This is a genomic window from uncultured Parabacteroides sp., from assembly GCF_905196875.1.
Taxonomy (GTDB): Bacteria; Bacteroidota; Bacteroidia; order Bacteroidales; family Tannerellaceae; genus Parabacteroides.
Window position 1 is genome coordinate 1 of record NZ_CAJJWO010000004.1, and the last position, 188,332, is coordinate 188,332.

130 protein-coding genes and 1 pseudogene are annotated in these 188,332 nt (G+C 44.2%); 63 read left to right on the forward strand and 68 right to left on the reverse strand.

The window, feature by feature from the left end; genetic code table 11:
- From QZ076_RS02235 to QZ076_RS02265, 7 genes and pseudogenes are all read right to left on the reverse strand, one after another.
- Nucleotides 1–509 (reverse strand): annotated as a pseudogene (locus tag QZ076_RS02235) (gliding motility protein GldM); the annotation flags it as partial.
- Nucleotides 510–532: 23 nt separating this feature from the next.
- Complete coding sequence (gene gldL / locus QZ076_RS02240) at nucleotides 533–1,645, reverse strand: gliding motility protein GldL (protein WP_293709931.1); 1,113 nt, start codon at nucleotides 1,643–1,645, stop codon at nucleotides 533–535.
- A gap of 20 nt (nucleotides 1,646–1,665) precedes the next feature.
- Complete coding sequence (locus QZ076_RS02245; protein WP_293709933.1) at nucleotides 1,666–3,093, reverse strand: SUMF1/EgtB/PvdO family nonheme iron enzyme; 1,428 nt, start codon at nucleotides 3,091–3,093, stop codon at nucleotides 1,666–1,668.
- A gap of 3 nt (nucleotides 3,094–3,096) precedes the next feature.
- Nucleotides 3,097–4,041, reverse strand: a complete 945-nt coding sequence (locus QZ076_RS02250; protein ID WP_293709935.1) for a type IX secretion system membrane protein PorP/SprF — start codon at nucleotides 4,039–4,041, stop codon at nucleotides 3,097–3,099.
- Between the two features lie 154 nt (nucleotides 4,042–4,195).
- Nucleotides 4,196–4,417: a DUF2795 domain-containing protein gene (locus tag QZ076_RS02255; RefSeq protein ID WP_005633363.1), complete on the reverse strand. Its 222-nt coding sequence runs from the start codon at nucleotides 4,415–4,417 to the stop codon at nucleotides 4,196–4,198.
- A 76-nt stretch (nucleotides 4,418–4,493) separates the two neighbouring features.
- Complete coding sequence (locus QZ076_RS02260) at nucleotides 4,494–5,057, reverse strand: cob(I)yrinic acid a,c-diamide adenosyltransferase (protein ID WP_293709937.1); 564 nt, start codon at nucleotides 5,055–5,057, stop codon at nucleotides 4,494–4,496.
- 83 nt (nucleotides 5,058–5,140) lie between these two features.
- Nucleotides 5,141–5,932, reverse strand: a complete 792-nt coding sequence (locus tag QZ076_RS02265; RefSeq protein ID WP_293709939.1) for an SAM-dependent methyltransferase — start codon at nucleotides 5,930–5,932, stop codon at nucleotides 5,141–5,143.
- 247 nt (nucleotides 5,933–6,179) lie between these two features.
- Here QZ076_RS02265 and QZ076_RS02270 point away from each other — a divergent pair, with 247 nt between their 5' ends.
- From QZ076_RS02270 to QZ076_RS02280, 3 genes are read left to right on the forward strand one after another with little or no spacing between them, the layout of a single operon-like run.
- On the forward strand, nucleotides 6,180–8,852 hold the full coding sequence (locus QZ076_RS02270) for an ATP-binding protein (RefSeq protein ID WP_293709941.1): 2,673 nt from the start codon (nucleotides 6,180–6,182) through the stop codon (nucleotides 8,850–8,852).
- Complete coding sequence (locus QZ076_RS02275; RefSeq protein WP_293709943.1) at nucleotides 8,849–11,449, forward strand: ATP-binding protein; 2,601 nt, start codon at nucleotides 8,849–8,851, stop codon at nucleotides 11,447–11,449. The genes QZ076_RS02270 and QZ076_RS02275 overlap by 4 nt, the downstream gene beginning before the upstream one ends.
- A gap of 11 nt (nucleotides 11,450–11,460) precedes the next feature.
- Nucleotides 11,461–14,748, forward strand: a complete 3,288-nt coding sequence (locus tag QZ076_RS02280; RefSeq protein WP_293709945.1) for a carboxypeptidase regulatory-like domain-containing protein — start codon at nucleotides 11,461–11,463, stop codon at nucleotides 14,746–14,748.
- Between the two features lie 161 nt (nucleotides 14,749–14,909).
- On the opposite strand, the gene QZ076_RS02285 is transcribed toward QZ076_RS02280, so the two are convergent.
- From QZ076_RS02285 to QZ076_RS02345, 13 genes are all read right to left on the reverse strand, one after another.
- Nucleotides 14,910–16,277, reverse strand: a complete 1,368-nt coding sequence (locus tag QZ076_RS02285) for a Gfo/Idh/MocA family oxidoreductase (RefSeq protein ID WP_293709947.1) — start codon at nucleotides 16,275–16,277, stop codon at nucleotides 14,910–14,912.
- Nucleotides 16,278–16,289: 12 nt separating this feature from the next.
- Entirely contained in the window at nucleotides 16,290–17,870 is a 1,581-nt protein-coding gene (locus QZ076_RS02290) for a family 20 glycosylhydrolase (protein ID WP_293709949.1), read from the reverse strand.
- A 26-nt stretch (nucleotides 17,871–17,896) separates the two neighbouring features.
- On the reverse strand, nucleotides 17,897–19,747 hold the full coding sequence (locus tag QZ076_RS02295; RefSeq protein WP_293709951.1) for a RagB/SusD family nutrient uptake outer membrane protein: 1,851 nt from the start codon (nucleotides 19,745–19,747) through the stop codon (nucleotides 17,897–17,899).
- 27 nt (nucleotides 19,748–19,774) lie between these two features.
- Nucleotides 19,775–22,945 carry a SusC/RagA family TonB-linked outer membrane protein gene (locus tag QZ076_RS02300; RefSeq protein ID WP_293709953.1) on the reverse strand — a complete coding sequence of 1,057 codons (3,171 nt, stop codon included), beginning with the start codon at nucleotides 22,943–22,945 and terminating at the stop codon, nucleotides 19,775–19,777.
- 30 nt (nucleotides 22,946–22,975) lie between these two features.
- The gene (locus QZ076_RS02305; protein ID WP_293709955.1) at nucleotides 22,976–23,971 is read right to left on the reverse strand and encodes a Gfo/Idh/MocA family oxidoreductase; all 996 of its coding nucleotides are present in this window, start codon (nucleotides 23,969–23,971) and stop codon (nucleotides 22,976–22,978) included.
- 12 nt (nucleotides 23,972–23,983) lie between these two features.
- Nucleotides 23,984–24,766, reverse strand: coding sequence for a 6-phosphogluconolactonase (locus QZ076_RS02310; protein ID WP_293709956.1), 783 nt, complete (start codon nucleotides 24,764–24,766; stop codon nucleotides 23,984–23,986).
- A gap of 152 nt (nucleotides 24,767–24,918) precedes the next feature.
- Complete coding sequence (locus tag QZ076_RS02315; protein WP_293709958.1) at nucleotides 24,919–26,235, reverse strand: sugar MFS transporter; 1,317 nt, start codon at nucleotides 26,233–26,235, stop codon at nucleotides 24,919–24,921.
- Nucleotides 26,232–27,572, reverse strand: coding sequence for a Gfo/Idh/MocA family oxidoreductase (locus QZ076_RS02320; protein ID WP_293709959.1), 1,341 nt, complete (start codon nucleotides 27,570–27,572; stop codon nucleotides 26,232–26,234). The genes QZ076_RS02315 and QZ076_RS02320 overlap by 4 nt, the downstream gene beginning before the upstream one ends.
- A 132-nt stretch (nucleotides 27,573–27,704) precedes the next feature.
- Entirely contained in the window at nucleotides 27,705–28,922 is a 1,218-nt protein-coding gene (gene nagA / locus QZ076_RS02325; RefSeq protein ID WP_293709961.1) for an N-acetylglucosamine-6-phosphate deacetylase, read from the reverse strand.
- Between the two features lie 122 nt (nucleotides 28,923–29,044).
- Complete coding sequence (locus QZ076_RS02330; RefSeq protein WP_293709963.1) at nucleotides 29,045–30,208, reverse strand: DNA-binding transcriptional regulator; 1,164 nt, start codon at nucleotides 30,206–30,208, stop codon at nucleotides 29,045–29,047.
- Nucleotides 30,209–30,400: 192 nt separating this feature from the next.
- Complete coding sequence (locus tag QZ076_RS02335; RefSeq protein ID WP_293709965.1) at nucleotides 30,401–31,741, reverse strand: TolC family protein; 1,341 nt, start codon at nucleotides 31,739–31,741, stop codon at nucleotides 30,401–30,403.
- Nucleotides 31,738–34,767, reverse strand: coding sequence for an efflux RND transporter permease subunit (locus tag QZ076_RS02340; RefSeq protein WP_293709967.1), 3,030 nt, complete (start codon nucleotides 34,765–34,767; stop codon nucleotides 31,738–31,740). The genes QZ076_RS02335 and QZ076_RS02340 overlap by 4 nt, the downstream gene beginning before the upstream one ends.
- A gap of 8 nt (nucleotides 34,768–34,775) precedes the next feature.
- A complete protein-coding gene (locus tag QZ076_RS02345) occupies nucleotides 34,776–35,873 on the reverse strand; it encodes an efflux RND transporter periplasmic adaptor subunit (RefSeq protein ID WP_293709969.1) in 1,098 nt (365 codons plus the stop codon).
- Between the two features lie 1,018 nt (nucleotides 35,874–36,891).
- Between QZ076_RS02345 and QZ076_RS02350 the strand changes: the two genes are divergently transcribed.
- Nucleotides 36,892–40,347, forward strand: coding sequence for a DUF6383 domain-containing protein (locus QZ076_RS02350; protein WP_293709971.1), 3,456 nt, complete (start codon nucleotides 36,892–36,894; stop codon nucleotides 40,345–40,347).
- 252 nt (nucleotides 40,348–40,599) lie between these two features.
- Here the strand turns inward: QZ076_RS02350 and QZ076_RS02355 are convergent, their stop codons facing one another.
- The 11 genes from QZ076_RS02355 to rpoN form a co-directional block, all read right to left on the reverse strand.
- Nucleotides 40,600–41,151 (reverse strand): chromate transporter, encoded by a 552-nt coding sequence (locus tag QZ076_RS02355; RefSeq protein ID WP_293709973.1) that lies wholly within the window; start codon nucleotides 41,149–41,151, stop codon nucleotides 40,600–40,602.
- A 1-nt stretch (nucleotide 41,152) separates the two neighbouring features.
- Nucleotides 41,153–41,683: a chromate transporter gene (locus QZ076_RS02360; RefSeq protein ID WP_293709975.1), complete on the reverse strand. Its 531-nt coding sequence runs from the start codon at nucleotides 41,681–41,683 to the stop codon at nucleotides 41,153–41,155.
- A 47-nt stretch (nucleotides 41,684–41,730) separates the two neighbouring features.
- A complete protein-coding gene (locus QZ076_RS02365) occupies nucleotides 41,731–43,044 on the reverse strand; it encodes a peptidoglycan DD-metalloendopeptidase family protein (protein ID WP_293709977.1) in 1,314 nt (437 codons plus the stop codon).
- Nucleotides 43,045–43,046: 2 nt separating this feature from the next.
- Nucleotides 43,047–43,892, reverse strand: coding sequence for a DUF4292 domain-containing protein (locus QZ076_RS02370; RefSeq protein WP_293709982.1), 846 nt, complete (start codon nucleotides 43,890–43,892; stop codon nucleotides 43,047–43,049).
- A complete protein-coding gene (locus QZ076_RS02375) occupies nucleotides 43,885–45,648 on the reverse strand; it encodes a tetratricopeptide repeat protein (RefSeq protein ID WP_293709985.1) in 1,764 nt (587 codons plus the stop codon). Before QZ076_RS02375 ends, QZ076_RS02370 begins: the two co-directional genes overlap by 8 nt.
- Nucleotides 45,649–45,805: 157 nt before the next feature.
- Nucleotides 45,806–46,240 carry a dUTP diphosphatase gene (gene dut / locus QZ076_RS02380; protein WP_293709986.1) on the reverse strand — a complete coding sequence of 145 codons (435 nt, stop codon included), beginning with the start codon at nucleotides 46,238–46,240 and terminating at the stop codon, nucleotides 45,806–45,808.
- Between the two features lie 40 nt (nucleotides 46,241–46,280).
- Nucleotides 46,281–48,116 (reverse strand): 4-hydroxy-3-methylbut-2-en-1-yl diphosphate synthase, encoded by a 1,836-nt coding sequence (locus tag QZ076_RS02385; RefSeq protein WP_293709989.1) that lies wholly within the window; start codon nucleotides 48,114–48,116, stop codon nucleotides 46,281–46,283.
- A 96-nt stretch (nucleotides 48,117–48,212) separates the two neighbouring features.
- Nucleotides 48,213–48,719 (reverse strand): 5-(carboxyamino)imidazole ribonucleotide mutase, encoded by a 507-nt coding sequence (gene purE, locus QZ076_RS02390; protein ID WP_293709992.1) that lies wholly within the window; start codon nucleotides 48,717–48,719, stop codon nucleotides 48,213–48,215.
- Nucleotides 48,720–49,100, reverse strand: a complete 381-nt coding sequence (gene gcvH / locus QZ076_RS02395) for a glycine cleavage system protein GcvH (protein WP_293709995.1) — start codon at nucleotides 49,098–49,100, stop codon at nucleotides 48,720–48,722. It lies immediately after the preceding gene.
- Nucleotides 49,101–49,116: 16 nt separating this feature from the next.
- Nucleotides 49,117–49,737 carry a hypothetical protein gene (locus QZ076_RS02400; protein ID WP_293709997.1) on the reverse strand — a complete coding sequence of 207 codons (621 nt, stop codon included), beginning with the start codon at nucleotides 49,735–49,737 and terminating at the stop codon, nucleotides 49,117–49,119.
- An 11-nt stretch (nucleotides 49,738–49,748) separates the two neighbouring features.
- Nucleotides 49,749–51,203: an RNA polymerase factor sigma-54 gene (rpoN, locus tag QZ076_RS02405; RefSeq protein ID WP_293709999.1), complete on the reverse strand. Its 1,455-nt coding sequence runs from the start codon at nucleotides 51,201–51,203 to the stop codon at nucleotides 49,749–49,751.
- A 202-nt stretch (nucleotides 51,204–51,405) separates the two neighbouring features.
- On the opposite strand from rpoN, the gene QZ076_RS02410 reads away from it, so the two are divergent.
- A complete protein-coding gene (locus tag QZ076_RS02410) occupies nucleotides 51,406–53,583 on the forward strand; it encodes an ATP-binding protein (protein ID WP_293710001.1) in 2,178 nt (725 codons plus the stop codon).
- On the opposite strand, the gene QZ076_RS02415 is transcribed toward QZ076_RS02410, so the two are convergent.
- On the reverse strand, nucleotides 53,564–54,436 hold the full coding sequence (locus QZ076_RS02415) for a DMT family transporter (RefSeq protein WP_293710002.1): 873 nt from the start codon (nucleotides 54,434–54,436) through the stop codon (nucleotides 53,564–53,566). The two genes, QZ076_RS02410 and QZ076_RS02415, sit on opposite strands and share 20 nt — an antisense overlap.
- Nucleotides 54,437–54,620: 184 nt before the next feature.
- Between QZ076_RS02415 and QZ076_RS02420 the strand changes: the two genes are divergently transcribed.
- A complete protein-coding gene (locus tag QZ076_RS02420; protein WP_293710004.1) occupies nucleotides 54,621–55,580 on the forward strand; it encodes a helix-turn-helix domain-containing protein in 960 nt (319 codons plus the stop codon).
- A 376-nt stretch (nucleotides 55,581–55,956) separates the two neighbouring features.
- On the opposite strand, the gene QZ076_RS02425 is transcribed toward QZ076_RS02420, so the two are convergent.
- The 3 genes from QZ076_RS02425 to QZ076_RS02435 all read right to left on the reverse strand — a co-directional run bounded on the left by QZ076_RS02425 (nucleotide 55,957) and on the right by QZ076_RS02435 (nucleotide 60,983).
- Nucleotides 55,957–57,357 carry a S41 family peptidase gene (locus tag QZ076_RS02425; RefSeq protein WP_293710005.1) on the reverse strand — a complete coding sequence of 467 codons (1,401 nt, stop codon included), beginning with the start codon at nucleotides 57,355–57,357 and terminating at the stop codon, nucleotides 55,957–55,959.
- Between the two features lie 77 nt (nucleotides 57,358–57,434).
- Entirely contained in the window at nucleotides 57,435–59,240 is a 1,806-nt protein-coding gene (locus QZ076_RS02430) for a Na/Pi cotransporter family protein (RefSeq protein WP_293710007.1), read from the reverse strand.
- A gap of 51 nt (nucleotides 59,241–59,291) precedes the next feature.
- On the reverse strand, nucleotides 59,292–60,983 hold the full coding sequence (locus tag QZ076_RS02435) for a Na/Pi cotransporter family protein (protein ID WP_293710009.1): 1,692 nt from the start codon (nucleotides 60,981–60,983) through the stop codon (nucleotides 59,292–59,294).
- Between the two features lie 83 nt (nucleotides 60,984–61,066).
- Here QZ076_RS02435 and QZ076_RS02440 point away from each other — a divergent pair, with 83 nt between their 5' ends.
- Entirely contained in the window at nucleotides 61,067–62,734 is a 1,668-nt protein-coding gene (locus QZ076_RS02440; RefSeq protein ID WP_293710011.1) for a nucleoside kinase, read from the forward strand.
- On the opposite strand, the gene QZ076_RS02445 is transcribed toward QZ076_RS02440, so the two are convergent.
- From QZ076_RS02445 to ribF, 3 genes are read right to left on the reverse strand one after another with little or no spacing between them, the layout of a single operon-like run.
- Entirely contained in the window at nucleotides 62,724–64,004 is a 1,281-nt protein-coding gene (locus QZ076_RS02445; RefSeq protein ID WP_293710019.1) for a polysaccharide biosynthesis C-terminal domain-containing protein, read from the reverse strand. The two genes, QZ076_RS02440 and QZ076_RS02445, sit on opposite strands and share 11 nt — an antisense overlap.
- Before the next feature lie 4 nt (nucleotides 64,005–64,008).
- Nucleotides 64,009–65,064 (reverse strand): M20 family metallo-hydrolase, encoded by a 1,056-nt coding sequence (locus QZ076_RS02450; protein ID WP_293710021.1) that lies wholly within the window; start codon nucleotides 65,062–65,064, stop codon nucleotides 64,009–64,011.
- Between the two features lies 1 nt (nucleotide 65,065).
- Nucleotides 65,066–65,992, reverse strand: a complete 927-nt coding sequence (ribF, locus tag QZ076_RS02455) for a riboflavin biosynthesis protein RibF (protein WP_293710023.1) — start codon at nucleotides 65,990–65,992, stop codon at nucleotides 65,066–65,068.
- Between the two features lie 104 nt (nucleotides 65,993–66,096).
- Between ribF and QZ076_RS02460 the strand changes: the two genes are divergently transcribed.
- The 12 genes from QZ076_RS02460 (at nucleotide 66,097) to QZ076_RS02515 (ending at nucleotide 86,539) form a co-directional block, all read left to right on the forward strand.
- Complete coding sequence (locus QZ076_RS02460; RefSeq protein WP_293710025.1) at nucleotides 66,097–69,243, forward strand: hypothetical protein; 3,147 nt, start codon at nucleotides 66,097–66,099, stop codon at nucleotides 69,241–69,243.
- A gap of 141 nt (nucleotides 69,244–69,384) precedes the next feature.
- Complete coding sequence (locus QZ076_RS02465; protein ID WP_293710026.1) at nucleotides 69,385–69,930, forward strand: RNA polymerase sigma-70 factor; 546 nt, start codon at nucleotides 69,385–69,387, stop codon at nucleotides 69,928–69,930.
- Between the two features lie 30 nt (nucleotides 69,931–69,960).
- Nucleotides 69,961–70,401 carry a GNAT family N-acetyltransferase gene (locus QZ076_RS02470; RefSeq protein ID WP_293710028.1) on the forward strand — a complete coding sequence of 147 codons (441 nt, stop codon included), beginning with the start codon at nucleotides 69,961–69,963 and terminating at the stop codon, nucleotides 70,399–70,401.
- Nucleotides 70,402–70,408: 7 nt separating this feature from the next.
- Complete coding sequence (locus QZ076_RS02475; RefSeq protein WP_293710030.1) at nucleotides 70,409–70,555, forward strand: hypothetical protein; 147 nt, start codon at nucleotides 70,409–70,411, stop codon at nucleotides 70,553–70,555.
- Nucleotides 70,556–70,621: 66 nt separating this feature from the next.
- Complete coding sequence (locus QZ076_RS02480) at nucleotides 70,622–71,374, forward strand: amidohydrolase family protein (protein WP_293710032.1); 753 nt, start codon at nucleotides 70,622–70,624, stop codon at nucleotides 71,372–71,374.
- 150 nt (nucleotides 71,375–71,524) lie between these two features.
- Nucleotides 71,525–72,502 carry a FecR domain-containing protein gene (locus QZ076_RS02485; protein WP_293710034.1) on the forward strand — a complete coding sequence of 326 codons (978 nt, stop codon included), beginning with the start codon at nucleotides 71,525–71,527 and terminating at the stop codon, nucleotides 72,500–72,502.
- Between the two features lie 164 nt (nucleotides 72,503–72,666).
- Nucleotides 72,667–76,008, forward strand: coding sequence for a TonB-dependent receptor (locus tag QZ076_RS02490; protein ID WP_293710036.1), 3,342 nt, complete (start codon nucleotides 72,667–72,669; stop codon nucleotides 76,006–76,008).
- A 14-nt stretch (nucleotides 76,009–76,022) separates the two neighbouring features.
- A complete protein-coding gene (locus QZ076_RS02495) occupies nucleotides 76,023–77,561 on the forward strand; it encodes a RagB/SusD family nutrient uptake outer membrane protein (RefSeq protein WP_293710038.1) in 1,539 nt (512 codons plus the stop codon).
- A gap of 39 nt (nucleotides 77,562–77,600) precedes the next feature.
- Nucleotides 77,601–79,304, forward strand: coding sequence for a right-handed parallel beta-helix repeat-containing protein (locus QZ076_RS02500; protein ID WP_293710040.1), 1,704 nt, complete (start codon nucleotides 77,601–77,603; stop codon nucleotides 79,302–79,304).
- 3 nt (nucleotides 79,305–79,307) lie between these two features.
- Nucleotides 79,308–81,455 carry a hypothetical protein gene (locus QZ076_RS02505; protein ID WP_293710042.1) on the forward strand — a complete coding sequence of 716 codons (2,148 nt, stop codon included), beginning with the start codon at nucleotides 79,308–79,310 and terminating at the stop codon, nucleotides 81,453–81,455.
- 19 nt (nucleotides 81,456–81,474) lie between these two features.
- Nucleotides 81,475–84,810 carry a DUF5107 domain-containing protein gene (locus QZ076_RS02510; protein ID WP_293710044.1) on the forward strand — a complete coding sequence of 1,112 codons (3,336 nt, stop codon included), beginning with the start codon at nucleotides 81,475–81,477 and terminating at the stop codon, nucleotides 84,808–84,810.
- 136 nt (nucleotides 84,811–84,946) lie between these two features.
- A complete protein-coding gene (locus tag QZ076_RS02515) occupies nucleotides 84,947–86,539 on the forward strand; it encodes a glycoside hydrolase family 31 protein (protein ID WP_293710178.1) in 1,593 nt (530 codons plus the stop codon).
- A 42-nt stretch (nucleotides 86,540–86,581) separates the two neighbouring features.
- On the opposite strand, the gene QZ076_RS02520 is transcribed toward QZ076_RS02515, so the two are convergent.
- The 5 genes from QZ076_RS02520 to QZ076_RS02540 all read right to left on the reverse strand — a co-directional run bounded on the left by QZ076_RS02520 (nucleotide 86,582) and on the right by QZ076_RS02540 (nucleotide 96,319).
- Nucleotides 86,582–88,732 (reverse strand): alpha-N-acetylglucosaminidase, encoded by a 2,151-nt coding sequence (locus QZ076_RS02520; RefSeq protein ID WP_293710046.1) that lies wholly within the window; start codon nucleotides 88,730–88,732, stop codon nucleotides 86,582–86,584.
- Nucleotides 88,733–88,931: 199 nt separating this feature from the next.
- Nucleotides 88,932–90,110, reverse strand: coding sequence for a family 16 glycosylhydrolase (locus QZ076_RS02525; RefSeq protein ID WP_293710047.1), 1,179 nt, complete (start codon nucleotides 90,108–90,110; stop codon nucleotides 88,932–88,934).
- 92 nt (nucleotides 90,111–90,202) lie between these two features.
- Nucleotides 90,203–91,675, reverse strand: a complete 1,473-nt coding sequence (locus QZ076_RS02530; protein WP_293710049.1) for a RagB/SusD family nutrient uptake outer membrane protein — start codon at nucleotides 91,673–91,675, stop codon at nucleotides 90,203–90,205.
- A 31-nt stretch (nucleotides 91,676–91,706) separates the two neighbouring features.
- On the reverse strand, nucleotides 91,707–95,183 hold the full coding sequence (locus QZ076_RS02535) for a TonB-dependent receptor (RefSeq protein ID WP_293710051.1): 3,477 nt from the start codon (nucleotides 95,181–95,183) through the stop codon (nucleotides 91,707–91,709).
- A 158-nt stretch (nucleotides 95,184–95,341) separates the two neighbouring features.
- The gene (locus tag QZ076_RS02540; RefSeq protein WP_293710180.1) at nucleotides 95,342–96,319 is read right to left on the reverse strand and encodes a FecR domain-containing protein; all 978 of its coding nucleotides are present in this window, start codon (nucleotides 96,317–96,319) and stop codon (nucleotides 95,342–95,344) included.
- A 209-nt stretch (nucleotides 96,320–96,528) separates the two neighbouring features.
- On the opposite strand from QZ076_RS02540, the gene QZ076_RS02545 reads away from it, so the two are divergent.
- The 20 genes from QZ076_RS02545 (at nucleotide 96,529) to QZ076_RS02640 (ending at nucleotide 125,236) form a co-directional block, all read left to right on the forward strand.
- Nucleotides 96,529–97,125 (forward strand): RNA polymerase sigma-70 factor, encoded by a 597-nt coding sequence (locus QZ076_RS02545; protein WP_293710053.1) that lies wholly within the window; start codon nucleotides 96,529–96,531, stop codon nucleotides 97,123–97,125.
- 63 nt (nucleotides 97,126–97,188) lie between these two features.
- On the forward strand, nucleotides 97,189–98,205 hold the full coding sequence (locus tag QZ076_RS02550; protein ID WP_293710055.1) for a FecR domain-containing protein: 1,017 nt from the start codon (nucleotides 97,189–97,191) through the stop codon (nucleotides 98,203–98,205).
- 243 nt (nucleotides 98,206–98,448) lie between these two features.
- On the forward strand, nucleotides 98,449–101,793 hold the full coding sequence (locus QZ076_RS02555; protein ID WP_293710057.1) for a SusC/RagA family TonB-linked outer membrane protein: 3,345 nt from the start codon (nucleotides 98,449–98,451) through the stop codon (nucleotides 101,791–101,793).
- A gap of 14 nt (nucleotides 101,794–101,807) precedes the next feature.
- The gene (locus QZ076_RS02560; RefSeq protein ID WP_293710059.1) at nucleotides 101,808–103,430 is read left to right on the forward strand and encodes a SusD/RagB family nutrient-binding outer membrane lipoprotein; all 1,623 of its coding nucleotides are present in this window, start codon (nucleotides 101,808–101,810) and stop codon (nucleotides 103,428–103,430) included.
- Between the two features lie 10 nt (nucleotides 103,431–103,440).
- Nucleotides 103,441–105,390: a glycoside hydrolase family 97 protein gene (locus QZ076_RS02565; protein WP_293710060.1), complete on the forward strand. Its 1,950-nt coding sequence runs from the start codon at nucleotides 103,441–103,443 to the stop codon at nucleotides 105,388–105,390.
- 202 nt (nucleotides 105,391–105,592) lie between these two features.
- Nucleotides 105,593–106,207, forward strand: a complete 615-nt coding sequence (locus QZ076_RS02570; RefSeq protein ID WP_293710061.1) for an RNA polymerase sigma-70 factor — start codon at nucleotides 105,593–105,595, stop codon at nucleotides 106,205–106,207.
- Between the two features lie 236 nt (nucleotides 106,208–106,443).
- Nucleotides 106,444–107,442, forward strand: a complete 999-nt coding sequence (locus tag QZ076_RS02575; RefSeq protein ID WP_293710063.1) for a FecR domain-containing protein — start codon at nucleotides 106,444–106,446, stop codon at nucleotides 107,440–107,442.
- Between the two features lie 52 nt (nucleotides 107,443–107,494).
- The gene (locus QZ076_RS02580; RefSeq protein ID WP_365324406.1) at nucleotides 107,495–110,740 is read left to right on the forward strand and encodes a TonB-dependent receptor; all 3,246 of its coding nucleotides are present in this window, start codon (nucleotides 107,495–107,497) and stop codon (nucleotides 110,738–110,740) included.
- 18 nt (nucleotides 110,741–110,758) lie between these two features.
- On the forward strand, nucleotides 110,759–112,306 hold the full coding sequence (locus QZ076_RS02585; RefSeq protein WP_293710065.1) for a RagB/SusD family nutrient uptake outer membrane protein: 1,548 nt from the start codon (nucleotides 110,759–110,761) through the stop codon (nucleotides 112,304–112,306).
- Nucleotides 112,307–112,480: 174 nt separating this feature from the next.
- Nucleotides 112,481–112,804, forward strand: coding sequence for an L-rhamnose mutarotase (locus QZ076_RS02590; RefSeq protein ID WP_293710067.1), 324 nt, complete (start codon nucleotides 112,481–112,483; stop codon nucleotides 112,802–112,804).
- Between the two features lie 48 nt (nucleotides 112,805–112,852).
- Nucleotides 112,853–113,521, forward strand: coding sequence for a corrinoid protein (locus QZ076_RS02595; protein WP_293710069.1), 669 nt, complete (start codon nucleotides 112,853–112,855; stop codon nucleotides 113,519–113,521).
- Nucleotides 113,522–113,527: 6 nt separating this feature from the next.
- Nucleotides 113,528–114,523, forward strand: coding sequence for a uroporphyrinogen decarboxylase family protein (locus tag QZ076_RS02600; protein ID WP_293710071.1), 996 nt, complete (start codon nucleotides 113,528–113,530; stop codon nucleotides 114,521–114,523).
- Between the two features lie 2 nt (nucleotides 114,524–114,525).
- Nucleotides 114,526–115,188: a vitamin B12 dependent-methionine synthase activation domain-containing protein gene (locus QZ076_RS02605; protein WP_293710073.1), complete on the forward strand. Its 663-nt coding sequence runs from the start codon at nucleotides 114,526–114,528 to the stop codon at nucleotides 115,186–115,188.
- A 4-nt stretch (nucleotides 115,189–115,192) separates the two neighbouring features.
- Nucleotides 115,193–116,221, forward strand: coding sequence for an L-rhamnose/proton symporter RhaT (locus QZ076_RS02610; protein WP_293710075.1), 1,029 nt, complete (start codon nucleotides 115,193–115,195; stop codon nucleotides 116,219–116,221).
- Nucleotides 116,222–116,255: 34 nt separating this feature from the next.
- Nucleotides 116,256–117,500 (forward strand): uroporphyrinogen decarboxylase family protein, encoded by a 1,245-nt coding sequence (locus tag QZ076_RS02615; RefSeq protein ID WP_293710076.1) that lies wholly within the window; start codon nucleotides 116,256–116,258, stop codon nucleotides 117,498–117,500.
- Nucleotides 117,497–118,948, forward strand: a complete 1,452-nt coding sequence (locus QZ076_RS02620; RefSeq protein WP_293710078.1) for an alpha-L-fucosidase — start codon at nucleotides 117,497–117,499, stop codon at nucleotides 118,946–118,948. Before QZ076_RS02615 ends, QZ076_RS02620 begins: the two co-directional genes overlap by 4 nt.
- A gap of 98 nt (nucleotides 118,949–119,046) precedes the next feature.
- The gene (locus tag QZ076_RS02625; RefSeq protein ID WP_293710080.1) at nucleotides 119,047–120,276 is read left to right on the forward strand and encodes a 3-phosphoshikimate 1-carboxyvinyltransferase; all 1,230 of its coding nucleotides are present in this window, start codon (nucleotides 119,047–119,049) and stop codon (nucleotides 120,274–120,276) included.
- A gap of 1 nt (nucleotide 120,277) precedes the next feature.
- Nucleotides 120,278–120,697: a phospholipase gene (locus QZ076_RS02630; RefSeq protein ID WP_293710082.1), complete on the forward strand. Its 420-nt coding sequence runs from the start codon at nucleotides 120,278–120,280 to the stop codon at nucleotides 120,695–120,697.
- A 118-nt stretch (nucleotides 120,698–120,815) separates the two neighbouring features.
- The gene (locus QZ076_RS02635) at nucleotides 120,816–121,622 is read left to right on the forward strand and encodes a metal ABC transporter permease (RefSeq protein ID WP_293710084.1); all 807 of its coding nucleotides are present in this window, start codon (nucleotides 120,816–120,818) and stop codon (nucleotides 121,620–121,622) included.
- A 47-nt stretch (nucleotides 121,623–121,669) separates the two neighbouring features.
- A complete protein-coding gene (locus QZ076_RS02640; RefSeq protein ID WP_293710086.1) occupies nucleotides 121,670–125,236 on the forward strand; it encodes a tetratricopeptide repeat protein in 3,567 nt (1,188 codons plus the stop codon).
- A gap of 86 nt (nucleotides 125,237–125,322) precedes the next feature.
- Here the strand turns inward: QZ076_RS02640 and uxaC are convergent, their stop codons facing one another.
- From uxaC to QZ076_RS02660, 4 genes are all read right to left on the reverse strand, one after another.
- A complete protein-coding gene (gene uxaC, locus QZ076_RS02645; RefSeq protein ID WP_293710088.1) occupies nucleotides 125,323–126,726 on the reverse strand; it encodes a glucuronate isomerase in 1,404 nt (467 codons plus the stop codon).
- A 3-nt stretch (nucleotides 126,727–126,729) separates the two neighbouring features.
- Complete coding sequence (locus QZ076_RS02650; RefSeq protein ID WP_293710090.1) at nucleotides 126,730–127,398, reverse strand: bifunctional 4-hydroxy-2-oxoglutarate aldolase/2-dehydro-3-deoxy-phosphogluconate aldolase; 669 nt, start codon at nucleotides 127,396–127,398, stop codon at nucleotides 126,730–126,732.
- 107 nt (nucleotides 127,399–127,505) lie between these two features.
- Nucleotides 127,506–128,549 carry a sugar kinase gene (locus tag QZ076_RS02655; protein WP_293710092.1) on the reverse strand — a complete coding sequence of 348 codons (1,044 nt, stop codon included), beginning with the start codon at nucleotides 128,547–128,549 and terminating at the stop codon, nucleotides 127,506–127,508.
- Between the two features lie 124 nt (nucleotides 128,550–128,673).
- A complete protein-coding gene (locus QZ076_RS02660) occupies nucleotides 128,674–129,105 on the reverse strand; it encodes a hypothetical protein (protein ID WP_293710094.1) in 432 nt (143 codons plus the stop codon).
- A 201-nt stretch (nucleotides 129,106–129,306) separates the two neighbouring features.
- On the opposite strand from QZ076_RS02660, the gene QZ076_RS02665 reads away from it, so the two are divergent.
- On the forward strand, nucleotides 129,307–129,750 hold the full coding sequence (locus QZ076_RS02665; RefSeq protein WP_293710096.1) for a helix-turn-helix transcriptional regulator: 444 nt from the start codon (nucleotides 129,307–129,309) through the stop codon (nucleotides 129,748–129,750).
- A gap of 172 nt (nucleotides 129,751–129,922) precedes the next feature.
- On the opposite strand, the gene QZ076_RS02670 is transcribed toward QZ076_RS02665, so the two are convergent.
- Together QZ076_RS02670 and QZ076_RS02675 are read right to left on the reverse strand one after the other, a co-directional pair.
- Nucleotides 129,923–131,113: a DUF418 domain-containing protein gene (locus QZ076_RS02670; protein WP_293710098.1), complete on the reverse strand. Its 1,191-nt coding sequence runs from the start codon at nucleotides 131,111–131,113 to the stop codon at nucleotides 129,923–129,925.
- Nucleotides 131,114–131,125: 12 nt separating this feature from the next.
- Nucleotides 131,126–132,079, reverse strand: a complete 954-nt coding sequence (locus QZ076_RS02675; protein WP_293710100.1) for a nitrilase family protein — start codon at nucleotides 132,077–132,079, stop codon at nucleotides 131,126–131,128.
- 135 nt (nucleotides 132,080–132,214) lie between these two features.
- On the opposite strand from QZ076_RS02675, the gene QZ076_RS02680 reads away from it, so the two are divergent.
- From QZ076_RS02680 to QZ076_RS02700, 5 genes are read left to right on the forward strand one after another with little or no spacing between them, the layout of a single operon-like run.
- On the forward strand, nucleotides 132,215–132,577 hold the full coding sequence (locus QZ076_RS02680; RefSeq protein WP_293710102.1) for a BlaI/MecI/CopY family transcriptional regulator: 363 nt from the start codon (nucleotides 132,215–132,217) through the stop codon (nucleotides 132,575–132,577).
- A gap of 21 nt (nucleotides 132,578–132,598) precedes the next feature.
- Nucleotides 132,599–134,593 (forward strand): M56 family metallopeptidase, encoded by a 1,995-nt coding sequence (locus QZ076_RS02685; protein ID WP_293710104.1) that lies wholly within the window; start codon nucleotides 132,599–132,601, stop codon nucleotides 134,591–134,593.
- Nucleotides 134,594–134,611: 18 nt separating this feature from the next.
- Nucleotides 134,612–136,138: a tetratricopeptide repeat protein gene (locus tag QZ076_RS02690; protein ID WP_293710106.1), complete on the forward strand. Its 1,527-nt coding sequence runs from the start codon at nucleotides 134,612–134,614 to the stop codon at nucleotides 136,136–136,138.
- A gap of 15 nt (nucleotides 136,139–136,153) precedes the next feature.
- Nucleotides 136,154–137,353 (forward strand): 6-bladed beta-propeller, encoded by a 1,200-nt coding sequence (locus tag QZ076_RS02695; RefSeq protein WP_293710108.1) that lies wholly within the window; start codon nucleotides 136,154–136,156, stop codon nucleotides 137,351–137,353.
- A gap of 35 nt (nucleotides 137,354–137,388) precedes the next feature.
- Entirely contained in the window at nucleotides 137,389–138,321 is a 933-nt protein-coding gene (locus QZ076_RS02700) for a 6-bladed beta-propeller (protein ID WP_293710110.1), read from the forward strand.
- 290 nt (nucleotides 138,322–138,611) lie between these two features.
- On the opposite strand, the gene QZ076_RS02705 is transcribed toward QZ076_RS02700, so the two are convergent.
- The 4 genes from QZ076_RS02705 to QZ076_RS02720 form a co-directional block, all read right to left on the reverse strand.
- Nucleotides 138,612–138,830 carry a hypothetical protein gene (locus QZ076_RS02705; protein WP_293710112.1) on the reverse strand — a complete coding sequence of 73 codons (219 nt, stop codon included), beginning with the start codon at nucleotides 138,828–138,830 and terminating at the stop codon, nucleotides 138,612–138,614.
- Nucleotides 138,827–139,303 carry a DUF3990 domain-containing protein gene (locus QZ076_RS02710; RefSeq protein ID WP_293710114.1) on the reverse strand — a complete coding sequence of 159 codons (477 nt, stop codon included), beginning with the start codon at nucleotides 139,301–139,303 and terminating at the stop codon, nucleotides 138,827–138,829. Before QZ076_RS02710 ends, QZ076_RS02705 begins: the two co-directional genes overlap by 4 nt.
- A complete protein-coding gene (locus tag QZ076_RS02715) occupies nucleotides 139,300–139,521 on the reverse strand; it encodes a DUF3791 domain-containing protein (protein ID WP_293710116.1) in 222 nt (73 codons plus the stop codon). Before QZ076_RS02715 ends, QZ076_RS02710 begins: the two co-directional genes overlap by 4 nt.
- Before the next feature lie 126 nt (nucleotides 139,522–139,647).
- A complete protein-coding gene (locus QZ076_RS02720; RefSeq protein ID WP_293710118.1) occupies nucleotides 139,648–143,673 on the reverse strand; it encodes a glycoside hydrolase family 2 TIM barrel-domain containing protein in 4,026 nt (1,341 codons plus the stop codon).
- A gap of 201 nt (nucleotides 143,674–143,874) precedes the next feature.
- On the opposite strand from QZ076_RS02720, the gene QZ076_RS02725 reads away from it, so the two are divergent.
- Entirely contained in the window at nucleotides 143,875–146,088 is a 2,214-nt protein-coding gene (locus tag QZ076_RS02725; protein WP_293710120.1) for a patatin-like phospholipase family protein, read from the forward strand.
- A 5-nt stretch (nucleotides 146,089–146,093) separates the two neighbouring features.
- Here QZ076_RS02725 and QZ076_RS02730 read toward each other — a convergent pair whose 3' ends face one another.
- The gene (locus QZ076_RS02730) at nucleotides 146,094–146,693 is read right to left on the reverse strand and encodes an RNA polymerase sigma-70 factor (protein WP_293710122.1); all 600 of its coding nucleotides are present in this window, start codon (nucleotides 146,691–146,693) and stop codon (nucleotides 146,094–146,096) included.
- A 99-nt stretch (nucleotides 146,694–146,792) separates the two neighbouring features.
- On the opposite strand from QZ076_RS02730, the gene QZ076_RS02735 reads away from it, so the two are divergent.
- The 6 genes from QZ076_RS02735 (at nucleotide 146,793) to QZ076_RS02760 (ending at nucleotide 157,243) form a co-directional block, all read left to right on the forward strand.
- Nucleotides 146,793–147,833, forward strand: a complete 1,041-nt coding sequence (locus QZ076_RS02735; RefSeq protein ID WP_293710123.1) for a FecR family protein — start codon at nucleotides 146,793–146,795, stop codon at nucleotides 147,831–147,833.
- A gap of 217 nt (nucleotides 147,834–148,050) precedes the next feature.
- A complete protein-coding gene (locus tag QZ076_RS02740; protein ID WP_293710125.1) occupies nucleotides 148,051–151,386 on the forward strand; it encodes a TonB-dependent receptor in 3,336 nt (1,111 codons plus the stop codon).
- Between the two features lie 10 nt (nucleotides 151,387–151,396).
- Nucleotides 151,397–152,878, forward strand: a complete 1,482-nt coding sequence (locus QZ076_RS02745; protein ID WP_293710127.1) for a RagB/SusD family nutrient uptake outer membrane protein — start codon at nucleotides 151,397–151,399, stop codon at nucleotides 152,876–152,878.
- A 116-nt stretch (nucleotides 152,879–152,994) separates the two neighbouring features.
- Nucleotides 152,995–155,109, forward strand: coding sequence for a GDSL-type esterase/lipase family protein (locus QZ076_RS02750; RefSeq protein ID WP_293710129.1), 2,115 nt, complete (start codon nucleotides 152,995–152,997; stop codon nucleotides 155,107–155,109).
- 12 nt (nucleotides 155,110–155,121) lie between these two features.
- Entirely contained in the window at nucleotides 155,122–156,531 is a 1,410-nt protein-coding gene (locus QZ076_RS02755) for a sialate O-acetylesterase (RefSeq protein ID WP_293710131.1), read from the forward strand.
- A gap of 40 nt (nucleotides 156,532–156,571) precedes the next feature.
- Complete coding sequence (locus QZ076_RS02760; protein ID WP_293710133.1) at nucleotides 156,572–157,243, forward strand: DUF2461 domain-containing protein; 672 nt, start codon at nucleotides 156,572–156,574, stop codon at nucleotides 157,241–157,243.
- A 129-nt stretch (nucleotides 157,244–157,372) separates the two neighbouring features.
- On the opposite strand, the gene QZ076_RS02765 is transcribed toward QZ076_RS02760, so the two are convergent.
- The 10 genes from QZ076_RS02765 to QZ076_RS02810 form a co-directional block, all read right to left on the reverse strand.
- On the reverse strand, nucleotides 157,373–158,551 hold the full coding sequence (locus QZ076_RS02765; protein WP_293710135.1) for a glycosidase: 1,179 nt from the start codon (nucleotides 158,549–158,551) through the stop codon (nucleotides 157,373–157,375).
- Nucleotides 158,552–158,610: 59 nt separating this feature from the next.
- On the reverse strand, nucleotides 158,611–159,069 hold the full coding sequence (locus QZ076_RS02770) for an HU family DNA-binding protein (protein ID WP_293710184.1): 459 nt from the start codon (nucleotides 159,067–159,069) through the stop codon (nucleotides 158,611–158,613).
- 121 nt (nucleotides 159,070–159,190) lie between these two features.
- A complete protein-coding gene (locus tag QZ076_RS02775; protein WP_293710137.1) occupies nucleotides 159,191–161,011 on the reverse strand; it encodes an aryl-sulfate sulfotransferase in 1,821 nt (606 codons plus the stop codon).
- A gap of 108 nt (nucleotides 161,012–161,119) precedes the next feature.
- The gene (locus QZ076_RS02780) at nucleotides 161,120–162,763 is read right to left on the reverse strand and encodes a RagB/SusD family nutrient uptake outer membrane protein (RefSeq protein ID WP_293710139.1); all 1,644 of its coding nucleotides are present in this window, start codon (nucleotides 162,761–162,763) and stop codon (nucleotides 161,120–161,122) included.
- Nucleotides 162,764–162,785: 22 nt separating this feature from the next.
- On the reverse strand, nucleotides 162,786–165,881 hold the full coding sequence (locus QZ076_RS02785; RefSeq protein WP_293710141.1) for a TonB-dependent receptor: 3,096 nt from the start codon (nucleotides 165,879–165,881) through the stop codon (nucleotides 162,786–162,788).
- Between the two features lie 35 nt (nucleotides 165,882–165,916).
- Nucleotides 165,917–166,324, reverse strand: a complete 408-nt coding sequence (locus QZ076_RS02790; RefSeq protein ID WP_293710143.1) for a hypothetical protein — start codon at nucleotides 166,322–166,324, stop codon at nucleotides 165,917–165,919.
- Nucleotides 166,325–166,404: 80 nt separating this feature from the next.
- A complete protein-coding gene (locus QZ076_RS02795; protein ID WP_293710145.1) occupies nucleotides 166,405–167,430 on the reverse strand; it encodes a T9SS type A sorting domain-containing protein in 1,026 nt (341 codons plus the stop codon).
- Nucleotides 167,431–167,448: 18 nt separating this feature from the next.
- The gene (locus QZ076_RS02800) at nucleotides 167,449–168,960 is read right to left on the reverse strand and encodes a glycoside hydrolase (protein ID WP_293710147.1); all 1,512 of its coding nucleotides are present in this window, start codon (nucleotides 168,958–168,960) and stop codon (nucleotides 167,449–167,451) included.
- Between the two features lie 364 nt (nucleotides 168,961–169,324).
- The gene (locus QZ076_RS02805; RefSeq protein WP_293710149.1) at nucleotides 169,325–170,200 is read right to left on the reverse strand and encodes an AraC family transcriptional regulator; all 876 of its coding nucleotides are present in this window, start codon (nucleotides 170,198–170,200) and stop codon (nucleotides 169,325–169,327) included.
- Between the two features lie 159 nt (nucleotides 170,201–170,359).
- Nucleotides 170,360–171,568, reverse strand: a complete 1,209-nt coding sequence (locus QZ076_RS02810) for a hexokinase (RefSeq protein WP_293710150.1) — start codon at nucleotides 171,566–171,568, stop codon at nucleotides 170,360–170,362.
- Between the two features lie 368 nt (nucleotides 171,569–171,936).
- Between QZ076_RS02810 and QZ076_RS02815 the strand changes: the two genes are divergently transcribed.
- Nucleotides 171,937–172,347 (forward strand): DUF3836 domain-containing protein, encoded by a 411-nt coding sequence (locus QZ076_RS02815; RefSeq protein WP_293710151.1) that lies wholly within the window; start codon nucleotides 171,937–171,939, stop codon nucleotides 172,345–172,347.
- A gap of 110 nt (nucleotides 172,348–172,457) precedes the next feature.
- Here QZ076_RS02815 and QZ076_RS02820 read toward each other — a convergent pair whose 3' ends face one another.
- Nucleotides 172,458–173,819, reverse strand: a complete 1,362-nt coding sequence (locus QZ076_RS02820; RefSeq protein WP_293710153.1) for a TrpB-like pyridoxal phosphate-dependent enzyme — start codon at nucleotides 173,817–173,819, stop codon at nucleotides 172,458–172,460.
- A gap of 157 nt (nucleotides 173,820–173,976) precedes the next feature.
- Here QZ076_RS02820 and QZ076_RS02825 point away from each other — a divergent pair, with 157 nt between their 5' ends.
- The 5 genes from QZ076_RS02825 to QZ076_RS02845 all read left to right on the forward strand — a co-directional run bounded on the left by QZ076_RS02825 (nucleotide 173,977) and on the right by QZ076_RS02845 (nucleotide 180,194).
- Entirely contained in the window at nucleotides 173,977–175,200 is a 1,224-nt protein-coding gene (locus QZ076_RS02825; protein ID WP_293710155.1) for a hypothetical protein, read from the forward strand.
- A gap of 15 nt (nucleotides 175,201–175,215) precedes the next feature.
- The gene (locus QZ076_RS02830) at nucleotides 175,216–176,439 is read left to right on the forward strand and encodes a DcaP family trimeric outer membrane transporter (RefSeq protein WP_293710156.1); all 1,224 of its coding nucleotides are present in this window, start codon (nucleotides 175,216–175,218) and stop codon (nucleotides 176,437–176,439) included.
- Nucleotides 176,436–177,323: an SDR family oxidoreductase gene (locus tag QZ076_RS02835; protein ID WP_293710186.1), complete on the forward strand. Its 888-nt coding sequence runs from the start codon at nucleotides 176,436–176,438 to the stop codon at nucleotides 177,321–177,323. The genes QZ076_RS02830 and QZ076_RS02835 overlap by 4 nt, the downstream gene beginning before the upstream one ends.
- 21 nt (nucleotides 177,324–177,344) lie before the next feature.
- Entirely contained in the window at nucleotides 177,345–178,532 is a 1,188-nt protein-coding gene (locus QZ076_RS02840; RefSeq protein WP_293710158.1) for a phosphoribosylaminoimidazolecarboxamide formyltransferase, read from the forward strand.
- Between the two features lie 105 nt (nucleotides 178,533–178,637).
- Nucleotides 178,638–180,194 carry a sulfatase-like hydrolase/transferase gene (locus QZ076_RS02845; protein WP_293710160.1) on the forward strand — a complete coding sequence of 519 codons (1,557 nt, stop codon included), beginning with the start codon at nucleotides 178,638–178,640 and terminating at the stop codon, nucleotides 180,192–180,194.
- 87 nt (nucleotides 180,195–180,281) lie between these two features.
- Here the strand turns inward: QZ076_RS02845 and QZ076_RS02850 are convergent, their stop codons facing one another.
- Complete coding sequence (locus tag QZ076_RS02850) at nucleotides 180,282–181,292, reverse strand: aspartate-semialdehyde dehydrogenase (RefSeq protein WP_293710162.1); 1,011 nt, start codon at nucleotides 181,290–181,292, stop codon at nucleotides 180,282–180,284.
- Nucleotides 181,293–181,421: 129 nt separating this feature from the next.
- On the opposite strand from QZ076_RS02850, the gene QZ076_RS02855 reads away from it, so the two are divergent.
- From QZ076_RS02855 to QZ076_RS02865, 3 genes are all read left to right on the forward strand, one after another.
- On the forward strand, nucleotides 181,422–183,788 hold the full coding sequence (locus QZ076_RS02855; protein WP_293710164.1) for a lamin tail domain-containing protein: 2,367 nt from the start codon (nucleotides 181,422–181,424) through the stop codon (nucleotides 183,786–183,788).
- Between the two features lie 120 nt (nucleotides 183,789–183,908).
- The gene (locus tag QZ076_RS02860) at nucleotides 183,909–184,076 is read left to right on the forward strand and encodes a hypothetical protein (protein ID WP_293710166.1); all 168 of its coding nucleotides are present in this window, start codon (nucleotides 183,909–183,911) and stop codon (nucleotides 184,074–184,076) included.
- A 3-nt stretch (nucleotides 184,077–184,079) separates the two neighbouring features.
- Nucleotides 184,080–184,418, forward strand: coding sequence for a hypothetical protein (locus QZ076_RS02865; protein WP_293710168.1), 339 nt, complete (start codon nucleotides 184,080–184,082; stop codon nucleotides 184,416–184,418).
- Nucleotides 184,419–184,474: 56 nt separating this feature from the next.
- Here QZ076_RS02865 and QZ076_RS02870 read toward each other — a convergent pair whose 3' ends face one another.
- The gene (locus QZ076_RS02870) at nucleotides 184,475–185,608 is read right to left on the reverse strand and encodes a clostripain-related cysteine peptidase (protein ID WP_293710170.1); all 1,134 of its coding nucleotides are present in this window, start codon (nucleotides 185,606–185,608) and stop codon (nucleotides 184,475–184,477) included.
- A gap of 147 nt (nucleotides 185,609–185,755) precedes the next feature.
- On the opposite strand from QZ076_RS02870, the gene QZ076_RS02875 reads away from it, so the two are divergent.
- Complete coding sequence (locus QZ076_RS02875; RefSeq protein WP_293710172.1) at nucleotides 185,756–186,316, forward strand: DUF3575 domain-containing protein; 561 nt, start codon at nucleotides 185,756–185,758, stop codon at nucleotides 186,314–186,316.
- A 7-nt stretch (nucleotides 186,317–186,323) separates the two neighbouring features.
- Nucleotides 186,324–186,842, forward strand: coding sequence for a DUF3868 domain-containing protein (locus tag QZ076_RS02880; protein ID WP_293710174.1), 519 nt, complete (start codon nucleotides 186,324–186,326; stop codon nucleotides 186,840–186,842).
- A gap of 663 nt (nucleotides 186,843–187,505) precedes the next feature.
- On the opposite strand, the gene QZ076_RS02885 is transcribed toward QZ076_RS02880, so the two are convergent.
- Nucleotides 187,506–188,332 (reverse strand): fimbrillin family protein (locus QZ076_RS02885; RefSeq protein ID WP_293710176.1); only part of this gene is annotated, 827 nt, incomplete at its 5' end.

Sequence of the window (188,332 nt, forward strand, 5' to 3'; positions counted from 1 at the left end):
CTCAGGCTTGCTTCCAAAACACGGGTTTTGGCGCTGTCTTCCACCATTTCTCCCATCATGGAACGATAAGAGTCGATAGCTTCGCGCAGCTTTTTGCCTTCACCGGTGACTGGTGCCAGCATGATACGTGAAGCGGCTTCGAGGTCGTCTTTATGGTCGATCTTATTTACGTCGGCATCTTTTCCGTCTGCAATGACTGCGATACGCTCTTTCAGCTCCTGTATGTAGTTGTACAGGCTGTCGGAAGCCGTCTTGACCTGCTGGCCTTTGTCGTACCATTCTTTCACCTTCTCCGGGTTACTTTGGTAATAGGCAGCCAGTTCGCCGGATACGATATCGTTTCGGTGAGACGAGTTATCGATAGACGTTCGTAAACTGTCTTCCACTAACTCGAAACCATCGAGAACCTCCGACGACACATTCAGTGCCATCATCGCGATGAACACCAGATACATCAGGTTGATCATCTTCTGACGGGGCGAGTTGGGATTATTTGCTATTCCAGACATTTTTCTTCAGTTTCGTTTGTTTGTTATCTACCGGCTTGTTGCTGGCCCGGATTGTTTGTATACGGAGGCTGCTGTTGATATCCGTACGGCTGCTGGTACGGCTGTTGATAGGCAGTCTGCTGTTGCTGGTAATTAGGCTGCGGCTGCTGGGGTTGCGGAGCCGGTTGCTGATAAGCGGGGGCACCACCCATATTGACAGTCATGGCTTGCAGCAAACGGCTGTATACCTGGTTGAGTTCGGCCAGCTGGCGGGTCATCTTTTCCGTTTCGTTGCGGAAGACCGAGCTGTCGGTCACCGAACCGTCGTACATTTCGCGGATACGGTTCAGGCCGCCGTTGATATGTTCGATCGACTCGATCTGTGAACTGATACTCTTCAATTGTATTTCGTAGATCGTGTTTAAGCCGGAGATATTACGGTTCAGCGTTTCCATCTGCTGTACGTAACCGCGTGAGTTCTGGTTGATACCGTCCGAATTATCGGTGATGCTCTTATATGAGTTAAGCAGCGTATCCGAAACGTTGGTCAATGAGTTGGTTACGTGGCTGAAACGTTCCATGTTTTCGGACATGCCTGACAGCTGGTCCAAATACTTCTGGGTGGCTTCGGTCAGTTCGGCCATCTTGGAGATCTGTTCGGCTGCCCCGCTCAGTTTCTTGATGCTTTCGGAGAGGTTTTTAGTATCTTCTTCGCTGACATCGAGGTTGCTCAGAACGGATGCACCTCCCAGGTCGCCTACGATACCCGCTTTCTTTGCCGCACCGACGTTGATGTTGATGCCTCCTGTCGTGTTGTCGTCTTCCTGATTTTCCGGAGAATTGATCAGGTTGGAAACTCCCGTGCCTGCGAAGTCAGGACGGTCCATCGGGTTTTTCGATTTCAGAACAGGGAATACTTCTTCCCAGTGATATTCGTTTGAAGGATGTTCGAAAGCGGAGATAAAGAATACCAGTGCTTCTACCGTCATGGCGATAAACAGGATCTGGTTACCGTACGGCAGGTGCAGTAACTTGAACATAGCACCGATAATAACGATAGATGCTCCCCAGCTGTAACAGAAGTTCAGTACTCTCTTTCCCATGTCGCTGGAAAGGAACATCTCTATTCTGTTTTTATATCTTCTATATTTTCCCATAATGTTGTATGTTTCTTATATTATTTTTTTCCTTTTGAACGGGAGAACCCGACTTGTGTACGTGCGCAACGGAAACCGATGTACGAACGTGTTTCGTTCTGGAACTCGAATGTACGCATATCCGAACGGATAAACTGTGCCACATCTTTCCATGAACCGCCGCGTACCACTTTCTTTTTCATGGCATACGGGTCTTCCTTGGCTGCGTTGTAGCGCAGGTCCGGATTCATATCGCTCATCTGGCTCGGGCCTGATTCCGAATACATGGTGGATGTCCATTCCGCCACGTTACCGGCCATGTCATACAGACCGAATTCGTTCGGTGCGAATGAACCTACCCGTGAAGGGATGAGGTGCCCGTCTTCCGTATAGTTTCCTTTTCCGGGCTTGAAGTTTGCCATAAAGCAGCCTTTGGCATTTTGCAATTCGTCGGTTGCCCAGGGGTATTTGTTCTCGTTCTTTCCGGCACGTGCCGCATATTCCCATTCGCCTTCTGTCGGTAGACGGAACGGCTCGATGGCCTGTCCGGACGGGAAGTTGAGCGATTGTTTGAACATATCGGTGCGCCATACGCAGAATGCGGTAGCCTGTTCCCAGGAGACACCTACTACGGGATAATCGTCGTATCCCGGGTGCTGGAAGTACATACGCATGTACGGCTCGTTGTAAGCATTGTTGAAGTCGTTGATCCAGCTTGTTTCGTCGGGATAAACGTTTACGATGCGGGTATGAAGAAAATCCCATGGGCCGCTAAGCGGACGGGTAATGGTTTCGTTGATGATATTGCCGTCATCGTCGATGTAGGCTGTATCTTTCGAGATCGTAACGATTTCGTTCGGATCGACCTGGATATCGGTGTTGCGCACGCGTTCGCTCGGATCGAGGCGGTTCTTGCGCAGGGCAGCTGATGTGTAGTCGTACCATTCGTATTTATAGACCATCTGCTTTTCGTCCAGGCGTTTCTCTCCGGTGATCGGGTGTACGTAATATACGCTTTCGATGGCACGCAACTCGTCTTCGTTCGCCCGCTTCCAGGGGATCGGACGGCTCCAGTCCAGATGCGGAGTCACGGGTTCGCCATACCGGTCTTCGGTGATCTTGAACAGATCGTTGCCACCGAATGCAGGGTCGGCCAGGCGTTCGCGGATGATAGAGTCGCGTACCCAGTAGACAAACTGACGGTATTTGGCATTGGTTATTTCTGTTTCGTCCATCCAGAAAGCGTCAAACGAAACTCCTTTTGTTTCGGGATTGATCCCCCACAACGAGTCTTTGTCTGCCGGTCCCATTTCGAACGAACCTCTTTTGATCAGAACCATGCCATAAGGCGAGGGTTCATTAAAAGCCACTGACCGTACCCCGGTAACTTCTCCTCCCGCTCCGGAAAGGGATTTACCACATGAGGTAAGCAAGGCTACTGCCATAAGTACTAATAATACTTTTTTCATATACTATAATATACGTACACTTTTATGTCTGTTCTTTCCTGTTTTTGTCTTCTTCAACTTCAACTGATACCGTACCACCACCTCGTGGCTACCGGTACTTGCCTTTAATATCGCCGTGGTAGGGAAATCGTAAGCATATCCAACTTGCAATCTGCCGAATGTGGCTCCCAATAATACTACTACCGATTCATTCACACGCCAGGAAAGACCTCCGTTAAACATTTTATTATATACCATCCGGGCGGTAATGTCCGCCTGGAACGTCTGCATGTCCGTTTTCAGGAATACAGAAGGCTGTAATTCATACAACGGATTATTAAATTGAATATTGTATCCACCTGTCAAATTTAATCCGGTAGACAGGTATGTATAAGCATTTTCTTCGAATTGCATTTCCGGAGAGGTCAGGTGGGTTGCTCCGAAACCTACATAAAAATGCTTATGGGTATAGTAAACACCGGCATTCACGTCGAGGGCCATGGCCTGCACCGAGGTACGGGGAATGGCTTCGTCTTCCATCTGGTGATAATCGCTTTCGGGGATGTATACTTTTGTTCCGTCGAAGCCTTTGTTAAAAATACCTCCTTGCAGTCCGATGCTTAATGTCCCACCGAAAAGTTTCTGTTTGTAGGCATATTGAACGGCAACCTTCGTGTTCTGGAAAAGCCCGATACTTTCCGTATTGACTACCAATCCGACCCCGTGGTTTGTCTTTCCGAATGTCAGGGGCATATCTGCGATCACGAAAAAGGAAGTTCCGGCCTGGGGCATCCCGATCCATTGCTGGCGGAAGAAGCCGAGCATATTCAAGTCTCCTGTCGTTCCGGCATAGGCAGGGTTGTAATATCCCATGCCCAGAAAGTACTGGCTTAACTGCACATCATCCTGTGCCCGCGCGCCGACCGTACAGGTAATCAATGCAATAATAAACAGGAAGACTCTCTTCATTTAAACTATAACTAACGTGGCGAAATAGGTTTCACCCCTACAATAACGCAGCAAAAAGGCATAAATTGTATTTATCGCAAAAAAACAAACGAGGCAGGGAACCTTAAAGGCCCACTACCTCGCTTTTATTTCAATACGCCCAGTTTACAGCACATCAATATTCTTCTTCGTTGAAGAAAAAGTCTTCTTTACTTGGATAGTCAGGCCAGATGTCTTCCATACATTCGTAAATCTCGCCTTCATCTTCCATTTCCTGCAAATTCTCAATCACTTCCAGTGGCGCACCTGAACGTTGTGCATAGTCAATCAACTCGTCCTTGGTTGCAGGCCAGGGTGCGTCTTCCAGTTTTGAAGCTAATTCTAATGTCCAATACATAGCTGTCTAGTATTAACAACCGCCTCATAAGGCAGTCATGGTTTTCTAATTTTCCGCAAAAATAAAACAATATTTCTTAGTTGCAAGTATAATCCCAAATAATTTCTTTGCCATTATTCTTTATACACTCTTTCCGGGCCAGAACAAACAGATAATCAGAGAGTCTGTTCATGAAGATAAGTACAGGCTCTTCCACCGGATTTGTTTCGGCCAGGCGATAGATCTGACGTTCTGCACGCCGGCAGACGGTGCGGCAGACATGTGCCAGTGAGGCTGAACGGCTTCCCCCGGGAAGAATAAAGTTTTTCATCTGGGGTAATTCGCTATCCAGGCGGTCTATTTCACGTTCGATACGGGTAATGCTTTCGGGGGTGACTTTGCTTTCTATTTTCAGCTCGGTCGTTTCCTGGTCGGTTGCCAGGTAGGAACCGATAGTGAACAGTTTATGCTGGATAAAAGAAAGAAAATCGATATCCGCCTGGTCGTCGAGGGCGGTGATAAGCAATCCGATGAATGAGTTCAGTTCATCCACCGTACCGTAACTTTCTATGCGCTGGTGCGCTTTCGATACCCGTTGGCCTCCTACGAGGGACGTTTTGCCCTTATCGCCGCCACCGGTATAAATAATACTTTTCTTCATATATACTTCTTTTTTTATTCAATATTCTTAAGTGTAGTTTCGTTGGTAGGGGCGGTTCGCGAACTGCCCTTACAGTGCCGCCATCAGAAGTAGACAATATAATTCCGTTTATGCAATTTCTTATTAAAGAACACGATACCCATTGAATAGAGGTCGATCGTTACCGTTACTTCCGGACGCGCACAGATTTCCTTCCAAAACTCCCTCATTTTCCGACTGGCTTTTATTCCCTCAAAAACAAAGAGGGAGCCATCGTGTACATATTTCGTACATTCATTAAACAACCAAACGTTATTATGTTGTTCATATAAGGTATTAAAAAATACAAAATCTAGCTCTTTAAGCTCTTCCAGCGCTTGTGGAAGCAGTTCATTGTTTGTTCCGATACGTAGGTCGATCGGGTTGTGAGCCCCTTTTTCGTAAGCGATCCGGGCGATAGGTGCGAACTCCGGTATGTTTTCGAGGGCGATACATTTCAATCCGGGAGCATAGGAGGTCAGGTAGAGGGTGGATAATCCCATCGACGGACCTAGTTGCAGTATATTTCGCGACTTGAAATAGTTGGTCAACCGGAAGAGCAATGCCCCATGTTTGGGCTTGATCGCTTCGCGTTCCACTATTTCTCCGATCGTACGGCGGCGCAGTATCCCTTTCTGTTGCCTGTCCGGATACGTAATGATATCGTTCCGGAAAAGAAGCTGTTTCCGGATCAGCTCTATATCGTAAAAGCTATAATACGAACAACGTTCCTCGATCACCTTCGTTATCAGATTGAAGACGAAAGGCGAATGCACCCCGTAACCGCGGCGGTACCGTATGCCCCGGTATAAGAGTACGCTTTTGCGTAAGGTATTAGCTTTGGGTATGATCTGCATTTCTCACCGAATATAAATATAGCACAAAGTTACTACTTTATTCATAAGCTGCAAGAGTAGGTTTAAAAGCATTTTTCTTTTTTAAAGATGCCTTGATTTTGTTTGTGTATTCAAAGATTTATAAGGATATTTGCAATTCGATTTTGACTTGAAAGTGACAAAGAAGGTATATATTATTTTGTTCGCACTAGTATTGGAGAGGAAAGTTATCGGTAAGATACTTTTATTCTTAATAATTGTCGGTGGTATGTTGATAATACCGACAGGGTGTTTGATGAAACCTTCTGTTACCCCTGAAGAAAAAACATATCATATACTTCTTCTGTTTTCGTATGCCAGCGAATGTGGATGGACTCAGCAACAATATACGGGAATAACGGATTGCCTGCACAAACATTCCATACATGCAAAGGTGGATTCTTTTCATATCAATGCCGATCTTTTGAGTGAGAGCAAGGAGACTGATACATTGAACCGACTGTTAGAGCGCTATGAGAATAATCCTCCCGATTTGATTATTACCTGTGATGATCAGGCTACTTATTCGCTTCAAGCAACCAGACATCCCCTTACTTATAAGATTCCGATCGTATTTTGCGGAGTCGATTATTTGAATCGGACAATCATGGAAGGACGTACTAATATCACAGGGTTTACAACAGAACCGGATTATGTGAAATGCTACGAACTGGCACAGCAATTGTTTGGTAATATAACATCGCTTCATGTGATAACAGACCCCACCTACCTGGGACGTCTCGGAGTGGCTGATCTTTGTCGGCAAGTGAGGGATATCCCTAATTTGGCCAGTATTGTTGAGATCAAGAATGTAAAGGAATACCTGGATATAGAATATGATACGCTTTTTGTGAACCGTAATGTGGTAGACGATCCTTTAAACATTCGGATATTACGTTTGGATCTGATGACTGCGAGGGTAATGAAATGGGCTTTTTCCAATCAGCCGGGTGTTGTCTCTCTGATGCCTCGTTGGTCCACTCTTTACAGCGGGGTTGCCCGAACGGATAATATTCCTTTTCTGATGGTAAATGATGAGGGTTTCGGTGATGGCAGGTTGGGTGGCTACATGACCGGAAGTTATGATCAGACTTATCAGGCAATGGAAACCGGTATTCGTATATTGAAGGGGGAAGATCCCGCTTCGCTCCCTATACAGCAGAGCAATCAGACTCCGGCTTTTGATTGGAGGCAGCTGAATCATTGGAAAATTAGCCTGGACAGACTTCCGGCGGACAATGTGATTATAAATATGCCTTTTTATGTAAAATACCGCGCTGTGTTGTGGTCGGCTGGTATTAGCTTTGGTGTATTAATCGCTCTTGTCCTACTGATATTAAACCAGTTGTACAGAAAAGAAAAGTTTTATAAAAAAGTAATAGAAAATACACTGGTAAAAGAGCAGAACGAACTGAATATAACTATGAACTCGATCAGTGATGGGGTTATTCTGGTGGATAACGACAGGAAGATCAAGACTATTAATCAGTCTGCACTAAACTGGCTTGAACTGGGAGATAAAGAGGAAGACTATGAGGGGCGCTCTTTAGAATCATTACTGGATATCCGTTTGATGAATAATCCGGCTTACCTCGAAAATTTGTTTGACAGAATATCACAGACCAGCAGCATCTATATCCTGGATACACTCGCCTATCTGGTGACACCCGGAGGTTTGTCGTTTCCTGTTTCGGGAACTATGGCCTCTATCCATTCGGATGATAACCGTCAAGGCATGATCATCACGTTTCGTAACATAATAGATGAAATGGCCCAAAAAGAATTCCTGGATCTTTGTATTACCACTGGCGATGTTTTTGTGTGGAAGTACGATCCCGTGAAACAGATATTTACTTATGATAATGTCTTCTTTGTTTTCCTTGAGTGGCCGGAAAGTGAAACCGGAGAATTGCCTTTCAGTTCTTTCCTGTCTTTTTTACATCCTGATGATCTACCTGTATGGGAGGATGCAATGCGGGTTATGTCTGGCGGACAGCAGCTGTATCATAGTATACAGATCCGTTTGCAGACAGGTGGTGGAGCCTATAGCTGGTGGGAATACCGGATTATTCAGGAACCTAACCAGGTAGCGGGTGAATATACCTCTTTTTTCGGTCTTTGTCTGAATATTGATTATCTGAAAAAGAAAGAAAAGGAGTTGGAGGAGATCCGTGACAACGCCGAGGAAGCCGATCGGCAAAAAACAATATTTCTCTCCAATATGAGCCATGAGATACGTACTCCGTTGAATGCCATTGTAGGTTTTTCCGAACTATTGATCGACATGGAAGATCTGACTGTTGAAGACCGGAAGGGGATTATAGGTATTATAAATAATAATTGCCGTTTACTACTGAATCTGGTGAATGATATTTTGGATATTTCCCGGATAGAAAGTGGTATTACGTTTAAGCGGGAACCTTGTGAACTCAATTCGTTGATACTTGAAATAGCAGAGGCGAACAAAGAAATGTGCCCGAAAGAGGTCACCATCCTGACGGAGTTACCGAAGTTGCCGGTCACTTTATGGTCGGATAACTATCGCATCCGGCAGATTTTGAATAATTTGTTGAATAATGCTCTAAAATTCACTACACAGGGAAGTGTTACTATTGGGTATCAGTGGGATAATGAGCACCGGATGGTTCGTTTCTCTGTCAGAGATACCGGTTGTGGTATTCTGCCGGAAGAACAAGCAAAGATATTTGAACGTTTTTATAAATCGGATGATTTTAGTCAGGGAGGGGGGTTAGGACTTCCTATCTGTAATGAGATAGTTCGGCGAATGCATGGTAGTATCACCCTTGAATCGGAACCGGGAATAGGAACTTGCTTTTATGTAACCTTACCGGAGAAGGTCGTTGAAGCAGAGGGTAATAACAGAAAAGACGGTATGCTATGAAAAATATGTCAGGATATTCTGCTCGTTTGTGGATCGCAGTGGCATGCGGCTTTCTGTTTTTGGCTCTGATTGGTTATGGCTATTTTAAATCTTCGGGAGATAAGATATATCGTATATTAGTGCTTCATTCATATCGGCAGGAAGATACATGGGATGATAAATTCAGTGAAGGTATTGTGGATTGTTTTGCAGGGCAACGGGTGAAAGCGGTATTCGAATATGCCTATTTGAATTGTGAAGAGCTGAATGTGAAAGAAGAGGAAGATTTTATCAGGCATCTGTTGGATGAGAATACTGTCAATCCACCTGATTTGATATTGGTTTCTGACGATCAGGCAACTTATTCCCTATTGGTGGTTGATCATCCTTTAGCTCATCAGGTTCCGATTATATTCGCTGGTGTGGCTTATCCTAATAAAAAGATATTGGACAAATATACCAATGTAACCGGTTTTACAACACAACCCGACTTTATCAAATGTGTCGAATTGATCAAATATATTTATCCCGATACGAAACAATACAGCCTGAATATTACGGAAAACTTGTTGGGTAGAACTGCTTCAGCATTGTTTTTGAAGCAAACAGCTTCGATGACACAATCTCAGTATTTGGTTCATAGTATGGGAGCCGGCACTGTCGAGCTGTTAGGTAAATCATTAAGAGTTCCGTCGCGGCGTTTTATCGTACCGGTTTGGGATTCCTTCTATTGCGAGTTGCTGAAAAACTACAACTGTCCTTATTTTCTGGTTGATAATGAAGGTTTCGGTACTGGTCCTCTGGGAGGATATATGACACTTTCTTACGATCAGGGTTATCTGGCAGCCGGGGTAGGTATTCAGGTGTTGAAAGGTGCAAAAATAGGTGATTTCCCGATTACTCCCAGTCCTCAGGTTGCCGCATTCGACTGGAGGCAGATGGTGCGTTTTAACATTTCTCCTGAACAGTTACCTCCTGACTCCCGGATTATAAATATGCCGTTTTACATACGTTATAAGTATCTGGTAATGAGTGTTGCGTCGGTTTTTTTGCTGGCTATAGCTGGATTAATCGTATTGTTTTGCCATTTGTATCTGGTGGAAAAACGTAAAAAGAAACAGGCTTTTTTCCGTTTGAAGGATCACAAAAACATGTTGAATATAGCCTTGAAGTCGATTCGGGAAGGAGTAATTTCTATTGATAAGGATTTCAATATATTTGCTATCAACCGTGCAGCTTTGGAGTGGCTGGGATTAGAATCTGATTCTTCCTTATATGTAGGAAAGAATATTGAGATGTTGCTGAATATCACAACACCAACAGATAAATACTACCTCCATACAATGTTATCCCGTTTATTTACTGAACATCGGGATACCCAGTTTGAGGTTGATACCCTGATTCAATCGTTGGGTATACGCCGGATATTCTCGGCCGGAGGTGAGTTGTCCGGTATTTATCAGGACGGAGAATTGTATGGAGCTGTTATTGCTTTCCATGATATTACGCAGGAGATAATTCGCAATAAGTTTATTAGTCTTTCCATGAGTACGGGGAATGTTTTTAGCTGGCAGTATAACAAACGTACGGAGATGTTTACATTCGATCAGTCTTTTTTCCGACAGTTTGATCTGCCTGTTCCGGATAATCGTCAGATTGGTTTCGTGGAAATAAAATCTCTTGTATATCCGGAAGATATCGAAATCCTGATGAAAACGATAGAGGAGATACGCAGCGGTAATACCCGGAGGATCACCCGGCAGATTCGGGTCAATTTGTTCGGAAAAGGATATACCTGGTGGGAATTTCGTCTGACAGTCATGCCGGCGTATGTGTATGAGGCGGAGTATCTGATTTCCGGATTGCTGTTTAATATTCAGTCTTTTAAAGAAATAGAAGAGGAACTTGTGCGAAGCTACACAAAAGCGGAGCAGTCGGAGAAGTTGAAAAGTGCTTTTCTTGCAAATATGAGCCATGAGATACGAACTCCACTGAATGGAATTGTCGGTTTTTCCAATCTTCTGACTAGTGGTGAAGAGTTTGAACCGGAAGAAACCATCCTGTTTATCGAAACTATCCGCAAAAACTGCGACTTGCTGCTGGCACTCATTACTGACATTCTTAATCTGGCTTCTATAGAAAGTAATATTGTCACCTTTAAGTTCGTCCCCTGTGATGTCAATGCATTGATAGAGCAGATCGTTACGACGCAGCGTGTGATTGTTCCCGCCCATCTGCGTCTTATTTCGCAAATTCCGGAACATACGGTTACTCTAATGACAGATCCGTTGAGACTGAATCAGGTTTTGACCAATTTAGTCAATAATGCCACCAAGTTCACATCGAAAGGATCTATTACTATCGGATATACGACTGAAGAACCGGGATTTCTTAACTTCTTTGTTGAAGATACCGGAAAAGGCATTGCTCCGGAAGATCTGGATTCAGTCTTTGTCCGTTTTTTCAAGAAAGATGATTTTGCTCAGGGAGCAGGTCTCGGATTATCCATTTGTACGATGATTGTAAAGCGTTTCCACGGAACTATCAGTGTCAGTTCCGAACTGGGAGTAGGCACACGTTTTACAGTCCGTATCCCTACAGAACAAATAACATCATAACAACAGATACCATGTTTAAGCGAATTGTTTTTATAATCGGATGGCTTATTTGCATCCTTCAGGCAGCAACAGCACAAGTAACTACCTCGGGATTGTCTGGCCGCGTTGTTTCTGACGGGGAGGCACTTATCGGTGCTACAATTCTAGTGACTCATCAGCCAACGGGTACCCGCTATGGGACAGTGACCAATCAGGAAGGGCAGTATACCCTTCAGGGATTACATACGGGTGGTCCTTATCAGGTGGAGGTCTCTTATGTAGGATGTCAACCGATTACTTATACGGGAATACGGCTTGCTCTGGGAGAAACATATGTATTGAATGTGACACTCCAAGAGTCAGTCGAACTGGCCGAGATTGTAGTAACTGCCAACCGGCACCCTTTTGCAACGACAAAAACCGGGGCAGCCTCTCATATCAATTCCAGGCAGATAGCATTAACACCCAATATTGGTCAGACGCTCGACGGACTGGTTAAGTATTCGCCTTATTCCAATGGAGGAGGTTACGCCTTTGGAGGACGTGATCAGCGGCAGAACAGCTTTACAGTAGACGGAGCCAGCTTTAATAACAATATGGGAATCGGTAATTTCTTGTTGGGAAGTAAGCCGGTTTCTACTGAGGCGCTTGAAGAGATACAAATCAACATTGCTCCGTTCGATGTGCGGCAGAGTAATTTTGTGGGTGGTAGTATCAATGCGGTAACCAAGAGTGGAACCAACCAATTCAAAGGGAGTGCCTATACTTATATAAGGAACGAGAAATTACGCGGAAACAAGGTCGACGGAGTTGATCTGGGGGAACTGGTCAAGGAGGCATCTTATCTTTATGGAGTCACTTTGGGAGGTCCTATCATTAAGAACAAACTTTTCTTTTTCATCAATGGCGAGTTGGATAATTCTCCCCGTCCGATGACTAAATATTCCTACTCAACAGATGGCGTTCGCGATGATGCCAACCTGATTTCCCGTACGACAGAAGCCGATATGGCGGCTTTTTCTTCTGTCCTGAAAGAACGTTACGGGTATAATACCGGTTCGTGGACTGATTTTTCGGGAGGAGAGAAGGCTTACCGGGCCCTTGTCCGTTTGGATTGGAACATTAGCCAGGCTCATAAACTGATGTTTCGTTATAATTATACGCAGAATAGTGTCTATAACCCTGTCTACAGTAACGGACGTGGCGGAGAGGTTTCCATGAACGGGGCTCGTCTCGGCCCGTATAGCATGTCTTTCCGTAACTCTTGTTACACGGTAGACAACAACCTCTTCTCACTCACGGCCGAACTCAACAGTACATTGGGGCGAAACATGTATAACAAACTGTCTGTGTCTTACACCTCGGCCGAGAATAATCGCTGGAAAGCGATTGACGGAGGTCCTTTCCCAACTGTCGACATAATGAAACCCATTGAGGGAGGAAGCCTTTACTGTTTTATGAATGCAGGTTATGAACAGTATGCCTGGAACAACGGAGTGCTTGACAAGACTCTTTCACTGAACGATAACTTCTCATACAGCCTGGGACGTCACAACCTGACAGCCGGTCTGTCGTTCGACCTTATTAATGTCTCTAACTCTTATATGAGGAGCGGATTGGGTTATTACCGTTATAATAGTTATGAGGAGTTTGTGAATGAATCGGCCCCTTCAGTCTATACCCTTACATACTCTCTCACCGGAGGAGACAGTCCTGCCGCTCAACTTAAGTTCGGGCAATTTGCTGCCTACCTGCAGGATGAGCATAGCGTGAACGACCGTCTGAAGCTGGTGTACGGCCTTCGTATCGATTTACCGATCTATCTAAGCGATAAACTGCTTAATCCGGCTGTGGCCGGACTCGATTTCGGTGGTCGCCGGCTCTATGCCGATGCGTGGCCTTCTGCGCAGGTGCTTTTCTCTCCCCGTGCTGGGTTTAACTGGGATATTCTTGGTGACCAGTCGCTCAAACTGCGTGGAGGAACAGGTGTTTTTACAGGCCGCATGCCGCTGGTTTTCCTCACCAACATACAAAGTAACAGTGGAATGATACAAAATACGGTTACTTATACCCAGAAAGACAATCAAGCCATTCTTGATAAATTGGCGGGGGGTATCCGCCCAGCAGAAGAGGTTGTCAAACTCTTGGGTCTTCCCACCCAGCCGGGAACTGTTAACTCTCTTGCTACACTCGACAAGAACTTTAAATTACCCCAGGTATGGAAAACGAGTGTTGCTACCGACTACCGGTTGCCTCTTCCTTTTGATGCCATCTTCACTTTCGAGGGTATCTTTATAAAAGACATTAATGCCATTGTCCAGAATAATTACAATGTTATTTCATTAGATGATGAGAAGATGAAACGTTTCAGCGGTCCTGATAATCGTTACTATTATCCCGGTGGTACTAATAATAAGCTATTGGAGAAGAATAATGAAGCGTTGTTGATGAGTAATACCTCTAAAGGCTATAGCTATACATTGTCTGCCGGTTTGCAGGTAAGTCCTGTCCGCAATCTGGATCTTCTTATGTCGTATACTTATACCGGTTCGAAAAGTTTGTTCTACAATCAGGGAAACGATCCTATTGCATCGTGGAAAAATCAGATGAGTGTTAATGGTCCTAATAATACGGCTCTCCAAAATCCATCTTTTCTGGCTTCACCCAGCCGTGTAATTGCTTCGGTCAACTACACCATACCCTATGCCCGCAAGCAGATGTCCACATCTGTCGGCCTTATTTATACCGGTGAGCGGAGCGGTAGCTATACTTATTGTTACACAGGCGATATGAATAACGATGGTGTGAGTAGCGACTTGCTCTATATCCCAAAAACGAAGGACGAACTAACTTTTGCGGATAAGAAGGATAAAGAAAACGTAATCTTCACGGCTGTACAGCAGGCGGATGCATTTTGGAACTTTGTTAATCAGGATCCGTACCTGAGAAAGCATAAAGGTGAGTATGCCGAAGCTTTTTCTGCCTATTATCCCTGGGTACATCGTTTCGACCTGCGTGTCCTGCAAAACTTCGGTGTCAAAGCAGGTCGGCAAAACAACACACTGCAGCTCAGTCTGGATATCCTGAATATCGGCAACCTGCTCAACAGTGCATGGGGACTTCAGAAGTCGGCTGCCAAATCCGGGGCTGGTCGTATTTTAGAACGCGTCGGAGTAACAGACGACAACGTACCGGTCTACAACATGACCCATTATGTCGAGAATGGAGAAGTATTGCTTCCTACCCAGACATTCAGTCCGGTGCTGACCAGCAGCAACTGTTGGCAGATGCAGATCGGTATACGCTATATATTTAATTAGAGGTTGCTGTGTCTATACTAACTGATAAAAGAGGTTGTCTGATTTTTGGTTTTCAGGCAGCCTCTTTGTGTTCGCCCGACATCTGCTTATTCTAACGGGTGTAAGTCCCTAACGCACCCTAACAGTGGGCTAATTACTCGATTCACCTATTCGATAACCAGTTATTTGTCTTTTGTAAAAGTAATACCAGGAAGAGGTATTTCAAACTTCTTCAAGTCTACATCGATCAGCGCAATTTCTTCCGGTAACATATTCAGTGGTGAAGAAATTATTTGCTCCCAATTATATTTTTTTCCTGAATAAGCTGATTCACGCGCCATGACAGCGGTTAGGGCGGACGTAGCGGCTGTTTCTGCTATATCCAGTACTTTCCCTTCCCGAATATGGTTTATCAGCATGATATGTTCGAGCGTGTACATATCATGTACTTTGAACTTTGCTTTTGCTTCTTCACGGTCGTATTGCCAGATCACTTCTCCGTTCCTGTTCCGGATGGAAAAGTCACTACTGTGCCAGGAGCCTTTCTCTCCGTGGATGATGATACCGGCTCCGTTGTCACAACCATCGATTCTCCGTACCATGCCATCCAATGTGACCCCATTCTCGTATTCAAAATGCATGCTGAAGTTATCGTATACATTCCCGATATTTTTGCGTATCCTGGAACCATAGGCTATGACATTTATCGGTTTATACATAGAGAACCAGTTGAATACATCGATCCAGTGAACCAGCATATTACTGATCTGGTCGCCATTTACCCAGTTCCAGTTGAAATGGCCGCGAATCATGTATTCCATATCTGTCCATTCGGGGTGGCGTACGATGTACTGGTCGCGTCCTGTGTGGTAATAGACATATCCGGATATGATCCGTCCGATCATTCCTTCCTGCACTTTCCGGAAGGAAGCGACAAATGGGCGGTCGAAATGGTACTGTGTGCCGGGTAAGATACTGAGACCTACGTTTGCAGCCTGTTTAGCTGCAGCCAGAAAGGTACGGTAACCCACCGGATCGATAGCTGCCGGTTTTTCGACAAAGACGTGTTTCCCTTTTTCTATGGCATATTTCATCTGTTCGGGGTGAAAACAGTTGGGAGAAGCTATCAATATAAGATCGACAGGTAGCTCGCAGACCTTCTGATAGGCATCGAAGCCGGTAAAACATAATTCGTCAGGGATATCCACATTTTTCCCTGTTTTCAGTCGTTGCCGTCCTGATTCAAGTTTATCCGGAAAAAGATCCGCCAAAGCCATTATCGACAGATGATCCCCTGCCTCTAAAAAGTTGAAAGCAGCTCCGATGCCTCTCCCTCCGCAACCTATTAATGCCGCTTTTATCGGTCTCCCGTCAATTGCTTTGTCCGGAAGTTCCGGTATATATAGCTCGTCGACGGGATGCAAAGGAATCTGTTTTTCCTTATCCGAGCAGGAGGTGAGCAGTAAACCGGAGCCGATGCTGCTGCTCAGGCCCATAGCCGCTATACCGGTCAGGAAATTACGTCTGGTTAATTCATCTTCTGAAGCCATAGGAAATAAGGTTTAATTTACGTTTCTATTCAGTGTTTCGTACATCGTATATAATTTCTCATTCCGTATACGGTTTATTTCTGCGATCTCTTCATCGTGTAGAAATCCTTTGTTCAAGGTGAGGAAACGTTTGTCCAGCATCTTTGCTTCCCGGATCAGCGGTTCCAGTTCTTTCAAGAATGTTTTAACACTCCCCCTTTCAAACCGATCTGACTGGTATCTGTTTTCTATCTCCTTAAAACTTAGGTATTGTACGCGTATATCGTTCATCAGGCGCAGATGATCGAATTCTGTATTGTTTTTTTTCGGTTGCAGTGCAGATAATTGTCTTTGCACGGCAATGGCATCGGTTTTCATCTCTTGGATAGATTTTCCTTTAGGATCTTTTCCTCTAATGACCGTTTCCTGTGGTGCTTTCAGTGCTTGCCATAGTATTTCGCTTTCTTGTGGCGTAAAACCGAAACGTTCCTGCCCATATTTAACGACAAATGTCTGCGGGTCGATAGATGTGTTGTTTTTTAGAGATTCCCCGAAGGCTGCAACCAGGATTCGGAAGCCTGATAACGGATATACATATCTGACAGGAAACATTTCGATGACTTCCCAACCGGTATCGTAACTGAACCCATAAGTTCCGGAAGTGGACCAGGAAGTCATGACCATTCCCTGATAACCGGCTTGACGGGCATAAGGTATAAATGTTTTCTGGTTGTTGAAATGTTTTTCCCATTGTGTCAGATAGATATTATCCGGATGGCTTCGGATGGATGGGGCTCCCCAGAAAGTTACTCCGGCATTGAACAGGTTGTCCAGATTCCCGAAATGATTACGATCCCAGCCGTAATTCCAGTCGATATAGATAATATCTTTAGGCAATTCCTTCAGTGCTTCCGGGTATTTCAGGATGATATCAGCCCAAAGGACAGGTTGCTTTCCCATTGATTCGACAATTTCGCACATAGCCTTTACGTAATCGACAAAGAGCTTCGACTTGCCTTCTTTCTGTACTTTTTCAGCACATGCTTTGCAACTGCCTAACAAGTAGGTTTCGTCACATCCGATATGGAAATAGCGGGAAGGATGCAGTTCGGCCATTTCCTTGAATATTTCTGTGAATATGGGTCTGCATTCGTTTATTTTTAAAGGGCATACCTGTGATACCTCTTTTCTGTCTTCTCTCAGATAAGCATATCGGTCGTGGCGGAGAATGTATTCGGAATGGCTGAAACAGTTTTGCAACGGGATTACATCGATACCGAGGGAGGTACAGTAGGAGATAAACGACTTTACCTCTTCACGTGTATAGGCATATTTGTTGGAGATGGTTGCATGTTTATCGTAAGGAAAAGAACCTTCCCATTCCATAATGATCGTGTTGATACCGAAGCCAGCCAGTTCTTTGGCAAAGCTTTTCAAGGCAGGCATAGTCATCACCTCGCAACGGAGATCGATGTGGAAACCTTTGACGGTGAAATCCTGTTTATTCATCGCCTTAGACGATGAATAAACAGATGGACATAACGCGAAGGTAAGCAGTATCAGTATACATATGTACTTCAGGCTATGTATAGGACTTGTTGATATGTTTTTCATATTCATAATTGTTTATAATTTGATATTTATAGAGTAGATAAGCCGGTTTCCGGAACTTCCGCCAATGGTGTTATATTCAACTCCGCTCCTGTATATCCGGGGTTCTGATTGATTCGTCCGGATGAATTACCGTCGATATCGTTCTGTGGTATCGGCCACCAGATATGGTAAGGACTCATTTTAAATTCTGCCCCATTCAATGCTTTCACCCCTTTGTTATAGAAGTTCCCTCTATCCATAATCCGGTCGTAAAAGTAGTTATTTTGTGACAATGTGGCCATACTATAGCTCCTTCCTTTGTAATCGGACTTTCCTGTTCTTGCATATAACAATGCAATACGGGTTAACTCGATCTTGCGATTTTCTTCGTATAGCAGTTCGCGGGTACGTTCGTCTAGCAGGGTTTCCATATTTATTTCTCCAACATTTAACGGAGCAGCACCGGCACGGGTACGTATTGCATTGATATCGCGAGCTGCCGAAACAGGGTCGTCTTTCCATAGATAAGCCTCTGCACGTAACAGGTAAGTTTCAGCTAGACGCATGATGTACATATCCGAATAACCTCCGTTATATTGGGCGGCTGTGGCTGCGTCAGGTTCTTCAATGTATAATTTGTAATGAGCCCATTCGCCCCAGTTTCTTAGCGTGTCGATACATAATAGCTGTCCGTCGTCGCTCCATAAACGTATCGGTTGGTGGTAATACGGAGTTCCTTTGAGATCCGGATTGTTATAGACGAGATCGGTCATTTTCATCCAGTTACCCGGGGCATGACGCAGGTCGTTGCTATCGTCCCATACTCCATTCGAACTGTACCAGGTCAGGCGACAACGTCCGATTCCACGGCCATAAATACCGTTATAATCCAGCTCGGGTTCCTTTAAACGTTTGTCGGACATACCTGGTTTCCCGTCGGGAGTTTGTATACGGTTGGTTGTATTGGCCCAGAATGGAACGAAGTTACGCATTGACAATGTTTTTTGGGAGGATTTGGCTGTTTGATATTCGTAGCGGTCGAGTGTAGCCAATAATACCTCCTTGTTTTCCGTACTGTTTTTGTTCAGTGGGCGGTGTAAGTCCCAAAGAACATTTTTGGAATTATCAGAGGCATCGATACCGAAACGGTTGGTCATTAGGCAATAGCGTCCGTCATCGATTATGGAATTGGTAGCTTTTATTGCTTCATCAAACTCACCCAGCGTTAGGCATATCTTTGCCAGAAGATGGTAGCAGGCTCCTTTGGAGACACGTCCCCTGTCATTGTTTTCCGCAACCCATTGAGCTGCGAACTCCATATCCGACTTGATCTTCTTTAGTATGCCGTCGCGTTCAACAGAGCAGAGGTTGGTGACTGGTGTTTCCACTTCTGTGAAGATAGCTGGTATGTCATTGAATAACAGGCAGAGACGGTAATACCGGAAGGCTCTGTGCCATAAAGCCATACCCAGAATATTGTTACGTTCGGCTTCAGAACTGTATGTCGCATCGTCTATTCGGGTTATGACGGTATTGGCATAACGTATTCCCAAATAATCGTTTGTCCAATACCAGTACATACGATTAGTTTGATCCCAGTTATTGTTGGCTGTCGGGAGAATTTTTTCATTCAGGTTCTGAGCAGGTCCGGAGATATCCGTTGTACCCAATACACATTGTTCCGAAAAAATCATAGCGGTAAGTATAGGGGAGTGTTGCCCCACAAACTCTTCACGCAACAGACGGTCGCAGGAGGTGATGGAACTCAGCATACCTTCTTTATTGATTAGGGTGTTGCCCGGTGAATAAAATGACAGTGGATCCGGTTCCAACCAGGATTCGCTACAACTTGTAGACAGAAGCATTGTTGTCAGTGCTGCATATATTATTTTTTTCATGACTGAATAGTATTATTGAGTTAAATATTAGAATGTTACATTAATGCCCAGTGTATAAGTACGGTTGGTACTGCTTACTGTGTTCGGGTTCTCCGGATCATAGGCTTCGGGATCATAATATTCCCAGTCAGGGGCCCAGCATGCTACATTCTTGATCGTACCGTATATGTTCATACCTTCGATATGGAATTTATTCAGGAATGATTTGGGTACGGTATAGCCGACCGAAATATTGTCCAGGCGGATGAATGACAGAGAACGGTAGAAATTAGCACCGATATTTTTATCATCCGAATACAGGCGGGCATATTCGTTTGTCGGGTTCTCGGCAGTCCAGTATGGAATTTTGAAGTAGTTTGTTTTTGTCAGTGTGCCTGCTTCAAAATGTTTTGCACGCTGGTAAGGAGCCTTATGTCCCCAATATGAATAGAGCATAAAAGAGAAGTTCCAGTTTTTGAACAGGGTGAACTCATTACGCAGGGTCCAACGGAAACGTGGGGTCTTGTAGCCAATGAATTCCTTGTCATTGTTATCGTAAATCTTATTGCCGTCCACATCCTTGATCTTCATATCGCCGGGTCGGAGACCGTACTCTGCGGCTTGTTCAGCTTCGTTTTCCTGCCATACACCGGTTACATTATATGTCCAGATAGAACTGATATCCTTCCCGATAAACCATTCGTTTTTGATATCGTCCATCTCTTTCCGGCCGACTACATTTCCGTTGTCATCCAGAATGTTTTCGTAATCACCGTATAGATGGTTTACTTTGTTCCGATTCAGGGAAAAATTGAAGGTAGTATTCCACTGGAAGTTCCTGTTATCGATATTGAGCGTTCTCAAAGCGATCTCGAAACCGGTATTCTGAACTTCACCCAGGTTGGCCATTACTTCACCGAAGCCGATCGTTTCTGTCAGACTGCGGTTAATCAGTAAGTCGGAGGTCGTCATTTTGTATACATCGATATTTCCTGAAATGCGGCTGTCGAGAAAACCGAAGTCGAGACCGATGTTAAAGGAGCTTGTCGTTTCCCATTTCAGATTTTTATTTGCCATTGTTTTTACATATACGGAGTTGGATAGATTGATGTTTCCGTTTAGCGTCTGGTATAGATACTGGTCCGTATTCATTTCTGCCAAAGCAGCGTACATACCGATATCTCTGTTTCCGTTCTTGCCCCATGAAACACGTAGTTTTCCGAAATCCATTGCCGGGAGCTTGAAAAAGGGCTCTTCTGTAAATACCCATCCGAGGGCAACAGAAGGGAAGGTGGCATGTGGGTTAGATACACCGAATGCAGAGTAACCATCACGTCTGACGGATGCTGTAAGCATGTATTTCTTGTCGAAAGAGTAGAACACACGTCCCATCAGAGCATCGCCTGTATTTCGGGTGTCGTTGGATGAAATGGCGGGGACTGTACCAGCCTGCATTCGATGATATCCTAATACGTCACTGGGTGCGAATTGCTGGGTAGTCTGTATTTCTTGCCAGGCTTGGTTTTCCTCGGCATTCTGTAATAACGTGACTTCCACCTGATGTTTTTTTGCAAAGGTATGTTCCCAACGGATCAAGTTGTCCACCTGCCAGTTATATGCCATTTCACTTCTTCGTTCGGCATCTCCTCCGAAAGATTTCCATACGGGATGCTGTGACGAACGGTGGTTCCTGTAGTTGTACAGTAACAGGCGCGGAGAGAAATTCACCTGGTATGAGATACCGAACGGTAGTTTGATTTTTCCATACATTGTCCCGGTAAAGGAGTTACGTATACCGGAACGGTCAATGAATGAATCATTGTAGGCCGAGTTGATGGAACTTGCGTTGTCGATTCCTGTCGGATAAAGCATTGGATTACCATCCAGGTCAGTAGGAGTGGAGTAAGGGGTATTTGCCCATATCTGGTTTACACTACGTGGAATGGCTCCCTGGTCGCGGTAAGAATATTGCACGTTCACTCCGGCGGAGAACCAGCTGGTGACATCGAAATCCAGTTTCAGGCGGCTTCTGTAGGATTTGTATTTATCACCGATAACGATACCCTCGTTGTTAAGGTATCCTAATGACCAGTAGTAACTTACTTTATCTTTCTTTCCGGAGATATTGACATTGTAGTCCTGACGGAATGCTTTTTGGTAGGTCTCATCATACCAGTCGAATGTTCTTCCGGCGAAATAATTATCGATTTCCGGTTCGAACAATCCCAGTCGGACCAGCCAATCGTATTCATAATTGCCGGTGGTGGGGCGGTAGGAGATCCAGTCTTCCAGGCTTACTCCTGCCGGAAGATTGTTCGGGTTCGAGAATTCGCCCGGTTTATGATCTTCGAAAATGCTTTCCTGTACATTTTCTCTCCAGGCCAGGTATTCCTGGGGATTGTAAACGTCCATCTTCTTTGCCAGGGTTGCGACACCTACGCTGGCATTGAATTGAACGGTGGGTTTTTCGGCTGCTCCTTTTTTCGTTGTAATCAGCACGACACCGGCTGCTGATTTCGCTCCGTATACGGCAGCCGAACTTGCATCTTTCAAAACGTCGATCTGGGCGATATCATTGGGATTGATCTCATCGAGACTGCCGTAGTAAATAATACCGTCTACAACCAATAAAGGTTCGTTACTGGCTTTGATGGAGCGTTTCCCGCGAATTTCCATACTACCGCCTCCTTTGGCTGAGTTGTCGAGTCCGATGTTCAATCCGGCAACATTTGCTCTCAATATGTCTTGTACGGTAGCTGGACGTTCCTTTTCCAGTGAAGTAGCCTTAACTTGGGTCACTGCACCAGTCAGGTCTCTTTTCTTTTGGACACCATAGCCCACAACGACTACTTCTTCCAGATTCAATACTTCTTCTGTCAGGGATACATTGATGGTCCTTTGTTTTTTTACAGAAACTTCTTTGGTGACATATCCGATGAAGGAAAAGGCCAGCACCGAATTTCCATTCGTTACGCTTATGGTGTATTGGCCGTTGACATCGGTTATCACTCCGTTGGTAGTCCCTTTTTCCATTACATTTACACCTGGTATCGCATCACCGTTGTTGTCGGTGACGGTACCTGTTACTGTTTGTTTTTGCTCGATAGCAGAAGTGTTGTTCTTTGTTTCTTCTGCGAAAACCGGTACTATGGTCGTAAGCAGGAAGGCCATAACTAATAGATTTAATACCAGTCTTTTTGCATTGTTGATTTTTTTCATACCATCGTACTTTTAAGATTAATAAACTTCCTAATCCTTTGCTGAGGATAATGCTTTTTCATAAATGTCTTTTGTATTCACAGGCTTGCCGCCTTGCCGGATACTTTCATTGGCTGTTTCCATGAATGTGTATATCTCGATCGTTTCCTCTTTACTGACAGGTGCTATGCCCGTACGAAAAAAAGTAAGGATGGACTTCAGCAGTCCTTCGTAGCCTTCATATCCTCCGGCGGGTACAACTTTCTTCGTACAGATTGCCGTACCACCGTATGTATGTGCACTGTTCCGTAGTCCGCGAAAGGTTCCTATTCTTCCGTCTTCCCATAGTCCGACAGCCAGCTCTGCGCTTTCGTCCGAGATGCAGGAGACAGATTTACATCCGGTCCCCATCAGCGTATACAATATTTCTATTCCATGAATTCCATACCAGAAAAATCCGGCGTGTGAGGGTTCGTTCGTACAGGGAGAGTAGCAGTCTGCACCGGCGACTTTCCCTTCCGGTCCGTTTCCGGCTCTTAATTCCATGTTCCGGGGGGAAAAGCGTAATGCCGATGATGAAAAAATGGGAACCTGTTTCTTTTCTGCCATTCCGTAGATACTCAGTACATCGGATAACTGTGCAGCAACCGGTTTATCGATGAATAGGGGTTTACCATTATTTATCACTTCTTTTGCCTGTTCGAGGTGCAAAGTCCCATCATTTGTTTCCAACAATACACAGTCTACCTCTTTCAGAAGCTCCGCGATCGATGAAGTTATACTTACTCCGTGTTTCCGGGCCGTTTCCGTATATTGGGGAATGCGGCTATAACTGGACTCGATGGTTCTGGAACCGTATGGATAGGCGGCTACTATTTTGAAACCGGTATAATCCGGTTGCGGGCTCTCTCCATTTATTAATTTGATAAAAGCTTCGGAGTGAGAGGTGTCCAGTCCGATAATGCCTAACCGGATGATCTCTTGCGGGTGAAGTGAAGTTATGGCAAGAAATTGGATAACGAGCAATAATAATACATTCCGTTTCATAAGCTGTTCTTTTTAGGGATTCGTTAATATTTCTACAGGTAGAAGCGAACCGCTCTCCATATCCAGATATAACCGGGCGTTTTCTTTTTCGCGCAGGATAGTAGAGGGATATTCTTCACATAGAGGAGCATATAAGGTATTGTAAACAGCCTCTGCCTTTGTGGAGGCTGGGACGATACAGAATGTATATGCTGCAGACATCAGGATCGGGATGGTGAGCGTGAATGCCTGTGTGGGAACTTCGTCGAGAGATTGAAAACAACCGTCGTGCACCTGCTGTTCTCTGCATTGGGGGGCAAGGTCGACTACCTTCATCCAGTCTTTGTCGTTGAAATCGGCTACATGCGGATCGTTGAAGGCGATATGTCCGTTTTCCCCTATTCCCATACAGATGATATCGATCGCTCGTTCAGACAGTAGGCGGGTATAGCGTTCGCATTCGGCTTCAAAACCGTCTTTCTTCGCTTGTATATAATAGACCTGTTTGAAGGCTACTTTCGCGAATATATGTTCACTCAGGAAATTGCCGAACCCTTGCGGAGCATTGGGATCCAATCCGATATATTCATCCATGTGGAAAGCATTGATACGGTTCCATGCGATCGATTTATCGGCAATGAGTGCTGCTAGGAAATCATTTTGTGAGGGAGCGGCGGCAAAGATCATATTGATCTCTTCCTTCTCTTTTAATAATTTGCATATAGCCTGCGCAACATCCGATGCCGCACTCTTTCCCATAGATTGCCTGTCAGGGAATACCTGTACAGTAAGCTTGTTCTTTTTTAAATTTATCATATTGACTATTTTAGATTTATACTGTTAGCTAACGTGATCTTTCCGTTTGTTTCACTTGTTTCATGCTGGTGAAACATTTGTTCCTCTTAGGTGAAACATTTGTTTCATCAGGAAGAAACTGTTATTAGGCTATAGGAAGTCGGTGCTTGTATTTATACTTTTGATGACCAGCTTACGATGCGATATCCCCAGACGGCATACCATATCAGATATAAATAGCAAGGTATCAATACCCAATATCCGGTTTGCAAAGAAGTCATGTCTGCCAGTTTGCCATAAACAAGGGGAAGGATGGCATTTCCGCACAATGCCATAACCAGCATGGATGAACCAATTTTGGTGAAACGTCCCAGATTCCGGATGGCGTGGGGCCAGATACCTGCATATATCAAAGAGTTCGGTAAACCGAGGGAAGCCAGGAACCAGATGGATAAACCTGCATTGTGTCCTAGTAGGGAAATATTCGTATGGGCGAAAATTACTCCCAGTGAGAGGACGAGCCCTAAAACCGTACAAACGATCAATGCATTTTTTTGGGATATAAAACGCGGGATCAACAGGATTCCCAGCAGGTAGCCCAGAATTGTTGCTCCAAGCGTATAGGAAGGAAAGAACTTAGCGTCCAAAAGTCTTACGCCCATAGAACCTGCATAACTGATGATCGTATCTATGGCCACAACTTGTGTCCCGACATGCAGAAACAGGGCCAATACGCCGAGTAGCAGGTAAGGGAATTGAAAGACGGAGGTTTTTCCGCAATTGGCGGTTGCAACCTCTTCATTCTCCTCTTCAGGGTTGATGTCCGGTAATTTTGATTTATAGATAAACAATCCGATTGTGAGAAGGATGAGGCTAAGGATGCTGTAAGGAAGTATAACTCCACGTATGAGTTCATCGAGTGCCGCTTCCTTTTCCATGCCGTTGAGGAGCCCGGATTCGACGGATGTCAGGATATCTTGGCTTTTCCCCAACACGACTGCAGCAAAGATAATAGGTGAAACGATTCCGGCGAACTTATTGCATACACCCATTATGCTGATGCGCCGGGCTGCTGTTTCAATGGGACCGATGATCGTGATATATGGATTTGCAGCAGCTTGCAGAACCGACAATCCTGTACCCATCGTGAACAGACCGGTAAGGAATATCCAGTATGTTCTGTCCAGCGCAGCGGGTACAAATAGCAATGCTCCTGCGGCCAGACAAAAGAAGCCGTACATCATCCCTTTTTTGTATCCCGTCTTTTTTAACAGGTAGGCAACCGGGAGCGACATGACAAGATAGGCTATATAAAAAGCGAATGTAACAAAATATGATTGATAATTTGTCAATTCGCAGGCAATCCTGAAGTAAGGAATCAGTATTGAGTTGACCCATGATACAAAGCCTATGATAAAGAATACGATTCCGATGATAATGATTCCTGTTATGACTTGTCTTTTTTCTGTTGCATGATAATTGTTTGTCATAATTTTACCTCCCATCCTTCCTGATAAGTTCTTCCCCAGTATTTATCCGCAATTTGTTTGTTTCTGATATGTCCGTTAGCCGGATCTGTTTCCAGTTTTTCTCCTGAACATTGGGCTATATTTCCCAACTGGACGAGTAATGTACTTATGTGGCCGGACTCTATTCCCGCATTTAGCTTTTCTCCTTTTTTGATTGCATCAAAGAAGTTTTGGATATGGATTGCATCCAATTGCTGCGCCGGATCCATCCGGTTGCGGGGATCGGTTTGTATCTTACTTTCCACCTCGCGGATGATCTGGTTTTTATGGTCCATGATTTTGTAATAATTACCTCCTCCGATCAGCAGGTTGGCTTTCTCTCCGTAGAAAAGTGCACCGACGGAATTGCCTTCTATTTTAAAAGCATTGCAACAGTGTCCTTCCCAGATTATTGACTTCTTGTCTCCGAAATTTATACTGATAACTTGTGTGTCAGGAGTTTCCCAGTCGTCTTGATAATAGTAACGTCCACCCGTGGATTGCACGGAAGTCGGGTAATCCACTTCCATACCCCATCGTAGCAGGTCTATCATATGGGTTCCATTGTTTAAGGCTTCACCGGTGCCCCATCGCCAGAACCAGTGCCAGTTATAATGAACGATATTATCCTTGTAGGTTGTCCGTGGAGCCGGTCCCTGCCACAAGTCCCAATCGAGCCAGTCGGGGACGCGAACTTCTTTTCCTTTGCCTATAGGGGCACGGTTGTTCGTATACCATGATTTGCCGAAATAAACTTTTCCTATTGTTCCGGCTTTGATCTCATTGATCGCTTCCACAACATTGGGCCATGAACGGCGTTGGTTTCCCATTTGTACGACCTTGTCGTATTTTTGTGCGGCTTGGATCAATATTTCGCCTTCTTCTGGAGAGTGGCTGCATGGTTTTTCAAGGTAAACATGCTTTCCGGCTTTCATTGCCAGTAAGGCTGCCGGGGCGTGCCAATGGTCCGGAGTTGCTATAACTACAGCATCCAAGTCTTTCTTTTCAAGCATAAGGCGCAGGTCTTTATATCCTTTCGGAGTTGTGTCGCTGATGTTTGTAACCTCTGCGATACACTTGTCTAAAGCCCTGGAGTCAACATCGCAAATGTGTTTTACGATGCAGTTTTTTTGCTTGGCAAAATTCCGGGCTAAAGCGGCTCCACGGGAGTTTACTCCTATGCAACCGATCAGGATCCGGTCGTTTGCTCCTACTATGTTTGCATAACTTTTTGCACTGACCCCAGGCAACACGCCACCGAATGATAACATAGCCGTACCGGCTATTGCTTTTTTTATAAAACTGCGTCTCGTTGTCATACTGATTAATTTTAAATGAATCTCAATACGACAAAAGTAAAAGGATGAATTATTCATTTTCTCCCATCTTGCGAAATAAAATCCTCAAAATGCGTCAGAATGGAGAGGGCAGTAATAATGTCAGGGAAGAAGTTATGCCTGGTAAATCGTCTGTCCGTTTATGATGGTACGTGATATCCTGATCTGATTGTCGAAAAAAAGAATATCTGCCGTTTTACCTACTTCTAAAGAACCGATCCTATTTTCCATATGAAGAATACGGGCAGGCGTTGCCGTCATCATTTTTACTGCATCTGTTAAGGAGACTTCTGCCAGTTGAACCATTGTCCGGACCAGACGGTCTGCAGTTGCCACGCTGCCGGCAAAAGCACTTCGGTCGAGTAGTTTGGCTACTCCCTCTTCTACCATTACAGTTTGTCCTTCCTTTAAACTTCCTAATTTATATACCCCTTCCGGCATTCCGGCGCCGCGCATGGAATCGGTAACCAATGCTATTCTGTCTGCTCCTTTGAATTTATGTATAAGTTGAAGCAGGCTTTTGGGGAGGTGAATGCCGTCGGCAATGATTTCTACATCCATATCCTCCAGTAAGAAAGCGGCTTCTACAGCGCCCGCATAACGGAGTGCATTCCGGCGGGTAACGGTCTGCATACCTGAGTAGAGGTGCGTCATCAGGGAGTATCCGGCCTTATAGGCTTCCATGACCTCTTCACAAATGGCATCCGTATGTCCGACGGATGGGATTATTTGTTTTTCTTTCAATAGTTTACCCAGGTAGAGGGCACCGTCGAGTTCGGGTGCTATGCTCCAACGAATGATATCGTCAGTGGCATTCAATATACTGGTGTAATGTTCGGGAGTCGGTGCCTTCAGATTGGAGGGATCTTGCGCACCACGTTGGCTATAGGCGAAGTATGGACCTTCCAGATGGATGCCCAGAAACTTTGCACCTTTCGTATTTTGTTTTTTTGCCTGGCGGTAGATTTCAAATGTGTGGAAGAGCTCTTCGTCAGAACAGGTCAGAGTGGTGGGTAAAAGGGCGGTTGTACCGTAGCGGGCATGTGTGTTGGCGACGGTCAGGTAAGCATCTACCGTACCGTCCATAAAATCGGCTCCTCCTGCTCCATGTGTATGAAGATCGATGAATCCAGGGGATATATACTGTTGTTCGGCATCGATGATTTCATCGATATCATCCGATGACGGATGGTCTGTGCCGATAGCAGTTATTTTATCGTTCTCAATGATGATATAACCATCTTCCAGAATATTGTCGGTCTGGATTAATTTTCCGTTGGTAATGAGCCTGCGGACTGCTTTTTTTTCGTGTGATGCTGATATTGTACTCATATGGCACTGTTTTTATTGTTCAAACAGTACAAAGTAAGTAGAATGCTTCTTCTTTTTATGTGCTGATTGCGAAATAAAATCCTCAAAAAACGAACGGACCGGATAGAAAGTCGGTGCATCTTTTATTTGTTTTTAGAAGTAAATCGTTTCCGGTATTGAAAGGGAGTCATTTCCTTTACCTTTGTAAATATTCGGGAAATGTTCTTGTAATCCGTGAAACCGGCTTTAGCAGCGGCTTCTACCAATGGTAGGTCAGTTGTAACCAACAAGTCGACAAATTTTTCTATACGCAGTTCCTGAATATACTGGCAAACAGATGTACCTGTTTCCCGTTTGAACTTTTTTTCCAGGACGCGCCTTGAGAAAGGTAGCATCCGGATAAGATCATCTATCGGCAGGGGATTCCGAAGGTTGTTATCTATATAATGTAACAGCTGTTCGATATATTTGTCGGAAACGGCAAAACGTTCGGTGGAAGCACGAGGGACGATTCGTACTGGCTTTATGATGATATCGACGGGGGTAACGATCTTTTTTTCGATGAACTGGTGAATCAGTCTCCCCGCTTCATAACCTCCGTTCTCGATATCCAATTCTATGGATGACAATTGAGGGTCGGAAATATTACATAGCAGTTTGTCATTATCTACTCCCAGGACTGCAATTTCCTCTGGAATGCTTATATCATACATTTTACAGACTTCAGTAATTTGCAATGCATAATAATCGTCACATGCGAAAAGAGCTACCGGTTTAGGCAGGCTTTGCAGCCATCTGCTTACAAGTTCTACATCAAAACTCCATTTTTCACTGGGTATCCGTTTCCGGTTGCTGAACTCATAAACGTCATAACCTTGGCTGTAGACAGCCTTCTTAAAGCCTTCGCCTCGTTCACGTCCCCATACTGTATCTGTCAGCCCGTAATAGGCAAACGATTTATATCCTTTGTGCAGGAAAAAGTTGGCAGCCATTACACCGGTTCCGAAATAATCACCCGTCAGGTTGGAGATACCGGGGCTTCGTTCTTTGTAGTTTTGGACGATGATTGGTATGTGCAGCTGGTTCAGTACAGACAGATCTATATCTGTGAATTGGGCGATGATGGCATCAGCTCCCCATTTCTTTGCCCACTCCACGACGCCTTCATCACCGTAAAGCTCCCTAAAATACAAAGGCATCCGGTAAAATGCCCAGGGACCTACTTCCCTTGCATATCTGACTACATTTTCCAGAAGTGATCTGCTATAGCCACTGGAAAAATCGGTTAACAGTAATATCTTTATCATCTCATGGTGTTCATTACGCTACGCAATCTTGTTCCAAAATTATAGAAATATTATTAGCTTTTGATAAGTATTCTCAAGTATTTTTGCGGAGGTTACTACTTTCCACTCAAACCTTTAGTGCTGTTCAGAGTAGCAGCAACTGTTGGCAGATGCAGATCGGTATACGCTATATCTTTAATTAGAGGTTACTGTTTATTGACTTGCTTTGTCCGGATCCGGAGCCACATACGTCAGTATCTGACCGCTTAGTTGCAGCAGGGATACTTCACAGAGTTTGGTGGAGTATTCCGCGATAGACTGGCGTTCTTCCGCCTCCAACAAGCTGTTCTGCGCTTCACGCAGTTCGATACCGGAAAGTTCGCCCAGTTTGTAACGGTCGATGGCGATGCGGTAGTTCTCCTGTGCGACAACCAGATTTTCCTTTTCCAGACTCCACAGGTCGAGGTTATTCTGGTAAGCCATCCACAGATTGCTCATGTCGGCACGTAAGGCCAGCTCAAGCTCCTGCATGCGCAGTTCCTTGTTTTCGATCTCGATGCGTGCATTGCGGCGTTCGCGGCGGCGGTTCAGGCCGTCGAACAGATTCAGTCCGACGGTAATGCCATAGTTCAGACCTAGCCGCTGCTGCAGGTCGGTGGTGCCCACTTCGTACCAGTTGGCGGTATAGCCGTAACCGGCATTCAGTTTTACGTAAGGGTAGTTGCGGCTCTTGACCTTTTTATAATCCAATTCGGAAAGCGTTTTGTTCTTCTGGGCGATCAGCAGAGAGGCGTTCGACTCTATCGTGCTTTTCCATAGCTCCACTTCATCCAGGAAGATATTCGGGTAGATCACGGAGTCTTTGACAGCGATGTTCTCTTCTACATTCTCGAGAGCCATCAGTTCGTTGAGCCGGATGCGTGAGGTGTTGACGACTTCCAGCTGGTTCAGCACCTTCGAGCTGTCGGAGTTGAAGTCGACCTGCGCTTGTTGCAAGTCCATGCGCGAACCGGAACCGATATGGTAACGCTCTTCTGCTATACGGACACGCTCTCGGGAAAGGTCGAGGGATGAGCGCAGGTTACGCAGGCGGATGTTCTGGCGTATCCGGTTGTAATATTCGGTAGACAGGTCTGCCACGAAATCCTCTATCGTCATGCGTGTATTCAGTTCGCCCATCCGCTGTAATTCCTTGAGGCGCGAATATTCTGCCTGTATCCCGAAGCCGTCGAATACTGTCCAGTTTACGTTCAGGCCGATATTGCCTGTTTCGCTGTTGACGCCGTTTTGCTTTTCGGTCGTACCGTCGGTCAGCTTGTTACGGTTGTTGTTGACCGAACCGCTGAAACCGCCGCTCATATCTATGGTAGGCAGGTACCCGGCGTTGCCAGGTGTGGCGTTATTGTCGCTTATCTGTTGTTCGTTGCGTATGATACGGATGGAGTAGTTACGCTCCAGTCCCGTTTCGATACACTGCCTGAGGCTGTATACGTCCTGTGCTTTTACACTCAGGGATGCTGAAACAGCCAGTATGATCATTGCTACTCTTTTCATATTTTCTTTGCTCTGTCTGTTGAGATAAAACTATACATTGCCGGAACGATGAACAAGGTAAGGAAGGTAGAAACCAACATACCGCCTACTACGGCAATACCCATCGCAATACGTCCTTGTGCACCTTCGCCTGTCGCGTATACCAGCGGTACCAGTCCGAGTATAGTCGATGTACTGGTCATCAGGATCGGACGCAGGCGTTGTGTGGATGCCGAGCGGATCGCTTCAGGCAGGCTTTGTCCTGCTTCCTGGCGTTGGTTGGCGAACTCTACGATCAGGATACCGTTCTTTGCCACCAGACCGATCAACATAATGATACCGATCTGACTGAATATATTCATCGTAATGCCCGAATAACTCATAAACATCAAGGCTCCCGCAATAGCCAGCGGCACGGTGAACATCACCACCAGCGGATCTTTGAAGCTCTCGAACTGGGCGGCAAGCACCAGATAGATCATCAGCAAGGCCAGGATCATAGCGAACATCAGACTGTCGGAACTTTCGCGGAACTCTTTCGACTCGCCAGAGAGGGCGGTACGGAAACTGCCGTCGAGCGTTTCACCTGCTATACGGTCCATTTCGTCCAGGCCGTCACCGATCGTATATCCTTTATTCAGACCGCTGGATACTGTTGCTGAAACGAAACGGTTGTAGCGATACAACTGTGGCGGAGCTACATCTTCATGCAGGGCGACCAGGTTGTCCAACTGGATCATTTCCCCGTTGTCGCTGCGTACATAGATCGACTTCAGGTCGAGCGGCGTGTTACGCTGCTGGCGGTTGATCTCGCCTAATATCTGGTATTGTTTACCGTTCATATAGAAATAGCCCATACGCTGCCCACTTAATGCGTACTGTAATGTCTGTGCGATATTGCGGGTACTTACTCCCAGCGACGATGCCTTGTCGCGGTTGATCTCGATGCGTGTTTCCGGCTTGGTGAACTTCAGGTTCACATCCGCCATCTGGAAGACAGGGCTTTCGTTTACCTGCTGCATGAAAGCGGGCAGGTGTTCCGCCAGTTTCTCCAGGCTGGGTGCTTGTAATACATATTGCACGGGCATACCTCCGCGTCGTCCTCCGAAAGTGGATTGCTGCTGTACGAAGGCACGCGCTTTTGTTTCTGTCCTGACGGCTGCCGAAAGCCTTTCGGCTATCTCCATCTGCGAACGTTCGCGGTCGCTGATATCCGGAAGGATCACATTGATAAAGCCTCCGCCGTTCCAGGAGCGGTTAACCAGAAACTTACGTTCGGGAGCGATAGAGTCGGATATTTCGGCTATCCGGTCGGAGAAGTCGCGGATAAACTCGAAGGTAGCTCCTTCCTGCGCACGCAAGTTGACCGATATGGATGAACGGTCTTCGAGGGGAGACAATTCTGAGCGGATTGTTTTCCAGAAATAACCGATCGAACCGAATAGGATGACCACGATAGGAATAGCCCACCACCGGTGGCTCAGGAAATAGTCGAGCGAACGGGCGTAAATCTTGTTCAGCCCTTCAAAGAAAGGTTCTGTCTTGACGTACATCCAGTTTTTCTTTTCCCGTTTGCGCAGTAGCTTGGTGGCAAGCATCGGCGTAAAGGTAAGGGCGACGAATGAAGAGATAGCCACCGAACCGGCAATCACGATACTGAACTCCTTGAACAAACGCCCTGTCATCCCCTCCATAAATACGATCGGAAGGAATACGGAGATCAGGGTAATCGTGGTCGAGACTACAGCAAAGAATATTTCTTTCGAACCTTCTATGCCCGCCTCCTTCGGGTTCATCCCCTTTTCTATACGGACATATATATTCTCTGCTACCACGATCGCATCGTCCACCACCAACCCGACGGAGAGCACGACGGCAAGCATCGTCAGGACGTTGATGGAGAAGCCGGAGATATACATTACAAAGAAGGCGCCGACCAATGATACCGGGATCACCACGCAAGGCACCAGCGTCACGCGCCAGTCGCGCAGGAACAGGAAGATGATTAGTACCACCAGTGCCAGCGCGACATAGATTGTCTCTTCCACCTCGGCGATGGAAGCACGGATGAAACGGGTATTGTCGTACACCATTTCGATCGATACGTCTTCCGGCAGGTCTTTCTTCAGTTGTTCGATACGGTTGTAAGCTTCATCGGCAATCTCGATATGGTTGGCTCCCGGCTGGGGGATGATGATACAAATTACCATCGGCTCGCCGTTTTTACGCAAAATACTGCGTAGGTCTTCCGGAGCCAGTTCCGCCCGTCCCACATCCTTGAAACGGACGATGTTGTTGCCGTCCTCCTTGATGATCAGGTCGTCGAATTCTTTCGCTGTATGCATCAACCCCAGGGTACGGATAGAGAGGTCGATCGTATTTCCTTCGATACTACCGGAGGGCAACTCTACGTTTTCCGCATCCACTGCATTCTTCACATCCAGCGGGGTAACACCGTAGCCGGCCATCTTGATCGGGTCGAGCCATAGACGCATAGAGTAACGTTTCTGTCCCCAGATATCTACCCCGCTCACATTCGATATCGTTTGCAGGCGTTCCTTTACCGTCAGCTCGGCAATCTCGCTTAAGTCCATCAGCGAACGCCTGTTGCTCTGAATACCGATCTGCATGATGGGCGACGCGTCGGCATCGGCCTTCGATACGGTAGGCGGGTCACAGTCGCGCGGTAGATAACGTTGGGCACGCGATACTTTGTCGCGTACGTCGTTGGCTGCCGTTTCCATATCCACCGACAGTTCGAACTCGACAGTGATACGGCTGCTACCCTGGCTACTGACGCTACTTAGCGAGCGAATACCCGGAATACCGTTGATGTTCTGCTCCAACGGTTCCGTGATCTGGTTCATGATAACCTCGGCATTCGCTCCCGGATAGGATACGTTGACCGAGATAATAGGCTGGTCCACACTGGGGAACTCGCGAACCCCCAGGAACTTGTAGCCGATCATACCGAACAGCAGGATGACGAGCATCATTACCGTCGAGAGAACCGGCCTGTTTATACTGGTTTCCGATATATTTGCCATAGAGGAATTTAATACAGATTATCAATTGTTACTTGCATGCCGGTACGAAGCTGCATCACACCGGTGGTGATCAATGTATCGCCCGGCTGTACACCGTCGAGCACCTGCACACGGCTTTCCGTACGCAAGCCGATCGTGATTTCCGCCGGTTCGGCTACTCCGTTCTTATACAGGTAGACCACATTCTTACCCATTTCGGGGATCAGCGCTTCGCTCGGGATAGCCAGTGCATCCTTTATCTCGCGTTTGGTGATCTCCACCGAGGTATAACGTCCGGGGAAGATCGACTCGTTGGTGTTAGGATAGGTGGCACGTACTTTCAGAGTACGGGTCGACATATCCACCTTACTTTCTACGGCATATACTTTTGCGTTGTAGTCGCGCATCATACCGTTGGAGTCTTCCAGGCGGAATACGATGGAAGTACCGTCGGTTACGTCGTTTGCATAGTTCTCGGGGATGGAGAACTCGATTTTCAGCGGCGATATCTTCGTCAGCTTGGTAATAACGGTGGTGGGAGAGACATAAGCCCCTTCACTGACCGAACGCAGACCGATGATCCCATCGAACGGCGCACGCAACTCCGTCTGCAGGATGTTGGCTTTCACCAGATCGATGTCGGCCATCAGTTTCTCATATTCGGTAGTCACCTGCTCGTAAGCCTCCTGGCTGACGGCGTCTTTTTCAAGAAGTGTGCGTTGGCGGTATACCCTGTCTTTTGCCAAAGGGATTTGGGCTTCCAGTTTTCTCAGCTGGGCCTGTAATGGTTTGTCGTTGATCTTTGCCAGCAGGTCGCCGGCTTTCACATGTGTACCCTCGGTGAAATAGATATTCACCACTTTCCCTGACGACTCGAAGGATAAGTCTACTTCCTCATCGGGGAGGATACTGCCCGTGCTAATAACTTTGTCGGTCAGTGATTGGAATTTTAACACTTCAGCGTTAATGTTCAGCACCTGCTTCCTTAAGCTCGTTCCCGGAGCGGGAGCCACTTCGTCTGCTTTCCCGGATGCTGTCAACTCGTTCTTAATCTGTGGATAAACAATCATTCCAGCGATTAGCAGAAGGATTGCGGCGGTAACGCCCCACTTCACTCTCTTCGTCATATTTTCAATGGTATCTACTTTAAAACTTATCAATAGGCATGTAAATATACACAACTCAATCGGAATATAGACAAGAGTGAAAAGAAAAGGTTTAACGGGGCAACTATAAAAAGTTTTGGCATATTAGCCTTCATTGCCTTCATATAGGAAGATATCCTTTGATCTACAATTGATATTAGATGAACCCGGTTTCTGTTCTTGCCTTCATACGACCTTCATTCCGGCTTCATGTCTCGTCCTGATTAGTCCTGTCTTTACCTGTAAGGGCTTTCATTAGGACTTCTAAGTTTGAAAGTCAGTATGTTTAAATATTTTTCTGCTCTATTTTGTATATGTAATATGTAGATTTCTAAAAAGTAATGCTAGCCTTACATATATGTATAGTATGCATTTCTTTTATGCAATGCAAGCCTTACTTTTATAAAATACCGGAGTAATACTCTAAATTGTCCTATCTTTTTTTCTTAATATTCCTGATGAAAAGGCTTAGTTCTCCTATGCTCGGATCTGTGACTTAGGAAACAATCGTGTGACATCATTAAAGGAATACGGAATTGTGTTTAATTGTTTTATATATAGGCTTTTATAGTAAGTGTGATATTGCAGGAACAGCTCTCGGGAAAGTTGTATTATATAATGTACGCATGTACGTTGTTTTATAAATAAAGAAGATAAAGAAATAAATAAAATAGTACTGAATAGCTTGAATAATAAGCTTATATGTGTTTTAAATGACTGACTAGAGAAAACGATCCTTTTTTATCGTCAGCAAATTTAGATATTCTTTTTTTACCAACAATCCTTTTATCATTTTTTTTATCATTCCTATCTTATTTCTTATCAACTGAATAGCAAACATAGTACCAAATATAAGGTTTTGATTACAAATATAAATATGATAAAAAACAGTGACTAAAAAAAAGGATCGTTTTCTCTAGTCATTTGGTAAAAAGGACATTCAAAACATCGAACAAGAACTATTTCATTAACACTATTATTAATATTAAAATTTAGATTTATGAACAAAAAGATTTCTACGTTTTTGGCCGGTAGCTTACTGGCCGTATGTGTAGGCGCGGTTCAGGCTCAGGATGTAGATCCGGCACCAGTAGTACCTGCATTATGTGGTGCTCCTGCCGGTTTAACCGGTGCCTCTTTCGAAGCAAAGGAGAGTGTGAACGAAAAATTGTATTACTTTATACAAGATGCCGATGGTAATTATCTATACTTGGATAATTCGAATACTGCTTTTCAAGCACAATTAGTTGATGATCTTACGAGCTTGGAAGAAATTAATCAGGCTTTGTGGAGTATCAAACCTCAGATTTCCGAAGATGGTGGTACAACTCGTTTCTGCCTGGTGAACAAAGCAACAGGTCTTTTCTTCTCTTTTGATCCGGCTAATGCAACTAAGACAACTGAAGTTACAGAAGAGTCTACCTATATTGGTGGTGCCTATCCTAACTGGAAATGGTTTGAAAGCAAATATGCTGGTGAAGATTTTGAAACAGAAACTCCACTGAGCATTGTTTTCTCAAATGCAGACTCTACAATGATTTTGGGATCTAAAAATGATGGCGTATATGCTTACAAATATGCTAACGATAAGACTCCTGCTGTAGATGCATTGGAATTGAAACTTGTAAAAGCTGGTACTTATGTTTTGAGTGCTGAAGACTTGAATACAAAGACCAATACTAAGAATGTTGCCTATATGCAGCTTGACTTTGGCAGTGATGCAAAAGAAAATAATATTTTTGCTACTCCGTTGCAGGCTCAACAGCTTAAAGTAAGGTCTTCTGCTTCCAGCGGTTATGATTTTGTCTACAACATTGATGAATCAAAAGGCTTTGCAGAAGGTTTCACGAAAGATGTTGATGACGATTATGTTATCCTGAGTACATTGGAAAATGATCAGGTTTCTAATAAATACCTGCATGTCGATACTTCTTATTTTGCAAGTGCCGGTGCTACTTATAAAATGTATAATAAGATAAGCACAACAGATAAAGCGGCTTCATTAGTTACTCGTCAATGCTTTAAGCAGATCGCCAAAGGTCTTCCTTTGGATGCTTTCCGTTTCAAATTTACAAAGAACCTAGCTAACGACTCAATCTGGGTACAAGCTATGGTTGAAGCTGTAGAAATGGATAGAAATGCCGATGAACCTACTGTTTATAATAATGCTGATAATGGCGCTTATACTTCATGGAGCTATGCTAACACTCTGGATACTGAAGCTGAAAAGGTATGGCCTGCTATTGATGCTAATACTGCAGCAGATGTTCAGAATGGTGCTGGTGAAAACCTTATCCTGTCTCATTGTAAACTGGTTGATGAACAGCAAAAAGTTATCACTTTCTATTCTTGCGATGGCAACAGAACAAAGAACTTGGTTAATTTACTGGCTTACGATGGTATAAGCAAGGATTATACAACTCTTCCGGAAGGTATTTACAAAGTATATGTAAAATCTACTGATAATAAATATTTCAAACCTTATGTTGGTTTGTATGCTTCTAACAGCTTATGTGGTGAATTTAATTTCTCAGAAGTTGTTAAACAAGACGTTGAGCACATGCCGACTTACCAGTGGGTAGTTGAGAAAGTGATTAAGAATGGAACTATGGCTTCTGTTAGCCCGGTTAAGATTATGAACCGTGAATTTGGAAATGGTTTTGGTTTTTACAATGAAGGTATCCATCAGTTCGTTAAAAGAGAAGGTTTAGCAGCAAATGAATATTACTATAACGGTATGGTATTCGTCTTTAACTTGATCGATCCGACTACTGAATATGGTTATTTCAATGAAAATACAACAGCTGATATTGCCGAACAAAAAACTTACAATCTTACTTATCTGAGTGGTTTGGCTGCTGAAGGTGCTAACTTGCAGGTAGGTTTGGATACTACCAGCGACAATGTTGTACTGACTGTAGGTCAGGAAGGTGTTGCTTTCTCTTTGGTTCCTGTAAATTCAGATAACGAAGAAAAGTATGTAGCTGAAAAGTATGGTTATGCAAATGACCTGAAGAAAGTAGCTTACAAACTGGAAGTTGAAAACTCAAGCGTACTGACTGACTCTGAAAAGAGATTCGTTACAGCTCATTATTATGGAGGTAGCGTGAAATATATTCTGGCAAAGAGAGCTGATGCTACTATCTTCTATCTGAAAGAACAGAACTGTGTGGATGGCACACATTATTATGCATTGATTGAAGCTGATGCTCCGGTACCGAATTCTTTGAAATCTGCTCCTCTGATCGAATCATATAAAGTTGGTGTAGACGATGTTACTGCCCAATTAATACAGGAATGTTTATGTTGTAATTATGGTGATTTGAATTGCCGTACATCTTCATTTGCTTTGACAGAAGATACTACTCCTTTGTATCGTCGTCTGGGTAAGACTTTAGAAACAGATGAATTGAAGGATATGGATCTTAATGTTGCTAAAATTTTCCGTGTTAACTCTACTGCTAAGGAATATCTGTATGAAGATGCAAACTCTGTATATTCTAAGGATAAAGGTATCAACTTCCTGGGTATAGAAGGTAAAGGTGACGCTGCAAAAGCTGCTATGACTATCGATACAGCTTATGTACGTAAGAATACAACAATGCCTCAGTACATGTTCGTAATGGGTGCAGTTCGCCATGAAGCCGGTTGGAATTGTCCGTTCGATGAAGAACACAATACGGATGCATGGAAAGAAGCTAATGGTGTAGACCATTGTCCGCACGCTGTTCAGACAGAAGCTTATACAACAGGTCGTTACCTGGTTAACTTTGCAGACTCTGTTGCTTTGCCTAAGGGCGCTGGTAAAGATTATATCTGGAACTCAAGATATACACGTTTAGGTTTTGTAGATGCAAAACATATTGGCGATACTCTGGTAATCTATCGTAACGGTCAGGTTAGCCACTTGTCTGGTGATTCTATCTTCTTGGGTGATAACAAACATAACCAGGAAACACTGGCTTTGTCTGCTGCTACTTCAAAAGGTGATTCTATCCACGCTACTCATAAGAATGGTATCAAGAATGCTGTATTTGCATTACGTCTGGTAAATACCGATGCTGCTGACTTCCTGATCGAAACAGAAGGCGACAAGAAAATCCCGAGTGCAGGCGAAGGTGCTTGGGTAGCTGTTAAGAACGGTGTACCTGTAGTTGCTAACTATACTTCTTATGAAGATGCTATCCGTGATGCTGAAATCTTCAACATCGAGGCAACTGACGAAACTCCGACTTCAAACGATGCTATTTCTGCTTCTGAAGTATCTGTAGTTGCTACTAACGGTGCAGTTATCATCAATGGTGCTCAGGGTAAGAAGGTTACTATCAGCAACGTTCTTGGTCAGGCAATCGCAAATACAGTGATCTCTTCTGACAATGCAACTATCGCTACTCCTGCCGGTGTAGTTGTAGTAGCTGTTGAAGGTGAAGCTGCTGTTAAAGCAATTGTAAAATAATTTGTAATCAAAATAATTCTAAAATTACCGCTACGCGGTTGTCAGGTATAGACGTTGCAAGCAACGTCTATACTTCAACCAATTACCCCGCGATGGGCGAACAAGTGGCCGTATTAATACTAAAGTAATAAAATAAAGTTCATCTGTCAGTACCCCTGTGAAGAGGGAACATGGATAAAAAACAAAGCCCCTGCAGGATTTCCTGCAGGGGCTTTCGTTATAGAGAACTATATATCAAATACAGTAATTTTCTTACCAATACAGTATCAGACCAGCTATCCCTGCCAGGAAAATCATCAAAATCGGATGGACTTTGAACTTCCAGGTGAGGATAAAGGCGGCACCGAAGATCAGGAAGCTTTTGTAGTCGATGAAGTTTTCTTTGTTCATCAACATTAATGCCGCGGCGGCTATCAGTCCGACTGTTGCGGGGCGCAGGCCTGTGAAAGCGGCAACGACGTATTTGTTGTTCTTGAATTTGGCAAAGAAATAGGAGATCACCAATACCAGAATGAATGAGGGCAGGCAGACTGCGAATGTAGTCAGGCATGAACCCAGAACAGCCATCGCGGGTGAGTATCCCGCGTTATGAATGGCCGTGTAACCGATATAAGTGGCACTGTTGATACCGATCGGGCCCGGCGTCATCTGGGAGATAGCTACAATGTCCGTGAATTCCTGTAAAGAAATCCATTTGTAACGGTCTACCACATCTGCCTGTATCAGTGAAAGCATGGCATATCCGCCACCAAAACCGAAGATCCCGATCTTCAGATAAACGTAAAGTAACTGTAACCAAATCATATCAATTCTTCTTTATCTTTAAACCATACACTAACCCTCCTGCAATAGCGACCAGGATAATCCATACCGGTGAGACGCCTCCCATCCAGATAAGCAATGCGGCAACGACAGGAATCAACATCGAAACGTAAGTCAGTTTGATGGAACGTGCCGTAGTGATACAGGGTACGGCTATCAATGCTACGACAGCCGGGCGCAGACCTTTGAATATCTTTTCCACCCATTCATTATCCTGAACCTGGGTAAAGAATGTGGCGATCAGTAGGATGATCAGGAAAGACGGCAGGATCGTCCCAAGGGCACAAACTACGCTGCCCATGCTTTTTTTCAGTTTATAACCGACAAAGATGGAGATATTTACGGCGAAGATACCTGGTAGTGATTGTGCGACGGAGAATAGGTCGATGAAATCTTCTTTGGATAGCCAGCCGCGGTCTACTACCTCCCGTTGTATCAACGGTAACATGGCATATCCGCCGCCTATTGTCCCCACACCTATTTTCAGGAAAGTAAGAAAGAGCGTCAAATACATAATTAATTATCCCTTTAAAAGTAGGTGACAAAGATAGGGAATAATTTTTAGTCCAGCCAGGGTGTGGGATTGAGTTTCGTTTTCTCTTTCCAAAGCTGGAAATGAAGGATGGTTGCGTTTCCGGCCTCCGTATCGGTGAATATCTTACCGATGGCCTGGCGGGTGCTGACCTTGTCGCCGGCCTTTACGTATACCTGGCTCAGGTTACTGTAAACGGTCAGGTAGTTACCGTGGCGGACGATCACTGAATTGTTATAGCCGGGGACTACGAATACGCGGGTTACTTCACCGTTGAATATCGCACGGGCATCGGTTCCCGGTGTAGTCTGAATATCGATACCGCTGTTGTTGGTACGGACGTATTTCAGTTCTGAATGCTGTTGTTCGCCAAAGGTTCCGACAATAGTGTAACGCCCTGATATGGGGAACGGCAGGCGTCCGCGGTTGCTTGCGAAATCGTCGGACAGTTTCTTTTCAGCCTTAGTCATAGCATAACCTCCTTTAGTATCGGCTACGCGTTCTTCCTGTATAGGTTCTTGCACAGGCTGTTCTTTTCCTTCGGCTTTTGCCTTGGCATTGGCCTTTTCACGGGCACGGCGTTCACGTTCGCGGGCTGCTTTTGCTTCGGCTTCGGCACGAGCTATTTCTTCGGCGATCTGTTGTTCGATCTGGCGATTCAAGGCGTTGGCCTGTTGTTGCTTTTTCCGGAGTTCGTCTTTCAGTTGTTTTTGTTTCTTGTTGAGTTCCTGTACCTCTACTTTCTGGCTACTTTCTTCGGTTTGAAGCTTTTGGCTTTCCTGTTCGCGGGTTCCTAACAAAGCATTCTTTTCGGCACGGGTCTTTTCCAGTTCCCGTTGTTTCAGGTTGATCTCGGTTTGCTTGTCGATGATCTCGGTGGCCTGGTGTTTCTGCCAGTCGGAGTATTCGCGCAGGTAACGCATGCGACGCATGGACTGGGCGAAATTGTCGGCAGAGAGGATGAACAGTAGTTTGTCTTGCGAACTGCGGCGTTTATACAGGCTTTGTGCTGATTTACCGTAGTTGGTACGTTTCTCGCCCAATTCTTTTTCCAGCTTGTTGATCTCGCGGCGGGCGGCAGCGATCTGGTTGTCAATCTCGCCGACTTCCTGGTTCAATAAGCTGATTACTTTCTTACGGGAAAGAATCTGCTGTGAGAGCAAGTTCAGGCGGTTGAGGGAGTTTTGGGCTGTCTGGGTAGTCTCTTTCAGTAACTGGTTTGTCATTTCAATTTCAGCCAGCGCTTTCTTACGCTGCTCTTCAAGCTGTCTCACCCGTGCAGACTTCTGGCCGAAGGCGGTCAGGGCAGATAACGTGAATATGACAATCCAAATATACTTCATCTCTATTTCTGACTGTTACTGATTGATTTTATGATTTGTGCAAAGGTAATACGATTATATTTATCAGGAATCGAAAACTCCATATTAACCGGCACATTTGTCTGTATGCGGGAGAAACGGAAAGCGATACCTCCTTGTGACGAGCCGTTTGACAATACATTTACATCCATCAATTGTGGAAACGGTTGTCCGTCCGTCACTCGGAAATCGGCATAGTCCCATTGCAGGGCGTATTGTTCGGATGGATCTGTAATGTAGGTGGAAAGCAGCTTTTCTTCGCCGTCGGCAAAGAAGGTGTAGAGCAATCCGATAGCATCTTTTACCTTGATCTCTGCTTTGTCCCCGTCCTGGTTAAGCTTGAAGCGTTTGAATTCCTTCGGTTCGATCTCCTGATGGCCGGGCAGGAATATACGGTTGGTAAACAACGCCTGCAGGTTATAGAAATTAAACTCGATTGGGGTTTGTCCTTTCAGGTCGGCATAACGTTCGGCTACATAGCGTTTGTTCATCCGGTCGATTACCTTGATGCTGTCCACGGTGAACTCGGCACGGAATACCTCTATCCCCAGAAAAGGCTGTACGGATAACTGGAAGGCACTGTCGCGCACCATCTTCAGGTCGACACGTGAGCTCATGTTGTTCTTCGACATTTTAAGCTCTGCATTCAGTCGGGCCGTCAGCGTATTGAACTGAAAAGCATGTTCTTCCATCAGTTCGAAGAATTCGTTATGCGCCTTGGCACCTCCCGATACGACTGTACCGATCTTCTTTGAAGATTTACAGCCTGAAAGGAATACAATGCAACATAAAATGATACCCAGGGCTATACGTTCTCGTGTTTTATTCATTCTTGACCTCCTCTTCGATATATTTACCTTCGATTATCTTGCGGTCGAGTACTTCGCTTTCCTTACCCAGTTCGCGGGCTTTTTTCCACTGTTCGACGGCTTTATCTTTATCTCCTGTCATATAAAGGATGTCGCCATAATGGTCTACCAGTTCGGCGCTCTTTGTCTTATCTTTCTCCAGGGCACTTTCGATGTATATCTTGGCGAGGGTGTAGTTGCCCTGCACGAAGAATATCCAGGCGTAGGTGTCGAGATAAGTGGCATTGTCCGGTTCGAGCTTGATACACTGTGCACTCATGCGTTCCGCCTTTTTCAGATCTTTCTTGTCGAGGGAAAGGAAGTAGGCGTAATTGTTGAGGACGACGATATTGTTTTCGTTGTACTTCAATGCTTCGTCGTATGCTTTATAGGTCTGATCTAACTGTTTCATCTGGTAGTAGATGTCGCCGATCTGACCGTAAAAGTCCGATTTCAGGCGCGGATTCTCCGCTGGGATGATGTCGATGCCGGCATAGTAAGTGTTCAGGGCTTCCTGGTATTTCTCCTGCTGGTAATAAGCAATACCCAGGTAGAAGTAATATTCGGGAGCGTCCGGGAACAGTTCCTGACATTTGGTACAGATACGGATCACTTCGGGTATATCTTCCGCTTTCAACGACATGTTGAGAAGCTGTTGCCAGGCTCCGGCGTTTTCGGGTTCCATTTCGGTAATAAGCTGGAACTGGAAGCGTGCTTCGTCGGTCTTTCCCTGCGACAACAGGAGGCCACCGTACATCTGTTTCAGTTCGGTGTCTTCCGGGTGCTGTTCCAGCAAAGTCTGGAAGAGAGCGTTGGAACTGTCGGTATCTTTCTGTGTTTGTTGCAGCCGGAGGATATAACGGGAGAGAATGCCGACTTTGGTGTCTACATCCAGTTTCTCGTTCACCAGGGCGGTATGTATCTGTTCTTCAGCCGCCTCTTTATTGCCGGTTGCTTCGTAGTAGTTTGCCATGGATACGATGTAGTAAGGGTTCCCCGGATCGATCTGGTGCGCTTTGTCATAGTAAGAGCGGGCCTTTATCGTATCGTTCTTTTCCAGGTGAAGATCACCCAGGATAATCTGATATCGGGCTTCCATCGGGTATTTGGCAGCCAGCTTCTCTATCTCCTTGAAGGCAGCATCTGACTGTTCCAACGAATTGTAGAGCTTGTACTTTTGCATGGAAAGGGCTTCATTCATACCTATCGACGATTCGAGGGCATTGTAGGCGTCGATGGCTTCCCCGATCTCGCCTTCCTGGGTCAGGGCTTCCGCCAGGTAATAGTTGAGTTCCGGTTTGCCAGGATAGGCTTTGAGCAGTTTCTCGTATTCTTCGGCGGCTTCTCCGTACATGCCGAGGTTGCGGGAGATAGTAGCCAGTGCCATGCGGTAGGTGAAATTGTCGGCGCTGTTGGCAACGGCGCGCTTCAGCATATCGACTGCTTTTTCGGGACGGTTCAACTGTATGTAGAATGACGAGAGCTCGTACAATATCGGGGATGCGGTAGAATCGATTGCGAGACAGTGATTAAATGCATCGAAGGCAGCATCGAATTTTCCGGCAGTCTTAAGGTTCAACCCTTCGAAGAAGAAGTAGTCGAATTTCCTCTGTTCGGCTGCGTTTAGCTCGTTCACTTTGGAGGGAGTGTCTTTCTTTACTTCTCCGGCATGCAACGGACGAATGCCCATAAACAGAAGGAGTGAAAAGAGTATCCCATATATTAATTGTTTCAACATATATCTTTTTCTATGTAAATCTTTTATGAATATTAGCAGCTTACTATCGAGAGCGCTTCTCACTAACCATTGAGTACCTCGCTCACTTACTATCGAGTAACTTGCTCGATTATCATCGCGGGCTTCACGCGATTACTATCACGCGCTGTGCGCGATATTACTGCTTGCCCGTATGTCCGAAGCCGCCGGCACCGCGTTCTGTTTCGTCCAACGCTTCTACCTGCTTCCAACTTACCTGGTTGTAGGTGGAGATCACCATCTGGCAGATACGTTCTCCGTCGTTTACAGTGAACGGCTCGGAAGAGAGGTTGACCAGGATAACGCCGATCTCGCCCCGGTAATCCGCATCGATCGTTCCCGGTGTGTTCAACAGGGTGATACCATGTTTCAATGCCAGGCCGCTACGGGGACGCATTTGCGCTTCGTATCCTTCCGGTAGGGCGATGTAGAGCCCTGTCGGGATCAGTTTACGTTCCAGCGGTTTCAGTACGACGGCTTCTGTCAGATTTGCACGAATATCCATACCTGCCGATAATTCGGTCGCGTAACCGGGTAGCGGGTGATGTGACTTGTTAATTATCTTTACTTCCATTATTATATCTTGATTTTGAGGGACGAAGATAGTACAAATATCAGTTCTGCCAGTCTCCGTTCTCTTTTATTAACTGAACTAAACGTTCTACTGCATCTTCTTCGGCGATGTTCTTCAATACGCATTCTTTGCCTTTGTAAAGGCTGATCTGTCCGCGTCCTGCGCCAACGTAACCGTAGTCGGCATCGGCCATTTCACCGGGACCGTTTACGATACATCCCATGATGCCGATCTTCAGGCCTTTCAGGTGGGAGGTTGCTTCCTTGATACGGGCGATGGTGGTCTGCAGGTCGTAAAGCGTACGTCCGCAGCTGGGGCAGGAGATATATTCTGTTTTGCTGATACGTGAACGGGTAGCCTGCAGGATACCAAACATACAACTGTCTGTGACAGTGGCTTCGCATTCGTTATTTTGCAGCATGATACCGTTACCGAAGCCGTCGAGCAGCAGGGTACCGAAATCGGCTGCTGATTTCAGTTGCAGCGACTCTTTGTCCGTTTCGTGGTATTCGCGGTGAAGGACGACCGGGATGTCGCAGTTGGCTGTCATCAGTTTATGCATCGCAGCGCGTTGGGAACCGACACCGTTTCGGTGGTGGGTACTTAGTACGACTACGATGGTCGGGTCTTGTTTCAGAATCTCCAATGTACGGTTTGTCAGATCATTGTATGTCAACCGTATAAACTTCAGAGGAGAGTTGAAGTTCTTTATTTCTTCTATTTCAGAGGCTATGAAGTAAGGGAATGCATTCGGACGTTCTTTCCAGAAATGGGCGTCTACCAGCATGCGGAAATTGTCGGGAAGGTTTTCAGGATCTTCCTTGCCGATATAAATATAGTCCGGCATCGACAAATGGTCGAATTCAAAGTCGCCGTTACTGCGGTCGGAGATAACGATAGGAGGGAAATTGCCTCCGATACCTTCCGTTACACGGCTGATGCGGCGGGAAGCTGTTATCGGGTCGTAACCGGGAACGATATTGGCGGTAATAGGCTTATGGCCCTGGCGTTCGAGGATGTAGTCGACCAGTTTGCGGGCAACGGGCATTTCTGCTTCGGGGTCTTCGCTGAGGGAGACGCGAATCGTATCGCCTATGCCGTCAGTCAACAGGGTTCCGATACCGACAGCGCTTTTGATACGGCCGTCCTCGCCGTCACCGGCTTCAGTTACTCCCAGGTGAAGCGGGTAATGCATGTCTTCAGCATCCATCGTCTGAACAAGCAGGCGTACGGTTTTGACCATTACGACAGTGTTGGAAGCCTTGATCGATATGACTACGTCGGGGAAGTTTTCATCCTGGCAGATACGCAGGAACTCCATGCAGGAGGCTACCATTCCTTCGGGGGTGTCACCGTACCGGCTCATGATACGGTCGGACAGTGAACCATGATTTACGCCAATGCGGATGGCGGTACCGTGTTCTTTACAGATATTGAGAAAGGGAACAAAACGGTCGCGTATCTTCTGTAATTCTGCGGCATATTCTTCGTCGGTATATTCCAGAAGATCGAAGGTCTTTACTTTGTCAACGTAGTTACCCGGATTGATGCGTACTTTTTCCACCTCTGCAGCAGCGGCATCGGCTGCTTTGGGGTTGAAATGGATATCGGCAACCAGTGGTGTGGTATATCCCTGGGCAGTTAGCTCCTTGCGGATTTCTCCCAGGTTACGGGCCTCACGTTCGCCCTGAGCTGTGAAACGCACATATTCAGCTCCCGCTTCGATCATGCGGATGGCCTGGCGGACGGCGGCTTCGGTGTCCATGGTCGAAACATTTGCCATGGATTGGATACGTATCGGATTGTCGCCTCCCAACGGCGTGTTCCCTATATTGACAACAGACGATTTGCGGCGACTGTAATTAAAATGATCCATCTTGTTTAATTGACAATGAACAATTGACAATTGACAATTGGCAATAAGCGGAGTCTATTCTCTTTTAATTGTCAATTGTCAATTATCAATTGTCAATTAGTTAGTTTTGTATTTAAAAGAAACCTGAGCTAACTCCTGGTTTGCTTTTACGATCTTTTTCTTCAAGTCTTCTTTGTAATTAGCCAGTTTGCCCTGAAGTTGTTCGTCTCCTACAGCCAGCATCTGAACGGCCAGGATACCTGCGTTCAATGCGCCGTTGATACCTACTGTGGCAACAGGAATACCCGGAGGCATCTGTACGATAGCCAATAGGGCGTCCATACCGTCGAGTGTCGAGTTGATGGGGACACCGATTACCGGCAGGGTAGTCATCGATGCGATAACTCCACACAAGTGCGCAGCCATTCCGGCAGCAGCGATAATAACTTTGATACCACGGTCTTTAGCGCCTTTGGCAAAGGATTCTACTTCAGCCGGAGTACGGTGGGCAGACAAAGCATGCATTTCGAACGGGATTTCCATCTCGTCGAGCAACTTGGCTGCTTTTTCCATGACGGGCAGGTCGGAAGTACTGCCCATGATAATACTAACTACAGGTGTCATTTATTTAGCGATGAATTGTTCGTATTCAGCTGCAGACAATAGATCGTCCAGTTCAGAAGGATCTGTCAGGGAGATCTTGATCAACCAACCGTTTCCGTAAACATCTTCGTTAACCAGTTCAGGTTTGTCATCCAGTTCAGAGTTAGCCTGGATCACTTCTCCGCTAACAGGCATGAACAGGTCAGAAACAGTCTTTACGGCTTCGATTGTACCGAAAACTTCTTCTTTGTCAAGCTTTTCGCCTTCTGTAGTAATGTCTACAAAAACGATTTCACCCAATTCGCTCTGAGCGTAGTCTGTGATACCAACATAGGCAACTGCGCCATCTACACGAATCCATTCGTGATCTTTTGTGTACTTTAAATCAGCAGGAAAGTTCATAATTTTAGTGTTTTTATTAGATGAATAAATAGATATAACTCAATAATGAGGCTACAAAGGTACATATAAATCCGAGACAAAAGCCGGCATACACCTGCATTGGTGTGTGACGTTTTAAAAAGATACGCGATGTACCGACCAGACCGGCTGCCAGGAGCACGATAATGAAACCCCAGTACGGATTTATAAGGTGGAGACGGGCAATCCCCATCATGCCTCCTAATAGTCCTCCGACTCCCAGCGTATGTGCACTGATTTTCCAGTAAAAGTTGATAAACAAGGATATTAGCAAGGCTACGCAGGCTCCCATCAGTAGGGACAGGAACCAGAAGGGTATCATCATCTTATACATGTAGAAGATACAGACCATCATTGAGGTGATGATGATCAGGTAAGGAACGACTCTTTCCTTGCGGTCTGTCAGTTCCAGGTCGCCGACTGCTCCGTTCTTCACCATCAGAAAAATGAAAAGTCCCGGAACTACAGCTGTAGACAAGAACGCGCCGCCTACCAGAAAGAGCTTCATGGTGGGAGGATAGATGGCAAGATATGTAAATGTCAGTGCCAGTATTACTCCATACGTTACCATTAGCAACGGGTGGAACATACCGGATATTATATTTGAAAACAGTCTCATACGCTTCAAATTTATATTTCTTTTCTGAGCCTTGCAACCGGAATATCTAACTGTTCACGGTATTTAGCCACTGTTCGGCGGGCGATAACATATCCTTTCTCTTTCAGGATGGTGGTGAGTTCCTCATCGGTGAGGGGTTTACGTTTATCCTCGCTGTCAATATGTTCTTTCATAATCTTCTTCACTTCACGGGTGGATATCTCTTCACCGCTGTCGGTCTGCATCGACTCGGAAAAGAAGAACTTCAGAGGGTAGATACCGAAGTTGGTTTGTACATATTTACTGTTACTAACCCTCGAAATGGTCGATATGTCGTATCCTGCACGTTCGGCCACATCTTTCAGTATCATCGGGCGCAGGGTGGCATCGTCTCCGGTCAGGAAAAAGTCCCGTTGCAGAAGGATGATGGCTTCCATCGTACGTTGTAATGTCTCCTGGCGTTGCCTGATCGCGTCGATAAACCACTGGGCCGAGTCGAGTTTTTGCTTTACGAACTGTACGGCCTCGCGCATCTTGGATGTTTGGTTTGCCTTGTTGCCGGCATAGTCCTGAAACATTTCCGCATAATCACGGCTGATCCGCAGGTCGGGGATGTCCCGGTTATTCATGCTTAAGATCAGTTCTCCGTTGATAGCTTCCACCAGGAAATCGGGGATCACCTGGCTCATGGCTACTTCCATAGAACCACCCCAGCTGCTACAAGGTTTAGGATCGAGGGCAATTATTTCGTGGATGGCTTTCTTCAGCGTCTCTTCACTGATGTTCAGCCCTCGCATGATCTTGTCGTAGTGTTTGCGGGTGAATTCTTCGAAATATTCCGTAAGGATATGGATGGCCATTTCTACTCCGGCAGTCGGTTCTTTCCGGTTGAGTTGCAGTAACAGGCACTCCTGCAGGTTGCGTGCTCCGACTCCGGCTGGGTCGAAGTCTTGTATGATGGCAAGTACTTCTTCTATTTCTTTTTCGTCTACATCTTGTCCGGCTTGAAATACCAGATCGTCGGCTATGGCGGAGAGTTCGCGGCGAAGATAGCCGTCGTCATCTATATTACCTATTATATATTCGGCTATCTTTACCTGTTTCTCGGGCAGGTCGCGTAATCCGAGTTGTTGCAGTAAGTATTCGTTCAACGACTGGCTTACGGAGAAAGGAATATCTTCTTTACGTTCTGTCTTTTCGCTTATTTCACGTAGTTTGTAATCGGGAATGTCGTCTTCGGTCATATAATCGCCGAGCGAGATATCTGCCTCTGTCTCGTTTGTAGATATATCATCACCACCTTCATCGTCAGTCCGTTCAAAGTCGTCTGCAATATCTTTTCCTTCTTCCAGGGCAGGGTTGTCTTCCAGCTCATGCTTGATACGTTCTTCCAGCTCGATAGCCGGAAGCTCGAGAAGCCGGATTAGCTGTATCTGCTGCGGAGAGAGCTTTTGCTGTAACTTTTGTTGTAACTGTTGCTTCAACATATTTAAAATCGTCTACTTTAGAACATGCAAATATAACTTTTTACGCCGAACAGACTTATGATTAAAAACATAATTGTTCTAAAGAAACTGTTTGACTGATGGTTATCTTTCAATTTTAACACACATCTCCTGTAATTAATTTCTTGAAATGCCTTAAAAATCAAAACTATTCCATATTTTTGCGTTTGTAAAGTTACCCTATATGACATCAACGCTAACTAAAAGTAAATATAGTCAGCTATCCAGAGAAGAGCTAATACGATTATTGGAAATGCGGGATAAGGAACAGATACATAATGTAAATAGTTCTTCTCCCGTCATCCCCAATATAAAACGTATTATATCCGAAGTGCTTGTCTTGTTGTTCAACGAAGAGGAACAGCCGATAGAGAAAGCAATGAGGTTACTTCTCGACTTTTTCAATGCAGACTGGGGATATGTGGCTATTTTTGAAGATAATGGTCGGATGGCGAGTTTCCCGTGCGAAGTGATGAGCAAATGGGTCGAAGTGCCAAAAGAAGATCATTCCGAACTTACATATGAAACGATTCCATGGATTATGGACACGATAAAGTCCGGACATGATATTGTGATGTGTAGTATGAATGAATTGCCGCCGGAAGCCAGTATCGATAAGACATTGTTTGAGTTGCAGCAACTCAAATCCATGCTTATTATCCCACTTTCTTTTCATAATAAGGTGCAAGGCTTTATCGGTTTCGACTCTGTCCGGGTTCAACGTTCCTGGACGTTGGAAGATGTCGAAGATTTACATATTGTTGCCCGGATTTTCTCTATTATAATCGAACGCCTGCAAACGCAAAGTAGTCTGGAAGAATCGAGAAAGCATCTCTCTGAACTCAGCACAAAATTCAAGCAATTCTTTAATAACTTGCCTGTCGGGGTAGAGTTATACGACTCTGAGGGTTATCTGATCGACCTTAATGAAGCGGATGCCCGTATATTCGGTTCTACCCGTAAAGACCTTTTGGGAATTAATTTGTTTGAAAATCCGGCTGTCCCTGCCCCAATTCTCGACGGTATAAAACACGGACAACCATTTAGTTTTCCTTTGATTTATGATTTCAGCGCTATACAGAGCACCAGTTATTATTCTTCTGCATTTGTCGATCATATAAAGTATTTGCAGATAAAAGGTATCGGGCTGGATGATCCGGAATTTGGAAGAATAGGATATCTAATGATTATTTCGGATAATACGGATGCTCAGATAAAGTCTGAACAGACAAAGAATAATCTGGCAATACTGAAGGCAGTTCTGTTATCCGGCCGTTCCATTGTAGGTGAGTATAATGTAGAGGAGGATGAGTTATATATCAATCCTGTACTGAATGATTTCCCGAGTACCAACCCGTTGTTTGAGTATATGAAGACATACAATTATATGTCTATTCAGGATTTGAGTAATCTTGGCAAATTCGGGGAAGAAGAGACGAATGACATGTCTCCTTTCTTACAGGTTGTTCGTGGAGAAGTCGACAATTGTAGTTTTGTATGTAAACTGGCGGTAGGAGCTGAGCCGGTTTGGGTCCGGATCAATGCACAGGCCCATGAAATAAACAAAGACGGTCATCCAAGTAAGGTCATTTGTTATATAAGAGATATAACGCAGGAAAAGCTACTGGAAGAGAAATTGCAGCAAGCTCGTGATGAGTCGCGCAGGAATGAGCTGGAAATGCAGAAAGCCCGTGAGGCTGATAAGCTGAAGTCGACCTTCCTGGCCAATATGAGTCACGAGATCCGTACTCCTTTGAATGCTATTGTCGGTTTTTCAGGAATTATTGCAGAAATTGATGCCAAGGAAGATAAAGATGAATATGTAAAGATCATCAATAAGAACTGCGACCTGCTTCTTCGCTTGATTACGGATATTCTTGATTTTTCGAAGATTGAATCCGGAGTGATGGAGTATTTGCTGAGTGAAGTCAGTATAAAAGAGATATGTTGTGACGAATTTCAAGTACATCGTTTGAAAGTACAGGAAGGAGTTACTCTATTGTGTGATTTGGCTGCTTTACCTGATATAATCCTTTATACGGACGCTAAACGTGTTACTCAGGTTATTTCAAATTTGTTGTCGAATGCAATAAAGTTCACCGAACAGGGAACGATAACTCTTTCCTACTCATTAAAGGATGATCATGTTCTTTTTGAGGTATGCGATACCGGGATAGGTATTTCGGCTAAATATCTTGAATCTGTTTTTGAGCGGTTTACTAAGGTCGATTCTTTCAAACAAGGGACAGGGTTGGGGTTATCTATCTGCAAAACTATCGTTAAAGCATTGAATGGAGATATCGGTGTAAGTTCTACTCCCGGTAAGGGCTCTCGTTTCTGGTTTACTTTGCCTTGTAGATGAGGGCTTCTCTGGTTTGCAGTAATACAGAGATACAGATGAGCCCCAGTCCGGTGTAGAAAGCGAGATTTAATTCTTTGGCTTCCCCGAAAAACAACATGGCAAGGATAATACTGTAAACCGGTTCCAGGTTGTAACTCAGGTTGACGGTAAAAGCCGATATAGTTTTCAATACCTGTATCTGTAACAGGTATAGTCCGATTGTGCAGACCAGGGCCAGTAGAAGCAGATAAAGAAAATCATTTATATCCGGAAGTATTGTTGCGACAGGGAAAAAGTACAGATATACAGGTAATAGACAACTCAGTCCCAGAAAACCGCCGGCCATTTCATATAATAACATGATACGGGAGGGATGATGTGCACCTACTTTTTTATTGGTTATGGTAAATAGAGCAGCCAAAGCTGAAGAGATAATACCTATTATGATACCGGAACGATATCGCATGTCAAATCGAAAAATGAGCAAGATCCCGACGACAGTGATCAGACTGAATAATAACTCCTTGATCTTAAACCTGCGACGAATAAGCAAAGGTTCCAGCAGAGCAGTAAAGAATCCGACCAGCGAAAAGCAAACAACCCCAACAGAAACATTCGACATTTTGATACTTCCATAGAAGAATACCCAATGTAAGCCAAGTATAAAACCTGTTCCGGCAATTTTCAATTGCTCTTTCAAGGGGATAGATTGTAGCTTGTTGCTGATTTTCAGAATGGTGAACAGTAAAACAGCGGCAAACATCATACGATACCAGACCAACAATCCTTCATTCAGGGTAATAAGTTTCCCAAACAGTCCGGTGAAGCCTGCCAGCAAGATAGATATATGAAGTTTGATAAATGCATTTTTCATCCTTCGCCCAGAATTTAAAGACTCCGGCAAATATACGACAAATTGTACAGCAAACAACATGATCTATCTTTCTGTCTAATGCGCACATAATCAAAACTTTTTAATATATTTGTGGAAGGTGTAGGGTTGTTTAGGCAAGTAAACTGCAGGTATTAAGGACCAATTTTGAAAGAAATATTTTAGTATGAAGAATGATGTGTTGTATGAAAACCTGGTGATGGCGATCAAAGAGAAGTTTCCCGAGCGTGGAAAGCTGACAAGTATGTTGGCTGATCTGTTGATGATAGAAAAAGAGGCCGTTTACCGGAGATTGAGGGGAGATGTCCCGTTCACTATCTTCGAAATTGCAGCTATAGCTAACAAGCTGGATATCTCGCTTGACCATATTATCGGTTGTTCCCTGAAAAAGAGCAGGCCTTTCCAGATGAAAATGGTGAATTTCCTTCATCCCCGGGAGGAAGATTATGGGATGCTGGAACATTTCCTCGATTCTTTGAGACATCTTAGGAACGATCCGAATTCTGAAGTGGGAGATGCGCTGAATATTCTTCCCCAGTCGATTGTATTAGATTACAGGAATATTTATCGCTTCTATCTTTTCAAATGGATGTATCAGTGCGGAGAAACCATTCCTACTAAATATTGTGATGTGAATCCTCCGGACAGGCTCCAATTGATAAATCACGAGATCGTGATGGAAGTAAGGCAAGCTGCCAATGCTTATCATATAATCGATAGCATGACATTTTTGTATCTGGTGAACGATATTAAATATTTTGCCAGTATCTATCTTATTACCCGTGAAGAGATAGAATTGCTGAAAAGAGAATTGCATAAATTCCTCGATGACATGGAGACTCTTGCTGCCCGTGGTTGTTGGGAGGAAGGTAAGAATGTTCACTTTTTTGTCAGCAGTATCAATTTTGAAACCAGTTATAGTTATGTGGAAACCCGCAATTGCCATGTAACTATGCTTAAGTCGTTTACCTTAAACGATGCCACTTCATGTGATGATGAAGTATTCCTACGGATGAAAAAGTGGTTGCATTCACTTATACGGACGTCTACCCTGATCTCGAAAAGTGGAGAGAAAGACCGCATCATGTTCTTTGAACAGCAGCGAAAGGTCGTAGACCGGTTGTAAGGTTTTCCGGTGGAGAAAATATCCGGAAAACGGCTCTCTTATATGTTAATTTTAGCAGTTTTTGATTATAGTGTATATAGTTTTGTGTTCGATAACATTTTTTGGAAAAGAAGGCGCTCGAGCTTAACAAATATTGTCTGTAAAAGACTTGACAAAAGCTTGCTGCGACACTATCTTTGTACTGTGGTTTTTTCATAATAGTATTAGATTTAAGGTTAACAAAGTTGGTTAGGGCTTGTCGTGAGACAGGCTTTAATTGTTTTTAGCCCCTTCCTTTTTGTTTTATCTCTGATTATCTTTTAATAAACGGCTGCCTATCGGACGAGGAACGGGTGCCTGTCGCTTCCTCATCCGATGCTTGTCGATTTTTCTGCTGTTATTGTGGGAGTAATAACATCCCGTTCGTTCTTTTATTCAGGATGGATTTAAAGAATATCTTTGTGTGCTCCGTATTTTCAGCAGGAGTACTTTTCAATCCAGTTTTCAAAATCTGGTTAAATGCAGTTTTAAGCAGCAATTCCCTGCTATCTCCCAATGGATATAAAGTGTTGTTTACAAACAATTCCTCCAGCAGGATATCCGGTACGAAGCCGTCTTCGTAATCCGCGTTTCCATCTGCATTCTTTATATGTAGAACGATAGGGGATATTAACCAGTCGTAATCCTGGTTATCTCCGTATTGTTCGGAGCCAACGGTTTTTCCGATTGTTTGTTCTCCGATCAGTGTAATGTTCGATCTTCCCATATATGGGATCAGGCAGTTGATAACTGCCTCGGAGGCTGAGGCTGAATTCGGTCCTACTAATACATATAATTGTTTCAGGTCCAGATTCTCTCCGGATACAGAACCGGCTGATTCTAAAGCCAGGCTTTTGTTGTTATCCTTGTATTTATCGTTGTACTCCATTTTACAGAAAGTTTTACCCAGATCTTTAGCAGGGGCAAGCATAGATGTTAACAACTGTGCAGAAGTGACCAATCCTCCTCCATTATAGCGCAAATCGAGAACGAATTCGTTTACATTCTGGGATTTGAAGTTCGCAAATATCTGTTTCATCTGTTTATCCCATGTTTTGTCTTCGTAGCCATCCGGTCCGGAAGAGAAATGGTTGTATGCCAGATAGCCGATATGTTTATCTCCATAATGATAGACCGAGTCTTTTAAGAAAGGTGTATTTTCTACCGGGCGGCTTGCTGAGATATTGACAGAGTTAGTAATTGTCCAGTTCTTGTTTCCAGAATTGTATTCGCCGGTATAGAATTTGACTGCGCTTCCACTTCTTAATACACTGATGTCGGTAATGTTGGGTGTTTCGCTATTTACAGCTAAGATCCAGTCGCCCCGCTTTAACCCTGATTCTGCTGCGGGTGAATTAGGGAGGATATATACTACCCAGGCCACTTTTGTTTTTGTCCCCGGCATTTCGGCCGATGCAAATTCAAAACCGTATGTCGATTCCTCGTCGATTGATTTTGTAGAAGTCTTTTTCTTTTCTATTCTTGAGAAATAATGATGCTCTGTTTCTCCCCTTAACACCTTCCCGTCTTTCTCGGAAAGCAACAGATAAAAGAATTTCTCGGGGTCGGCTGTCATGTCGAGCGATTCCTTTGCCGGGATTTCGTCATACCACATATAATGCTTTTCCATGATATCGTAGATCCATGCATTTACATTCTCGTCGAGTGTAGGGTCCGGTTTCGGATCGTCTGTCGAACAGGAGGTCATAACTATTGATAAACATCCCAGGAGGAAACAGAAATAATGTTTGTGATTCATCTTCTTTCTATATTGAAAAAGCCCCGATCTTATGCAAGATCAGGACTTTAATGTTCGTTATGCCAACAAATATACGATTATATTTTCTTTTCGATAACTGCTTGAACAACATTTAGAATGTAATCACCCAATTTTTCCGATTCCGCAATAAGGTCCATGTAGTAGACACCGTCCTGATACTGGTATACCTTATTATTTACATCTTCCATGTTATGGCTCTTCAACTGATTACGATAATTGTTTATTTCGTTCTCGATGTTGTAAGACTGGTTGATGTCATCGTGTACCACTTCTGGCATATGCAGAATCTCATTCATGCGGGTCAATGCCTTTTCCACCAGGGCGAACATCTGATCTATATTGTGATTCTGCCCGTCTGTAAACTCGGATTTACCTTCGTTACGACGTCTGATTCCACGTGCCAGATTGTTACATGCGTCGGCAATACTTTCTATTTCCGTTACAGCACGCAACATGATACGTATCTCTTCTTTACCTTCGGAACTCAGGCGCCCTTCAGCTACGAACGTCAGGTAGTAGGCGATTTCAATCTCCATACGGTCGCTGATGTTCTCATACTTCTCGATACGGCTGAATATTTTCAGGAAGTTATCCTCATTCTTTTCGTAGAACAACTCTTTGACCATACCGAACATACGCTGTGTACGTTCGCCGAATACGGCAATTTCCTTTTTAGCCTGCATCAATGACAACTCGGATGTAGAAAGCATACCTGAAGGAATATATTTCAACTGGAACTCTTCCTCGTCGCTGACATTCTTCGGCTTGATAAGGGCCGAACAAACGTATACGTAGAATTTCACGAACCAGATCATGATACAAACGTTAGTTATATTGAATACGGTATGGAATAGGGAAAGACCGTAGGAAACAGACACCTGCAATGTCAGTAATTGTTTTTGTAATGCAAGCAGGTGAGGGTCTGTAATCTGTGCGCTGGATGTAATCAGCGAGATCGTTTTCGGATCGAGCGTACTGAGGAACTGGGTCATTTCGTTCGGATCGCCGGGGCCGTAGTTCGTTACTATCCAGGAAATCATATTGGTGAACGGATAGAACAGAGCCATGACCCAACAGACTCCGAATACGTTGAACATAAGGTGGGCGAGTGCCGCACGACGAGCAGACACGTTCGCTGAAATCGCTGCAATATTTGCTGTGATAGTAGTTCCGATATTTTCTCCAAGTACCATGGCGGCAGCCATTTCGAATGGTATCCAACCCTGCGTGCACATAATTAATGTGATGGCAACAGTTGCACTGGATGATTGTACAATAACTGTAAGGATGGAACCTAAAAGTAGAAATATAAAGAGGGAGGGATATCCCAAAGAGGTGTAATCTTGTAGAAAAGAAAGGATTTCGGGATTACTTTGCAGGTCGGGGACGGATGATTTCAGATAAGAAAGTCCCATGAAGAGGAAAGCAAAGCCCATTAAAAACTCACCCCATGACTTTCGCCTGCTTTTGCCGGAGAATATCAGTGGGATACATATACCGATAAGCGGCAGGGAAAAGACGCTGATATCTACTTTAAAACCAAAGAGTGAGATAATCCATGCCGTAACTGTCGTTCCGACGTTGGCTCCCATGATAACACTGATTGACTGGGTTAATGTAAGAAGCCCTGCGTTAACAAAACTTACAACCATCACGGTGGTGGCACTTGATGACTGAATGAGTGCAGTGATCAGAATTCCGGTCAGAACACCTGTGAAACGGTTAGTCGTCATTACTGAGAGGATGCCTCGTAGCTTGTCTCCCGCGACTTTCTGTAAACCTTCACTCATCACTTTCATTCCGTATAGGAACATACCTAATGCTCCTACAAGCGTAAGAAAATCAAAAAAAGAATAGTCCATCTATCTAAGTTTAAGTGGATAAATATCCGATTAAAATGAATGTATGCATAATTATATTTTCTTTTCGATAACTGCCTGAACAACATTTAGTACATAATCACCCAGTTTTTCAGCTTCACTGACGATATCCATGTAATACACACCGTCTTGATACTGGTATGCTTTATTATTGATATCTTCCACATTATGTTGTTTAAGCAGATTACGATAATTGTTTATTTCGTTTTCGATATTGTAAGAAGGATTGATATCATCGTGTACCAATTCCGGTTTCTTCAATATCAGGTTCATCTGGCGTAACGCCTGAGTCACCAGTTCGAATATTTTGTCTATGCTATGATTCTGTTTGTCGGTGAAGATCGACTTTCCTTCGTTCCGGTGTTTGATGGTACGTGCCAGATTGTTACACGAGTCGGCTATACTTTCAATTTCCGATACGGCACGGAGCATGATACGGATCTCTTCCTTACTTTCCGAGCTCAGACGGCCTTCTGCCACCAAGGTGAGGTAATTAGCTATCTCTATCTCCATATGGTCGCTGATGTTTTCGTACTTTTCGATCCGGTTGTACGTTTTCATGAATACGTCTTCATCTTTTTCATAATATGCCTCTTTCACCATGTTAAACATGCGGGTAGTCCGTTCTGCAAAAAGAGATATTTCCTTACTGGCTTGCAGGATGGATAACTCGGCTGTCGACAGGAGGCCGCCGGTGATATAATGCAGGCGATATTCTTCGTCTTCCGGCTTTGATTTGATCACAAAACAAACCAACCGTTCGATCGGTTTTATAAACCATATTAATAATAATACGTTGCAGATGTTAAAGGCGGTATGGAATGCCGATAACGTATAAGTGATGGCGATATCTTTTGGTGTATTGGGGGCCAGGTAAGTAACAATATTCTTGACTGTATCTATGAACGGATGGAAAATACAAAGTACCCAGATGATTCCGAAAAAGTTAAATATGAAATGGGCAAATGCCGCCCTTCGGGCTTGTGCATTACCGGTAAGTGCGGCGATATTGGATGTCACGGTGGTTCCGATATTCTCTCCCATCACCAGAGCGATACCCAGGTACAGGTCGAGCACGCCGCTCGAACACAATATTAACGTAATAGCCATAACGGCCGCCGACGATTGGACTGCCATCGTGATGATACTTCCGACCAGCAGGAATAGCAACACAGACCACATTCCCCATTCCTTACAGGAGGTGATGAATGACAGGATCGCCTGATTATGCTCCAGATCCATGTGCATGGCATTCTCCCTCAAGGTCGTCAATCCCAGGAACATAAATGCGAATCCGAAGACGAATTCTCCTAATGATTTGCGACTGCTTTTTTTAGAGAAGATAAGAGGTAAAGCCAGGGCGAAGAGCGGATAGATAATGTTGGTCATGTTGAACTGGAAACCGAAGATCGACATGATCCAGGCGGTAATCGTCGTTCCTATGTTGGCCCCCATGATGACGGAGATGGCTTGTGTCAGAGTCAGAAGTCCTGCGTTTACAAAGCTGACAGTCATTACGGTGGTTGCTGTCGATGACTGAACTGCTGCGGTAACGAACGCACCTGTGAGTAGTCCGGTAAACCGGTTAGTCGTCATGGCGCCTAGGATATTACGAAGATGATCTCCTGTCAGTTTCTGGAGACCTTCACTCATAACTTTCATTCCATACATTAAAAGCGCAAGCGAACCGAGCAACTTTAGTACGGTAAAAATTGTATCATCCATTAAAAAATAGTTATACCTGGAAGTATATCCGATTAATAGTCCTAACTTTAGGCAGCAAAACTACAAATAATAACTGATATAATATGTCTGAAACAATCACAATTTATTGCAAAAATAACAATAGCTATAAAGAGGTTCCTATCGGTTCTTCTCTATTAGATATCTATACGATGATTGGCGCGCCTTTGCGTTACCGCCCGATGAATGCGCAGGTGAACAATAAGGTAGAGGGTTTGAATTTCCGTTGCTGGCATCCGAAAGACGTTGAGTTCGTGGATTATACGCAATCTTCCGGGCTTCGAACTTATGTCCGTTCCCTGTGTCATATCTTTTCCAAAGCGGTGAACGACGTACTTCCTTCTGCGACATTAAATTTAGAACATCCGATATCAAAAGGTTACTACTGTGTAATCCATAACGGAAAGAAGATCGATATCGAAACGATCGACAAGATCAAGAAGCGCATGCGTGAAATAATCGATGCCGATCTGCCTTTCCTTCATAAGACGGTTCGCACGGTCGATGCCACGGTCCTGTTCCGTGAACGCGGAATGAATGACAAAGCCCGCCTGATCGAAACGGCTGGGATGCCTTATACTTCGTATTATGAACTGGACGGTTATATAAACTTCTTTTACGGATGTCTGACCCCTTCAACCGGTTACATCCAACTGTTTGATATCGTGCCTTACTTTGACGGCGTATTGCTTCAGATACCCAAAAGAAGTAATCCGTTGGAACTCGAACCGGCTATCCAGCAGGATAAGATGTTCGAAGCCTATAAGCAGCACTTAACGTTGCAACGTACCTTGGACCTGAATAATGTCGGTGACCTGAATCGTGCCATCGAGAGCGGCCATACCTCCGAACTGATAATGGTGTCGGAAGCCATGCAGGAGAAACAGGTTGCCAAGATCGCGGAAGAAATAGCGAAGCGGTATGAAGAGGGAGTTCGTATTGTTTTGATCTCAGGTCCTTCGTCTTCCGGGAAAACCACTTTCTGCAAACGCCTGGAAGTCCAGCTGATCACAAACCTGATCCACCCGGTAAGTATATCGCTCGACGACTATTTTCTGAACCGGGAAGATACGCCGAAAGATGAAACCGGCGATTATGATTTCGAGTCGCTCTATGCCCTTGATCTTCCTTATTTTAACAGTGAGTTGAAGGATTTGCTGTCCGGGAAGGAAATTGATCTGCCGACTTTCGATTTTGGAACCGGTAAGCGTATCTATAAGGGTAAGAAATTGAAGATGCAGAAGAATTCTGTTTTGGTAATAGAAGGCATCCATGCCCTGAACCCAGAACTGACTGCCATGATAGACGATAAGTTCAAGTACATGGTCTATGTCTCCGTCCTTACCTCGATCTCGTTGGATAACCATAACTGGATACCGACCACCGACAACCGTCTGTTGCGCCGTATCATCCGTGACTACCGCTTCCGTGGTTATTCGGCAAAGGACACGATTGCGCGTTGGCCCAGTGTGCGCCGGGGTGAGGATAAATGGATCTTCCCTTATCAGGAGAATGCGGATGCCATGTTTAACAGTGCCATGTTGTATGAACTGGCTGCCCTTCGCAAGTTTGCCGAACCGATCCTGGCCGAGGTACGCGAAAGCGACAATGAGAATGCAGAAGCTTATCGCCTGTTGCGGTTCCTTCGTTACTTCAACTATATCCCGGATGTAGGGCTGCCCGGCACTTCGCTTCTGCGTGAGTTCCTGGGAGGTGGAAGTTTCAGGTATTGAACTTGCTGCGTATTCGTTTGATGAGTTCGTTGAAGTCTTCTTTGTCTGGGATGAATTCGCTTATCCGGGTCTTGTTATGCCGGCAAAAGACGATCATAGAAAACACCAGCATGGCACAGAATGCTATGCTGGAGCTGATGGCTGCCCCGACAACACCATAAAGAGGTATCAGTATATAACCCGCTATAAGCAGGGTGAGAAGTCCGATACAGGAGCTGACTGCACTGTAACGTATCTTCCCGCTTCCGATGAAATAGTGGCTGAGTATACTGTTGCACCCTAAAGCGACAATCCCGACGGACAAGCCGAATATAACTTTTCGCATCCCTGTAAATTCGGGACTGAACAGATAATCCGTATAGATCCATTCCGGGATAAACAAAATACAGATGGTTGCCGATGCGATTGCACAGAAAGTTAGCTTGAACAGTTTCAGTGTCGTTCTTTTTTGTACTTCGGCATCCGTCGTCTGTGCTACGCTGCTGTATTCGATGAAACTGACGCTCCGGCTGATATGCCAGACGCTTTCCGATATCTTTGTCCCGGCATCCAGCAACCCCACACTGCCCAGGCCGGCGAAACGTTGGATCAGGAAATAATTTAACCGGGTGGTGAGCACTTCGGCTATATTGTCTGCACTTCCCCAAAGGCCATAACTGAACATTTCTTTCAGGATGGAAACGAACGGTTTGTCTGTCGGCTTGTTCTCTCTTTTGACCAGGTAGGGGAAAAGCAACGCCAGACTACCGGCAAAGGCAATGCCGTAAGCGATATATAATCCGTAGATGTAGGATGAAACTTCCTGTCTCCCGGCTATGTAGTAGAAATAGAGAAGGATAAAGAACAACAATCCCCCTTGCAGCATATAAGTAATGTTGAACCCTGTGATCCTGTCTTTACCTAGAAGGAAACGGGCATTGGTCGTAATGAAGGAAGATATCAGCGATAGTACATATATGTCTGTCAGGTACTCTTCCGGGAATAAACCGAAAAATAACATAAAAGCGCATGCTAGTCCTGATCCGATCAGGGGCCATGCATAAGCCGGGAACAAAATGGTGTGGATGGAATAACGGTTCATGAAATACACGATCGTATTACCTGAGAGAACCCCGTTGAATACGACGGCAATATTTATTGAAGCCAGGATGATACCCACCAGGCCGACACCTTCCACCCCTAATGCCTTGGCATTAATGAAAATAAGCATCAGGTTCAGAAAGGCAATCAGATAGCGTGTTCCAATTGTCCCCAGTATCTTTTTCAGCATATAATTATAGTTTCAGTCCGTCCAGCAACCGCACATACGTATCGATCGCCTCCCTGATCTCCATTAAACCGATATATTCGTCTGCCGCATGTGAGCGGGCGGAGTTCCCCGGACCGATCTTGACGGAAGGGAACGGCATAAGTGCCTGGTCGCTTAGGGTAGGCGAGCCGAACGGCTCTTTCCCCATCATCACAGCCCGCTTAACGAACGGGTGATCCAGTGCTGTCCGTGTCGAGTTGAGGCGGAAGCTACGGGCTTTCACTTCGCAGTCGACCTGCTCTTTGATCAATTCGAACAGTTTCTCGTTCGGATAGAATTCATTTGTACGGATATCCACGGTAAATTCGCAACGGTCGGGCACCACATTATGCTGTGTGCCGGCATGAATAATCGTTACGCTCATCTTCACCGGGCCGAGGAAGTCGCTCTTTTCCGGGAACTGGAACGTATGGAACCATTCTATATCTTTCATCGCCAGGCTGATCGCGTTGATCCCTTCGTTGCGAGCCGCGTGTCCGGCTTTGCCGATAGAAACGCAGTCGAGTACCATCAACCCTTTTTCGGCAACGGCAGGCTGCATGCCGGTAGGCTCTCCGACAATAGCGAAGGCGATAGGCGGAAGGTCTACCAAGGCGCTTTCAATACCGTTCTTACCCGACACCTCTTCTTCGCACGAAGCCAGAAAGATCAGGTTATAAGCCTGCTCTTTTTCGATCAACCGGGTAAAGGCGGCATACAGGGAGACTACACTGGCTCCCGCGTCATTACTTCCGAGGCCATATAACTTCTCATCTTCGCTCTCTTCGGGATTGAAAGGATCTTTCGTCCAGCCCGCTGCCGGTTTTACGGTGTCGATATGGGAGTTAAGTAGCAAGGTCGGCTTGTTCAGGTCGAAACCCGGAGAGACGATCCATAGGTTGTTGCCTTTGCGATGTACCGTATGTCCGGCCGACTGCCAGGTCTGTTGCAGAAAGTCGGCTACCGCCGTTTCATCCCGGCTGAAAGAAGGCCGGCTGATCATTCCTTTTAAAGTATCTATTGCTTCGTAGTAAAGTTCCATCTTATTCCGATAATAATTTATTGACCGTTTCCCTGTCGCGGGCCAGTTGCTCTTTTAACTCGTCCAGAGAGGCGAACTTGATATCTCCGCGTACATAATATATAAACGCAACGGTTATTTCGTTATTGTAAATGTCACCGGAGAAGTCCAGTATATTCACTTCCAGTGTGATGTTGCTACCGTTGTCGAGTGTGGGACGGTCGCCGATATAAAGCATTCCTTTATGTCTTTCCCCTTTCAGATAGACCCAGACGGCATAAACTCCGATGCCGGGGACAATCTTGAGCGGTTCATCCACCTGTATGTTGGCTGTCGGAAATCCCAGCTTCCGGCCTACTTTGTAGCCATTTACGATCGTTCCCCGCAGCTGGTACGGATAAGTGAGCAACTTGTCCGCTTCTTCCACCTGACACTCTGTCAATAGCTTGCGTATCTCGGAAGAGCTGACTGCTGTCTGTCCGTTATCATAAGGAGAAGCTTTAACGACATCCATGCCGCAAGCCGCTCCATAGGTGACATACTGTTCGAACCCGTCTTTCCGGTCGTGTCCGAAACGGTGGTCGTAGCCGATCAACAGGACTTCGACATGCAGCTTTTCGGCCAGTACGGTAGTGATAAACTCCTGTGCCGTTAGGCGCGACAGTTCGACGGTGAAGTCGAGGACAATGCAATAATCGACCCCTGTCAAGGCCAGCTGCTCCAGTTTCTCATCAAAAGAGTTGAGTAACTTCGGCTGATAATCGGCATGCAATACGGCGCGGGGATGTTCCGGGAATGTGATCACAGCTGAAGGCAGATTGCGGGCTTTCGCGGTCTCTTTCAGTTCATTTATCAGGAACCTGTGTCCCAGGTGCACACCGTCGAAGAAGCCGATGGTGGCAGCTAGTCTCTTTCCTTTCAATAACTCCGTATCTCTGATAACTATCATTTTTCTTTTCTTTCGCTCGTTCAATGGAAAGACAAAAGTACATAAAGAAGGAAATTAATCGTACATTTGACCTGTCTATTAACAGATATATCTTAATATTAGTTATGAAAAGAGTCTTTTACCTTCTGGTCAGTCAGATTTTTGCGGTCTCGCTCCTTCTGGCCGCCCCTTTGCAGACAGAGAAACGAACCGTTGTTTTCACCCCTTCCGGTGGTGAGAAGGTTTATCTATTAACTCCCGGAAACAGCCTTACCGAGAATGTTTCGTTCCTGCAGGCGGATTATCCGATACGGAAATTCCTCCGCGTGGTAGGCGGCGTGAAGATGCCGGCACCTTTCCGGAACAGGGGGGAGGAGATGTTCCGCCGCTCCGAGTTCTATATCGACGATAACCTCGACTCCGTTCATGTAAAGAAGGATAAATATTCCCTTTATTTCAAGGGCGAAGACAATAACTTCGAACGTCATGCTTATTACCGTGTGTCGGGCGATCTATTGAAGGCCGGCGAACTGATCGTTACGTTGCCCGTAGTCAAGCAGCAGAACCTGTCGGTCTCTCCCGGTGGCGACTTCGGGGTGGCTATCGAACTGTTCTACAAGAAGCCGGGGCGCTATAAGGATGATATCTACGACCGTCCCGACTCTCTCCTTTATCTCAGTGTCCCCGAAGGAACATCCAAGTTCCGGAATATCATCGGCAAGTTTATCCTGCCGGAGAATGTGGCCTGTGCTTTCCTGCGTATCGGCGGGACACATTTCAGTGGAGAATGTTGGGTGGAAGCTCCCCGACTGGTGCAAAATAAAAAACCGGTTTGTTCGATTCCGTTTACGAAGTTTGCCGATAAACCGGACGACTACAATTACTGGATCGGTTGCAACCTCGCCACCCGTAGCTGGCCGCGTTGGAAAGTGGACTACAATGGTGCGACTGTCTTCGAAGGTAATATCTTCGACCGGGCATCCGATGTGGCCGACTTCTATATCTTGCTGCCTGCCTCAGTCAGTGGAAAGGGCGACCTGAAGTTAACCCTGTTGAAAGAAGACAACCGGGCGGCTTATCCTTACGAACTGCGTTCACTGGAGATCATAGAAGAGAGTGCGCGCGATTATGAAATCGTGTCTGTTCCCGAATATGTCACTGCCGGAAGCGCTTTCGGCGTTCTGCTCGAAACGAATAAGCCGGATGTGAAACTCAAGATACAGGCTTCGGCCTCCGTAACTCCTTCATTCCAGGAGGTAGAACTGAAAGAAACAGGTTTGCATGTCGTGGAGTTCTGTGCTGAAGGGATTGCCTCTGCTGTGCCGTTGACGTTCGACGACGGTTCCCGCAAGGCGGAAGCCACCATCCGCCAGATCATTCAAAAGGGTCGCGATGAGGTGTATCTTTCTTCGGGCGACGAGATCCATATCGATAAGGAATACACTCCGTACGACTATTTCTTTAAATGGTATGTCTCAAACCGTATCGGTAACTGGTATCAGTTCCGTCCCTCTTACCAGTGGAGCGGTTTCCGCGTAGCCAATCCGGAGATCATCAGTCATTATACCGCTTTGTTGAACAAGCTTCAAATGCCGTATGCGTGGCAGGTCGAGGGACGTACCCTGGCCGCAAAGCGCATCAATCCCGACCTTGAAACGTTGGCCTCGCCCATGTTCCGGGGTAAGCAGGCGCATGAAAATGACGGCGGTTATTACTATTGGCAGCATTTCCTTTATCAGGGAGTCTTTTCCGATATGGCCGCCCGCAACCGTCCCTATGGCGGTATCTTTGCCAAGCATCGTCCCATCTACACGGATCATGGCGTTTTCATCCATTACGATCCGCAGGGTGTGAAAGATATGGCCGACGGTGCCCGTAAGCTGGTTGAGAACTTTCGTTATTCGAAAGGCGAAAGTACCCGCCATACCGGCCCGTCTTCCCTGTTCCGTTATTTGTATCAGGCAGGGTACAACTGGCTGGGAGCCGAACAGATGTATGGCCCCGAAGAAATCATCCTTTCTTCCCTCCGTGGTGCTTCACGAGCTTACAGTAAGTCGCAGTACGGTTCGCTGCATGCCATGCAATGGGGCTCCGGACCGTTTACCGACCCGAAACATTCCCTTCGCCTCTATATGTCGCTCGCCGTTGCCTATATGCACGGTTCTTCCCATATAAATACCGAAGAGGCCTTGTGGACCGACGAATATGCCAACGACCGTTATTCCAAGTCGGGCAAGGAGCATCTGTATGCACAGCACCGCGTACTCGATTTTATCGAGACACATACCCGCCGGGGCGAACTGAAAAGTAATATTGCCGTTATTCAGGGAAGGAATGATGCCTGGAAATCGTTCGGACGCTCCAGCCTGTGGTCGCAGAAAGGCGATAAGTGGGCTTTCAACAAGGCGACCGAAAGTTTCGACCTGTTGAATGTCTTCTATCCGGATAATACGGTGGATGCCTGCGGTCCCGAAGGTTGGTTTACTGCCACTCCCTACGGTACGGTCGACTTGCTCCCGGTAGAAGCTCCCCTGGACGTAATGAATAAGTATAAAGCAATGGTCTTCCTCGGCTGGAACAGCTTTGACGAGAATGATTTCCTGCGTATCCGCAACTATGTATTCGATGGCGGAACACTCGTCCTGACTGCTGCCCACCTGAACGCGGAGCTTCAACCGGATCAGCCTGTCAGCTTCCCTGCCAACGATGCCGTTATCCGTGAAATGCTGGGAGAAAACTATCGGACACTGACTGGTAAAACCGAGCTTACCTTCGGAAACGGAAAGATTATTTATTTCCCCGCTCATGCCTATCCGGCAGAAAATGCGTTGCGGGATCAGTATGAAGCCACCCTGCGTGAAATCGCCGAAGCGACAGTCGCCGGTGAACAGAAGGCCGGCTGGATCGAGTCTGCTCCCTCTATCGGTTTCACCGTATGGGACAATAAAGACCGCCGCACGATCTATCTATTGAACACCGACTGGCAGAGCAATGAGTTGCAACATACCGCCAACTTCACCTGCAACGGGAAGAAATTCCCGCTCGATGTAAGGCGCTATCATATCGAAACCGTTCATTGTGCCGACGGTCTGGCTGTATCTCCCGGCAGCAACACGACGGATATCCTGTCGATCGACCGGGAAGGCGACGGTTGGAAAGTAACCGTCCAGAATACGGAGAAGGATACGATCCGCTATTTCAATACCGAAACGGGTGCAACAGCCTTAGTCTCTTTCGATGAGCCCTCCGTACATATTATTTCCATACGGTAACCTTTTATTTGTTTCACTTAGGAGAAACACTTGTTTCCCTTAAGTGAAACAGTTGTTATACTTAAGGCTGTTTGAACGGCTATATGCGTTAAAAGCCGGCGAAGTTGCGGAATAATACCTGATATTTTATATGTTTGCAAGATGGAAGTGAAAGATCAGACGACGAATTGCTATCAGCGCATATATCTTGAATATGCTCCGATGTTGCTTCGCTTTGCGGGGAAGTTCGTCTCGGGTTTCTTTGCGGAAGATATTGTGCACGACGTTTTTCTCAAGCTGTGGGACAAACAAGTCTTCCTCCTTCCGGATGACGATCTGAAACGTATTCTCTATGTGGCCGTCCGCAACGCCTGTATCGATCACCTGCGTCGTTCAAATATGGAGCAGGAAATTCTGGATCATCGGGCCGTCCAGCTCAAACTGGAGGAACTGGACTATTTTGAGTCGTCCGACGAACTGTTTATGCGGAAAGATCTTTTGGAGCTATTGATGAAGAAAGTAGCGGAGTTGCCCGAAAGGAACCAGGAGATTTTCCGTCTTTCCTATCTGAAAGGGATGAAAGCTGCCGAAATTGCGGATCAGTTGGGTCTCTCTGTCCGCACAGTTGAGAACCAGCTGTACAGATCATTGCTTTATCTCCGTAAGCATTGTTCGCATCTTTTCTTTTATCTTTTTACCTTGATTTGAGCCTTGGGCTTTACTTAAATCCTATTATATATGGAAAAAATGAAGATATTCGAAGTGAAAGAATTCGATCCGGCGTATGTCAGTATCATTAATGAACTCCTTTCTCAGCTGACTTCCTCCCCGGTCCCGTTTACCGATACCGACTTGCAAACGATGATCGCTTCCGGTTCTAGCCATCTTTTCCTGATCTCCTGTGAAGATGAAATAGCTGGCATGCTGACGGTCGGTTCGTATAAAACTCCTACCGGGCAAAAGTACTGGATAGAAGATGTGGTTGTCGACCAGCGTTTTCGTGGCAAGGCGTTAGGCTATAAGTTGGTAGATCATGCCATCCGTTATGTGGAGTCGCTCGGCAATTCCATTCTGATGTTAACCTCCAGTCCTGCACGCGTTGCGGCAAACCAGCTGTACCGCTCCGTCGGCTTTGAACCTAAAGAGACCAACGTTTATAAAATGACGTTTAAAAAATAGCCGGAGGATGGATTTCGAACACTTTCCGAAGATAGACGCCCACTTCCATACAACGTTTCGGAACGATACTTACCGGACTGTTGCGGAGCGGTGCAACCTGCGCTATATCACCATAAATACGGATGCGGATGTTTTCCCGTCAATGGATGAATAGGAACGTGTCGCCCTCGAATATCAACGGGAACATCCCGGGTATTTCCGTTACATCTGTTCGTTTTCCATGGCGGACTGGCAGCAGGAAGGTTGGATGGAAGGTGTGATAACACGCATCGACCGCTCGATCCGTCAGGGGGCCGTCGGAGTAAAATTATGGAAGAATATCGGTATGGAAGTCCAGAAAGCGGATGGTTCTTTCCTGATGATTGACGACGACTTCTTCACACCGCTCTTTACTTTTCTTACGGAACGCGACATCCCGGTCGTAGCCCATCTGGGAGAGCCTTTGAATTGTTGGCTCCCTCTCGAAGAAATGACCTCTGAACGCAATAGATGTTATTTCAGTGAGCACCCTCAGTATCATGCCTGGCTGCATCCGGAAATCCCTTCCTGGCAGCAGCAGATCAAAGCCCGGGACCGTATCTTGCAACGTTATCCCGGCTTGACTTTCGTCGGTGCTCACCTGGGCAGTCTGGAATGGAACTACCGGGAGATAGCCACGCGTTTGGACGCTTATCCTCAGTTTGCCGTAGATGTCTCTTCCCGCCTCGGTCATCTTCAGCTGCAAAGTATTGCTGATTATGAAGGCGTCCGCAATTTTTTTATCCGTTATGCCGACCGTCTGCTTTACGGTACGGATGCTTATAATAACCTAGTCAAGCTGGAAACCTCGCTGGTTAACGACTGGGATTATCTGGCCACCGATAGTGTCTGTGTCTCTACGGAAGTCACCCAGCCATGTAAAGGACTGTGTTTGCCGGAGGACGTGTTATTCCAGATTTATTTCGGAAATGCGGAGAGGTATTACCGGTTGTAGTCTGTACCTTTCCGTATTCTCCCTCATTTTCAATCGTTCGTATTTAATTTTAAAAAAAGTTTGTTTTTGTGTGAGTACTTTTTTGCTGCCATTCGTTATAAGTTCATAAAGGACTAAGTCACCGAAAGGTAACGATACAAAGGAGATATCATGGAAAACGAACATACAGAGCTAATTATAGGCTATTTACAAGGTAATCTATCTAAAGAAGAAACAGACCTTTTTTACGATTGGGTGAATGAGAGTGCTTCCAATAAGGAACTATTCTTTGAGATCAAGGCCATGTATGATGCGGGTACATCTTTAAGAGAACCCCTGAATATAGATGAGAGCTGGCTGCATTTACTTAATAAAAAGGAAAATTCACAATCCCGCAGGTTCAAGCTTTGGTACCAAATCGGTAGCTATGTTGCCGTGGCCTTGATTGCGGTAGCTATCAGTTCTGTATTCTTTTTTTCTTCGAAAAATGTTGATAATGGTTTATATTCCAAATATATAGGAGGAGATGGTCTGGAGGCGGATGTGGTTGAGTTGCCCGACGGCACTCAGGTTAGTCTGGGAGCAAAAACGACATTCCATTACGATAAGGATTTTGGTAAAAAACAACGTATCGTTTATCTGGAAGGGGAAGCTTACTTTGATGTGGCCAAACAAAGGGATAAACCTTTCATCGTAAAAACAAAAGAACAGGATATCGAAGCCCTCGGAACCAAGTTTAATGTAATGGCTTACCCGCTGGATTCGCTGGTTGTAACGACTTTATTGGAAGGGTCTGTCCGGTTGACGACTTTGGGTATCGACAGGCAAGCGATCTTACAGCCAAACCAGCAGTTTGTTTATAACCGGAATAGAAAAAGTGTTTTTTTGAATCGGGTTGATGCCCAGCAATATACATCCTGGATAACCGGTTATTATTATTTTTCCGAACAAACATTGGAATCTATTCTCGATCGGTTGAGTCATGTGTATGGTGCACAATTCACTATTCAATCGAAAGCATTGAACAAACGGACCTTTACCGGTACATTCTATCGTGGGGAAAGTATAAAGGATATCATGGAAGTTATTAACCTGTCCGTACCTATCAAATACAAGATTGATAAAAGACATGTTACGATTTCGGAATGAGCGATATGGATTAGTTAACCTTTTAAAATGTAATGTATGAGTGGATAACGTAAAAAGTAAGAAGTGGAGAAAAATATCTTGCCGGATACTCTCTTCTAAAGGGTGTGATTCAATTAAACTTCCATTGCCGTGGAAAAAGTGTTTAATCTTAAAACTATCAGAGTATGAATAATCAACGTATAGTTGCTTTTGTAAACCCGAAAAGAGCTATAAACATTATGAAGTTAACCGTGCTAATGCTAACTGTTTGTCTGTCTCAAGTTTTTGCCGCAACTTATGCACAGACTGCAAAACTAACAGTTTCTGCAAAGAATGAAACGTTGGAGAATGTACTGAAACAAATAGAAAAGCAATCCGAATACCTGTTTTTCTATAATCTGGAAGAGATCAATAAAAACACTAAGATCTCCATAAACAAAGAAGATGCTAATATTAAAGATGTATTGAATCTCATATCAAATAACACAGGATTGAGGTATGTTATAAAAGATCGCCATATTGTGTTGTATAAAGCAGAAGTGGTTGTTCCTCAACAAAGTGGAAAAAAAACAATCTCCGGTATTATAAAAGATGCGAGTGGGCCTATCATTGGAGTGAATATTCTGGAAGAAGGAACCTCCAACGGAACGATCTCGGATTTGAACGGTCAGTTTACATTAGAAGTCGCTGAAAATGCCGTATTGAAGTTTACTTATGTGGGTTATTTACCGCAGGAGATCAAGGTCGTTAACCAAAAATCCTTGAGTATCGTGATGAGAGAAGACGCCCAGACATTGGATGAACTGGTCGTAGTCGGTTATGGTTCGGTAAAGAAAAGTGACTTGACCGGTTCGGTTTCATCCGTAAAAGCCGAAGATATTACCAAAATGGCAACCAGTTCGCCGGTAGCGGCTTTACAAGGACGGGCAGCAGGTGTTTCTGTCTCATTAGGGTCCGGTTCGCCCGATGCAACGGCTTCCATCCAGATTCGTGGTGTAGGAACTCCGAATGATTCTTCTCCGCTTTATGTAGTGGACGGCTTTCCAATGAGCGATATTAATCATTTGAGTCCTAATGATATTGAGTCGATCGAGATTCTGAAAGATGCTTCGGCTTGTGCCATCTACGGTTCCCGAGGTGCCAACGGCGTAGTTGTTATTACAACGAAGAAAGGCAAAGCCGGTGATTTAAAGGTAAATTTCAATGCTTATTATGGTATTGAACGCCTGGCTTCAAAGCCTACTATGCTGAATTCTTCACAATATGCGGAGTTATCCAATCTGGCCTATACAAATGCAGATGAAGCTCCTTTATATTCGAGCACAACTAATATGCCTTATAATACAGACTGGTATGATGCTGTTTCCCATTTAGGTCAGTTCCAGAATTATAATATAAGTATGACAGGTGGCGGCGAAAAAGTACAGTCTGTCTTTAGTGCGAACTATTATAAGAGAGAAGGTATCGTAAAATCTACCGATTTTGATCGTATATCGTTAAACCAGAATAATGTCTTTAAAGCAACCAGTTTCCTTAAGTTCACAACCTCGCTGTCTGTTGCTATGACCGATCATAAAAGATTGGATCCTACTAGTATTTTCCTTTCTTCTTTGATTGCTCCTCCCGATATACCGGTTATCGATCCGGAAACAAATTACTATACAGGTATTCGAAAGATGAGACTGGAGAATCCGGCAGGTAGAATTGCCCGAAATAATGGAAAAAACAAACGTTTGTATTTTGTCGGTAATTTCAGTGCTGACCTGAATCTGACGAAAGACCTGGTCTTTACCTCTCGCTATGGCATCAAAGTAAGAAATAATCATGATAGCGATTTTGTTCCTGTTTTTTATGAAACAGCGGATAATTCAACTTTAATGAATACCGTATCGAGGAAGACATCCCGTACTATCGATTGGACCTGGGAGAATATGCTGACTTATCACCACAATTTTAACGAGAAACATGATCTGACGGTGATGGGAGCGATGTCTGCCCGTAGTTATACAGATGACTCTTATGAAGTAACGAAGCAAAATGTTCCTATTGAAAGTGATGAATTCTGGTATTTTGATTCTGCTACCGAAAACCCGTTGGCTAAAGGCGATGGTGCGGAACTGACCATGTTGTCATATCTGGGGCGTGTCAATTATAATTTACTGGATCGTTATCTGATAACTGCAAGTTTTCGTGCCGACGGTTCTTCGCGCTTTACTAAAAATAATCGACGGGGATACTTCCCTTCAGCTGCTCTTGCTTGGAAATTATCGGAAGAGAGTTTCTTTAAAAACTGGGAACAAAATGTCTTAAGCAATGTCAAAGTGAGAGCCGGTTACGGTGCCATTGGTAATGAGAATATTAAATCCTATTATCCGTATTTAACTCCGATCTCACAACAACAATATTATACTTTGGGCCAAAATCAGGACAGAATAAACGGTTCCCTGCCTTCCGGTATCGGTAATCTGGATGCCAAGTGGGAAACATCCACTCAGTTGAATTTTGGAGTCGACTTGAGTCTGCTTAATAATCGGTTGAGTGTAACTGCTGATTACTATATCAGAAAGACTGAAGACATTTTGTTGACGCAACAAATACCTCGTATTTCGGGATTCGGTAATATGGTTCGTAATGTAGGGGGGATGCAGAATAAAGGTTTCGAGTTTTCACTTGGATTTAAAGGAAGCAAAGGTGATTTCACATACAGTGTCAATGGTAATTTTGCTCTTGTAAAAAATGAAGTGACCAGTCTCGGAACCTCAAAGGCTTTGGTAGCCAGTATCCCTTATGACTATACATTGATCGATTTGCAGGGAGCCTTGGGGAATATTATCCGCAGTGAAGTGGGTAAGCCTTACGGACAATTCTATGGTTATCTAACAGATGGTATTTTCCAGAATCAGGCAGAGATTGATGCGTATGTAAAAGACGGCAACTTAATCCAGCCGGATGCTAAACCGGGTGACCGTAAGTTTAAAGACTTGAATAATAACGGTAAGATCGACGATGGCGATATGGACTTTATCGGAAATCCGATCCCTGATGTGACTTATGGTCTTTCATTCGATGCAAGTTATAAGAATTTTGATCTGAGCCTTTTGTTTCAGGGGGTAGCCGGCAATGAAATTTATAATGCAGCTAAGTATTATTATATGCGATTTGATGGTAAGCAGAATGTACGCCAGGAATATCTGGACGATTACTGGAGAGGAGAGAATACCTCTAATGTTCAGTCTATTCCGACCAAGGACTTGACCCGTAACAGTCGTAACTTCCGTAATTCCGATTATTATGTAGAAAATGGATCTTATCTGCGTCTGAAGAATATCCAGTTAGGATATACATTCTCACCCAGATTGGCTGAAGGCTTCAAGCCATCTATCCGCTTGTATATTTCGGCACAGAATCTGTTTACAATTTCCGGTTATAGCGGCTTTGATCCTGAGGTGGCAACAGATCTTTCGGTTGATAGGGGGCAATATCCTCAGGCTCAATCTTTTATGATCGGAACAGTTATTAACTTTTAAAGAGGCATGATATTATGAAAACACATCAGATACTTGTAGGTTTATCAATACTACTATTAAGTTCATGTTCGGACTTTCTGGATAAGACTCCTTTAGTTCAGACATCAGTTCAGACCTATTACTCCACAGATGATGAGGCGAATACTTCGATCATCGGTATTTATTCCATTATGCAGAATGAATCCTTCCAGTTAGCACCTTTCATGATAATTGGGGACGACTGTTCGGATGACTCGGATTTAGGGAATAACAATAGCGAGGCATTCTCCTGGTTGGGCTCTGTAGCCCAATCACTTCAAAAGTTCGATAATCTTCCCACTAACTGGGTAAGCAATGCTTTGTGGGCGCAAGGTTTTAGAGGAATTTCCGCTTCAACTCAGGCAATAGAAAGTATTGCGGCTAATGCTGATCATTTATCACCGGCTAAGAAAGACCAGTTCCTAGGTGAAGCTCATTTCCTGAGAGCATTTAATTATTTCTTCATGACACGGCAGTATGGACGGATGCCTATTATTGATCATGTACTTTCTTACGATGAATATTATATGTCCCGCGCTTCCATTGAAGAGACCTGGGAGTTTATAGCACAGGATCTGAAGAAGGCAATTGAACTTTTACCGAAGAAAAGTGAATATGAGGCTGCTGATTTAGGTCGCGCTACACAAGGGGCTGCTTATGCCATGCTTGGTAAGGTGTATATTTATCAGGGGAAATTCCAGGAAGCTTATGATGCACTGAAAGAAGTGGTGAATTCGGGCGAGTATGGTTTGGAGCCTAATTATGTGGATGTTTTTACTCTCGAGCATGAGAATGGCATCGAATCGCTTTTCGAGATTCAGCACAGTATCAGCGGTACAGGTTGGGCAGACTCGAATGAAGGTTCGATCCTTTCTTTCTATGAGCATGATGCCGATCCTGACGATCCCGTGAAATGGCATAATGGATGGTCTATGCATTGCCTTACAGAGGATCTGGTGAAGAGTTATGAGGATGGCGATCCCCGTCTGAATGCAACTGTTATTTTCCCCGGAGAATTCTTTGACGGGCGTATTAATTATAACAAAGCCAGTTCTACAGGATATCAACCTAAGAAATGGTATATTCCTTATGCACAGCGTTCGCAGGTCGACCAGAGTGATTGTCCTAAGAATATAATCTTCTATCGCTACGCTGATGTATTGTTATATATGGCTGAGGCAGCCAACGAATTAGGAAAGACAACAGAGGCTCTCGATTACCTGGAACAAGTCCGTAGCAGAGCCCGTTTGAATACTACCGCTGACAATGTGTTACCGAAAGTCACGGAAACTGGAAAAGATAAGCTACGTGATCTTATCTGGCATGAACGTCGTGTCGAACTGGCCGGCGAAGGACAACGTTTTTGGGATTTGGCTCGTCAAGGCCGTCTTGGAAGTATCATGAAAGCGTATTCTCAAAAGTATAATTCTATCAAAGGAAAGAACTTTATAGAAGGTAAGAGTGAACTGTTACCTATCCCTGAAGATCAGGTAACCCTTTCTGACGGAGCTCTGGAACAAAATCCGGGTTACTGATAATCGTTTATATATTCATTTACCACTAATCACATGAAAATGAAAAAGATCTTATTATCGATATGTCTGGTATTTATGACTTTGGTTGTCTATGCCCAGAACAAAACGTATTTTGTATCTCCCAATGGAAATGATAATGCGTCCGGCTTATCTATTCAAGCTGCATGGAAAAGTTTGGAGAAAGTGAATAATGTAACCTTTCTTCCGGGTGACAAGATTCTGTTTGAGTCGGGAGCTGTCTGGAAAGGACAACTCAAGTTACAGGGATCCGGAGAGAAAGGAAATCCGATCCTTCTTTCTTGTTATGGTGGAGAGGCTAAACCGATAATTAATATAGGTGATGCCGAAGGTGCCGGAATCCGCCTCAACAATCAATCCTGGTGGATAATAGAGAATATGGAAGTTACTAGTGGTGCCGCCCCTGAACTAGGAATCGGACGGCAGGGTGTCGTAGCACTGGCCCAGGGCGAAAATCAACAGGTAGAACATATAATAATCCGTAATTGCTACATCCATGATATCTGGGGACAGCTTGGCGGTAATACGGAATATACCGGTTACAACAGTTGTGCCATATTAGTACAGATCCAGAATAAAAGGGGAGGTATTAACAACAATCGTATGAATACGACCCTGAACGATGTACTGATTGAAAATAACCGTATCGAACGTTTTGATAAATGTGGTATCATTGTTCGCGGCTGTAAGAATAATCTGAATGTCCGTCATAATTATATGGAAAATCTGGGTGGAGACGGAATTTTTGTAGGTGGATGTTATCAAGGTATGATCGAACATAATGTGGCGAAGCGCACTTGCATGCGTTCCGGATATCTTGACCTGAAGGGAGGTGAAAGCTGGTGGCCACATACGGCTGCCATCTGGATACAAGATGCAGAAGAGACGATTATGCAGTATAATGCCGTTTATGATACAGGACGTCAGCCAGGAAATGGTGACGGATTTGCTTACGACTTCGACTTTTATTGCAAACGTTGCATTGCCCAGTATAATTACAGTCAGAATAATCATGGCTTTTTATTGCTGATGAATCGAACGTTTGAGAATATTGCCCGTTATAATATAAGTGAAAATGATCAGACGCACCTGGTACAAATGCAGTGTGATATTAGTGATCGTAATATTTTGTACAATAATGTCTTTTATATTGATTACGGCACAGTGGATCTGGATTTCTTCTGCGGTAACGATGGTTCGGTAGATAAGAGCAAGCTGGGGGCTGTTTATTACAATAATATCTTTTATGCTTCAGGGCAGAGTTATTTCAGAACAGCCTATTCTTCCGGAGAAGTATTGACTCGAACTTTTGATGAATCAGTCAAACCTGCTACAGGTGCTCCTGATAAGCTGTTTTATCATAACTGTTATTACGGTCCCTGGAAAAATGGCTTGCCTGATGATCCTGAGAAATTGGTGGCTGATCCTCTTTTTGTCGCTCCCGGTAGCGGTGGTGAAGGATTATGTTCGTTGAAAGGTTACCGGTTGCAACCGAATTCCCCTTGTATCAATACCGGTATCTATGTTCCTCTTTCCGGCAAGCATGATTTCTGGGGAAATCTTTTAGAAGATGGACATACTGATTTTGGAGCATACGAGCAGGTTGGTTCGGGTATGTTTGGCGATAAGGCGAAAATGGAGGAAATAGATCGGAAGTATAGCGATGACTCTGAGAAAGCTTGGGAAAAGTGGAGTAGTTTATATCTGGAAAAACAGAGGAGATAGGTTATGAAAAAGAATGTATTAGGATTAATTGTTGGACTGTTGGGGCTATTGACTGTAGCCTGTAATCCTCAGCCTGAAGGTATACAATCTTTTGATATGCAAAAGATAGCGGCCCGTTATGCAGACACGGAAACTGGTATGAAGCAGAGTGATATATTTAAGAAGAATGTATTATATGTTTCGCCGGAAGATGGTAATAAGGGTGTCGTGATCTGGGAAAAAGGCGATAAACCAATTTGGAACCAGGGAAATTATCTGGTGTTTGAACTGTATGGAGAGGCGCAGTATAGTGGCGTTATCAATATCGAGTTTTATAAGGATATGAAGAATTTCGTTGCTGAGAAGATTGTTCTTCAAGGTGGTGAAACGTCCGGAACAGATAAGGATATGCCGTGGATCTCTTGTTTGATGGGCGTGTTGCCGCAGCTGAAGACACAGGTCGTTTTCCCTTTGTCTTATCTGGATGCACAACAATTGTTTGTTTCCCGCTCTCCTCGCCAGTTGAAAGGTACGGTCAGTGGTAATCGGTTGGCTCCGGAGGATATCATAAAGGTGGTTCTTCGTTTCGGACCTTATGACGGAAGTAACTATCGGGCTTCTTACGAACTGGCCTCTGTTTCTATTACTGATTCATTACCGGATCCTTATCCAGCTATTTCTACTCCGGTTATCGACCGATTAGGACAATGGAAAGATAAAGAGTGGTCGGGTAAACTGAAAGATGAAGAGGATATGATCCGGCAGAATCAGGCGATAGCCAAAGAGATCGAGAATGTCGGTTATCCTTCGGAATGGGGACGGTTCGGCGGTTGGAAAAAGAAACAGTTTAAAGGCACCGGTTTTTTCAGGACTCAGCATGACGGGACTCGTTGGTGGTTGGTCGATCCGGACGGATATGCTTTTTTAAGTGTAGGTATCGACTGTATCGGTCCGAATTCCAATGGACCGGTAAATGGCATGGAGGATCTGTTCGAGTGGCTTCCCGAGAACGGGGATGCTACATATGCAGAAGCTGTAAAAGTTAGAAGAGGTTTCAAGACAGTTGATTTTTATATTTCCAATATGATCCGTGTGTATGGTCAGGATTGGAGAAATCAATGGGACAAAGTCACTGAAAATCTGATGAAAAAGATTCGGTTTAATACGGTGGGGAACTGGTCGGATATTGATTTTGCCCGCAAAAGTCGCATTCCTTATGTTTTGCCTTTACGTGATTTTCCCGGCACGGCTGTTTCGCTTTATCGTGACTTCCCTGATGTGTTTTCTGATGAATATCAGCAAAATGCCCAAGCATTCGCCCGTCAATTAGCAGATTATAAAGACGATCCGTATATGGTTGGTTATTTCTTAAGGAACGAACCTCAATGGGCCTTCGGTTATCATAATCTGGCTTATGAAATGTTTGCTACCCAACAGGCTTCACATACTAAAGATGAATTTATTAATTGGCTGGAAAAGAAATATAAGGGAGATATAGCGGTTGTAAATGAAAAATGGAATTTGAAGCTGAAGGATTTCACCTCTTTGAAGGATTGTACATTCAAGGAGTATCCTTCGGAGGTAGCTAATGATGACTTCTATGAGTTTTCAACAATTATGGTGAAGATGTATGTCGATATCCCATGCGACGAAGTTGTAAAGATTGACAAGAATCATATGAATTTAGGAATGCGTTATGCCTGGTTAAGTTCTGATTTACTTTACAAGGCAGGAGAGCGTTTCGACGTTTTTTCTATAAATGGTTACGGATTGGTTCCGCCTCCCACAGCTGAAATTGCCGAACGAAGCGGAAAGCCCGTAATGATTGGGGAGTTTCATCAGGGAGCTGTAGACAGGGCATTACCTGCTACGGGAATAATCGGTGTCTTAAACCAACAGGAACGTGCTGCAGCATACCGGAACTATATAGAGAAAGGCTTTGCACGCCCGGAATTGGTCGGTATGCATTATTTCCAGTGGATTGATCAACCTTATTACGGTCGTTTCGATGGTGAGAATTATAATATAGGTGTTGTTACGACCTGCAATATTCCATATCCGGAATTGACAGAGGCTATGACAACGACGAATGAACGTATATATGATGTCGCAACAGGGAAAGTGGAGGCTTATAGTGCCGATATACCTAAAACTCCGGCTATTCATTATTAATTATAACATTAAGTGATCTATGAAGAATACATTTATTATAGGGCTGGCGCTTCTGTTATCAGTCCCTCAATTATTCGCTCAGACTGTCAAAGTTACAGAGAAACCATTGGTATTGCCTACTTATGAAATCGGGGCACCGGATGTAAACCCTATCTTTTTTACCGGGCGTGTATATCAGGGAGCTCAGGGACATATTTATCCTTATCCGCTCTACGATATATTAACGGATGAGAAGGTAGACAAAACTTATGATGCGGTTTACTTGGATAATGAGTATGTGAATGTTTGCGTGTTGCCTGAGATCGGAGGACGTATTTTGTCGGCAACCGATAAAACGAATGATTATGAAATATTTTATCGGCAGACAGGTATAAAGCCGGCTTTGATCGGTATGCTTGGAGCCTGGCTATCCGGAGGAGTAGAATGGAATATCCCTCATCATCACCGTCCTTCCAGTTATATGCCTATCGATTGGAAGATAGAGGAGAATAAAGATGGAAGTAAAACGATCTGGGTGGGTGAAATGGAGTTGCGTCATCGTATGAAATGGTCGGTGGGTGTCACTGTCTATCCGAATCGCTCATGGGTGGAAGCCAAAGTGAAGATTATTAATCGTACGCCGTTCATACAGTCTATTCTTTATTGGGCCAATGTTTCTGTACATTGTAATAAGGATTATGAAGTCATTTTCCCGCCGGCTACCCAATTCGGTACGGATCATTCCAAAGTCTATTTTACCAAATGGCCTATGGGAGAAGCTGTTCGCGGTAGTGGTAATGAAGTTGAACTTGCCTGGTGGAAGAACTATACCGGTAATTCGCGCTCTATCTTCGCCTGGAACTTCGAAGACAATTTCCTAGCCGGCTACGATCATGGGAAACAGGCAGGTACGGTACATGTGGCTAACCACCATATTGTCAATGGTAAGAAGTTTTTCTTATGGGGCAACAACCCGAGTGGAGAGATGTGGAATAAGATGCTATCTGACAAAGACGGACATTATCTGGAACTGATGGTCGGTGCTTATTCGGATAATCAACCGGATTATAGTTGGGTAGGACCAGGGGAAACACGTGAGTTCGTTCAGCGTTGGTATGGTATTCGTGATATAGGTTCTGTGAAGAATGCGAATGACGATGCTGCTGTTAACCTTGAGAAAAGAGCATCCGGAAAAGTCTTTTTCGGGTTTAATGCAACGACTAAATATCCTGATGCAAAAGTTTTACTACAACAGGACGGTAAGGTGTTGTTTGAGAAGGTGATCTCTATCGATCCTGCAACTCCGTTTACAACAACTGTATCGGTTCCGTCTACAGTGAAAGAAACAAGCCTTCGTGCTGTTTTACTGGATAATAAGGGAAATGAATTGGTCGCTTATCAACCGGTGGAGTTGGAGGAAAAAGAACTTCCTGAAGTTGTTGAAGGGACTAAACCTGTGAACGACTATCAGACAGTCGAAGAATTATATTATGCCGGACTTCGTGTGGAGCAATTCCATAATGCCCGTTTAAATGCGATGGATTTCTATAATGAGGCACTGAAACGAGATTCATCCGATTCGCGTGTGAATACGGTTGTGGGTATCCATTATGCCAAAGCTGGTGAATGGGGGTTGGCAGAAAAACATTTGAAACGTGCATTACTCCGTCCGGCTAAAGATTATACGGTTGTGAAGGATCCGGAACCGCATTATTACCTCGGATTGATTTATCAGATGCAAGGACGTTATAAAGAGGCCTCAGATCAGTATTGGAAAGCCACTTGGTATCCGACATTCCAACACCCGGCTTATCTGGCATTGGCACAGTTGTCAGCCCTAAAAGGAAATTTGCCTGAGGCATTGGATCTGGTCGATCAATCGTTGGCAGTCGGAGGAAGAGATACAAAAGCTTTGACACTGAAAGCTTATTTGTTGAGAAGACTGGGACAAACAGAGGATGCGTTGAAACAAATACAACAGGTTGTCGCTATCGATCCATTGGATTATTGGAGTATGGCAGAGCAAAGTTTTTTGAGTGGGAATGGTGTTAATTTCCTGGATAGGGCTGAGAAACAGCGTGGTGAAGGTATTATTCGGGTGCAGGAACTATTGGAAATGTCCTTGGAGTATGCCCATGCGGGTGCCTATGAGGAAGCTACTCTTTTACTGAATAGAGCCCTGCAAATCGGCAAACCTTACACATCTTCTCCTTTAGTATATTATTATAATGGTTATTATAACCTGTTATCAGGGAAGAAAGAGATGGCATTGGCACAATGGAAGAAAGCTTCTTCACTTGCTACCGACTGGTGTTTCCCGTTTCGTTTGGAGGAAATAAATATCCTGTCGACCGTTTGTTCGGAATCTCCTGAAGATGCCTGTGCTCCTTATTATCTGGGTAATTTGTATTATTTCCTGGGGCAGAAAGAGAAAGGAATGGCTTGCTGGGAGCAGGCAGTAGCAAAGGATCCTGTTTTCGCTCAAGCCTATCGTAACTTAGGCTTTGGTTATAACCGCTTGAACGAGCTAGGAAAAGCAATAGCCGGTTATGAGAAAGCAATTAAATATAATAATCAGGATCCTCGTATTTTTCAGGAGCTGGATATACTCTATGAGAAAGAAAAGAAACCGGCAACCGAACGTTTAGCGGTATTGGAAAAGAACTTGCCAACAGTTATGAAACATGATGAAGCCGTTATTCGTTTATTGACATTGTATAATGAAACCGGAGCTTATGACAAGGCCATCGACATAATGACTGCCCGTCATTTTCACGTTTGGGAAGGCGGAGGTGAGATACATGATATTTATGTCGATTCTCATTTATTGAAAGGTATGGATTTGCTTAAATCAGGAAATTATCAGGAAGCTGTAAAAGAGTTTGAAACAGCAGATCTGTATCCTGAAAATTTGGAAGTAGGCCGTCCGGAAACTGGAGGGCATAGTGCTAAGGGATATTATTATCTGGGCAAAGCTTATCAGGCTTTAGGAAACAAGAAGAAGGCAAAAGAAAGTTTTGACATTGCTGCAAACAGCCAGGTAAGAAGACGGCGTATGGAATTGGCTTCAGAGAATACTTTATTCAATGCTCTGGCAATGAATGAGGCTGGCAGACAGGCGGAATCGAAAGAGTTATTTCAAAAGCTTTCTACTGAAATCGAAGAACAGTTAGCCGGACGAGTAACAGTCGATGCTTATTCTAAATTCGGGGAAGATGGTTCACGGGATGAACGGATTGCTAATTTGAATTATCTGAAAGGTTTGTTGGAATGTTATAAAGGCAATGACGCTACAGGTAAAGCATTACTTCAGAAAGCTGTAGATATGAATCCGAATTTAATTTGGGCCAAACAATTCCTAAATCATACGTTTTGATCGACAGCAATGACGTATATATTTAGTGGCCGGGAGATCTGAATCTCTTGGCCATTTTTATGTTTAGAAAATAAGAAGTTATCCCTATCTTTGCGGGGTAATTAATAAATCTAATAAAACAAACATGAAGCATTCGATGAAAGCCTTTTTGTTGTCCCTGGTTGTAATCTTAGGAATATTACCTTGTTGGGCAGGAAGTAAATATGAATCCAAAATATCTTCTTTGGAAAATGAAAAATGGTGGGGAGGCATGGTGGCACTTGGTTCTCAAATGCCGTTTAAGGAAAATATGCGTCTGTTCGATCTTTCTACAGAGAATTTGAATAATCAGAATGTTCCTCTTTTGATTTCATCAGAGGGACGATACATATGGAGTGATAAACCTTTTTCATTCAAGTTTGAAAATGGAATATTACAGCTGTTTTCCGATTTTGAGAGTATAGAACCGGTATTAGCAGGTAATACGTTGAAAGATGCTTATATGGTCGCATCTGCAAAATATTTTCCTCCCTCTGGTCAGTTACCTGACTCTTTATTCTTTTCCATGCCTCAATATAATACATGGATTGAACTGATGTACAATCAGAATCAGGAAGATGTATTGAAATATGCCAACAATATTTTGAAATATAAATTCCCCATAGGTGTTTTTATGGTTGATGACAACTGGCAGAAATATTATGGTAATTTTGATTTTAAACCCGAACGTTTTCCTGATCCGAAAGGTATGATCGATCAGCTCCATAAAGACGGATTCCGTATTATGTTATGGATCTGTCCGTTTGTTAGCCCGGATAGTCCGGAATTTCGCGAATTGCAGCAAAAAGGTTATTTAATCAAGAAAAAAGGAACCAACCAGGCGGCTATTATTCCCTGGTGGAACGGATATAGTGCATGTTATGATCTGAGTAATCCGGCTGCTGCAGAACATTTAAAACAACAGCTACGTAATATGCAGGATAAGTACGGTGTGGATGGTTTCAAATTTGATGCAGGTGATATCGGTCCTTACAGTGATCCCGATCTGGAATTTTATGATAAAGACGCTACTTCAGTCGATATGTGTGAATATTGGGCAAAAATAGGTCTGGATTTCCCATTCAACGAATACCGTGCCGGTTGGAAGATGGGAGGGCAGCCTTTAGTGCAACGCTTGGGGGATAAAGACTATTCCTGGAATGCAGTGGGCTTGTTGATCCCTGATATGATTGCTGCGGGTCTGCTAGGATATGCTTATGCTTGTCCAGATATGATCGGCGGGGGGCAATTCGGCTCTTTTTTGGGTATTGACCAGACCAAGTTGGATCAGGAATTGATTGTTCGTTCCTGCCAGGTGCATACATTGATGCCTATGATGCAGTTTTCTGTAGCACCTTGGCGCATCCTCGATGAAAAGCATCTGGCTATCTGTCGTGATTATGCTCATTTGCATGAAAAGATGGGTGGTTATATTCTCGATCAAGCACGTTCTTCAGCACAAACAGGCGAACCGATCATTCGTCATATGGAATATGCTTTTCCTCATCAAGGATTTGTAAATTGCAAAGATCAGTTCATGTTGGGAGATAAGTACTTGGTAGCTCCGATCCTGACAAAAGAACATACACGTAAGGTTATGTTGCCCAAAGGAGAGTGGAGAGATGATACCGGCAAAAAATTCCGTGGGCCTAAAACGATAGAGGTGAATGCTCCTCTGGAAAGATTACCTTGGTTTGAGAAGATAAAGTAAAAAAGGAAAAGGAGTAGAACAATAATTTCTACTCCTTTTTTGTTATTCAAATATTTCTTTGAATATATGTTTTATAGTTGGTATACAATCGTTTTCTGGTTTAAACGGATACAGATTCGTCTCTTTTGTCCAAGGTTCTTCCAATGTATAAAAATCTATTTCTTCCGGATTCTTTCCATTCATCTTCTGGATAAGATTGTCGAAATAGGCTTTCCATCGCATGTAGTAGAAATCTTTTAGTATCCCGTTCCATTCCTTATGGGCATAATCTCTCAGACCTCCTTCGTCAGCGGCCTGACGGTTGCCCCAGGTGGTAATCTGTACACGTGCGTTCCACTCATATAAAGCTTTTTCTTCAGGAGTCTTCCCCAGATTACGAGCCTGGTCAATCCAGTTTCCTACCATAAACTCACGACGTGTTCCTAATAATTCATCTTGCAAAAGGATCAGTTGCAGGAAATGCCGGGAGGCCATTTCAAAGAGTGGCTTATCTCCTGATGTATAAGCGGCCATCACTGCTTTGTACAACAGACGGCCTCTTTCTGTAATGGCTTGGCGAACAATATCAACCAGGTCATATTCAAAGTTATTATTCCCTTTATACTGATCGGCTACCGATACCATCAGACGAGCAGCACGGATAACATCCTGGGGATTGTAATAATCAGACATTTCTGACCAGCTGGAAGTCTGATAAGCATTTTCTGATGGACGTGCACAAAAAATTGATTCATGTGTTCCCTGCTGAACGGATTGAGGAGGACAGTTGTAGATCGAGTTACTGAGTAACGTCCAGGCTTCTTCCACCGTTTTATTATCAGAACCGTAACGGGCACGAACGTAGTTTGCCAGCCATTCCTCTTTATTAAACCGTTGCTCTCTCCAGGGTAGTTCGGTTAATAACTCAAACATGATAGGATTGTTTTCACTACCCTCCATCGCCATACCGACGCCACATAACGTTTTACCGAAAGGGCTTTCTTTTGCCTTATAGAATTCATCGATCACATGCGTCATTTTTCCGTGCAGACCGACATTACCGCCATAATTCAGCAGCATACAATAGATCCAGTCGTGTTGCCCAAAACCGCTTTTACGGTACCAGGTCGACTCGGAGTCTCCCCATTGCGGGCGGCTTTCTGCAAACAGATCGAGGACAATCATATCTCCGGCTTTCAGATTCTCAATCATCTTTGAGCGAGGATTGGCCTGCCATGCCTGGGCCACCCAAACGGCTTTCGAATTTACCTTCTTCATGGCAGACATGATTGCTTTGCCAGCAGCATCCAGATCGACTCCGGCAACGCTACCTCCTTCATGGAACGGGTCCATGCTGTAATAATTGGCTTTGCCAAACAATTTCTCCATCTCTTTGTAATAAAGGGAAGCTATCTCCTGAAAGCGGGGATCGGTAGGCTGAAGGAAAGCCGGACGGCGATAACCGCACCATAAGCCCGGGTCGGAAACATTCAGTCCCAGCTTTTCTTTGGCATTGTGGGGGACCATGCCCGAATATCCCGGCAATACAGGTTCGATACCGTATTCACGCATACGTTTCAGTATCTTCTTTTGCAAAACGGTCTGCTGCTGATACCAACTGTCAGGATTTGGACCGCCCCAGCCTTCCAGGTTATTCATCAGCCACCAGGCCATAAAACCGGGGCCAGAGATAAATTCATTGATCTCCTCTTTGTTGTATCCCAACTTTTTCAAAACGTTATACCAGACACTTTCCACCCCTGTCATGGCTAATGGCAGATTGATACCGTGCAAAGCCATCCAGTCGATCTCTTTCTCCCAGCGATCCCAATTCCAGAATGCCATTGTATAAGAAAACGTACAGTAGTTCAGGTTATAACGTAGTTTCATCCCTGTTTCATGTCGTTCTTTTTTTGTTACGGCAGGAAGGACTTCCGGAAGCGTAGCTTGCATTCCGTTCCAAGAGAGGTGAATGCCTGCATGATATTTTAGATACCAGTTTATTCCGGTTGCAATACTGACATAATTGTTACCGCGGATAACGATTTTATCTCCTTTTTGATCCAGTTCAAAAAAGTCGGTGGGCGATTTGATCTGTTCGATGACAAATTTACGGGAAGCTCCCTTGTCAATACGCTCTAATAACCCGTCTATCGGGCTTGCTTGTATCACTGCCGAAAAGCATAATAGCAACAAAATATTAATTATTTTCATTTTATTAGATTGTTAATGTTGTCAAAATATTTATACCATATTGGTTGTTTTTGGAGATCTACCATTTCATATCGCCATTAGCACGACGAATTGCATAGCGAGTGTTTTTTTCAAACGATCAGTCCCGTCCGGAATCCATAGGCCTAACCGATAATTCCCGAGGTTGACGGTTTCCTGTATATGCATATTCGTTTTGTTTTTATTTGGTTGTAATGATCAATGTTGCCTTTTCCCCTTTCAACAGAGTGTCGGATAGACCGGTTATTTGACCGTCGACAATGACAGTTCCGACTTTTTGAATCCGACTGAATGCTTCATCACTCAGCGCTTCCCATTCAACAAACTGTTGAGTGACAGTTCCGTCATTATAATGAACATTCACATAAGATGGTGTATATAGGAGTTCACGAGTGATATGCCCGTCGATATTCCGCAATACGGCTTTTCCTTCGGAAACTTCCATACGGGCCGGTTCAACGGAGGTTATGCGCAGTTCATTGGCAGGAACGGACTTATAACCATCCGGTATCTTTTTATACATGCGGATATAATCGATATCGAAACTTTTGGGGTAAGGAATGGACGGATCATAGGTACCGGTCCAGCCATTTTTCGCTTTCCGGTTATCATAAAAAGAGATGATCTGAATAAGTGGATATGTTATAGCTGCTCTATGCCTCATGACCTGTATGCCATCGACGTAGACAGCGACCCCTTCCGGCGTCCAGTCAAATCCATAGATATGAAATTCTTCTGCCAACTTTTTGTTGGCAAACCAGGGATGTTCTGTATGATACTGGATCGTAGAGTCTTTCCAGCTATGCACTGTTGCCCATATTTTATTCACATCTGTCCCCAGGATCTCGAAAATATCGATCTCGCAGCTTTGGTTCGGATCATCCTCAAAGCCGATCAGCCACCAAGCACAATGTACGCCTCCTCCGTTTTGCATCTTTGCACGCATTTCATAATAACCATATTGATTGATCTGAGTGGCTTCTGTCTTTATCTCGTGCAGTGCTTTCTTTTTAGAGTCGTAATGGTGAAGCCCTGTGCGGCTGGCACTCATAAATCCGGAGATATACATGCTTTTATCGAATTCATTCTTTGAATTTTTATCAATAATGAGTTTGATAACTCCGTCTTTCATCTCATAAGTAGGTGTACAGATACTCCTGTCTTTGGGCCAGGAGGGCAAATATTCCGGAATCCATTTACTTTTATCAATTTTATTTCCTTCAAATTCATCGTGGAAAATCAGGCGGTATCCTTCTTTTTCCAGTGGATTGGCAGGATAATCTTGTGCTTGTATTAACTGCGTAACTCCTTGCAGGAGAAAACATGTACACAAAGTACTGAATAAGTGTTTATAGTTCATGATATTTAGTTGTTAGCTGAGAGAAAAAAGGCCGCAATTAAAGCGGCCCTTTCTCACAATGCAAATATATATTTAAATCATTAAAAAACGAATTAATATCCAGCGTTTTGTATAATAATTCCTTTGCCTTCATTGATTACTGCTTGTGGCAGCGGGAACAATACAAACTCCGGTTTGGTAGTCGTGGATCCTCTGTCTATCGCGTTCTGGATAAACTTACCGTGGCGGATCAGGTCGGAACGACGTACGCCTTCCCACCAAAGCTCATATCCTCTTTCCTGAAGAACCTTATCCAGGAAATCATCTGTGCCTTTCACATCGCCCATGGTATATGCTTCCAGTTTAGCACGTACGCGAACCTGATTCAGTAAATCCAGTGCTTCCTGGCTAACTGCATTATTATTACGGACAATCGCTTCCGACAATAATGTCAATACATCGGCATACCGATAAACGATCCAGTCGATCTGGCTACCATCGCCGGTTGACTCGGGGTCTTCTGCATACTTAACCGGTACGGCTCCCGAATAGGTGTTACCGTGCTTGATAATATCGGATTCTTCATTGAACAATACACCATCGTTCCCAATATATTCACCCACCAGTACGGAAAGGCGGTCGTCTTTTTTATTGAATGTACGATAGAACGGCCAGGGAACTTTGAAACCGTCCCAGCGTTGGATAGAGTTATTTTTGCAAGGATAGTTACCCGGCAGACAGTGATCGTGCCATAATTCTAACTGAGTTCCTCTTTCTTCCGTACAGGCAAAAATGATTTCTTTGTTCTGTTCATTTTCCAGTGTGAAGATAGACTGGTACGTATCCATCAAACCATATCCATAATCAGCTTTCATCAGTTCACGACCACATTCAACCGCTTTTGCCCAGTTCTTTTCATGCATATAGAATTTCATCAGAACGGTATATGCCAAACCTTTGTCGAAACGTCCGAAAGAAGAGGCACGGGTAGGAAGACCTTCCAATGCAGCTTTCAATTCTGTTTCGATAAACGTAGTCATTTCTTCCTGGGTAGCACGCGGTATGATCTCTTCTGCCAGCGGATTATTCAGCTGATCTAATGTAGGAATGGGGATAGGACCATAAAAATCATATAATAAGAAGGCTAGCCAACCACGCCCCATGTGTATCTCTGCATTCATGCGTGCTTTAACGTCATCAGCCATTTCCACACCGGAAATACGTTCCAGGGTTAATGTCATAGTCCCCAGGTATTTTGCATAGTTGGTGTAGTTGATCGTTGAATATTGATGATTGGGCGTCCAGTTATGGTTGGTCAACGGGATCCATGCATCATTGACCCAGCAGCAAACGGCTATATCCGTCGACATATCACCGATGATCTGTACACCAGTAGCAACGTTAAATATACCACTATAATTATCACAACGGAAAGGAGCATAAACTCCACCTGTAACCAATGCTTCCGCATCCTTCTCTGTTTTCGGGAAAAATCCGGGGTTGATAGCATCATATCTTTCCGGTTCCAGGTCGGTACATGAACTTAATGCGCAGCAGCACATTAATGTATATAATAATTTCTTCATGATCTAATATCTTCTTTTGTCGATTAATAAATTAGAATGTAATATCCAAACCAAAGCTATAAGTACGTACATTCGGATAAGCCCATTGCAGGCTGGAAGGAGTACTTTCCGAGCTTGAAATATCTGTTTCCGGGTCAAGACCTGTGTATGGAGTGATGACGAACGGGTTGTTCACATCGAAATATACGCGTACATTGGACAAGATATGCTTGCTGGTCTTGATCGGTATATTATAACCTAATGTGATGTTACGGCAGCGGATAAACCAGGTCTTTTCGTAATAATAGTCGCCTGTACCGTATGCACTTTCCGTTTGGAAATAACCGGGCAGCGTTCCGTTAGGGTTCGTTGAGCTCCATATATCGCTTACGGAAACCGGCTGATTGTAACCACGGCGCAAGTCGTTGACGTTATTACTGATCCAGGTTTTCTTATAACTACCGGCAGATAGTTTATTAAACTGGCCGTAGAAATATACATTCAGGTCGAAATTCTTGTAACGGAATGTGTTGTTGAAACCGAACAGATAACCAGGGTCGGCAGAGCCATAGATTACTTTGTCGGCATCATCCAGTTTACCGTCAGGTTTACCGGTTTTCATCGGAATACCGTGTTCATCGACCTTGATGGAACCATCCTCATTATAAACATATCCGTTGATATCTTTGATTTTTACCTGTCCGGGAAGTGCACCGGGCATATGATCTATTGTTTCACCCGGTTGTACCAAACCATCTGACAAATAGCCGGCATAAGAGCGGATGTAACCGTTATATTCGCTGTATGCACTGGGTTTCCAGTTCGGATCGCGTTCTTTCCACTTATCGCGGTAGAGGGAGAATGTCAGGTCGGAAGTCCATTCGAAATCTTTATTGCGGATATTAGTCGTATTCAATGTAAATTCAAAACCTTGGCTCTGTGTTTTTCCAACATTCGCAATGATTTTGTTAACTTCATTGTAAGAAAGCAAGGTACGTTCGTTCAACAGGTCTGATATTACTTTATGGAAGTATTCTGCTGTTACATTGATACGTCCGTTCAGGAAACCCAGATCCAGACCGAGGTTCCATTCGCGTGTGGTCTCCCAGGTAAGTTCGTTGTTTCCCATCTGGTCCAGATAAACGCCGTTGATAGCACTACCGCCAAAAAAATTGTTATTACCAACTTTATAATAGCTGTATGCTTTATCCCCTACATTTGCATTACCAGTTTCACCATAGCTCAAACGTAATTTACCGTTTGACAGTACTTTTGTCAGTGGCTGTAAAAATTCTTCTTCAGTGAATCTCCATCCGGCCGCAACAGAAGGGAAATATCCCCAACGGTTTCCTTCGGCAAAGTTGGAAGAACCGTCGGCACGCAGTGTTGCAGTCAATAAATAACGGTCTTTAAAAGAATAATTCACACGTCCGAAGAAGGAGGCCATACGTGACTTGGTTGCACTTGATCCGACAGTCGGACGTTTTGCATTACCGGCTCCCAGGTTGTTATATAAGAAACCGTCCGTAATGAAGTCATTGCTTTTTCCTGACAGGAATTCATAATCGAACAATTGATAGGAATGGCCGACCAATGCATTCAGGTTATGATCACCGAACTGTTTGGTATAATTGGCTGTCAATTCCATCAGATAGTCGGAGTTATCGGCCTGCGCAATATATCCTGCTCCGTTTTCTCTGGCTCCATACAACGTTGTTGTAGGCATGTATTGTTTACGTTTCTGATAGTTGCGGTCGATACCGAAGTTTGCTTTCAACAACAAGTCCTGAATCGGACGAACTTCAAAGAATACAGTACCCAGTAAACGTTCTTTGGTCGTCTTATCCGTGATATCCAACAGAGATACGGGGTTCGGAAGGAATGAAGCGTCCTGGTTCATTGTATATTCGCCGTTCTCATCGCGTACCGGTAGCGTCGGGTTGAACTGGGCTGCAGAAACCAAAATACCTGCATTTTCATTCTGTCCGTTACCCAGAGGAATGTTGTCATACTGGTTGCGTGAAACATTCAGGTTTACCCCCATCTTTACATATTTACTGAGCTTCTGATCCAGGTTCACACGTGCAGAATAACGTTCCATGGCATTATTTTTAATAACACCGTCCTGTTTGAAGTAGTTTCCTGAAACCAGATATTTCGTATTGTCATTACCTCCTGTTATCGAGAGGTTATGAGAAGTCTGGAAGCCTAAACGGGAGATTTCATCAAACCAGTTCGTATTATGTGCGGGATTGGCTATCTGTTCTGCTGTGTAGTCGGGAACGAAAGGCGAAGTTACATCTGATTCCGATTTGCCTCCGTAGATACCGACACCATTCGTACGCAGCCACAATTCTTTTCTGTAGTCATTAGTGGCCTGCATGAAGCCCGATGCATCCAACATCTCATAAGACTTGGAAATATCCTGAACAGAAACAGATCCTGAATATTGAACTTTGGCAGCTCCGCTCTTTCCACGTTTTGTAGTAACGATGATCACACCGTTACCTGCACGTGCACCGTAAATAGCAGTAGAACTTGCATCTTTCAGCACTTCGATCGATTCAATATCATTCGGGTTGATTGAAGATAAGATGTTATCTTTATTACCGTCCTTGTATTGGTTACCGCTATCCAGTGATCCCGGGTCGCTTACAGGAAAGCCGTCAATAATGATCAGCGGATCATTTCCTGCCTTATCTGATGAAGCAGCTCCACGAATACGGAATGTAGACTGGCCGCCTGGCTGTGCACTGATCGTACTAACCTGTAAACCTGCTGCTTTTCCTGCCAGTGCATGACTGATCGTTGAAACTGTTCCGACAGGAGCATCATCCATTTTTACGGAAGCGACAGCACCTGTCAGGTCTTTTTTCTTCATAGTACCATAACCTACTACTACGACCTCTTCCAATGCCTGTGTATCCTCTCTCAGCTGAACGTTCACTACACTCTGGTTCTTAACTGCTATATCCTGCTGGATATATCCGATAAAAGAAACCTGCAAAATGGCGTTGGCTGAGACTTCTATTGAGTATTTACCATCTATATCGGTAGTTGTCCCATTTGAAGTACCCTTTTCAATAACGTTCGCCCCGGCAACAGCTCCCATAGCGTCGCTTACAACGCCGGTTACTTTACGGGTTTGTTGTGTAGTTCCGGCAGATACGGGAGAATTTTCGGATGTCAATACAATATGACGGTCTTTGATCGTATACTTCAGGCCTGTCTTATTGGTGATCGCTTTCAGTAAATCTTCGATATCTACATTTTTTTTGTTAATAGAGATCTTCTCATTTTTATTGATCTCTTCCAGATTATAGAAAAACAGGAATTCAGACTGTTTTTCTATTTGTTTCAGTACATTCTCTAATGTTTCTTCTTTAGCAGAAACACTTAGCTTGGCTGTTTGCGCATAAGTTGCGGCGACCATTTGCGACAGGCAAACGGTTAACATTAACACGGTTAATTTCATGATTTTTATAGTTCTTTTCAGATTTACGGAAACAACTATACGTTGATTATTCATACTTTTGAATGTTTTAAGATTAAACATTATTCCACGGCAATGGAAGTTTAATTGAATCACACACTTTAGAAGAGAGAATCCGGCAAGATTTTCTCTTCTTTTTTGATTTTACCTTTTTACTCACTCATACTATCCTCATTTTAAAGATTAACAACTGCTTATATTTCTGAAATCGTTACATGGCGTTCATCTATCTTGTATCTGATCGGTATAGAAAGGTGGATGATTTCCATAATGTCTTTTATACTTTGTCCGCGATAGAATGTTCCGGTGAAAGTGCGTCTGTTTAACCTTTCGGAGTTGACAGTAAACTGTACTCCATAGACATGACTTAACCGGTAAAGAATAGCTTTCAGGCTCTGCTCCGGGAAGTAATAATATCCGGTAGTCCAGGAAATATATTGTTTTGCATCTACATCGAAAATACTACTGATATGGGTATTCCGGTTATACACCAGCTGCTGGTTGGGTTTAAGTATAGCACGTTGCGACCTGTTTTCTGTCGTCAACCGGACTGATCCTTCCAATAAGGTGGTCGTGAGCAGAGAGTCGGAAGGGTAAGCTGTCACATTGAACTTAGTTCCTAGAGCTTCGATATCCTGTTCCTTCGTCTTTACGATGAAAGGCTTATCTTTATCTTTAGCAACCTCGAAAAAGGCTTCTCCTTCCAGATAAACGGTTCTCTGTTTATTTCCATAGTCATTTTCATACCGGAATATGGTTTTCGAACCTAAACAGACTTGAGTACCGTCCGGCAGTTCGACTACATCTGCATCCAGGCCGTCCCCTCCGATATAGCGGGTGGCTATTTTAGTTTCATGTTCATTGGAGAGAAAGAAAGCAGAGGTAAGACAGACTGCGACCAGTGACACTGCTGCATAATTACCAAATTGATGCCATTTGCTTTTTATCTGGCGTTGTATTCCCTTCTTTTGTAAAAGACGATCCCAGCTTTTTCGGATATCCTCTGTCAGACTGTCAGAATTACAGCAGGCATCATAAATCGCCTTGGTTTCAAAGAATAACTTTTTATTATCAGTATTCTCATTCACCCAGGTATAGAAATCATCCATACCCTGCGAGTCTAATCCTCCTTGCAGATATTTTATGATTAAATCTGAATGTTCGTTTTTTATATATTCTTTCATCTGACAGATTAAATGACTTAGTCCTTTATGAACTATGTCAATAAAATGGGGCACGTTGTAGATTGTGCCTGAAACAGGAAAAGAGACACATCATTTATAGATCAATATATCTCTGAGTCTTATTTCTGTATCGTTAAAAGGAATCTATCATTCAAATAAATTTTTATCTTTGCCCGAATTAATAGAGAGAAAGAGATATGGAAAAGCACACACTGAAGGATATCGATGCTACAGTATTAAAGCGTCTGAAGGAAGGAGATGAAGCTGCTTTCGAATCCATTTACTGGAAATACAATTCCCATGTCTTTAATTTTATAAACTCACTATTGTACGACAGGATTTTATCCGAAGATATTACCCAGAGTGTTTTTATGAAGATATGGGAGAGACGTGAATCGATAGATCCGGATAAAGGGTTTGATGCTTATCTGTTTACTATTGCCCGTAATATGGTTTATAAGGAAACGGAAAACCGTCTGTTGTCGGAGTCTGCTTTTTATGCATTGTCCCAGCAGCAAACTAATGAAGACTTCCTGATGGAAGAGAAAATCGATGCAGATTCACTCCGTCTCTATATCGATAACCTAATCGAACAATTACCTCTGTCCAGAAAAGAAATATTTAAGTTAAGCCGTAGAGAACATCTGTCGAATAAAGAAATCGCTACTCGTCTGTCGATTTCTGAAAAAACGGTGGAGACTCAACTCTATCGTTCATTACGTTTCCTGAAAGAAAAATTATCCAATGATCATTTGTTAGCTATATTACTGGTCATATTAGCTAATGAATGTTAAATGTATTTTTTTTTACTCCCCTTGTAAGGGATTGCTCTTCTTTTCGGATATACAACTTAAACGATGACAAAAAACAATATAAATATAGAGTTACTCGATCGCTTTATGCGTGGCGAAACATCTCCGGAAGAAGAGCAGTTGCTTCTGGAATGGTTCCGTAATTCTGCGTCGAGGGATGAAATTCTGAACTTTTATCAACAGCGGTGGATTGAAACCTCTGATGAGGAGTTGCCTGCGGAGGTTCAGGGACGGATGTTCCTGCGTATTAAGGAAAGAATGCATGAAATAGAGGAATCACAAAAAGGACGGGAAACAAGGAGTATTAAATCCAAATCGTCTTTTACTCGTTTCTTGCCTTATGCAGCTACTATATTATTATGTATAGGAATTTTCTCTTCTTATTTATATACTCTGAGTAAATCGCGGGTCGCCACTGAATATATCGTATCGGCAGAAAAGGGACAGAGGGCAAGTATTGTACTACCGGATGGAACCAAGGTCTGGCTGAATTCGCATACCGAGCTCCGTTACAAAAGCGATTACGGTGTAAAAGAACGTAATGTCTCTTTAAACGGGGAGGCTTATTTTGAGGTGTCGAAAGATAAGGAACATCGTTTTGTAGTAAAAGCTGGTGAGATGGAGGTGGAGGCTTTGGGTACATCATTTAATGTGAAGGCATATAATGAAGATCCCGATTTTGTCGCTACCCTGTTTGAAGGAAGTATAAAGGCCGGAACGGGAGAAGACAATTCGGTTATCCTGACCCCAGACCAGCATGTCAGCCTGAATCGGCAAAGCAGGAGCCTGACTGTCGGTACGTCGGAGAATGTATCGTATGCCCGCATGTGGCGCAATAATGAACTGGCTTTTGAAAGAGAGAAACTGGATGACATTGCCATCTTGCTGAATCGAATGTACAATGTACAGCTCGAGTTTAAATCAGATAAGATAAGGAACTATCGTTTTTCGGGTGTTATCAAGAATAATAGCTTAGATAATGTAATAGAGATAATAAGCCTTACAGCTCCCATTATTTATGAGTCGCATGGAGACACGATCATATTGGATGCGAAGCCGTAGTGAGAATAAATAAATTGTTAATCTTAAAAAAATTGAGCGGCCTATGACATAAGAATATTCAAAAAAAGGGGACAGGCTCCAAAGGAGAACTGTCCCACTCACACGATCTTTTACAAATCAGAATCAATCATTCTCCTTGTTTATAGAGATAACTTGCCGGTTATCTCCGGAGTTTAATGACTCTTGATTCTGCTTGTAAAGTTACTATTTATAATCTTTTATACGATTAAAAAACATCTAAAAATGAGTAACATCAAGCAAATAATATTACGGGCGGCTTTATGCAGTCTTATGTTTGCCTCTTCAGGCATTACAATTGCTGCCCAGATTTCAATCGCTGCAAAGAATAAGCCTTTACGTGAAGTTATTAAAGATATCGAAAAGAACAGCGATTATCGTTTCTTCTATAATGAAGACCTGACCGGTTTAAACACTGTTGTGTCTGTTGAAGCAACCAATGGAGATATTAAGAAAGTATTGGATAAAATAGTTGCTGAAGCAGGAATTACTTATATCCTGAAAGAGAATAACCAGATTGTTTTATCTGCCCGCTCGGCTCAGGTAAAACAACAATCAACACGGATAATCACAGGACGTGTAACCGACCAGAAAGGTGATCCGGTTATTGGAGCCAATGTATCAGTGAAAGGAACTACAAACGGTACAATTACCGATATGGATGGTAATTTCTCACTGGAGATATCCGGAAGTCCGGTTGTTCTGGTTTCCTATATCGGATATAAGAACCGCGAAATAGCAGTCGGTAAAGAGAAAAACCTGTCTGTCCAATTATTGGAAGATACCCAATTGTTGGATGAAGTAGTGGTAACAGCTTTGGGTATCTCAAAGAGCGAACGTGCATTGAATTATTCTGCTGCACAGTTATCCGCATCGGAGATAAGTGAAGTGCATTCTGGAAACTTACTGACAAGCTTGGGAGGTAAGATCGCCGGATTGGATATTACCGGGAACAAACGTAGCGGTTCAACTAAGATAGTTTTGAGAGGAATTGGTGAAATAGCATCAGGCTCCACAAACAAACCTTTGTATGTTATTGACGGTGTACCTGTCGATAACTCGAACAATACTGATGTAAGCCCGTTCGGTGGGACAGACTATGGCGATGGCCTGAGTGGAATGAATATGGATGATATTGAATCCATCAGCGTACTGAAAGGTCCATCGGCTGCCGCTCTTTATGGTTCGAAAGCTTCCCGTGGAGCTCTCCTTATCACTACAAAGAAAGGGGTAGCCGATCAGGGAATCGGTATCGAGTTCAATACAAATACATCTATGTTGATGCCCTATGCCGGATTGGCCCAGTATCAGCAAGTGTATGGTAGCGGACAAGGAGGAAACTATCCGAAGACACTGGCTGATGCTATGGCTGTTTCTGAAGACGCTTATGGTGCGAAGCTCGATCCTAATACGACATCTGTCTTTATCGATGGCTCGGAGCATAAATATGTTTCTCGTTATAAACCGATGGATTTTTATAATAATGGTTTTAATACAGCCAATACGCTCTCTATCATCGGTGGAACAAAGAAAGCCACTTTCCGTTTTGCTTATGGAAACGAGTATTACAAGGATATTACACCGGCTTTTAATTATATGAAACATAACCTGACTATGCGTATGAACGGTGATCTGACTTCACGCCTGAGTTATGATTTCAAGATCAATTTTAATGTAACAAATGCACATCAACGCCCGGAAAGCGGACACGGACAATTCAACCCGACAACGGTATTACCTATTATGGGAGCCGATACGGATTTGAAGAAACTGGAAGCTATGGGACGTGATATCACTACCGGTGGCCTGATGAACAACTGGGACGGTGCACTGAACCCTTACTATATACTGTATCAATATAAGAATAATGACCAGAGCTATAATGGCAACGGACTGGCTTCTGTCAGTTATAAGATACTGAATAACCTGAAAGTCACTTATCGTCAGGGGCTAGAAATGACCGATTTTAATACCGATCAGACTATTCCTCAGGGATCAGGATTCTGGGCTTCTATGGCCGGACGTTCCGATTATATGACAAAGGGTGGAATGAGCAAGTATAATAGTAAGAATCTACTGGTGAACAGTGATTTATATGCAGAATACCATGGAGAGTTCGGTAAGTTCGGGCTGGATGCGATGATGGGAGGAAACTACTGGTCACAGAAAACCCGTAGCACCAGTGTAGAAGCCGCCGACTTCATTGCAGAAGGTTTATATACTCCGAGCAATGCCAAAAATCAGAAGGCTTCTTTTTATATGATGAATAAACGTATGTGGGGCATGTACGGTTCTTTGGACCTATCGTATAACCGCTTCCTTTATCTGTCATTTACGGCCAGAAATGACTGGAGCTCTACTCTGCCCAAGCAGAATAACTCTTATTTCTATCCTTCTGTCGGAGGTAGCTTGGTTTTTTCTGAGTTAATGGATCGCCCGGACTGGTTCAGCTTTGGTAAGATCCGTGCTTCATGGGCACAGGTCGGGAGTGATACGAATGCTTATCAGCTCGATATGTATTATGGCTTATTCCCCGGAGGATTCCCCACTGAATCAGGTTCGATTGTATATCCCGGAAATATCCAGAATACACAGTTGCCGCCGCTTGACCTGAAGCCGATGAGAACAAATTCAGCCGAATATGGTTTCGATATCCGTTTCTTTAACGATCGCCTTGGTTTGGATGTTTCCTACTATAATAATACGACAAAAGATCAGATCTTGCAGATCCCTATTCCTAATTCATCCGGATTTTCATCCAGCCTGATGAATGCCGGCTCTGTGAACAATCATGGTTTTGAAATCTCATTGAGCGGAAGGCCTGTCGAGACAAAAGACTTCTCCTGGGATCTGGGCTTTACGTTGTCACGCAATTATAGCAAGGTGAAGAAACTACACGATGGCTTGAAGAGCATACAGATGTATTTTGTGGAGGCAATGAGTGTAATGGCCATTGAAGGCGAGCCTTACGGTGTGATGTACGGCTCAGACTATCTGTATGACGACTCCGGGAATGTTCAGCGAGATGCCAATGGATACCCATTGTACGATAAGAGTTATAACTCTTATCTAGGTTCTGCTATTCCAAAAGTGATTATGGGGCTTACCAGTCATCTTGAATACAAAGACTTTTATTTGAACCTGACTATCGACAGCCGTCTGGGACATAAGTATTATTCAAAGACCTCCCGTTGGATGTATGAACACGGAACCCACATTAACTCTGTGCCTGGACGTGATGAATATTATGCGAACGGTACCGGTCTTGATCCGTTGAAGTTAGGTAAGATACAGAGTGTTACAGCTTCTCAGAACGTATATAACGGTGGTTTCATCCGTATGAAGGAAATATCGCTGGGATATAAATTGCCGGCGAGCTTTATCTCCAAGCTGATGCTTAAACAGGCCAATGTCTCGTTGGTATTCAGCAATCCGTTCTTCATCTGGAGAGGAAGTGATTTCTGTGATCCGACATTCTCTCTGAACTCGACGGTGGGTATGGAAGGTATTGAAAACGGTGGTGAACCTGCTGTACGTTCGTTAGGTATAAATCTGAATCTTAAATTTTAAAACACTGGTAAACAATGAAACATATAATAAATTATTTGTCGATAGCATTACTGGGACTTACATTGACTAATTGTAATGCTGACTTTGGTGATTTGAATAAAGATCCCAATAAAGTGACGAAGGTAGGAACGGACAATCTTTTCCACAATGTAGTAGGTACGTTGAGTATACCTTCCGGTGAAATGAAATATTTCGCTCCGATGATGCAATATACGGCAACTACCAACGGTAACTACGATATCGTCGGTAATACATTTACGGTAGACGGAACCGCAATGGGCGTTTACTCAAGTATATGGAGATCGTATTGTGTAGATTACCTCCGTTACATCAACCTGATGGACGATCAATTGGCAGAGGAAACAGCTTCGGCTTCTAAACAGGCACAGGTCGATATCGTCCGTGCACTTGTATCGAGCAGATATACCGATACATTCGGTCCTGTTCCTTATGATGAAGGAGGAAAGGCACTGAATGGAATTTCTTATCCCGTATACAGAACCGAAAAGGAGATCTATTTGGGAACGGATAAGTTCAAGGGTCTTCTGCAATTGCTGGATGATGGAGTACAGACATTGCAAAACTCTTCTGATCCGGTTTTCGAAGACGATATCATGTATGGCGGTAGCCGCGACAAATGGATTAAATTCGGAGCTTCACTTATGCTGCGTATGGCTATCCAGATCTCGAATGTAGAACCGGAACTGGCAAAGAAGTACGTGAGTAAAGCTGTTGCTGCCGGGGTTATTTCTTCGATGGATGAAGTGGCAAAAGTCAATCACCAGCCGACAGTGACCGGACAACCCAGTTACCTCGATAACACATGGGCAACCGATATCTTGTATTATATCGGTTCACGTGGTTACTGTTATTCAAGTACCTATATTTCTGCATTCAAGAAATACAGTACTTCTCAAATCGATCCGCGTTTGAAATATGTAGCAGCCGTTTACGATGCCGAAGGAAAGTATTACGACAATTACGAGGATTACGAAGGTATGAAGAACGGATGCGAAATGGATGATGTCGATGATGTTTTGAAATATATGACTTTCGATCAAGATTTCGCTCCTAATATCGGACGTTACGGCTTTGCTTCTTTCAAAAAAGAAACGGTACTCAACCGGAAAGGCGCAACAACAGTAATGGGGGCAGCCGAAGTTTACTTCCTGTTGGCTGAAGCGGTGTTGAAAGGCTATATCTCCGGAACAGCGGATACATATTATCGGGAAGGTATCCGTATGGGTATGCGTTCGTTGACCTTGATCGGGGCTCCTATCACCGATGAGGAAATAGAAAACTATATCAGTACGGTTCCCACACTGGGTGAAAATAAAGCAATGAACCTGAGAGGTGCCCTGGATGAAGTGATCACACAAAAATGGCTGGCACTGTTCGGCAATGGTCTTCAGATATGGAACGATTGGAGACGTACACATTATCCGAGTGTCATTACCGACAATCCGAACCCCAGCAAGTTAAGCGTTACAAATGGAAAAATGATCGGTCGTTTGCCTTATCCGCAGGATGAAATGGTACGTAATGAAGCCAACTATCTGAATGGAACGGCTGAGTTATCCAATAAGACAAACGATTATATGAATGATGTATGGTGGGCTTTGCCTTATTATAAATAATAACTAGTATATGAAAAAAGTAGTATCAATAAGCAGTAGCCTTTGGCTACTGCTTTTACTCTTTGCTGCACAAATGCACGCTGCTACTCAGGATGTGTATTCTCCTGATAAGAAATTGAAAGTATCGGTCAATACTACAGGACAGATTGCTTATTCTGTTTATGCCGGCGACAACCTTCTGTTGAAAGATTGTTCCCTCCGGTTGGATTTGGGTGATGAGGTACTGGGAACTTCTGCCGTGTTGAAAACTGTCAAGCGGGGGACTATTAATGAAACGATAAAACCTGAGATCACCTTTAAGAATGCAGTGGTGGAAAACAATTGCAGTACCCTGTTGCTTAACTTTAAGGGAGATTTTTCTGTCGAATTCAGAGTGTTCGACGACGGTGTTGCCTATCGTTTTATAACAGCCAGGAAAGGGCAGATCAATATTTATGATGAAACTTGCGGTATCAATTTCGGCAGCGATTATCTGGCCCATATCTCGCAACCCAATAGTTTTAAAACATCGTATGAATATCCTTATACCCATATTCATACAACAGACTATAAGGCAAATGATAAGATGACCTATTTGCCTATCCTGCTGGAAAATGAGCAAGGATATAAGATTTTGATTTCGGAAGCTGATCTGTCCGATTATCCCTGTATGTTTTTCAAAAGTACAGGAAGAAACGGCCTGACTTCTGTATTCCCGAATTGTCCTTTGGAGTTTGGTGAAGATGGAGACCGCAGTCTGAAGATCGTAAAAGAAGCGGATTATATAGCACGCACCTCCGGTAACCGTAGCTTTCCATGGCGCTTCTTCATGATCACCAAAGACGATCGGCAACTGATTGGAAACGATATGGTTTGTAAGTTGTCGTCTCCGAATGTATTGGGAGATGTGAGCTGGGTAAAACCTGGTCATGTTGCCTGGGAATGGTGGCATGATGCAGCATTATATGGAGTGGATTTCAAGTCCGGTTATAATATGGACTCTTATAAGTATTATATTGATTTTGCATCTGCCAATGGCATTCCTTATATGCTGATGGATGAAGGATGGGCCGAGACGACTTATAATCCTTTCATTCCCAATCCCACAATCGATTTGTTCGAACTAATCAGTTATGCCGAAGAACGGAATGTGAAGATAGTCCTTTGGCTTACCTGGCTGGCAGTGGAAAATAACTTCGACCTGTTCCAGAAATTCAACGAATGGGGAATTGCCGGAGTGAAGATCGACTTTATGGATCGCAGCGACCAGTGGATGGTAAACTATTATGAACGTGTGGCAAAAGAAGCAGCCAAGCACCATTTGTTTGTCGATTTTCACGGCTCGTTCAAACCGGCAGGATTGGAACATAAGTATCCGAATGTGATCTCTTACGAAGGTGTACTGGGAATGGAACAGGGAAACCGTTGCATACCTGATAACAGTATCTATCAGCCTTTTATGCGAAATTTTGTTGGTCCGATGGATTATACACCGGGTTCTATGATTAGTGCTCACCCCGAAGATGTACATTATACCCGCACCAATGCCATGAGTGTCGGAACCCGTGCTTATCAGTTGGCTTTGTATGTTGTCTTTGAAAGTGGATTACAAATGCTGGCTGATAATCCTATTTATTATAACCGGGAGAAGGATTGCCTGGATTTTATGGTATCCGTTCCGGTTGTATGGGATGAAACACGTTGCCTGTATGCGAAGGTGGGTGAAGCTGTTGTCGTAGCCCGTCGCAAAGGAGATAAATGGTATATCGGAGGTATTTCCGGAAGTAAAGGAAAAGAGATCACGATAAACCTTGACTTCTTGTCCGAAGGCAAAGAATATGATATGGACTATTTTCAGGATGGCGTAAATGCAGAACGCCAGGCGATGGATTATAAAAAGGATAGTAAAAAAGTGAATGCTTCTTCAAGCATAACGATCTGTATGGTCCGTAACGGAGGTTGGGCTGCCACATTGGAATGATTGAAATAAAAGGGAGGGTCCTGGTCAAAAAAGGCCATTGATTTTTATTAACAACCTTTCGGATATGCTGATCCGAAGGGTTGTTTTGTTTTATATCTGATATAAAACAGTGTTTATGGAAAGTAGAAGAAAGGTTTGTCGTGTAAACTTCAGAATAATTTCTCTACTTTTGTCTTTTATTAATGGCGTTACATGGTGATGTATGGCAGATTTTACCGACGAGAAAACATTATTACGGGAAATAAATAACGGAAACGATCAGGCTTTTGAATTTCTTTTCAAAAGTTATTATCCTCGTTTGCGCGGATATGCATCTCGTTTTGTCGAGGATCAGGAGGCTGTGAGGGATATTATTCAGGAGAGTTTTTTGAAGTTCTGGGAGAAACGTCAGTTGATAGAAGCCATATCCGTCTCCGCCCTTTTGTTTGCTATGGTTCGGAATGCCTGTCTGAATTACCTGAAACATCTGCAAATAGTAGAGCAACATAATGTTGAACACCTGGCAACCATTGCCGGGAAAGAGGAACTGTATAGTCTTGATTTTAATCCTTCTCCGGAATATACCTTATTGTACAATGAATTGCAGGAACAGGTGGATGCGGTTATAGATACACTGCCTTCGCGTTGCCGTGAAGTATTTATTATGAGCCGTTTTGATAAAAAGAAAAATCGTGAGATAGCAGAAGCTTTAAGTATCTCTACGACTGCTGTGGAAAAGCATATAGCAAAAGCGTTAAAGACTTTCTCCAAACATTTTAAAGACAAGTATCCGCTCGATATCTATATCGTTGTTATTGCATGGCTACTGTCTGATTAACGTTTCTTTCCTGTAGGCATTCGCACTGCTACATCCTTTTAGAGTAATTGTTTCACTTAAGTGGAACAGTTGTTTCTACTAGGTGAAACACTTGTTTCTCTTAAGTGAAACACTTTCAAAGATGCTGTTTCCATTAAGTAACTCTGTATGCACTGCGCTGAATGTTTGCAAAAAGAAGATACCGGGGGTTGGGTAAAAAAGGAATGGGTTGTTATATCATATAGAAAGCGAAAGTTATGGAATTGGAAAAGGAGAATATTCATCAGTTAGCCGTGCTCTATTTCGAAGGGCGTATTACTTTGCAGGAAGAGGAAGAACTCTTTCTCTTTGTGAATGCCTGTGCGGATAATTATGAGATGTTCCGTCGATGGGAAAAAGAATGGATGCGATCGGCAACGCCCGACCTGGGGGTGGTCAACGAATGGAAGCATTTGCAACGGCGTGTTCAGATAAAACACGATGTACCGGATTTGTTCAGGCACAAAAAGTATAGCCTGCGTCAGGTAGTCGCTGTGGCAGCTGTGATTGTGATCGTAATGTTGAGCGGTTCTTATGGGGCTTTGTCTTATTTCAGCAAGCAGACTGATCCGAATTATTTCGCATTGGTTACTGCTTATGGCGAGAAAAGTAAAGTGATGCTGACCGATGGGACTGTCGTTTGGTTGAATGCCGGATCGACTTTGCGGTATGCGGATAATTTTAGTGCAAGTAACCGGACGGTGCAACTGGAGGGAGAAGCCTATTTTGAAGTAGAAAAGCAGTCGGACGGATCACCTTTTCTGGTCAAGACAAGTTGCTACGATGTGTTGGTAAAAGGTACGAAGTTCAATGTGACCTCTTATGCGGAAGATCCTTTTTCCACAACCACTTTACTGGAAGGAGCCGTTGAAGTGCTTTACGAAGGAAGACAGTTGGAGTTAAAACCCGGCGAATTGCTTTGTTTCGATAAAGAAAAAAAAGACTTTTCCAGTCATTATGTGCAGGCCTCGCAATACCGGTCGTGGATAGAAGGAAGGGTCGAATATGACGAAATCGCATTAGGCGAACTGGCTGTCCGCCTGTCAAGAAAGTATGATGTGAAAATACATCTCGATACTGCGCTTGATGAAGACGCTACCTTCAGGGTCTCATTGCGGAACGAAGAGACTATCAACCAGTTCCTGCAGGCACTTTCCGATATTATTCCGATACGCTTTGAGCGGCAGGGACAAGAAATTTATATCAAAAAGCAATAGCGCGCTTGTTTTATATATGTATTAAATCTAATAACTAATTATCTATCTTATGATGTACAAAAAACTCGTGGGAAGGTCTTTAATACTGGCCTTGCTACTTTCCGGCTCATTATCGGTGGACGCTCAGAAAATCACTCAGCAGTTCAGGAACGTCCCTTTGAAAACAGTACTGGAGGAAGTGGAGAAACAACTCCAATATTCGGTCATCTATAAAAAAGATGAGGTGAATGAGCAAAAGCAGATCAATCATAATTTTAAGGATGCATCTGTCGAAGAAGTATTGTCGGCTATATTAGACAAAGGATTAAGCTACTCTATTCAGGGTAAAATGATCGTTATCTCGCAGAAGACTACTAAAGCGTCGTCTCCGCAACAACAAAAGAAAGTAACAGGCGTTGTGAAGGACAAAACCGGAGAACCGGTGATCGGGGCTAATGTGATAGAGCGGGGTACGACGAACGGGACAGTGACCGACATCGACGGACGCTTTACATTGGAAGTGCCACAGAATGCTGTCTTGCAGGTTTCCTATATCGGATATATGGAGCAGGAGATCCCGGTGAATAACCGGAGCGATATTTCTGTCTCTCTTCTGGACGATACACAGAATCTGGATGAGATTGTTGTTGTCGGCTACGGAACACAAAAGAAGGTGAACCTGACCGGTGCAGTCAGCAGTGTAAAGGCCGATGTGTTGGAGAACAGAACGACTTCCGATCCGGTAAATATGCTGACCGGTAACGTATCGGGTGTGACCATTGTACAGAATGCCGGACAACCGGGAGCCGACGGAGCCGCTTTGCGTGTCCGTGGTGTCGGGACGTTGGGTAATTCCGAAGCGATGGTTATTATCGATGGTGTGGAATCGTCGATGAGTAATGTCGATCCGAACGATATCGAGAACATTTCCGTGTTGAAAGATGCTGCGGCAGCTTCTATCTATGGTGTGCGTGCGGCAAACGGCGTTGTGCTGATTACTACCAAAAGAGGTGCTGTCGGTAAGCCTGTCATTTCCTATAACGGATATGTCGGTTGGCAGGAAGCTACCCGTCTACCCAAATATTTGGACTCTTATAATTATGCGGTTCTCTTGAATGAGGCCTATAAAAATGACGGATTGGAGGGATTATATTCAGATCCGGACCTGCAGAAGTTTAAAGATGGTTCCGATCGGGATCATTTTGCCAATAGTGATTGGTTGGGTGCGTTATTCAGCGAAAACGGACTGTTCCATAATCACCATTTGAGTGTGAATGGTGGGTCTGAGGCAATTAAATATTCTCTTTCCTTTGGCTATCATAATAAGGAAGGGTTGATGCCCAACACTGAATATAATAAGTTCAATGTCCGTTCGAACCTCGATGCGAAGATCAACGACCGGCTGAATGTTTCTTTGAACCTTTCGGCTTATCGTAGCCGTATGGCGGCTCCTGCTACCGGTATGACCAGTATAATGTATTATGCATTTCGTGAAACGCCGGTTACTCCGATCCAATTCCAGAATGGGAATTACGGATTATTCAAGAACGAACATAATTCTGTCGCTTCAGCCCGTGAAAGTGGCCTGGCACGTACCTATAATAATAATTTCCAGGGAAGTGCCTCCTTTACCTATAAGATCATCGACGGATTGTCTTTACGAGGAAATGCTTCAACGACATTCAATCTGAAAGACGAACATACTTTTCTCAGAAGTATGAAGTTTTATACCGCCGAGTCTGTCGATCCTATCCGTACAACCCGTAGTTCGGTGGAAAACAAGGATAATAAGATGCTGGAAGTAAATCTTCAGGCATATCTGGATTATGCAAAGAGTTTCGGTAAACATGATCTGAAGGGATTGCTGGGATATTCGCAATTATATAACCAGTATCGTATCCTGGGAGCTTCCCGTAAGGATCTTCCTTTGAATAACAGCCTGGGTGAAATTAATGCAGGCGATATAACAACACAGACTTCCGAGGGAAATATGGTGGAATATGCTTTGCGTTCAGCCTTTGCCCGTGTGAACTATACGTTCGACAACCGCTACCTGTTGGAAGCGAATATCAGATACGACGGTACTTCACGCTTCCCGAAGGATAACCGTTTCGGTGCATTCCCTTCTTTCTCGGCCGGATGGCGTGTGTCTGAAGAAAGTTTCTTCACGGCTTCCTGGATCGATAATCTGAAGTTCCGTGCTTCGTGGGGACAATTGGGTAATCAGGAGATTGGCGATTATGCTTTCTATAATACCTATATGTTCGGTCAGAACTACAACTTCGGTAATATGTTGTATCCGGGTATTTCAATCAATGAAAAGATGGCTAACTCGATCATTACCTGGGAAAAGACAGACCAGATAGATATTGGTGTCGATGCGGATGCTTTCGGTGGTAAGCTGAGTTTTACCGGTGACTTCTTCGTAAAGAATACAAAAGACATCCTGTTGGAGTTGCCTATCCCTGAGATCGTAGGTGTGAAACCGCCGATGCAGAATGCTGGAAAGGTTCGCAATACGGGTATGGAAATGCAGATCAGCCACAACAATCAGATCAACGATTTCAAGTATTATGCAACATTCAACTTCAGCTATGTGCATAATGAAATTACCGACCTGAGCGGTGGAGATACTCCCGGACGTTCTGTTGGCGATCCTATCAATAATATCTATGGCTATGTTTGCGAAGGAATCTTTAAAGACCAGGCGGAGATCGACGGACATCCGACACAGATCTGGGGTGCTAAGCCGGGCGACCTTAAATATAAAGATTTGAACAATGACAAGAAGATCGATGAAAACGACCGCCAGTCGCTGGGTACTTATTTCCCTAAAATAAACTACGGACTTCGTTTGGGCTTCGAATATAAGAACTTTGACTTCTCTGCATTGTTGCAGGGAGCCGGAATGGTCAATGCAATCGTGAAAGATGAGATCAACAAGGCATTCTACAATGGAGGTAAAGTGACTGAATATCATCTGGATCGCTGGACTCCGGATAACCTGGATGCTACTTATCCCCGTTTGTCGATGAAAGACTCAAAAAAGAACTGGATGACTTCCACTTTCTGGATGCAGAATGCTTCTTACCTGAAGATGAGAAATATGCAGCTCGGTTATTCATTGCCTAAACAAGTACTGGCCGGATCGGGCATTACCCGCCTGAGAGTATACTTCAGTGTAGACAATCTGTTCACTATTACCGGATTTGACGGTGTCGATCCGGAATCTGCTTACAATATGAAAGACTTATCTGTGGTTAGTAGCTATTATCCGCTGACAAGAAATTATTCATTTGGTGTTAACCTTTCATTCTAATAAAACTGTAGACGAATTATGAAACTGAAATATTTATTTATATCGCTTATCTCGTTATTCGGAACCGGTTGCAACGACGGGTTTCTGGATAAGATCCCGACAGACCAGTTATCTGACGAGTCTTTTTGGATGGTAAAAGAAGATGCTGTGAAATATTCTGCAGCTACCTATCGTTATCTTGTCCAGTCGGGCAACCATATGGTCATGCTCGACTGTTATACCGACAATGCCATTCCTGTACATATCCATGCAGAGCAGGGAGACATTTCTTCCTGTACGGCTACGGCTTCAAATCCTCACTTTAAGCAGGTCTGGCAGGATGCTTACCGCGGAATCCGCCGCTGTAATATCTTCCTCGATAATATAGCCAAGGTAGATATGAAGGAGAATGAGAAAACGATTCTTATCGGTGAGATTGAATTCCTGCGTGCTTACTTCCATGCTACTTTGCTGAAATTCTATGGCGGTATCCCTATTCTGACCCGTGCTCTGGAGTTGAATGAAACGATCCCTTCACGTAATACGGAAGAAGAAGTTTATAAGTTTATTGTAGAAGAATGCGATAAGGCAGCGCAGAAGTTGCCGCTGACCCGCTCCGATAACACGGAACTGGGACGTGCCAACAAAGGTGCTGCATTAGCATTGAAAGCTCATATCAGTTATCTGATGAAGAAATACGATGTAGCCGCCAGCGCAGCTAAAGAAGTGATGAGTCTGGGAGTATACAGCCTGTATGGTAATTACGGCGATCTGTTCTCTGCCGAACATGAGAATAACAGCGAAGTGATATTCGATCATCAGTATATGGAGAATGCGTTGGATTATGATTATACCGGCAGCTGGATCGATCAATTCTTCTCTCCGCTGATGATGGGAGGTTGGGAAGCTTTATCACCGACACAGGATCTTATCGATGCATACGAATGTACGGATGGAAAATCTATCGGGGAATCTAAGCTTTACAACCCTGAAAAACCGTTTGAGAATCGCGATCCCCGTCTGGCTTATTCTATCCTGTGGCATGGTTGCGAATTCGGAGGACAGATCTATAGCACCGAAGGAACGATGGGTAATGGAAATGCCACCCGTACCGGATATACGATGCGTAAATATATTAATCCTAAAAATGTAGGAAACGAATATCCGGGCTGGATCAATTATATCCTGTTCCGTTATGCGGAAGTTTTACTGATCTATGCAGAAGCTCAGAATGAATTGAACGGGCCGGATGCTTCCGTGTATGAAGCTGTCAACATGATTCGTCAACGTCCGAGCGTGGAACTTCCTCCCTTACCTGCTAATCTGACAAAAGACCAGATGCGCGAAGCCATTCGCCGCGAACGTCGTGTCGAGTTTACGTTTGAAGGTATTCACTTGTTTGAAACCCGTAGCTGGAGAACAACGGAAGCTTGTGTAAATAAACCGGCTTACGGCATGACTTTCGACGGGAAAAAGGTTTTGGTGGAACAACGTAAGTTTGATCCCAACAAAAATTACTTATGGGCACTTCCTCTGACTGAAATAGATTTGTCGAAAGGCTCATTAGTACAGAACCCCGGATATTGATTATTCACAGATAATAGAAGCCTCTGATGGGATTATCCCGTCAGGGGCTTTTTGTTTTTTATCGGTATCAATCCGGGAAATGCCGGAAACAGTCAAAATAACCACGAATATTGAAAACTCCCTGTGTATCCTATCTTCTATCTTTGTGATACTTAATCTAATATAGTAAGAAATATGAAACGTTATGGGAGTCTTATCGGTGTAAAGCCGGAAAAGCTGGAAGAATATAAAAAGTTGCATGCAGCTGTATGGCCGGACGTGTTAGCGATGATCAGGGAGTGTAATATCCGTAACTACTCGATCTTTTATAAAGACGGGATATTGTACAGTTATTATGAATATATCGGTGATGACTACGAAAAAGACATGCAGAGGATGGCGGCAGACCCGGCTACGCAGGAATGGTGGAAGCTGACCGATCCTTGTCAGCAGGCAGTAGAAAATCGTGCTCCCGGAGAATGGTGGGCGGCGATGGAAGAAGTATTCCATACGGATTGAATATATTCTTTTCTATCTTGAATAAACAGGCTTTAAATATTATAGAACATGAATGACATTATTAGTAAACTTGGCGAATGCGTGGAATTCGGCAAGATCAATCTGACATCTCCCTATCCACCGACAATGAAAGGACAGCCCGGTGCTGATGAACTGACCCGCGAGGCTTTGGAGAACGGTCTCTCTCCCCAGTCTATCCTGAGTGAGGCACTGATCCCGGCTATGAACCGGGTAGGCAATAAATTTACCGAAGGAAAGATATTCGTACCGCAGATGTTACTGTCGGCCAAGGCAATGAACAGTGCCATGAAGCATCTGAAACCCTACTTTCAGAGTGGCGAGATAAAACGCAAAGGCGTTTTCGTGATCGGAACCGTGATGGGAGACTTACATGACATCGGTAAGAACCTGACAGGAATGATGGTGGAAGGCGCAGGCTGGGAAGTGATAGATCTGGGAACGGATGTGCCGGCGGAAAAGTATATCGATACTTTGAATCAGCATCCGGGAGCTATCTGTGGAATGTCAGCATTGCTGACAACAACCATGAGTAATATGCAACCCATGATCGCCAGTATCCGTGAGAAACACCCCGACACAAAAGTGATCGTAGGAGGAGCACCTCTAAATGCAGATTTTGCTCAAAAGATCGGTGCCGACGCCTATGCCCGCGATCCGCAGGATAATATTAACTGGTTGGACTCAATCGTAGCTTGAACGCGTATGAATAGTTTTATCCAACAGCTACTGAATAGTGATAAGCGGATAGCGATCCCTATTATGACGCATCCCGGTATTGAAGCGATCGGAAAGAATGTGATTGATGCCGTAACGGACGGAGAGGTTCATTACCGGGCCATAAAGAATGTGACGGAGACGTATGATACGACAGCATGTACTGTTATTATGGATCTGACGGTCGAGGCTGAGGCATTCGGTTGTACGATCAGTATGCCGGAGCATGAAGTTCCCAGTGTTACAGGACGGCTAGTATATGATGAAGAGTCGGTAAATCGTTTGCAGGTTCCTTCTCTGTCTGCAGGACGAATGCCTGAATATCTGAAAGCAAACCTTCTGGCGGTTGAGAATATAAAGGATAAAGTCGTGTTGTCCGGTTGTATCGGCCCGTTTTCCCTGGCAGGCAGGTTATACGACATGTCTGAGATCATGGTTGGGATCTATATAGAACCGGATGTGATCAAAACACTGCTCGATAAATGTACCGAATATATTATCCTTTATTGTAAGGAACTGAAAGCGATCGGTGCAACAGGAGTTATCATGGCGGAACCTGCTGCAGGGCTGCTCTCAAACGAAGATTGCCAGGAATACTCGACCGTCTATGTCAAACGGATCGTAGAAGCCGTACAGGATGATAACTTCGCCGTTATCCTGCATAATTGCGGGAATAAGGGCCATTGTACACAGGCAATGATCGAATCGGGTGCGGCAGCACTGCATTTCGGCAATGCGGTGAATATGGTGGAGACACTGGAACAATGTCCGTCAAACCTCATCGTGATGGGTAACATCGACCCGGTAGGTATCCTGAAGCAGGCGACGCCGGAGGAGGTATACCGTATCACAGCCGATCTCCTGGCAAAGACAGCACAGTACAAAAACTTTGTTATCTCTTCCGGATGCGATATGCCGCCGTTTGTTCCGGATCTAAATATCAAAGCCTTTTATCGGGCTATTGCTGATTTTAACGCTGTATAATCATGTTCCGTTCTTATACATTTACTTTCGATGAGGTCAGGCCGGATGAAAAGGTGCTGATGGATTATCTTCAGATACCGGATAACGACAGTTACCCGCTGGTAGCCGGGATCGTGGAGTCCACCTTTGCAGCCTTAAAAGACACCCGCGAGATCATAGGAGGATACCGGATACTGGATTACGGGGATGTCACACTGCAACCCGGCCGGAGAATCAGCGGTTATATGGCCGGTGCTTCCGAAGTAGCCCTGTTCATCTGTACGGCCGGTGCCGCTTTTACGGATTTGTCCCAAGCCTACCAACAGAACGGCGATTTCCTGGAAGCCTTTGTTGTCGAGTCGATCGGGTCTGCTACGGTAGAGAATGCAATGGATAAGGTACAACAACGTCTGGAAGAGGAAATGGCAGGACAAGGGAAGAAGATCACTAACCGGTATAGCCCCGGCTATTGCGAGTGGCCCTTGTCCGGGCAGCGTGAACTCTTTGCCTATATAGGCGATCATCCTACAGGTATAACCCTCAATGAATCCTGCCTGATGCAACCGATCAAGTCGGTGAGCGGGATAATCGGAATAGGCGATGCTGTAAAGAAGCGTCCCTATGGCTGTCAAATATGCAATAGTGCAACTTGTGTGTACAGAAAAATAAAACGTAAAACCCATTAAGAATATGACCATTGAATTGTTTTTAGGAATCGGGTTGATTGCCGTCGGTGCATTCTCCTCCGGAAGTTTTTCCATCCCGTTCGGGAAGACCCGGGGCTGGGCATGGGAAAACTATTGGCTGATTTATAGTTTGTTTGCTTATGTGCTGGTTCCGGCAATTGCCTGCGGGGTGTTTTGTCCCGGTTTTATGGATGTCTTATCCGGTGTGCCGGCGGGTACATTGGCCTGGATATTCCTGTTGGGTATTGTCTATGGTATCTGTAATCTTACTTTCGGACTGTCTTTGCGTTATCTGGGATTGTCGCTCGGCTTCTCGCTCTCTCTGGGATTGATGATGATATTAGGGACGATCATTCCCCCGGCTATCGACGGGCGGTTGGCGGTTATGCTACAACAATCCGGTGGGACGATGTTGATTGCCGGGCTACTGATCGCGGCTGTCGGTATCGCGTTTAGCGGATATGCCGGTTACAGGAAAGACAAAGGAGCCGGGCCGGAAGCCAATTCGGAGTTGAACTTCGGTAAAGGACTGATATTGGTCTTCTTTGTCGGCATCACCGGTGCTTCGCAAGCCCTGGGAATAGAACAGGGAAGCGGCATATCCTCTTCATTGGTGGCGTCCGGCATCGATCCGCTGTTCCAAACCTTACCCGTTTTTCTGTTGATGTTCGGCGGTTCTTTTGTGGCAACTGCGCTTTGGTGCCTGTTCCTTGCCGGAAAGAACAACAACCTGAAAGCATTTGCGGGGACAAAAGAGATTGCTGTTTCAAAGAACTATCTGTATTGCGGACTGGCTGGTTTCCTGTGGTTCGTAAACTTTATCTTCTACGGTATGGGGAAAAGCCGCATGGGTGAATTTTCGTTCACGGCCTGGGGGATACTCATGTCGCTGACTATCGTTTTTGCTACCCTTTGGGGATTATGCCGGGGAGAATGGAAAGCAACCGACCTGAAGACAAAAGGTTGGATGTATGCCGGGTTGGTCGTACTGATCGTTGCCTCCTTCATTATCGGAATGAGCGGGGGTGAATAAAGAATAGAATAACAAACAAATAAATAATATATCAATGACTTCAAGAGAACGTGTCTTATCAGCTATCGCACATAAACAACCCGACCGTGTCCCGGTCGATATGGGAGCAACTCCCAGCTCGGGTATTTCTGCTATTGCCTATTCAAACCTGCTGAAACATCTGGGACGAACTGAACTTCCCGTACAAATCTACGATGTCGTACAGCAACTGGCACAGCCGGATATGTCTCTCGTCGACCAGTTCGGTATCGATGTGCTCGACATTGGGCGTACCTTCAACGTGCAGCCTTCCGACTGGCAGGAAACCCTGCTGGCAAATGGAGATAAAGCCTTGTATCCCGTCTGGTTCAATCCTGTTCTTCAGCCTAACGGATCGTATCATTGCTACGATACGGACGGGAAACGTCTCCTGGCTATGATGCCGAAAGGAGCTACTTTCTTCGACCAGTCTTACTTTCCTTATGTGGACGGTTACCCGGATAATTACGAGGGGTTGGACGAGGAAATGGGACGTGTCCTCTGGTCGCGTTACGTACATAGCCCCTGGGATCATGCTTCCGACTCCGGCTTCTGGGAACAGCTGAGAAAGAATGCCCTCCATCTGCGGGAAACAACCGATAAGGCGTTGATGATCGTCTGCGGCTGCAACCTGTTCGAATGGGGTACCTTCCTGCGCCGGATGGATAATTTCCTGATGGACTTGCTTTGCGATCCCGATCAGGTAGAACGGGTGTTGGACGAATTGTTGAAACGTCACCTGGCAACACTCGAGAAGGTTTGCTCTTCTGTGGGCGATATCGTCGATATCATCCGTTTCGGGGATGACCTGGGAATGACTACCGGTCCTTTCATGGATGTCGATACCTATAAGACGCTGTTCAAGCCCCGCCATAAACAGCTATGCGATTACGTCAAGTCACATAGCAAGATGCATACTTTTATCCATTCCTGCGGTTCCATTTCTGCGTTAATGCCCGATATGATCGAGGCCGGTATCGAAGTTTTCAATCCGGTTCAGACGAATGCCTTGAATATGGAGCCGGAGTTTCTGAAGAAGGAATTCGGACAGGATTGTACCTTCTGGGGAGGAGGCGTGGAAACTGTCGGCACACTGAATAACGGTACGCCTGAACAGGTACGCGAACAGGTACTGCAACGGCTGGAAATTATGTCGGCCGGCGGTGGCTTCGTTTTTAACACCGTACATAATATCCTGCCGGATGTTTCGCCTGCTAATATTATTGCTATGTTTGATGCGGTAAAAGAGTTTAATAGATGAAATATATAGTTTACGCACTTTGCTTATTAGTCCTGTCCTTCGCCTGCTCTGCTCCGGAATCCGGAAAGCCGCAGCCTACGAAGGGACAGCAGGCTATGATCGACCGCAAGTATGGTCTGTTCCTGCATTATGGAATGAATACCTATCTGGGTAAACAGTGGAGTGACGGTACCGATCCTGCCGCAAAATTCACTCCCCCTGCCGATATTGGAGAAAAGGCTGCCGACTGGGTGCGGGTTGCCAAAGAAGCTGGTATGCGTTCCATTGTACTGACTACCAAGCATCACGAAGGCTTTTGCCTCTGGGATAGCCGGTATACGGATCATGACATTGCCAATCCGGCTATCAACCATAAGGTCGATATTGTAAAAGCTGTATCCGATGCCTGTCACAAGTATGGCATTGCTTTCTCTGTTTATTATTCGTTGTGGGATCGCTATGAACCTTCTTATAAAGAAGCAGATAAACATAAATATATCGACTTTATGAAGAATCAGCTTCAGGAGTTGATGACGAATTATGGTGAAGTTCACGAACTCTGGTTTGACGGCGCATGGGATCGTCAAGTGGAAGAGTGGTACCTGCCCGAAGTCTACGACTATGTAAAATCGATGCAGCCCGATTGTCAGATCTCCACAAACTGGACATTGGGTAAACGCCCTGTCGATATGCGGGAAGGGGATACGATCGTCTATTTTCCGTCCGATTTTCGATTGTGGGACCCTTATCTGCCTGTTGCGGATGATCCGAAAATATATACTTATGGAGGAAAGGAATATTATCTGCCTTACGAATGTACGCAAACGATCTCTGTGTTGGGTAACTGGTTTGCCGACGATGCCGATACGACAGTGCGTGACCTGGACGAGCTGGAAGAAATATTCTATGTATCGACGATAAACGATAACTGTCTTTTACTGAATATTCCCCCAGATCGTAATGGCGACCTGAATCCCGAAGCAGTAAAGCGTATCAACGAACTGGCCCGTGTGCTCTCTATCGATAACGGCAAGCCTTTCCCGAAAACTTTGCAGAGACCGCGGTCGCTGACATCGTTTGCCTGTGCGGAAGCAAGTAGCGTACATAAATCGGACACTTTGCATTATGGTGCTGCTTATGCCGTGGATAGCGATGTCTCTACTTCATGGATGTGCGGCGATACGACAGGTTGGCTAAGTATCACATTGGAAAAACCGTCCCGATTCAAACAGATATCCATCATCGAAGGAAACAATAACATCAAACAATTCTCTGTGGAGGTAATGAAGGAAGGACAATGGCAACAGGTCTATAAAGGGGATGCCTTATCCGATGAATCTATTCAAAGCTTTATGGGATATGGTTTTGGTGAGATTGACCTGAAAGAACCGTTGGAAGCACAGCAGTTACGAATTAATGTTGAAAAGGCTATAGGAATTCCTTTGATCTATTCCGTTCGCTTGAAATAGTTAGGAATAAGAGTAACCTGTGTTTGGAAATTGAATGAATAGAAATCGGAATAATTTCCGTACTTTTGTCTTCTCATTTTAATGAACAGACAAAAGCAATGAAATATCTGATAAAAAGCCCGGAAGAGGTACTCCGGGCTTCCGTACAACTCCCTGCTTCCAAGAGCATCAGTAACCGTGCATTGATATTGAATGCCCTGAGCTATAGTCCGTATGACATACAGAATCTTTCCGACTGCGACGATACGGAAGTGATGGTCCGGGCGCTCAACTCCAACAGTTGCGATTTCGATATTAAAGCGGCCGGAACAGCTATGCGTTTCCTGACCGCTTTCCTTTCCAAAGTGATCGGCGAATGGACTATTACCGGGACAGAGCGGATGAAGAACCGCCCTATCAAACTGCTGGTCGATGCGCTCAACTCGCTCGGTGCCCGTATCGAATATATCGAAAAGGAAGGTTATCCGCCTTTGCGTATTTTCGGAAGTGCTTTGCAGGGAGGTGAGATTTCGTTGGCCGGAGGTGTCAGTTCGCAATATATATCCGCTTTGCTGATGATCGCTCCGTTGATGGAGAACGGCCTGACGCTGAATCTGGAAGGCAATATCATTTCCCGTCCTTATATCAACCTGACCTTGCAGTTGATGGAACAGTTCGGTGTGAAAGCTACCTGGAGCGGACAAATGATCCGGATACTTCCCCAGGAATATAAACCGGTTCATTTCACAGTCGAGTCGGATTGGAGCGCCGCCTCTTACTGGTATGCAATGATGGCTTTGTCGAAAACGGCCGAAATAGAATTGCTCGGACTATTTAAAAACAGTCTGCAAGGAGATGCTGCCGGAGCAAAACTATTCGCCCAACTAGGAGTCGGCACCACCTTCACCGACCGTGGCGTGCAGTTGAAACATAACGGGAATGTGGCAAAGAAACTTATCTATAATTTCGTAAACGAACCCGATCTGGCGCAAACATTTGTCGTTGTCTGCGTGTTACTAAATATCCCCTTCCGCTTCACCGGACTGCAATCGCTGAAGATAAAAGAGACCGACCGTATCGAGGCGCTGAAAACAGAACTTCGCAAGCTCGGCTATCTGTTGACCGACAGCAACGACAGTATCCTCGAATGGAACGGAGAGCGGTGCGAACCGGAAGTCGATCCGGTTATCGCCACTTACGAAGATCACCGGATGGCGATGGCTTTCGCCCCTGCCGCTCTCATTCTGCCGCAGGGAATCAGAATAGCTGATCCGGGCGTAGTGACAAAGAGTTATCCCACTTTCTGGGACAATCTCAGAGGGGCTGGTTTTACTGTGAAGGAGGTTTAATATGTGGTATATCATCATAGGTGTAATCGTGCTGGGGGTAATTGCTGCCGTAGCCGGTTATTTCAGGAATAAGAAATTGCAGAAGATGCTGGAACGCGGGGAGATCAGCGAGATCCCCGAAGCCCGTGAAATACCGGAAGAGTGTTGCGGCCAGCATGAAACCTGCGAACGCGACAGCCTGCTGGCTGCCGTAAGTAAAAAAATCGAATATTACGACGATGAGGAACTGGATCGTTTCCGGGGACTGGAAGGCGACGAATATGACGAAGAGGCCGTCAACGAATTTCGCGAAGTGCTCTACACCTTGCAGTCGGAAGAAGTGGCCGGATGGCTCCGCAGCCTTCAGCTTCGTGCCGTAAACCTGCCGGATGCGCTGAAAGATGAAGCGTTCCTGATCGTTGGAGAACGGCGGATACATTAGGTGTATTCTGAACGGCGCACAAGGTAGCTACCTCGGGCATCTAAAGATAGCTACCTCGACCACCTAAAGGTAGCTACCTTCACATCTGACATAAATATGAACATCCGATAAGATAAATATGGATTTACTACAATATACTTTTTTTCAACATGCACTAATCGGTAGCCTGCTTACCGCCATCACCTGCGGTATTGTCGGGACATATGTTGTCGCGCGCCGTCTGGTATTTATCAGCGGCGGTATAACCCATGCTTCCTTCGGAGGGTTGGGACTCGGTTTCTATCTGGGAACGAACCCGATCCTGATGGCGATGGTCTTTTCCGTCCTTTCCGCTTTCGGGGTAGAGTGGGCCAGCAAGACACAGAATGTCCGCGAAGACTCGGCCATTGCCGGTGTCTGGGCGCTGGGTATGGCTTTGGGAGTGATCTTTATTTTCCTTACGCCCGGCTATTCGCCGAACCTTTCCGCCTACCTGTTCGGTAATATCCTGACGATCTCCCTGTCCGATATTATCTGGATAGCAGCGCTGGCTGTTGTTCTGATCGCCGTTTTTGCCCTGTATCTCCGGGAAATCGTATACGTGGCTTTCGACAGCGACTTTGCCAAAACGCAACATATCCATGTGAAGTGGATCGAGTATATGATGATGTTCTTCATTGCACTGACTATCGTGCTTTCTATCCGTTTGGTCGGTATTATGCTGTTAATGAGTTTGCTCACTTTGCCTCAGATTACCGTGAACCTGTTTACATCCGACTTCAAAAAGATCATCCTGGGTAGTATCGGCCTGGGATTTCTGAGTTGTGTAGTCGGGCTGGTGCTTTCCTATTTCCTGAATGTACCTTCGGGAGCATTTATCATCCTGGTGCTGGTACTGGTCTTTCTGCTTGTGAAAGGCGTATTATTCTTTACGAAAAGGCAATAAAACAGGTTGTTCTTAGTTTATTATATGATAAAGAGCACACATATTACGTGAAGAAAGGTTTTTACTATATAATTGCACTGTTTGCAGTACTCTTGTTTTGGTCGTGCAGCACGAAGAAAAACACCAAAGCAAGCAGGTTCTACCATGCTTTCAACTCCAGATACAATATCTATTATAACGGGAAAACCTCTTTCGACGAGGCCTTGCTTTCCATGCAGACCGGTTATAAAGAAAGCTACTCCGAGCAAATCCACATGTATCCGATCAGCGCGCAGCCGAAGGATAAGAAGGAGACCGGAGGACCTTTCGACCGTGCCATCGAGAAAGGTAACAAAGCGATCAAACTACATTCCATCAAAGCAAAACCCGCTAAGAAACCCGGCTGGCGGAACGACCCCAAACAACGAGCTCTCCAGGAGCAGGAGGAATACAATCCTTTCCTGAAGAAATGCTGGTTGCTGATCGGACAGGGACAATTCTATAATGCCGATTTCCTCCAGGCTTCCGCTACATTTTCCTATATCGCCCGCCATTATGCGCAGGATGAAGAAATGGTAGCCGAAGCCCGTCTGTGGCAGGCTCGCTGCTATTCGGAAATGGATTGGTTCTACGAAGCCGAAGATATCCTGGGTAAACTCAATACGAACGGGATACCCAAGAAGAACCTGAAACAGTATGCTTCCGTATATGCCGATTACCTGGTGAAGAACAAGCAGTTCGACGATGCGATTCCTTATTTCAAGTCTGCTATTAAGTCTGAAAAGAATAAACGCCAGCGTACCCGTATGAAATACCTGTTGGGACAGATCTATGCCGCACAGGATCAGGATGGAATGGCTTATAAGATGTTCAGCGAAGTAGCCAGAGCTAACCCTCCTTACGAACTGGAGTTCGCAGCCCGTATCCGTCAGACTGAAGTATTTACCGGTGGCAACTACCAGAAGGTGGTCAAGATGCTTGGTCGTATGGCGAAGAGCGATAAGAATAAAGACTATCTGGATCAGGTATATTATGCCTTGGGAAATATCTATCTGAACCGTGAAGATACCGTAAATGCCATCAAGAACTACGAACTGGGTATCGAAAAGAGTACACAGAACGGCCTGGAGAAAGCAATTTGCCAGATCAAACTGGGTGATATTTATTTTACGCAACGCGATTACGTAAAGGCGCAGCCTTGCTTTAGCGGAGCCCTGTCGGGTATCCAGAAAGAATATAAAGACTTCAAACGTGTATCGAAACTATCGGCCGTTCTCGACGAGTTGGTCGTGCACGTAGAAGCCGTGCATTTGCAGGATAGCTTGCAAACACTGGCTAAGATGCCCGAACCGGAGCGGCTGGCGGTGATCGACAAGATCATCGAACAGGTCAAGAAGGAGGAGGAAGAAGCCAAAGCCCTGGCCGAGAAGGAAGCCTACCTGGCTGACCAGGCTGCTAAAGGTTCAGGTATCGACCGCCCCGGAACAGAGACGGGTGGTATCGTACTGCCGACTACATCGGGCGGAGCCACTTTCTATTTCTATAATCCTTCTACCGTTTCACAAGGTAAAGCGCAGTTCCAGCGTAAATGGGGACGACGTGCTCTGGAAGATAACTGGCGTCGCCGTAAGAAGGAAATGTCGACTTTCAATGAAGAACCTCTGGAAGAGGGAATGGCGGATGCAGACTCGCAGGCAGTAGGTGCAGACGGTCAGCCTCTCTCAACTGACTCTCTGGAAGCCGGTCTGCCCAGTGTTGCAGCCGACGATCCTAAGTCGCGTGAGTATTATATACAACAGTTGCCGTTCACCGAAGAAGAAGTAGCCGCTTCCAATATTATTATAGAAGACGGCCTCTATAATATGGCTATGATTTATAAAGACAAACTGGAAGATCTGCCGTTATCGATAGAAGCCTTCGAGGAACTGGAACGCCGTTTCCCGGATAACTCGCACCGTCTGGAAAGCTATTACCAGGTTTACCTGATGGCACTCCGTACAGGTAATACCGCATTGGCTGCCGAATATAAAACGAAGATGACAAATGCCTTCCCGGATGAGGATTACACCATTGCCATCTCCGATCCGAATTACGAATATAATATCCGTATGATGGACTCCGTACAGGATTCTATCTACCAGCAGACGTATAACAGCTATCTGGCGAGCGACACCAGTGCCGTGCGTAAAAACTATCGGGAAGTAACGAGTAAATACCCGTTGGCAACGCTTATGCCTAAGTTTATGTTCCTGGAAGCATTGACTTATGTACAGGCCGGAGACGCCGAAGGCTTTAAGGCAGCCCTGAAAGCCCTTGTCGAGAAATATCCGACAGCCGATGTAACGGAGCTTGCCGGTGAGATGCTGAAAGGTATCCTCCGCGGTCGTACGCTGATGCAGGGTAGTGTGACCGGTATGGCCTGGAACCTGCGTTTCGGTCTGGGTGAAGACGGCTCGTTGTCGGCTGCCGACTCGGCACGTACGTTCACTGCCGAACCGAATACCTCGTATCGCATGATCCTGATGTATCCGAGCGGAAGCGTGGATAAGAACCAGCTGCTGTTTGCCGTAGCCGCTTACAACTTTGCCAACTTTATGGTGAAGGAGTTCGACCTGACCTTCGAAGAGGCAGGTCCGATGTCGATGCTCAATATCAGCGGATTTAACGGCATCAATGAAATACTCCAGTATTATAAGATGATATATGGTAAAGACGGTTATGCCCAGGCACTGGACAAGAACGTAGCTATCCTCCCGATCTCCGATGATAACTACGAGACATTGATGCGCGGAAAGACGCTGGAAGAATACATCGACTTCTTCGATGAAAACTACGGAGAGGAAGTTCCTGAATTAGCAGCCCGTTGGAAAAATCGTATGGAGGAAGCAGAAGAGGAACAACAGCCGGAAGAAGTAGATCCGGAAGAGGAAACCCCGGCTGTGATAACAGAAGAAGAACCGGCCCGTCGGGAAGAAGCTCCGGCAGAAGCCGAAAAACCTGCAGTGCAGCCTGCTGCCAAGGATACGGTTATTCCGGAAGTTGCAGCTCCCGACAGTATTGTAACTGTCCCTGTTCCTGTCTTGCCTGGCGATACCCTCACCGTGCAGCCGGTTATTCCGGAAACGGTAACCACCGTAACGCCACAGGACACTGTGCCTGTCGTTCAGGCTCCGGAAGAGAAAGAGCTCACATTAAAAGAGATCGAAGCTATCCGTAAGCGTGAAGCCGAGGAGGAAGCCGCTCGTAAGGAAGTCGCCCGCAAAGAGTTTGAAGCACAACAGAAAGCTGAAAAAGAATTGCAGGAACAAAAAGCTAAAGAACGTGCCGACGAACTGAAAAAGCAGCAGGAAGAAGAAAAAGCTCTTCTGAAAGCAAAAGCAGAACGCGAAAAGCAACTGGAACAAGATCGTAAGAACAAGCTGAAACAAGCAGAAGCCGATCGCAAAGCCAAGCTGAAAGCCCGTGAAGAACTGCGTAAGCAGAAGGAGCGCGATTATAAGGAAAATCAGAAGAAGAAAGAAAAAGAGCGCAAACAAAAGGAAAAAGATTATCAGGAAAAACTCAAAGCCAAAGAGAAAGCCCGTCGGGAAGCTCTGAAGGCTAAAGAGGCGGCAGCTCGTGCCCGTAAGAAATAAAGAAAATAAGAAGTAACGGAAAAAGGTGTATCAAAATAGCCAATGCTATCAGATACACCTTTTATTATGCTAAAAACTACCAATGGTCAAAATCCGAAATACTGCTTTGCATTATTGTAGCTGATATCTTCTACCATCTTACCGATGAAAGGCAGTTCGGAAGCCGGCAGTTCTCCGTTTTCCACCTCTTTACCCAACATATTGCAAAGGATGCGGCGGAAGTATTCATGACGCGGATACGACAGGAAACTGCGTGAGTCGGTCAGCATACCAACAAAGCGGCTCAATAATCCCAGGTCGGAGAGCGTGTTCATCTGGTCTTCCATGCCATGGATCTGATCCAGGAACCACCAACCGGCGCCGTATTGCATTTTGCCCGGCAGCGAACCGTCGTTGAAGCTATACGCCGTTGTCATCATCACGGCACTATCTTTCGGGTTCAGGTTGTAGAAGATTGTTTTCGTCAACAGACCTTCTGATTCCAGACGGCTGAGGAAGCGGATCATCGGTTCTGCTATTTCAAGGTCTCCGATCGCGTCATAACCCGTATCCGGCCCCAGTTTCTTAAACATGCGGGCGTTGTTGTTGCGGGTCGGGCCGATATGGAACTGTTGTGCCCAGTTGCTGCGGGCATCCATAACAGCCAGTTCGTAAAGCATGGCGGAACGGAACTTATCTATTTCTTCGCCTGTCAACGCCTTATTCATACGGGCTTTCATAAAGATGGCCTCTATTTCCGCATTTGTATAAGGTGTTGCATAGAAGGTACTCAATCCGTGATCGGATACGCAGCAGCCGATCGATTCAAAGAAATCGTGACGCTTTTGCAAGGCGGCCAGTAAATCTTTGAAAGAGAGGATCGACATGCCGGAAGCGGCTTCCAGTTTAGTAAGGTATTCATTGTAAGCTGCAAGGTTTTCGATCGCCATCGCTTTGTCCGGACGCCAGGTCGGAAGCACTTTCGTGGACAGGCCGGTGTTACGGATCGCTTTGTGATATTCCAGTGAGTCGATCGGATCGTCAGTCGTGCAAACCACCTCCACATTCATACGTTCCATAATTGCCTGGGCACGGAATTCGGGTGTTTGCAGCTTGGCGGTGCATTCGTCGTATATCTTACGGGCGGTTGAAGGGTTCAACACCTTATCGACACCAAATATACGGCTAAGTTCCAGATGCGTCCAGTGGTAAAGCGGGTTGCGCATAGCGTGCTGTAACGTATCGGCCCACTTCTGGAACTTCTCGAATGAAGGTTTGTCGCCGGTGATATATTCTTCGGGGACACCGTTGGCACGCATCGCACGCCATTTGTAATGATCCCCACCCAACCAAATCTCTGTCAGGTCGGCAAACTGGTAGTTGTCGGCAATCTGCTGCGGGATCAGGTGACAATGATAGTCGATGATCGGCATTTTCGCTGCATGCTCGTGATACAGCTTCCGGGCTGTATCCGTCTGAAGCAGGAAGTCAGCATCAAGAAATGGTTTCATAGCTTAACGGTATTTTTTGATAATACTTAATGCGTTACTGCAAAGTGCCGTAATAGCTTTCCAATCCTTTGCTGCGATAGCTTCTTTCGGGAACAGGTTGGAACCCATTCCAACACAAGTTACGCCTGCTTTGAACCAGGCTGACAAGTTTTCTTCCGTCGGTTCTACCGCTCCTGTTGCCATAATCATAGACCAGGGCATCGGGGCTTTGATATTCTTAACAAAAGAAGGACCTCCCACGTTACCTGCCGGGAATACTTTACACAAGTCGCATCCCACTTCCTGTGCAAAACCTATTTCCGAAACAGAACCGCATCCCGGGGTATAAGGAACCAGGCGACGGTTGCATATTTTTGCAATTTCCGGGTTGAACAGCGGACCTACTACGAAGTTTGCCCCCAATTGCAGGAATAAAGCCGCTGTAGCCGGATCGACGATCGACCCGATCCCCAACACCATTTCCGGACATTCCACGGCAGCATATTTTACCAGTTCGGCAAACACTTCGTGGGCGAAGTCACCGCGGTTGGTAAATTCGAATGCACGTACACCACCTTCATAACAGGCTTTCAATACCTGTTTGGCTGTTTCTATATCTTTATTATAATAGACAGGTACCATTCCGGTGCTTATCATCGCATCCAATACCTGCATTTTACTAAATCTGGCCATTGTTAATAATTGTTTAATGTGATCAATATGCCAATGTGCCAATTTAAGTTACTAATGGATTTTTCCATTGGCATATTGGCACATTTTCTTATTGGCTTATTATTATATTATCTTGAAACGCGTCCTGATCCGTCGCCTTCCATCAGTTTCTCCACTTCGTCGACAGTTACCTGGTTGAAGTCACCATAGATGGTGTGTTTCAGGCAGGAAGCAGCGACAGCGAAGTCGAGTGCTTTCTGATCGTCGGTCGTATAAGTGAGCAGACCATAGATCAGGCCACCCATGAATGAATCGCCACCGCCTACACGGTCAACGATGTGTGTGATATCGTAACGGCGTGACTGATATAGTTTTCCGTCTGCATACAGAACGCCTCCCCATGTATTGTGGTTGGCATTGATCGAACCGCGCAGGGTGATGATCACTTTCTTTGCGCGCGGGAATTTAGCCATCAGTTGTGTACAAACCGATTCAAATTCGGCAGCATTTACCTCACCGGCAGTCTGTGCCACATCGAAACCTTCCGGTTTGATGCCGAATACCTTTTCTGCATCCTCTTCATTTCCGAGAATAACATCACATCCGGCAACCAATGCAGGCATTATTTCAGAAGCCGTCTTTCCGTATTTCCACAGGTTTTTGCGGTAGTTGATATCGCAGGAAACGGGAATACCCAGTCTGTTGGCTGTCTGTATAGCTTCTAGGCAAGCATCGGCAGCACCTTGTGAGATAGCCGGCGTGATACCCGTCCAGTGGAACCAGGAAGCATCTTTCAATACCTCTTCCCAATTGATCATTCCCGGCTGGATTTCAGCAATAGAAGAATGTGCACGATCGTAAACAACCTTGCTGGCACGTGCTACGGCTCCTGTTTCCAGGAAGTAGATACCCAGGCGGTCGCCTCCATAAACAATATGTGAAGTACCGACACCATATTTACGTAAATCCATTACACAGGCACGTGCAATATCGTTTTTCGGTAAACGGGTAACAAACTCTGCTGCGATCCCGTAGTTTGCCAATGATACGGCAACATTGGCTTCACCACCGCCAAAGGTGGCATTCAATTGATTACTCTGACTAAAACGGAGATAATCTGGTGTGGCCAGTCTGAGCATTATCTCTCCAAAGGTTATTACTTTTTTATCCATGGCATAAACTTTTATTATCCAGTGCAAAAGTAGTAGATTATATTTAAAAACCTAATATGTGTGTGCGAAAACATTTGCACAAAATGGAATTAAATAGAAGGAGTCTTGATTATAATATCAATCTTTATTTTATTTCCGAGGGCAGTAGAGAAACATGTAAAGACTTGTACCCTGCACTAAGGACTATCTTTTCATTGTGTTCAATCCATATTGAGAAAGGCTTTATGATAAAATCTTTGGTTATCGAGTCCTGCAACTCTTCTTCATAATAATGGCTGTAGTCTTCTCCTGTTTTAAATATCTCGTCTATCCGTAATGAAGCTATTTCATCAGGAGATAAGCTAACCTTTTTTTTCCATCTTTTACCGATAAAAGTTTCTTGCTTCAGTCCTTTTTCATCTGTGTAAGTGACTACTATTTTACGTGCGGACGATGTATGTACAGCTACATGATAAGTCACACAAAACGGCTCTTTTTCTTTCTTTTCGTGACTTTTCCAAAAGACCAGTAAGGATAAGGCTAACGCCATTAATAGTAGTGTGTATATTTTATTCATAACAACTCTTTGTGCAAAGTTCGGCATATAATTTTGAATAGATGTAGAAGATTTACTTGTAAAATACAAGTAACCTACTTGTATTTTACAAGTTCGTGCAAGGAGCAGAAAGGCTGGATATTTTGTTATATCCCTGCATCTTCATCGAAATATGGAGATTTGTTCATATATTTGTTTCACTCTTAAAAGAAAATAGGTAGCATGGAAACAGAAAACGTAAAAGATAAAAAAGTTCATCAGGGTCTAAATGTCAGCAAGATACGCCGGTATGAAGATATCAAGCAAGAGGATCTGGCAGAAAAGTTAGGCGTTAGCCAGCAGTTTATTTCCCAGTTGGAACAACAACGTGAAATAGGAAGAGATTATCTCGTGAAAATTGCGGCAATCCTGAAAGTCGCACCGGAAGTGATTGAAAATATGGAAGAGACACCGATTTCTATTGTTGTTGAGAATAATAATTTTGAGAATGGAAGTAATAATACAGGAATAGGCTATGTCAATGAAGTAAATGACAATAAGATTATTCACCCCGTTGAAAAGATAATCGAACTAAGCAAAGAGAATGCCTCCTTATACGAGCGTATGATGGCTAATGAAAAAGAGAAAGTAGCCTTACTTGAGAAGTTATTGAACGAAAAGAAATAAACTTTTTATCTTTACAAATTGCTTGTCGATAATTATCGACAGGCTTGTTGATAATTGTGGGCAAGCCTGCTGATAATTGTGAGCAGATTTGTCGACAATTATCAGCAAGCAATTACTTACCATGTTTTTTTCATTTCCCCGGCATATAAATCACTTTTCCTGCCGGTTGTTTTCAATTCCCGGAATTGATCCAGGTGAGTTTATGCCACAAACCTTCGAGCGGACCTTGTTTATGACTCTTCAGCCACCATTTACAGAAGCTGACCTGCAAGAGGAAGAGGACAAAGCCGATAAGCAGGCTGATTGCATAACCGCAGTAAGGTGCCAGATATAATCCGAAAGGGAAATAGATGATCGCACCGAGTATAGACTGTGATATATAATTGGTAAGACTCATTTTGCCGTAGAACCGTAGCCCGGAAGTCAGCTTCTTGAATGACTCTTTCCGGTATAACAGAACGAACGAGGAAACCAATACGATTGTAAAGGCAAACTTCTGCCACATATCCAGAATAACACCGACACTTTGTTTTATCAAAGCAATATCGCTATTGTCGTATAACATGACCTTCAGCTGGTACAACGGGCAGAATACGATAGACGAGATGATCAGCGCCTTTACCCAGAAACGGGTATTGTCGTCGGATGTGACGAACAGTTGCTTTCTGCCGATCAGTAATCCCAGCATGAATAGTCCGGCTGTTTGCAGGAAACGCCCCGCACCGATCGCCCAGAACAGACTTGCTTTCTGTCCCAGAGTCACATTACCCCAGATGAATTTCCAGAAATTCCCTTCTTTGGTGTATTCGGCTACTTCCCCATACATTTCGCCGACGCCCAGATTGGGTAAGGTGTATTCGGGATTGAACAAGCTGGCGATGTAATGAAACCATTCCACCGGTTGCAGCAACAGGATAATCGCAGTGATCAGTATAGCTTTGTCGCTCCATTTGCGAACGAGGAAAAGGAAGAGTCCGACAACGCAGAATAACAGTAACACATCACCTGCCGGAAAGAAGGCGGCGTTTAGCGTGGCAAAGCCTGCCAATAGAAGCAGACGCCAGAGGAAACGATATCCGAAGTCTTTCCCTTTTTTCAGTTGATTGGTATATTGGATGTAAAATGTGAAGCCGAATAACAGCGAAAAGATAGCATACGCTTTTCCTGCAAAAAGAGAGAATGTGACACTGAATACCCCTTCGTTCAGGATATTCAGCCATTCCGGCTGGGTGGCCGGATCGGGATAGACCGGGAAGATAAAGTGTTCCAGGTTATGAACAAGGATAATAGCCAACACGGCAAAGCCGCGCAGGGCATCCACCACTTCGATGCGTGGAATCTTGGTAAGGGTTGTTTGTTGCATGATGTTTTATCTTTATGAGTTTGTGTTTAGCCAGGAAACTTTTTGTTCTGATGTATGAGGTTGTGAGATGATATCTGCATAGAGTTCCGGACGGCGTGCCTTCCGATAACGATATCCTCCGGCCTGTTGTAGCTTTTCCGGAATGATCGTAGCAGTAACGAAGTCGTTCCCCAATTTCCGGCATTCAGCTATTATGTCGCCGAAAGGATCTAAGATCATGGAACAACCGTTCTTTATCTCGTTGTAATCTTTACCTATCGGATTTGAAAAGACAACGTACACAGCATTATCATAGGCACGGGCCGGAAGCCATTTCATCAACCACGCTCTGCCTTTCAGTCCGTCGAACTCCTGGCGGAGAGAGGTCGGGTCGTTCTCCTTGTTTTCCCATAAAGCCGGATCGATCAATCCGGCTCCGGGGCGGGGAGAAGGGGTGCACATCGTTACATGCGGCATAAAAATAATATCTGCTCCCAGCAGTGCGGTAGCTCGTACGTTTTCTATGATATTATTATCGTAACATATTAATATTCCGCATTTCCAGCCGTTGATATCGAATACGACATATCGGTCTCCAGGTAGAATATTCGGGTTGATGAAAGGATGCAGTTTCCTGTATTTAGCTTTCAACCCGTTTTTATCTACACAGATTTGTGCTTTGTAAATACGGTCGGAGTCGTCGCGTTCGAAAAAGCCGGCCAGAAGTGTAACATTGGTTTCCCGTGCTATTTCAATCAACGCCTGTGTGCTTTCTCCGGATGGGATTGGTTCGGCAATGGCCAGTAATTCTTCACGCGACAAATCTTTGGCGAATGTGTATCCGCAAACGGAACATTCGTGAAAAGCTACCACATCTGTACCTTCGGCAGAAGCTTTCAGGCAAATGTTTCGTATGGAAGATAGGTTGGCCGCTTTGTCGTTATCGATTGTCTCGAATTGAGCTGTTGTAATTCTTAATGAATTCATGGTATTATGATTAAATTGCAAAAGTATTACTATATAACTGAAATGCTAACTCTTTAATACTTATTAACTCCTTATCTATTGTGTGTATACGATATTTTCGTAGATTTGCGATACAATCGTAAATAAATAGGAATCATGGAAAAATTGACAATGCAGGAAGAAGAGGTAATGCGCTGGATATGGCAGATTGGTCCTTGTTTCGTTAAAGATATACTGGCAAAGTATCCGGACCCGAAGCCCCCATACACCACGCTTGCTTCTATTGTAAAAAATCTGGAACGCAAAAAGTATGTGAAGAACAAACGCTATGGTAATACGTACGAATATACTCCCCAGATACCGGAGAGCGAATATAAACGTACCTTTATGAGCGGCGTTGTTCGTAACTACTTCGAAGACTCGTACAAAGAGATGGTTTCCTTCTTTGCCAAAGAGCAGAAGATCTCTGCGGATGATTTGAAAGATATCATCGATCTGATAGAAAAAGGAAAAGAATAAACCTTTTAATACCTTATTACCATGACACCGGAATTTGCCTACTTTCTGAAGGTGAATGTAGCCTTTGTACTCTTTTATGCCTTCTACCGACTGCTCTTTTATAAGGATACCTTCTTTAAGTTGCGTCGTGTTTCCCTCCTTGCTTTCTTTGGGTTGGCACTGATTTATCCCCTATTTAACATACAGGAATGGGTGAAGGAGCAGGAGCCTATGACGGAAGTGATTCAGATGTATTCGGCTATCCTGCCGGAAATAACCGTGACGCCCGAAGTGGTGGTCGAAACAGACTGGAAGAGTATCCTGCTTTCGGCAAGTTCTTATTTTTACTGGGGTGTCGTGGCCCTTCTTTTAGTTCGCTTCCTGATCCAGCTAGGCAGTATCCTGCTACTGGCTTATCGCAGTCGGCGGACGGTCATACACGGCGTGCCTGTTTATCAGCTGGATAAACCCGCCGGACCTTTCTCGTTCTTCCAAATGATATTCATACATCCGGAAAGCCATTCGGATAAAGAGATAGATGAAATACTTACACACGAATGTACCCACGTATTCCAATGGCATTCGGTAGATGTGATGATTTGCGAGTTGATTACCGTTATATGCTGGGTGAATCCCTTTGCATGGCTTCTCAAACGGGAAGTGCGCCATAACCTCGAATACCTGGCAGATAATACCGTTATCCAATCCGGATACGACAGCAGGAGCTATCAGTATCACCTGTTAGGTCTTGCCCATCACCATCAGGCTGCAGCAACGTTATATAATAGCTTTAATGTATTACATCTAAAAAACAGAATTAGTATGATGAACAAAAAGAGATCCAATGGGATCGGAAGAACAAAATACCTGATATTCGTTCCACTGGCGGGATTCCTGATGCTATTCAGCAACATAGAGGCGGTTGCCCGTATTACGGGAAAAATTGCAGCCGAAGCAGTTGCCGAAGTGAAGGAAGCTACCGAGATCAGTCTGGTTTCGGCTGATGCCGTGAAAGTGAAAGGACAGGTAATAGACGATTTTAACGGACCGGTAATCGGTGCGAATGTGCTTGTAAAAGGAACCAACGTCGGGACAATAACAGACCTGGATGGGAACTTTGTACTCGAAACGACGAAAGATGCTGTCCTTGTATTCTCTTTCCCGGGAACAAAAGCGAAAGAAGTGGCAGTGAAAGATGTATTGGGTGACCTGAAGGTACAGTTGTATTCGGACGGAACAATACAGCGGTCGCAGTCAGGCACAGCTTCTCCTGCTCCGCAACGGCAGTCGGATGCGCCGCAGATGGTGTCGGATCAGGTTTTTACAGTGGTAGAAGTAATGCCCGAATATCCCGGTGGACAAGGGGAATTGCTGAAGTATCTGGCAAAGAGTATAAAATATCCGGTAATTGCACAGGAAAATGGTATCCAGGGACGTGTAACAGCTTCATTTATAATAGAGAAAGACGGCTCTATCCGCAATATCGAAGTGATTCGTGGTGTTGATCCGTCACTCGATGCGGAGGCTGTCAGAGTACTTTCCGGCATGCCGAACTGGACGCCCGGAAAGCAACGGGGACAGGATGTAGCCGTTAAATATACGGTGCCGGTTACTTTTCGCTTGCAGGGAAAAACCGAAAATCAACCTACTCCGGGTAAGGATGATGTAGTTGTTGTCGGTTATGGTAGCAACGAGGCTGATAAAGCTACCGACAGTTCAGATCAGGTCTTTGCAATGGTAGAAAAGATGCCGGAATTTCCAGGGGGACAGAATGGCATAATTAATTATCTGCAAAAGACGATGCAATATCCGAAGGATGCGCAGGAGAAAGGTCTCCAGGGACGTGTTATCTGTTCATTTATTATAGAAAAAGACGGCTCGATCACCAATGCTGAAGTCATGCAGGGTATCGAACCTTCATTGGATCAGGAAGCCCTGCGTGTTGTTAATGCGATGCCGAAATGGAGTCCGGGAATGCAGCGCGGAAAAGCTGTTCGGGTAAAATATACTGTTCCTCTGACTTTCACCTTGCAGTAACCATAAAATACGAAGTCGATGACGTATAAATATACTGTTTTGCTTCTTCTCAGTGTCCTGTCCCTCGTGGGGCAGGCACAGAGTTCATCACTTCAGGAACTGGTTAACAGAAAGCAGTTTGCGCAAGTGATTGCCCGGGCCGATAGTCTTACGGCGGCAGACTCTGCCGATTATGTTACTATGTCGGCTATCGGCCAGGCTTATGAAGGCATGCTCCGGTATAAGGATGCATACCAGTGCTTCCGGCATTGTTTGTCGATGGACACGGCGAATGTGGATGCTTTGAATGCGGTTGCCCGTGCAGCCATTAACTTCGGGAAGATTGCGGAGGCGAAGCGTTGTTTTCAGAAAGTGCTCGAAGCGGATACGCTGAACTTCTATGCCAACAATCAGTTGGCTCGCCTTTATTATCAGTTGGGTGATTACGGACAGTCGATGGAATATTATCATACGCTTGCCTCTTTCGAGAGTGATAATCCTTCTATCTTGGCCGGCCTTGCCGATTGTCATGTGAAGAAAGGAACCGGGCCGAACACACTGATCGCTCTTTCCCTGTATGCCCGTGCACTGGAAATAAATCCGGAAAATATACGTGTCGCCTCTTCCCTGATCAATACATTGCTTCGGATGGGGGATGGGAAAGGAGCGTTACAGATATGCGATACCGCTTTGTTTTATAATCCGGATAACCGTCAGATACGTCAGAGCCAGGGGATGGCTTTGTATATGACGAAGAATTACCTGAAAGCGGATACGGTCTACTCCGGCTTGCTGGCTGAAGGCGACTCTTCTTTCATCAACCTCAAATATGCAGGAGCTGCCCGCTATATGTCGGGGCATGCGCTGGATGCTGTCGAACCCCTGGAGTTTGCTTACGAGATCGACTCTACCGATGTGGAAACGGTTCTTCTCTATGGCGCTTCGCTGGGAAAAACATACGACCGGCAACGGGCTTATCAGTTATTCGACCAAGCGGAAGAATGTATGAAGCCGAAGCCCTTCTTTGTCAATCTGCTGACAGCCTTCAGGGGAAGCACGCTGGAGCGTGACGGCCGTTTCAACGAAGCGGAGAAGATATATTATGCCGCCTGGAAGAAAGACCCGACGCAACTGAATTTCCTGTATGAGATCAGTAAGAACTATTGGGCGATAGAGCCGGATCTGTTTAAAGATGAGGTGAAGTTGCAGAAAACGCTTTTCAGCAAGTATACCTATCTGACCGAATATATGAAACGGAATGAGTCGACAAAGGGACTCCATAGCTACCGCTTTTTCCTCGAAGACCTGTATCAGGATGCCTTTTTCCGCAGTGTCAGTGAGCTGACGATGTTGGCGCCTGACGGGAAAAAGAGTAAACTCTCATTGATCGACCTGCGTTCTCTGATAAACAGTTTGCCCGAACCTCCCGAAATAGAAAAGCAACACTACGAACAGATGCGTGCCGCCAGGAAGAAACAGGAGCAGAAAGATATGGCCTCGAAGGATTCGTCCGAATATTACTTCAATGCCGGCAGGAAAGCTGCTCAAGAGAAAAAGTCCGAATAACAAAATAGGTTGCATATGGTAAAACATATCAGAATGGCAGGTATACTTCCTGTCTGCTTATTTCTACTTTCATGCGGGGGAAAGACGTCCGGTGATCGACAGGCGGAAGATATATCCGGAGTATCCGGATATCCGGTAACGATCGCTTTTCAGAAGGGGATTGAAACGGAGCAGGAAGTACTGCTGAGTGAGATCGCTAAGGAAGTAAAGATCGTGCCGCTGGAGACGAAGCCCGAATGTCTGGTTGCCAAAGTGAATAAGGGGATGATACAGATGGTGGATCATAACTTGTTTATTCCATGCAGTGAAGGGTTGTTGCAGTTTACGGATGACGGTAAGTTCGTCCGCTCGGTTGCCAAACGGGGACAGGGGCCGGGAGAATATGCGGCAGTCAGGTTTATTGCTGCAAATGACAGGCTGAAACAGGTTTATTTGATGGATCACGGAAAACTCCTTACTTATTCTGTCGATGGGACGTATATAAGAGAGTGTAAAATACCTTTCTGCTGGCAGTTTACCGTGTTGGGTGATAGTACGTTTGTCGGCTATATCTATAATAATACGGGACAGAAGAAAGATAAACTTCTTCTTATAAATCAGGAAGGAGAGACATGGAAAACTTTTCCGCAGTATGACCAGTTTACCATTGCCAGCGGCTTGAATTATTATTTGTGGGGACGTTACGACCGTTATGTCTATTCATTTAAGGAAGAAGCCTGTTGCAAAGAGTATTATAATGATACGGTCTTTACGGTTACACCGGAGCAGCTTCAACCCCGTTATATCCTGGATATGGGAAAATATAAAATACCGAAGGAAAGGCGTTTTGAAATCCTCGAAGGAAACTGGCTGGTCTATTCAGAACCGGCACAGGCTTATCTCCGTCCGGATTTTCACGAAACTTCTCAATGGGTGTTTCTCCCTTATACATCCTGGGATGTAACCAGTGAAGACGAGTCGCCCCGGTTGGCTATGTATGATAAGAAGAAAGGAGTTTGCTATAAGGTGAAGAACAACCGGATCAAAAACGATATGCCGGGTAGTTTGCCTTTTTATCCGGAAGCCCGCATCGCCGACGATGTGCTGCTTTATTACCTGGAAGCATCCGAGGTTCTGGAACTGGCAGAAGAGGATCCTTCGATCCTGGACTATGAGCAATTGAAGAATTTGAAAGAGGATGATAATCCGGTGTTGATGATCGTTCGGTTGAGGTAAGATGTACAAGTAATAATCAACTAAATACTTGGAATATGAATAGATTTAGTACCATATCGTTCATTATTATCTCTTCTTTTTTGTTTTCTTGTGGCGGGAAGAAAGCCGGGAAGCAGGTGGAAGAGACGGAAGTTGCAAAAGTTCCCATATATCCTATGACTGTCCCGTTTGAAACTGGTATAGAGACGGAGCGTGAAGTCTTACTGAGTGAAATTGCCGATTCTGTAAGGTTTATACCGTTGGAGACAAATGATAAATGTCTGATCAAAGGCATAAAAGATGCGAATATCCTGAAGGCCGGGAAGTATTTCTTTTTGCCGTGGGTAGAAACACTTTTTCAATTTACTGAGGATGGTAAATTTGTCCGTAAGCTGGGACGCAAAGGCGGAGGCCCGGGCGAATTTAACTGGATTGCCCAGATAGATGTTGATGAAGAAAAAGGACTGGTCTTTATGCAAACAACCTCTCTGCGAATTAATGTCTACGACATGGAATCCGGGAACTTCCTGCGATCGATGAAATGTCCGGATATTGAGTCGGGAGACTTTGCGATGTTGAATGATACGACATCCGTCACATTTGTGCGTAATACGAACGGTAAAAGGAAGGTTCGTCTTTATGTATCCAATGCAAAAGGAGATACTTTGAATATGTTTACCCGTTCTGATTTATTTGAATTGAACAGCCAGTATTCGTGGATGATGAGTAGCCCGACAGATCGCTATATGTTCCATTATGAAGATATGGTTTGCTGTAAAGATTATTACAACGATACCCTGTTTACCGTAACGAAGGATTTACTCGAACCCCGGTATATCTTTGAAATGGGGAAATATTCTTTGCCTGTTGAATGCCGTTTTGAATACCTGAACGGAGATGGTAAGCGTTTTCAGGAACTGGCAGCCCCTTATCTGAGGTATCAGGCGATTGAGACCGAATCGTATCTGTTCATGCCCTATACGAATTAGGCAGGTGAAAATGCACGCAAGCGGCAGCTGGCTCTGTTCGATAAGAATACCGGGGAGTGTTATAAAGTATCCGGTGATGGTTTCATAAAGAATGATCTGGGAAGTGAATTGCCTATTCGTCCTGTAGCTGCATTAAGCAGTAAAACATTATTATCCGTATGGGAAATGCAGGATATATTCAAGGAAGCTGAGAAGAATCCGGCTATCCTTAAATTAGATCAATTGAAAGGGATAGACGAAGATGATAACCCGGTGTTGATGCTTGTTTATTTGAAGTAAGATGATGTGCTTTATCCGATTACTCCCGTTTTTATCTCGGTTTCGAGATAAGAATAGATATAATATGAGCTTTGATAATACAACCCCGTAGCTGGGTCGGACAATTTAGTGAAGGTATCCGATGTATAGACCGTATCCAATGCGGTTTGCAAATCCATCCCCAAACGTTCCATCAGTAGAACAACCAGGTCTGCTGTAACTGATTCAACCATATAATCAAAATCTGTCATAATCTTTTTAATAAATGAATTGATCTTTCAGTCCCGAAATAATACTGGAAAGTGATTCCTTTCATATATTTTAATCGATGAAGAAATTCTTGAGTGTCGATAGATCCATCCTCCAATTTCTTAATCTGTAAGCCAACCTTATCATTTGCTATCGGGCCATAAACGATATCATACTGAAACACGGAATTTCCATCTCTACTATTTCTATTTGCAAACACAAACTTAGCCCATTCCTCCGTATATGAACTGAATATTTTCACAGATAGATCCGCCCCATGAAGATGGGTTTCATCAAACTCATAACGAGTCACCACAGGTTCTCCACCTAAAATAGCACTTTTGAGAGCTGCCATACGAAAAGCTTGTTCTTCATCTGAAGACAAATAGAAACCTCTCCCAAAATCTTTATTTGGTTTAGAGCGTGTTAAATCTATATTTTCTATAATGACATTGGAACCATGATAAAGTATCATGCGATAGCCCCTCCCTGGCGTTGGCAATAAAGTGTCAGATAAGAAAGAGCCTCTTTAAAATCGAGTGTATGAATAGCTTCATAGTGTTGTTCCAGGAAATCAATTCCACGAAAACGACGAATATAGCGATAAGCTTGTTGTTTATTCAAGCTATTCCGCTGTGCGAACGCATCAATCATAGCCGCTATAAATTCCACTTTGTCTCTTATATTGCTCATTGATATAACCTTTTTACAAAGAAACAGGATTTTTCCTGATTATCCAAATAGAGGTAAATCTTTATGTGTAATTAAAAAGGGCGAACTTTTGTCCGCCCTTTACGAAGATATCTTTAGATACAAATCTTATTCACTCAAAATCGTTAGCTCTGCGCCAGTGGCGAAATCTTGTCCGTTCTGTGAGCTCAGGGCGGTGAAACGGATGTAACGTCCTTTCACCGGCTGGTCGAAGAGGACTTTCTTTTCATCCCGGTTTCTTTCGAATGAACCTTTGCAAACAGGCTCGCCCCAGTTCTTGCCGTCGGAACTGACCTGGATGGAATATTCCTTGATGTTACCATTACTACCATCCTGACGTGGCAGATAAATAAAGCCTTTGAATGCTTTCTCTTCGCCTGCATCCAGGTCTACCCAATGCGGATATTTGGCAACGGTAACAGAATACATACTGTGCCAGATCGTGTTCGGATCGCCGTCTACCAGGTTCTTGGCATCGCCTCCGTCCACTTCTTCACTACTGGCATAGATGACCTCCGTTTGTATACTTTCCATTTTATTGAAAGTCTTTGTCGACTTGATCTCCGGGTTATTCTTGAACCAGGCAGTGATCGTTCCGCCTTCGCGCATCGGGATGGCTTCCGTATATTCTTTCGCTTTCTTATCCTTGCCGATCGTGTAGCAGATAACGGCCTCTTTGTTGATAGACGACAATTCTACCAAACCTGTACGGCTACGGGTAATAGAGAAAGGAATATCACCTGCGGCTGAAACCTGTGCCACAGCTGAAAGATATTGCGCTGCCGGGCGGATAATGAACCCTATGTTATTTTGTCCGGCAAACACACGGTCCTGTACCAATGGGCCACCCTGTCCGCAACTGTTACCTCCCAGGCCTGTAACGGCAAGGTCGAGATGCAGGTAGGTGTCGCCGGCTTTCGGCAACTGGTAAGGATGTCCGGCCAGTGTCAGATCGAGTGCAGAGTATTGCAATGCTGAAGTAGAGAGGCGGTCGGTTGCTACAAAGACAGCTCCTTTACCAGTCTTATCGGTCAGGGCGCACCAGCGTACGTCTTCGTGGTTGCCCATATCCTGTGGTTTCGGGAAATTCACAAACTGGTCGGCTACGGTCGATTTATACTGCTCGATGAACTGTCCGGCTTTACGGTCGGCATAGTTTTCGACAGGGCCGCGTCCGTAATAAGTATAGTTCTCATAACGCTGAGGAACTTTCATCATATAACCCAGACGAGGCAGAACCAGACTCGGGTTGTTGGATGTGATACTTGCCTGCAGTTCGATGGAACCGTCGCGATAGATGGTCCATACCTGGTCGGTCGTGAACTTGAAGTTGTCTTCTCCGAAAACTTTGTCGGTTAGTTCTTCCACACTATTTTTACCGCTGGAAGTTCCTCCCAGGATTTTGGCTGCATTAGGAGCTTGCGATTCTACGGTGTAGAACAATACGATAGCACCGTCTTTTCTATTAAGAACTTTAGAGGCTGTGGCTCTATGTTTCAGGTTGTGCAGTCCATTCTCGAACCAGCTTCCGTAGAACCAGTTGTCGTTGTTGGTAAAGGCACGGAAAGCATCCAGTTTCGGGCCGTTACCGTCGGCAATGATTGTTTCGTTGTTGTAATTCAAACTGTATATCGTACCGGTCTCGTTGTCGAATTTAACTTCGAAGTTATCCCCCTTGATGGTGGAGAAACGTGGATTAGCCTGTTTGTCAATGGTTAGTTTGCCGGCAATGGCGTTCGCTACTTCATTGATAGCGGGTTTGTCGGTTGCTGCTTTTACAGGAAGTTGTTCTTCTGCCATAACATAGCCTTTATCAGCCCAGGGTTTATTTTCGTTCAAGAGGAACTGTACCTTGACGAAGTATTCATTTTCGGCTTTCAATTTGCTGAAAGTATAAGGAACGGCCACCTGCACACGCTTACGGGGAGCCATTGTACCCGGATTCAATGATCCGCTTTCCACTTCTTTGCCGTTTTCGTAGAGCGACCATTTTACGGCATAATCAGACAGGTCGTTGAAATAATATTTATTGAAGATTTCGAAAAGGCCCTTAGAGGCATCGACTTCTGTTACACCGATGTGCTGGTACACCTTCTTTACTTCGTAATATTGCGGCTTCGGTTCCAGGTCGCCGAATACGATACCGTTCATGACGAACTGTCCGTCGTTGGGCGTGTCGCCGAAGTCGCCGCCATAAGCCAGGTAACGTTTGCCATCCGGCGTATAGTTGTAGAGGGATTGGTCCACCCAGTCCCAGATGGCACCGCCACAGAAGAAGTTGGTCGACTCCATCGCGTCCCAGTAATCGATCAGGTTACCGCAGGCATTCCCCATCGAGTGGGCATATTCCGAGATATGGAACGGATACTTGATATCATAATCACCTTTCACAGCACCGCGCACCCAGGAGATAGACGGGTACTGGTTAGAACCCATATCGACGATCTTGTTGTTTCGTTCGTATTGAACGGGACGTGACAAGTCTACTTTCTTCAGTGCATTGTAGGCTTCAACGAAGTTCTGCCCCGGACCGGCTTCGTTTCCTAACGACCAGATAACGATAGACGGGTTGTTGATGTTCGCATGTACCACTTCCATCACACGTGCCACATGGGCGTCTCTCCATTCTTTCGGATGGGATAATGAGGCTACACCGTAATAATATTCGTGCGATTCGATATTCGCTTCATCTTCCAGGTAAAGGCCGTATTTATTGCATAAGTAGTACCAGTACGGATCGTCCGGATAGTGGGAGTTACGAACGTGGTTGATGTTCGCACGTTTCATCAACATCACTTCATCTTCCATCATCTTACGTGTGATAGCATGGCCTACGCCCGGATTACTTTCGTGGCGGTTGACTCCTTTTAGCTTGACGGTCTTGCCGTTTACGTAGTAGTAGCGTCCGGCCAGACCGAATTCATCTTCCGAAGCCGGTGTGTCTTTGATCTCTACTTTCCGGAAACCGACAGTGGTGGAGACCGTTTCTACCGTACGGCCTTTTTTATCTTTCAACTCTCCTACCAGGGTATAACGATAGGGTTGTTCGGCAGACCATTTATTTGGATTTTCAACAGTCAACACGGCCTCGGTTCCTACTTCCTGCCCGGCTGCAACAAGGGCAACGGGGGCGGAGGTCGTGGCATTGTCTACTTTCGTGTTGTCGTCTGAGTAGAGTTTGTTGGCATACAGCGAATAAACGATAGAATAGTCTTTAGCCGCTTTTTTACTCAGGTTACGGATATCAGCCCGGATATTCAGTGAACCGTTTGTGTAGGTAGCATCGAGGTCGGGAGTCGTTACCAGATCGCGAACGTGCAGCTGCGGAACGGCTGTCAGCGATACGCTGCGGTAGATACCCGGCAGGCGGAACATATCCTGTGCCTCGAGGAAGGAACCGTCAGAGCTACGATAAACTTCGGCTGCAACGATGTTTGTCCCTTTCACCAGGTAGGGTGTGATATTGAAACTGGCTGTGTTACGTGAATTCTTCGAGAAACCGACATATCGGCCGTTTATCCAGAGATAAAAGAAAGAGTCGACTCCATCGAAATTGATAAATACTTCCTTCCCTTCCCAGTCCGTAGGGATGGTGAACTCACGGCGGTAGGAACCGACTTCATTACGATCTTTGAAAGTGGTCCAGTTTTCCGGCGGAGTACGCATCACACCGCCGCGCCAGTCGTCGACAGCCACTTTATGCTGGAAAATAACGGGCTGGTTCACGTAAATAGGAGTTCCGTACTTCTGTGTCCCGTCTTTTCGGAGACCGACGATGTTCCAGCTGGATGGTACCAGGATATTGTCCCATCCCGATACATCGAAGTTCGTTTGGAAGAAGTCTTTCGGACGTTCTTCCGGCGTGCGTACCCAGTTGAATTTCCAATCTCCGTTTAAAGATTGCCAGTAAGCGCTGTTTTCCGGCAATACCTTCCGGGCACTTTCCTGATCTTTAAAAGAGAAGAACCAGGCATGAGGTTGTTCTTTGTTTAGCGCGAGATTTTCGGGCGACTCCCATTCGTCCCCTTTAGGCGCTTGTTCTGTGGCATACTGATAGCCTTTTAGTGGATCTACTGTAGCGAAGCTTTGAAAGGTAAAGCTGCATAGTAATAGACATAATGCTAGTTTTTGCATATTGAGTTTTTTCTTAAGATGAGAATTCAGGGTCAAATTTAATATAATTATCGGATACTATATAGTTTACTTCCTGTTTTCTACCTGTTATTGCTTTATAAAGAGACTCAGAACCTGACAGATGTGAACCAATATATATTCGTATATAGTAATTTGTATCTTTAGCGTAAACCGACTACATTTGCTGCAAATAATGTGAAGATGAAAAAGTTACTTTACTTTTTGCTCCTGGTGCTGTTCACTTTCCCTTCGCTGCAGGCTCAACGGAAGAAAGTCGGTGTGGTATTGGGAGGTGGAGGCGCAAAAGGAGTAGCTCATATTGGAGTGTTGAAAGTACTGGAGGAAGCTGGTATCTCGATCGATTATGTGGCGGGAACCAGTATGGGGGCTATTGTAGGGGGATTATATGCGATCGGTTATACACCGGCCGAGATCGACAGCATGGTGATCGCGCAGGATTGGACAATGCTTCTTAGTGACCGGGTGACGCGTACCAGCCTCTCGTTTCCGGAGAAAAAGAACTCCGAGCGATATATCGTATCCCTTCCTTTCGGCAAGGAAAAGAAGGACCGTGTGATCAGCGGCATGATCCGGGGACAGAACCTGCAAAACCTTTTCTCAAACCTGACGATCGGGTATCATGACTCCGTAGACTTTAAGAATTTCAATATCCCTTTTGCCTGTGTGGCGGTAGATGCCGTGAACGGGAAAGACTATGTGTTCGATAAAGGCAGCCTGCCGCTGGCAATGCGTGCCAGTATGGCCATACCGGCAGTATTTACTCCGGTGAGGCTGGATAGTATGGTCTTGGTCGATGGCGGGTTGAATGATAACTTCCCGGTCGATGTTGCCCGTAAGATGGGAGCCGACATCATTATCGGTGTCGATCTGGGTACCAGCGACCTGAAGGAGCTGAAAGACCTGAATACCCCTGGCGACCTGGTCGGGCAGATCATCGCCTTGCACGGTTATGAGAAATATGCCCGAAACAAGGAGCAGACAGATTTATTATTCCGTCCCAACATGACACCTTATAATGCAGCCAGCTTCAGTACGGTGGCCCTTGATACCCTGATCCGGCGCGGTGAACAGGAAGCTTATGCCCATTGGGATGAGATTTGCGCCCTGAAGAAGAAGATCGGTATTCCTGATGACAATCAGCCTGAGCTGCAGGTTCACATGCGAAAGTCATATCCGGTGTTGCCGACCGACAGTTTCTATATCCGCCGTATCTTATTTACCGGGACGGACTCGAGAGATGAGAAATGGCTTCTGAAGATCAGTGGTTTGCACGAGAACAGTCATATCACGCTGAATAAACTCCATCGTGCCATGTCGGTGCTGGTGGGGTCGAATGCTTATTCAAATGTGAACTATAAACTGACTGGCGAGAATCAACAGGATCTGGTATTGATGGCACAGAAGAAATCGGTCAGTTCCTTAAATGCCGGAGTACGGTTCGACTCGGAAGAGATAATCGGAGTACTACTGAATGCGACGTTCGATTACCGGACACGCAACCATTCGAAGCTGGCGTTCACCGGGCGTGTCGGGGGAAAGATATCTTCTGCGCGGTTGGACTATTCGATCGAGCGGAATCCGCTGCGGAATCTTAACCTGGCTTACCAGTTTACATATAATGACCTGGATATCTATAAGAAAGGGAAAAAAACTTTCAATACCAGTTATACGCATCACCTGGCAGAGTTCGGTTATTCCGATATGAACTGGCTGAGCTTTAAGTTTAAGGTAGGTCTTCGTTACGAGTATTTTAACTATACTTCTTTCCTGTATACCGGGGACAATAACAGTGAGTATGTGGTGAAGCCGGAGGGTTTTATCAGTTATTTTGCGTTGGCACATCTGGAAACCTTCGATCGCCGTTATTTCCCGACGAAGGGTGTCTCTTTGAAAGCTGACTATTCATTCTATACGGATAACTTTGTCAGTTATAACGGTCATGCTCCTTTTTCGGCCGTAAAGCTTAATTTTACATCTGTTATACCTGTTACTTCCCATTTCAGTATTCTGCCTTCTCTGTATGGACGTGTTCTAATCGGAGGAAATCTGGCTTATCCTTTCCTGAATGCGGTAGGAGGCGAGGTAGAAGGACGGTATGTACCCCAGCAACTGCCGTTTGCAGGAATCAACCGGATGGAAATATTCGATAATTCGGTCGCTATGGCACGTTTGCATTTCCGCCAGCGTATAGCCGGCAACAATTACATATCCCTGATCGGTAATTACGGTATCCATAACAACGACTTTTTCCATCTTCTTAAAGGAAAAAGTGTATGGGGCGGAAGTCTAGGATATGCCTACAACAGTATTGCAGGCCCGCTAAGTGCAACATTCAGTATGTCGAACCTGAATAAAAGCCTTCAGTTTTATTTGAATCTGGGATTTAGTTTCTGATTATATTAATTGAATAAGGAGGGAGAAAGAAACAAAACAAGAGAAAGATAATCTTTTAAATCTTCTTTCAGAATGTCGGTAGCCTGACTTTTGTATCGTTTGGCTGTGCGAACGGATATATTCAGTGTTTCAGCAATTTCATCGAAACTTTTTCCTTCCAGGCGATTCATTTCGAATACGAGACGGTATGTCTCCGGAAGTTTAGATAATGCTTTATCCAGCAAGGCCTGTAATTCGGTTAATAAATAAATATCATTTTCTCCGGAATCGGCTGAAGTGATTTTTCTGATCTGCAAATCCATGTATTGTTGCATATATCCTTCTCTTCTTAAATAACTTATGCATTGATTTTTGGTACATACGACCAGGTAGGCACGTATGGATATTCCCTCGGTCATTTTCATTCTGTTTTCCCATAAAGAGGCAAATACTTCTTGTACAATATCTTCCCGGATGGCTTTATCTTCAATATACCGTTTGGCATACTGGCAAAGAGGCGGATAAAAAAGCTCGAACAGCTTTTTGAATTGTTTTTCACCGCTTCCCAATGTTGTATTCCAATAATAGTCTTCGGAATGTTGGATGTTTCTGATCTCGTTCTCCATAACGCAAATATAGCTAAAAAATAATTTGAAAAAAGTATTTATTCTGTGGCACTAATTTTTTTCTCATGCGTCTTTTGTATAGAATGACCTAAAAGAAGAATGAATACAGATAATAAAGAAATATTATTTTTCAAAAAATATACAGAAAAGACAACTCCGGATGAAGCGACAATGATTGAACAGTTGCTGGCGGCCTCGGGTGAGAATCGAAAGGAAATGGATTTGGTTGAACAAGTCATTTCTATAGAAGCCGAAATGAAGGAGTTGGCTTCTTACGATGTATCGAAAGGATATCTGGGAATGAAACAAAAATTGAATGAGCGAAAAAGTCCTATCCACTGGTCGTTCTGGTTGACACGAATTGCTGTAATTTTGGTTTTTCCACTATTGATATCGACATTGACTTTGCTATATCTGAACCGCGAGCAGCAGAAAGAATTAAGCCGTTTCGAATGGATGGAGGTATCGGCAGCACCGGGATTGATTTCTAAGTTCGAGTTGCCTGACCAGTCTAAGGTATGGTTAAATTCAGGAAGTACGCTTCGTTATCCCTCCCGCTTCACTGGAAATACACGTGAGGTCGAGTTAAATGGAGAAGGTTATTTTGAGGTAAAATCGGATCAGAAGAATCCTTTTTATGTATCAGCCGGTTCGGGTGTGAAGGTAATGGCTCACGGAACTCGGTTTAATGTAAATGCTTATGATGAATATGACAAGATAGAAGCCGTTTTAGCTGAAGGAAAAATCGATTTCTTATTTGCAGACAATAGACTCCGGCAATTAGTACCCGGCGAACAAGCTGTTTTCGATCGAAACAGCCATCAGTTGATGGTTACTCCGGTCGGCATTTATGAGAAAATAGCCTGGAAAGATGGAAAAATAGTTTTTCGTAATGCCTCTCTGGAAGAAGTATTCCATCAGTTGGGCAGACGTTACAATGTTGATATAGTATTTCATGATGACTACAAACTATCACTTGGTTATCGTTGTCGTGTGACATTTACGAATGAAACGATACAACAGATTTTCAGTTATTTGGAGATCGCAGCTCCTATAAAATGGACAGTAAGTACACCTGTTCGACAAAGTGATTCTACGTTAGCAAAGCAACGGATAGATGTATGGTTGAAGAAGAAATAGAATGTTTAATAAAAATAGATTGCCTATGAAATAAGCCTTGAGTCGTAATAAAAAACGACAAGAGTAAGCGCGAACTTACTCTTGTCATGAGATAAAAAACATCTTTGGAAAGAACGAGTCCAAAGACATCATTAATTAAATTCAATACAAAGTTATGAAATTCCGGAAATTATTTTGGGATAGGAACTCCCATTATTTCTTAAAAACATGTCGCAGAATGAAAATAGGTTTGTTTTTATTGCTCGTAGCTATGATGCAGCTTAAAGCAGAGAATTCCTATTCGCAAGTCGCATCCTTATCTCTGTCTTTGAAAAACACCACGATAGAGCAAGTTTTAGATCGAATAGAAGAAGAAAGTGAATTCAACTTTCTTGTTATCGATAATTCACTGGATATGAAAAGGTCAGTGAATATAGATGTCAGCAAACGAAATATAACAGAGGTCCTGAATGAACTGTTTAAAAACACCAATGTTCAGTATCGGATTGTTGACCGTCAGATTATTTTGTCCCAAAAAGACACAAACGATCTTTTGCAGCAGAAGAATTCTCCAATAAAAGGCTCTGTTTTAGACAATACCGGAACACCTATTATTGGAGCAAACGTATTTATTAAAGGAACGGCAAGTGGAACAATAACAGATACAGAGGGTAATTTTAACCTGGAAGTACCTGAAAATGCAGTATTGACAATTTCTTATATCGGTTATCTGTCGAAAGAGATAAAGGTCGGTAAAGATAAGATACTTTCTATTATGTTGGCGGAGGATACTCAGAATTTGGATGAAGTAGTAGTTGTGGGTTTTGGTACGCAGAAGAAAATAAACTTAACAGGATCTGTAGTCTCAATAAGTGCTAAAGAACTGACAGAACGTCCGCAACCGAATGTGCAGAATATGTTGCAGGGAAAAGTGGCCGGTATGCAGATTGTAACAAATACGGCTCAACCCGGTAAAGATGGCGGTATGATTGCAATCCGTGGAAAAGGCTCTTTTGGAGCAAGTTCCGATCCGTTGATTTTGATAGATGGTGTTCCCGGAGAATTAAGTACTGTGGCTGCCGAAGATGTAGAATCGGTTAGTGTCCTGAAAGATGCCGCTTCAGCCTCTATTTATGGAGCACGTGCAGCTAATGGTGTCATATTGGTGACAACCAAAAAGGGTAAGCAAGGGAAAGCGCAAATCTCTTACAATTTTAATTATGGTTGGCAACAGGCAACAGGTTTGGGAGATCAGATATGGGATTCGGCTACCTACATGGAATTGTATAACCAAATGGCTGATCGCATGGGTGGTGGTAGAACCAAGTATTCGCAGGAACTGATCAATAAGTATAAAGATCCGAACCGGGATATGAATCGCTTCCCCGATTATAACTGGATGGAAGAGACGTTTAAAACCGGTCATGAAATGAATCATAACCTGGGTGTTAGCGGAGGTACTGATAAATTGACTTATAATATTTCTTTAGGTTATCTGAATCAAGAAGGTTTGCTGGATGCTCATAGTTATGACCGTTACACGGGGTTGATGAATCTGGAAGCTAAAATACATGACTGGATTAAAATTGGTGCAACAGCCAACTTTTATAATGGTGTAACTAAAGAACCATGGCATACAAATGAACAAATTGTACTGTTGGTAGCTTCATCACGTCCAATGGCAAAACCTTATTTGCCGGATGGCAGTGGTCGTTATTCATATTTGAGTAATCCTGAAGCATACGGTGGTGAGTGGCAAAATCGTAATCCGGTCTGGAATATGAATGAATCTTCCCGTAGATATGAAAACTGGCGTGCCAACGGTCAGTTATATATTGACATCGATTTTTTGAAAAAGCAGGATATGAAGCTGACCTGGTCTACAAAGGGAGGTTTTCGTTATTCGGATCAGCTTATGCAGGAACATCAATCTCCGACAGACGGATATTATTACTTAAAGGAATCGGATTATAAAGCAGGAGGCCGCGACGAATATCTTCTTGCTACAGACTTTTTCCCAGGTTCGACAGGGAATGTAAATAAAGATGAACGCACTGTTTATACGATGCTATATACAACGCTGAGTTTTGACTGGACATTCTTGAAAGATCATAGTCTGAATGCAATGTTGGGATATCAGGATGAAGGGAATAAATACCGGTATATGCAAGGTAGTCGTATAAATTATCCTTCTAATGCCATGACAGAACTGGATGGAGGCTCTACAACCGGACAAACACTGGGAGGAGGTGTTAAACAGTTTGCATTACGCTCGTTCTTTGGCCGTTTAAATTATTCTTACAAATCCAAATATCTGGCTGAGGCTAATTTTCGCTATGATGGAACTTCACGTATTTACAAGGAAAATCGTTGGGGTATTTTCCCTTCTTTTTCAGGTGCATGGAGAATTTCAGAAGAAGCATTTGTAAAGGATAATATTTCATGGATGGAGAATCTAAAACTACGTGCTTCATGGGGTAAACTGGGGAATTCTGAAATCGGAGAATATCCGTATCAGGAAGTTTATTCGGCAACTCAATACATTTTTAATAATGCAATTCAGCAAGGAGTTGTACAGAATGCTTTAAAAGATAAATCGCTGAAATGGGAAACAACGTCAGTGACAGATGTAGGCGTTGATTTATCTGTATTCAGAGGGATGTTTAGTCTGACGTTTGACTGGTATAACAAAATAACTGATGGTATTCTTTCTCAGGCTGCAATTCCACTAAGCGTAGGTATGGATGCTCCTACTATTAATTATGGAAAACTCAGGAATAGAGGTGTCGAGTTTCAAGTCGGCCATCAAAATAAGATCGGCGATTTTTCGTATGGAGCCAGCTTTATGGCCTCAATGAATAAGAATGAAGTACTGGAACTTCGTGCTCCTTCTTATGGCGATTATATTTATGAAGTTGGTAAACCCTACGGTGAACATTATCTGTATATTTGGGATGGTATTTTCCAGTCGGAGGAAGATATAAAGAATTCTCCGGTACATCCTAACAGTCCTAAGCCTGGTGATATTAAGTTTAAAGATTTAAATGGAGATAATAAGATCGATAGCAAGGACCGTCAAATGGTTGAAGGTGTATATCCTAAAATGCTTTATTCTTTTAATTTGAATTTTGGATATAAAAACTTTGATTTGTCTGCATTCTTCCAGGGGATCAGCGGGCGTAAAATCTGGACAAACTTCTTCGGAGAAGATCCTTTTTCTCAGGGACAATCTCCCAATAAGAAATTCCTGAATGCATGGACTCCGGAGAATACCAATACAGATGTACCGGCTATTTACTGTTTTGGATATGCCCCGATGTGCGGAACAAGATCTACTTACAATCTGAAAGATGCTTCTTATCTGAGATTGAAGAATCTGCAGTTGGGTTACAATGTGCCGAAAGTATTTTTAAGTAAAGTGGGTATTGACTATCTGAGAATCTATTTCTCAGGAGAGAATTTGCTGACATTTACATCCTATCCTGATTATGATCCTGAAAGAGCAGGCGACGGATGGCATGTACAATATCCACAAGCAAAAACATATTCTATAGGTTTAAATGTAAAATTTTAAAAAGCATATTATGAAAAAGAATATAATATATATACTGTTGGCCGGTATGTTAGGTTTCTTTGCTTCTTGTAATGACCTGGAGTTATTTCCACAAGACCAGTTAGGACCGGCAAATTTCTGGAAAACCAAGAAAGATATCGATATGGGGTTGGCTGGTGTTTACTCTAAATTGAAAGGTGGCTACATGGACTGGAACAGATACCGGTTGGATGGACTTACTGATGATGGCTTTTGCAGGCATGATTTGGCCGTTCGTAATATTCAATATGGTTATTTGGAAAATACCACAAGCGGACCGGTTGACGGAATATTCAAAGGAGCTTATCAGGGAGTTGCTGCCTGTAACAATTTTATGAAGAATTTTCCTACAGCAAAAGAAAATGCTCAATTGACAGAGAATGAGGCTGCTGTATATGAAGCCGAAGTTCGTTTTCTCAGGGGATTGTTCTATTTTGAATTAGTTCAGCGTTATAAAGATATACCACTTTATAAAGAGGCTATAGAGTCGGTTGAATCGGCAAAGGTAAAGCAAAGTCCGGAAAGTGAAATATTGCAATTTATCCATGAGGATATTGATTATGCGATTGCAAATTTACCGGATGATGCTTATGGTTCAGGACATGCCGTTAAGAATTCAGCACAAGCTCTTAAAGCCCGTATTTTGCTGTATCAGAATGATTGGGCCGGAGTGGAAAAATACACGAAAGCTATAATATCCTCCAACAAGTGTGCTTTGGCAAAGGATTTGAATTCTATCTTTATTAAAAAAGGTGGACTAACATCTGAAAATCAGATAAATAATCCTGAGATAGTATTTTCTGTAACTTATCTGGCTCCAGATGTGTATCAAACATCGTATGGTACTGAAACCGAATTTTATTGCTGGAGTGCATTAAGTCCAACAGAAAATCTGATGAAGATTTATTCAGAGAATGATAAGCGTTTTAAAGAATGGTATTATTATAGCGGAGTAGGAATAAGAGAATGGACTAATCCTTTTGGAGATGTTGTTTCTGTTACTGATGCCACATTTACCGGCTGGATGTTGTTGAAGCATTTTGATAAGTATCATAAGGAAAATTATGCTTTTGGTGATTTCGACTTCCGTACGGATAATGATATAATTATCCTACGTTATGCCGATGTGTTACTAATGTATATAGAGGCTAAGGTGGAACAAGGTGGAGGAAATACTTCGGATTCGGATGCGATTGATTATATGAATGCTATACGTGAGAGGGCAGGTATTGAAAAAGTCGGATCTGTTATTTCCAGAGAGGAATTGCGTTTGGAACGCAGAAAAGAACTGGCGTTTGAAGGGTTACGTTATTTCGATATAACTCGTTGGAAAATAGCTGAAAATATTATGAATGGATTTGCTCCGACTCCGGATGGCGTGACTTGTAAATTCGAAGAGCGATTTTATGTATGGCCTTTCCCTTTGAGCGAAACAGATATAAATCCTAATCTGGATCAAAAAGACGGTTATTGATTTATTTGAATGATTAAAAGACTGCTTTTGAAATATATAGATTATTTTGAAGGCAGTCTTTCTTATTGTATTGAAAAAATGTTTTATTTTGTGTTTGTTAATATCATAGATATAATATGACTAGAAAACTCTATTTTGCGTTTTTGATGCTTGTGGCGTCAATACCGCTTTTCGCAATACCTCCCATAAAAGTAGCCTGCGTAGGCAACAGTATCACTTACGGAGCTTTTATTCAGAATCGTGAATTAAATTGCTATCCGGCCCAGCTGCAGGCCTACCTGGGCAGTGGATATGAAGTGAAGAACTTCGGCGTTTCGGGATGTACCTTGCTGAGTCAGGGTGATTTGCCTTATGTAAAAACAGATACTTACCGGCAGTCGCTCGATTATCAGCCGGATATCGTCTTTATCAAACTGGGCACAAACGACTCCAAACCACAGAATCGGATCTATCTGGATCAGTTTAAACACGACTATCTCGAATTGATCGACTCCTATCGTGTATTACCATCTACCCCCCGCATAATCCTCTTGACGCCGCTACGTTGTTTTATTCCTGGAAATGAAACGATATGCGATAGCGTTATTCAGACAGGTATCACTCCGGTGATTAAAGAGATTGCCTATGAGCGGAATCTGGAGATTATAAATTTATATAATCTGTTTGGCGATCAGTGGGAAGAATATAACATGCCTGATAAATTGCATCCGTCGTCTATCGGGGCCGGAGTAATTGCTGCTAAGTTATATGCAGACCTGGCAGGGACGAAAGTCAAAGATGCAGATATTATCTCCGCTTTCCCGTTAAAACCCGTTCGTGAATTTAACTTTCATGGTTATAAGGGATATGTCTATGATCATAAAGGTGTGGAATATTATATTGTGAAACCACATCAGGTGGCCGAAGGTAATCCGTGGATATGGCGGGCCCGTTTCTGGGGGCATGAACCGCAGACAGATGTCGACTTGCTGGAACGAGGTTTCCATCTGACTTATTGCGATGTTGCCGACCTTTATGGATCGGACGATGCAGTGAAGCGTTGGAACGAATTCTATAAGCTGGCTGTAAAAGCCGGATTAAATAAAAAAGCTGCTCTCGAAGGTATGAGCCGCGGAGGTCTGATTGTTTATAACTGGGCAGCCGCCAATCCGGACAAAGTAGCCTGTATTTACGCCGATGCTCCTGTGATGGACTTCAAAAGCTGGCCGATGGGGAAAGGTACTTCCAATGGTTCGGAACCCGATACAAAACAATTGTACTCCGCTTACCGTTTTCCGACCGAAGAGAAGGCGATGGACTGGAAGAAGAATCCGATCGATCATGCTGAGATCCTGGCAAAAGCCGGTATCCCGATGTTGCATGTTGTGGGAGATGCCGACGATGTTGTTCCGGTATCGGAAAACACCGCTGTTTTTGCCGCTCGTCTGGCTGAGTATGGTTATACATTAAGAATTATACATAAACCGGGTGTCGGACATCATCCGCACTCTTTGAACAACCCTGAACCGATCGTCCGGTTTATAATGCAGGCAACCGGGCAGGCCGAAAACATGTGTATCCACCCTGTCCCGGGCAATGAATACCGCTCTGCTGCCGGATGGACGGAGGGATCCGACTGGCATACAGTTGCACAGGATATTCAGGCTACACTGGCCGGAAAGAATCTCAAACTTCTGATGTTGGGCAATTCGATCACACAAGGATTCGGAGGAAACCGGAAGGCGGTAGCTTATAAGCCGGGCAAAGCCGCGATGGATGAAGTAATGGGTATCGATACCTGGGAAGCGGCCGGAATCTCGGGCGACCGTACCCAACATTTGCTGTGGCGCTTGCAGAATGACGATTATAACCGTTGCCATCCGCAGGTGGCTATTATTACGATCGGAATTAATAATGTGGTTCCGGGAGACGATCCGGTAGATATTACCGCTGGAATAAAGGCATGTGCAGCCGAGGCTCATAGGCAGTTGCCCGATACGCGGATTATCCTGTTCGGTCTGTTACCGGCTGGCAAGGAAAAGGATAGTTCGAATCGTATCGCCTGCGATAGAATACATGAATTGCTATCACAAAAGCCTTTCGATGGAATAGAATATATTAACCCGACTGCCTGGTTTGTTAATCCTGACGGTAGCTTGAAGGCTGAATTATATAGAGACGACTTTCTGCATCTGAATCCGGAAGGATACAAGGTATGGTGTTCTCAAATTGCTCGTTTAATTAATAAATAAAGATAAGGGAATATGAATAAAACAAGAATTACAGGTTTAGTAGCAGGGTTGAGTCTGCTGGTTGCCGGAGCACAGGCACAGATCAGCTTGCCTTCCGTTTTTACCGATCACATGGTTATGCAACAGAATAGTGATGCACCTGTCTGGGGATGGGGTACTGCGAGTACTACCATAAAAGTAGTGGGAAGTTGGGCACCGAAAGACACTGCTACAGCCGTAGTCAGTTCGGATGGAACCTGGGAGACAAGTCTGAAAACCTCTTCAGCCGGAGGACCTTATACTATAACCTTGCTTGGAGACGGGAACCGTGAACTGCGGGATGTCATGTTAGGTGAAGTTTGGCTTTGCAGCGGACAATCCAATATGGAATGGACTCCCAATAGCAAGATCGATGATGCAGAAGCAGAGATTGCTGCCGCGAATTATCCGAATATCCGTTTTTTCCATATTCCTAAAAGAGGAGCAGCCACTCCTCAAAATAATTGTGAAGGAGCCTGGGCTGCTTGTACGCCGGAAACCATGCGTAACACCAGTGCTGTAGCTTATTTCTTTGGCCGTAATCTGCAGAAAGATCTGGATGTGCCGGTGGGGCTGATTGTCTCGGCCTGGGGAGGTACTCCGGCTGAAGTATGGGTGCCGGAAGAAAGCATTCGCTCTAATGAAAAGTTGAATGCTGTTGTTCCGCAAAAGACCTTTCCCTGGTGGCCGGTCGAACCTGGTGTGTTATATAACCAGATGATCAGTCCGATCGTTCCTTTTGCACTTGCCGGAAGCATCTGGTATCAGGGTGAATCGAATCAGGATCATGCAGCGACATATGGGTTGCTGATGAAGACACTGATTGAAAGCTGGCGGCAGAGTTTTAAGAAAGATTTCCCGTTTTATCTGGTACAGATCGCACCGCATACTTATAAATCAACCGACAATGGTCCGGCTATTGTGCGTGAATGTCAGGAGTGGGTTTCACGAACCGTTCCGGAAACAGGGCTGGTTGTTATTTCCGATCTCGTGAGCGATGTGAAGAATATCCATCCTACCAATAAACAGGATGTAGGCTTACGTCTGGCAAACCTGGCTATGGGAAAGACGTACGGACGACTTGCTTCCGGATACGAAAGTCCGGTATTCAGCGAAATGACGGTTAATAAGAATAAGGTGGTTATCTCATTCCTGCACGCAGAAAACGGCCTGGTTTGCAAAGATAAAGAGCTGTCCGGTTTTATGATTGCCGGTGAAGACGGCGTTTTTGAACCGGGGAAAGCGCAGATTAAAGACAATAACGTTATCGTGACTTCTCCGCGTGTGAAGCATCCTGTTACCGTGCGTTATTGTTTTGATAATGCCACCATCGGGAATCTCTTTAGTAAAGAAGGTTTGCCGGTAGCTCCTTTCCGTACGGACAGAAACTGGGATAATGAATGATATTATTCCGTATCTTTGCCTGTAAAACAAACAGATATTTATGAATGCAGAGATTATACAATTCCTGAAGGAATTAAGTCAGAACAATAACCGGGAGTGGTTTCAGGCAAACAAAGACCGCTACGATGTATTACATAAAGGATTTCTTGACGAAGTACAGCAAATTATCAACCGGATAGCGTTGTTCGATCCGCAGGTGGCAGGTCTGGAAGCTAAAGACTGCCAGTTCCGCATTTACCGGGATTTGCGTTTCTCACCGGACAAAACGCCTTATAAAACTCATTTTGCCGCTTATATGGCGCAGGGCGGACGTTCCGGTGAGCGGGGCGGCTATTATATCCATCTCGAACCGGGTGCCTGTATGCTCTCCGGTGGCGTATGGTGTCCTCCTCCCAAATTGCTGAAAATGCTTCGTCAGGATATTTACGATCATATCGACGAGTTTGTCGGTATCATTGAAAAGCCATCTTTTAAGGAGGCGTTCCCGGTGATGGAAGGAGAAGTGCTGAAGCGTATGCCGGCCGGTTATCCGACCGATTTCAAATACGATGAGATCATGAAGCATAAGGACTTCTGTTTTGCAGCCAATTTACCGGACGAGTTCTTTATGGCGGATGATTGGATGGAACAGTCTTTGAAGCGGTTTGAAGAATTGTTGCCGTTCAATAACTTCCTGAATTATACGGTAGACGAGTTTCTGGGACGCGTATAAATACCTCGTTCCCGTGCTTGACACGGGATCGCAAAGACACCGGCCGTATCTTCTAAATAGTGGGATACGGCCGGTTTTCTTGTGGCCCTGTGTCAAGCACGGGGACAGTCTGCATAGCCTTAAAAACAACTAACCTTCTTTGTACTTTTTATTTTTATCAATTAACTCATTAATCTTAGCAACGGAAGCCGCGGAACGCAAGCCGTCTTCCGGGGTATTCATGCAATAGTCCACCAGTATATCTATGGTGGAGACCGCTACGTGCATCCGCGTATCGCAGGATGCATAGTAGATAAATACTTTTCCATCTTCGTCGGCAATCCATCCGTTAGCGAATAATACATTCGATACGTCTCCTGTTCGTTCTTCCCCGACAGGGGCGAGGAAGTAACCGCCGGGCTGTGCGATCACCTTTGTAGGATCATCGAGAGCCGTCATGTACAGATAGAGTACATAACGAAGCCCGGCGGCACATGCTCTGACTCCGTGAGCCAGATGCAACCAGCCTTGCGGCGTTTTGATCGGATGAGGCCCCTCTCCATTCTTTACTTCCTTGATTGTATGATAGTAGCGTTTATCTATTATTTTTTCAGAGAGAACTTCCGCTTTTGTAATATCGTCGATCAGTGCCCAGCCGATACCTCCGCCGCTGCCGGCGTCGATAAAGCCGTCCTGCGGGCGGGTATAGAGTGCATATTTCCCATCCACGAACTCCGGGTGCAACACGACATTGCGTTGCTGGCTTTTCGACACCAGGTCGGGCAGCCTTTCCCAGTTGATCAAATCTTTTGTACGAACAATTCCGGCCTTTGCCACAGCCGAAGACAGATCACCCGGCCGAGCTGCCGGATCATGCTGCTCGCTACAAAATATTCCGTATACCCAACCGTCTTCATGCGCTGTCAGGCGCATATCATACACGTTGGTTTCCTCCGGGTCGATATCCGGCAGATTGACCGGACGTTCCCAAAACCGAAAGTTATCCACCCCGTTCGGACTCTCGGCAATGGCGAAGAATGATTTGCGGTCGAATCCCTCTACGCGTACCATCAGTAGGTATTTGCCGTTCCATTTGATGGCACCTGCGTTCATACAGGCATTCACCCCGATCCGTTCTAGGCAGTACGGGTTGGTTGCCGGGTTGAGGTCGTAACGCCATTCGAGCGGCACATGTGCTGCTGTTACGACAGGGTTCTTATAACGTGTAGCGATGCTGCGGGGAGCATCCAGAGGGGCATTCTCTGCCGATAGAAGCATTTCGTGTTGTATCTGCAACTTTTCGATCGTATCTGAGAAACTGATTTCCATTATCGTATTGTTCTTTATTTATCTATGTAATTTGCCGTTATGCGACAATGTGTTCTGTTCTATTCGATGACAGGACGATCGTCTTCGCCCTCTTCGCCACCCGGTGTTTCGTCTTTCGTGTCGGGCGAAAGTTCGATCCATTCCAAGTCGTCGCTGTCCACCAAGGCACGACTGTAGGTACCGCCTGACAGCTTCGTGCGTTCGGGGATAAACTCCACACGTACGGCTTTTACCTGTTTAGCGAAATTGAAATCCTTGATGTCTTTCACGCCTACAGTGCTAAGCACGTAGCGGAAGTATCCCAATCCTTTGATATGAACGCTCTTGCCTTGTGCCATGCGGGTGTGCATCACACCGGCGATGTCACCAAGTACGGCCTGAACGTCCGAGTTGCTAACTGTGGAAATCTTCGACAAGTCCTTGGCGATAGTTTCCGTTTCTACCGGCTTCCCTTGCACGATGGCGCGGGGATAATGCACTTTCTGTTTTGAGTTGTACGCTTTCTTGTAGAATGGCATAGCTTTTTGTTTTTTAATTAATAAATATGTTAATTTCTCGATACGCCGTATTGACGCGCTCAATACGTCATATTGACGTCTTCAATACGGCGTATTGAGAATGGCAGTTCGGAATAATGTTTTAAAGACCTTCGGGATAGAGGGAGATGCGGTTGGCACGGTGGAAAGCACTGGCGCATGTATTCGTATTTACTTCTAATTCGAATACGACTTCTCCTGTCCGAGGATCTATTTCAATAATTCGCCCTCCTGTTGTTCCATCACTTAATTGATTGTCTTGCCCTGGACAGAATAACCTGTTATCTGTTTTAGGCAGATATTGTACACCGGATATGGCCATAGCATAACACTCTCGTCCGCGTTCTTTACCATATTGCCATACTTGACGGATTGTTTTTTTCTCTTCATCGATTTCATATTCTACTACACGGCTGTATGATTCTGGATTATTTGTTACACGAGGTATAAAATCACGGCAGTATCCGTTATCAAACACTAATATGTGTCCGTTTGGTAATATGTTAGGGCAATGCACTCCCCAAACCCATTCAAAATCCGGATGAGGCTTTAAACCATTCAAGACCGCTTCATCTGTAATAGTTTCTCCATTGCGATCCAGTGGTTGCAATAAATAAGGTTTATAAGCCTCTCCCCAATCTTTATGAGGAGAGATAATCCATTTTAATGTTTCATTCTTGTCATATCCAAAGACTCCTTGCCAACGGGCTGTTGCCACAAGATAATTATCTCGTTCGGCAACTCCGTTATTATGTAACCAATTTGTTTTACTTTGTCCATATATTTGAGAACCCGGAATGGAAGCATCTACTGCATTGATACGTTCCGTATCCATTAATTTTGACAGATCCCATTCTTTGGTCACGTTGCCGCTTTCAGGATCGAATTCAATAATGAAATCTAAAATGCGTGGTGTTTTTCCATCAGCATGTAATGCCCCAGGTTTGGTTACAGTAATCAGATATCTACCGTTTGTAGCAGGGAGTACCTCATGATGATAGCTATATCCCATCTCTGTGAAACTCCACCGACGGATAAGATTTCCTAGCAGGTCCACTTCTACCAGTTGGCTATTATTAAAGTCTCCAGTGATGAAATTACCGTTTGGTAATCGATGTAATCCGCATTGGGCACCGATATGTAACAACTCTTTTGATTCACGCCAATCAAGTAACCAACGGATTTCCCCATCCATGTCTACCATATAGGGGCGTGAAGTATCGTCTTCGTCATGTCCAGGACTATTTACCAAATTCAGGCCTGGTTCCATTCCGTTAGGTAACACCTTTACCACATGAAAAAGGGGTAGATTGTCCATTGTCAATGCTTTAACCGGAATTTCTATGGTGGTACGTCCACGTTCTTTTCCGTTGCGGTCTGTATAAATAAGTTCTACTTTGTTGGAATAGTTTTCATATAATCCCAATACGGTTATAAATTGAACATTTTGGGAAGTAAAAGCGTTCAGATGCTCTATATCGGGTGTTTTATATCCTTTTTTAGTGTGGACAATTGTCTTTATCGCCCCTCCGCCCGGAAGGTTCAGGCGGACCTCTGCTGCCAGTGGGTTGTATTTGGAAGGATTGATGTTTGTATAGTCGATAAATTGATCGATAGACGTACCGATGGTTGGAATGTTCAACGTCGAATTGTTAGGAAATGTGATAGTTGTGTTCCACATCTCTTTATCGATATTTATGTCTTTAATATCTTTTAGGCTTAAAGTTACTGTTTGTGTTTCAAATGACAGGGTGTAATTATCTTTATCTTCCGTGATTTCTTTTAAAAAGGAGTTGTTTTCTATTAATTGTTTGATAGTGGTACACTCTTCGGGGGAGACCCATGCAGTTTCCTCTTGATCTTCATTACAAGCGGTAAAAGTGAGTAAAATAAAAAAGAAGATATATGTAATATTTGTTTTCATGATCATCGATTCTGCAGTAAATATTTATAGCATTATTATTTTGCCGGATAAAAACAACCGGGGCGGGATTGCCCCGGCTGTACATGTAAGACTAATATCTAATAGGAACTATCTCCAATCTTCTTTCTGTTCCAAAGCATGGTTGGCATCCACTTCGCTTTGAGGGATCGGCAGATACATGTGTTTAGCTTCAAAAGCAGTGATATTCTGTGTCGGATCTTTGGTTTCCATCAGATATGCTTTTAGTTCACCGGCGTCATACCAGCGGATCAAGTCGTACCAACGGATATTTTCTCCACAGAATTCCAACAGTTTCTGATGACGGAGTTCTTTCCAGGCTGCATTGCTGTCACCTATTTGTTTTTCTGCAAGTCCGGCACGCATGCGGATGCGGTTGATATCTGCCATAGCACCAGCTACATCACCGGTTTGCAGGCAAGCTTCAGCATGCAGGAATAATACTTCGGCAAAACGCATGACACGAAGGTTATTTTTACGGGCGTCATTACCAGCATACATGGAAGCTCCGGCTTCAACCCACCAGGATGTCCATTTTTTGAATAAGAAACGTCCGGGCTTTCCGTTAATCGTCGGGAACGCAGGCATAGGTTTTAATTTTTTCTTTAAACAACCTTCCCACATTTCTTCAAAATTAGCATCTCCATAAAATATTTCGTTTTTCTTTACGTCATTGTAATCTTCATAATTGAAGTAACAGGTTGTGTATAAACGTTTGTCCCAACGACTGTCTGAACCTGCTGGACGTTCTTCTACGATATATTCATCTATCAGGTGAGCGGAAGGCTGCATTTTGTACCATCCCCCTTTTCTAAATTCCGGACCGAAGAAATTGGCCATATTATTGCCCATGGAAGCATTTGTTCCGTTTTGATTTCCCCACAAGTCATCACTTGTACCAGAAACGAATTCATAATTAATTTCAAAAATGGATTCTTTATTAAATTCAGTATCATCTCGGAAATTATTTTCGTATTCCACCAAATCATAACCGTAGGGACCATTAATGACATCGGCTAATTGCTTTTTCGCTTCATCATATCTTTTTTGCCAGAGATATGTTTTTCCTAACATTGCCAGAGCTGCACCTTTGGTAACCCGTCCGTTTTCTTCTGCCGGACGTGTGTCGGGCAGTGCAGCAGCAGCAGCTTTGAAATCTTCTTCACATTGTTTTAAGATATCTTCTTGGGAAGAATAGGGAATATGCTCCGGTGCTTCTTTTTCCGGCAAAGTGCGTAAAACGGCTTCGCGATAGTTTTGCTGGAGCAGGAAGTAATTGAAACCGCGCATAAAGTGTGCTTCTGCCATCCACTCTTTCAATTTATTCGGATCTGCCGGAGAGTTTGGGGCGTAAAACAGAAAACTGTTGGCGTACTGTATACTTTTATAAAGGTTTTCCCACAGGCTACTGGCATAACCGCTTTCCGGAGTGTTGGTAAACGACAAAACTTCCCATGCGAAAGCTTCTTCTCCGCGAGTCGGGTATAAATCGTCTGCACGCATGGAATGATTCCATATGCCACAGAATACACCGTAATAACCATACATATGGTCACGTATCGGATTATAAACGGCAACTAATGCGCGTTCTACATTAGCAGCATTATTCCACCATGTACCTTCTGTTTCTTTATTGGGGTTATTTCCTTGATCCAGGAAACTATCGCTACATGATGCGAACAGAAGCGGAGAAAAAGCCAAGACAGCGATATATTTCTTTAAATTTGTTTTCATATTTCTATCTCTTTAAAATCAATTAGAATGTTACTTGTAAACCGAAACTGATTGTACGGGCAGAAGGATAACGACCGTCGTCGCAACCACGACTCATGACATTGTCTGTACCCGATCCTGTTGCACCGTCACCGGTATTGACTCCCAAATCAGGTGTATAACCAGAATAACCTGTTATTGTAAATAAGTTTTCCATGGCTGTATAAATACGTACATTCTCCAACATTGCTTTTGTAACCCAAGCTTTCGGTAATGTGTATCCCAATTCTAATGTTTTTAGGCGGAAGAAGTCGCCGTTTTCTAGCCAACGGTCTGTATAAGCCCAATTCGTACCGTTATTGTCTGTTATAGAAGTTGGATCATCGCTGGCTCCAATAAAACGAGGAATCGTTGTATTTGTGTTATCCGGACGCCATGAGTCCATAAATGTGGTCAAGTAGTTTCCAACTCCTTCTTTTTTGATATTATAATAAGGTAGTGCATTGTAAATCTTATGTCCGAACTGACCATCGAAGAACATATTCAGGTCGATACCTTTCCATGCGAAACCGAGATTCAATCCTAAAGTGACTTTAGGTAATGCACTACCGGCATATTGTTTATCTTCCACGTCGATTTTACCATCGCCGTTTGCATCTTCGAAAATTAAATCACCAGGTTGTGCTTTTTCTTGTACACCATGATAAACGCCATCACCATCTGTATAACCGTTTGCTTTGTTTACCGCGTCGATTTCTCCTTGATTCTGGAAAATACCTTTTGACTTGATTACCCAAAAACCCCCGATAGGATATCCGGTTTTGGCGTATGTAACAGCACCTCCACCGTGTGGGTCATAACCTGTCCACTCATCAGCAGTTGAATTTACTTTAGTTAATTCATTACTTAAAAAAGAAGCGTTCACGCCTACGTGATAGTAAACTTCTCCAACTGTGTTACGGTGATTGAGTGCGATTTCAAAACCTTTGTTTTCAACGTTGCCAGCGTTAGAAACTGGAGTTCCTGCCAATCCGAAGCTACCCGGCTGAGGAATAGCTAATAACATGTCTTCTGTTTTTTGGATAAAGTAGTCCGCACTAACAGTTAACTTGTTATTCCACAAACCTAAGTCAAGACCGATATCTAATGTTTTATTTTTTTCCCAGGTTGTAACACCCGGTGTTGCCCATTCGTATCCAGTGATGGCTCCGTTGTTTTGCCATTGGTTTCCAAATACACCGTTCAAACCTTGGTAAGGAGCAGATTGCATTGCGTAGCGTCCAATACCATTTAGGTTACCCAATACACCATAGCTACCACGCAGTTTCACTTCATTGAATGTTTCTTTCAAATCTTCAAAGAAATCTTCATTCATGATATTCCAACCTATAGAACCGGAAGGGAAATTACCCCATTTGTGTCCGTCATTAAATTTGGAAGAACCATCGCGGCGAATGGACAAACTGGCCATATAGCGATCGTCATACGAATACATAGCACGGGCGAACATGGAAACCATTGATTCGCGCCAAGTGGATCCACTGGTTGTGGATGTGGAAGAGTCACCGGTATCGATCACGTACAAGCCTTCCGGCAAATTGTCACGTCCGGCACCGAAACCTCTCCATTCGTTTTGTTGTGCAGAGTAACCTACAACTGCATTGATGGTATGTTTGCCGAATACCTTGTCATAGTTGATGGTATTTTCAATCAGCCATTCGTTTTGCCAACCGGTACTTTCGTCCAATTGCGTTTTCAGGTTCTGTCCGGCAGAACTGAAATAATAAGGTGCGATATAGGTATAATTACGATTGGTGTATTTATTCAGACCTACATTAAATTTGTATTTCAATCCTTCAAGATACAGATCCACTTCTGCCCAGCCATTTAACATCAAGTCAATACTATGTTTTTGGCGGTCATGTGCTTCAGCCCAACCAACTGGGTTACCTCCGGCTTTAGCCCAACTTGGAGTAGTTCCCCAATGCCCGACAGAATTATTCTCATCATACACGCTCTGTTGAGGGACGACATTCAATAATTCGCTGAAAGAAATATCATCGAAATCTTTTTTGGCAAATTTCATCAAAAATGTGTTCCCTACGCGGACATGATTATTGAAGAAAGAGAATGTGTTCTTTGTACGCAAGTTCCAAGCTTCATATCCCGTTGTTTTTACAATACCGTCTTGTTTCAGGTAGCTACCGGATACGTTGAATGTGGCAGTTTTACTACCTCCTGTTACATTTAAGTTCACCTTGCTGACATTGGCTTGTTCGAATAGTTCGTCCTGCCAGTCGGTGCCTTTACCTTGCCAGCCGGTCAGTTCTGCGACACCTTGATTGATGTTGTAGATCTTGGCGAAGTCGCGATATTGGTTACCGTCCATTACATCATATTTTTTAGCAACCATTTGGATACCGGTGTAGGCATCCACAGTTACCTTAGTCGGCATATCTTTACGTCCGCCTTTAGTAGTGATCAACACAACACCATTTGCTGCACGCGATCCATAAATGGCTGCAGCAGAGGCGTCTTTCAATACTTCAATGGATTGAATGTCTGACGGATCTACCATATTTATATCACCGTACACGCCGTCAATAACATACAACGGAGTAGTTGATTGCAGGGAGCTTACACCACGGATATTGATGGTCATACCTGAACCTGGTTGTCCGGTGTTGGCTGATACGGTAACACCCGGTACACGTCCTTGTAGGGCAGAAGCTGTAGTTCGTGCAACATTAGCCTGCAATTCTTTTCCGGAAACGGAAGAAACGGCTCCAGTCAAGTGACTTTTCTTTACAGTACCGTAACCGATTACTACAACTTCATCCAATAATTCACCGTCGGCCATTGTGATATCAATTACGTTTTTGTTGCCTACAGTGACAGAAGATTGTTGCATACCTACGTAAGAAAATCCCAGGACCTGTCCTGGGGTGACATTGATGGTGTAATTCCCATCAATGTCAGTTGTTGTACCTATTGTGGTTCCTTTTACAACAACTGTTGCTCCGATGACTGGATTGTTCTCCGAGTCTTTTACCGTACCTTTTACGGTCATAGCCTGCTGTGCCCAACTGGAAACAGCAAAGGCTCCTAGTAATAGAGAAAAAGCTAGTTTTCTGTTCATGATTATATAGTTAAATAATAATTATTAAATTAGATTTACCACCATTCAGGAATATAGCCAGAGTCATTTATATCGGGATCATCTCCATTTACAGCTATAACCTTCTTGGTTAAAACGATATCAATGTTATCTCCTGTGATGTGAGCTGTGATTGTTTGAGGACCCAATGCTTTTCCTTTTGTTACAACTACAAACTGTGTAAATTCGGTCACGCGATTCAACTGGTCAATGTCCCAAGTCACATGAACATTTGCTGGTTTATCCCCCATTATAATGTATCTTTTTCCTCCTAAGTTGTAGATATAATCTTTCCCGTGGATATAGTAATCTGAACTTTGTTGTTCCACTATTGATAGATTTGTTTTATTGGGATTTTCAGCATAAGTATTAATGCCTCCCCAAAATAAAATAGAGAGTAGAAAGGTTAATTTTAAAGTTTTCATAAAATGATAGTTTTATTAGGATTAAGTTTAATCGGTCGATTATTTGAAGCTTCTAATAATCGACCGATTATATATGAGATTTATTTCTTTATGATCTTGGCTGTCTCTACACCATTTGTTTTTTCGACTTGAATGTAATAGATACCGTTTTTGCAATTGGAAAGATCGATCTTGGCTTCCATGTTGTTATTACCGCATAACTGGTTTTTAACCAATTCTCCCATTGTTCCAACAACCCGGATTGATTTTATAGCAGACTCGTCAATAGATTTAACTGTTACATTAGATGCATCATAATATGAAACTGTAATTGAGGGCTCTTTTGTAATTGATTTAAGTTTACTATTTCCATTTATGATACGATATGTACCATTAAATAATTGTTGACCAGAATTATGGGTATAAACGAAATAGAAACTGATGGTGTTGTTACTTAATCCGTATATCCAATTGCTGGGAGCTTTAATTATTATCTCTGTACCATAATCGGACACAGTTATGTTGTTTTTTAATGTACCTCCTTGGTATACCGATGTTGTATAAGGACTATTATGGTATCCGTATGCAATTTTCAGGTGTTCAGTATTTACTGTTGAAGATGTTGCTGAAGCATTTTTTTTGATTACACATGAGAAATAAAGATCTCCGCTGGTTGTGGTAAAACTATTTCCTAAAGAAGTTACATATTGATTAATATTTGAATAGCTACCAGATAGTTTATCACTAATACCTATAACATTTAAACTTATTTCATTTTCTTCGGGCTTAGGATCTGGATCCGGAGATGTTGGTTTAACAGCATTAATTGTCTTGCTTAATACAGTACCATTACTTAATGTCGCTCTCAAAGAATAAGAACCTTCAGCTGTTTTTCTCCCTAATTCGATCGTTGTGTTTGTATAGCTAATACGGTAAAAATCCGAAGGATAATCCCAAGTTGCTGTTAAACTAGATGGCAGAGCACTGCCATCAGTTGTTACTATGCTGTATACTGCATTAGTTGTTAATTCACTTGGCCCATCAATCTTATAACTGACGGCTTTAGCACTTGTTCCCGCTAATAAAGCGACAACCAATAAAATTGTTTGTGTAAAAAACTTTTTCATGGTCTTATAAATTTAAAGTTATTCAACGTTTCCTGTAAATGTTATGACACTTTTAGCCGGTAGTGTAACTACGTAAGTATTGTTTACCGGTTGTATTGTATCCAGAGCAGCCCATTTGTGTGTGGCATCAGTCAGATGACCTACTATCGGACCGGCAGTTTGAGTATTGTCGACTATCAAATCGATAGTCTTTTCTGTGTCATTGGTATTGATAGCTACTGCTGTGAATGAATTGCCGTTTTTGTAACCGGATACCATATATCCCTGATCTGTATTATATTCGGCTGATATGCGTCTACTGCCCACGGGAATATAGCGTGTAAAGTTGCCGAATGTCTCATAACGTTTACCTGTCTCGTAGTCCGTACGGTTCTTGGAGATATAAATCAAGCCTTCGTTTGTTCCGCTATCAGGCAATGCTCCTGCCCACCAGATAATCGAACTTACATTGGCTTCACAAAGATAACGGTGGAATTTGACCGCCCAGTTAAGGCCATCCTCCATTGAGGTACTGTATGAATTGTGCGGATCGCTGATTTCTGTCAACCATACCGGTACATTCTTCGATTCTGCTTTGGTAAACGGTTCGATAGCCGGATCTTTTTTTGTTACCGGGTCAGCATAACCGTGTCCGGCTGCGATGATTGGGAAATTGGTGATACGAGTATTGATATTTAAAATATCCCGAACATAATTTTTACTACCCATGATAAAACCTAAAATACCTGTCCATTGTGCGTTTTCTCCGAAGATAATTTTCACGTCCGGTTGCTTGCTGGCGAATGTAGGCCCCATGTTGTTGACGATGAAACGTCCCAAGGTAGTTGTTCCCGGTAACCAGAGGCAAGAGCTCCAAGAGGCTGCATATTCCGGCTCATTGGCTGGTGATATGGCATAAGGCTTTAAACCTACCGAACTGTAAGCATCACAAAAAGCGGATAGATAATTGGCATATTCTTGATAGTAAGCAGATTTTAAATTCCCTTTCGAATCGCTGCCGTTACTTTTCATATAGGCAGGCGGACTCCAAACGGAATAAACGAATTTATCGACATCATATAATGCTTTGACACGCTGGTTAATCCATAACTGTCCTTTGCGTTGAGCCATTTCTTCTGCCGCTTCATTCCCGTCGGCACTGTAGTCGATGTCGAAAAATGGGTCATCGAGCGGCATATCGATTTCTTCATCCAAATAGAAGGAAGTATCTCCTTCCTTTTTCCAATAATGAGAATAGACTTCACCTCTTAAGATATTCAGGTGCAGCCCCTCTTTCCCGAACATCAGGTCTAATACCGTATCACGTTTGCGATGTGCATACAAATAATCCGCCCATCCGGCTTGTGCCACACCGAAACCATCGATATTTTGTTCTTCCGTATTCCAGTGAAGTATTACGTCAGTATTTGCAACGGCTTTTGTCGCAATGGAACCACCAGCTTTCTGGTCTGCAATTTCGCAGTCTGTACATGAACCTAAAAGGAACAAACAAGCGAACAATCCTAAGGTTAAATTTCGATGTGTTTTCATAATGAATGGCATTAATGTTAATCTTCATTGCAAATGTAGAGAATGGAGTAAAAGCAGAAGTGTCTGATTCAGTCAATTTATTGTACGCATCTGTCAATTTTATTAAAATAAAACTCTTTTGAATCTTTTATGGGAATAAAAATTAACTATAATGCCACTTGTATAGAGCTATGTTAACAAATAAAAACGTATTAAATGTGAATAAACGTTTTCATGATTTTGCATTGGTTTATTTATTTAAGTTTCTTGTAATTAGCTATTTGCCTTGTTTTTGATTGCGCTGTGAGGTCAGACTGAATTGCTCTATTCGGTCACATGGAATAAGTACAGGTTTTATTTTGACTGATCAGGAATAAATTGCGAGTTATACGATAACTCGCATTCGTTGGTAATTCTCGCGATACTCCTGTGGGGTGACGCCTTTGAATTTCTTGAATACTTTATAGAAATAAGACTGGCTGGCAAAACCACACCGGGAAGCGATATCCATGATGCATTCCTTTTCATTGTTGTTCAGTTCGCGGACAACAGAGTTGATACGATATTCCTGCAGAAAGTCCGTGAAATTATGGTTCGTGTTCTTCTTAAGGAAACGGGAAAGCGTGGAAAGACTCATTCCCATATATTGGGCCAGTTCGTCTATCGTGATCGGTTCGGCTAGGTTCTTACCGATATAGTCGAGTATCTTTTTCATCTGATAATCGGTCTCCGTATATTGCGGAGATGCGTTTTTGGATAAAACGCGCACATCTTCTGAAAGGGAGAGTTCGTGTAATAGTATAAAGAACTTCATGACAGAATAAAAACCTTTTTCTGTGGATATCATTCGCATAATAGGAAGTACACGGTTGATATCGGCCTGGCCGAATGCCAATCCGTGTTCTGCTTTTGCCATCATTTTCATGACCGAGTCGAACTGGTTTTTCTGAAAAGCCGGATTAGAAAACAGGGAAGGATGAAACTGGATCGTGATCTCATGGATATCGTTCGAACGGCAGTTCCCGTTCACCCAAGCATGTTTCAATTCAGTACTGGTGATCAGTACCAGGTCTTTTTCGCCGATAGTTTCCTCCGAGTCGCCGACAATCCGCTGGGCACCACTTGCATTTTCTACAAAGTTTAGTTCCCAAACATTGTGGACGTGTATGGGAAATGTGAAAGATGATTTTGTGCGTTCAAATAAGATAAAACTGTCCTTAATGGATAGGGGCGACTTTTCTCTGAAAACTTCTGTTATCATGGCATTCATATTAAACTAGTGTGTAGGCAAAGATAACGGATTGAGTCTTATTTGCATGATGAATTTGAAAAAATATTATCATGATTCATCAGTACGATATGTATAGAAAAAAACAAAAGGCTCGAAATGAGTTGAAATTTCGAACCTTTTACAATATGATCAGGATAATGCAGCAATACCTGTTCCGATCAGGTTGGCATTATTCATTTTGTTGATATGAACTTCTATGTCTCCCAGTCCGAATTCATTCAAGAGCTCCTGTAATTTTTCCATTACAAGGATGTTATAATCTTTATCTTTTCTATTCTGACTCCAGAAGAGGCTACCTTCAGCCACCAGGCAGATCTTTTTGATATCTTTATTATAATATGTAAGCAGTTTGATCAATCCGGCAAGCGATGCAGCTACCAGTTGTGCCGACCGATTATAGATCCAATGTGCCACCTCGACATATTTCTCTTTGTGGATATCCGGATAGTTCATAATCGTTGTCAGCTTCTGCGCATCGAACTTTTCTTCGAATTCTTCGAGGGGGAATGCCGCTTTGAGTATTTCTCCCAGATACATACCGGAGACAGCCTTTTCAAAACGCTGACTACCCCGGCTGTTGGAACAGGCATCGACCGTATCATCGACAGTAGTCAGGAAAGGCGGGTTGAAGTTTCCGGATTCCAGATTAACGGGGATAAGTCCTTTCATCTGGCAGGAAGGAGGAAGTTTGGTTATTTTATCTGCCGGAATGAAAGTGGCCATATTGGTTCCGGTTCCGACGATCAGCCCGATATAAGCGTCATAACTGCTGTCGGTAAGGCCGGCAAACAGACTGGCTACCGTGTCGTTTAGGACTTTTATACCGGTAAACCTGACGTCGTTTCTTTCATTCAGATAGTCGAGCAAAGGTTTTCCGACAGGCTTTCCGATCATATCTTTTATATTAACTCCTTTCGTCCAGTGCAGTAACCGGGCATCGCCGTCAGGAAGCGATTCGGCTGCATAGGAGAAGCAATAACCGATCGGCATTTCTTCATCCCGTTTGATCTCTCCGATCGGATCGGCCAGTTCCTTAAATAATTCGTCACGGGTGAAGCCGGGAGTTTTCATAACCGATAGGTCCTTTTTCCATCCGTTTTCCGGGTGGATGGTTGTTTTATCGTTTGCAAAATTAACGGTTGCTACTCTATAATTGGTGCCGCCCAGGTCGAGAACCAATGCTTTTCCACAGATACCTTTACTTCTGGGAGTAATAAATGTAGGAAGGCATTGTATTTCAGCATTGTCTTTAGCTAAACCTTCTTCTACCTTCTGCTGTAATGTAAGAGCGATTTCTTTCAATTGCTCCTGTTCCAGTTTAAAAATATTTTTCTCCATGATATACCGATTTAATTGGGGTACTAATATCCTGCCTTTATTTGTAAATAACAACCGGAAGGGGGCATTTAGTTCTAAAAAAATGTAGATGATGACAAAAAAAATATTAGTGTCAATTCGTAAGTGGCGTGGCTGTTTTTATTGTTTTTTTTAGAAGTTTCGTACTTAAAAGGACTTTGTTTAGCATTAACAGGTGCGATTTCTTATAAATCGTAAGTTGTTATTCTTTTTGCTCTGATTTGGAGTTGGTTTAAAATGGTTAAATATGTCGATTGGACTATCAAATTGTCAGTAAATATTTGGTTTGTACCGGAAAACTGTGTTCATTTGCACGCAATTTGAAAGTAAATCTTATAAGTAATATATTTATGAAAGCTTCAATCTTAAGAAAAGAAATTTTGGCACTGGTTGTTTTGTTCGTATGTAGTCTGGCAATGAGTGCAGCCTCTCCCAGAAACTATCTTTATGATACAAAGGAGGAGAATGGTAAGATCGTATCGAAAGTTATCTTCCTGCAGGAAGAAGGACTTTTAAACAAGCAGGTGAAATATGAATTCACCTATAATGAGAACGGCAAAGTCGCTGAAAAGAAAGCGTACCGCTGGAATCAGTCAAAGGAAACCTGGGATCCTTATTATCTGATCTCTTATCAGTATAACGAGGAAAAGGGAGAAATTAATTCCGTATACGGAATGTGGAACAAAAAGAAAAAAGATTTTAGTTTGAATACACAAGAAATGGTTGTACCAGCAACCAGTTATGAGGAAATTTTCTCATAATACCTATTTTAAAACATTTCATAGACACACACACGAAAGTGGCGCGAATAACAAAAGACGTGAGTCCCTGTTATTAGCGCCACTTTTATCATTTAAAAGATTATCTGTAATTAGATAATCTTTTCTATTTCAGCCAGGTTCTTTGCTACATCCTCGTCGGTAACTTCGTAGTTGCCCAGGTCGCCTGCCAGATACTGGTCGTAAGCTGCCATATCGATCAAGCCATGGCCGGACAGGTTGAACAGGATGGTACGTTGCTTGCCTTCTTCTTTTGCTTGCAGTGCTTCGTTGATGGCAACGGCGATTGCATGAGAAGATTCCGGAGCCGGGATAATACCTTCTGCCTGTGCGAACATGGTAGCCGCTTTAAATGTATCCAACTGTTTTACATCCGCTGCATTCATCAGGCCGTCTTTCATCAACTGGCTGACGATTGAACCTGCACCGTGGTAACGCAGACCGCCTGCATGAATATTAGCTGGAGCGAAGTTATGTCCTAATGTGAACATCGGGATCAGCGGGGTATAACCGGCTTCATCACCGAAGTCGTACTGGAACTGTCCGCGTGTCAGCTTCGGACAGGAAGCCGGTTCGGCAGCAACGATACGTATATCTTTACCTTCTGTCAGTTTATGACGCAGGAAAGGGAATGTAATACCGGAGAAGTTTGAACCGCCACCGAAGCAACCGATTACAACATCGGGGTATTCGCCCGCCATTTCCATCTGCTTTTCAGCTTCGAGGCCGATCACGGTCTGATGCAACATAACGTGGTTCAAAACACTACCTAAAGTATATTTACAGTTTGGGGTCTGCATGGCCAGTTCTACCGCTTCCGAGATTGCCGTACCCAAGCTGCCCTGATAATTGGGATGATCTGTCAGGATTTTGCGTCCCGCTTTCGTACTCATACTCGGAGAGGCGATCACCTGAGCTCCGAAAGTCTGCATGATCGAACGGCGGTAAGGTTTCTGATGATAACTTACCTTTACCATGTAAACGGCCAGTTCCAGTCCGAATGCCTTAGCGGCATAGGAAAGGGCGGCACCCCATTGTCCGGCACCTGTTTCGGTCGTGATATTGGTAGTTCCTTCCTGTTTGCAATAGTACGCCTGTGCGATCGCCGAGTTCAGTTTATGCGAACCGATCGGGCTGACACTTTCGTTCTTGAAATAGATATGTGCCGGAGTATCCAGCATTTTTTCCAGGCCATAAGCACGAACCAGCGGAGTAGGGCGCCATACCTTATATAGTTCACGCACTTCTTCAGGAATTTCAATCCATGTATCCGTCGTGTTCATTTCCTGGTGGGATACCCCTTTGGAAAATAAAGGATACAAATCTTCTTCCTTCAGCGGTTGCTTTGTTTGCGGATTTAACATAGGACGTGGTTTGTTCTTCATATCAGCCACAATGTTGTACCAGGCTGTAGGTATGTCTTTCTCCTCTAATAAAAACTTTTTCGTACTCATAATTCTTTATGTAGTTTACATTATTAATCAAATTAGGCCTTTCAGGCTTACAACTTGGAAGCAAAGTAACAAATAATATTTCGATCTTCAAATTGAATAAACAAAAATATATACCTTTGCGCCTTCAAACTAGACAAATAGGTAACAAACAACGAGAATGAAAAAACTGGCTCTGCTTCTGGTAAGTGCACTGACCTTGTTTTCTGCAACTGCCCAAAAGAAAAACTTCACTTACAAGTTTTATGGTTTTGTACGTGGTGATTTGTTTTACAACACCCGTGCAAATATGGCTCCGGTAGATGGAAACTTCTACCTTTTTCCGCTGGATAAGAATCCCGATGCGGATGGAGAAGATCTGAATGGAACGCCCAATGGTAGTTTCTATACGTTTACATCGCGCCTGGGAATTAGTGTGACCGGACCGAATGTCGGTACGGCTCGAACTTCCGCTTGCCTGGAAACCGATTTCGGCGGCTTTTCCGGAAGTACGACAATGTTGCGTATCCGTCAGGCCTGGGTGGCTCTGGACTGGGAAAAGAGTAATGTATTGATCGGACAGACCTGGCATCCGCTGTTCGGCTCTGTTGTCCCGGATATGCTGAATCTCTCTACCGGTGCGCCTTTCCAACCGTTTAACCGCAGTCCGCAGATCCGTTATCAGTATACGACCGGCAAGGTGAAGCTGACCGCTTCTGCTCTTTGGCAGTTACAATACCTGTCGAGCGGTCCGAAGGGGATGAGTGAAGATTACATAAAGAACAGTTGCGTACCGGAATTTTACGTGGGAGCCGATTATACGTCGGGCAACGGATGGCTGGCAGGTGCCGGTATCCATCTTATCTCCCTGAAACCGCGTACCCAATCAGAGATAGACGGTAAAGTTTATAAAGTAAATGAGCGGATGACGACATATTCGTATGAAGCTCACTTGAAATATACCGGACGTAATTATACCTTTGCAGCCAAAAGCCTGATGGCTTCGTGTCTGGACCAGACGGCGCTGATCGGCGGCTATGGTATCAGTTCGATCGATCCGCGAACGGGTGAGCAGGAGTACACTCCGTTCCGCCATTCGACGACCTGGGCTAATTTTACGTATGGTACGAAATGGAAGTCGGGGCTCTTTATGGGATATACCAAGAATCTGGGAACGGACGATGCACTGGCTTCGAATACAGTCTATGGTATGGGGCTGAATATCGACCAGTTGCTGACAGTGAATTTGAATTTTTCATATAATCTCCCTCACTGGCAGATCGGACTTGAATACTCGCCGGCAACGGCCTGGTACGGTACGATCGACCGGAAGAACGGGAAAGTGGGAGACACCCACGCTGTAACCAATCACCGGATACTGGGATTGGTTATGTATTATTTCTAAATTAAACGCTTTTGAATGAGAACGAGACTGAGCATGCTTTTACTGGCCGGACTGTTAGCAATAACTTCCGGTTACGCACAGAAGAAGAACTTTTCGTATAACTTTTACGGACAGGTACGTGGTGATTTGTTTTATAACTCCCGGGCGAACTCCGAGATCGTAGACGGCCTGTTCCATCTTTATCCGCTGGATAAAAAACCGGATGCCGATGGTAACGACCTGAATGCAACGGCAAACGGCAGTTTCTACCTGCTTTATTCCCGGCTGGGGATAGATGTGGCAGGACCGAATGTGGGAAAAGCAAAAACGACGGCCAAGTTGGAAGTGGACTTTCGCGGTTCGGGTAGCAACTTTGCGATGATCCGCGTACGCCATGCTTATGTGAATCTCGATTGGGGAAAATCTGCCGTATTGATCGGCCAGACCTGGCACCCCTTGTTCGGCGATATCTTTCCACAGATGTTGAACCTTTCTACCGGAGCACCTTTCCAGGCGTTCAGCCGTAACCCGATGCTTCGTTACCGCTATACGGATAATGGGTGGAGCCTGACCGGTGCGGCGATCTGGCAGTTGCAGTATCTGTCTACCGGCCCTAACGGGAAGAGCGAGGAATATATTAAGAATAGCTGTGTGCCTGAATTCTATGGCGGTATCGATTATAAATATAAGAAGTGGACGGCTGGTGTCGGGGTCGATGTCCTTTCACTGGTACCTCGCGTAAAGTCTGTTGTAGGTGATAATACCTATAAGGTAAGCGAGCGTATTACCTCTGTTTCTGTTGAAGCTCATGCCCGTTATACCGATGAAAACTGGAAGATCTCCGCCAAAACGATCCTGGGAGAGAACCTGGCACACCTCTGTATGCTGGGCGGTTATGGCGTGAGCAGTATCGATAAGCGTACCGGCGAGCAGGAATATACGCCTTACCGTCATTCTATGACCTGGCTGAATGTGGTCTACGGAAAGAAATGGCAACCCGGCTTATTTGTCGGTTATCTGAAGAACCTGGGAGCGGGTAAGGATATTGTAGGCGATACTTATGGAGTCGGTTTGGACGTAGACCAGGTTTTTACAACCAACCTGCAGCTGTCTTATGTGTTGCCTCACTGGAAACTTGGGTTTGAATACAGTCCTTCACTTGCCTGGTATGGTAAAGAGACACTGTCGGACGGACGTATCCGTGATACACATTCAATAACGAATCACCGCATATTAGGTGTATTGATCTATTCATTCTGATGAAAACACTTATAATTGGAGCAAACGGTTTTACAGGAAGACGGATATTACAACATCTGTCTTTGCACGGGAAGTATGAACTGACCGGTTGTTCCCTGCACGGAGATATCGCTCCGGCAAACACTCACCGGTTTATCCAGGCTGATATCAACGATCATGCGGCTATCGCACGGTTGATAAATGAGGTCCGTCCGGAAGTAGTGATAAACGGCTCCGCGCTTTCCGTACCCGATTATTGCGAATTACACCATGAAGAAGCGTATGCAGCGAATGTGTCTGCCGTAGAAAATATAGCCCGTTGTTCCGAGAAACAGGGAAGTCGTTTTATCCATCTGTCCACCGACTTTGTTTTTGATGGAAATAAAGGTGCGTTGTATACCGAAGAGGATACACCTGCTCCGGTGAATTACTATGGCACCTCTAAATACCTCGGCGAACAGGCGGTAGCTGCCAATTGCAGTAGTTATGCCAATGTCCGTGTAGTAGTAGTCTACGGAAAAGCTTTCCCCGGGCAACATGGTAATATTCTGCAACTGGTAAAGAACCGTTTGCAGGCAGGTCAGGAGATACGTGTCGTTTCAGATCAATACCGCACACCGACCTGGGTACACGATATTGCGGACGGGGTAGAAAAACTGATGCATGCCTCTCAGAGCGGCACATACCATATTTGCGGAGGCGAATGTCTTTCCATCGCGGAAATAGCTTATCGTGTAGCCGATTATTTCAAATTGGATCGTTCGTTGATCCTTCCGGTCACGACGGAAGAAATGAACGAAGCTACGCCACGTCCCCGGTTCAGCGGACTGAGTATCGAAAAAGCCCGGCGCGAGTTAGGATATACCCCTCATTCCCTGGAAGAAGGAATGGAGGAAATGAAATAGTTTATCATATATATAAGTAATATGAGCACAGAAAATAAAAACTCTCTGGAACTTAAGTACGGCTGCAACCCCAACCAGAAGCCGTCGCGCATCTTTATGCAGCAAGGGGAATTGCCTATCGAGGTGTTGAACGGTCGTCCGGGATATATCAATTTCATGGACGCTTTCAATAGCTGGCAATTGGTAAAAGAACTGAAAGAGGCTACCGGTCTTCCCGCTGCCGCTTCTTTCAAGCATGTAAGCCCGGCCGGTGCTGCCGTAGGGATCGAAATGAGCGATACACTAAAGAAAATCTACTTTGTAGACGATCTGCCTCTCACTCCGCTGGCTACCGCTTATGCCCGTGCCCGTGGTGCCGACCGTATGTCTTCTTATGGTGACTTTATCGCCCTGAGCGATACTTGCGACGAAGCGACCGCCCGCCTGATCAACCGCGAAGTATCTGATGGCGTCATCGCTCCCGATTATACCCCGGAAGCACTGGACATTCTGAAAAACAAACGCAAAGGAACTTATAACGTGATCAAGATCGATCCGGCTTATAAACCGGCTCCGATCGAACATAAGGATGTATTCGGTATCACTTTCGAACAGGGACGTAACGAAATTAAGCTCGACGAAAGCTTGCTGACGAACATCCCGACAAAGAGCAAAGATTTCAGCGAAGAGGCAAAACGCGACCTGATCATCGCCCTTATCACGTTGAAATATACTCAGAGTAACTCTGTTTGCTATACAAAAGACGGACAGGCCATCGGTATCGGTGCCGGCCAGCAAAGTCGCATCCATTGTACCCGCCTGGCAGGTAACAAAGCCGATATCTGGTTCCTGCGTCAGCACCCGAAAGTAATGAACCTGCCCTGGATCGAAAAGATCCGCCGTGCCGACCGCGACAACACGATCGACGTCTACATCAGCGACGACCACGAAGACGTGCTGGCCGACGGTATCTGGCAGCAATTCTTTACCGAAAAACCGGAAGTGCTGACCCGCGAAGAAAAACGTGCCTGGTTGGATACGATGAAAGGTGTTTCTCTGGGTTCGGATGCCTTCTTCCCCTTCGGCGACAATATCGAACGTGCCCACAAGAGCGGCGTAGAATATATCGCGCAGGCAGGCGGCTCCGTCCGCGACGATCATGTAATCGATACCTGCGACAAATATGGTATAACGATGGCCTTTACCGGCGTACGGTTATTCCATCATTGATTTTTGCGATAAATAATAAGAAGAAGCGGGTTCACTCGATAAGGAAGGACCTGCTTTTTTCATATCTTTGTATTTCAGCATGAAATGACTATTAAGGATAATACCATGAATAAAAAACTCTCGTTATCGTGTATGACGATCCTGTCGGCGACTGTTTCCTGCGTAGCAAATAAAGAGCAGGTTCAGCGGCCGGATAAGCCGAATGTGATCTTTATCTATGCCGACGATATGGGTAAAGGGATGGTTTCTGCCTATGGACAGAAGCAGTTCACTACGCCTAATATCGATGCTATGATTGCCCGCGGAACCTCTTTCGACCGGGCTTACGGTTGTATGCTCTCTGCTCCGGCCAGGGCTTCTTTGCTGACCGGTTATCATGATTGCCGCAGGGATAAATGGATGATTACGCCCGGTGCAAAATTTATACCTCCGACCGATAGTCTTTCGTTGATACCGGCTATCGAGAAGGAGATGGATGACCGGGATATCCTTTTGGGCGAAGGCGATTATTATCTTCCGCAGGTTTTCAAACAAGCCGGATATGTGACTGCTGAGATCGGGAAACTGGAATGGGGCTTTACTGCCACCCGCAAACAGATGAAGGCGCATGGATGGGATTATTATTATGGCTATCTGGATCATGTCCGCTGCCACGGGTTTTATCCGCCGTTCCTGTTTGATAACGGGGAGATCGTTTCTATTTCAGGAAATACCCATGCAAATTGTGGAAAGAGTATCGAAAATGAAACGGAAGCCGCCTACCAGGAGCGATGGAACCGAAACGGCAAAGCTGTCTATTCGCAGGATCTCTTTCTGGATAAGATGTTGTCTTTCATCCGTGAGAATAAGGATAAACCATTTTTCCTGTTCCATCCCACCCAGTTGCCTCATGGTCCGGTGGCTATCCCTGCCGTGCATCCTGAACTGGCAGAGAATCCCGATCTGACACAGATCGAGAAAGAATACGGTTCGATGGTCAAGATGATTGACGATCAGATCGGTATTATCCAGGCAGAGCTTAAACGCTTGGGGCTGGATAAGAAAACAATTATCATCTTCTCTGCCGATAACGGACATGAGACTTACTATTCCCAAGCCGGACGATGTGAGAAACCTTACCGGAATATGAAGACCGGAGAGTTGTTTGATGATTATGAAAATAAATATTATAGCGATCTGGATGGTGATATATTTAATGGAAATGCGAGTATGGCCGGTCTGAAACGTAGTAACCTGGACGGTGGTGTCCATATCCCGCTGGTATTTTACGGTGAAGGACTGATTCCGCAGGGACAACGGAGGGATGATTTGGTTTCGAGCTTCGATCTGTTGCCAACGATGGCTGAACTGTTGAATATATCCTTACCTGTGCAAAAAGACGGTATTTCTTATTTATCTACTTTGCTGGATGGTAAGAAGATTGCGAAGGGGCGTTACGTGGTGTACGGTTCCAATTACGGGCCGGGTATTGTCATGAACGACGGCTGGAAATTACGCTATTACAGAAAGAAGGGTGTTTATGAATTGTATAATCTGCTGGACGATCCTCAGGAACGAAGCAATGTGATCGACCGTTATCCTGAGAAGGCGGAAGAGTTGAAAACGATCCTCCTGAAAGAATGTAACGGTGATCTGGAAAATGGGGTGAACAGATATGGATAACTCAAACATAATGTGAGTGAATATAACAAAAAGGGACGATCTCCAACAGACCGTCCCTCCTTATATATAGAAAGATTGTAAAGTTTATTATCCTATATTCTTCACCTTGATCAGGTATTCGGCGATCTGAACAGCATTCAGGGCTGCGCCTTTCTTGATCTGGTCGCTGACAGTCCAGAATGTCAAACCGTTCGGGTTGCTGATATCCTTGCGGATACGGCCTACATAAACCGGTTCTTTATCGGCAACGAACAGAGGCATCGGATAGTCTTTCTTTGCCGGTTCGTCTTGCAGAATAATACCTTCGCCTTCAGCAAATGCTTTGCGGGCTTCTTCCACGCTGATCGGACGTTCTGTCTCGATCCAGGTTGCTTCGCTATGAGCACGCATAACGGGAACACGAACACAGGTTGCGCTCACTTCGATATCGGAGTGCATGATCTTGCGTGTTTCGTTATACATCTTCATTTCTTCTTTTGTATAACCGTTTTCAGTGAATACGTCTACGTGAGGGATCACGTTGTATGCCAGCTGATAAGCGAATTTTTCTACTGTAGGTTCTTCGCCCTTCAGAAGCTGTTCGTACTGTTTGATCAGTTCGGCCATAGCTGTTGCACCTGCACCGCTGGCTGCCTGATACGTTGATACATGTACGCGCTTGATGTGCGATACCTTTTCGATTGCCTTCAATGCAACGACCATCTGGATGGTAGTACAGTTCGGATTGGCAATGATACCGCGCGGACGATTCAGTGCATCTTCCGGGTTCACTTCAGGAACTACCAAAGGTACATCGTTGTCCATGCGGAATGCGCTGGAGTTGTCGATCATTACAGTACCATGTTTTGTAATGGTTTCTGCGAATTCAACAGATGTACCGCCACCGGCCGAAACAAAAGCAACATCGATTCCCTTGAAGTCGTCGTTATGCTTAAGCTCCTTAACGGTGTACTGTTTACCACGGAAGTCATAAACACGTCCGGCACTACGCGATGAGCCAAAAAGCACAAGCTCATCCATCGGGAAGTTTCTTTCGTCGAGTACGCGCAGGAATTCTTGCCCTACAGCTCCACTCACACCAACAATTGCTACTTTCATTTTGAGCACTAATTAAATTGTTTTGTAAAAATAATGTTATAACTTTACCGCATCCAAAATCGGGTACGCGTATAGTTGTAAGCTATTAGCGTGCAAAGATAGATAATTTTGAAACAAAACTATATAACTATGAAACAAATTATTCTTTTTATCCTTGTATTACTTCCTGTTTGTGCATTTGCACAGTTTACAGAAACGTTTGATGGTCCTGAGATTAATTCGAATAATCCGTGGAAAGGTGATTTGTCTGATTTTCAAATAATGGATGATGGATGGCTTTCTTTAGTCGGAGATCCTGATAAGAAATATTCAAGACTTAAAATCTCTCTACCTTATTCTAATAATATGGAGTGGAAGTTTGATGTGAAAATGAATTTCACACCAAGTGATCCGAATCATATACGTTTTTATTTATTGACAGAGAACCTGTCATTGTTAGGAATATCTAGTGAGTATTATATACAAATTGGAAGTACTAAGAAAACTATTACTCTTCGCCGTTTTCGTGAAACGGAAAAGGCTCCTGTGCGTATTATAGAAAAAGAATTGGATGTGTTGAAACAAAATATTGTTTCGCTTAGTGTGAAAGTAACGCTGGAAAACAGTAGCCTTTGGTCCTTATATGTTCGTGAAGAGGGGGAAAGTACATATACTTTATTGGATACAAAAGAACAAAAGATATCTTCCGGGATAAAATATATAGAATCAGGATTGGCATGTCATTATTCAAAGAAAATAAGAGGTCACTTCATTGACAATATTGAAATCTCTTCAAATATAACCCCTCCGGAGGAAGAACCGGAAAATCCTGATCCGGAAGATCCGATATCTCCGGTTGTATTACCAAAACTTCTTTCCATACAGCCATTAAGTTTATGTGAACTGCAATTTGCTTTCGATCAACCTATCGATATAAGCGAAGCTTGGTTTATGATATCCGATATAGGGAAAGCTGACCGTATAGGATATGCTGATGAACAGATAAAGACTGTTGTCAATACCAAATATCCGGGAGAGATGGTTGCTGGTGTTAATTATACGATTACTTATGACGGTCTTACTGATATGGAAGGAAATAAACTGGCACCTTTTTCGGAAGAATTTGTATTGGAGGGGGAAGATGAAGAGGAAACTGAGCCAGGCTCTATTCTTATCAATGAAATAATGGCTGATCCTAAGGGGCTGGAAGATTTGCCGGAAACAGAATATGTAGAACTTTACAACACTGCAGATAGTGTATTAGTACTTACTGACTGGCAATTCTCATATGGAGGAAAAGCGAAGCCTATGACGACCTTTGAAATTCCCGCAAAAGGGTATGTGGTACTTTATCGTTCCGGTAGGGATATCGTAGCTGATCCTTCTGCGGTGAAGGTGTCGTTGGATAATTTCCCGTCCTCACTGGCTAATACCGGAAAGTTGTTACAACTACTTGATGGAGATAATAAACTGATTGATGAAGTAATCTATGAAAAAGCCAAACCCGGCAAATCATGGGAGCGCTCATCCGATGGCTGGCACCTCTCTTCCGATCCTAGGGGAGGAACACCCGGTTCTGCCAATTCTTCTGGACAAGAAGAGCCGGAAAAACCTGTTGAACCTGATAAGCCGACAGAGCCTGAAGTCCCCGATGATCCTTCCGTCTCGCCAACTATCAAAGTCGAACCGAAAGAATTTATCTTTAACGAATTACTTCCCAACCCCTTTGCCGGAGGTAGCGAATATTTCGAATTGTATAACCGTTCCGACCGTTCTTTGCCTTTGTCCGGTTTATCTATCGCTGTGCGTAAAACGGATGGAACATTAAGTACGCGTTACCCGCTATCTTCAATAAATACGATTATCGAGCCGAACGGTTATGCCCTACTGACAAAGAATGTAGAGGGAATAACTGATTTTTATATGGTGACGTCTCCTGCAGCCCTCTTTGAGATTGCAAAGTTACCTATACTGGCCAATACCTCTTCTACCCTTGTTTTGTTCCGTTCCGAAGACGGGGCAGTAATAGATGAAGTCTCCTATTCATCCAAATGGCATGCCACTTCGATAAAAGATCAGAAAGGAGTTGCCCTCGAGCGGATCGATCCCGAAGCTGAAACGCAATCCCCTTCCAACTGGACTTCCGCATCAGCCACAGCAGGCTATGGAACGCCGGGATACCGTAACTCCCAGTCTGATATTTCCTCTCCGAATGAACCGGATACGCCGACCGGTATCGAAGCTCCTGAATGGGTTCCCGGTTCGGAGCATTACAAAATCAGCTATTATCTGGATCAACCGGGATATAGTTGCCGTGCATTTGTTTTCAACACCATTGGGCAGCGTGTTGCCGAGATTGCCAACCATGAACTGTTAGGGCTTTCCGGTGAATTAACCTGGAATGGCTCGTCATTGGGTGGGAACCGCTTACGAACCGGCGTTTATATTTTCTATGCCGAATTATATCATACCAGCGGTACGGTAAAAAGATATAAACAGGTTTTCTTGGTTCGATGAGAAAGTGTAGATAAGTAGTTCATTAATAAAAAGCTTTGTGCTTGTTGAAGACGTTCGGAAACTTTATCTTTGTAATGTCTCATTTAGCATAGAGCATTAATCAAAATAATTGTAATGCCTATGAAAGAAAAAGATTTTAAAGAGAAGAAAATGATACTGGAAGGGCTCTTTATGAGATATTCCAGTCTGATAAACAATCGTTCCGGTCCGGAAAAAGAGTTGGTTATGAAAAATATCGATGTTATTCTTGATTGGTATAATGATTTACTTAAACAAAAGGAGGAATAATTTATGGATCATGCAAAGTATTTAGAATCGCATCCGGAATATAGGAGTTTGTTTCCTACGCAGAAAATGTATGATGACTTCGTGCGTTTTATGGAAATGGATGAAGAAGAACGCCGTCTTCTCGCAGAAGAAGATAAAAAGAGAGTAGACGCCATGTCGCCCGATGAGCGTGAAAGAGATTGGCAAAATGTGATTAAAGGCGTCAATTTATTCATAGAATTTGCCAAAGAGGAAATTCCTAAATTAGCTTATGAGAAGAAGATGTTGGAAGCTTCAAAAAGACAGAATAAAGTAACGTGGGAAGATATTCGCAAAAAGCTAAATAATATAGCAAGCCTGTAATACAAAGATGCTATAGCAGGATACAAATATCTTTTGTCCTTGCTATAGCAACTTTTTTATTTATAAACCGCCTTATACCATTGTGTATTGTTTCTGTACCAATTGTTTAGCTGGGTCAATCTCTCCTGTGGGGAATAAACGGATAATCCTGAATAAGTATTCACTTTTGTTTTTCCGCCTTTCGTGCAGTAAATATAATCAGTGCTGTAGCAGCTTGTTACCGCTTTATCCATACAGGCTTTAAAACGAGTGTATTGTTCATCTGTTGCCAGGTGTTTGATAAAATCACTGAAGTCGTAAAGTCTTGCAGGGGCACTCGGCAAATACGACAGTGTCTGTAGCTCTCCTAAAGGCAGTGCATATACACCTTCTTCACCCCCGTTGGTAGAAATGATTTCACGGGTAATGGCTGCGAGGTTGTCCAGTTCGCTGGTATTTGTTACGGAAATGCAACCGTAAGGACTGCCTGCCTCTCTCGCGTAATAGTTGTAGAAAGCTTTGGCTACCCCGTCCAGATTTGTTTTTGTTTCGAAAAGATAAGGCAGCATTACCTTATAAGGAAAACCATCGGTAATAACTTCTGCCGGAGAAGCAATGATATGATCAGCTTTGTCTTTCAACTCATAAACACATTCCACACCTCCCATGCTGCAAACATCGAAAAGCAGGAAGTCGAAATGACATTCGTCGGGAATACCTTCGGCCAGTTCATATATTTCCATATTTTTTCCGGCTTCTGCGCCAAATGACTTGAGCATGTTATTATAGTTCGAGGGAAGCCACGATGTACCATGACTCGAAAAGATCATGCCATAGCTGTCCGCCGGATAATCGGCTACCACTTCTCTGATAACACTCCTCATCACCTCAGGATCAATTGCGCTCCGATCGGTGTAATCTTCAATATGATGCTTGGTTACTATGCCTTTTGCTCCTTCTTTTATTTCGTAAAGTTCAGCACTCTTATCATCTTTGGAGAAGTATACAATGAGATTTCCCCCATTCAGGTTCTTTGAAGTGGCAACAGAAATCATATCATCAATGTTATTATTGATTGAAGAAGTGAGATTGCTGGCTACCACGTATACCAGAACTGTCCGCTTCGGCCCTTCTACCGTGAATTCCTCTTTCGTACAACTGCCAAAAGTAAGAATAACAAGTAGGATATATATAAAATACTTAGTCTTCATCTTGTTTATCTCATCCAATTATCTACAAAGATACGGATAATTCTTATCCACATGATGAATTTAATATCATTTCTATCTATCGAGATATTCTTTTTGTTTATATTTGTGAACTGAATTTAATTGAGAATCAAAGATTAAATAACTCGTATGAATAAACTTTTGTTGATATTCCTCACATCTTTATGTATGGGAATGGGGGTAAAAGCACAGGTTGTGGCTGTAAAGACCAACTTGCTTTATGATGCGGCTGCAACTGTTAACCTTGGTGCCGAGGTCGCTTTCAATCGACACTGGACGTTGGATGTCTCCGGTAACTATAATGGCTGGGACGTTGCCAGCGACAAATCATGGAAACATTGGCTGGTGCAACCCGAAGCCCGTTATTGGCTGCATGAAAAGTTTAACGGGCATTATTTCGGTGTTCATGGTGTCTATATGGATTATGATATGTCACATGTAAACTTCATGTCGGTCATGAAAAAGGATTTTGCTTACGATGGCAATGCTTATGGAGGCGGTATCTCTTACGGGTATCAGCTGTATCTTAGTCCGCATTGGAACCTCGAGTTCTCGGCCGGAGTCGGCTTTCTTCATTTTGAATACGACAAATCGGCTTTTCCGACAGATGGTGAGTCTGCCTACAAATATCGTAATAACTATTTCGGACCGACAAAGCTCGGTGTTAGTATTGTATACATAATAAAATAAGTAAACGATGAAAACTTCGGTCTACATATTCTTTTTCTTCTTAATCATGCAGGTGCTCCCATCACAGGCACAGACATCTGTTTATCAGGGAATGGTCAATATCAAACAAAATAAGATTGAACTTGAAAAAGGCGTTTTATTATTGGATATGAATGTCAGTTTGTGTGGATTGTCGGTGGCACGTCATCAAAGTCTGCTGCTGACCCCGGTGTTACGCAACGGCAGTAATTCTTTGCGTTTGCAACCTATCCGGGTCAATGGGGCAAACAAGCAGAAAATGTATAAGCGTGCCGTCGCATTTCAGGGAAAAGTGACTGCCGATGGTAATGCTTATGTGATTCTGGAAAGTGATCCGGCTCTGTTGCAGGAAATAGCCTATAAGAAAGAGGTTCCTTTCAAGCCGTGGATGGAACATGCCGAACTAATCCTCGTAGGCGAATTGAATAACTATGACGATATTCCGGTTCAAACCTATACGGATGTATTGACAGACGATTTGAATATTCGTCCGGCTAAGGGTAAATAATATTTGTAGGTAAGTGCTTTCACGTTTCACCTTCTTTGTAACAGGTTAAGGTATAGGAAGATATGGTGAACCCTGCTGCTTTCATTCGGTTAGTGCAGATCTGCTGAAAAAAGACCGGTCTTTTAAACTCAAAAGTTCCTTATTTTGAAGTTGAAACTAAGGTCTTAACATTTCAAAACACCATACTAAAAAAATGAATGCCTACCCGTTTGTCATTCGATGCCTGTCTGTTCAGTCTTCGATACCTGTCCGTTTCTTTATCGGTGGTCGTTTAGGACATTCTGCTATGTTTTTTGCAAAAAAGTTAAAACAATTCTCCTGTCATCATATTATGCTATCTTTCAATCGATTGTAAGCGGTGACAGGTGACACCTAAAGTTCGAATTGCTCTGTAGGGTACTGTCTTAGCCGATTGGGTGGACACAGCACTATTGTGTTGGTCATCCGGGACACTCATGCCGGTAGGCGGGCACTTTAGTGTCGGTTTCTTCCCTATATAGTGCCGGCTTGTACCCTTAAGGGTTGCACTCGCTACTCTATAGCCCATACTCGCTAAGTTATAGGGCAAAACCTGTGCGGTTTTCGGGGTAAAAACGTAAGTCTTAATCGCTGACTGGCTAATCATTCAGGATAGAATGTTTCTGTGAACAATAGAATGATATCTTAGAAATAGACTGTTTCTTCGCTATTACTGCCATCCAGCCAGGGATTGATACTCCCGGAAATGGTGATGTTTTTCGCTTGTATAGTAAATGAATAAGTTTGTTTTTTTCCTCCTTCGAATGCTTTTGTCGATTCGATACGATAATCTTTGTTGCTCATCCTGACTATAAAGACGGGCTTCTCTACGGGATAAAGAAGATAGTTAGTCACGATTGTTTCCTCATTTAAGGTTATTTCTTTATTTTGGTCGTTGATGAGTGTGTATGGCTGTGTTGAAGTGGCTGCACTTAACTCTCCGGTTTGTAGGTTTAGCTGTATAGTTGACGGATAATTCTCCATCGAAATACTTTGCAGGATCATTTCTTCTTTGATATCGTCGGCTTTCTTGAATTTAAGGGTGATAGCAGAGAGGATATGGTTGAAGGAAAAGTTTACCGGTTCGTCTGCGGATGTTTTGTCGCGGTTCTTTACAGGAGTAGCCCACATGATGTCATCCTGCTTCTTTAGATCGAATGGGATGTTAAGAGGGCTGGCTGTTATTGTGTATGGATAATAGGCGTAAAAATCCAATAGTGTATCCGGATTGATCGAATAGTGGGCGTGTGTTTCACTGGAGAATTCACTATTTCCTGCAGTTTTGGTGTATTGACTGTTATTTAAATCTTTACGAAGGGTTTGGTTTGTTGTGTTGCCGATGGTATGCCCCCAGCCGAAGATGCCAATAGTTGCGTTATCTGAGAAGTCGTTTCCCTCAGTAATCGCTTTGGATACGATGTTTGTTATTTTCCCTCCGAATCGTATGACCGCACCGTTAGCTGTCTCATTTT

Bases quoted from the DNA above. Each gene is read 5' to 3' on its own strand.
- gldL (WP_293709931.1), bottom strand. From the start codon at position 1,645: ATGGGAAAATATAGAAGATATAAAAACAGAATAGAGATGTTCCTTTCC.
- QZ076_RS02245 (WP_293709933.1), bottom strand. From the start codon at position 3,093: ATGAAAAAAGTATTATTAGTACTTATGGCAGTAGCCTTGCTTACCTCA.
- QZ076_RS02250 (WP_293709935.1), bottom strand. From the start codon at position 4,041: ATGAAGAGAGTCTTCCTGTTTATTATTGCATTGATTACCTGTACGGTC.
- QZ076_RS02255 (WP_005633363.1), bottom strand. From the start codon at position 4,417: ATGTATTGGACATTAGAATTAGCTTCAAAACTGGAAGACGCACCCTGG.
- QZ076_RS02260 (WP_293709937.1), bottom strand. From the start codon at position 5,057: ATGAAGAAAAGTATTATTTATACCGGTGGCGGCGATAAGGGCAAAACG.
- QZ076_RS02265 (WP_293709939.1), bottom strand. From the start codon at position 5,932: ATGCAGATCATACCCAAAGCTAATACCTTACGCAAAAGCGTACTCTTA.
- QZ076_RS02270 (WP_293709941.1), top strand. From the start codon at position 6,180: ATGTTGATAATACCGACAGGGTGTTTGATGAAACCTTCTGTTACCCCT.
- QZ076_RS02275 (WP_293709943.1), top strand. From the start codon at position 8,849: ATGAAAAATATGTCAGGATATTCTGCTCGTTTGTGGATCGCAGTGGCA.
- QZ076_RS02280 (WP_293709945.1), top strand. From the start codon at position 11,461: ATGTTTAAGCGAATTGTTTTTATAATCGGATGGCTTATTTGCATCCTT.
- QZ076_RS02285 (WP_293709947.1), bottom strand. From the start codon at position 16,277: ATGGCTTCAGAAGATGAATTAACCAGACGTAATTTCCTGACCGGTATA.
- QZ076_RS02290 (WP_293709949.1), bottom strand. From the start codon at position 17,870: ATGAAAAACATATCAACAAGTCCTATACATAGCCTGAAGTACATATGT.
- QZ076_RS02295 (WP_293709951.1), bottom strand. From the start codon at position 19,747: ATGAAAAAAATAATATATGCAGCACTGACAACAATGCTTCTGTCTACA.
- QZ076_RS02300 (WP_293709953.1), bottom strand. From the start codon at position 22,945: ATGAAAAAAATCAACAATGCAAAAAGACTGGTATTAAATCTATTAGTT.
- QZ076_RS02305 (WP_293709955.1), bottom strand. From the start codon at position 23,971: ATGAAACGGAATGTATTATTATTGCTCGTTATCCAATTTCTTGCCATA.
- QZ076_RS02310 (WP_293709956.1), bottom strand. From the start codon at position 24,766: ATGATAAATTTAAAAAAGAACAAGCTTACTGTACAGGTATTCCCTGAC.
- QZ076_RS02315 (WP_293709958.1), bottom strand. From the start codon at position 26,235: ATGACAAACAATTATCATGCAACAGAAAAAAGACAAGTCATAACAGGA.
- QZ076_RS02320 (WP_293709959.1), bottom strand. From the start codon at position 27,572: ATGACAACGAGACGCAGTTTTATAAAAAAAGCAATAGCCGGTACGGCT.
- nagA (WP_293709961.1), bottom strand. From the start codon at position 28,922: ATGAGTACAATATCAGCATCACACGAAAAAAAAGCAGTCCGCAGGCTC.
- QZ076_RS02330 (WP_293709963.1), bottom strand. From the start codon at position 30,208: ATGATAAAGATATTACTGTTAACCGATTTTTCCAGTGGCTATAGCAGA.
- QZ076_RS02335 (WP_293709965.1), bottom strand. From the start codon at position 31,741: ATGAAAAGAGTAGCAATGATCATACTGGCTGTTTCAGCATCCCTGAGT.
- QZ076_RS02340 (WP_293709967.1), bottom strand. From the start codon at position 34,767: ATGGCAAATATATCGGAAACCAGTATAAACAGGCCGGTTCTCTCGACG.
- QZ076_RS02345 (WP_293709969.1), bottom strand. From the start codon at position 35,873: ATGACGAAGAGAGTGAAGTGGGGCGTTACCGCCGCAATCCTTCTGCTA.
- QZ076_RS02350 (WP_293709971.1), top strand. From the start codon at position 36,892: ATGAACAAAAAGATTTCTACGTTTTTGGCCGGTAGCTTACTGGCCGTA.
- QZ076_RS02355 (WP_293709973.1), bottom strand. From the start codon at position 41,151: ATGATTTGGTTACAGTTACTTTACGTTTATCTGAAGATCGGGATCTTC.
- QZ076_RS02360 (WP_293709975.1), bottom strand. From the start codon at position 41,683: ATGTATTTGACGCTCTTTCTTACTTTCCTGAAAATAGGTGTGGGGACA.
- QZ076_RS02365 (WP_293709977.1), bottom strand. From the start codon at position 43,044: ATGAAGTATATTTGGATTGTCATATTCACGTTATCTGCCCTGACCGCC.
- QZ076_RS02370 (WP_293709982.1), bottom strand. From the start codon at position 43,892: ATGAATAAAACACGAGAACGTATAGCCCTGGGTATCATTTTATGTTGC.
- QZ076_RS02375 (WP_293709985.1), bottom strand. From the start codon at position 45,648: ATGTTGAAACAATTAATATATGGGATACTCTTTTCACTCCTTCTGTTT.
- dut (WP_293709986.1), bottom strand. From the start codon at position 46,240: ATGGAAGTAAAGATAATTAACAAGTCACATCACCCGCTACCCGGTTAC.
- QZ076_RS02385 (WP_293709989.1), bottom strand. From the start codon at position 48,116: ATGGATCATTTTAATTACAGTCGCCGCAAATCGTCTGTTGTCAATATA.
- purE (WP_293709992.1), bottom strand. From the start codon at position 48,719: ATGACACCTGTAGTTAGTATTATCATGGGCAGTACTTCCGACCTGCCC.
- gcvH (WP_293709995.1), bottom strand. From the start codon at position 49,100: ATGAACTTTCCTGCTGATTTAAAGTACACAAAAGATCACGAATGGATT.
- QZ076_RS02400 (WP_293709997.1), bottom strand. From the start codon at position 49,737: ATGAGACTGTTTTCAAATATAATATCCGGTATGTTCCACCCGTTGCTA.
- rpoN (WP_293709999.1), bottom strand. From the start codon at position 51,203: ATGTTGAAGCAACAGTTACAACAAAAGTTACAGCAAAAGCTCTCTCCG.
- QZ076_RS02410 (WP_293710001.1), top strand. From the start codon at position 51,406: ATGACATCAACGCTAACTAAAAGTAAATATAGTCAGCTATCCAGAGAA.
- QZ076_RS02415 (WP_293710002.1), bottom strand. From the start codon at position 54,436: ATGAAAAATGCATTTATCAAACTTCATATATCTATCTTGCTGGCAGGC.
- QZ076_RS02420 (WP_293710004.1), top strand. From the start codon at position 54,621: ATGAAGAATGATGTGTTGTATGAAAACCTGGTGATGGCGATCAAAGAG.
- QZ076_RS02425 (WP_293710005.1), bottom strand. From the start codon at position 57,357: ATGAATCACAAACATTATTTCTGTTTCCTCCTGGGATGTTTATCAATA.
- QZ076_RS02430 (WP_293710007.1), bottom strand. From the start codon at position 59,240: ATGGACTATTCTTTTTTTGATTTTCTTACGCTTGTAGGAGCATTAGGT.
- QZ076_RS02435 (WP_293710009.1), bottom strand. From the start codon at position 60,983: ATGGATGATACAATTTTTACCGTACTAAAGTTGCTCGGTTCGCTTGCG.
- QZ076_RS02440 (WP_293710011.1), top strand. From the start codon at position 61,067: ATGTCTGAAACAATCACAATTTATTGCAAAAATAACAATAGCTATAAA.
- QZ076_RS02445 (WP_293710019.1), bottom strand. From the start codon at position 64,004: ATGCTGAAAAAGATACTGGGGACAATTGGAACACGCTATCTGATTGCC.
- QZ076_RS02450 (WP_293710021.1), bottom strand. From the start codon at position 65,064: ATGGAACTTTACTACGAAGCAATAGATACTTTAAAAGGAATGATCAGC.
- ribF (WP_293710023.1), bottom strand. From the start codon at position 65,992: ATGATAGTTATCAGAGATACGGAGTTATTGAAAGGAAAGAGACTAGCT.
- QZ076_RS02460 (WP_293710025.1), top strand. From the start codon at position 66,097: ATGAAAAGAGTCTTTTACCTTCTGGTCAGTCAGATTTTTGCGGTCTCG.
- QZ076_RS02465 (WP_293710026.1), top strand. From the start codon at position 69,385: ATGGAAGTGAAAGATCAGACGACGAATTGCTATCAGCGCATATATCTT.
- QZ076_RS02470 (WP_293710028.1), top strand. From the start codon at position 69,961: ATGGAAAAAATGAAGATATTCGAAGTGAAAGAATTCGATCCGGCGTAT.
- QZ076_RS02475 (WP_293710030.1), top strand. From the start codon at position 70,409: ATGGATTTCGAACACTTTCCGAAGATAGACGCCCACTTCCATACAACG.
- QZ076_RS02480 (WP_293710032.1), top strand. From the start codon at position 70,622: ATGGCGGACTGGCAGCAGGAAGGTTGGATGGAAGGTGTGATAACACGC.
- QZ076_RS02485 (WP_293710034.1), top strand. From the start codon at position 71,525: ATGGAAAACGAACATACAGAGCTAATTATAGGCTATTTACAAGGTAAT.
- QZ076_RS02490 (WP_293710036.1), top strand. From the start codon at position 72,667: ATGAATAATCAACGTATAGTTGCTTTTGTAAACCCGAAAAGAGCTATA.
- QZ076_RS02495 (WP_293710038.1), top strand. From the start codon at position 76,023: ATGAAAACACATCAGATACTTGTAGGTTTATCAATACTACTATTAAGT.
- QZ076_RS02500 (WP_293710040.1), top strand. From the start codon at position 77,601: ATGAAAAAGATCTTATTATCGATATGTCTGGTATTTATGACTTTGGTT.
- QZ076_RS02505 (WP_293710042.1), top strand. From the start codon at position 79,308: ATGAAAAAGAATGTATTAGGATTAATTGTTGGACTGTTGGGGCTATTG.
- QZ076_RS02510 (WP_293710044.1), top strand. From the start codon at position 81,475: ATGAAGAATACATTTATTATAGGGCTGGCGCTTCTGTTATCAGTCCCT.
- QZ076_RS02515 (WP_293710178.1), top strand. From the start codon at position 84,947: ATGAAAGCCTTTTTGTTGTCCCTGGTTGTAATCTTAGGAATATTACCT.
- QZ076_RS02520 (WP_293710046.1), bottom strand. From the start codon at position 88,732: ATGAAAATAATTAATATTTTGTTGCTATTATGCTTTTCGGCAGTGATA.
- QZ076_RS02525 (WP_293710047.1), bottom strand. From the start codon at position 90,110: ATGAACTATAAACACTTATTCAGTACTTTGTGTACATGTTTTCTCCTG.
- QZ076_RS02530 (WP_293710049.1), bottom strand. From the start codon at position 91,675: ATGAAGAAATTATTATATACATTAATGTGCTGCTGCGCATTAAGTTCA.
- QZ076_RS02535 (WP_293710051.1), bottom strand. From the start codon at position 95,183: ATGAATAATCAACGTATAGTTGTTTCCGTAAATCTGAAAAGAACTATA.
- QZ076_RS02545 (WP_293710053.1), top strand. From the start codon at position 96,529: ATGGAAAAGCACACACTGAAGGATATCGATGCTACAGTATTAAAGCGT.
- QZ076_RS02550 (WP_293710055.1), top strand. From the start codon at position 97,189: ATGACAAAAAACAATATAAATATAGAGTTACTCGATCGCTTTATGCGT.
- QZ076_RS02555 (WP_293710057.1), top strand. From the start codon at position 98,449: ATGAGTAACATCAAGCAAATAATATTACGGGCGGCTTTATGCAGTCTT.
- QZ076_RS02560 (WP_293710059.1), top strand. From the start codon at position 101,808: ATGAAACATATAATAAATTATTTGTCGATAGCATTACTGGGACTTACA.
- QZ076_RS02565 (WP_293710060.1), top strand. From the start codon at position 103,441: ATGAAAAAAGTAGTATCAATAAGCAGTAGCCTTTGGCTACTGCTTTTA.
- QZ076_RS02570 (WP_293710061.1), top strand. From the start codon at position 105,593: ATGGCAGATTTTACCGACGAGAAAACATTATTACGGGAAATAAATAAC.
- QZ076_RS02575 (WP_293710063.1), top strand. From the start codon at position 106,444: ATGGAATTGGAAAAGGAGAATATTCATCAGTTAGCCGTGCTCTATTTC.
- QZ076_RS02580 (WP_365324406.1), top strand. From the start codon at position 107,495: ATGTACAAAAAACTCGTGGGAAGGTCTTTAATACTGGCCTTGCTACTT.
- QZ076_RS02585 (WP_293710065.1), top strand. From the start codon at position 110,759: ATGAAACTGAAATATTTATTTATATCGCTTATCTCGTTATTCGGAACC.
- QZ076_RS02590 (WP_293710067.1), top strand. From the start codon at position 112,481: ATGAAACGTTATGGGAGTCTTATCGGTGTAAAGCCGGAAAAGCTGGAA.
- QZ076_RS02595 (WP_293710069.1), top strand. From the start codon at position 112,853: ATGAATGACATTATTAGTAAACTTGGCGAATGCGTGGAATTCGGCAAG.
- QZ076_RS02600 (WP_293710071.1), top strand. From the start codon at position 113,528: ATGAATAGTTTTATCCAACAGCTACTGAATAGTGATAAGCGGATAGCG.
- QZ076_RS02605 (WP_293710073.1), top strand. From the start codon at position 114,526: ATGTTCCGTTCTTATACATTTACTTTCGATGAGGTCAGGCCGGATGAA.
- QZ076_RS02610 (WP_293710075.1), top strand. From the start codon at position 115,193: ATGACCATTGAATTGTTTTTAGGAATCGGGTTGATTGCCGTCGGTGCA.
- QZ076_RS02615 (WP_293710076.1), top strand. From the start codon at position 116,256: ATGACTTCAAGAGAACGTGTCTTATCAGCTATCGCACATAAACAACCC.
- QZ076_RS02620 (WP_293710078.1), top strand. From the start codon at position 117,497: ATGAAATATATAGTTTACGCACTTTGCTTATTAGTCCTGTCCTTCGCC.
- QZ076_RS02625 (WP_293710080.1), top strand. From the start codon at position 119,047: ATGAAATATCTGATAAAAAGCCCGGAAGAGGTACTCCGGGCTTCCGTA.
- QZ076_RS02630 (WP_293710082.1), top strand. From the start codon at position 120,278: ATGTGGTATATCATCATAGGTGTAATCGTGCTGGGGGTAATTGCTGCC.
- QZ076_RS02635 (WP_293710084.1), top strand. From the start codon at position 120,816: ATGGATTTACTACAATATACTTTTTTTCAACATGCACTAATCGGTAGC.
- uxaC (WP_293710088.1), bottom strand. From the start codon at position 126,726: ATGAAACCATTTCTTGATGCTGACTTCCTGCTTCAGACGGATACAGCC.
- QZ076_RS02650 (WP_293710090.1), bottom strand. From the start codon at position 127,398: ATGGCCAGATTTAGTAAAATGCAGGTATTGGATGCGATGATAAGCACC.
- QZ076_RS02655 (WP_293710092.1), bottom strand. From the start codon at position 128,549: ATGGATAAAAAAGTAATAACCTTTGGAGAGATAATGCTCAGACTGGCC.
- QZ076_RS02660 (WP_293710094.1), bottom strand. From the start codon at position 129,105: ATGAATAAAATATACACACTACTATTAATGGCGTTAGCCTTATCCTTA.
- QZ076_RS02665 (WP_293710096.1), top strand. From the start codon at position 129,307: ATGGAAACAGAAAACGTAAAAGATAAAAAAGTTCATCAGGGTCTAAAT.
- QZ076_RS02670 (WP_293710098.1), bottom strand. From the start codon at position 131,113: ATGCAACAAACAACCCTTACCAAGATTCCACGCATCGAAGTGGTGGAT.
- QZ076_RS02675 (WP_293710100.1), bottom strand. From the start codon at position 132,079: ATGAATTCATTAAGAATTACAACAGCTCAATTCGAGACAATCGATAAC.
- QZ076_RS02680 (WP_293710102.1), top strand. From the start codon at position 132,215: ATGGAAAAATTGACAATGCAGGAAGAAGAGGTAATGCGCTGGATATGG.
- QZ076_RS02685 (WP_293710104.1), top strand. From the start codon at position 132,599: ATGACACCGGAATTTGCCTACTTTCTGAAGGTGAATGTAGCCTTTGTA.
- QZ076_RS02690 (WP_293710106.1), top strand. From the start codon at position 134,612: ATGACGTATAAATATACTGTTTTGCTTCTTCTCAGTGTCCTGTCCCTC.
- QZ076_RS02695 (WP_293710108.1), top strand. From the start codon at position 136,154: ATGGTAAAACATATCAGAATGGCAGGTATACTTCCTGTCTGCTTATTT.
- QZ076_RS02700 (WP_293710110.1), top strand. From the start codon at position 137,389: ATGAATAGATTTAGTACCATATCGTTCATTATTATCTCTTCTTTTTTG.
- QZ076_RS02705 (WP_293710112.1), bottom strand. From the start codon at position 138,830: ATGACAGATTTTGATTATATGGTTGAATCAGTTACAGCAGACCTGGTT.
- QZ076_RS02710 (WP_293710114.1), bottom strand. From the start codon at position 139,303: ATGATACTTTATCATGGTTCCAATGTCATTATAGAAAATATAGATTTA.
- QZ076_RS02715 (WP_293710116.1), bottom strand. From the start codon at position 139,521: ATGAGCAATATAAGAGACAAAGTGGAATTTATAGCGGCTATGATTGAT.
- QZ076_RS02720 (WP_293710118.1), bottom strand. From the start codon at position 143,673: ATGCAAAAACTAGCATTATGTCTATTACTATGCAGCTTTACCTTTCAA.
- QZ076_RS02725 (WP_293710120.1), top strand. From the start codon at position 143,875: ATGAAAAAGTTACTTTACTTTTTGCTCCTGGTGCTGTTCACTTTCCCT.
- QZ076_RS02730 (WP_293710122.1), bottom strand. From the start codon at position 146,693: ATGGAGAACGAGATCAGAAACATCCAACATTCCGAAGACTATTATTGG.
- QZ076_RS02735 (WP_293710123.1), top strand. From the start codon at position 146,793: ATGAATACAGATAATAAAGAAATATTATTTTTCAAAAAATATACAGAA.
- QZ076_RS02740 (WP_293710125.1), top strand. From the start codon at position 148,051: ATGAAAATAGGTTTGTTTTTATTGCTCGTAGCTATGATGCAGCTTAAA.
- QZ076_RS02745 (WP_293710127.1), top strand. From the start codon at position 151,397: ATGAAAAAGAATATAATATATATACTGTTGGCCGGTATGTTAGGTTTC.
- QZ076_RS02750 (WP_293710129.1), top strand. From the start codon at position 152,995: ATGACTAGAAAACTCTATTTTGCGTTTTTGATGCTTGTGGCGTCAATA.
- QZ076_RS02755 (WP_293710131.1), top strand. From the start codon at position 155,122: ATGAATAAAACAAGAATTACAGGTTTAGTAGCAGGGTTGAGTCTGCTG.
- QZ076_RS02760 (WP_293710133.1), top strand. From the start codon at position 156,572: ATGAATGCAGAGATTATACAATTCCTGAAGGAATTAAGTCAGAACAAT.
- QZ076_RS02765 (WP_293710135.1), bottom strand. From the start codon at position 158,551: ATGGAAATCAGTTTCTCAGATACGATCGAAAAGTTGCAGATACAACAC.
- QZ076_RS02770 (WP_293710184.1), bottom strand. From the start codon at position 159,069: ATGCCATTCTACAAGAAAGCGTACAACTCAAAACAGAAAGTGCATTAT.
- QZ076_RS02775 (WP_293710137.1), bottom strand. From the start codon at position 161,011: ATGAAAACAAATATTACATATATCTTCTTTTTTATTTTACTCACTTTT.
- QZ076_RS02780 (WP_293710139.1), bottom strand. From the start codon at position 162,763: ATGAAAACAAATTTAAAGAAATATATCGCTGTCTTGGCTTTTTCTCCG.
- QZ076_RS02785 (WP_293710141.1), bottom strand. From the start codon at position 165,881: ATGAACAGAAAACTAGCTTTTTCTCTATTACTAGGAGCCTTTGCTGTT.
- QZ076_RS02790 (WP_293710143.1), bottom strand. From the start codon at position 166,324: ATGAAAACTTTAAAATTAACCTTTCTACTCTCTATTTTATTTTGGGGA.
- QZ076_RS02795 (WP_293710145.1), bottom strand. From the start codon at position 167,430: ATGAAAAAGTTTTTTACACAAACAATTTTATTGGTTGTCGCTTTATTA.
- QZ076_RS02800 (WP_293710147.1), bottom strand. From the start codon at position 168,960: ATGAAAACACATCGAAATTTAACCTTAGGATTGTTCGCTTGTTTGTTC.
- QZ076_RS02805 (WP_293710149.1), bottom strand. From the start codon at position 170,200: ATGATAACAGAAGTTTTCAGAGAAAAGTCGCCCCTATCCATTAAGGAC.
- QZ076_RS02810 (WP_293710150.1), bottom strand. From the start codon at position 171,568: ATGGAGAAAAATATTTTTAAACTGGAACAGGAGCAATTGAAAGAAATC.
- QZ076_RS02815 (WP_293710151.1), top strand. From the start codon at position 171,937: ATGAAAGCTTCAATCTTAAGAAAAGAAATTTTGGCACTGGTTGTTTTG.
- QZ076_RS02820 (WP_293710153.1), bottom strand. From the start codon at position 173,819: ATGAGTACGAAAAAGTTTTTATTAGAGGAGAAAGACATACCTACAGCC.
- QZ076_RS02825 (WP_293710155.1), top strand. From the start codon at position 173,977: ATGAAAAAACTGGCTCTGCTTCTGGTAAGTGCACTGACCTTGTTTTCT.
- QZ076_RS02830 (WP_293710156.1), top strand. From the start codon at position 175,216: ATGAGAACGAGACTGAGCATGCTTTTACTGGCCGGACTGTTAGCAATA.
- QZ076_RS02840 (WP_293710158.1), top strand. From the start codon at position 177,345: ATGAGCACAGAAAATAAAAACTCTCTGGAACTTAAGTACGGCTGCAAC.
- QZ076_RS02845 (WP_293710160.1), top strand. From the start codon at position 178,638: ATGAATAAAAAACTCTCGTTATCGTGTATGACGATCCTGTCGGCGACT.
- QZ076_RS02850 (WP_293710162.1), bottom strand. From the start codon at position 181,292: ATGAAAGTAGCAATTGTTGGTGTGAGTGGAGCTGTAGGGCAAGAATTC.
- QZ076_RS02855 (WP_293710164.1), top strand. From the start codon at position 181,422: ATGAAACAAATTATTCTTTTTATCCTTGTATTACTTCCTGTTTGTGCA.
- QZ076_RS02860 (WP_293710166.1), top strand. From the start codon at position 183,909: ATGAAAGAAAAAGATTTTAAAGAGAAGAAAATGATACTGGAAGGGCTC.
- QZ076_RS02865 (WP_293710168.1), top strand. From the start codon at position 184,080: ATGGATCATGCAAAGTATTTAGAATCGCATCCGGAATATAGGAGTTTG.
- QZ076_RS02870 (WP_293710170.1), bottom strand. From the start codon at position 185,608: ATGAAGACTAAGTATTTTATATATATCCTACTTGTTATTCTTACTTTT.
- QZ076_RS02875 (WP_293710172.1), top strand. From the start codon at position 185,756: ATGAATAAACTTTTGTTGATATTCCTCACATCTTTATGTATGGGAATG.
- QZ076_RS02880 (WP_293710174.1), top strand. From the start codon at position 186,324: ATGAAAACTTCGGTCTACATATTCTTTTTCTTCTTAATCATGCAGGTG.